Here is a 230,686-nt window from a genome sequence, read left to right as displayed (position 1 = left end):
GCGTCTGTACCCGGACAGGATTCTGGGGCTGGCCGAGATGATGAATTTCCCCGGTGTTCTTAACAAGGACCCTCAGGTGCTTGCCAAGCTTGCGGCTGCAAAGGGCAGGATTATTGACGGGCATGCCCCGCTTCTTTCGGGCATGGATTTGAACGGCTATGTGCTGTCCGGGCCGCGCAGTGACCATGAATGTTCCCGTCCTTCCGAAGCGGTGGAGAAGATGCGCGCGGGCATGCATCTGATGATGCGGGAAGGTTCGCTGGAGCGGAATATGGAAGACCTGCTCAGCGTGGTTAATGAATTCAATTCCCAGAATATTTCGATAGTTACCGATGACCGCAGCGTGCTTGACCTGAGTGAGAACGGGCATCTTGATTTTGGATTGCGCCGCGCAGTAAAGCTCGGCATGGACCCGTTACGGGCTGTGCAGATGGTTTCCATTAATCCGGCGCGTTACTTTGGTTTGCAAGGATACGGGGCCGTTGCTCCGGGCTATCAGGCCAGTTGTTTTCTGGTCGAGGACCTTAAGGATTTCAGGATCAGGCAGGTTTTCCTGAAGGGCAGACCTCTGGAAGAACACAGCTTTGAACCTGCCAACGGGATTCCTTCGCGCAGTTCCATGCATGTGGGGGCTGAAATTGATGAATCAATGTTTGTCCCGGAGCAGGGCTGCTGCCGGATCAGGGTTATCGGAGTCAAGCACGGTCAGTTGCTGACGGAAAATCTTGAGTTGGAACCGCAGCTGGAAAACGGGCTGCCCGTAGCCGACCCGGAGCGGGACATCTGCAAGCTCACGGTTATTGAACGGCATAAGGCCACAGGCAATCACGGCACGGGCTTTGCGCGCGGGCTTGGTCTTGCACGCGGTGCCATCGCCGGAACTGTGGCCCATGATTCTCACAACCTGATAGTTGCCGGGATGAATGATGCGGATATGGCTCTTGCTGCCCGGGAAGCCGTGCGCATGGGCGGAGGTTTCACCGTGGTGCTTGACGGCAGGGTTCTGGCCGCGCTTTCATTACCGATTGCCGGACTGATGAGTGATAAGGGCATTGACGAAATTGCCGACGGCGTGCGCGGGCTGGACCGGGCCACGCAGCAGCTCGGCTGTTCTTATAATCCCTTCATGCTGATCTCATTTCTGGCACTTCCGGTAATCCCCAGCCTGAAGCTTACTGACCGGGGATTGGTGGATGTGGATGAGTTCGAACCGACATCGCTCTGGTGTTGAGGGTGCTTGCCCCCTGATCCGGGGAGTGACGGTTTTGATTAAACGCCAAGTGCACGCCACAAGGCGTCTGCCATGACTCTGATATCGAATTGTGCTACGACTTTTTTGCGGGCGGCTTCGGCCATATTCTTCCGTAATTCGGGGTCTTCGGCCAGTCGCATGACGTGTTCAGTCCATTCGTCCGGGTTGCTGACCAGAAATCCATCTTTGCCATGTTCTATGATTTCGGTATTGAAGCCGACATCGGCTGCGACAGGAACGACTCCGCACGCCATGTATTGAAGGATTTTAAAACCACATTTTCCGCAGCTGTACTCGCTGTCTTCCAACGGCATCAGGCCGATGTCCATCGCCTGTAGCTGTGCTACTTCATTTTCCGAAGACCATGCAGCATACATCACGTTGTCTTTTCCTACGCCGGTGTATTGGGCGTTGGAGATGATTGAAAATTGGATTGATCCTATGTGTTGCTGGAGTCTGGAGATTGGCTCCTGCACCCAGTCAAGATAGCTTGAAGTACCCATCCAGCCGACCAGCGGTGCAGATACCGGGGAGTCCTGCCGCTTCATGGTGTATTTTTTTGTATCAAGACCGGTAGGAATTACGGCAATGTTGTCCTGATAGTTGGCCCCTTTTGCTGCTAGAAAATTATTGCCTGCAATGCAGAGCTCCGCTTTGGCGCACTGGTTGGCGAAACGCCGGGCTGATTTGTCGGCCTTGCGCTTTTTCTTGGGGTTGCTGAGGTCGAAGGGGGGTAAGGTCCAGACTGCATCATCATAGTCAAAGGCGAGCATGCCGCATTTGCATTTGAGTATATTGATTTCTGTTTTGGAAAAAAGCTTAGCCTGAATGATGTATATGTCCGCCTTGGGTAGACTTGCAAAAAAGCTGAGGCGTTTGAATATGGATTTGGGGACCCGTTCCCATGAAATATCAAGTCCTCTTGCTTTGCCAAGTTCAACAAAGGGGAGAACACGGAAGCGAACGCTGGGAAGGGTGGCCCCGGCCGGGGTAAGATAAATTATTGAGTTTTTCATTGCTGGCGGACTCTAGCAAAAAAACTTTTGGCCCTCAATGGCGGGGATGGTGTCCATTTCCGGTGCTGAGTTTAAATCTTGAGTCGTTGATAGGGGCGTGATAGGGCAGGCTCTGCCAAGTCTGTTATCAAAGGAAGGATTATATGAATAAAGCCACAGTACAATTTTTATGTAACTTGATCCCTTTTCCGCGCTTGCGAAAGAAGACACGTCGTCGCCTTTTTTCACAAATGATGGATGAATGTGCTGATCGCATTACTGCGGAAGTTGATGCCAATAAGGATATTCTGGCCCGGCCTGTAAAAAAAGCACCTAAAATTATCTGGCAATGCTGGTTTCAGGGCGAGGAACAGGCCCCGGAGCTGGTAAAAAGATGTTTTGAGTCTGTAAAAAAGCATCATCCGGACTATGAAATCAGGATCATAACTGATGACAATATGTCTGATTACATAACTTTTCCTGACTATATCCTGAAAAAATATAAGAAAGGAAAGATAAAGCGTACCTTTTTTTCCGACCTAATCCGTGTTTTCCTGCTCAGCGAATATGGTGGAGTCTGGATTGATGCCACTGCTTATTGTTCAGAACGTATCCCTGATGAAATTTTGGAAAGTGACTTTTTTGTGTTGCAGGACCCGACCTTTCCCAGATTCCTCATTGCCAGCTGGTTTATTGTTTCCGATGCCCGCCATCCCTTGATTGAGGCCATGAAAGAGGTTCTGCTGCTTTATTGGAAGGAACAGAACCGGACGTTGCAGTATCTGTTTTTCCATTGTCTTTTTGCCACTGTGGTAACCAAGCTTCCGGCTTACCGGGAACTTTACCGGAAAATGCCGTTTTATTCCGATACCCCGCCCCTTTATCTGTATTTCTATCTGGGGAAAGAGTTTGATCTGCATAATGCCCGTAATCTCATGGAAGAGTCCTTTATCCATAAGCTCTGCCATAAAAGAAAGCTCCACGGTATCATGGAGCTTCTTGATGATTTCGAATCCCGGTCCTGATCAGCTTCTACTGCCGCCGGAAGGATAATTTTCCAACCGCCACCTGACCGGCCCGTCCCATTCCTTTTGGGGCGGGTCGTTTTTTATGGCTTGGGCTACAAATTCCAGTCCCAGTTCTTTGAGACGTTCCGGGGTGGCCCGTCCCTGACGGTCATAGCCGCGCAATTCATAGTAGCGGTTTAAATGTTTTTCGTGCTTGAGCAGGTCGGCACGGCCTTCCTCGCTATCCCGGATTTCAGGTTTCTGCGGCATACGGTCATCTTTTCGCGTTACGCCCTGACGGATGTTGAAGGCATGTTCAAGAGCATAGACCCGGTCCGCTGCCTGCTCCAGTTTCCCGGTGGTATATTTTTCTCCCGTGGCGGCTGTGAGCAGCTCGGCCAGTCCTTCGTAGATAGGCTTCTTCCAGACCAGCGGCATGGCACTGATCCAGTTGTTGACCGCGCCCTTGCAACGTCCGATGCAGTCGGTCAGGGTAGTCATGCGTTCCCCGACAATTACCGCCGGGGCCGGATCTTCATCCACGTTTTCCAGCAGCAGCCCCTGTTCCTTTAAGATGGGGAACATGTCCGGGTCGGGCTGACTGAAGGCCCATGAACGCCCGCGGAGATGGTCGGCCCCACGGGTGGAGGTGGCGTGGGCCAGTGAAAAAACTCCGCTGGGATATGGACCGCGCGAAAGACCTTTTACGTGGTAGCAATAATCCATGGCCTGCCCGCCCAGCCGTTTGGCTAGTGTGTACATGCCTTCGGCGACCAGATTTCCCAAGCCCTGCCGCAGGGCTGTGCGGTGCAGCAGTTCAATCTGGTCCGCATGGTTTTCCCAGCTGAGGTCCAGCCCGTCTGTCAGCTCTTCATCCAGCAGCCCCCGGTTGTAAAGGTCCTTGAGCATGGCGATGGTATTGCCGAGGGCCAGAACATCCATGCCGTATGCGTCACAGATATTTTCCATCTCCATGATCGCCACCGGATCGGTTATTCCGCAATTGGTTCCGAGGCAGAAGATGCATTCATATTCCATAGCCTTGCCTGTCTCCCCGGCTCGGCTGCCGGAGGGAATGCGGTAGTAGTCCTTACAGCGGACGTGGCAGCCGTGGCATCCGTGCCGGCCCTCTGCGTATTCTTTCCATGCTTCCGGGCGCAGCCGGTCCGGTACATCGGAACCATCCCAATATTTTTCATAATTTCGGAACCCCGGCTCCCACATCATCATGCCGATATGGGTTCCGTACTGCCCAACTACTTCGCGCTGGAAATCGGAGTTGCGGAAGAATTCACGGTCTTCGGCGGCAAGCCTTTTAAATTTATCAGGGTCGGCCAATGAGACCCGACCGCTGCCTTTGACCACGATAGCTTTAAGCTTTTTAGAGCCGAGCACGGCCCCGGAACCGCGGGCTGCGGAGGCATATTTATCGACCATGGTCGTCGCCACCCGGACCAGATTTTCACCGGCCTGTCCGATGCAGGCCACACTGGCTGATTTTCCGTGCTTTTCACGCAGCTTATCTGTGGTCTGCCAGACTGAAAGGCCCCAGAGTTCTCCTGCATCGTGCAGTTCAGCCTGTTCATCATCTATCAGCAGGTAGCATGGCGATTCCGCTGTCCCGGTAATGACAATCTGGTCCAGTCCGGCCCGCTTCATCATGAAGGCCATTGAACCGCCTGCGTTACCGTCGCCGAGTATGCCGGAATAGGGCGAAAGGGTGCTTACTTCCACCCGGCTGGTCAGTCCCAGTGGGGTTCCGGATAGCGGTCCGGCTCCGAGGCAGTAGATATTCTCCGGTCCCAGCGGATCAATGTGTGGTTTTATTTCATTGAAGAGCACCAGTGAATTCAGGCCCCGCCCGCCGATGAAGTCCCTTGCGATGCCGGGATCAAGAGGTTGCCTGTCGATTGCCCTGCTGCAAATATTAACCCGCAAAACTGACCCTGCCCAACCGTGCATACTGCCTCCTCAATGTTAGGAAATAGCTTTCAATACTATAAATATACCATGTTCCGAGAAGCGGAGGCAACTTTTCCATTAATGTTCATTGTGCAGGTTAAATTCACATAAATGTGAACAAATGCAAAAAAGTATTTTCTTTAATAGGTTGTAATAAAAGGTAAAGTTATGTTTTGGGGTTGTGGCACTTACCTTGCTTAGCTTCAAATATGTATCCTTCACTGCATGGTCTTAAACTTTCAGCACTGCTTGCCATTTGCCAGGCTATTGAGCAGGCACTTGATCTGGAGTCCGCCCTTGACGGAGTTCTCAGTATTCTTTCCGAGAACCTGAGTATGAAGCGGGCGACAGTGACCCTCTACGACCCTGAGACCAGACAGCTCTCAATCAATGCCTCCTACGGTCTTTCTCTCGAAGAAAAGCAGCGCGGGGTCTATCGCCTTGATGAAGGCGTTACCGGGCGCATCTTCCAGACGGGTGAACCGTACTATGTACCGGATATCAGTAAGGAGCCTCTTTTTCTCGATAAAACCGGGGCCCGTAAAATTGAGCGGGCCACAACAGGCTTCATCGGTGTGCCGATAATTCTGCATAGTGAACCTATCGGCGTGCTTAACGTGGATCGTATCTTCGGCGACGAAGTTGCAGCGGAAGAGGATATCGATTTCCTTAAAATTGTTGCCACCCTGATCGGTCAGTTCATCAGCCTGAACGAGAAAATTCTTGAGCGTGAGGCAGCTCTAAAGCGTGAGAATACTTCGCTCAAGTACCAGATTTCCAAGAAAACCAAGGGTCTTTATATAGTAGGGCAAAGCTCGGCCATGGTCGAAGTGCAGCGTCAATTGGAAAAGGTTGCCCCTACGAAGGCTACAGTTCTGCTGCTTGGAGAATCCGGTGTCGGCAAAACTCTCATAGCCAAGATTATCCATGAGCTTTCCGACCGGGCGAAACATCCTTTTATCAAGGTCAACTGCGCTTCAATCCCGGAGAACCTGCTTGAGTCGGAACTTTTCGGACACGAGAAAGGATCTTTTACCGGGGCCGCTTCCACTCGTCCGGGGCGTTTCGAAGAAGCGGACGGCGGAACTATTTTTCTCGATGAGATCGGTGAGTTTCCGATGGCCTTGCAGGCCAAGCTTTTGCGGGTATTACAGGAAAAAGAACTGGAACGGATAGGTTCAAACAAGACCCGCAATATTGATGTGCGCATCCTTGCTGCCACCAACCGCGACCTCGGGGTGCTGGTAGAGCAAAATGAATTCCGGCTCGACCTTTACTACCGTCTGAATATCTTCCCGATTACCGTCCCGCCCCTGCGTGACCGCAAGGAGGACATCACCGGACTGCTTAACTATTTCATTCAGAAAATGGCTGACGATTACGGACGCAAGATGTTTTTCACCCCCGCGGCTCTTGATTCGCTTATGATTTATGACTGGCCCGGGAACGTGCGCGAGATGCAGAACCTGCTGGAGCGGCTGGTTATCATGTCTGACTCGGAGTATATCACCTTGGAATTTTTGAAATCCTACCTCGCACCCGGACAGCGTTGCGCACCGGGGAGTTCCGCGGATTCCGGCAATCCTCCCCAAAATGATGAATTGCCCCATTGCACATCGCTGAAGGAAGTGGAGCGCAACGAAGTCGTCGCTGCTTTGGAGCGTAGCGGATGGATTCAGTACAAGGCTGCTGAAACATTGGGGCTTTCCGCCCGCCAGATGGGCTACCGGGTCAAGCGTTATGGCTTGGAATCCATGATTGCCGAGGGGCGGGCAAGACTGCGGCGTATGAGAAAAGGCTAAAAAATTCCTGACTGGCTATGCTGCGATTATCGGGATTGCAGCAAACGAAAAGGGCTTTCCACATTGGGTGGAAAGCCCTTTTTGCAGCAACACAGCAGATGGTGCTTTATAAGCGATTTTAATGGTGGCAGCCTTTGAAGGCCTTGCCTTTGTAATTGTATTCCCACGAATCGCGTAGCAGAATCTGTCTTGGCTCGGGAAATTCAACCTGAATGATTACATCATGACGTCCGTCAGGGTGAGCCCAGATGGCACTGCCGCCGCCCCACTTAGCAGGAATTTCCATGACAATGGAATTATCTTCATTGGGACGCCAGTGCTTGATTATTTCACCGTCAAAAATGGCCCGTCCGTCAGGCAGGATAACGACAGAGGCTCCGGAAGGAGTTTTCCAAAGTCCCCATGACCAGCAACCTCCGATACTTTTGAAAGTGCCGGGAGTTCCCTTGTCCTTCGGAGAATCGTAAGGAGTGTCTTCCTTAGCCGTATCTTCGGGGAAATTCCATGTGGTCAGCGAATGTCTGACCAACCGTTCTGCTTCACGGTCGATGTCGGGATAGCTGCCCTGAAATATATAGTTGATTCCGTTATGGCGACTGGCTGCCAGCAGGGATTCCACGGTTTTTCCATCGGCTTTACCTTCATATTCTCGGAAAACCGCCGGTGCACCGGAAACATTTCCTTTGCTTTCCGTTACTTTTGTCTGCAGCGGAAACCCCTGTTGTTGCAGGGCTGAGATCCAGTTGTCGAGAAGTTGATCCAACGCAATATCTTTTCCGGGAGCAATATAAAGCTGTACGCTGGAATTAAGCGATGGGGATATGCATTGCTTTACTCGGTTATCCAAACGGGCAACCGGGTTATCGCTCCAGCCGGGAGGGCAGTTAATGCCTTTGGCGACATCATCGGCAAAGGCTGCGCTGGCAGAAAACAAAGTCAGTACAAAGATGAGGAGTGTGGCTTTGTGTATGTTTTTCATTATTGTGCTCCAGTGTGTATTTCGTAAAACATAATCGTTTTTGCAAAATATTGCCAGAGCTTGGAGCATATAGAAGATTATTCAAAATTTTGATTGATACTTAATGCTTCGTTCATTCTACCTCAGGAAATATAGGTGTCTATTTTGTTTTCTTCTGTTTCGGTGTTTATGTCGATCTGTGAGTTGTCAATCAGGTAACTTCCAATGCGGTTGGCCTTCAAAAGGTCATCTCCGCTCCCGGTATCAATCTTACCGCCCATGATTGAGCCTGTTACGATCCGGTCATCACCGTCACCTGTTTTGATATCGACTGAGGCATTCTCAGCAAGTATTCCGACTGTATAGTCTCTGTCTCCGCTGTCTACCGAGGTAAAGAAAGATCCTGAGATGATGGTATCGTTCCCCGATGTTGCTTTGCCCGTGGAGTAGCTGTCGATTCTGATGTTGCCGTCCGCATCTTCATCTTTTGAGTGTTTGGAACTGGTGAAGCCCCGGCAAGAGCAACTTTGCCGGGGCTTCGCAGTGTGGGCTGATTTTGAACAAAATCAGCACGGAGCAATTTGTATTAAAAAAATCAGCCGCATTTGGTTCCTGTTCCGGTACAGCAGGCATCGGCAATGCTTCCTCGCCGTCCTTTGTGGATATCCATATTTCCACCGCAATAAATGGTGGTCAGCGCGTCCTCAATGAATCCGCCGATGATGTGCGGTTCTATGCCGTTTTCCGCCAGCAGAAGCTGTGGGGTTTCACCTATGGCTGCGGCAAGGACAGCTCTACAGTCGCTGAGGGTGGCGGCGAGATCAGCCCAACGCTGCGGGCCGCATCCGGCCTTGGGGGCAGGGCGTTTTTCAACCAATTTGAATCCGCCTTCTTCATTTTCAGCCCAGATGTGGAATTCCTTCGCCTCGCCAAGATGCTGGTTGACGAGCATGCCTTCACGGGAAGCAACCGCCACGTATGGACGCGGGCCTTTCACATCTATCGGCTTCAGTTCGGAACAGGATTTCAGGGTTCCGCAAAGTGCCACGGATTTATCATCGCCGAGCAAACCGACAGCATCGGCGCGGCAGCGGCGGCAGTGGGTCATCTGTTCGATGGCTACACCAGCTTCTTTGCGCAGGGAGTTAACAAGTTCCCGTCCGGGTTCTTCGATTTCCGCAAAAGGGGTATCTGCTGTAGGTTTGAGCGGAATCATATTCTGGATGTCCGCCCCCAGTTCAGCGGCAACGCGGGCAACTTCCTGGATGTGATGGTCATTAATTCCGGGGATGACAATGGAATTTACCTTAACGGTGATTCCGCGTTCCTTAAGCCCCTTGATGGCTGCGAGCTGGCGTTCAAGAAGTACCTTTGCGCCTTTTTCGCCCCGGTAGACAATCTTGCCGTCTTTTACCCAGGAGTAAATTTTCGCGCCGATAGCCGGGTCGACTGCGCTGATGGTGATGGTTACATGGGATACGCCCAGTTCTTTCAGGTCGTCCAGATAAGGCAGGATACCCATGCCGTTGGAAGAAAGGCAAAAGATCAGCTGCGGGTGCTTTTTATTGAGCAGGCGCATGGTTTCCAGAGTCTCTTCCGGGTTGGCAAAAGGATCGCCCGGTCCTGCGATGCCGGCTACAGTGATGCGCGGTTCTTTTTCCAGCACGGCGTCCATGTATTCGGCGGCCTGAAAAGGTTTGAGTACGCCGCTGGTTACGCCGGGTCGGGATTCGTTTACACAGTCGTATTTGCGGTTGCAGTAATTGCACTGAATGTTGCACTTGGGGGCTACCGGGAGATGTACACGTCCACATGAGCCTGCGGTTTCTTTGTTAAAGCACGGATGTTTAGTGGTATCTTTTTTCATGATGTATCTCCCTTAAAATTAATATCTTACATGTATCCGTAACCGATGGGATTATCGGCCTGTTTTTTTTCAAGAACTGCGTTGACGATGCGGTCGAAGAGGTTCTGCGTTCCGCGATAGCCGAGCATGGGGATACGCTGCCCGCCGAAGCGGTCATGGACCGGAAAGCCGACCCTGATCAGCGGGATGTTCCATGCTTTGGCGTAGCGATAGCCTTTGGAATGGCCGATGAGCAGATCGGGTTTGAGTTCCCCGGCCCGTTCGGCGATGTCGTGGAAATCAACACCTTCGTGAATTTCGGGTGTGGTCCGGCCTACACCTTCGGTGACGGCAGTCACGGCTTCAGCCATGCCTTTTTTCCTGGAGCCTGATCCGGCGAGGATTACGTCAACGCCGATCTCGGCCAGAAAAGCGCAGAGCCCGGTGACTAGGTCTTCTTCGCCGTAAACAACGGCCCGTTTACCGAATACGTATTTGTGTCCGTCCACGTAGGCATCAATCAGCCTGCCTCTTTCGCGTTCATAACGTGTGGGCATTGTTTTGCCGGAAACAGCTTCAAGGGTTTCAAAAAATATGTCTGATTCACGGAGCCCCATAGGCAGTCCGATGCGGTGGTTGGCTACACCGAAACGTTCTGCAAGGCTGGTTCCGCCACTCTTGGCGGGTACACAGCGGCCCAGCTCGATGGTTGCCGCTGCGCCGGACATCTTCTTGATATCCTTCACCGGGGTCCCGCCTACGGGGATCTTCATGTAATCTTCCAGTGCAGGACCATCGAGGGTTTCGGAAATGTCCGGCAGAATAGTCGCTTTCAGATCGAAATCTTCACATATATCGAAGAGATGGCGCACGTCTTCACAGGAAACCATGTTGGGCAGGATGTTGATGTGCCCATCGTTCTCCGCATTTTCGGTGCAGAGCTGCTCGACCATGGATCGAACCGCCCCGTGCCAGCCGTCCACGTGCGTACCGTTATAACTGGGGGTGGAAACCTGCACGATATCCGGCAGGTCAAGATCACCGAATTCATTATGAAATTCGTTCAGGTACATGGGCACGTCATCACCGATAGTCTCGGTCAGGCAGGTAGTCGCTATGCCGACGACCTTCGGCTCGTATTTTTTCATTACATTGAGGATGCCCTTTTTCAGGTTCGGGCCGCCGCCGTAGATGGCGTGCTTTTCGCCCAGTGCAGAAGAAGCGATATCCACAGGTTCACGAAAATGGCTGATCACGTAGCGGCGCATGTAAGTGGCGCAGCCCTGCGAGCCGTGCAGGAAAGGTATGGAATCTTCAACGCCGCGAAAGGCCATTGCCGCGCCCAGAGGCGTGCAGAGTTTGCAGGCGTTAGTGGTCGATGTGTAATTTTTGCTTTTAGTCGTCATGGCTATACTCCTTCCTTTTTTGCTCTGCGTGGTACAAAATTCCAGACCGGACTCATGGCTGAAGCGTGGATTTCGCGGGCGAAGTTGAGCATGCCGACGAAGCCTTCGAGTGCTTCCTTGCGTTCGTGGTTGTGATCGCAGAATCCGACTCCCATTTTGAAAGCGATGGGCCTTTCCTTTACGCCGCCGACGAAGATATCCACGTCCTTTTCCTTGATGAATGCGGACAGTTCCAGCGGGTTGGCGTCATCTACGAGGATGGTTCCGGGATCGGAGATGCGTTCCAGTTCAGCATAATCTTCCTTGGTTCCGGTCTGGGAACCGACCATGACTACTTTCATGCCCAGATGGCGGAAGGCTTTCAGCAGCGAGAAAGCCTTGAAGGAACCGCCCACATACATGGCGACTTTTTTACCTTCGAGATCTTTGCGCATGCGGGCCAGTTCGGGCATGAGCTTTGACAGCTCTTCGCGGACGAGGTCTTCAGTGCGTTTGACAATGTCCGGGTCGACATCCTTGAAGAAATCAGCAACCTGATAGAGGGAATCGGCCATGTCTTCGATGCCGAGGTAGGAGACGCGCATAAAGGGCGTGCCGTATTCCTCTTTCATCATTTTTGCCAAATCCAATGTCGCACCCGAACACTGTACAAGGTTGAGAGCCGCCCCGTGGCTGCGCCCAATATCCTTCACACGTCCGTCGCCGGTGATGTTGGCGACGACTTCCACCCCCATCTTTCTGAAATATTCGCGGATGATCCAGATTTCACCGGCAAGGTTGAAGTCGCCGAGAATGTTCACCGAAAGCGGTGAAATATCGGACACGCCTTCGGTTCCGACCAGCTTGAACATGGCTTTGCAGGCCGCAAGATAACCTTCGCGTTTGCTGCCTTTGAAGCCTTCGGACATGACCGGAAGCACGGGGATGCCCTTTTTCCCGGACATCTTTCTACAGACTGCTTCAAGGTCATCTCCGATGATGCCGACGATGCAGGTGGAGTAAACGAAAGCGGCCTTGGGGCTGTGGCGGTCGATGAGTTCATCAAGAGCGGCTTCGAGTTTTTTTTCGCCACCGAAGATAACATCCGTTTCCTGAAGGTCGGTGGAGAAGGACAGGCGGTGAAGTTCCGGTCCGCTGGAAAGTGCACCGCGGATGTCCCAGGTATAAACCGCACAGCCGATAGGCCCGTGCACCAAATGCAGGGCATCGGCTATGGGATAGAGAACAACCCTTGAACCGCAGAAAACACAGGCTCTCTGGCTGACTGCTCCGGCGAGAGATTCCCGGTTGCATGCCATGTCCAGTGCTCCCTCGCCCGTGCGGTGGATCTGGTCTTTTCGTTCTTCTAAAATTGTATATTCGTTCATGATATGCTCCGTTGCTATGCGTTCGTCTTGCGAAGGCAAATCAGGCTGGTCTTGCTCCAACCGATTTTATTGTAGAATTTCAAGGCCGGGGTGTTGTCGCAGTCTGCAAGTAATTGCAGTCTTGTTGCTCTTTGTTCTTCTGCGAATTGGATCACGGCTTCCATAAGCATGGTGCCGATTCCCTCCCCCTGCCGGTCGCTGCGGACAACCACATCTTCCACGAGGATGGACGGGCCGCCTTCAGCGGTTGAGATTACAATCTGACCGGTGCACATGCCGACCACTTCACCCACGCCTTCACCCATATCTTCCGCCACCAGAATGCATGCCCGGGGATTGCCTAGCAGCATTCTTAAACCCTGCATCTGTCTGTTCCCATCTGCTGAGAAGTCCTTCTCTATGGAGAAGAGCGAATTCAGCAGATCGGTCATGGGAACCAGATCAGCAGAGTTGGCGTTACGTATATGAATTGTGGCCGGCATGTGCTCCCTCTATGGTTTTTCCAAAATCCAGAAGCGTGAATCTTGAAATATTGATGTCTTGATTAGTCGAGCAGGTAATCTGCGCAGGGTTCGCCGTCTTCCAGACCGTCGAGGATTTCGTCGATTTTCTCTTCGGAATCCACACCCTTGAACCACCAGTTTTCCGGCTGGACCACGAGGATGGGGCCGTTGTCGCACTGCTTCAGACAGCTGGTGGCTACCACCAGTGCGTCGATGCCGCGGTCGATGATTTCTTCTTCGATGTATTGCAGGAAACCGTCGGTCTGTTTGTGGCATATGCCTTTGGGTTCGCCCGCAGCGCGGAAACTCTGACAACAGATGATCATTCTTTCAGGGGTAGCCATAATTTTCTCCTATTTGATGCGCGTTGCGCTTTTTATTGAAAGATTTGCCTCCGGCGGCTTAAACCCTTTTGCAAAAGGGTTTGTTTCACTGTCGTTATCCCTAAGACTCGAAGCAAAGCTTCTCGCCTAAGGGCTAATGCAAGAATCCCAAAACCTTTTAGTTTGGCTTCGCCGCTTAGCTTGGTCCGGTGTGCTTTATTTCTTGCACTTGCCTTTTTTTCCGCCGCCGTAGAGCACATCCACTGTGCCTTCCACGTTTTCATCGGAGATCACGGTTCTGATCCCGTTTGCGGCGAGTACTTTTTTCGGGGTTTCCCCGGCTGCGGCGCAGAGCAGAACAAAACAGTCGCTCAAAGTTTCAGCCAGTTTTTCCCAGCGGTCTGCACCGCCGCCCGGTTCCGGGGCCTCTCTTGCTTCCAGCAGACAAGCCAGACCGTCTTCGCGCGGGCCGTAAATAAGAATTTTTCGGGCGTGGCCCAGATGCAGGTCGATATCCATTCCACCGGAACTTGCTACCGCTACATTGGGACGGTTAACGCTCGGTTTAGGCAGGGAACTTGATGTCGGTCGCTCCAGCTTAACGGTCGCCCCGCATACGGGCCACGGCTCCATGAGTTCAATATGTTCTGCGGCGAGTGCTCTTACTTCTGCGATCTGTTCGTCACTCACTGCGGGAAATTCGCTGTCGGTTTCGGGGATGAAAGGAATCAATCCCATGATGTCCGCGCCGAGCATTTTCACTGCGCGGGCGATGTTTTCAATCTGGTCCACGTTTTCAGGATAGATGGTGGTGTTGACCTTCACGGTCACTCCCGCTTCCTTGAAGGCCTTGATTGCTGCGGCCTGTTCTTTCATGAGCAGCTTGCAGGCGTCAGGCAGGGGGATGTTTTTGGTGGACGGGCGAATCCATGCGTAGATTTTCTCGGCAGTTGCCGAGTCCGCCGCGTCCACCAAAAAGGTGACGTGGGAAATTTTAAGTTCTGCCAGTTCTTCAGCATACTTCTCGCCGCCGATACCCAGTGTGGTCAGGCAAAGGGACATGGTCGGGTATTTTTCTTTCACCAGTTTTAAAGTTTTGTAGGTGGCTTCAAAATTAGCCAGTGGATCGCCGGGGCCGGTGATACCGACAACCTTGATTTTCTTCCCGGAGTCGATCAGCTCATCAAGCATGGTAAGAGCATCGTCAGGCATAATGGCTGCGGGCTGCTTGACCATGGGGGCGAAATTGGTCCTGCAAAAAGTTTTCGGAGCAACCGGGAGATGAACACGGGTTACAGATGCGCGGGCTGAAGGGCCAAAGCAGGGATGTGAAGTTGAAGTGGTCATGTGGTGCTCCATGAAATTAATTATTCAAAGGATGGCTTGTGAGTTTACGGTGGCGAAGCCATGATCAGAGTTTTTGGGATTCTCAAACCCTTTTTTCAAAAAGGGTTTGAGGCCCCCGGCAGGGCCGCCGGAGGCCTACTGTTATTAAAGTACGAGTTCGAAAGTTTCTTCGGGGGTGTCACGGTCAATGCGATCCATGAGCAGTCCGAGGATTTTTTCGAGCAGGCGCAGACCGCCTTTGTAACCCACGGTTGGGAAGTACTGGTGTCCCTGACGGTCAGTGATGGGGAAGCCCCAGCGCAGGAACGGAATATCTTCGTCGCGGGCAATGTATTTGCCGTAGGAGTTACCCATGAGCAGGTCGACGGATTCGTTTTTAATCCACTGGTGCATGAGGAACATGTCGCCTTTTGCTTTGACCTTGCATTCGTAAGGCATGTCGGCGGTGAGTTCCTTGATCCGTTTTTCGAACTTCTTGCCGGGAGTTCCGGTAACTACGTAGACCGGGCACATATCGATGGAACGGAGGAATTCCACCATGGAAATGAGCTGGTCGGGATCACCGTAAATGGCGACTTTCTTGCCGTAGAAGTACTGATGCATGTCAGAGATCATATCCACCAGCTGTCCGCGTTCGTAGGAGATGGTATCGGGGATGGATACTCCGGCTACGGTGCGCAGTACGTCGATGAAACGGTCGGTTGCCTGCAGGCCGAAGGGCATGTCCAAAACGGTACAGGGAACTTTGTGCTTGGAGTCAAGCCAGCGTGCGCCGTCTGCGGAACACCATTCACCAAGAGCGATGGTTCCGGTGGCCTGTCCCGCTTCACGCAGTTCCTTGATGGTTACGCCCCCGTCGGGGAACATCTTGTATTCGCCGCTGAGCGGTCCGTTCAGGACACCGGAGGTATCCGGGAACATGGTGATGTCCACGCCGATCATGGAGCAGATACGTTTGATCTCTTCCATGTCGCAGGGTTCCACCCAGCCGGGGATGATGTTGACTTTGCCGTTCTTCTCTGAGGTCGGTTCGGCCAACTGGGCCATGGCTTTGACCATGTTGGAGAAACCGGTAACGTGCGAACCCACGTAGCTGGGGGTCGGCGCGCCGAATACGGTCTTGCCTTCGGGGATTTTGCCTTCCTTGGTAGCCTTGGTGATGATCTGGTTCAGGTCGTCACCGATGGTTTCTGAAAGACAGGTTGTGTGTACGGCGATCACTTCCGGTTCGTAGACCGTGAAGATGTTATTGATGGCCTGAATAAGGTTGGCCTGTCCGCCGAAGACCGATGCGCCTTCGGTGAAGGAACTGGTAGCAGCGGAAACGGGTTCTTTATAGTGTCTGGTCAGCATGGACCTGTGGTAGGCGCAGCAACCCTGAGAACCGTGAGAATGGGGCAGGCAGCCTTTGACGCCCAGCGCGGCGTACATTGCACCGATGGGCTGACAGGTTTTAGCCGGGTTAACGACCAGTGACTTGCGTTCTTTTATTTCTGTGGGGGTGTGTCTGAGTAACATTTTTTTCTCCTTCTCTCCTTCGTCCAGAGCGTCACACAATGTTGAGATGTGCGGCGCAAGATAAAGGCAGGAACGAAGCATACTGAAGCGTATGTGAGTTTCTGGCTTTATCGCAGCAACGAAGCAGATCGCTGTTTTGTGGCGCTCTGGCTATTCCCAAACGAAAGTTGCTGTTAGCTCGGGGTTTTCCTGCCAGGGGGCCTTCATGTAGCTCCAGACCTTGCTGCCGACGAGACGGTCGATTTCTTTGTAGAAATTGACTGCGCCCTTGAAACCTGCGTAGGGACCGCCGGAATCGTAGCTGTGCAGCTGTTTCATGGGTACACCCAGTTTCTGGATGGAGAATTTTTCCTTGATGCCCGCGCAGAAAAGGTCAGGCTTGAGGAGTTCCACCAGTTTTTCAGCTTCGTACTGGTTCAGGTCGTCAATAATGATGGTGCCTTTATCCATGTCCGGGTTCAGGCCGTCGTAATGCTTGAAGTCGTAACCGGCATCTTCGAGGGCTTTGATTTCCGCCTCGGTTTTGCGCGGACGGTAGAGTTCTGGATCTGCTTCGACCTCGATCTCTTCAATGTTACGGGAGTCCGCGTCCACTTTGATGTCCGGGATTACGCGGCGGCCTTCGTAGTCATCGCGGTGACCGAACTCGTAACCTGCGGAAAGGGTCTTCATGCCCATCTCATTGAACAGTTCCTGATAGTGGTGCGCACGGGAGCCGCCGACGAAGAGCATTGCGGTCTTGCCTTCGGTGCGGGAACGCACGTCTTTGGCAATTGCTTCGACTTCGGGCATTTCCTCGGCGATGACTTCTTCGATTTTGGCGATGAGCTTTTTGTCGCCGAAGTATTCGCCGATCTTGCGCAGGGACTTGGCGGTCGCTTCCGCACCGATGAAGTTCACCTTGATCCACGGGATGCCGTATTTGGTTTCCAGCATGTCTGCCACGTAGTTGATGGAACGGTGACACATGACACAGCTGAGGTCGGCATGCTGGGCCGATGCAAACTGATCGTAGGTGGAGTTGCCGGAGAAGGTTGCGATGTTGGTGATGCCGCATTTTTTGAGTACGCGGTCAATCTCGAAACCGTCACCGCCGATGTTGTATTCACCGAGCAGGTTGATTTTGTATTCTTCTTTGCGCGGTTCCTTGTTCTCGCCCACGAGGTGGGTAAAAACCTGGTTGTTGGCGATATGGTGACCGGCGGACTGGGAAACTCCCTTGTATCCTTCACAGGAGAAGGCGAATACGTTGCAGTCGCCGAGCTTGGCTTTCATTTTTCTGGCAACGGCATGCACGTCGTCACCGATCAGGCCGACCGGGCAGGTCGAAAAGATACAGATGCCCTTGGGATGGAAGAGGTCGTAAGCTTCCTGAATGGCGGCTTCCAGCTTCTTTTCACCGCCGAAGATGATGTCCTGATCCTGCATGTCTGTTGAGAAGCAGTAGGGCATGTAGTTCTCACCGTCCGGACCGGCAGAGGTCTGGTTGCGGCGGGTCAGCCAGGAATAGAATCCGCAGCCGATGGGGCCGTGGGTGATGTTCACTATGTCGCGGGTGGGGCCCATGATAACGCCCTTACAGCCTGCATATGTGCAGCCGCGCATGGTGATGATGCCGGGAATGGTTCTTACGTTGGCGACGATTTCAGGCGGTGCTTCGCTTTCAGTCGCTTCATTGATCATGATCTGTTTGGCGCGCTTGCGGGCTACTTTGGGCGGATACTTCTTCAGAAGTTCTTCCTTGATGTCCGCCGGGTCCCACTGCACCACTTTAGTTTTACTCATCTCATATCTCCTTGAGTGGTTAGGCGATGGACTTCGCGCCTGTTTCTCCGGTTCTGACCCTGACCGCATCGCCCATGGGGCAGACGAATATCTTGCCGTCACCGGGCTTTCCGGTTTTGTTGACCTTGATTATCTCTGCTACCACTGCGTCCACGGATTCTTCGGGGACCACTGCGGTTAGGATTCGTTTCGGGTAGAGCTTTCCTTTTTCACCGAGGACTGCGGCGGCTTCTTCGTAGCCTTCTTCCGCTCCTTCAAGCACTGCGGTGTTTACGAAACCCTTTCCGCGGCCCTGTGCCTCGTGGGCGAAGAAGGCGTCTATGCCAGCTTCGGTGAGGGCTTCCTTGGTGCGGTTCATCATGTTCATCCGCACAACTGCGATGACTTCTTTCATGCTATGCCTCCTCAACCGGAGCCGCTTCGTTTATGCCGGAGCTGATGGTGTAGACGTCTTCTACGTCGGTTACGAAAATCTTACCGTCACCGAATGCGCCTTTTGCGCCGGAACGGGCTGCGTCCATGATGGTGTTGATTACAAAGTCCTTGTCGTCGGCTTTGACTACGCTCATGAGCATGGTCTTGGGGATCTCGTCATAGGTGACTTCGCCGATCTTGATTCCGCGCTGTTTACCGCGTCCTGCAACGGAATATTTGGTTACTGCGGGGTAGCCGTTGTCCATGAGTGCGGCCAGTACGTCGTCCGCTTTTTCCGGTCTTACAATTGCTCTCACCATGATCATGATATTTATCTCCTTGCTCTGCTGTGGGTATTTGATGCGCTGCGCGCTTTAGATGAAGAATGCCTTCGGCGACCCTGCCGGGGGCCTTAAACCCTTTTATTGCGCCCCTTCCTGCGGATTTGTGGGAAAAGGGTTTAAGAATCCCAAAACTGTTTATTACGGCTTCGCCGAGATGCTTTATTAATTGGGGTAAATTAAGCTTCTATGCTTCCATCAGGCCGTAATCGAGGAGCAGCTGTTCCAGTTCTTCGATTTCAAGCGGGGTGGGCACGACGAACATTTCGTTTTTGTCGATGGCTTCGGCAAGACCCATGTATGCAGATGCCTGCGGTACGGAATCGTCCCATTCGATTACTGTTTTACGGTTGATTTCCGCGCGCTGTACGTCGTTGTCGCGGGGGACGAAGTAGATCATCTGGGTTCCGAGTTTCTTGGCCAGCTCTTCGATCATCTCTTTTTCGTTATCAACGTTACGGGAGTTGCAGATAAGGCCGCCGAGGCGAACTCCGCCGGATTCAGCGTATTTCATGATACCTTTGCAGATGTTATTGGCCGCATACATGGCCATCATTTCGCCGGAACAGACAATGTAGATTTCTTCTGCCTTACCGTCACGGATAGGCATTGCGAATCCACCGCAAACAACGTCACCGAGAACGTCGTAGAAGGCGTAATCAAGGCCTTCGGATTCTTCATATGCGCCGAGGTTTTCGAGCATGTTGATGGAAGTGATGATCCCGCGTCCTGCACAACCGACGCCGGGTTCCGGGCCGCCGGATTCAACACACCAGGAATCACCGAAACCGGGTTTGCGGATATCCTCAAGCTCTACATCTTCACCTTCTTCACGAAGGGTATCGAGAACGGATTTCTGGGCCAGCCCGCCCAGCAGCAGACGGGTGGAGTCTGCTTTGGGGTCACAGCCGACGACCATTACTTTACGGCCCATTGTTGCCAGTCCGGCTACAGTATTCTGGGTGGTGGTTGATTTCCCGATTCCGCCTTTTCCGTAGATTGCTACCTTTCTCATTTTTTCTCCTCCATGTGGTTTGGATTTAATTTCGTTGTTGCTGACTCTCTAATGGCAATCCCCGTGCCAAGTGCGTTTTTGTTGGGTAAGGTCTGGAAATAAAAGATTTAAATGCGAGAGATTAAGAAAGATAAAGACCTGCGAAAATTGTAGATTGCTACTAAAACAATGTACAAAATTGTAGGAACCTACATTTTTGAATGTAGTGTGTGGTGTGTGGCGTAGGAGGGTATGTTATATAAATTAAGGTAGATAGAAAGGTCGTGTTCTTTGGCATCAAAAATGCTTTATGGGTTTTAGTTAATTTTAATCTATTGGAGCATTACTATGTTGATCGATACCACCCTGCGTGAAGGCGCACAGTTGTTCGGGGCATATTTCAATCTGGAAACCCGCAAGCGCATCGCATCCTCACTCATAGCTATGGGAGTGGATGAGATCGAGCTGGGTTGGGTCGGACAGGAAGACCTGCCCCTGTTTGCCGAGCATGCCCTTAAAATCGGCAGCTCTACCGCCCTTAGTGTCTGGTCCCCCTGCCGGGAAAAAGACATTGAGATTGCGGCAGGTCTGGGATTGAAACGCATTAATATCGGGGTCCCGGTTTCGGACCTGCATATTGAAAAAAGACTGGATTCAGACCGTCAGGCCATATTGCGTAAACTGGCTTCTGCCGTGCGCACAGCATCCGGATGCGGTTTTGAATATATTTCCGTGGGACTTGAGGACATTTCCCGTGCAGATGGAGATTTCGCCCTTTCAATGGCCCTGCATGCCGAGGTCTGCGGAGCATCAAGGGTCCGTCTGGCGGATTCTCTGGGGCAATTGACTCCCCTTGCCATGGAAAAGCTGGTCAGGAAATTTAGAGGCAAGCTCAACATCGATATTGCCGTGCACTGCCATGATGATTTCGGCATGGCTACGGCGAACTCTTTCACCGCCCTTGAAGCCGGGGCAGACTACGCGGATTGTTCGGTGGTCGGTATTGGTGAGCGTTCAGGCATTGCCGCCACCGAGGAACTTGTGGCCCGCTTGGCCCTGCGTGAAGGCAATGCCCGTTACTCAACCGCAGTGCTCAAGGAAAGCTGCATGCTGGTCGCATCTGCCGCCAAGGTTGCTATCCCGCGCACAAAGGCCGTGGTCGGCACTGATATCTTTGCCTGTGAGTCCGGGCTGCATACCCATGCACTGAGCAAATCACCGGAGCTTTTCGAGCCTTACGATCCCGATTCCGTGGGCACATCCCGTAAACTGGCAGTAGGCGGTAAGAGTGGACGCGCGGCAGTGCGCAGTGCCCTTGATGAATACGGCATTGATTGCGGTACGGATAATCTCTCGACTCTCACCGAGGCTGTGCGTCAGCTTTCCCTGCGTCTTGAACGGCCCCTGACCCGTAGTGAATTTATCAAACTCAATGACGGGGAGGTCTACTCATGAACACCTTAAGACGAATTTATTCAACCGAGGCCGGGGAGCTGGTGGCCCAGCATTCCACCGATGACCTGCGCCGCAAGACATTGCAGCCTGTGCAGACTTACGCCAACGGCACAGTGAAGTCATTGCCCCTTGAAGATCGCACTCCCATCTTCACGCCGCTGGGAATCATCGAGGCTGAGATGGTAACATTCTACGAGTCCGGTAAGCTGAAACGGGTTTTCCCGCTGAATGGTAAGCTCTCCGGCTATTGGAGTCAGGAGGATGAAGGCAGATTGGCAGATCTGCTGACAATCGATACCCCGGCGGGGCCGCTTAACGCCAAGGTGATCAGCCTTTGTTTTTTTGAGGACGGAGGCTTGCGCTCCATGACACTCTGGCCGGGGGAGGAACTGACCGTGCAAACCCCGGTAGGTCCCATCAAAACCCGCGTGGGCATAAGTTTCAGCCCCAGCGGACGTATCCGCTCCCTTGAGCCGGCAGAACCGATTCCGGTGCCAACGCGTATCGGCATGATTAACGCTTTTGATTCCGATGCCGTAGGCATTAACGGAGATTTGAATTCGCTGGTATTTGATAACCAAGGGCAGGTCGCAGGGCTGAGCACAACATTGAGCATGGTCCGTGCCCGTCATTATTCAGGCCGTAAATTCCTCTTTGCGCCTGAGAGCCGTGAATCCCTGTGTTCGGAAAGTGAGGAGGAAATTGTGCCCATGCGGATGGTTTTTGACGGGCAGGGAGTAGAGATCGGCCTGAATCCGAAAGCGGAACCGGCCTATATTGATTTTGCGGACTACGAGGTCAGCAGTGCACCGTTTCTGCCGCAACTGGATAATCTGTCGCAGGGGCTGATCTGTTCTGTATAAGTTTACCAGTCTCTCAATTTGCCCATATCTGAAAGGGGAAGCGAGGGACCGAAATCATATTTTCCGGGCCGCTCAAAGCGGGAAAGTTTATCAATCACCAGATTTCGCAGCTCTTTTTCAAGGGCTGCGTTTTCCATTTTCAGGGCGGGTACAACGAATGTTTTCAACCGTTCCCCTTCTTCCGGGCGCATAAGCCGGACCGAGCATGCCTTCACTGCCGGATGCTTCTTGAGCACTTCTTCCACCCGCGCCGGATAAACGTTTATGCCGCCCACCTGCACTGCTTTATCTGAGCGTTTCAGCGGCCTGAAATTTGTTGCGCCCTGCCATTCAAGATTATCCTGCAAGGTGTGTAATTGTTTGGAGCCGTCTGCTGCGGTCCGTTTGATGGAAGAAATTCCGGTCCGCTCCCAGTGAGCCAATAAGGTGTACAGGTCCGCCGGGTTGTGGCGGTAGCCGACCCCTCCGGTTTCTGATGAACCGTAAACCTCGGTCATGCGGGCAAGCCCCAGCGCGCACAGACTGGTGATGGTTTCTGCCGGGCAGGGTCCGGTGGATGTTACTCCGTAGACATTCTCCGGGAAATCGCAGTGAAGTTTTTCCAGTTTTTTCCAGAGCAGGGGAAAGGCGATAATCAGGTCGCCGCTGCTCATCTTTTGAATCTGTTCCTGTCCGGGCAGTGACGGCCAGAATTCAGCCGGGATATCCAAAGCCTTGGGCAACAGGATGGAAAATAGAAATCCGTAAATATGATGGCGGGGAACATAACTGATGATCTGTTTGCGGTCCGCAAAAAGCATGGCGAGGGAGTGGATTTCCTGTTCAAGGTCGGCGAAAGTTGATTTTGCGGCAACCGGTTTACCGGTGCTCCCGGATGTGAAGAAGGTCAGGTGTTGCGGTTTTCCTCCGGTCTCGGAGAAGATAAGCGCAGCCAGTCCGGTCAGGCTTATGCCTGCGGGAAGTGGTGATTCAAGGCCGAATTGTCGTGCGATGCGTTCAAGTATTTCTTGCGGCTCATCAAAGATCTCATCACCGGGAATAAATCCGCCGGGCAGGGATTGCCCCTGACATAATTCCAGTTTCTGGTTGTAATTCATTTCTGCCAGCAGGGTTGAGGAAATCATTTCCTCGATATCCGGCATAGTGAGTGCGAGTTCTGCGGGCATGATTTATTGCGTGGGGTTGATGGAGATCAGCCCGAAGTTTTTCCCTGCCTGTTCAATGCAGTTGCTTGAGCCGAGCTTTGCTCCTTGTCTCGCAGCATGGGCAAGTTCTGCTCCGGCAGCGCAGGGCATGTCCTCCTGCCGGGAGGCAGTGGCAGGTATCCCAAGTTCCATTAATCCGGGGAGCGTCCGGGCCGGGCTGAATATAGAAGCAGGCAGTACTTTTTCTTGCAACTCCTGCGGGCTGATGGCTTCGAATTCAATTGCCCCGTACTTGCTTTCGGATTCATCCGCAGGTCCGAGCAGGAAAAAGCAGGCTCCTTCACCTGTTTTTAGCAGTTCGCCGGATAAATTCTTAGCTTGCAGCAGGCGGCGGGTGTTTTCTTCCAGCAGGGGTGTTTTTTCATCGACAAGGCCGAGGAGTACTCTTTTTACCCGTCCTTCGTTCAGCCAGCATCCGGCTGTCTGCAATCCGGCAAGCACTGGTCCGTGCGATTGGCAGAGGGTAGTGTAGGGCTTGGGATTATTAAGGAAAACAGCCAAGGTCGCCGCCGGGATATTGTGTACTGAATGGGAGAAAGCCAGCGGTGAGGCGCAGCCCGCTCCGTGGTCGATGATGGAATCCAAAAATTCGAAGATGGTCTGCGAGGGACCGTAACCGGTGCTAAGCACAATGCCCATGTCATCGGGCAGGGGCAATGGGTTTTTGAGGTCTTCCTGCACTGTTCCTGCTGCGTCGTGCAGGGCGCGGCATCCGGCCAGCATGGTCATGCGGGTGAAGTGGTCCACCCGGCGCAGACGGCGCGGCGCGAAATATGAATTGAGATCGGAAGTATCAACCGCAGCTCCTTTCTCAGCGAGTGCGGTTCCGATTCCATGCAGGGCTACACGCATCACTCAGCTCCCTTTTTGAAAACGAGGGCGGAGTTGTTTCCGCCGAAGGCCAGCGAGTCGCTCAGCGCATAACTGGTTGCGGTTTCGGTTCTGGAGGTGATCGGGACGGCTGTTGCTTCCGGTTCGGCGTTGCGGAAGCCTCTGGTTGGCATGAGTACGCCTTGCCGCAGGGACATGATCGTCATGACCGCTTCAATGGCCCCGGCAGCACCAAGGGTGTGTCCGGTAAAGCCCTTGATTCCGGTGAACGGTGTGGAAGGAAAAAGTTCGTTGATTACCTGACCTTCAATGCGGTCGTTGTTCTCGGTCCCGGTTCCGTGCACATTGATGAACCCGATTTCCTTCGCGTCAATCCCACTGCGCTCAAGGGCTTCATTTATGGCCTGTTTCAGTCCGGTTCCCGCGGGATGGGGCGCAGTCAGGTGGTGGGCGTCGCAGCAGGTTCCGTAGCCCATTATCTGGGCGATGGAATCAAGCTTCAGATTCTGTATGACTGTTTTATCTGCCAGAATGAGAATTCCTGCGCCTTCACCCAGATTGAGTCCCTGCCTGTCTTTGTCAAAGGGGCGGCATCTTTCCGGGCTGGTGATCATCAGCCGTGAGAATCCGGTGTATGAAATTCCGCTCAGGGCGTCCGCGCCTCCGGCTATGACCAGATCACAGAGTCCCTGCCTGATCCATGATGCTGCAATGCCGATGGAGTCAGTACCGGATGAACAGGCGTTGGTCACGGTCTGCACCGGACCGGATAAGTTGTATTTATCGGCCACGGCAGCAGCAGGGTTGCAATGCAGGTAGCTCTCGATGGTTTCAAGGTCCGGCTGATCTCCCTCGCGCCATTTCTGGTAGAAGGATTTGAAGTTCAGGGAGGCTCCGGTGGATGACCCGATGCATGAACCGACTTTCAAGTCCTGAAGCTTCTCGGGGGTGAGTCCGGCCTGTGCCAATGCTTCTTGTACTGCGGGATAAAGCAGCTTCATGGTATTGGTCAGCGGAGGGGTTTGTTCATCGCTGGATAACCACTCGTTCTTTACCGCAAACACAGGACTCTGCATGGGCTGGTCGTATGAAAAACCGGGTATGACTCTAGGCTGTACATCTCCGTTCAACATGGTTTCAAAACATGTGCGGGTGTCCGGTCCGGCGGCACAGATGCAGCCGCAGGCACAAATGCTGACGGGACGGTCCATGTTCTAAGCCTGTCTTTCCTTGATGAAATTTACGAGGGAATTGACGGATTGGAAAGCGGCCTTGCCTTCTTCCATGTTTTTGATTTCAACATTGAAATTTTTCTGAACCAGCACCACGATTTCCACAGCATCAAGTGAATCAAGGCCGAGACCCTCTCCAAAGAGGGGGGCGTCGTCTTCAATTTCGTCCACGGTCACGTCGATGAGATTCAGCTCTTCGATGAGCAGTTCTTTAAGTTTGGTATGCATTTGGCCTCTTTATAGATAATTTATTGTGTCCACATATTGTAAAAATTGTAGAACTGGTAAGGGTTTTCCTGACAATACCTTTCCAATTCGTCCGAAAATTTCTGGGCAAAGGGAGTGAAGGCTGCTGATCCCCGAATATCACCTTTGTCGGCATCTGCCGGTATGTGGAGCACCTGTGCGACTTTGAAAAGACCTTCTCCGGCTTTTCTGTGTTCGGAAAAAACTATCGCTACCGGGGTCCCGGTTGCTGCTGCTATTTTGAACGGGGTAACCGGAATTTCAATTTTCCCACCCAGAAAGTCCACCTGCACATTATGCCTGCTCTCGTTCATGGTCCGGTCCCCGTTGATGCAGAGCACGGAATTTTCACGCAGGGCGGTGAGCATTTCAAGGGTTCCGCCGAGCGGCGCGGCCGGATTGATTACCGTGATTTCCTCTTCCCCGGATTTTGCGCTCCCGGACATTTTCCATTTGAAGGAATGCTTGTCCACGTCCCCGTGATCCATGAGCATGACCACTGCCTTGGGGGCATCCAGAAAACCGAGGTATGAAAATCCCATCTGCCAGCAGCCCACATGTCCGGTAAGCAGTATCAGCCGTTTGTGTTCGGCGTAAAGTTCCTGCAACAGCTGAATATCTTCGGCTGTCCCGGCTGCTTCGAAGTCGCCAAGAATGCGCAGAATGGCCCGGTCGACAAGCATTTTTCCGAAATTCCAGTAGAGCAGAAAAGTATGGCGCATCATGCTCAATCCGCTTTGCGGACCGAACCTGCGGCGGATGTATTCGGCGGGACGTTTGCCCACTCCCGGCAGCAGGGTGTAGAAACCGACTACAAAAAAGAGCAGGAAGCATGCACCTGGTCTGCCCAGTAACCGGATTATTCCGTAGAATATATTATGGAAAAATTGAGGGGCCAGACTTTTGCTGGACCATCTTTTTTTGCGTTTCATTTAACCGCCCTTGGACTACTGCGGTTTAATATCTAAAAACCGCTTGATAGTAAACGCCATCAGGTAAATCGCAAGTCCTATAATTACGGCAAACAGCGGACCCAGCACCAGTGAACCAAGCACCCACTCATAAAAGCGGTCAATTGCTTCATAGCCGAGGGTCTGAAGTGATATCTCGGTCAGGAATTTGTTGTAGCGCAGGTAATGTCCGGCTTCGATGCACAGGGCCGGAACCAGAGGGGGGATGCACAGCTGGCTGACCGCCAGTCCGGTGATCTTGCTCAACCGGAAAAAGCTGCAAAAGATGATGATGGCAATGGAGTGCATAGCGATGAGCGGCAGTGTGCCAAGCAGCATGCCGACAGCCCCGGCGAGAGCCAGCCGGATCGGGGTTTCATCTTTTGAAAGCAGGATGCGCAAGGAGCGAAGCGGATGGATGGGCGTGATTTTGCCTTCCTCATCCTTGTCGTATTGGCGGTGCGGCAGGGGGACGAAAGCACGCATGGTCAGCCGGGTGTTGAGCAGGGAGATGCGCACGTTATCCTTGAGGGCATTAAAGTGCGATACCCGTTCTTCCGGTTCGGGGTAGAAAACTTTGATGGGCAGGTCCTTGAGTTCGTATCCGGCCCATGCTGATTTAACCAGAATCTCAACCTCAAAGGCGTAACGTGGCTCCGAAGTTTTGACCACCGAGAAAATTTCCAGCGGATAGGCCCTGAATCCGCTCTGCACATCACTCAGTTTTATTCCGGTCTGGACACGCAGCCAGAAATTGGAAAAACTGCGCCCGAATTTTGAGGAACCGGGAACATTCTGACCCTCGAAATCTCTGCTGCCCACGAAGATTGCTTCCGGGCTTTGGCGGATGGCTGCAATGAAATTGGGAATTTCCTCGGGGAAATGCTGCCCGTCGGCATCAATAGTGATGATGTGGGTTTTTCCCATTTTACGCGCCTTTTCAACAGCGGTGAGGATGGCCTGACCTTTGCCGAGGTTCTCATCATGACTGGTTACGGTCAGTCCCAGAGCACTGACTTCTTCTGGGCCTCCATCCGTACTGCCGTCATCCACGATGAGGACATCACCGTAATTCATGGCCCGCTCGGCGACATCGCGCAAGCTTGCTCCGTGGTTGAAAACCGGGATAACTATGAGCGGATCAACCTGCATGAGCTGAATCCGCGGCTGTGTTGTATTCTGTTGTGTTTGCGGGCTGGTCATCGAATTTTATCAACTGGTCCCAGAGAATACCCCTGAAACCGAATTTTTTCATAATATTAATACGTTGCTGTCCTTCTTCCGGCGGAAAAAGGCGGTCTCTGCGTTTCTTGAAGCCTTGGATCAGGGCAGTGTTCATTTCATTTTTATCCACTGCGGGGGAGAAATAATAAAAAGGCTCCAGCAGCGATTGGCCGGGCGGGATTAAACATTCTTTAACTGCTCTTGTAAAGAGCGGTGTCCCGGCATGCAGCCTGATCCCGGAAAAGGGAAATACCACGCAATTGCGCAGGGAGTTCATGTTCTCTATTCCTTCATGAACCGTTTCCATGGTTTCCCCCGGACCTCCGAAAATTACGAAATGGGCGCAGGGTATGCGTTGCTTTACGCATTTCTCGTTGAATTCCATGACCTCGGCAAAATCGAAGCTTTTATGCAGCCCTTTGAGGGTGGTGTCTGAGGTGGCATCTGTGCCGACCTCCATGGCTTGCAGGCCGGACCGTTTGAGCAGGGCCAGCTCGTCATGTTCAATGGGACCGGGCTGGAAAAATCCGCACCAGCTGATTTCTACCTTGCGGCGGACCAGCTCTTCGGCCAGTAGCAGGTAATGTCCGTCCCGGTCGTTGAGCACGGAATCGGTGAAGAAAATATTATCCGCCCCGAAGGCGCAAAGCATCTCTATTTCATCAACCACTTCATGCACCGGGCGAACCCGCATCCGGTGCCCCTCAAGATAAGGATAGGTGCAGTAGGCGCAGCTGTGTTCGCAGCCGCGTTTGGTCTGTACATTAATGACCCCGCTCTGCTCAAGGTAGTAGCGAAGCAGTTCCGGGTCCCAGCGGGGAACCGGGATTTCATCTCCGGGGATGCCTTCTTCTTTGCCGTAAAATTGTTGTACCGCAGTTCCCTGTTCCAGCCGTGCGATCAGGTCGGCCATTTTGCGCTCGCCTTCGCCCACAATGCCGTAATCCGCGCCGATGTAGGCGAGAATTTCCTCAGGCAGCAGTGAGAAGCCCGCTCCCCCGGCAATAACCGGGATTCCGGTTTCTTTAACCACCGCAACAATCCGCTTGGCCTTGTGGATATATTTATTGGTGTGCGAGGTGAAGGAATCCACATTATCCACATTGCGGATGGATATGCCTGCGTACTCAGGTGCGGATTCAGTCAGTGTTTTACGCAGATGTTCAAGGGAATTTCCCGCAGCCAGCATGTCGTACTGGATCACTCTGTGCCCTGCGTCCTCAAGACTTCCGGCAATAACCGACATACCGATGGGATAGACCGGATACGGCTCCACGTTGGTGTTGGTTGAAATGAGAAAAATTACGGCCATTAGTTCTGCGGTTTAACGGGGGTAAGTGTGCCGTTCTTCCATTTTTCACAAAGCCCGGCAAAGAAATCCGGCTGGAACATGAGCAGTTCATCATTCTGCACAAAGAGCTGGACCGTGCATCCGGTGGTGGCTTTTTCGCCGGACGCATTGCGGATGATGAATTCGTAATTCATGCGCGCGGCTTCAGTCCAGTGCAGCAGGGTTTCGATAGTGAAGGATTCACCGAAGCGCAGCGGCTTGATGTAATCGACCTGCATTTTCTTGATCGGTGCGGCTACCTGATAGCGGTAGAGGTCCATGTAGCCGATGCCGTAAAGATCACCCAGAGCGGTGCGCCCGTCTTCAAAATAACTGGGATAGCGTCCGTGCCAGACAATATTCATGGGGTCCACTTCTTCAAAGCGGACAGTGCGCTGAACCACATGGCGCAGCGGTTCAGGAGCACCTGCTGTTTTGGGAAAATATGATTTGCGGGACATTATATTCCTTCCGTTGTGAATATGAGCTGGTAGGTTGCGGCGGTATCCCCGGCTACGCTGAGGGAGCAGACTGCGATATGTTTCAACGCCTTGGTCTTGATGGAAAAACTCAGCTCCAGTTTTTTCAAAGGCTTTACCGGACGCAGAAATTTGCAGCGGGTTACTGATTGCAGCACAAGTTTTTCCTCCGGGAATTCAATTGCCAGAGCTTCTTCGGCGGAAATCTGGCCGAGCATGGTCTGGATTACTCCGGGCAGGATCGGGTTGCCGGGGAAATGTCCGTCAAAACCGGGGAATGATTCCTTGAAAATGTAGGAGCGTCTGTAGCCGTTGTCAGTTTTTTCAAGGGAACTGCCGGAGTTAGAAATATGTGCGCTGAGTTCCATGGTCAGGAGTCCTTTTCTGAGCCGGAAGTGAGGAAAAGTTCCAATATGTAGCCGGACTGCGGGCTTTGGATGGTGGTATGTACCGGAAATTTCCGGCTGCCGAACTGTTTGATTCCCTCAGTTGTGATTTTCAATACTGATGTGCCGGGATTCGGAGCGAGAAACATCTCATAAATACAGAGCATTGATTCGTCATAAAACGGCGGGATCATGCGCAGGAACGGCGAAGCGAAAATTTTACGTGATTTATATCCGCCGGAACTGTCAGCTTTGATCTCCGCCGCCAGTAGTTTCATGCCCATGTCGTTCATTATGACTACCCGCGCGGTTCTTTGCGCCGGATAGAGTTTGAGCATGCCGCGCAGGGGGATGCGTTTATCCGCAATGGAGAGTACACCGGAATGTTGCAGCAGGTAGCTGGGTGAAGTCTGCTGCGTGGCTGGCAGTTCGGTGTTGCGGGTTGCGCAACCTGTAGCAGAGAGCAGACAGAACAGCAGCGGCAGGGCAAATACCTTGAAGTTATGCATGGTCCTCACCTTTCAAACGCAACAGGTGCGGAAGCACGAAGACAGCACAGCTGAGGGCCGAGCTGATTCCGATGGAGACCGTCGCGCCCAGCGAAGACATTGAGGGATGCTTGGCAAAGACCAGCACCCCGAAGCCTGCCAGTGTGGTCAGGCCGGAAATCTTGACTGCTTTGACAGTCCACGGTGACGGCGTTCTTATTTCCTGAAAAACCATGAAGATTCCGTAATCCGCCCCAAGGCCGATGACAAGGGGTAATGCTACTATATGAAAAAGATTGAGCGGGATTTGCAGCAGTCCCAGAAGGCCGAAGGTTACCGCCACTCCGAAGACCGCCGGGAACAGGGCCAGTGCAGCCCGGCGAAGGCTACGAAACAGGGCGAATATCAGCACCGCCACCAGCACCCCGGAAAAGCTGATGAATTTGATGATGTCCCTCTTCATTTCCTGCTCAAGGTTGGATTTGAAACGGGACTGCGCTACAAGGCGAACACCCAGTTCTTTTTCCTTTTGCGGAGTATAGTACCCGGTTACCCGGTTATTGTCCGGGAGCATGGTTATGACCTGTTGTACAGTGCCGGAATCGTTTGAGGGAATAAACATTTTAGCCAGCGGGGCCAGCGGACCGGAACGGAACGTATCAACATCAAGTTTGGGAATCGGCGTGGACAGGCGATCCATTGCAGGCCTGAAAGCATGCGCGTTAAAGTCTAGTTTCAGAGATTCTTGGGCGACCGTCTGCTCGGTTATTGCCTTGTTTTCATTCCAGAAAGTCAGCCAGCGGGTGTTGCTTTCGTGCATGGAGACGGCACTGGGCAGTATCGGCGCAATGCTTACAGCATTCACATCACTCAAATTTTTCTGGATATCGTCCCATGTATTTTCGTTTATGCGTAGGGCTTCATCCATTGTTTCAGCTTGCGCAAAGAGCATGGAACGGGCGCGCATATCGCCCCATTTTTCGTGAAAATGTTCTTCTGTTTGTGATAATTCGTCGGAAATGTAGCCCAGATTTTTTAATTCGGAGTCAAAATTGTTGTTCAAAGCGACGGTAATTGAACCGAACAGGATGAAGAAAGTCGTCCAAAGTATGATTTTTTTGCTGCTTCTGACTCTGAAAACAGGGGACAAATTGTCTTTCGCAGGTAATGAATTGCAGAAACGAGGTACAAAAATAAGCGCGTAGGCACAGGCCGCAATAATCCCTGCAACCGAAAAAATCGAGAGCTGCCGGATGCCGGCAATGCCGGATATATAAAGGGCGGTAAAAGATACGCATGATGTCGCAGCACCGAACAGCACGGGTTTGCCGACCGCGCGCAGGGCGGTGTTTTTGTCCTGCGGTTTTTCGGCCAGCGCAAAGTAGGTATGTACCGCAAAGTCGATTGAAATGCCCATCAGGACAGCACCGAAGCCGATCACGATGGCTGACATATCGCGATAGAAAAAGGCGCAGCAACCCATCCCGGCCATAATCGCCACACCCGGCGCAAGGAAGATGGAAAGCGCACTGCGATTGCGGAAGGCCATAAAAAACAGCAGGGCCAGAGCGCAGGCAGAGATAATTGAGATAGTGTAAATATCTCTTTTGATGATTGAGCTGTTGGCAGCGGTGTACCTGTGTCCGCTTAAAATATTAATGGAAATGTCAGCTTCTGTGAGTTTGTTTTCAGCTAAAGTGCTTTGTTTTATCTCGTCGAAAAGGTTCAGGAGTTTAAGCCCGTTCGTACTGTCTGTCATTGGTACATTCGTCCCGGCAACGATGAGCAGGGCCTTGTCTCCGGCAATAAAGTACTGCCCGGAACTGATTTTCAAACGGGGAAGATTTTGCAACGAGCTGAGCTTTTGCAGGTATATTGAGCGTAAATTAAGAGGGTCCGCCGCAAGAGTTTTACGAAATCCCAAGCCGGCGGGGGAGATCAGCTGTTTCTTTGTTTCGATTAAGCTCTCTTTAATTGTTTCCGGTCCGGTGAGTTTTTCGAGATTTTTTATGTCGTTTTCGGTGGTTAAATTTGGAGCCTGACGGAGTATAAAATCAACAACTGCTTGTGGATCAATACCTGAATTGTCCTCAACTGAAAGTAGCGGGCTGTTCATTTTGCGGGCCATACTCTCAGCCGCCTTGCTGAGTTCCTCTTCTGTAAGAGTGTCGCTGGCAATGGAAATCAGCACTTTCCCGGCAAACGGGACTTTTTGAAGCAGTGCAAAGTCTTTGCTGATTACATCGTTTTCGCCGCTGGGAAGCATGGCGGAAATGTCTTCAGTGAAAGATACCGAGCGTAAGGGCAAAGCACAGCAGAATAGGAATATCAGCAGAACCAAAACGTATTTTAATTGTGTTTTCCAATCTGCTGCTGTGCGGTTATGTGCTTTATGGGAAAACATTATTATTCGTTCAGGAAAATGTTTTGTGGAAGCTTTTGATTCAGCCGTACGTTCGAAAATAAAATTTTTGTATAATCGCCACCCGGTTCATGGAGTTCTATGCTCTGGAGATGGGTGGCCTGCGGGGCAAAATAGATACGAATCAGTTTCAGAAACTCTCCGGCTTTGCTTGATCTGGGTGTAAGCTCCATTACTGCGGGGGAGTAATCAGTGACTTTGAGGCTGTACATTTTTTCAATCCACTGAATATTCATGGTTGTCCAAGCCAGAATCTGTTCGGAAATGATTGCCATTTCCGGTGATGTTTCTGTGTTGAACTTAGTGGGTTTGTCGGTGGCTCCGTCCCATTTCATTCCTTTTTCCCCTTTAAGCAGGAAGCCGGATACAAATGGAGAGCTGTATTCCCAGCGAAGGTTGTCCGGGCGGGCAAAGTAGAATTGTCCCTTGGATTCGACCGCTTCGGAAAAAAGGGCGATGTGGCTTTGCTGGGTAAATTCACTGCTGATTGAAGTTATCGACTTTGAGCGGTCCTGTAGGTCTTTCAGGAAATCAGCCTGTTTGTCAGCAAGAACATTGCCGCAGGAGAGTCCCAGCAGCACGAATGCAATGAAAACCGCTTTTCTTAGGGCTGCCATGAAGCTGTATTCTCCCCGGATTTTTGCTGTTTTATGAGTTCTGCCATGCTTTCGTCCTGCGGTATGAAAAGTTTGATTCTGCCCTCAGCCAGAATTATGTCTTCCCTGCTGACGTTTCCTTCCACAACAGCGAATCCGTCAAAATCGCCTATGGTCCGGACCTCAATGAGTAGTTCGGTGCTGTTGAAGTCAGTTCTTGAAGGTAAGGGATTGATTTGAAATTTCTGCACACCTACCAGAAATCCTTCAGGGATGGGCTGTCCCGTGTTCTGCAGGTGATATCCGCATACGGCAGCATATGCCTGAGCCACAAGTTCTATATAGAATGGCGGCAGCATGTTGCCGTCCGGGCCAAGGCCGATAGATTGCGTGGAAAGGTCGGTCAGCACTGTTCCGCCATCTTCGTCAGCACTGAGCACGCTGTCGATAAGCAGCATTTGCCCCCGGTGGGGCAGCAATGTTTTGGCTTCCATGGGGAGGGTCATGTGTAATCTCCGGGAAATTAATTGCGCCAGCAAAGCGGATCGGATGAAAGGTAATCACCGTTCAGGTGATGGGCCATGCCCCGGCAGCCGTAGCATTCAGAGTTCAATTCGCAGTTACGGCAAGGTCCGGTTATGGTCTGGCGGATGTTGCGCAGGTTCTGGAATACGTTACTTTCGGCGATGATTTCCGCGAGTTTGGCCATGCGCAGATTACCCGCAGGAATATCAACTCCCGGACACGGAATGACATCCCCGGTGGTGGTCACGGTGCAGGAATAGAAATGTCGTTTGCATGAAAACGCAGCAACCGGGGGTTTCGGTTCCCATTTTATGTCGAATTCCTCACGGTCAATGCGTGAGAGTTCCACAAATAATTCACCGATTCTTTCAGGATCGAGCGCGAGTTCCAGATTCTCTTTAGCCCGTCCCTGGTCGGTGATGGTTTCGAAATAGGGGATGATGTTGCGGCTGCGCAGCCAACGCCACATGGTTGGGATGTCTTCATAATTCTGGCGGCAGATAATAGTCTGTGCACCGATGGGAATGTTTCCTTCGGCATATCCGGCATCAAGCAGGTTGTTAAGTCCCTGCCGGATTGCCTTGTGGGCGTCTTTTTTTCCGGCCAGCAGATCCTGAATTTGTGGATCAAGGCTGTTGAATTTAATAACCGGTTGGACTTTGAGGGTGAATAATTCAGCTGCAATTTCGGGTGATATTCTGGTTCCGTTGCTGAATAATTCCATCTCCAGTCCAAGGCTGTGGATGTAGCGGATCACATCCATAATGCGGGGGTAGAGCATCGGCTCGCCCCCGCCGAGGATGATTATTTTGCGTGCACCGAGATCCCGGCATTGCTGCACGGCATCGGTTATTTCATCGAAGTTCAGTTCATTACGGAGTTTCTCACCGGAAGCGGCATAACAGTAAATACAGCGCAGGTCGCAGATCCGGCTTAGTTCCAGCTCTGCGGTCAGCAACTGTTTGTTCTGTAACGCATATTCAATGTCGGATCCGCTAAAGGTGCTGCCCCAGCAACGGTTGGAATTCATTTATTTTATATCCAGATAGCTAAGTTCTCGATTGATGGCATTGGAAAGGTTTTTAATCCATGCGTTGTAATTGCTGTGGATCATATTGCCTTTGTGTTTAAGGTTGGTGCTGTCTTTATAGTTAATGCTGTAGTTCTCAGGTGTGTAGGTGATGTCGACAATGGCCTGATGGGAGCGGATATTCAAGGTTCCTACAAGGTGTCCGGGCGCAGTGTCGCTCATCTGCCAGCCAAGGCTGTATCCTGCTTTGATGATGCTGTTTTTTACATTTTCCATGCTGCGGGACTGACCGCTGCTGGAAATTATCGGGGCCAACTCAATATTCTGGATAGGAGCGGTTCTGCATCCGCCGAGAAAAAGTGCGCAGGCAACCAGTACAAAAGCAACAATTCTGAGATGTTTCATCTGTAATTTCCTCGTCTTGATAGTTAAATTAGCTAAGGCATCTGTTACGCTTGCAGATTCAATTCCTGAATACAGTCAAGCATAGTTGTTTTGACCCTACGGCGCAATTCAATATGTGGATTCTGCATATTTTGAAATTGTTCCGGGTAGATAGGATCAAGAATACGTCCCCTGATTTTTGAAGGGCGGATGAGCATATGCCCGGGCGGCAACATTCGGAAAGTGCCGCTGATGCATAAGGGCACGATCGGAAGTCCGGTCTGTATGGCAAGATGGAATGGGCCGGAGTGAAAACGGTTCAGCTTACCGTCTTTGCTGCGTGTCCCTTCCGGGAAAAACATCAGCGTAGCCCGTTGCTCCAGCGCAGTTTCGGCCTGCTCTATGATCGTATCCAGATCGTCTGTTTCCACATTGATATACCCCGCAAGCTTCATATAAAACCCGTAAAATGGAATTTTAAACGGCCAGTTGCGCACGGCCATGCAGATATCGCGTTGCGGTTGTAACGAAACGAGATAGGGATCGAAGAAAGATTCGTGGTTGGCAACTATGATGCACGGTGAGGGCAGTTTGCGCTGCTCAGGCCATTTTATATCAACAAAGAGGCTCATCAGCTTAGAACTGGTCCAGCCGTAGAACCAGATCATTTTACGCAGGGTTTTCGGTTTTTCCCATTTCAGGATACGGGTAAAAAAAAGGTAGCAGAGCGGTGAAATTATGACCCCGGTCAGGGTCCAGAGAGTGATGCTGAAGTAGATCCCGGTGTTGATCCAGATGAGTTTCAGGTAATGGGCCATGAGCGATAGGGGAAACAGCAAAGCCGCTTGATTAAGCGGCTTCGTGTTTTTTGTTCAAAATAAATTTATGCAGGTCGCCGAGGGTACGGATGGCCTTGAATGCTTCGTCTTTCTTGATCTTGATGCCGAATTCCTGTTCGAGCACGATGACCATATCCACGGCGTCGAGGCTGTCGAGGTCAAGGTCGTCTTTGAAAGCTGCTTCCGGGACCAGCTCATCAGTATCCAGCTCGAATTCCTCGGCCAGGGCGGAGTTGATTCTTTTAATTATATCTTCGTCAGTCATTATGCTCTCCTCAAAACAAGTGCTGTATTAATACCGCCAAGGGCGAAATTATTTTTCAGCGCATATGTAATTGGTCTTTCCTGCAAATGCAAGACGTTGTTTATTGCAGAGCATTCTTCCGCAGGTACAGTCAGGTTTGCCGTGGGAATTATTGTACTTTCCTGCATCATGCGTACCGTTGCGATGGTTTCGATTGCTCCGCTTGCAGCCATTGTATGACCGAGATGTCCTTTCAGACTGCTGACCGGGGCAGCTGATCCAAGCAGATCGGCGACGGCTTGGGCTTCGGAGGCATCACCTTGCAGGGTTCCGGTGGCGTGAGCGTTTACATAGTCTATTTCAGATGCAGAAATTCCGGCATCGCCGAGCGCGGCATGCATGCAGCGTCTGATCGCTTCGGAGCTGGGGGAAGCCATGTTGTTGCTGTCGCAAAGGGAGGAAAAACCTTCGATTTCACTAAGGATTTTTGCCCCGCGTGCCTCGGCCTGTTCGTAATTTTCCAGCACCAGCATGCCCGCACCTTCAGCACAGACAATGCCGTCCCGTGCGGCGTCAAAAGGTCTGGAAGCGGTGGCAGGATCTTCTTCGCCGGAAGTGGAGGCTGCTTCAATAATGTCGAAAGTTCCTACGGTCAGGGGATGCAGCTCGTCCGTTCCGCCGCAAAGCATGATATCCTGTTTACCTGTGGCAATGGCTTCAGCTGCCAGTCCGATGTTCTGACATCCGGTGGAACAGGCCGCCGAGGCTGCAATTACCCGTCCGGTGATACCGAAAAACTGGGACAGGTTGGCGGCGGCACTGTGGTTCATGATCTTGAAGAATTCGGTGCTGCGGATAGCTTCAAGGGAATTTTCCGGCAGGTAAAGCTTGAAGAATTGTTCCAGTGCCTGCGAGCTTCCGGTGGTCGATCCGACGGAAAGCCCGGTCCGGCCCCCGCTTATAATCTGCTCATCAAGTCCGGCCTGCTTCACCGCTTCAAGGGCGGCGAGGGCGGCGAAAATTGAAAAATTGGACATGGTCCGGCGGAATTTGCGCGGAATGGCATTTGCTTTCACGTCCGTTACCCGGCCTGCAATACGCGGACGCAATCCTTTAACCAGCTCCAGTTCATCCATGCGGCTGATGCCGGAACGTCCTTCGAGCAGTCCGGTCCAGAGTTCTTCAACTCCGTTTCCCAGCGGGGAGACAGCACCCATTCCGGTAATTGCTACGCGTTGTAAATGCATTGTAATTCCTTATGAATTTTTTCGTGTCCATAGATGAAACCGCAGGTCAGGTAGGCGGAAACCACCGCACCCATGACTCCGGGGGCAATTATGGACTGCCCGGCCAGCAGTAAGCCTTTGATCTTGGTAGCCGGGAGCGGGTTGTATTGCGAAACCGTATGTGCCGCCCCGTAAAGGCTGCCGTAAGGGGAGTGGCAGTAGTCTCGCAGGGTCAGCGGGGTAGCTGAGTCGATGAACTTTACTTTTCCGCGCATTTCAGGACAGCGCGCGAAGACCTGTTCTGTAAATTCGGAAATTATTTCAGCTTTGAAAGAGAGGTAGTCGTGAGGTCTGTTTTTCAGGTTGGAGTCTTTCCATTTGCTGAATTTACCGTAGCTGTATGGCATGATGGCGGTGACGCTTTGTTCTCCGTTTCGGCCAAGGGTCTGTCCGGCGGATAGGAAAATGGCGTTCTCGTCCATCCCGGTTTTGCCGGAAAGGACTTTACTGTAATCTGATTCAGGCCAGAGGTAGATGCTGCGGCCCTTCAACGTCTGCACCGGGGTCTCGGCAATGCCGAAAAGGATCAGCGCGGAGACGGTTTCCTGCAATTCATTTATCCTGCGTTTGAAAACCGGGCGGAAAGCTCCGTCCTCCACACCGCGCAGCATGGAGGCCGGGTGTGCGGACCAGATGCAGATTTGACCCGGCAATTCTGTTCCATCATCAAGCAGCAGACTTTTAAAATTCTTATCTGCGTCGTGCGTTATGCGGATTGCTTTTCTGGAGCAGAAGATCTCGACTCCGTATTGCTTCAGCTGCTTTTGGTAGGCATCAACCAGGGCTTTTCCCCCTCCTTCGATGGCGTGCGAGGACCGGAAATAGGAACCCGCTACGAGAGCATGAGTGGAAAGCATGGCTTCATGCGGCGCAGTGCCGTAGAGCAGGGAATGGCAGCAGAGCAGGTCTTTAAGATTTGGGTCGGCGGTGATGGAATCGAGGTAGTCACTTAAGGATTCAGTCTCATCGTGGGCCAGCGAATCCAGATTGAAATCCAGATTGAAATTCAGAAATGATGAAGAATCGAAAATTGTTTGCAGCCGTTGCAGGTATTGGTCGATGGCCTGCTTTTCCGCTGGAAAGGCTTCCTGCAAGGCTTTGCGTACCCGCTCATAACCGTAGGGCAGACAGATTTCCCTGTCCTGTTTTTCAAAGCGGAAACAATCGCAGCCGTTGGGGTTGAAGGGGATTTTGCGCAGCTCTCCGCCAATACCCAGATGTTTGAAATAAATATCAAGCGGGTCGCCTTCACCCAGACCGCCGATGAGGTGGATTCCGGTTTCGAAATGTACTCCACGTCTGTTGAAGCCGCGTACTGTCGGCCCGAGCAGGGGAAAGCTCTCAACCAGTGCGACCCTGAAGCCCTGTTTTGCCAGCAGCAGGGCCGAGGTCATACCGGAAATTCCAGCGCCCACAACTATTTGATCATAGACGGTCATTAGAATTCAAGGATAAGGCAGGAGTTTGTACCGCCGAATCCGGCGGAGTTGAGCAGGGCCTTTTGCGGTGGCAGACTGTCGGTTTCAGTGAGAATATTCAGCCCGGCAGTGTCTTCATCTCCAGTGGTGAAATTGATGTTAGCGGCGGTGAACCCGTGGCGGTTCATGAGAGTGGTGTAGACCACCTGACTGGCTCCGGACATCCACAGTTCGTGTCCGGTCATAGATTTTGTGGACGAAATGCGCGGGCGGTTTTCAGCGAAAAGTTTTTTGATATTTGCGGCTTCAGCTCCGTCCCCGGCTGGAGTGGATGTGGCGTGGGCGCAGATGTAGTCGATCTCCGCCGTAGTCAATCCGGCCTGTCTAAGGGCCTTGGTCCCTGCTCTTGCCAGACCGTCCCTGCCGGGAACTGAAATATGGTCGCCGTCCGAAGAAAAACCGTATCCTCTGACCGTTCCGAGAATCTCGGCCCCGCGTGCTTTAGCCAGTTCATAGCGTTCAAGCATGATTGCTGCAGCCCCGCCGCTTGGAATCAGCCCGTCGCGGTCCTTATCAAAAGGACGGCTGGCCTGTGCCGGATTACCGGTGCGGTTGGAGAAAGCCCCCAGTCCGTCAAAGCTGCACATGGACTGCCAGTTCAGTTCCTGCGCACCGCCGCAGATAATTCTTTCCTGCTGTCCGGATGCAATGAGATTCATGGCCTGCCCTACGGCGTGCCCTCCGCTGGAACAGGCAGAGCTGATGGTCCATGCCGCGCCACGGGTTTTGAAAAGCGTATTCAGGTTCATGGTCACGCAGGAAGTCATGGAGCGGAAAACAGCACCGCTGCCGATGAGCGATGTTTCGCCGCGTTCCTTGAGCAGTTCCACTTGATCAAGGGCGGCAATACAGCTGGAGTCACATCCGAAAATCAGTCCGCTTTCGTCATTGTGCAGGTCGTCTTCGCAAAGACCGGACTGGTCGAGGGCCTGTTTTGCCGCTGCGTATGCCTGCACAGCGAAATCAGGCATGGTTTTACGCTGCTTGCGGCCCAGCCATTTTTTGGGATTGAAATCTTTGATGACCCCGCTCAGCGGGCTTTCGAAACCCAGCCTGATGCGTTCTTCATCAACTTCAATGCCGGAACGTCCGTTTTTCAAACCGTCCGCAATGCTTTCGAGGTCCGATCCCAGAACGGAAACCGCCCCTATCCCGGTGATTGCCACTTTGTACAAGGAAGGTCTCCTTAAGTATGGATGCCGCCGTTCACAGCGATGGTCTGTCCGGTGATGTAGCTGGCCTTGTCTGAACATAGAAAAGAGACGACTCCGGCGACTTCTTCCGGCGTGCCCAGTCGTTTCAGCGGAATCTGCCCTTTGATCTGGTCCAGGGGGAGTTCAGCAACCATGTCCGTTTCAATAAAACCGGGAGAGACTGCGTTGACCAGAATATTACGCTTGGCGATTTCTGCCGCCAGTGAACGGGTGGCCCCGATGAGTCCTGCTTTGGCTGCGGAGTAGTTGGTCTGTCCTGCAACGCCAGTTTCGCCGGAAGTTGATGCAATATTGATGATGCGCCCGGTTCTTTTGCGCAGCATGCGCGAAACCACGGGCTTGGTCACATTGAAAAAACCGCTCAGGTGAACTTGCAGAACTTTGTTCCAGTCATCGGAAGACATCATCATCATGATTGAATCCCGTGCAAATCCGGCATTATTGACCACGATATAAGGCACTTCTTTTTCCAGCAGCGGGGAAAGAGTGCTCTGTACTGCATCTTCATCTGTTACGTCGAATTTGAGCAGGGTGCATTGGCGGCCCTTTTCGCGGACAGCGGCGGCAGTTTTTTCGGCCCCGGCATCATCGCTGCGGTAGTTGAGCCAGATATCGAAGCCGTCTTCAGCCAGTTGCAGGGCAATAGCTGCGCCGATGCCTTTGCTGGCCCCGGTAATTAAAGCAATTTGTGGCATATGTTGTCCGAAATATATCCGCTCCATATAAAAAGGGGCTCAATGCCCCTTTTTATATGGAATTATTTGTTGAAACTAGATGTTGTCTTCTTTGGAATTTCTGCCCTGGTCATAACCGTCTTTGAATTCTCCGGGCATTTCCTTTACTTCTTTCACGGCCTGTCCAGTGGCTTTGCCGATTTTTGCGCAGCCCAGTGAAGAGGCCATTAGTACTGCAATGATCAATGCAGCGGCAATTCTGGTGATCATATATCCTCCGGCATGTTTTATTTAGTTGCCTTAAGTAATCTCGTCTTTTTGGAAAAGTCAATTCTGTATCAGAGAGAGCATCCGGTGAGTACAGCCAGTCTGTTTCGGCCGCGCTGCTTGGCTTCATAAAGAGCGGCGTCCGCAGTTTCGATCATCCGGGTCGGCGAGGTCAGGACACCGCTGCTGGTGGCAAGGCCGATGCTGATGGTCAGCCAGTGCTCAACTCCGTCGTACTCGAATGGAGTTGTCTCTACTGTCCGGCGAAGCCTTTCTCCGATGGCTATGGCACTCTTCTGGGTTGTGTCAGGAAGAATCAAAGCGAATTCATCCCCGCCTATGCGGGCCAGCAGGTCGTTGCTGCGCAGTTGGGTTTCGCATATTTCGGTCAGGTGGCAGAGCCCTCTGTCTCCGGCAGGGTGGCCGAAAGTGTCGTTTAGTTTCTTGAAATGGTCGATGTCGAAGAAGAGCAGCGAGAAAGGTCTGTTCGTGTTGGTGGAATAGTCTATGAATTCCTGTAGGCGGTGTTCGAACAAACGACGGTTGGTAACCCCGGTCAGCGGATCGGTTACCGCTTCTTCGCGCAACCGTTCTTCTTCGCGTTTGCGCTTGCGGATATCGATGAGAATCCCGGCCAATTGTTCCGGCCTTCCGGCTTCGTTGCTGCGCAGGTTGCCGATCACCTCAGCCCAGCGCAGGTCGCCGCAATCGGTGAACAGACGGAGGTCAAAGCGGAAAACTCCTTCCCTTTTGCCCGACATGTAATTTCTGGCTGCTGTCAGCAGGGGGCGTCGGTCGGCCGGGTGGATCATGTGCAGGGCTTTGTGCAGTGAAAATCGTATGTTGTCCGTGGGAACGGGAACGGAATGCAGCAGTTCCGGGGAGCACCAGATCTGTCCGGTTTTGAAATCAAATTCCCAAACGCTGCTGTCGGTCAGCTGCTTGATGATACTGAATTGGCGTCGTTTTGCACTCAGCCTGTCCCGGAGTACTGCGTTTGAAATCAGATACCCGGCGGTTTTGAGCAGGGCTATTTCCACATCCGACCAGTCATAAGCCCGGTCGCAATCATCAAAGCCGAGAGTACCCCACCATTGATCTTCCACCATTATTGGAATGGTTAACATTGATTTGATTTTCTGGACTTCAAGATTGTCTCGCAACCAGCCGGGCTCAAGTTGGTTGGTGACCATTTTCTGCCATTCGCCGCGTAGCCTGCTCTGGATGGTTTCCCGGTATCCTTTACGTTCAATCTTGTTGGTGAACATGCTGAACATGGGCATGCCCATTTGTTTAAGGCGTGGTGCAGCAGCCCATTCGAAGGTGTAGTTCTGGGTGATGTGGGTGTCTGTAACTTCTATGGTCTGAAAAATCCAGACCCGGCTCACTCCCGTAGCCCGGCCAAGGGCTTCCAGCAGGTCATTGACCCCGTCCGGCCAGCCTTTACCTGCGGTGAGTTCTTCGGCGCTGCGGGCGATGGCCGAGAGGACCGCAGCGTTGGTTCCAACTTCGTATGAATTGCCTAAGTTTTCGAAATTTCCGGTTTTTATTGGCATCAGTAACCGTGATTCGGGGTAGGTAGTTATTCTGGACTGCTTAGAAATGTTTACTTTCAAAAGCTAAGAAAGCTTTAATGTTTTCATAATAACTTTTTGTAATTCTTCTTCATCTACAGGTTTTGCGATATAACCGTCCATACCTTTTTTTATAAACTGATCCCGGTCACCCTGCATGGCATAGGCGGTGATAGCTATTATCGGGATTCTTTTGTTATGCGCTCCGGCCTCACCCATCCGAATTGCTTTCGTTGCCTCAAGGCCGTTTATCACAGGCATTTGCACATCCATGAGCACCAGATCGAAATCTTCATAGAATAATTTATCAAGTGCCTGCTGCCCGTTTGTGACTGTCTCTACATTAAAACCGAGCTGCCTGAGATAGCGTCTGGAGTAAAGCCTGTTGATCTTTTCATCTTCGGCAATAAGGATGCGATAGTTTTTTAATGATAAGCCCGGTGTCGATACCGCTTCCTCTGTTTCGGGTAAAAAAACTTTTTTATCCGGAAGTTCAAAAGGTATTGAGACAAAGAATGTAGTCCCTTCGCCGGGAGAGCTGTCTACAGAAATACTGCCGTTCATAAGTTCACAGAGTCTTTTACAGATTGAAAGTCCCAGACCGGCCCCTTGGTACTGGCGGGTATACCCTTCGTTGACCTGTGAAAAAGAGTCGAAGAGGACGTGCATTTTGTCTTCCGGGATACCGACTCCGGTATCTTCAACTGAAAAGAGCAATGAACATTTACCGGGACGGGAGAGAGGCAGCATGGTTGCTTCAATTGTTACGTGTCCCTGATGGGTGAATTTCAGTGCATTGCCTACAAGGTTGGTTAAAATCTGCTGCAGGCGGGCTTGGTCTCCTATGAGAATTCGGGGCAGACTCGGGGACGTCTTGAATTCTAGGCTGACACCTGAGTGGCGGGAGGTTACTTCAAAAAGTTCATAAACCTGATTCATTGCTTCGGCAGGAGAGAATTCTTGGTGATTGAGGCTTAATTTGCCTGCTTCCACCCGGGCAAGGTCAAGAATATCGGATAGAACGTTATTCAGTCTACGCGAGGCCTGCATTGCCGCGTGAATGTATTCACCCTGTTCGGCAGGAGGTTCTTCCGTATCCATCAATTGCAGCATTCCCATGATGCCGTTCAATGGGGTGCGGATTTCATGGCTCATATTAGCCAGAAATTCGGATTTTGTTCTACTTGCAGATTCAGCTTTTTCCTTTTCTTCCTCTACTTTTTCAAGGGCTTCCTTAAGTTCGGTTACATCACGGACAATTCCCTCCACTGTATCCGGATATCCCTCTTTATCGTAGAAAGGAACATTGCTCTGTTGCAGCCATTTGGTTTGTCCGTAGCGGTCAATAATCTGGTATTCCACCAGCGGAGCCATCTTCCCATAAGACATTTCAATCCATTGGCGTTCCATGAATTCCTGCCAGTTGGGGTGGATCAGGTTAAAAAAGAACTGGGAATTTTCGTAGAAATTTCCGGGGGGAAATCCGGTAATTTCAAGACAGGCCGGGCTGATGTATTCAAATTTTTTATTCAGGACTGAGAAGCGGTAGATTATGTCTTTGGTGTTCTCGGCCATGATTTTGAAACGTTTTTCGGTTTTGGCCAGTGCTGTTTCCATCTTTCTGCGTTCAGTAATGTCCTCAAGCGAAGCGATTACTGCTGTGGGGGATTTCCCTTTTTCAACCGGATTGAAAACCGCGCGGATATAGCTGGTTTTATTGCCGGTTACTGAGGTGTAGAAATCTTCGTATTCGGAAGTTTCGCCTGCAAGCGCGTGATGTAGTGCCGCTTTCATCTTGGCATTGCTTTTACGGATGGTGTTAAAACCGATCAGTTCTTTTTTGGTTGAGCCCATCAGCTCAATAAATTTATTATTGCAATTAATGATGGTCCCGGTCTCGTCAAAATGTACCACCCCATGGGGCGAGTGATCGAAAATGAGTCGGTGGTGGCGTTCGCTGTCTCGCAGCTGTTTTTCTGCTGCCTTCCGCACACTGATATCGCGCAGCGCGGTTATGCGGAGTATTTTGTCGTTCTCGGTGATAGTCCGGCCCTGAATCTCGCAGGGAAATGTTGTCCCGTCCTTTCGTAGCGCAGTGACTTCGTATGGCTCTTCATAATTAGCCATAATGTTATTAATTACAGTTTCCCGGTCTTCCGGAATGATCCACTCTGTACCGAGTCGCCCTATGGCTTCTTCGGAGGTGTATCCGAACATGCGTTCTGCTGTAAGGTTCTGTTCAAGACAGATACCTTTATTGGAAATGAAAATTGATTCAAAAGTCGCGTCAGATAGCCGGCGATAGCGTTCTTCGCTGTGGTTGAGTTCTTTAGTATTGTTTTTTATTTTCCCGCCAGTCATCTATTCTCCGAAAATATAATGTTAGAAGCAAGAGCCATGAGATCCATCGTACGATACAAAAAAAAATAAGTATTGTGAACTGGTTGTCTATTAAATTTATGAAATGGCAATGACGGTGTGGATTATATGCTGCCAGCATAAATGATTGTAATTGAAACAGTTGCTTAAGGGTTGTATATAGTGATTAAGAGTGTTCATGTTGTTTATGTATAAAGACCTTTTGCTTTGCCTGTGAAGTCAGTTTTAATATCGGAGATTGTAATGACTAAAAAATGTATTCTGGTCGCTATGCTCGGCGCAGCAATAATGTTTCTGGTGTTGTGGATGAGCGGTTCTTTCCAGTCCGGAATGATTGAAAAGGGCAGGATTCTTTCTTCCCGCAGCGCAGAAGACCCTGCACGGACAGTGCTGGCGGAGCGCGTTTTCGTGCCGGTTATTTATGAAGCCGTGGGGACTGTCCGCCCTGAGACAGAAGCCTCAATTGAATCGCAGGTGACCGGAAAGGTGCTGAAAGTGCTGGTTCGTTCCGGGCAGAAGGTCAGCAAAGGCGATCCGCTGATCATAATGGACAGCCGTGAATTTAAAACCAGATTGGAAAGTGCTCAGCAGGGATTGAAATCCTCACAGGCTGCCGAGCGTCAGGCGCGTGAAGCCATCAACGCTGCAAAGGCTGAATCCGACACAGCCACTGCGACCTGGAAGCGGATGAAAAAACTTTTTGCAGATAAGGTTGCCACGCAGGATGAACTGGATCGTGTAGAGGCTGCCTATCTCAAAGCCAAAGCAGCTCTCGCGCAGGCTGAGGACGGGTTGGACGCGGCTGGAGCCGGAGTCAGGCAGGCCCGTAAAGGTGTTGAGGAAGCCGGGATCGGGCTTGGATACACAACAATCAAGGCTCCGGCTGACGGAGAAGTTGCCAAACGTATGGTTGAACCCGGCGATCTGGCCTTTCCCGGTAAATCTCTCATGTTGATCCAGACCGGGGGGGCTCTGCGGCTGGAAGCCCTTGTCCGTGAAGGGCTCATCGGGCAGGTCCGTATCGGGCAGAAACTGAATGTTGATATACAGGCTCTCGGCGAACGGGCAGAAGCCGTGGTTGAAGAGGTGGTCCCCTCCGCCGATCCCCTGACCCGGACCTTTCTGGTTAAGGCCGGGCTTGAGCCGTTGCCCGGACTTTATCCCGGTATGTTCGGCCGGCTGCTTGTCCCCGTTACAGAGAAGGAAGTAGTTCTTGTTCCTGCCCGGGCAGTTTTCAGGGTCGGGCAGTTGGAAACCGTTCTGGCCCGGATTAACGGTGAGTGGGAACCCGTTTATGTGCGCAGCGGGGCGAGGCATGGTAACAAGCTGGAGATTCTTTCCGGGCTGAGCGGCAACGAAACTTTGGGATTCAACCTTCCTGTTGCGGAGGGTGGTCAGTAATGTCTTCTACATTAAATCCTGAAAAGGCAAAGGGGTTGATAGCTTCTGCTGTCCGTTTCTTTCTGCATTCAAAGTTGACCGTGGTGCTGGTTGTGGGCGCGCTCCTGCTGGGCGTGGCTGCCGTGCAGCTGACCCCGCGTGAAGAAGAGCCGCAGATCGTTGTGCCTATGGCTGATATCATTGTACAGGCCCCCGGAGCCGGAGTGGAGGAGGTAGAAAAGCTGATCACCACTCCGCTGGAGCGCATACTCTGGCAGATCGACGGAGTTGAGTACGTTTATTCCGTTTCTCGGCGGGATTCATCAATGGTCACGGTTCGTTTTTTTGTGGGTGAGGACCGCGAGGAATCGCTGATTAAACTGCATAATGCCATAGCCAAGAACAGTGATATTGCGCCGGGGATAGCTTCAGGGTGGGTTATCAAGCCGGTTGAAATTGACGATGTACCCATTGTGGCACTTACCCTCTATCCCGAGACCGGGCGGACCGGTATTTCCGATTTCGAGCTGCGCCGGGTTGCTGAAGAGCTTGCTTCGCGGTTGGCTGAGGTGGAAGACCTTTCCCGCGTATCTCTCGTTTCCGGTCGTTCCCGTGAGGTGCGGGTGGAGCTTTTGCCCGAACGCATGGCCGGGTTTAATATTTCGCCTCTTGAAATAGCCGGGGCCCTTGATGGCGCGGACCATTCCGCTGTGGCCGGGTCGGTTCTTTCCGGCAATCGTGAAGTAATCGTTTCCGCTAATTCTTTTCTGGAAGATGCCGCAGATGTGCGCAATCTGGTGGTCGGAGTTTTTAATTCCCGTCCGGTCTACCTGCGTGATGTTGCTGAAGTGTTCGATGGTCCGCAGGAAGCTGATTCCTATTCACGGATCGGCTTTTCCCGCATGTATCTGAGCAGCACCGGGCAGGACCCGGAACAGGGTTCCCGTCCGGCGGTGACCATTGCTTTTTCCAAAAAGAAAGGCACTAACGCGGTCAAGGTTGCCGAGGCAGTACTGGACCGGGCGGAGCGGTTGCAAAAGGCCATCCTGCCTGCCGGAATCGAGATGGAAGTTACCCGTGATTACGGTAAAACCGCAGATGCAAAAGTCGATGAACTGCTGGGGTCGCTCGGCTTCGCGGTTGTTACAGTGGTAATCCTGCTGGCCCTGACTCTCGGCTGGCGCGAGGCCGCTGTTGTAGCCCTTGCCGTGCCGATCAGCTTTTCGCTGGCCCTCTTCGTCAACTATCTGTTCGGCTACACCATCAACCGGGTAACCCTTTTCGCGTTGATTCTTTCTCTTGGATTGGTGGTCGATGATCCGATCACCAATGTGGACAATATCCAGCGCCATATCCTCATGAAAAAGAAGAAAGCATCCGAGGCCACCCTTGATGCTGTTTCCGAGGTGCTCCCCCCGGTGATCATGTCCACGCTGGCGATTATTGTTTCATTTGTGCCGCTTTTTTTCATCACCGGGATGATGGGACCGTACATGGCTCCCATGGCGGCCAATGTGCCGCTGACGGTTACTTTTTCAACAGTTTGCGCTTTGACCATTGTGCCGTGGCTGGCCTTTCGTCTGCTCAAGGATTTGAAGCCCGGGGTTGTGGCTGGATCTTCCGGTCCGGGAGGCATTGAGAAGTTTTATACACGTCTGATTACGCCGTTCCTTGAATCCCGCTTGCGGCGTTGGTCGCTGGTGGTGGTGATTGTGGTCGGACTGCTCGGGTCCATGGCGCTGGCCGGGTTCAGGATGGTTCCGCTGAAGATGCTGCCCTTCGATAACAAGAATGAATTCCAGATCGTCATTGACATGGATGAAGGGACCCCGCTTGAGCAGACGGACCGCGTGGTCCGTGAGATGGAGCAGGTGCTCAAAACAGTTCCCGAAGTGACTAATTTCGTGACCTACGCGGGAGAGCCTTCGCCTATGGATTTCAACGGCCTTGTGCGTCATTACTACTGGCGTGAAGGCGGGCATATGGCTGATATCCGGGTCAACCTTGCGGATAAATCCATGCGTGAGGAACAGAGCCATGCCATTGTGCTCCGTTTGCGAAACGAATTGGAGCAGGTTGCTGCGCGCAATAATGCGAACATCAAGATTGTTGAATCCCCGCCCGGACCTCCGGTAATCTCTACCTTGACCACGGAAGTCTATGGAGCAGAGGGCCGTCCTTATTCTGCAATTATCGAAGGTGCGGAGCAGATTGCGGGAGTTATGAAAGATGAGCCCGGAGTAGTGGATATTGATATTTCCACCGAAGCGGACCAGCCCATGATCGATTTTGTGCTTGATAAGGAAAAAGCGGCCCTGCACGGCGTAAGTGCCCGTGATGTGGTTAAGACCCTGCAGATGGCCCTTTCCGGTATGGTTCCGGCAACTGTACATGTACAGGGTGAACGCAATCCGCTTCCGGTGCGGCTTATTCTGCCGCTTTTGCGCCGTGCGGATGCTTCTTCACTTGAGCAGCTCAAAGTTCGCACTGCTGAAGGCAGAAGCGTGCCGTTGGCCGAGATCGGTAAATTGGTCCGGATAAGCCGGGAGCAGCCTGTTTATCACAAGAACCTTAAACGTGTGGTGTATGTGTTCGCGGAAATGGCCGGACGTGCACCGGGCGAAGCCGTTCTTGATATGCAGGCTGAACTTAAAAATGATCCTCTGCCGCCGTTTATCTGGGCCGATTGGGCCGGGGAAGGGGAGTGGCAGATTACTCTGGATGTCTTCCGTGATCTGGGAATCGCTTTCGGCGCGGCCCTGCTGGGCATTTACATCCTGCTTATTGTGGAGACAGGCTCATTCGGCATGCCGCTTTTGATCATGAGTGCTATCCCGTTGACCCTGCTGGGGATCATGCCCGGTTTCTGGCTGCTTAACCTGATCAGTGCCGGAACAGTGCAGGGGGTTGTCGGTGAGGCTTTTGCTGATCCGGTCTTTTTTACCGCCACAGGCATGATCGGTATGATTGCGCTGGGCGGGATTGTCATCCGCAACTCGCTGGTGCTCATTGATTTTATACGCCAGTCCGTTGCAGAAGGCATGGCATTAAAGGATGCGATAATTAAGTCCGGCTCCGTGCGTTTGCGGCCAATCGCCCTGACTGCGGCAACTACCGCCCTCGGAGCATGGCCCATCACCCTTGACCCTATATTTTCCGGTCTGGCATGGGCGTTGATTTTCGGGCTTTTGGCATCAACTATGTTTACGCTGCTGGTAATTCCGGTAGGGTATTATGTTTTTGAGAAAGAAAAATAGGCAGAGTTGACTTACATCATACAATTCCTACCATCTTTGTGTGAAATATAAGCCGTAGCGGTTGAGTAATTCAACCGGAACAATAACCCGACCAATTACATGGAGGTCGATATGGCTGACTTTAATCTCAAGAATCTTAAGGACGTAACCATAAAGAATATTGACCACAACGAGGTGCTGACCCTCACTGATCTGGTGACTTATCAGGAAGGGCAGGTCGTTAGCAGAACTCTTTCTCAGGTCAAGCAGATTTCCCTGACCCTGTTCGCATTTGATGCCGGGGAAGGGATCAGTACCCATAGCGCGCCGGGCGATGCCATGGTGCAGGTGCTGGACGGGGTTGCTGAAGTGACTATCGGCGATGAAGTTTTCAACGTCAGCGCGGGGGAATCGATTGTGATGCCCGCTAATATTCCACACGGCCTTGAAGCGCGGGAGCGGTTCAAGATGCTGCTGACCCTGATCAAGCAATAGAAATTGAAAAAGTCCGTCTCTCGACGGACTTTTTTTTATTAAATTTCACAACAATCACATGAATCTTTTGGCAGCCGGATGGTAAACTTGGTCCCTTTTCCGGGGATGCTGCTTACATCTATTGTGCCTTTATGCTGTTCGGTTATTATGAAGTATGAAATAGACAAGCCTAGTCCGGTTCCCATTCCTACACTTTTGGATGTGTAGAAAGGCTCGAATATTTTTTTAAGCCGTTTCTGTGGAATCCCGGGACCGTTGTCTTCTATTTCAAGGGCGATTCCGTTTTTTTTATTTTTGATCCGTAAGACCAATTCCGGGAATTCCCCATCGGGATATCCCTTCTCGGCCATGGCTTCGCTGGCATTCTTTATAAGATTCATAATGACCTGCTGAATTTCACTGCGCATACAGCATATGGGCAGCGGATTCTCTGTGTATTCCTTTTTGATGCTGATCAGGCTGAACCGGGAGGTGTTACAGAAGCTGAGGTCTGAAGCGATAAGATCAAGGCTTTCATCCAGCAGTTCGGCAATGCTGCAGGTATGTAATTTACGTGGGCCGCTGTAACTGAAATTGAGCATGCTGGAAATTATGTGCGATGCCCTTCCACCTGCTTCGGAGATGGTGGAAAGCATGTTCACAATATCCCGCTTACGCAGGTATTCACGCATTGTCTCCAGATTTAGAGAGCACTCTTCGGCAATGTGCAGGTTTTTGGAACTGTCATTGAAAATCCTGTTGCGGATGTTCTGGGTGGCTCCGAGAATTGCCGCCAGCGGATTGTTTATTTCATGCGCTATGCCTGCAGCCATCCCGCCGAGTGAATTCATCTTTTCCTGTTGGACAAAGAGTTCAAGGGTCTGAATTCGCTGGGTAATATCGCGGGACACTCCAAGACAGTATTTGTGGTCTTCTTCTTGAAATATGCAGGCAACAACTTCAACAGGATAGGTCCTGCCGTTTTTACGCTTGTGCCTGCTTTCAAAGATGAAGCGTTGGTCCGGGGCGGCTCTGGTGATTGTTTTCAGCCATTCATCCTGATTTATTTTTGGGGCAATGTCGGAAATACCGAGCTTAAGCAGTTCTTCTCTGCTGTATCCAAGTGTGTCCACCGCCGCTTCGTTGATGTCGATGATGTTCCCTTGTGCATCCACCAGATAGATTGGGTCGGCTATGTTTTCCAGTAGTCGTCTGTAATCATTCTGGCTTTTTTGGACAGAACGGTCATACCTTTCTACCAGTATGTAAATTATTGCAGCGGTAATAAGTACGTACAGCCATCCTTTAAGGGTTTGTATTCCTTGGATAATGTCAGCATCACGAATCAGTAAATTGAGTAATTTATCGGAAAGCAGAATCCATAAAAATCCGAAGATTGCATACTTTGCTGCTATTTTCAGCGCTATAGAAGGGGACTTTTCTTGTTTCACATTTTATCCTGTATATTTATCTAGCACAATTAGTGCTGCAGAATAGAAATCATGAGTCTCCCAAAAATAGCATAGACCGGATTTCAAGTACAGGTGTTGCAGGAAAATGAAGAAAAGCCCCGCTTATAAAAACAGTGTAGAATATGTTTCTAGACGTCCACTCCTTTCATTCCTTCATCGGTATAGCGGTTGCCCATGACTTCGCTTGCAGCCAGAATTTCTTCAATGGCTGAAATTTCTTTTTTGTTCAGGACAATTTCCGCTGCGGCGATGTTGGAATCGAGGTTTCTGATTTTCGTAGTCCCGGGGATGGGGATGATGTGATCTCCTTGCGCACAGACCCATGCCAGTGAAAGTTGGGCCAGCGAGCATCCTTTATTGTCAGCGATCAAGGAAAGTTCGTTGGCGATTGATTTGTTCCCGGCATACGATTCTCCCTGAAAGCGGGGTAGCATGTTTCTGAAATCAGTTTTGTCTTCAGATGGTGTCCAGTTGCTGAGCAGGCCCCGGCAGATAGGGCTGTAGGGAACAAAGCTGATTCCAAGCTCGCGGGTAAGCCCCAGTATTTCGTCTTCAGGGTCACGGGTCAGCATGGAGTATTCCGATTGCAGGGCGGAGATGGAATGCACCGCATGTGCTTTGCGCAGGGTTTCTGCGGAAGCCTCGGAGATGCCGATGGCCCGGACTTTTCCTTCTTCCACCAGCCGGGACATTTCACCGATTGTTTCCTCGATGGGGGTGTCGGTATCCACCCTGTGGATGTAGTAAAGGTCAATGTAGTCGGTCTCCAGACGGCGCAGGCTGTCGTGACAGGCTTTGCGTACATACTCCGGCTTGCCGCTGATGCTGCGGGCGTATTTCCCTTCTTCGCGCACAATGCCGAATTTGGTCGCGATTACCGCTTCTTCCCTGCGTCCTTTCAAGCTTTTAGCCAGCAGTTTTTCGTTATGCCCGTTGCCGTACATATCGGCGGTATCAAAGAAATTCACCCCGTTATCCAAAGCATGGCGAATAAGTTCGCAGCCCTGTTCATCCGAGGTGGGGTCCCCGTAAAATTCACTCAACCCCATGCAGCCGAGGCCTATGGCTGAAATTTCAATACTGCTGTTACCGAGTTTTTTCATACTGATTTTTGTAGACATAGTTATCTCCGTTTGTTTGGCGTTGATGGATGAGCATATGAATATTGCTGGGTGATAAATATGTCGAATATATCTTTTTGATCATAGTAATATCTGATAGATATTACTGATGGAGACACGACAACTTAAATATTTTCTGGCGGTGGCTGAGGAGTTGCACTTCGGGCGTGCTGCCAAGCGTCTGCATATATCGCAGCCGCCGCTCAGCCAGCAGATAATGAAATTTGAAGAGGAGCTTGGGGTTAAACTATTTCAGCGCAATAAACGCTCCGTTTCGCTCACTGCGGCAGGGAATTCATTGTTGCGCGATGCGCGGCCCATTCTGCGTGCCATTGAGCGGGCTGAGGTCAACCTGCTGGACGCCGCCAGCGGGCTGGGCGGTCATTTAAAACTCGGTTACATCGGTCCGGCCCTTGATACCCTGCTGGCGGAATGCATCCGCGAATACAAAGAGAACTATCCCGCTGTGCGTTTTGATTTGCAGGAGATGTTTACCAACGACCAGCTTCAGGGCGTGCGCAAAGGCGAACTTGATGCCGGAATAGTACGCCTGTTCCGCCATGATGTTTCTGATCTGGAGAGTGTAACTTTCCACCGTGAATCATACGCATTGGTCATCCCGGAAGGTCATAAACTTTGTGGCAGTGAAGAGGTTGCAGTTTCGGAGCTGGATGGCGAGCAGTTTATTTTCTTTCCCCGCGAAGAACAGCCCCGTCTGTATGATGAGTGGATGAGAGTTTTTTCGCGCTATGGATTCGTGCCTGATGTAGTGCAGGAAGCGGCCCGGAAGAGTGCTACTGTAGCCTTGGTTGCGGCAGGTATCGGCATCGGTATTGTCCCGGAAAGCATGGCAGGCAGGAAGCCCGGTGGAGTGGTTTTCAAGAAACTGGTCGGGGAGTTCCCGGTGATTGAGTTGCAGGTGGTTTATAAGAAAACAGAGGCTTTCCCGGCGGTAATAAATTTCGTCAATTTGCTGAAAGATAGAGCCGTTTAATCCATCCCGCTTGGTATTCAGCATGGATTGCAGATTTTTGAGAGTGATATTTGTCTTCAGGCTTTGCGCCCTTTTTACAGGGAGTATAATCTGGCCTCAAACGCAAGCCAAAGGAGGTTTATATGTCTCTTGGAAGAATAGTTGTATTTGCTGCCGGTGCTGCTGCCGGAGTTCTTGGCTGTTATGCCCTGAAGTCTGAAAAAGTGCGTCCCGCCGCTGTTTGTGCGGTCAAGGCCGGAATCAAGGCCAAAGATTGGTCCGTAAAGCAGTACGGGAACATGAAGGAAGATGTGAAATCGCTGGTTGAACAGGCCCGCGAAAAGGGAAGTTCCCTTGTGAATAAGGAAGCGAAGGAGGCCGCGGAGGAAAGCGCATGAGCACATTAGCCAGAATCGCTCTTTTCGGTGCCATTGGAACCCTGTTGTTCCTGCCGCTGGTTTTTAAGCGCAAACACCGTCATCGCCACCGTCACGGCGTTCCTGCACTGGTCCGTTCCGGTTCATCCGGCGGAGGGCGCAAAGGACGCAAGTAGCTTTCGGGCTGCCGGTACTCATTAACATCAGGACCTGCTTGATCGTAAGCAGGTCTTTTTATTGCTTCCTGCTGGCGCGGATCATGTTTGCGACTGTCCGTTTCAAATCTCGCAGCGGGGCTACAGGAGCCAGTTGGCAGTGGCGGCAGTGGGCATCGGTAATATTTCCTGTGATGAGCTGGCGGCGCAGGTCGGTGAATTCAGCATTGTGCAGGGCTTTTCTAAGCGGGGTGTTTTGATCCATCCGGCCCATATCCCGGTTGCGGACCGGGCAGGAATGAACTGTCCCATCGGGCTGAACGTGGGGCGAATTCCATGGCCTGAGGCAGAATCGGGTCTGAGCTGCTGCCGGGCCTTTTCGCCATGCCCGCAAACCCGGATGAATCGGTAAAACAGCTATATCCAGCTTCACCCCTGAGTTTTGTTGTGCCTTGTCCGCTTCAAATCTGCTCTTCACCATTTCTTCCCAAGCGGGGGGAAGGTTAAGTTTAATTCCACATTCTTTAGTCAAAGCCCGTAAATTTTCTATTTCAGCCATAGCTTTCTGGAATTCATCGCTATTAAGGCTGAATAAGTTCTCGTCCGGTCCTTTCAACTCGAGTTGCTGCACTCCATTTTCGGCTGCCGGCTTTGCCAGTTCTGCCAGATGGGGAATGGGCATTTTACTGAGATTGCAGCACCAGCTGAATGCGGTCCCGGCTTTAGGGGAAGCGGCCCGGAGTTTATGTGTGTTGCCAAGCAAGGCTTCCTGTATGGCGGGGCGGTCTTCTTTTTCCGTGACAAGTTGCAGGTGCGCGTAGCTGCTGAATTCGGCACAAGTTTCGGCGGACAGCTCCCGGTCGCAATTGATACTTGCTGCATCTATGGTCAGCGGCGGAAAGCGCAGGTCATAATCCGCCAGAATTTCCGGGAAGAAGTGTTCTTCACCATGATTTGAGAAATTGTTGATTGCGTCTACGGTTTCAAGGGCCTGCTGCGCGGTCTCGTCCCAGAGCGGTCCGCATTTGCCGTTGTGGACCCGGATTTCATGACCCATGAAATAGCGGTGGAATTCATCGGCATAATCTTCAACCCACGCGGCCACGTACTCTACGCTGAAAGGTTCCTGTAATTCGATGGTCCGCACATCCCGCTTGCTCATGTCAAAGCCGATCATTTCATCGGAATCCGGGACGATGTATGCGCTTTCAATGTCTTCACAGATTTTTCGCACACAGTCCTCATCAATGGTTCCGTGAAAGTCATTGAGGATTTCCGGGTGGATCATAATCGGGTGCAGGTGAAAATTGTGGGCCAGGATGCCTTCGCCGGGAATCTCCCAGAGCAGCTGCGAGGGCCAGCCGTTGTATTTTTCCGCGCCCATGATGGCGTTGCGCACATCGGGATGCAGGTTGGCTATGGCCATGTCGACCATCTCACGTGCCTCAATGGGCACTTCAACTTTGCCTTCGGCGAAATAGCGTTCACGCATCAACGGCTGGAAGTCTTCTTTTGTCACCCGCATGGTCCCGATCATGATTGCTTTGTAGCCTTCCCTGGTCCGCTGGTAGAGGTTGCGGAAAGTGGATTCGGAAAAGACCGCATCGGGCGCGAGGACCACCGCCCGGGCACTTTCTTCATGTGCTTTGCGCAGGGCGTGCTTGTGGCTCTGGATCATGTAGTCGTACTTGTTGGCTCCGTCCATGAGGTCAAAGTCCACTGAGTATAGCCGGACATCCATGAGCGTGATCAGGTGGGCGAAGGCCGGGGATTTCTTGATGGTCCGCACATCTTCGGGGGTGGTATAGATGATGTAGACCGAACGGGCCTCGGTGTTGAGGCTTTCAATATTGCCGGGACCGAATTGGGTGGGCAGAACATCGTTAACGAACACGGATGTGAATTCTTCGCCGAAAACAGTAATGACTACATGGAAATAAATCTGGTCTTCGGAACGTTCGAAGCTGCTGTCCACATACTCTTCACACGGAAAAGCATCCATATCCGACGTTTTATAGGCGTGTTGCAGGTATTGTTTTTTTGCTTCCTTATCGTGAGCATCCAGTTCGAGGGCATGGGTAAGCAATTCTCCGGCTTGATGGGGCATATGCTGGCGGTTGAAAACTTCGGCAATGGATAAAGATGTTTCAAGGTCCGGTTCAGCGATTTCAATGTAACGCTCAAAATATTTCACCGCGATTTCCGGTCTTTCGCACTTCAGGGCCAGCTTTGCGGCCAGCTTGAGTGCTTGAGTTTTGTTTTCGTCGTGCTGGAAAATTTGTTTGATAGCGATTTCCGCTTCAATATATTTTTCGTCAGCCATTGCTGCGGCTGCGCGCTCAAGAAGTTCGGCAATATCCATTCTATGCTCCGTACCTTTGTCTGCTGTTTAATAGTCAGCAATAATGAAATTTATTTCGGGATGACTGTTGTTTATTCTTGCGGCGATACGTGCTGCCAGCCTGTTGTTGAATCCCATGATTACCGCTGCATTTAGCGGGACGCTGTCCGGCCCGATTATAGGCAGCCCCATGTGGGTCCGGTCTTGTTTTGAGGGATCTTCATCAATGAAAAAAGTTGCTTCCGGCAGCGATGCAGCCAGCCATGTCCCTGCTACAGCAGTGCCGAATATCCCTATTTCATGATCGGTTGCGGCCCGTGTTGCTTTGCTGGTTAGCCGCTTCAGCCATTCAAGTGACTTTGACATATTTTGCCGGGAGTCTTGCCTCCGGGGCAGATCCAATCTGGAAGCTGTTTTACGGGCACTGAATCCGATTTCTTTTGCCAGCCACGGATCAGTACGCGTAGTGATGATCAGCCCTGCTCGAAGGGCCATGAATTCCAGAGTTTCAGGTGTGAAGTGCGAGCAGTGGTCGCAGACCATGAGGTCAAAAGGGTTGTTTTCAAATGAGGAAGTATGGACCATGATCTGTCCGCCCTCATTTAGTAGACCTGCCAGCTGCTTTAGCATGCCCAGCGGATCAGTCAGGTGCTCGATCACATAAGTCATGGTGATCAGGTCAAATTTTTCTTCAATTTCATTGAATCTGCCGGAAAAGAAACCCTCGACTCCGGGTAGGTGCAGTATCTCTTCCCGCTGGGCGGACTGCTCGTGGCCATACAATTCCCAGTGCGGTAACCGCTGGTTGAACTGCTGTAGCAGGCTGCCGTTTCCGCAACCCACGTCGAGCAGGGAGCCTTCTGCTGGCAATTCCAGAGTTGGGATAAGTTTATCCAGCAACACACCGCTACGGGGGGTGCTTTTACCCTGTTCGTCGAAAATGAGCGGTTCGCTGCCATTGCTCAGCGGATACATTTCGTAGCCGGAATAAATCTCGCTGATATCCCTGAACCACAGTGCAGAAAGTTTTTTCTGGGCATGCCCGCACTCATTGCAGAGCATGAATTCTCCCGAGCGGGGCCACGGTTTGCAGTCGGAAGTTATGCCGGGGAAGTCCTTGAATTGCTCAAAAAAGTGAAGGTCGTTACTGCCGCAGAGCAGACAGCGGGGCTGCATGATTTTTTCAATGAGCTGGTCAACTGCCGGGAAGTTGAATCCCACGAAACTTTCCGTAGCCCCTGCGTCCAGTGCGGAGTGTTTCGGGCAGTAATCGAGAATGCCTTTGCAACTGGCAGGACTGATAAGATCAGCATTAAATCCAGCGTGCGTGCACAGTTTACTGGCGAATTCGAGATAACTTATTTCCTGCGGTCCGGAGCAATGAAAAATTCCGTTACCGTTCATTTCCATGATTTTGCAGCAGACAGCAGCGGCATCTTCAAACAGGACAGGGGCCATGTTCAGATCATCAAACGGGGTGATGTTTTTTTCTGTAGCAAGATTATTCAGCCAGCTTGAAATTAGCGGGGCGTTGCGCTCCACAAGTTTAGCCAGCCGCACAATGGCCGTGTTTTCAGGATGCTGCCGCAGGAAATCTTCAACTTGCGCTTTTTGTCGTCCGTACTCCGTGTTCGGACAGGTGGGGGAATCCGGCGCGGGAAAGGGAGTTACGCCGTCAAAAACCGCAGTACTGGACGGGAAAAGTATTTTTGTTCCCCGGTCTAATAACGCCCGGCACAGTTCAATTGTTCGCGCCACATTGATAGTACGCGATTCCGGATTTTGATCACATTCTTTATAACCGGAGATCCCGGCAGCAATCACTGCCCAGTCGGCATCAGGCAGATTAGTGAACTCTTGTTCATTTCTAAGGTCAAAATGAAACAGCTGCGGATTTTTGCGCGAGGTCTGGATAACCTCATGCCCTGATTTTTCCGCCTGCTTCATAACAGCATTGCTCAGTGCACCATCTCCGATAACCAGAATCTTCATGCTAGGGACCTTCCTACACAAAGGGCAGGTGGTCAGGATTTGCGTTCAGGTAATCGTGGATGAGCATGTTTTTGCCATTGGAAACGCAGTGATGGCTGCAATGTTTTGCGGGGTTGATCTTGAAGAATTTTTCCCGGTTGTTGAACCAGAAATCCTTGAAGCGCACGTCCTTGATTGAGCCAAGCACGCCACAATCGAGGTTGTAGGCTTTATCCTGACAGGAGTAGACCCGCTGGTCGGCCCCGATTACCGGAAGAATCTGCTGGTAGGGGCACCACTCGTAGGGCTTGTCGAATTTCTCATCCAGTGCGTGGTAGGAGTCGAAGACCTCGAAGTTCGAATCTTCCAGATCATTTTTGGCCCGCTGGGTTTGGTCTTTGATTCTGCCGAATACAGGCGCGTGATAACGGTTGTTTTCATGACCGTCGTTGCTGACCACGCAGGGCGAAAATTTGATGCTGTCCACGCCCGCGTCCTTGAGCTTGCAGGCCATATCAAAAACATGTTCGGCATTGTCCCGGCTGATTACGTAACTTACGCCCAGAAAACATTTGCCGCCCAGCTTTTTGAAGTTCTCGATATTGGTCATGATTTTTGAAAATTCATCTTCGGCAACAGAACGGAAGCGGGAATAGCTGGGGCCGTCCCAGCCGTCCATGGAAATTCTGATCCATGTTCCCAAGGAGGAAAAAACGTCCGCTATTTCACCATGCAGCAGGCCGCCGTTGGTCAGGGTGGCGATACTTATTCCGCCCTCAGCCAGAGTGCGGGCCGTGGTCGCAAGTTGCGGATAGCAGAGCGGTTCTCCGCCGCCGCTGAAAGTCACCGCCTTAACGCCCATTTCAATGCAGTCTGTAACGATCTCTTTCATTTTCAGGGCCGGAATGCGGTCGGATATGGACATGTCCTGCCCTAATTGCAGTTTGGGGTTGCGGTAGGCGCAATAGCTGCAACTGTGGTTGCAGGCGTTGGTCGGTTTGATGCGGATGTGGACGGGGGCTTCAGTGCGTTCGGATTCCGGGGGCAGTGAGTCGAGTTTATGCTGGTAGTGAAAGATCTTAAGATTGGTGTAGAGCTGCATTATTTCCCTCGTTTATTCGAAGTAGATGAATTCGTAGTCGCCGGAAAAATTGAATTCCCCAAAGAGCCATTCCCATTCTTCTTTACTGAAAAAGGATTCGCAAGTCAGGGCCCAGCATTGGAGATTAAACAATTCCTGCTCAGTGCGGAAGCTTTCAACGCAAAGATATTTATTTCTACCCACCCGTTCCATTTCAGCCAGAGCTTTTTTGAGGTCAAATACGGGCAGGTTATGCAAGGAATTTATGGAGATAACCAGATCAAATTCCCCGTCCGCATAGGGCAGCGGTTCTTCTGCACGGTGCAGGAACAGGTTCTCTTTTATCTCGTCTTTGGCCTCTTTCAGGCCGTGGCGGGAAATATCAAAGCCGTGGACTTCCATACCCAGCTTATGCAGCTCATAAAGCAGGAAAGCCTTGCCGCAGCCCATATCCAGAATGCGGGAACCTTTTTCCAGCCCGTAGGTCTTGATCAGTCCCTGCGCAACCGGAGTCCAGTAGCCCTCAAGGTAGCGGTAGCCGCCGTAACCGAAACGGCGGTCTCCGTCCCAGTAATCGTATTCGTATTCCTTGGCCTTGAGCATGCACTGCACTTTGTCGTCCACCATGCGCGGCAGATATTCGCGCTTGGTGGAGGTGTGCAGAGGGGTAATTAAATTGAGTAGTTTTCCCATTTTTTTATCTGATGCGCTTCGCGTTTTGGATGAAATAATTTTGCCTTCGGCGGCCCTTCGGGGAGCCTCCCGGCGGGCTAAAACCCTTTTGCAAAAGGGTTTTAGAATCCCAAAACCTTTTATTAGGCTTCGCCAACAAGTTTATTTTGTATTATGCGATTAGAATTATTTCAGTAGCTTACGGGTTTCTTTTGCTATGTTTTCGGCTGTCAGTCCGTTGTGGGCGAAATGCTCCAGCTGTGAGCCGTAGTTCGTGCTGAAATTATCCGCCAGCCCCAGCCTTTTCAGGCGTAGGGGATTGGGCAGGCACGCTTCTGCCAGAATTTCTGATACCGCGCTGCCGAGGCCGCCGAGGATGGTGTTTTCTTCCAGGGTGATGACCGCCCGTGCTTTGCGGGCACGTGAAATTATGGCTTCGCTGTCCAGCGGTTTGATCGTAGGCAGGTGCAGGATTCCGGCTTTGATGCCTGATTCTGCCAGCAGGTCTGCACCATCTTTCATGATTCCCAGCATGACCCCGCAGCCGATGAGTAGCACGTCTTCACCTTCACCATAGGAATAGGCTTTGCCGAACTCAAAAGTTGTTTCCTGGGTGACGATGGGATCGTAGCCCTTTGCCAAGCGGATGAAGATCGGCCCTTGGTGATCGAGGGTCTGCGGCATGAGCCTGTTCATTTCCTCGGCATCAGCAGGGCAGAGTACGGTCAGGTTGGGGATGACCCGCAGGATGGAAATATCTTCGGTTGCCCAGTGGGTCGGGCCGAGCGGGGCATAGACCAGTCCGCCGCCGTTGCCGATGAAGCGCACGTTCAGATTATGCATGCAGGCATCGAGTAGAACCTGTTCGTAGCAGCGGCGGGTCAGGAAACTCTGGATGGTGTTTACGTAGACAACCTTGCCTTCATGGGCCATTCCGCAGGCCATGCCCACCGTATTGGCTTCGGCAATGCCTTCCATGAAAAAACGGTCCGGTATTTCTTCCCGAAAATGGGAGAGTGTCCCCGCGCCGAGATCGGAGCCGACAAAGACAACCCGATCATCCTTTTTCGCAAGTTGGTAGACCTGTTCCAGACAAGCTTTACGCATGGTAATTCTCGATGCTCTTGATAATTCGGGCGTGATCTTCGGCAGACATCTTGGTTTTGTGATGCCAAGTGGGATCGCCTTCCGCAAAGGGCAGTCCTTTGCCTTTGATCGTATGGCAGATGACCACGGACGGCTTATGCTGCTCAAAAGGCAGTTCTGCGAAGACTTTTTCCAGCGCGTCTACATCATGTCCGTCCACTTCGCGTACTGCGAATCCGAAGCTTTCCCACTTTTCGGCGAAAGGCTCAAATCCGGTAACTTCTTCGGTAGGACCGTAGGATTGCAGCTTGTTGTAATCAATGATGGCGGTGAGGTTGCAGAGTTTTTGGCGGGCAGCACTCATGGCTGCTTCCCAGACCGAACCTTCGCCGCATTCGCCGTCACCGAGCACGGTGAAGACCCGGCTCGCGGATTTATCCATTTTCAGCGCGGCTGCAACGCCCACCGCAAAGGGCAGCCCGTGTCCAAGGCTTCCGGTGGCGAACTCGACTCCCGGAGTCTTGGTGGTCGGATGCCCGCCCAGCAGCCCGTCAAAGGAGCAGAAGCTGAACAGCTCTTCCTCGGATATGAATCCTTTATCTGCCAGCAGCACGTACAGGGCCAGACAGCCATGCCCTTTGCTGAGAATAAAGCGGTCCCGTTCCGGCATGAGCGGATTGTTTGGATCATATTTCAAAACCGAATCATAAAGCACGCGCAGCATCTCCACCAAAGACATTGACGGGCCGACGTGACCGCGTCCTGCATGGTGGAGCACATCCACGATTTTTTTTCTGAGCTGTCTAGAGCGTTGGTCCAATTTAATTCTCCGAAAGTGTTAGTTCGCTAAATTCAATGCGCAGAGTATTCTTTGGTCTTTATTAAGGAAATTCAAAGCTTTTTCAAGCTGCCGCGCACGTATCTTCTCGCGCCCGGAAGTTTTTCCCACAGCAAATTCCCGCCTTTCCATATGTCCGGTAATAAATTCATTCAGGATAATCATGCACCATTTCAGGCAGAGCAGAGGCACATAAACTTTAAAGCGAGCGGTGAAATCTCTGTCGGCTTTAAAAAGCTTTTCCATGCCGGAAAAGAAAACATTCGGCTGCCGCTCACTCAAATCCATAGCCGGATGGAGCAGAAAATCAGCAGTGGATTTAACCGGATCATCCCAGCCGAAATATTCGAAATCTACAAAAGTGAACCCTGATTCATTTTTAATTGCGTTGTGAAATCCGAAATCTGACGGACTGAGTGTGCGGTGTTGTTGGGCGAGAGGTTCGGTCCACAATCCGCCGGGAAACATTTGCTTTGTATGGTCCGTAAGTTGCGCGAAACGGATTGCAAAATTATTATCAAGAAATGAATGTAGTTGGCGATAGAGTTCATCCTCAGCGGGAAGTGCTTGAAGTTTTTTCAGTCTTTCTTCGATATTCCCTACCAATTGCGCCGGGGAGAAACATGCCTCCGCAGCAGGGGATATTTTTACAGCATTTGCTTGAGTTGAAATCTCTTTGAGTTTGCTAAGAAAAGAAAGAATTTCGCGGATTCCATGTTCACAACTTTGGGTCACTCTCTCTCCATGAACAAAAGAGTAGATAGCCCCTTGCAGAGACTGGTCAAAAGCAATCGGGCGTGGAATATTTTTTATTCCGTTTTCAGTCATGAATTTCAGGGCGGACCATTCCTGCGCAAGTCTGCTACGCCCGTCCGCTGTTGGCTGTAGGTAGAATTTGGCCAGCAGAGTTTTACCGGACTGGCAATCGACCCGGAAAACCCGGCTGTTGCGTCCGGCCCGGATGGGGGTGGTTTTGACTGGAACTTCATTCAGCAGATGGCTGACCAGTTCTTTGGGATCAGAACTCGCCATTTGCAATCCCCGCGAAAACAAATTCATTGATCCGGGTAAAATCGGGCAGTACCGTCACACCGGGAAGTTCCAGATCATGCTCGGTTGAAAGCAGAATTCTAGCAGTTTTATCCGGAAAGTCAGTGTCTAAGTAAAGTTCCTTGAGATCATCAATGAACAGGGAACAGCCAAGCTCACGGATGGTGCGGATTTTATCTGTTCGTGTGGAGAGAAAGAAGACGTCTTTTTCCGTCAATCCCACCCCGGATTCATTGAAAAAATTATGCCCTTCCAGAAATTTAATTGCCGCCGTGCGCAGATCAACTTTGTTTTCCCCGTAATTAGGGTAGCGCGTTTTGTGGCTGACGATTTTAAATTCAATTCCGTTTTCTTTTAAGCGCAGCAGAAAATCCCAAACCCCGGCCATGAGCTCAGCCCGGTCAATGTGGGGGCCGTAGATGGCAACCTGTAATTTCTGCCATTCCATTTCGCCATGTTTTGCGCGTACGTCATCACGAATTATCTGCTTGGTTGCGGGAGTGTCGGCAGAAATCAACCCTCGTTCAAGGGCAATTCCATGCAAGGCTCTGTCGTAGCAGATAATAGTATTATCAAGGTCAATCCCAACAAGCATACCCGGACCCCTACTAAGGATTCCAAAGGGGATTATCCCCTTTGGCCGCCGGAGGCGAAATCAAACGAAAAAAAGCGCGAAGCGCAACAAATTCATGCATTAAATAAAATTAACATGCCCGCCGGGATTCTTAAGTTCCCAGAGGTAATGATTAATCTTGTCCATACGGCAGTTGATCCGACACTGCTGCGGATCAAGATTATCCTCGCACCATTTTAGCGAGTCCAGCCGTTTCTGTCCGGTCCAAATGTTCTCGAAACTCTGCTCGTGAATATTGCCGTAGCAGAAATTTTCATCACCCAGATAGATGCTGCAGCCCCAGACATCGCCTTTGGAATTGATGTAGGACCAGAAGGGCAGGGCGTTGCACTGCTTATAGTCACGCTTCTGCCCGTCCCATATTTTCATGGTTTCGCTGCGGAAAATTATATTGAAGCTGTCGGTCCTGTAACTTTGCAGCCGTTCTTCAAGTTCGCTGCAATCGGTGTAATTGATGTCCTTGTACTCGGTGCAGATGGATTGCGGATGGTGGGAGTAGGGCTTGACCACAAGGTAATCCATCCCGGCATCCCGGGTCAGTTCAGCCAGCTTTTCAACTTCATTTTCGTTCTCAGGCAGCAGGACAAGCTGCACACCAAGTGTACAACCGGACTGCTGCTTCTGGCGAATCTTGGCGGCTGTTTCCAGATTATTGAATACGCGCTTGAAATCATCCGCATTGGTTCCGTGTATGCGCGAATAAGTTTCCGGAGTTCCGGCATTGAGGCTGACCTTGATCCAGCTGGTGCAGGGCAGAATATTGGCTGATTTTTCTTCATCAAGCAGTACGGCATTACTGGTCAGGGCCACGTCGATTCCGGCCTCTTTGGTGGAGCGGATAATTTGGGCCATGTCCTTGTGCAGCAGCGGTTCGCCTTCTCCGGCGTACATGATGCTTTTGACACCCAGCCGTCCCATTTCAGTGAGACGCTTACTGAGAATTTCGGTGTCGAGGAAATCCGGTTTGTATCCGGCAAAATCCAGCCCGCAGAATTTGCAGCGGTGGTTGCAGGCTCCTGCGGGGCTAAGTTCCATATAAACGGGGTAAATATTTTCGCCGTCCAGCCATTTGGCGACCCGCTTAGGGTGCAGGTGCAGCTTGTGGGAATCTATGCGTAAATTATCGCTCATGAAAAATCCTTATGCCGGGGGGACGGAAACGGAATCCATCCAGTAGTGCAGTATGCAGGCGTGCCCGGTTTCAGCCATGCCGTATGTTTCGGCAGGCAGCCAGAAATTGATGTCACCCAAGGTGCGCAGGGTGTTCCCCGCAGACATGGCACTGAGAGTAACCACGGTGGCTCCTGTTTCAGCTGCAAAGCGGCAGGCGTTGAGAACATTCGGTGAATTGCCGGAACTGCTGATGGCAACAAGCATGTCATTGGGGGTCAATCTGCGCTTGAGAGGTTCCACAAAAACCTGATCATATGAAATATCGTTTGCAAGGGCCGTGATGAGAGCCAGATCGGTGAAGACCTGCGTATGTACGTGGGCGTTTTTGGCTAGGTCGGCGGAAAAATGGCTGGCCATGGATGCGCTGGCTCCGTTGCCGATCAGGTAGATGATCTTGCCCTGTTCGCGCAGTTCTTCGGTCAGATTTTTCCAGAGCGAAAAAGCTTGGTCACAATTGCTGGCTGCGCATTTGGCTCCGTCTACTTCAATGGAGCTGAGGCAGTTCTGCAATTTTTGGGTGTGTTTATTCCACACGGTTTTTCCCCGCTGCTTGAAGTTTTGCGGCGGCTGTCCAGAGCTGGGGGATCGTCTGCTCATGGAAACCGCGCACATAATAGCTTTTGCCGCCGTCAGCCACTGTGCGGATCAGCATGGTTTTCCATGGCCGGAAATAATATTGGGCGTCGCTTTTGGGGGCTTCGCTGCCGACATTTTCCGGCAGGTCGTGCAGGTCGCAGACAAGGGTGGTGAAGTTGCAGATCTTTTTTGCAGGGCTGGCATTTGCTGCTGCATTGCGGACCATTGCCAAGGCTTTGAGGTAAATTTCGGGGGCCATGATGGCACTGCCGAAATTCATGACCACGCCGTGCTCCAATTGCTCCAGACAAGCCGCAAAGATCAGAAAATCGCGATAGCTTGCCTCGCCGATTGCCGCCCCGTCACAATTGGGATGTTCGTGAATGATGTCGTAGCCGATCCCGGCATGGACTGAGACTGGGATACCCAGCTCATAAGCCTTGGCGAACAGGCTGACCTTAGCGTGATCAGGGTTGTTTTCGCAGAGAAATTTCCCCACGGATTCACCGAAACCAAGGCCCTGTGCATTGCCGGTTTTGATAATCTCGTTGAGTTGTCCGGTTTCCTGCCAGAGTCCGAATTGTCCGTTTGAAATATAGGTGGCGACGCATTCGGTGGTCCGGCCGTGTATGGCGAATTCGAAGTCATGAATGGCGCAGGCTCCGTTGACCGCGATGCAGTTGATCAGCCCCTGTTCCATAAGTTCGAAAAGGTAACGCTGCACTCCGGCGCGGATAACGTGCGCTCCGATCATGAGTACCCGTGCGCTGCCTTTCTTTCGTGCCGCTGCAAGTTCCTTGGCTACTGCTTCAAGGGAAGGATGAACTTCGACGCAAGGTTCGGGATCTTTGATGATTGCGCTCTCAAGCAGACTTTTACGTTCTGCAAGGGAGAGTACGCGTAGTCTGCTGCGGTCGAATTGGCGGTATCTGCTGCTCATTTTATTTCATGGTTGCGGTTATGTATTTGCGCATGGACTGTTTATCAATGGGCTGGTCATTGCCCATGATCTGCACAGCCAGCGATCCGGCAATATTGCCCAAAAATCCGACCAGTTCTTCATGCAGCCCCATGCAGGCGGACATGGCCGCAATGGAAAAAAGGGCGTCCCCGGCCCCGACCCGGTCCACCACATTGGACTGGAAGGAGGGGATACGCACGAATTCGCTTTCGGGATTGTAGAGTGAGCAGCCCCGGCTGCCCTGAGTTACCAGTGAAATTTTAGTCTGCAAGCGGTTCCCGGTTTCAATGAGCAGCGGGCGCAACTCATTTAGCTGGTCGCGGGTTTCAAGGCGCAGCTCATGCTCAGCGAGTGAGAAAAAGTCCATGCGCGGGTATTTTCCGATGGTATTGAAGCCCCGGTTTCCGGCATTGGCCTGTGTGTTTACCGCAAGGTAGGGAGCCTTTTCAGCCAGCAGCTCTATCAGCGCAGGGCTGATCAAGCCGTGTCCGAAGTCGGCAGCCAGCACGAGGTCGTAATCTGAAATGATGTTTTCCAGTTCAGCACAGATTTCCTGTTCCAGACTGTCCGGCAGCGGACTGTCGTCCATGACATAGATTTCCATGACCTTGCTTAGTGAGTAGCTGTCAATGAACCTGCGTTTTAGTGTCGTCGGACCTTTGGGGCGGGTAAAAAAGCGGGGGGTGATTTTTCCGTCCAGCTTTTCACGGATGAAATCTTCGTAGCGTTCATGCTCGCCAAGCATGGTCAGCAGGGTGACTTCTCCCGCAAAGTTGGCGACATGGTTGGCAACAGCCAGCGCGCCCCCGGCATAAAGCTCGTGGGACTGGTATTTGAGTGCCAGAATGGGGTCTTTGGAAGATTTACCCAGCGTGGAAGCAATCTGGTATTCATCAAGGATGGTGTCCCCGATGATGAGCACGTTCAGGTCCTGCATGCTTTCCAGATGGTCGAGTACATTGTCCAGCCGGTAGCGGCTGCGGAACATCTTCAGGTATTCGTCCAGCTCTTCGTTGTTGCGGGTTAGGTAGCGGTTGATCAGGTTGGAGGAGCTGTAGACGATGTCTGATGTGAAAACCAGCTCCGCCCCGATCTCGCGAACCACATCCGCTTCCTTGCCGATCTTGCCCAGCGGGTCGTTGTCGATATCCTTGAATTCATCGCCCTTGGCATAGACATGGGGCCGTATGGCGCGCAGGGTTTCTTCGGCTGTGGGCCATTCATTGATGGCTACGTAGTCGGTCTCGCCAAGGGAGGCCAGAGCTTCGGCGCGGAGCACTTCGGTGAAGGCCGGGCGGTCCGGGCCTTTGTCAACGTAATGGTCCGGGGTAAGGGTGACCATGAGAACATCGCCGTGCTCCTTGGCCTGATTAAAATAGCGGATGTGTCCGATATGCAGCAGGTCAAATACGCCGTGGCAGAGCACGATACGTTTGCCGTTTTCACGCAGTTCAGCCGCGATTTCCGCAAGTTCTGAAATAGATTTAATTTTACTGTCAGCGCAGGCCATTAAATTATGGTTTCCATGTCTTTCTGATTGGTTTTAGAGGGCGCAGGCCGTCTTCCGGGTCGGCCCGCCATTCGCGGTCCGGCATTTCAGCTTCTGTCGGTTGTTTGTTTCTGTTACCGTCAGCTCGCACTCCCAGCCTGATATTGGCGATAAGTCTTTCCAGTTGGTCCGGGAGCCAGCAATGCCCGAAGTCGTATTCAGGACCGTTTTCGTCCAGATCGAGATGCAGTTCAATTGTCTGTGCTTCGTATTTATGCACAGCGCGGTGGATGACTCCTTCACTGACCGTATGGTCGGACCAGCCTATTTTGCAGTCAAATTCATTACGCATGGACTCGATAGCACCGAGATTGGCTTGCTCCACCGGGGCCGGGTAGCCTGATACGCAATGGAGCAGGGTCAGGTCAACACACCCTGAAGAACGCAGTGTTTCCACTGCCTTGGAAATTTCTTCCATGTCAGCCATTCCAGTGGAAAGAACAACAGGTTTGCCGCTGGCAGCGCATTTTTCGAGCAACTCGGTCCAGAGCAGTTCGTAGGAAGCTATTTTGAAAAAATCCACATAAGGTGACAGAAGATTGACGGCTTCAAGAAAAAAGGGAGTACAGGAGAACAGGATTCCCCGCTCCCGGCAACGTTCGGCAATCAAGGGAATAAATGATTCCGGAAGTTCCCAGCGGACCCTGTTGCGGTGTTTTTCGCTGCGGGCAAGTATTTCCGGTGCGAAAAGTTCGTTTACCTTGAACAGCTGGAATTTCACTGCACCGCAACCTATGCGCGCGGCAGTGTCAATGAACTTATAACAGCGTCCGAGGTCGCAATCGTGGTTGCTGGAGACCTCGGCAATAAAGAAGGGTGGGGTTGTCTTGCTAAACAATTTTTTGCGCCTCCTGAAAATGTTATAAGTTGAGTTGATGGGAGTCTATTTTTCAAGGCAGTACAAGTCAATGGATGTATTGTTTTTTAGGTGTACATGTGCGTAGTCGGTTTGGTATGGATTTGTCTCAAATAGGCGTCGTTATAATTGGAAATGAGTTTGCAAAATATTTGAAAGGTCAAAGTAGAGTTATATATGCGGGTACTAGTAACGGGAGCTACCGGTTTCATCGGTGATTATGTTGTTAAGGAGCTGTTGGCCCGGGGGCATGAGGTGATTGTAACTACGCGTAATCTCGAGAAGGCTAAATCTAGGGAATGGTTCCCGGATGTAATTTGTAAGGAACTTGATCTGGCTGATATTCCTGATGATGTTTTTGCATATCTAGGCAGCCCGGAACGGATTATACATCTGGCTTGGGGAGGATTGCCCAAGTACAATGACAGCATTCATACAGGTAAGATCTTTCGGGAGAATTTTGAATTCTGCAAGAGGATGGCCGAGCAGGGGGCCAAGCATCTTTTTGTAGCCGGGACTTGTTTTGAGTACGGTCTGACCGAGGGGCCGCTCCCGGTAAGCACCTCCCCTGCCCCGGTTACGGAGTATGGCAGGGGCAAAAATATGCTGCGGGAAGCGTTGGATGAAGTCTTTGCAGGTAAGAAACTTCTTTTTCAGTGGGCAAGGCTTTTTTATCTCTATGGAGAAGGGCAGTCCCCGAATTCTCTTTATTCGCAGGTCCGCAAAGCCATAGCAAATGGCGATAAGGTATTTAACATGTCCAAAGGGGATCAGGTTCGTGATTTTCTTCCGGTGGAGCAGGTTGCTGAAAAGATCGTGACTTTGGCTTTGGATGGGGATGAGTCCGGCATTTTCAATGTTTGCAGCGGCAAACCCAGAACCGTTTTGTCTTTGGTTGAAGAATTTTTTGCGGCACACGACTATGAAATTGAACTGGACAAGGGATACTATCCCTATCCCACCTATGAGCCGTTTGCTTTTTGGGGCGTTGAATAGGGTAGTTTTTAGGGTCTGCATCTATTATATTTTTATTGCTGTTTGTGTCTTTTAGTTGTTTTTGACAAGATATCCAACATTAACGTTTTAATTTATTTCTAAAGGCGGATATATGGGGTTTGATGCAATTCTAAAATACACAAGAAGTAGCAAGTTTCCTGTTGTGGCATTTGTTGCGCGGCCTGGGTTTTATACAAATTTTATATATTTGGCCGAAAGAATTATAGAAAGCGGCGTGGAATTGTCTCCTGTTTTTATTGTTTACGAAGATTGTGAAATTAAGAAATCCGCTTACGATATACCTGTTTTTAATATTGAGACAACAGATCTTAGTGAACTTAGCGATATTAAAGTTTTCGTTGATAACGATACCAGATATGGACTTACTTTCTACTATCCTTATACAAGTAAAGTCTTCTGCATCCCCCATGCTTTTATGGACGCTGAGAATCTCAGCGATCTGGGCTATGAAGCAGGTACATTTGAGTTCGGCGATGCTCTCTGCCTGCCTCATGCCTTTTCGGCAGATAGCAGTCCTGAAGAATACGAAAATGCCTGGGGTAATCAAATTCCGCCGCCAGCCAAACCTCGCGATAAAATGTTTACGGTAATTCCATGTGGTTATCCAAAGGTTGATATCCTCGCAGAGAGAATTGAAAAACAAAAAACAGAAAAGGACAGTATACTCGTAGCCCCTTCTATAAATATTCCTCCGCATCCCTCTTATTATAAGAAAATTGTACAAATATGTTTGGATACGTGTCCTGAATACAAAGTTGTTTTCCGCCCTTTTCCTTTGGCAAGAACAATCATGGAAGTGGTTGAACTTCAGGAAATGTACCAGGGAAATGATCGTGTAATCATTGATTTGTCGGACAGTAATATTGAATCCTTTGCCCGCGCAAAGGTGTTTATTACCGATCTTTCCTTGGGGCGGCTGACTTTTTCTATTGCAACCGGGCAGCCGCATATTTCTTTCCGGCCGGATCTGGATAGCAGTCAGCAATTGACTTTTAATGAGTTCGGCTTTTGTGCTCATTCTGAGCAGCAACTGGTAGAAGCAATTAAACTTTCGGTAAAATCAAATGTTTTACGTAGGCAGGTAGTTTCTTGCAGAGATAAGAAGGTTATTAATTTTGGGAAAAGCCTTGATATAATTATAGATTCAATTCTTGCTTTTGCAGAAGGTAGAAAGCAGAGTTACTGGATTGAGTTTGAGAGGAAATATATTCAGGGAGATTGGGAAAATCCTGCATTTTGGGCGCAGTTTTTGATCGACTATCAGTCGGACAAGAATAGGAAGGCTTTTTATGAACAATGTTATCATCTGGCCAACAGTAAATTTCCTGATCACCCTTTTTTCAAGATGCCGCTCAGTCTTGTGCGCTATGTCGTGCTTTTGGACCATACCGAAAAAAAATTCCGGCTGCTTACGCAGAAAGAAATAGAAGACTTGGATCAATTTCCCGGCGGGCGTCCTCCATATGCTGCCTGGGGTAATTTGTCGGGGTACAACAACACCCCTAAAAAAATAGATTTTTACCTGAAAGATCCCCGCTGTGTGTTTATTACCACCCTGGCTAAAAACGAATGGGGACATGAGCTTTGTGGCAAAAAGATATTGCCGAATAATGCTGTTTTTAAGCATGGGATAGAGTATGTGTATAATTTGGGTAACTATAAGACTCTTTTAGCTTTTCAGATTTTTCTTGGAAAAAATGGATGGAAATAATTTATCCAGGTGCAGCTATATTTTTAGACTGTGCTTAACAAGTTGTATACAAAAGATTTTCCCGGCGGTGATTTCTGAATGATAATTCCTGAAGTGCAGAAGATTATGTCCTCATCTTGTGCAGCAAGATCTGCATGGCAAAAAGAAGTTTGCATTTTTCCTCAAAATTAGTTTCGCATTTAATGTACTTGTCTTTTTTGATAGCTAGGCGTTTGAGCAGGTTCTGCTCAAATTTTTTCAAATCATTGATGTTAAAGAGAACGATTTCCTTAAACCTGTTTATGTGGTTGGACTGAAGCGGCCCTGTGTACGGTGATTTATAAAGAACCAGCTCCTGATCTTCCAGCTTTTCAATAAGTTCGTTCTTTGTGGCTTTGATACAGAAATTTATGTAATCAATCTCATAAATATAGTCGTCTACATGGAAATTCAGGGCGAAATAGTCATGATCAGGAAATTTCTTCTGTCCCTCAGCATATGAAACGGAAAATCGGTCCTTAAGACCGTTTGGTGTTTTCAAGAAAAAATTAACCCATGTGTCGGGGGCATCCCAATTCCTTTTGGCAAAGGTGCGCTCGAAAGTAATCCAGTAATCTCTGTTCTCTTCCATGACCACAGCCTTTATGCTGTCCAATAGCAAGTCGAAACTTTTCCCGATATTCATCAGGTCCTTATTGCGCATTTGCAGCAGTTGCTGTCTAATCTCCTCGTTTGGATTCACAGCCCATGAAAGAACGTGTTTCAATTGCTCTTTGGTGTGCGTGTTAAATGACTGGTGGCTGAATGTTACGTCTGGCTGGTCGCTTTTGGGTTGATATGCGATTGCCGGTCTTCCGGTTGCATACGCAAATGTCCGTCGGCCGAAAGAAGTATCGGTTACTAGAACTTTGGCCCGGGCAAAGGACGTTTCGTTACCTGGCAGGGTGTCGATTTCCAAATTTTTATAGCCGGAAAATTGTTCCAGAATGGAATATAATTTAGCTGTCGGAGGATTGTACGGTCTGAATATTATATTCAGATCAGGGCATGTTTCCTTGATGGCTTCTAAAATGTCGAGATACTGCTCCTCTGCTCCGAAAAATGGATAGCTGGGCATGAACAAAATGCTATCGGTTCTAACCTGTTTTGCTTTAATCTTTTCAGTAAGTAAATCTATCTTCAAGTAACCACCTTTAATAATGATAAATTTCTTGCCTCTTACGTCGAAAAATGAAGGGACTATCTGGCCCATTTTCGTTTCAAATTCTTGTGGTGTGAGGTCTTCCATAAAAGGCGGGTAAACAAAAAACATATCAGCGATATGGAAAAGGTATGTGTACTTATGTAAATCCCAAGAGTGGTACAATACATGGCAAGTCACGATTACTTTTGATTCAACGGGAAATTTAAATCCGATGCAATTGTCGGAGGTGACAAAAACGGAGATGCCAGAAAGTTCACTTAAGTCTCTTGAATCAATTTTAAAAACAGGAACCAGATCAGTGGCGTCATTAAGCTTGGCCTCTTCAATTGTAACAATTACTGGTGTATATATATCTGAGTCTATGAGGCTTTTTTTAGCTGCTGCTGCATATACGCTCACGTGTAGGTCTGCGCAAACAAAAGCGACAATAGGCTTTTGGGCATTTTTAATAAACTCGGCCAATTGCGATCTTTGCATGTGATGGAGCCTATTCTGTTTGGGGTAAAGTTTGAGTTTTTTTTTATGCTGTATTTGTTTCAATTCGGTACTACATAAAAGTTCAATATTCAAATCATTGAGCGGGGTTCTTGTGCAAGCTTCTTGTCCGGATTCCAGAATTGATTTTTTTGAAGGTTACGTTTGGCGTAATATTTGCTTTGTATTTCAAAAGTGTCAAAAATATTCTCGGTTCTCGACATGTTGTTATCAATTTTAAAAAATATTTAAGTAATTTGATGTGGAGATTTTAGGATGAAGAGCAGCTTTGAGCTAAGTTTTTCGGAGAGAAATACCCCCCTGATTTCCGTTTTGATTCCATGTTACAATCGGCCTGAGGGGCTTGATAATGCTCTTAGTGACTTTACCAGCCAGACTTACAGAAATATTGAGATCGTAGTTTCCGATAATTGTTCTCCGCAGAAAAATGAGATTGCTGCTGTCATGGCAAAATATGCAGGTGACCCCCGTATTCGCTACACTCGCCGGGCAGAAAATGTAGGGATGTTGCGTAATTCGCTTGGGGTACTGGAGGATGCCAGAGGAAAATATCTTACTTGGGGGAGTGATGATGACCGCTGGGACAAGGATTATATTCTTGAGTTGTTTACCCTGCTTAAGAAGAATCCAGATGCTTCCTGTGCTTTTTGCGACTACGATGTTATTAATGAAGTAGGTGAAAAGCGTCTTGAGTATCCTAAAGCATATCCTTTTCTGAAGCAGTTTGATGATCCAGATAGGATAAGCCGTCTTAAAAAATTTATTCTCGCAAAGGAAGGATACAGCAACAAGTCATGCCCGATCAGGGCTTTGATTAAAACGGATATTGTCCGAGATTATTTTAGCAAGATGCATGATTTCGGGTTACTTGAAAACTGGGGCGATATGCTTGTTGTTTTTGCCTTTCTAATGGAAGGCAGGATGGTTATGTCCCCAAGAGTGTTGCATAAGTTTACTGCCGGTAATGTGAAGGATTATTTTCCGACTCCTCCCAATCCATATTTTTATCTTGAGGGATACCTTAAGCTCATGAATTGCAGGCTGCCTGCTGAGGAAGTGGAAGTGCTCAGGGAGTTTGTAGGCATGAAGCTGACGCAGACTGATTGCGCTTTCGGAGGCAAGGAGTTTGCCGGAACTCTTCAGAATATTTCATCACTCATGAAATTACCCGGTTTTGAGATTGATATACATGATGTTGAAAATTTGAGCCATTACCTTGAAGTGAAGGATTATTGTGCGGTGTTAAGGATTATAACGCGGATACATAGAAAATTGACACCTGATCTTGTTTTTCAAATTGTAGCTGAACAAAAAAAGAATGAGATTAACGAAAGAGTTGTGGCTTAATATATTGATCTTTTTTGCGTCATACATTTGTCTAGTTCAGACTAGATGTTAATTTTATTCTAGTGCAGTAGGCTGTAAAATCACATAAAGAGCGTGTCATGGATAATAAGAAGAGAATTATATTCGGTATTTTTTCCCAAAACAAGTCTATGGCGGCGGCTATGCTTGGTGCACTTGCACAAAAATTAGGGTGGGATGTTGATATCGTTTTTTTCCCACAGGAATCTTCTCCTGAAGATATCTTGGACAAACTGACATATATTCCAGATATATTTGCATTGTCTTTTGCCTCTTATAATAGGGCTCAAGCTTTCTCTGTCGCGAAGGTTCTTAAAGAACGCGGTATTAAGGTTATTGGTGGAGGGATTCACGCTACAGCTATGCCTGAAGATTTGGTGCATTCAGGTTATTTTGACGCAATCATGCACGGCGACGGCATGGGGTCATTGGAAGAGGTTCTTTTAACTTATGAGGATTTGAGAGATTCTGTTCTTATTGAGGGTAGAAAGCATCCTGATGAAAGGGTATATCTTGATTATTTCTTTTCTGAGTCACAGGAAAAGGTTTTGAGGGAAACTCAAAAAATAGATTTGCTTACAAGTTATGGGTGTCCTTTCGGCTGCACCTTTTGCGCCAGTTCACGTAAAAAATTCATGAAATTTCCCGACGATTATATGGTTGACTCCATGATCGATATTCATGATCGATATGGAGTTAAAATTTTTACCTTCCAAGATGACCTGCTGTTTAATGATGTCAAAAGAGTAAAGCGAGTCAGTGCGCGTTTGCGTAATTTGCCTGCGGACAAATCTATTAGTTTCGGTAAGAGTGCTAATTGTAGAGCCTCTAGTTTTTCAGATTCGCTAGCGGAAGAGATCAAAAAACTTAATATTACAGATGTTAGTTTCGGCATAGAATCAGCTTCGAATAAGATTCTAACGTTTTTGAATAAAAAACAGACTGAAGAAGATTGTTACAGAGCCCTTGAAGTGTGTAAAAGACATGGTCTGTATAGCCGAATCAATCTGATGTTCGGAATACCTACCCAGAATGAAGATGATTATCAGATTACCTTGGAATTTGTAAAAAAAGCTAAGCCGGACATTATTAATACTTTTTATTACACTCCTTATCCCGGAACAGATTTGTATGATTACTGTTTCGATCATGGCTACATTGGTTCCAAGTATGACCGGAATAGTTTTGACTGGTTTGATGCGAAAGTGGATGGAATAAGAGAAGTTCATTTAAAGTTGAATAATGTAGATTACCAGATGGCGGAGAAGTACATAAATGAAATTGAAAATTTGTATGACCCCCTGAATTTTATAAACCCAATTATTGCGGAAGTAGATAAGCAGTCATGGGTTATTTTTGGATCAAGTACACAGATTTATTTTAGCCAGGTTCTCTCTTTGCTGAATAAAATAGATAAAAAAAAATGTCTTGGCTATTATGATATTGATCCGGGGGCAGAATATGCAGTCGAAAGAAGAGTTGATTTTTTAAAATATATAGAAAATAGCAGCGAAAAACCGGATTGCATTGTTACCTATACTCATCTTTCAAGCGAAGATTATAAAAATTTCAAGGAATTAGTTAACCGTAAGTTTGGTGATATTCCGCTCGTATCTATTTCAACCATGGAAAGACATTCAGTGGAAGATGTCAGGAATTTACTGGCTTCTTAAGTGGGTTGTGATTTTGTTTGGATATATGCTTATGAGACATTTCTGAAAAAAAATAGTTACCCTCGAGGTCTTGATTATATGTTTAAATTAGAAGGTGTCCAATAATGCCTAACATCCTGCATATCACCCCCCACTTTGGTGGCGGGGTCGGCTCGGTTCTGCGCGGCCTTATTGATGAGCTGGGCCGTATAGATGGTTTTGAGCAGGAAATAGTAACTTTTGATTTTATCAATGAACAAAGCAGAAAGTGGGCAAAGGAGCGCAGGCATGCGGTCTATAGTGAAATTTCGCCGCTGAGCTTAGAGCTGCACGCGCTGGTCTGTGCAGCTGATATTGTTCATGTTCATTTTTGGAATCACCCCTTAACATATTTATTTCTGGACTCTTTCTCAGGCAAAAAAGCGCGTGTTGTGATATGGGCGCATTGCAACGGCGCATATGCCCCATATTTGTTCCCTGAAGCTGTCCTTTCCTTTCCACAGTTGTTTGTAACTACTTCCGAATACAGCGCGAAAACCAAAACCATAGCGAGTCAACCTGCCCAATGGCAGTCAGCCCATCTGCGAAATGTTACTTCCCGCTGTGACACTGGGGACTTTTTAAAAATAACCCCTGAAGAGCATTCCGGGGTCGTTGTCGGTTATGTCGGGACTGTTGATTATTGCAAAATGCATCGAAACAGCCTTGATATGCTGGCGGCGGTTTCCTCTCCTGATGTTCGTTTTGTTGTTTGCGGGGGCGATTGTCACGAGTCTATTCAGGCTGAAGCTCAGGCGAAAGGGTGGGGTGACAGGTTTGATTTCAAGGGCAAGGTCAGTGATGTCCCGGCTGTTCTGGCAGAGCTGGATATTTTTGCCTATCCGTTGACAAAAGAGCATTACGGAACCGGGGAGCAGGTTCTTGTTGAGGCTATGGCCGCCGGGCTTCCCCAGGTTGTGCTGGATAACGGTCCTGAGTCCTATATTGTCAAGGACGGGGTTACCGGAATTGTCGCCGCCGATCCTGAGGCGTTCTCCCGCGCCATAGAGCGGCTTGCAGCGGACCCTGAGTTGCGCCGTGAAATGGGTGAGAATTCACGAAAGTGTGCCGCAGAACAGTTAACCCTTGCGCAGATGGTCGCAGAGTGGATCGGTATTTATGAAGAGCTTATGACGCATCCTGCAAAGGAGTGCGTCTTTGAATGCTTTCCCTCCGGTATTATAAATCAGGAGGGTTCTGCGGTGCGGCTGTTTCTGTGCAGTCTAGTGGATAAGGCGGTGCAGGATATTTTTATAGAGGCGTTTTCATTCTGTCCCGAAACTCCCCCGGAGAGTTGTTTAGCGAAGTTGCGTTCACTGCACGATATTTATTTTTCGCAAGGAAAAGGCAGTATACATCAATACTCCCAGTTTATTGATGACGGGAAATTGCAGTACCTCTCAAAAATTATGGCAGATGTGAAGGCAGATGCACAATGAATGAAGAATTATTGTCTCAATTTAAAACAATACTTCAGGTGGCCCCTCCCGGTCGGGCTGCCGTACTTCCGGGAGTGGTGGACCGCGTTGTTCTGTATGGCGCAGGAAGCATGGGCGAAATGGCCCTTGATTGTATGCGGAAAGCAGATCTGGTCCCAGAGTATTTTGTTGATGCTTATAGTCGAGAACAAGAAATTCAAGGTGTTCCTGTTGTTCATCCGGACAATATCCCGGACAGGGATAAAGAAGAAGTCCTGTTCGTCGTTTGCATCGCAACTTTGCCTTATGTTCCCTTAAAGACGTTTCTGGTAGATTTGGGGTGTACAAACGTCTGTCATTTTTATGACTTGAGTGAGTCCGCTTTCCCGCAGATAATGCCTAACGGTTGGATGCTGGATTCAGTCGACAGTGTTTTTTTTGAGCGTGTTTATGCGGCCCTTGCTCATGATGATTTTTCTGTTGCCCATTTTATGCAGTTTTTGTGGTGGCGCATTGCCCGTGTCGAGAAAATCAATGAGGCTTTCCCGGTTCTTTCAGGCAGAAAATATTTTAAAGCCCCGTGCATTCCTCCTGCCTCAGGTTCTGAATATTTGGTGGATTGCGGTGTGCATAGCGGGCAGACCATTGAAGCTTTTAAAGAATATGCCGGGGATCATTTTGCCGGGATACATGGTTTTGAGCCTGATCCCCGGATGTTTTCAATCGCGCAGGAGCACCACGCTGGACCCGGTATCAGAATTGAGCAGCTCGCTGTGAGTGACTCCGTGCGTGACGCGGCCTTTCGGGGCGGCCTCGATTTTGCATCCACTCTTGCAATCGACGGGGAGTTCATAGTAAAAACAATAAATCTTGACGCTATTCAAGGTGTTAAGCCTACTTTTGTTAAGCTCCATGTCGAGGGCGAAGAGCTGGCTGTGTTGCGGGGAGGACGGAAGCTGATTCAAGAGCACCGTCCTGTTTTGATGGTTCTGGCGGACCATTGCCCTGATGGGCTGGCAGGGATTCCCGAGTTTCTTATGGCGTTGGAAGGGTACAGACTTTATTTCTATTTACATGATTATTGCGGAAATTCTGCAATTTTCTATGCAGTGCCACATTAAAGGGGAAGCATATGGTTGCGGAATATAAATCCAAACTGCAGCGGGATGACCGGGTTGATCTAGCTGAGATACTTCCTTTGGACACTCCTTTTTTGCTTTATATAGATCCATCCAGTGCCTGCAATTTCAGATGCAGATTCTGCCCGACGGGGCATCAGGATTTGATGCGTGGGGCAGGGCTGAAGGGCAGCATCCTTGATTTCAATGTATACAAAAAAATTATTGATAGCCTCGGCGATTTCCCTAAAAAAATCAAAGTCATCCGGTTTAATAAAATAGGCGAGCCTCTACTGAATCCTCATACGGCACAAATGGTTGCCTACGCAAAGGACAGCGGATTTGTGGAGGCTGTTCATCTGACCACAAACGCAGCCAGATTGACTGAAGAGTTGTCCAGAGAACTTGTCGAAGCCGGAACAGATGTGATCAATATTTCAATTGAGGGTGTTACAGGCTCACAATATAAAGAAATATGCGGTGTGGATATTGATTTTCAGAAACTTGTCGATAACATCAAGTGGCTCTATGAGCACAAAAAACTCACAAAGATAAATATCAAAATTCCGGGAAATTATCTCTCGGATGAAGAGAAGGAACTCTTTTTTGAAATTTTCTCCGGTTCTTGTGACAGTATTTTTGTAGAAAACCTGAGTTCAATCTGGCCGGGATTTGATATTGCGGACAGGGCCGGTTTCCCTGTCCCTGATGTCCATCAATATGGAGAGGATAATCGGGAAAAGCAGGTTTGCACCTATCTTTTTTACGCTATGGCTGTAAATGCGGATGGCACAGTAAGTGCCTGCTGCCCGGATTGGGAGCAGAAGCTGATTCTCGGGGACGCCAAGGTACAGGGGATTAAAGAAATTTGGGATAGTGAAAAGTTGCGTGAAATGCAGCTTGCTCATTTACGCTTTGAACGCAACTCTGTCGATGTGTGTAACCAGTGCGGGCATATTCGCAGTTGTCAGGTTGATTGTATTGATGATGCAGCAAAAGATATCCTGCAAAGGTTTACCCGATGATGGATGAATTGCTGATTCTGCCCTGTCCCATCTGCGGGGCTGAGAGCTCTTTAGTTGCAGAGCATGAGTTATGCGGCTTCAATGACTCCATTTTTGACGGTGTTGCAGAATACAGAGGCTGTGAGGACTGCAATTATGTCTGGCTGGCTTCTGTGTCGCAGGATGATCTTTGTGAGTATTATTCCAAAGAGGCCGTATATTTTGCCAGTTCTCATTTTGATATAAATGCTCCCGGCAATATTGCTAAATTCAAGCGTTATACCGACCTTGTACAGAGTGTTCCCGGAGATATCGGCAGTGTGCTTGATATCGGCTGCGGACGCGGCGGGTTTATTTCATGGCTGAAAAAAAACTGCCCGGAGCTGAGCTGTTTCGGCGTAGATCTCGACCTGAAAAGCTTGCCGGCAAATAGGTCCGGCTCACCTTTTTTCATAAATGGTGATATCTCCAAGCTTCCTTTTGCTTCTTCGCAATTTGATGTTGTGACCTGTTTTCATGTGCTTGAACATGTGCTGGATATTGACGTTTTTCTGGCTGAACGTGCCCGTATTCTAAAAGAGGGGGGTCATTTTGTCCTCGAAGTTCCGGATGCTTCACAGTACTCCGTGGAAACTCCCTGCAAAGGCTTTTGGGTCGGTGTTCAGGAGCATGTGAATCACTTTTCCCCGCAGGCCTTGCAGAAAGTGCTGGAGAATGCAGGCTTTGCAATCAGGTCGATTGGGCAGGGCGTTGCTGAATCCAGTGATGTGGATTATCCGTTTATTGCGATCGTTGCGCAGAAAAATGCGGAGGCTTGTTTTCCAGCTGAATATTCGATGGACAGTGTTCCCGCTTACGTTCAGGACAGCCTGCGGCATTTCAAGGATATCGGCGCAAATCTTTCCGGCTTGCCTCACGAAAGTATTGTGTTCTGGGGAGTGTCGATGATGTTTATGTACATACTCCCTTATGTTACGGGTAAGAACATTAATGTCTGCGATGCTTCTGTTTTTAAACAGAATCAAAAGATCATGGGCAAGACGATTATTTCCCCTGAAGAAGCTTTTAAGCGATACGGAAACAAGGACACCTGTCTGGTTGTTTCCTCGCTATTGAATTATGAGGTTATTCGTAAGGCGGCTTTGGATTTAGGGTGGAAATCTGAAAATATTACAAAAATAGTGTAGGTTATGCAGAAAGATACTCTTGATTATAGTACTGAAGCAATCGATAGGATTGTCAACTCGCTTAAATCTGTGGCGCAGGGTGTAGATGCCGATTTTGCTAAGGGTATAAGCCTGTTCGGTGCCGGAATGGTGGGTGAATGGGCCGTCGGCTATCTTCAGAAGCAGGGGGCGGTTGTCCGTTCTTTTCTTGATAATGATCCAAGAAAGAACGGCACGTCGGTATCTGGAATCAAGGTTTCTTTGCCGGAAGAAGCCGCTGTGGACGGAGTTGATTCCGTTCTGATTACGGCGCGGCATTATGTGCGTGAAATAAGTACTCAACTCGACAGTAAATTTGCAAATCTTATTTCCTTTGATGCTTACTTTATCGTCCAGAATTATTCCCGTATTGCCAATGTCCGGGATCGTCTTCTCGAGGATGAAAAAAGCAGGATAGTTTTTAATGCCATTCTTCATTCCATGCTGACCAGCTCTCTTGATGCCTGCTATGAAGTTGTTGAAAAACATATGTATTTCTCATTGCCTCAATTCAGCGGCAACTTTGAGGAGACCTATGTTGATGCCGGTGCATTTGTGGGCGACAGCATGGAAAACTTCATCTGGGAGAACCTTGGTACATTCGGGCATTTATATGCTTTTGAACCGGGCGAACGCCAATTTGCTGCCTTGCAGGCAAGGACCAAGCGTCTGGTAACCGAATGGGCAATCGACCCAGCCAAAATAAGTCTGGAAAAAGCAGGCCTTTCGGACAGTAATACCGAGTTGTCCTGCACCTACGTGACAGAAGATGCATTGAGGCACGGGTTGTCCGCTGCAGGGGCAGATAGCGGGTCCGCTTGCGTCCCTGTGTACTCTTTGGATTCATATCTCAATGGGCGCAAAGCCACGTTCCTGAAGGTTGATATCGAAGGAATGGAGATGGCCTTTTTGAGGGGGGCTCGCGAGACAATATGTAATCACCGTCCTAAAATTGCTATCTGCATTTATCACTATCCTTCAGACCTGTATGAAATTATAGAGTTTTTACAGGATCTGTCTCTTGGTTATAAGTTCTCCGTCAGGTGGCATGCACCTGTTTTTGGAGATTTTGTTCTATATTGTTACTAAACTCTAGTTGGAGCTTGTTATGGACGATTTTAAAGAGTTTGATGATTTTGTGTCAGACAATATTAAAAAGCTGGGCCAATCGGAAAAGTGTAAAAAGTTGAGCAAAGAGTGGTTGTCTGCCACTGGAGCCCTTAACTACAGCTTCAACTTTCAATGGATGGGTATGCCTGTTCTGCAGCAGCCTGTTGATCTGATTGCCATGCAGGAGCTGATATGGAACATCAAGCCGGATCTCATTGTGGAAACCGGTATCGCTCGTGGCGGCTCTGTTATTTTTTATGCTTCCATGCTTGAGATGATGCAGATTGACGGTGATGTGCTGGGAATTGATATTGATATCCGCGCGCACAACTTCGGTAGAATAATGCAGCATCCCATGCGAAAGAGAATCACACTGCTTGAAGGGAGTTCCACATCAGACCGGATTATAGATAAGGTCAAAGCTGTGGCAGAGAATAAAGAGCGCGTTCTTGTTGTCTTTGATTCCAATCACAGCCACGAGCATGTTCTTAAAGAGTTGGAGTTGTATACTCCCTTTGTCACTAAAGGAAGTTATTGTGTAGTATTTGATACCATAGTTGAAGATCTGGCAGAATCAAATGATTACAGTGACCGTCCCTGGGGCAAAGGAAACAACCCCAAGACCGCTGTGTGGGAATTCCTGAAGAGCAATAGTGATTTTGTTATTGATACTGAACTTGAAGCCAAGTTGCAGACAACGATCTGCACTGACGGTTTTCTGAAAAGAATCGCATAAGGTTGGGCCTGACAGGCAATATAAACCGTTAAAAAAGGTTAAATTTTATGGCTGCCGAGCTTCAGACACGGATTAATCAGGATGAGCGGACCCCGTTGCAGGATGTCATTCCTCTTTCGACACCGTTTATGCTCTTTGTTGATCCTTCGAGCATTTGTAATTTCAAATGCAATTTTTGTCCGACGGGAAACAGTAAACTGCTTTCCGGTTTTCGCCGTAAGAACAGCCTTCTTTCGTTAGATTTATTCAAGAAAATTGTTGATGATCTTGAAGATTTTCCAGAAAAAATAAAAGTGTTGCGGATGTATAAGGATGGTGAACCTTTCTTGAATCCCGACCTCGCGGAGATGGTCGCTTATGCCAAGAAAAGTTCCAAAATTCTATCAGTGGATACTACAACCAACGGTTCGTTGCTGACCCCGGAGCGGGCCATGCCGGTAATTGAGGCGGGAATTGATCAAATCAATATTTCGTTGGACGGCATGAGCGATGAGCAGTTCAGGGATTTTACCCACACCAGGGTGGACTTCAAGCAGTATCGCAAAAACATAGAAACAATTTATAAAAACCGGGGCAATTGCAAAATATTGATCAAGACGGTCAAAGAGATATTGACCCCGGAAACCGAAAAACTCTTTTTCGAATACTTCAGTCCTGTTTCGGATAAGATTTTTGTTGAGCACGTTGCGCCGTGCTGGCCTGAATTTGACGTGGCCGAAAAAGTTGAAGCCGAGTACAATATTGGTATTTATGGTCAGCCTTTGAGCTCAGTAGATACCTGCCCGTATGTCTTTTATTCTATGTCAATTAATGCCGACGGTTTTGTCAGCATCTGTTTTCTGGACTGGAAACATGAACATCTCATAGGTGATGTACGCAAGGCGTCGGTAAAATCAATCTGGGATTCAGAAGAGTTCAACCGGTACAGAATAGAATTTTTGAAAGGCAATCGGAAGAATATTCCTTTTTGCAAAGACTGCCAGCAGCTTAAATATGGAATGCCGGATAACATTGACCCGTATAGAGAAATGTTGTTAGCTCGTTTGAGAGAAAAATCTATAACAGTTTAAAGTTACGGAGTTTATCCATGCAAACAGTAATTCTCTGTGGTGGGCTTGGTACCCGGCTTCGTGAGGAAACAGAATTTCGCCCGAAACCCATGGTGCGCATCGGTCCCAAGCCGATATTATGGCACATCATGAAGATCTATGCTGCATACGGGCATACCGATTTTGTCCTGCCGCTAGGGTACAAAGGGGAGATGATCCGAGATTTTTTTGTCAATTACGAATGGGTGAACAATGACATTACCATAGAGCTGGGAAAAGCAACCAGTTTTTGCCAGCACAACTGCCACGAGGAATCCGGTTGGAAGATTACCCTTTCCGATACCGGACCCAAAGCTCTTAAGGGCGGTCGCATTAAGCGTATTGAAAAATACATTGAGGGCGATACATTTATGCTTACCTACGGTGATGGCGTGGCGAATGTTGATATCAACTCTCTTATTGAGTTTCATAAGAAGCACGGAAGAATGGCTACCTTGACCGGGGTAAATCCGATGGCTCGCTTTGGTGAACTGAAAATAGAGGGTGATACGGTCCGTTCTTTCCATGAAAAACCAGACACGACAAGTTCGGAATCCCTGATTAACGGTGGTTTTTTTGTTTTTAATAGGGAAATATTTGATTTCCTTGAAGACAGCGATAATTGCGATCTCGAATATGGTTTGCTTGATAGGCTTGCAAACGAAGGTGAGCTTATGGTTCGGCCCCATGAAGGTTTCTGGGCCTGTATGGACACCTTAAGGGATACAGAGCATCTCAACGGTATCTGGGATAGCGGTAATGTGCCTTGGAAAGTCTGGTAGACTTTTTATTTTCATCTGACTGATTTAAAAATATTATTGAGGCGAAAATTTTATGAAAATCCTGCTTACTGGTAATATGGGGTATATCGGCCCATGCGTTGAGAAACAGCTTTTATCTGCCATGCCCGGAGTGGAGCTGGTCGGTTTGGATCTGGGATACTTTGCCCACTGCCTCACTCATGCCCATGTGCTTCCTGAGACCCGTATCAATAGCCAGCTTTTCATGGATGTCCGTTCCATTCCCGATGAAGTTTTTGCCGGGGTTGATACGGTCATTCACCTCGCAGCGATCTCCAATGATCCTATGGGTAATTTTTTCGAAGAACCGACTGTTGAAATTAACGCCGACGCTACTGAAAGAGTAGCTCTTGCCGCCAAGAAAGCAGGCGTGAAAAATTTTGTATATGCCTCCAGTTGCAGTATGTACGGTTCTTCCGGTAGCGAGGCCCGCACCGAGGAGGCCGAACTCAACCCCCTTACAGCTTATGCCCGTTCCAAGGTTTTTTCTGAAGAAGTTATCAGCATGCTTGCGGATGATAATTTCATAGTCACCAGCCTGCGTTTTGCAACAGCCTGCGGGATGAGTGAGCGGCTGCGTCTTGATCTGGTTCTCAATGATTTTGTGGCCGGTGCTGTGGTTGATAAGAAAGTCACCATCCTTTCAGATGGAACCCCCTGGAGACCGTTGATTACTGTTACAGATATGGCCCGGGCCATTGAATGGGCTGCCGTGCGGCCTTTGGATAACGGTGGCTCCTTTGTTGCCGTGAATGCGGGCAGTGACGCATGGAATTATCAGGTGAAAGATCTGGCTGAAGCTGTCGCGGATGTTATCGGCGGGGTGGATGTTTCCATTAACTCTGACGCAGCACCGGATAAGCGTTCTTACAGCGTTGACTTCAGCAGGTTTGCGAAGTTGGCCCCTGATCATCAGCCGGTTTCTACTTTGGAAGGAACAATCAAAGAGCTTTATGAGGGTCTGTGCGCCATGAATTTTCAGGAAAGCAATTTTCGCGATACATGGTACATGCGTCTTAAGGTGCTGCGCGAACATGTTGAAAACGATCGCCTTAATTCCCGATTGTCTTGGAATAAATAACCTGCGGATTAGAAAATATCCGTTCCATGAGACGGTAGGTTAGATGCTTTTTCAGTCGTTGCCCTTAGCCGGGGCGTATAAAATAGATGTCGAACCATTTTCGGATCACCGAGGTTCTTTTGCGCGCCTTTTCTGCGTAAAAGAGCTTAAGGAAATCGGGCTTACTAAAAATCTGCGCCAGATTAATTTTTCCAGCACAGTGAAAGCCGGTGCTGTTCGCGGGATGCATTATCAAAAACCTCCTCATGCAGAAGTCAAGATTGTCCGTTGCATACGGGGAAAAGTTTTTGATGTTCTTGTGGATTTGAGGTCAGATTCTCCTACTTTTTTGCATTGGCATGGAGAAATACTAAGCAGGGAGAATATGCGGGCCGTGTATATTCCTGAAGGTTTTGCTCATGGTTTTCAGGTTCTCGAACCGGAATCTGAGTTGATTTATTTCCACACTGCTGATTATGCTCCCGGATTTGAAGGAGCTGTCCTTTATGATGATCCGCGCATCGGCATAGAGTGGCCTCTTGAGTTTACGGATATTTCTGAACGTGATTTGCAACATCCACTTATTGATGATGATTTCAAAGGAATAATGTTATGAAGTGCCGTCATTGTAATACTGATTTATCTGAAGTTTTTATCGATATGGGGGTTCATCCTCCCTCCAATTCATTTCTTTCCCCTGAGCAGTTGAAAGAACCGGAAGCCAGGTTTCCCCTTTGTGTCTATGTCTGTTCAAATTGTTTTCTGGTCCAGATTGATGAACTCAAAAAAACGGAAGAGATTTTTGATCAGGACTATGTCTATTTTTCTTCCTTTTCGTCTTCATGGCTTAATCATGCGCGCCTATATACCGAGATGGCCATAGATCGTTTTAAGCTGGACTCAGAGTCAATTGTCGTTGAAGTTGCTTCCAACGATGGCTATCTCCTTCAATACATGAAGGAAAATAACATCCCCTGTTATGGTATTGAACCTTCTTTGGCTACAGCTGATGCGGCTAGGGAAAAAGGCATTGATTCCATCAATGAATTTTTCGGTGTAGAGCTGGCGGAAAGAATTGTAGCAGACAGAGGCCGGGTTGATCTGCTTATAGGTAATAATGTTTTAGCCCATGTCCCGGATATAAATGACTTCATCAAGGGAATTGAGATTTTAGTGAAAGATGGCGGGGTTGCTACTCTGGAATTCCCGCACCTGATGCGGCTGGTTGATGAATGCCAGTTCGACACCATCTATCACGAGCACTTTTCCTATCTTTCCCTCGGGACTGTGATCCGCATGTTTGCGAGTGTCGGGCTGCGGGTGTTTGATGTAGAGGAATTGCCCACTCATGGTGGTTCGCTGAGAGTTTTTGCCTGCCATGATGATAATCCTGTTTCCACAACAGATGCTGTTATGGAGCTGCTTGCCCGTGAAGAGTCAAAGGGGCTTAAGTCCCTTGAGTACTATGCTTCATTTCAGGAGAAGGCGGACCGTGTAAAAGAAGGGTTGTTGGATTTCCTGAAAGAGCAGAAGGCCAATGGTAAGCGTGTTGCCGCCTACGGGGCTGCCGCAAAGGGGAATACCCTGCTTAATTATTGCGATATCGAAGAAGGTCTTATCGAATTCTGTGTTGATGCCTCGCCACATAAACAGGGGCTGTTTATGCCGGGTACCCATATCCCGGTTCTGGCTCCAGAGGCATTGAAAGAAAAACAGCCTGACTACGTGCTGATACTTCCATGGAATATCAAAAAAGAAATAATGTCACAGCATAATTATATTGAATCTTGGGGCGGGAAATTTGTAATAGCGATACCAGTATTGGAAATCAAATAAAGAAACAGATAATCAAAAAAACAGGCATGCTCCTATGAAAGATAGGGGTATGCCTGTTTTTTGGGTTATCTGAAATGTTGTATCAGAGACGCTCTTTAATATTCATCCTTTTCGAGCCATCTTGCGCGTTTTGTCCGGTCTTTAAGCAGCATTTCCGTGACTTCGTCTTTATCATGTTTGGCAAGTACCTTGATCACGTTACCTAGAGAATTCCCGGAGAGAGCTTTGCTCTTGGCTACGCTTTTGCCCATAGCCCGCATGTGCTGAAATTGGATGAATCCGTTAAAGACAATGTCATAGCCCATGAGCTTGCTGCGCAGGTGGTGTTCAATATCCACGCACTGGCATGGGGAAAGGGCAATGTCGAATAGACCTACCTTATCGAGAAATGCTTTGGTGTCGTATATGTGCAGGCAGCCGATTACATGGTCAACCAGATCAATGAAGTCAAACTGTCCCAGGTCCAGTGCCGGACTGCTGTTGGTCATGCCCAGTTCATAGTTTTCGAATTTCACAATGTTGCGCACTCCGGCATGGACAACCGGAGGAAGGCCGGGGTCAAGGGATTTGCCTCCCACGGCAACAGCATTGGGAAAAAGCTCTGCCGTTTTAAGCATATCAATCAGCCAGTTCCCGGGCACCTGAACCAAATCATCGTCACCGATGGCAATATAGTCCGACTCGCTGTGGTCGTATTTGGTCAGCAGCCAGTTATGCCCTGCGGGACGCCCGACGTTGGTGGGCAGGCGTTCCATATGTACGGGGATATGGTCCGGGAAAAATTTGACAGCTTCCTGAATGCGCTCCCAGGTACTATCGCTTGAGCCATTGTCCGCGATGTATACAGCATAATTATCGTAGTTGGTTTTCGCCAGTTCTTTGAAAGCTCGTGCCAGTTCTTTTTCTCTGTTGTAGCAGAGGATGATCAGGTGCACGCGTGGATTACCGGACAAGGGCTCGGCAAGTTTGGGCAGCAGCTGTAGTGCTTTGAGCTTTAGGTTCTTTTCATTGTCGTCTTCGATGAGGTTAATAAGTTTGCCAGCCAGCTCCAGATCGCCTTTACGCATGGCCGCTGCGCTTTGCATGCTGATTAGTTGTGGATGGTTTGCATGCGGTGATGCAAGGACCTGATTGTATTCACCAAGCATAAGCAGATCAGCAAGAGCAAGAAGCTGTTCCTCATTGGGAGGAGTTGGTTTGTCATCAATTACGGGAGCTTGCTCAGCCTGATTTTCGGGTAAGGCTATCTGTCTTGCCCTTTCTTCGTATTGTGCGGCTTTCTCTATGTTTCCTGAGTCCTTGTAGCGTTTTGCAAGGCGTAGCATGGATTCGTATTCAGGGTTGCCTGTTCTTTGTTGTTCCTGCGCAGATGCGAAGTTGCCTGCTGAGACAAGTAATTTCTGTTCCCCTTTTTTTACGGTAGGGAGTTTGGACCATTCTCTTTCCCATCTTGGAAGAAAATCATCGATTTTAGCATGTTTGCTTTGCAGGTAACGCCATGAGAGAGCTTGTTTATGCCGCTTTAGGTCTAGGGCTTCCTTGGAAGCAGTATAGTCATGGTTGATAATGGGTAACGGGGAGTAGAGCATCAGTTGCGGATGTGGAAAATTTTTCAGAAGGCGGTAGCTTAGTTCAATGCCGCCATGGCCGAATTTAATGTTGTCATCCCAGCCGCCAACTTTGAAAAAAGCTTCGGTGGAGACACTCATGTTTCCTTCCAGGTCTGAAAAACGCGGGAAGGCCTTGTCTCCGAGAACATAATGTTTGGCTTTTCCATTGAGCGGAGAATCTGTTTTAGGAAGGCAGATTCCACGTATCAAAATAGCTTCGTATCTGGAATTTTCTTCTATATGCGCACTTACAAAATCATGAGCAGGAACGGCATCATCGTCTATAAAAATGAGTAGTGGGGAATTGCTGTAAACTGACCCTACGTTACGGGCGAAATAGGCTCCGGTGTTGCGCTGCAGGCGGATATATGTATCGGAAAGTGTGCGTGCAGCCTTGCCATATGGTGTTTGTGAATTGTTATCTACGAAAATAAGTTCAAAAGGTGCATCCTGGCTTTTTAGTTTTTCTAAAGTGTCAATGGATTCTTGTTTTATATTGTGCGAGATAACAACAATGCTTGCCTTGAGTGTCTGCTGTTCATTCGTGGGCCGTTTTATGGATTCAATTTCATCAATATATTTTTCGTAGCGGTCGTCCCAACGGATTTGGTGCAATTTATTTTTCAGCAGGTTTTTCTCTTCTTTGAGAATCATGTCTTTCTCCCTGGCTGCATTCGAATTGAAGTATGCCGCAGGCAAGCTGTTAGCGGTTTTGTGATTATGAAATAGTCACAATATTAGTATATGTTATTTTAAATAAATACTTTTGTAGTTGGCGAAAGTCAATATGAAGAACTGCCCCTAGAATGTGCTGGAGTTGGTTGGGCATGGCTTTTTGTGTATGCCGTTGGACGATTTGGGGCAGGGTGGAATGTTCAGTTTGAAGGGAATAACTCTTGAAATTAGCCTTTGCTGACAATATGATGCCGATATTAATGAATTAAATCTATGTTCTAGCTTAGAGCTGGATAGGTAGTCCTTGGTCGTCTTTAATAATGTAAAGTGTTGGGGCATTTGTTGCTGGCCTGTATATAAAAAATTTAATGGAGTATTATATGGATTTATCGATACCAGTATCAATATTGATTCCTGTTTATAATGAAGGCGAACATATTGAGATGTTACTTAAAAGTTGTGTGGCTCAGAATGTACGGGAAATATTTATTGGAGACAATTGCTCGACTGATGCAACAGAAAGTATTTGTAGAAAGTATGCAGAAAAATATTCATGCATAAAATATATTAGGCATTCTGAGAATAAAGGTCCTTCCTTTAATTATTGGCATCTATTAAAAAATTCATCATGCCGTTATGTGGCGGTTACCGGAGGCCATGATTTTTATATAAGTAAAGACCATTTTAAAAAATTATATACCCTTTGCAAAGCGAACCCGGATGCTTCCGGGGCTTATTCATCTGCTAAGTACTTCGGTGGCGATAATAATGTAACAGGAGGATATGATTACTACTATGCCCACTATTTAGAAAGTGATGATTCTTTTGAAAGAATTAAAGGACTGATGGGAAATTTGACCGATGGTACAATTTTATATGGTGTATATAAGAAGCACAATATACTAGGTATTGGAGAGGCCACTAATTATGGTGGAGTAACAGATTTGTTGTGGCTTGGTTACCACCTTTTAGATGGAAAACTTTTATATGCTTCCGACATTGCCTTTGGACGTAGAATGTTTGAAAGAACTGCGGCCCAGAAATATGATTGGTATAATGAAGTATATGGTACAGATGATTTTCCCGGTTTTTGGCTCAAACAGGCAATGATCTTGGTCAAGATGTTAGATGTTGGTCCTGATAAAACGCAGTTGCTAAGAATTATGGCTATGCGGAAGTATGAAGAGATTCGTGCCCGCTATGATTCCAGATACGACAGTCAGGAGTAAATTTTACCCAACCTCCAGCACCATACGCTCCACCACCGGAGCCTCGCGTTTGCGCGAAATATAGTAGACCGCAATAAGCTGACCCTTGTCGTTAACGGCCAGATCGCCGTAACCGCCGTGGAAACGTCCGCCCTTGTACCATGCAAGTGTCTGCGGATGGCTCCATGTTTTGCCGCCGTCTTCGGAGCAGGTCAGGGCTACCCTGCATTTCCTGCTCTTGCGGACCATGCCCCGGTAAATAGCCAGCACCCTTCCGTCCGGCAGAATTTTCAGGCTGGGGGCCTCTCCGTACAGCCCGATGGGGTCGGGCGCGGACCAGGTCTTTCCATCATCATCCGAATAAGCTTTAAACAGTCCGTCCAGACAGGGTTGCTGGCGGATCAGGGCCAGAATGCGCCCGTCCGGCAGACGGGCGATTGATGTCTCATTCAGACGGTATTCCGGAATTGATTCGTAAATGTATGACTGCCCGGAAATTTCACCGCTTTCAGGATTAAAATGGAAAGTGCCGCACCCGGGACCGTTGTAGAAAGTCCCGATAAATGTATTTCCATCGTCTTGCGCGGGAATGAAATGCCCGAATGATGCCCATTCCCCGCCGGGAGGATCAAGCGGCATGCGCTCCGGGAAAGTCCTTCCTCCATCGGTGCTCAAGGAAAAATAGTTGCGCCGTAAATGTGAAGTGTGGGTGCGTGAGATGAGCAGGACCCTGCCCTTGCCTAGGTGGGTGAGCAGGGCGTCGTGTTCGTTGGTCTGTTCGGCAGCATGGCTGATGACCAGTTCCGGGCGTTCGAAATTTATGCCGCCGTCAGTGGAGCGGGTAGTGTAGATATCCCCGGCCATGCCGTGATCCATGACCTGCCGCAGATCATCGCTGATATTAACCGCCCTGCGGAAACCGACCAGCAGATCGCCGTCCACATCGGTGATGGTCGGGAATGACTGGTAGCCGTCCCATTCTTCCGGGGTTATTCGCTTGGTATCAACGATTGAAACTGAGAGTCTGGGCCGTTTGGCTGCCATAGCTATTCTCCGGGAATCGGTTTGATGCTGAAACCGGTGCTGAAGTTGAATTTTGGGTCGGGACCGCATCCGCGTAGACTGGTCTCATCCATTTCTTGCATAGAGAAAAATACGCGCACAAAAGGAGAGGGTACGGCCTGTCTGCATTTGATCATGCCCACGAAACCGTGCTCCGCATAGAGCGGGCTGATTTCAAGAGCTCTTTCCGCGCCGCCGAGCACTACCTTTGAGCCCGTCATACCCAACCCCTGTGAGGCCGAGACCGCAAAAGAAATATTGTCACTGTGATCGAAAGTCAGGCCGCCCAGCGAGAAACGTTCTTCATTCCCGCCGTTGCAGGTGGAATAGTAGAGGCGGTCCGGGTCCATGTCCGCAGTCAGCAGGGTGACATGCCCGATACGGGCGAACCCCGGCGGTCTGCAATCCATTACAAAACGGTAGAGGATGTCGATCTGTTCTTTGTTTTTGTGGATGCGCACGGCCTTATCAAGCATGCCCTGATACAGGCCGATGGAGCAGGATACGCTGATGAAGTCGTCAGTCTCGTCGATGAGCGGGGTTATCCGTGCCAGATCGGTATCCTTGGGGATTCCCGGCCCTTCCATGATGATGTGCCCGGAAAAGAAATCCGCGCCGAGGTCGATTTCTTCAAAGTAACCGTGACCGAGAGTTCCGAAGGCTGGAATATTGTCATGGGATTGGAAAGCTGCTTCCTGCACAGCCAGTCCTTTGGCGGTGTTCAGGATTATGCTCGCGTTTTGCGTTTCAAGCTTGAGCATGCGGTCTTGTCTCTTGGGCGGAATGCCGCAGACCTGAAAGTCCGGTTCCCGAACCGCCGCTTTACTGGCAAAGGTCAGTTTCTCCAGCTTATCCAAGGCTTCGCCGTAGCGTTTCTCTGTGATGTGGGTGCGCAGGTCGCTGGACCAGCAGAAGCAGAGTTCCCGCCAGAGGTCTTCGGTTGCGGATGAAAAAGGAAATTTTTGTTCCAGCTTATGGCAGATTGCCCGGCACAGGGAGTTCAGCTGGAAGTCATCACGCCCGCTCAGTGCCCAGCGGGTGATGTTGTACTTGCTCTGTTTCTTGACGGGGATAGGCTGGCTGGCAGAGCTAAGCTCAAGTTCGTTGCCGCCATGCTTATGCTCAAGTCCCTTGAGGACCTGACTGGGCAGTTGAAATTCATGACCACGCTGCTGCATGGTTTTGAATACCTGCCGCATAAGTTTCCATTCACTTTCAGCTTCCTGCACGGCTTCGCTTTTGTAGCGGCGGGGGCGGAAATCGAAAATTTCAGCATCATTGCCGTAGATGGGCAGCCAGCCGTCAGCAGTGCCGAGGGACTCCACATAATTGAGATATTCGTCCAGCTCTAACTCCCGGTGGGCGAACCGCTGTAATTTCTGGAAGACCATTGAGCGGCTCCAGATTACCGGGATTGATTCACCGTTTGTCCCTTTGGCACGTTGCGGGAAATGCTGGATATGGTCGGGCCAGTCGGCATAGCGGGCCGGGTTGTCATAATCCATGAAGACCGCTTTATATCCGGCTTCCAGATAATGGGCTGCCATGCCCGCGGACCATGCCTGCTCGTTGACCAGTGCAATTCGGGGGACTGTGTCCAGTATCTCTTTTCCTCTTTGCATGCCCAGTGTGAGATTGGCTTTGTTTAATGCAGGAGGCACAAGTGGACCGATAATCTGTCCGTATCCACTGCCGATGAATTCTGTCCTGCCTTTGCCGAGCAGTTTTTTGAAATTTGCAATCCACCCGGGATCGAGGTCGCGGATGATCTCAAGGGTTATGCCGGAAGCTTCAATACCCAGCGGAAAACCTTCTTCTATCAAATACAGAAGCGGCCAGTAGCAACGTTTGATGACTTCGCTGCGGCTTTCTTCCGGGATGGAGGAAAACATGAGGTTGAGGTGAAATATGGCGAAGATTTTCATGGCGGCCTATCCTGTGATGATCTTGATTGCCTCTACAGCAGCCTTCACTCTGGTAATTGCTTCTTCGCGGGTGTCGGCTCTTGCCATGACGACTCCGGCCCGTGCGGGATGGCTGGTGGCCGGGGAAATTGTTTGGCCAACGGCGGTGCGGATTTCAACCATGCTGATTCCATCCATGGCCTTGGCTTCTTCCACCCCTTCAATGGCCAGCACTCTGCCCGGTTTGGGGAAAAGGTAACGCTGGGCTACTCCTCTCTGAAAGGAGGGGGTCAGATCTTCTGCACCGGGAGTTTCCCCAAGGGCCAGCCGGATTGCCGCGCCGACGAAGTCCACCCCGGTATTCCAAGGAATTTCGTGGGAACAGAAATAGCCGCCGGAAAGGCGGGCCGCCATTTCAATCACGTATGGTTTGCCTTCATGCACTACCATATCACCTTTGAACATGGAATCCGCAATGCCCAGTGCCATAGCCGCTCGTCCTGAAAGATCTTTGATCGCAGCCTGTGTGTCCTGATCCAGAAACGATGGCAGGTCTCCGCCGTTCTCGATTATATTCGGGGCAAAGCGATCCAGAAATTCATAGTTGCGGTCCGAGAATCCTGGACAGAAGGGCTGTCCGCCGACCACAAAACCTTCCGTGCTGATCTGGGGACCGTCGAGGTGCTTCTCGACCATTACCCGCCCGGACGGAGATTCATTTTTTGCGCATTCAAAAGCCCCGCGGGGATCAGGCATATCAACCGATCCATAAACCAGCCGCAGGACTCCGCGCGCGCCACGGCTGTCCACGGGCTTGATGACCAGTGTTTCCCGCCGTTCATCAATAATTTCGACCAGTTCTTCGGCGTTGAAAATTTCTTTATACCAAGGGATGGGGATACCGCTTTCTTTGAAGCGGTCCTTCATGGCTTTTTTGTCTGTTGCCAAGCGGGCCGTTTCGCTGCTGACCGCAGTCAGCCCGAATTGTTCAGCCACAGCGGCAACTGTTCCGGGAGCATCAACGGCCGCGCAGATGACACCCTGCGGCTTGCCGCCCTTTATTGACCACTTGGTCAGGGCGGCAACCGTAATTTCCGGGGTGTAGACACAACCTATAACCGACTCATGGGCATAGGCGAAACCGGGAGCCTGCGGGTTGGCGTCCACCGCCAGTACATGCAGTCCCATTTCTTCAGCCCTTTGCAGAACAGGAATAGATTCCAGTCCGGCTCCGATTACGATCAATGTCTTTTTCATATCATTTATGACGGTCTATAGTGCTTAGCGGCGAAGCCTTAATAAAAGGTTTTGGGATTCTTAAACCCTTTTGCAAAAGGGTTTAAGCCGCCGGAGGCATACTCTTTCATTCTTAAAAGCGCGAAGCGCATCCAAATTTAAACAGGTTTGCGGCAGACCATGAAGGTGTTCTGCCCTTTGGGATCATCGGGGAAGACAATGCGGCCCTGCTTGATGCCTGTGGTCTGCATGATTTCAAAATGTTCGGAACACAATCCTTGGATCTCCTGTAGGGAGAATTCATGCAGGTGCTGGGAGTTGACCGGAATATGTCCGAGGCTGTTCTGGGGCGTACTGAGGATGAGCATCCCGCCCGGCTTGAGCACCCGCTCCATTTCCTTGAAATACGGCCCGGGATTGACGTGCTCCACAGTTTCGAAACTGGTGATGGCGTCAAAGTGTCCGTCTTCGAAACCCAGCGAGGTTACATCCCCGGTCTGGAAGGTGATGTTATCGAAATACTTGCCGGACGAAGCCTTGCGCACGGTCTCGATATCAAGATCGGCGGCAACTACTTTCTGTGCTTTTCCGGCGAGGATGCGTGCGCCGTAACCGGGCCCGCACGCACAGTCCAGAACACAGGCTTCGGGGCCGATGTGATCAAGGGCCAGTTCATAATGAAAGGTAAGCTGATCCCCGGCACTGATTCCCTTGTGCTGGCCCACATTCATGTTTCCGGCCACATAAACCTGTTCGGCGGTTTCGCGGCATTGTTTGAGCCACTGTTCACTAACCGCAGGTCCGGCAACATGGGCACATTTGAATTCGTCGCTTTCATTGAACATGAAAAATTTGGGATGGACCCGGAAAGGGGCGTCGTTGGACCGCTCGTCCAGCAGGGAGAGCACTCTTTTCAGTGCTGACAGCCTGTAGATATCAGCTGTAAGCTGGATGGGGAAATCGTCTTCGGTTTTGATGCAATCAAGACCGTCTTTTTCCGCTTTTTCAAACATGGTCCGGGCGTGATCTGCCAGCCAGCCGAAATGCAGCCCGTCGGCCCGGATGAAAAGGGTATCGTCCTCTGTGTCATCAAGAGCAGCGATCATGCGCTCCAAAGGGCTTTCATCGTAGCCGTAGTATACGGAAACCTTCTGCTCCGGGAACATTTCCGGTATTTCATCCAGCCTGCCGCCTCGGTCAAATTCAGGGGCGATGATACGTATATCCGCTTCAGGAAATTCTTTGAGCGCACTTTCAATGGTCAGGGCAACCACCGGGCGGTCGTCCACTTCGTTCATGCACCAGTCCGGTGCTCCGCTCCATGCTCTCGATGCCGCTTGTACAAGAATAATCGGATTATCCATCAGCTTCCTTCCAGTTTAAAGAGTTCGTCCGCATGTTGGAGCAGGAAATGAGTACTTATGGGAGTCTCAAGCCGTGAATTATAGTCTGAAACCCCAAGGCATGAACGGTATCGGGACTGCAACTCCATCTGTTTACCCGTTGAGTGCCACTCTCCGCTGATGCGTGAATGCATTTCCTTAATTGCTTCCAGAAGTTCTTCTTCAGTATTGTCGATAACCTCAAAATCGGAATCTGCAAAGTTTTCAATGGCCCATTTACTGATTCCGAGGGTAATTATTTCAGGAACGCTTAAAATTTGTCCGTTTGATTTTGAGCGGACCAGTTTAAACAAAGCCAGATCTTCCGGGGAGCAGTACTCGATAATTTCCAGCCGTGCGACATTGACCCGCAGGCAGGGAATACGGAAAATATTGGCTATATGCATGGGACCGCTCTGGACACCGATAAAAAATCTGCAACTTGCGGGCAGGTAGATGTCCATGAAGTCATTCTGTCTGCCGCTGCAGGCATAATCCACGTAGTTGGGATGATCTATTTCAAGCGGCTCCTGTACGATGCTGCCAATCCTGATGACGTTATAGCCCAGCCGCAAAAGCTCCTCAGCCCCGGACCGGAAAGTGGAAATATCCATGTTGCGGGGTTCCTGCATGTCTCCGTCGCTTTCGGGCATGGTCTGTTGCAGGAAGGCAGAATCGCGGCCCAACAGGCAGACGTGCGGCTTTTCAGGATCAAGTCCCAAGGCCCGAAGCTCGTTCCTGCCCTGTTCCTGTTCTGCGCTGCTAAAGCCGACATGGGTATCGGTCTGCTGGATCAGGCATTCATAATCGCGGGCAAAGGATTTGGCGCGGGTGTTTAAAAGCAGCTCATGCTTATGGCTGAGATTGAATATTCTGACCGCTTCCAGAAGATGGCTGTGCCATGTGCGGATGCGCATCTTCCGGGCAAAAAGCCGACCCAGTGTCCTGTTGGCAACCTGCCCGTCCTTGAAGCAGAACAGGTCGAGATAGCCGTCATGGCGGCCCAGCTCTTTCTCGGAAAGGTAAAGCTCGCAATCAAGGGCCAGATGTCCGAGACGGGAGGAGTATATTTCAGAAACGCGGATGTTTTTGAAAAGGGAACTTGCCTTGAGCAGCAGGGCCAGTGAGCCGAGAAAAGCCCATTTGGCGATTTCCTTGAGCGGCCTCGAACGCAGTCTTTGATCTGCCGGGGTAACGGTATTCCTGACGCAGGTCTTGATGTCCGGCTTGTAGAAATTCGTGAAAAAGGAAGCCGCCCGGACCACGTTGTCATGATCATAGCTCAGGCCGCAGACGATGATTATTTCGTGCGGCCTGAAGGAGAGTATTGCTTTCAGCAGGGGCGGGAAAAAAGGGTGGAATGTGCCGGAAAAGAAAATGGTTTTTTCTCCATCAAAAGCACCCCTGTCCCGCTCCGGAAGCAGGAGTACTGCCTCCGCTTGGTCGCGGTCTACCTGATCAAGGTAGTCCCTGATGTGGCATTGCTGGGCAGTGCCGATGATGAGCAGCCGTTTACGGTCAACCATTTTACCCCGCTATTTGCGTTTCAGGACCTTGCGAACCGCAGCAGCGATATCTTCGGGCATCAGTCCATATTCACGGGCCAGATCTTCCGGTTCGCCGGAGCTTCCGAAAACATCATTGATGGCGACACGTTCCACGGGAACAGGATGGTTCTCGCAGACAATCTCCATGATTGCACCGCCGAGTCCGCCGTATTTGTTGTGGTCTTCGCAGCTGACAACGGCTCCTGTCTCTTTGGCGGCCTTGATGACCGCTTCTTCATCCATGGGCTTCAGCCAGCTCATATTCAGCACGCGGCAGGAGATACCTTCGGCGGCAAGCTGCTTGGCGGCTGCTACGGCCCGGTGAACCATGACTCCGACAGCCATGATGGTGCAGTCTTTGCCTTCGGCAAGCCGTTGGGCTTTGCCCGGTTCGAATTTTGAGTCTGCATCAAAAACATCCGGCAGGGGGCTGCGTCCGGTGCGCAGGTAGAGCGGCCCGTGGTTATCCAGAATGTGGGGCAGCACTGCGCGCAGTTCATGCTGGTCAGCCGGGGAGACAACGGTCATGTTGGGAATGGCCCGGTATATTGAAATATCCTCAAGAGCCTGATGGGTGGCTCCGTCCGGTCCCACATCAAGCCCTAAGTGGCTGGCCGCGATCTTAACATTGAAATCCGGGTAGGCGATGGAGTTGCGGGCCTGTTCCAGCGCACGCATGGAAGCAAAGACCGCGTAGCAGGTCACAATGGGAATAATTCCCGATTCTGCCAGCCCCGCAGCCATGGAAAACATATTCTGTTCCGCAATGGCGCACTGGATGAAGCGTTCAGGGTAAGCTTCTCGGAAATGGTATGTTCCGGTTCCCCCGGCAACATCGGCATCAAGGACTACGAAATCGTCACGGACGGCGGCAAGTTCCACAAGGGCCTTGCCGAAAGCATCGCGCATATTTTCCATTATTCAAGTCCTCCGCATCCGCATTCACGCAAAGCGCATTCCCGTTCCTCCCCGGTGGGGCAGAGGCTGCCGTGCCATTTGGGGACGTTTTCCATGTATGAAATCCCTTTGCCTTTGACCGTGTGGGCAATGATCATGGTCGGTTTGCCCGCAGTTGTCCGCGCCCGGTAGAAGGCGTTTTCAATCTCATGGAAGTCGTGCCCGTTGATTTCAATGACCTGCCAGCCGAAAGCCTTGAATTTGTCGTTCAAAGGTTCAAGGGCGGTGATGTTTTCGTTGAGGTCGTCGCTTTGAAATTTGTTGTAATCCACAACGGCAACGATGTTGTCCAGCTTGTGGTGCGCGCCGAACATACAGCCTTCCCAGATCTGGCCTTCGTTCAGTTCCCCGTCGCCGAGCAGGACGTAGGTGCGGTTGTCGCGTTTGGCCCGTTTTGCTCCCAGCGCGCAGCCAAGTGCGAAAGAAAAACCCTGCCCCAGTGAGCCGGAGTTGAATTCCACTCCCGGCGTCTTGATCCGGTCCGGGTGGCCTTGCAGGATGCCGTCGGCGTGGCGCAGTTTCTTGAATTCATCCTTTGAGAAGAAACCTTTTTCCGCCAGTGCGGCGTAGAGGGTCAGGCAGGAGTGGCCTTTGGAAAGGATGAAGCGGTCCCTGTCGGGATCAGTCATGTTTTCAGGGCTGAATTTCATTTCGCGGTCAAAGAGCCAGCTGACGATTTCCACACAGGAAAGGGAACCGCCCGGATGCCCGGACCCGGCATAGCAGTTCATGGTGATGATCGATTTACGCAGTTCGGCGGCGAAATTTTCAAGTTCCGTATAGGCGGGCTGGTCCATGTCTTTGGTCTGATTCATTGTCGCTCCTTAGAAATACAGTCCGCCATTGACGTTGATGGTCTGGGCGGTAATGTAGGATGATTCGTCAGATGCAAGGTAGGCCACACTGTCCGCGACTTCCGAAGCTGCCGCGAACCTTTTCAGGAGCACGTTTTCCGCAGCTTTCTGTACTGCCGGGTTTTGCAGGCCCGCATCAGCCATATCGGAAACCACCAGCCCTGCGGCAACGGTGTTGCAGCGGATGTTCCACTCGGCCCCGAAGCGTGCCGCAACCTGAGTCATGGAGATGAGTCCGGCCTTGCTGGCTGCGTAATGCGCGGTGCGCGGTCCGCCGTACTGACCGCTGACCGAACCGATATTGATCACGCTTCCCCCTCTGCTTTTCTTGAGCAACTCAAGGCAACGCTGGGTGCACAGGAAAGGGCCTTTCAGATTCACGGACATGATGCGGTCCCATTCATCCGGGGTGATCTTGTCGAAATCCTGCGGATCATTGATTCCGGCATTGTTGACCAGAATGTCGAGCCTGCTTTCGCTGTTGCCGATATCGGCAACCACTGCGTCCACGGAATCCGGGTCGCTGACTTCAAGTTGCAGGATGCGGGCTTTGCCGCCTTCTTTGGAAATTTCTGCTGCGGTCTGTTCTGCGCTTTCACGGTCATGTACAAAGGTCAGGATTACCTGCGCACCTTCGGCTGCAAGTTTGTGGCTGATGGCCTTGCCGATGCCGCGTCCGCCTCCGGTGATCAGCGCGATTTTATCTTTTAATTTCTGCATTTTTATCTGTGTAGGTCGTTAGTTCTTTTTTCCGGCCATGAGCACTGCGTGGCGGCCGAATCCGGCCTCGGCAAAGCTTGTGTATAATTTGTCCAGCACATCGCGGTTTCCGCTGCGGGTCAGGGTCATTTCAAGTTTCTTGCGCATGGCGTGGCATTCGCGGCCCAGTTCCGGGTTATACAGGTAGTTCCTGCCCATGAGCAGGAACAGTTCCATGGGAAATGTGACTTCATAATGCAACGGTTCAAAATCAAGCCTGCGCAGCAGGCGTTCAAGGGAACTGCGGTTGAAGAAATTGATATGGTGCGGCGGAGCCAGCCACCATGGTTTTTCGCCGAGATCTTCAGACATTATTTTTTGCAGCTTGTTGTAATCGTTGGGTACGCCGATGACAACCATGCCGCCGGGGTTAAGCACCTGACGGCAGAGGTTCAGCATGCCAGCCGGATCAGGCAGGTGTTCGAGCACTTCCCAGAGGTGGACCACATCAAATTTGCCGATGGAGTCGGCGCATTGCCGGTCAAAGACACCGTGAATGACATCAAGGCCGATGGATTGGCAGTATTCGACCGCCTTGTCCGCAGGTTCTACTCCCTTGGCCTGCCAGCCCATTTCCACAGCCTGTTTCATGAAAAAGCCGTTGCCGGAGCCGATATCCAACAGGGAACCTTTGCGCTTCAGCTGTTTTTCGATTGTTTCCAGCCGGGCAGCAGCAGTGGCAGCATGCCATTCCCTGTCTTCCAACTGGTGCTGAAGCATGAGCGGTTTGTCTTTGACATGGTACTCATGCTTGTAAATACGTTCCAGTTCCTCTTCATCGGGAATGGGGATAATGTGCTTGAAGCCGCAGCTTTCACAATGGATTATGTCGAATCCATCAACAGAATGGAGTACGATGCCGCTGTGGTCGATCCAGCATTTTCTGTCACTCAAAATTTTGCTCCGGTCTTTGAGGCAATTTGATGCGCTTTGCGCTTTTATAGGATTAGCTCTCCGAGGGGCCTCCCGGCGGGCGCCTTCAGCGGGACCAAAGGGAATAATCCCCTTTGGAAACCCTATTAGGGGGCGAGACTGCTTTCAATACAGTTTGCGATATTCATGGCTCCGTTTCTGATTCCCAGTGCGGCAGCTTTTGCAGTCATGGACTGTAACGCAACCCGATCGGAAATGAAATTTTGCAACTCTACAGCAAGTTTTTGCTCGCTGATGCGGTCAAATTTTCCCATTGAAACCGCTGCTCCGGATGCATGCAATGCCGATGCCGAGCGGGCGTGATCTTCGCTCAGGCAAAGCAGCAGTTGCGGAACTCCGCAAGCCGCCAGTTCATAAGCAGTCATGCCGAAAGAAGCTATGGCTGCGTCGCACTTCTGCATTGGCCGGGACATATCCTTTATATGATGCAGTAATTTCACCTGCTTTCCGTGCTCTACCGCTATCCGGTCGATTTTGTCCAGATTATTGAACATGGGACCGATTACAACTTCTGCCCGCCACTCTCCGGGAACTGATTTTAGGGCGTGGAGAATCTTCAGAGTCAGGGCATGGGGATCGCTGCCGCCCATGGTGATTAAAATTCCGGGTGGGGAAGATTGTGCCTTGCTACTATCAGCAAGTTGGAACTCTTTGCGCAGGGGAATGAATTCCCAGCCGCGATGGATGGTTCCGCCATATGCTGCGTTGCCGGGGACGTTCCAGTCCAGTTCATGAAACTGCGGTACGGGCGGGTAGAAGGCCAGATCGCTATGCAGGCGGTTGGGTGTGGGGTCATCAATGGAAACGAGCAGTTTGTCCGCTGCCTTGGCCCGCTCAAAGAAAGATTGTTCCAGTGGGATGCGCAGGTCGAGAATAAGAGCGGATTCAGTGTCGAAGTTCCAGTTGTTGAAGTCGCTTAACGGAATAACCTTGAATCCGGCGTCTTCGATTTTCCTTGCCGCAGCACGTTCGCCCCTGAACCCGAATACTGATTCCCTTCCGTGCCCCTCGCGAAGGGCTGCGGCTATAGCCATGCAGCGTCCGGCGTGGCCGAATCCGGTTTGCGGCCCGGCCTCGCAAAGGAAAATTACCGGGCTGTTACTCTTCATCACACATAAAGGCTTGGTAGAGCCGCTCGGCAATGTGCCAGTCTTCTTCGGTGTCTATATCCACCACCATGTAGCGGGGCAGGAAGTAGGGCATGTTGAGGCTTTCGCTGCGGTCTTCCGGGATGTCGGTCAGTTCCATCCAGTAGAACTGGGCCGCATCGTGAAAAAAAACAGGCAGGTCCTGCGATCGGCAGGGTGCGTATTCCGGGAAGGCGTATTCAATGCCGCCCAGGTCGTTCTTCTTGAATGAGCGCAGGATGGGGAAAGGGAATTCCGCAACTCCAAGAACGCAATTGGCCCGGTGTTCGCGCAACATTTCATATCCGCCGCGAATATTCCCGGCAGTGACAAAGGGGTTGGCGTAGAACTGGCAATACCGTTCCGGCTCCCCCCAGTTTTCCCGGACCCAGCTTAAGGCATGGTCGATTACGGGCTGGGTGGGGGTGAAGTCGTCTGAGAGCTCCGGCGGGCGCATGAAGGGAACTTCCGCTCCGTATTCACGGGCAATGTCTGCGAATTCTTCGCTGTCAGTGCTGACCAGAATATGGTCGAAAAATCCGCTATTGCGGGCGGCTTCGATAGTGTATGCGATAAGTGGCTTGCCCAGAAAAGGTCGGATTGATTTTTTAGGGATGCGTTTGCTGCCGCCACGGGCCGGGATAATTGCTACCTGCACTCTTCTTCCTCCGGCAGTTTTTTAATGAGTGGTCTCTCTTATATTATAGTATCATGCTGAAAACAATTAATATCTTTTTGAATAATAATCTTGAAGCAGTTGATTTCCGGCAGTATCTTCAAACCCATGAGAACAACTGCTGACAGAATAAGACATACACTTTTATTTGAGATTATCGGACTTTGCTCCTGCACCCCGTTGGCTTCATGGCTTCTTGATAAAGATATGAGCCGGATCGGGATCATGAGTATCGCCATTTCCATGACTGCCATGGTCTGCAACTATCTTTACAACCTCATTTTCGATAAGGTTCTTGTGGCCTTGAAAAGACCGGTAAACGTCCGCCCTGCGTGGATGCGTGTTTTACATGCCGTTCTGTTTGAACTGTCGCTTTTGACCATAACCGTACCCTTCGTGGCATGGTGGTTGGATATGACCCTCTGGCATGCTCTCATTGCTGACATTGGTTTTGCGCTTTTCTTTCTGGTCTATGCCTTTGTTTACAACTGGGTGTACGACATCATCTTTCCTATGCCTGTAGCGGCTGAGAATGCCTAAATAAAATGGTGGTTCGAAATACGAACCACCATTTTTTATTTCCTGCCAAAGAAATTTTTAAACATTCCCGATTTCTTTTTCTGTTCCTCTTCCGGTTCCGGTTCCGGTTCCGGTTCTTCCTCTTTTTCACTCCTGAATGTAGCGAAGCGGGCAACTTTTCCAACCTGCTGTGCTGAGTATTTGGCTGCTTTGCTGGTGGAGTCGGCAACTTTTTTTGCGGCATTGGCTGCTTTTTCCCCGGCTGCCCCGGTGATTGTTTTCAGATAGGCGGTTGTTATGGTCTTGGTTGAGCCCATGGCGATGGAGAGCAGCATGCCTGCGGCTTCACGCAGGACGGCCCTGCGGTAGCCGGGAGAGTTCCGTTCCGCGTGGAAATTGAAATGCCCACGGGTAATTATGCCGACTCGCAGCGCAAGGAAAGCATTGGTGGAGCCGTCCAGAATCGAAGCGGTGACGATGGAGGTCAGTCCGCTGGCTCCTGGAATCATGCCCAGTGCCGAACCGGCCAGTACCGGAGACATTATCGCTTCAATCTGCGCCTGAATATCAAGCTCTTCTACAGCGCTGGCGAAGAAGGCCGTACCTGCCACATTGGCGTAGACGGCAAGCATATCACGCATGGAGGGCCGCTGGTTGTATATCTTGGATACATCCCAGACCAGCTTGGTCAGCGTGCCGAGTACGATGAAAGAATCAAGCTGTCCGTTCTGGGAGATGGCGGTAGACAGGAAAATTCTTGAAGCCACGGTTTTCATCTTCTGGCTGGAGATGCGGTCCAGATGTTCAAGGGCGATGTCCAGCTCTTCGGTGGTGGAAAGCGCGAGTCCGGCTTGACACACATACTTATTGCCACGCAGCCTTTTACGGAGCTTGCGGATAAACTCCTGTTGTTCCGACGGGGTAGGGTTATCCGGCATGACCAGCGGACCGGGCCGGAAGAAATGGATAACGAACGGGCTTAAACAGATGATCATGAACAGCCCGCTTAGCCCGAAAAGAACGTAGTCATGCGATGCCGGAAAATATAGCGCACAGAGCTGGGCCAATCCGGCTATCTGATTGAGCATGAACAGGATGAATCCGCCAAGCAGGAACAGCAGCAGGGCGGTTATGAGTCTTTGCAGCGACTTGGACATATATGGAAAACCTCGCTGTGTTTGTTTTGTTTTCAATAACTGTATCTAGCCGCCGCTACCCGGTTCAGTCAAATTAAGAAAACCAGTGAGTCCTCACTTGATAGATTTCGCTTTGAAATTTCAAACTCCTGAAATATTGTGCTCCTCCGCTGTTCGCAGCCGGTGGGAATATTTTGCAAGGATAATTAAAATGCTGAAATTAAAATCTTCCACAAGTGTCGGAATAGCACAGGTTCTTTCCGGGGCCGCGCTCATTTCCCTTGTGGGAATTTTCATAAAAATTATGGTCGTGGATTACGCCCAGCCTATTTTTGTGGTCACCTTCTGGCGTAATCTTTTCGTCTGCAGTTTTCTGATGATCGGGCTGCGTATTTTTAAGCCGCATCTGCTCAAGTTTGAGCGGGATAATCTCGGATTGCTGGCTGTTTACGGAATGGTTCTGACCGGATTGAACGGAATCTGGGGCGGGTCTGTTTATTATAACGGTGCAGGGGTTTCCACCGTGCTGGTCTATGTCTCGGTGCCGATCACGGTGCTGGCGCAATGGTGGCTTGGCGGGGAAAGGCCGACCCTGCGCATCCTGCCTTCAATTTTTTTCTGCCTTTTCGGATGCGCCCTTGTCTGCGGAATTCAGGGAATGTCCGACTTTTCGCTGACCCCAATGGGCATGTTTCTGGGGCTGCTTTCCAGTGTGTTTTTTTCGATGTACGCGCTTTTGGGGCGGGAGTGCGCCAGGCGGGGTATCAATTCATACAGCACAATGATGCACGTCTTCGGCATCGCTGCTGTCTACATGCTGGTGCTTAATCTTGGGGCACAAGGCGTAATACCCGGAACAGCTCCGAATCCGGCAGGCCTGCTCATGCCCGGTGTGGACTGGAAAGGCTGGGCCTGTATCCTGACTCTCGCGCTCGGCCCATCCATGACCGGTTGGACATTGATTACCGCCAGCTTCAACCATCTTTCGCCCTCTGTGGTCAACATTCTGCTGACCGTGGAACCCATGATGACCGCGCTGGTAGCGATCCCGGTTCTTGGCGAATACATGAGTATTGAACAATGGGCAGGCTGTTTCCTGATTGTGATCGGGGTGATTGTTTTGAAGAAAAGGTAAGAAAAATCCCGCAATATCATTCAATATATTGCGGGATAAATTTGATCCAGATTTGAAATCCGCAGCGGCGAAGCCTTACTAAAAGTTTTTGAAGAGTCCAGAGAAACTTTTTTCAAAAAGTTTCTTTGGTCCCGCTGAAGGCGCCCGCCGGGAGGCTCCCCGAAGGGCCTCCGGAGGCAATCTAAACATTAAACAGGAAATGGATAACATCGCCGTCTTTAACGATGTATTCCTTACCTTCGGAGCGGAGCACGCCGGCTGCGCGGCAGGCTGCTTCTGATTTGTGCTTAACGTAGTCGTCATAACCGATAACTTCAGCGCGGATGAAACCGCGTTCGAAGTCGGTATGGATGGCTGCTGCTGCGCGGGGTGCTTTGTCGCCGTCATGGATTGTCCATGCGCGGACTTCTTTAACACCGGCGGTGAAGTAGCTGATCATGCCGAGGGTGTGGAAACCGGTGCGGATGATTTTAGCCAGACCGGACTCGGTTACACCGTAGGACTCGAGAAATTCGTTGTATTCCTCTTCATCAAGGCCGACCAGTTCTTCTTCCATCTTAGCGGAAATCTTTACGAACTCAGCACCGCGTTCTTCTGCCAGTGCGCGTACTTTTTTAACGTAGTCGTTGTCTTCGGTGAGACCTTCTTCGTCAACGTTGGCGCAGTAGATCACGTTCTTTGCGGTGATGAGGCGCAGGTCGCGCAGCATCTCAGCCATGTTGTCGGTGTCCAGATCGCCGTATGTGCTGACGGGGTTGCCTTCGTTGAGGTGCTCAAGCAGTTTTTCAGCTTCGGCAATCTTGGGACCGAGGGTCTTGTCGCCCTTGATCTTTTTCTTCATGCCTTCGACGCGGGTGTCGAGAGCCTGTACGTCGGCGAGGATCAGTTCGGTTTCGATTACGTCGATGTCGCGCATGGGATCAACGGAGTTGGCAACGTGGATAACGTCGTCGTTGTCAAAGCAGCGCACAACGTGGAGGATCGCCTGTGTCTCGCGGATGTTGCCGAGGAACTTGTTACCGAGACCTTCACCCTTGCTCGCGCCTTCTACGAGACCCGCGATATCGATGAAGTCAACAGTGGACTGCTGTACGCGCTGGGGATTAACCAGCTCGGCCAGCTTGTCGATGCGCTCGTCCGGTACGGGAACGACAGCCTTGTTGGGTTCGATGGTACAGAAAGCGTAGTTCGCGCTTTCCGCATTCTGGGCCTTGGTCAGGGCATTGAAAAGGGTGGATTTACCGACGTTGGGCAGTCCCACGATACCGATACTGAGAGCCATAATAAAAATCTCCTCAAAAAATATAAATTCCTTTCCACGCCGCAAAAGTCCCGCACATACAATGAAAATCGCATGAAAAAGTAAAATTATCCGGGATGATGTGCCGTGAAAGGTAAAATTTTCGTTTTGCTTATCTATAAAGATAATATCACGTGTTGCGGCCCCTCAATACCCGTCTTTGCGGGGATGGGCAAGTGCTGATTATGTGTCTTTCCTGCTTAATCCCTCTTTGAGTGCTGCAAGAATCTCTTCATGGTAAATGTAGGAGGCGGCAATAATTACGGCAAACGGTTCATCGGTGATGCGTAATGCATCCGGCAGAGCATAGACCGAAAGTCCATCCACCTTGCTGCCCTGAGACGCTGTATTGCTGTCGATGAAGCCAAGGCAGTCTTTCATGTCAGGTAGTTCATTATTCTTTTTGAGCTGTTGGTAATAGCCGGAGCTGCCCCAGATCATGAACGGCCCGAAACTGCCTGACTCCCTTCCCTTGCGGCATTCCCATGCGAGCATCCGCTTGACCGTGTTTTCTCCGGTAACTTTCACGGCAGTGTAATGCAGCACTTCTGGTGAGACTATTTCCAGCCCTTTAAGGCGGGCATGGTAGTACAAGTCGAATGCTGTTGCCATTCTTGAATACATTTCGTCGCTGCCGATGGCTATGTAGGCCCGGTCATGACCGGCTATAATATCTTTGAGTGCATGGTAATTACCTTTTTCTTCTGCTCCTGCCCCGGTGTAGCCTGCAAAAGATCTGCGCATGAAATCGGTGTTTAAAGTGAAATCTTCGGTGGTCACGTTATGGCTGCAATTTAGATAAAAAGGAACAGTCGCCTGTTCTGCATTCATATTGTGAAGATCGGTATGGTCGACAATCCTTATCGTCCCGTTTTTAATGAAAAAGCAGGTCAGATTGTGGGCATTGACCCTGCTCAGGGACTGGTGGGATCGAAACCAGTTAAACAGGTCCATGTATGAACGCGGGCGTTCGGAAAAAGTGGAATAGAATCCGGCGCAGGAGATAAAGTAGGATTTTCTGGCCCCGGCCGGAGTTTCTTCAATTGTTTTCAGGAACTCTGCGTCTGTTAAATCCTTTAGGTTGGGATCAATCTTTCTTTGGACATTTAGCCAGCCTTTGCGGGGCTTTCCGGTGCAGATGCATTCAATGTGGTCAATAATATTCGCGGCTGTTTCCTGCACGGAACAGAATTGTCCGTCGCGTTGTCTAAGTATTTCTTCAGCGTAAAATCCGGGTTCCAGATTGATGGAATTCAGCACCTGCTCAAGTTGTTCCTGTGAATGGACAATCCAACCTGCTGTTTTACTTCTTAATTCTTTCCGGAATCCGTGCATCTGGCACTGGATATGAGGACGCAGGGTCGCGTAGCTAAACGTGTCTGCTGTTGTGGAGGTATCTGTAATCAGCAACGCTGCCCTGGCGTATTGTTCAATATTGCTGTTTGAAATATCGAGGCTGATATTCTTGGAGGTTACCTGTTCATAAATTGCAGCCCCGTCATGACGGGCAAGCGCAGCTGGAAGGGGGCGGAAAATGATTTCCTTATCGGGAAATTTGTGGGCCAGTGTTTCGAGAATGTCGATTTGTGTCTGGTATTCATGCCGTGTCTGCGCGTAGTCGTATGTGCTAGCGTAGAGAATGCAGTCCTGCTTCACCTGATGTTTATTGATCTGTTCCGCGAGGACATCCAGCGACGGGTATCCGGCAGGGATTATGTTCGAACTGGTTTCCGGGAGATGTAACTCTTCCGGGATCAGGCTTAAGGAGTATTCAAAATCCTCGCCCTTGAATTTATGCAGGTTCTTATGTCCTAAAATCAGGTAATCGGAACCCGCCAACTGGCTCATGTAGGCATAGTAGTTTTCAGCATCCGTATTGTCCGGGCTGATGTCGGAATGGAAGTGCGGTACTGAAACGACCTTGCTGCCCTGCGGTTTATTCACACAGCTGTCCACCGTGAAAAGAACATCAATATCCTGCCGATGCCTCAGATCCACTGACCTGAGTGTTTCGACTTCACCGTATTTACGCAACTCTTCTTCATTTTCCTGCACCATGTTCAGAAACAGAACCTTATGCCCTCTGGTATGTGCCTCTTTTGCAAAAGGGAGCAGCCGTTTAATACTCAAATTGCTGGAAAGAAGGATTGCGATGGATTTGACTGAAGAAGTTACGGGCATATGGCTATCCGGGTGAAAAGTTAAGGGTGATCAGGAAATTTGGATATCTTTAATCGGCAGTCTAAGGCAAGGTTTTGTTTAACCCTTTTGTTTGCGCTGAATCCATGATGCGTGTATTTTAACCGCTGAATAAATACTGGAATTTTGTCCTGAACATATTTTCTGGCAGGTTAAAGATATGATTGTACCGGTTATCCTTTCCGGCGGCAGCGGAACCAGACTCTGGCCTCTTTCACGCAAGAACCACCCCAAGCAGCTTTTAAATCTCACCGGGGATCACTCACTGCTGCGCAATACCGTGGAACGCGGTTGCGCGCTTGATGATTCCGGCGCGCCTATTGTGGTCTGCAATGAAAGCTACCGTTTCATGGTTGCCGAGGAGCTGCGCTCTGCCGGGATCAAGCCGGAAGCGATCTTTCTGGAACCGCAGGGCCGTAATTCCGCCCCAGCCATTGCTGCCGCAGCCTTTCATGTGCGTGAGAAAGACCCGGATGCGTTAATGCTGGTTATGCCTTCGGATCATGCCATCCATAATCTGGAAAAATTCAATTCAGCCATCAGTGCCGCAGTGCAGTCTGCCCGCAGCGGTGATCTTGTCCTGTTCGGCATTGTCCCGGATCGCCCGGAAATCGGGTACGGCTATATACGCACCAGCGGAGAGTTCGAACCGATGGTTCCGCAGTTAGTTCAGGCATTTGTTGAAAAACCTGATCTTGAAACCGCAAAATCATATCTGCGATCCGGGGAATATTTATGGAATGCCGGGATTTTTCTGTTCAGCCCGGACGTATTTCTGGAACATCTGCAAGAGCTGGAACCTGAGATTTATTCTTCCTGTCAGGCTGCGGTGGAAAAGGCGCGTGTTGATCTGGATTTTGTGCGCCTTGATGAAGAAAGCTTCATGTCCAGCCCCGCAGAATCAGTGGACTATGCGGTGATTGAAAAGGTCGATAATCTCAGCGTGGTCCCGTTTGACGGCGGCTGGTCCGACATCGGTTCATGGGATTCCCTGATGAATGAAAGGGAGTCCGATTCCGCCGGGAACGTTATTACTGGAGATGTGCTGGCAAAGAATGTCGGTAACAGTTTTCTGCATTCGTCCAGCCGCTTGCTCGGAGTGGTCGGTGTTGATGATGTCATCGTGGTTGAAACTACGGATGCGGTACTGGTTGCCGGACGCGAACACGGGCAGGAAGTTTCAGGGCTGGTGAACAAGCTCAAAGAGCAGGGACGCGAAGAAGCCGAGCATCACCGCCGGGTCTACCGCCCTTGGGGATCATACGAATCCGTGGATACCGGGGACCGCTTTCAGGTCAAGCGGATAATCGTCAAGCCGGGGGGAGTTCTCTCCCTGCAAAAGCACCATCACCGCGCCGAGCACTGGGTAGTTGTCAAAGGAACCGCCAAAGTGCGGGTCGGAGATGAGGAAGTCCTTCTGCGCGAGGATCAGTCCACATACATCCCCTTGGGAACCATGCACCGCTTGGAGAATCCCGGCAAGATTGACCTTGAGTTGATCGAGGTCCAGACCGGTAGTTATCTCGGTGAGGATGATATCCAGAGGTTTGAGGATGTTTATGGGCGGTCTGCGGAGTAGGGGATGGCAAAAAGTCTTAAAGATATCGTAAATGAGATGCCAAAGGAGCGGCAGGAAAAGATTCAGGCACGCACCGATGAGTTGATCAATCAGCAGACCGTGGCAGCCCTTAAAAGCATAGAAGCCGGGAACTTTGTTGAGGGCGACAGGGTTTTTGAATGGTTGGATTCTTGGGGGACTGATAAAGGCGAAGAAGCACCATAAAGATTTTTTAACTTGAAACTGAAATAGGCGAAGAGCTTTTGCTCTTCGCCTATTTTTTATTCTGAGTCTGTTGCGTCAGGCTTGTCTTGTTCTTCTTTGCAGAGTTGTTCTACGAAGTCGTTGAACCAGTCTTTGTAGTCTGGGTGGTTGCGGATGTTATCGAAGTCTGTGTCGGATCTTAGGTGGTTGCAGGGGGGAAATCCTAGCTCACTATTCTTCCTAGCTAAAAGCCACTTTTTGCAATCTTCGAATTGAGATTGAAGTGAGGCTATGCAGGCGAGGTTATATGCTCCTTTGCCTTCTAAAATTTCTTCAGCACGAAGTGCTTTTTCTTTCGCTTGTTCAAGCAAATTGTTGTCAATGTTTTGAGGATCTACTGTCGCTTTGGATGCTAATAATATTGCCCAGTTGTACCATACCCCATATAATTCTGGTTTAATGTCGGTGGCTTTTTTATATTTGTCTTCCGCATTATTCCATAGTGTTATTTTTTCTTCTCCATTAGCTTGCTTTGCCCTATCAGCTAACAGAAGTGCCCAGTTGTTCCATGCCTTAAAGTCTTCTGGGTTAATATCCGTAGCTTTATTGAATTTATCTTCAGCTCTATCCCAGAGCTTTAATCTATCTTCCTCGTTAGCTTGCTTTGCCTTCTCTGTTAAAAGAACTGCCCAGTTGTTCCAAGTGTTAAAGTCATCTTGACTAATGTCCGTAGTTTTTTTGTATTTGTCTTCGGCTTCATTCCATAGTTTTAATTTTTCTTCACCGTTAGCTTGTTTTGCCCTATCTGCTAAAAGAAGTGCCCAGTTGTACCATGCCGCAGATAATTTAGGGTTAATGTCCGTAGCTTTTTTATATTTATCTGCCGCTTCATTCCATAGTTTTAATTTTTCTTCACCGTTAGCTTGTTTTGCCCTATCTGCTAAAAGAAGTGCCCAGTTGTTCCACGCCGCAGTGTCTTTTGGGTCTTCAATTGTAGCTTCTCGGTAGTGGTGAGAGCTTTTCTCAAAGTATTCGGATTTAACTTTTGGGTCTGATTCCTGCTTGTACATTTGTTGGTACAAGTTACCAATTTTGAAGTTAGTTTCACCATGGTCAGGAAATTCTTGCTCTATTGTCTGCCATATACGTAGTGCTTTATCCCATTGCTCATTCATCTCGTGCTTTAAAGCCCTTGCCTTAAGGCTAGTGAAAAATTCTTCAGATTTACTAGAGGCAACATCTTCGACAGCTTCTTTTGTCTCATCGTCCATGTCCTCAATCTTGTTATCATATTTGATATTTCTAACTTTCTCTTGATGCTCTTCAAGAATTTCATCTGATTGGTCTGCGTTAAATTTACATCTGTCTTTTAGTTTTCCACATTCTTCCTTCAGATCTTGGCATTCTTCTTTCAAGATATTAATTTCATTTTTCTTTTCATCAAAAAGTTTGTTTAGCTTTTCTTCGAATTCTTTTTTGTCTTTTTCTATTGTTTCTTTTTGGTGTTCAGCATTACCCTTGATCTCATTAAGAGTCTCTTTGATTTCTTTTTCGAATGATTCTTTTGCTTCTTTTGTCTCAGCTTTTAATTCAGCACGGTTTTGCCTGTTATTAATAGTAAACCAGACAGCAACACCCGCCATGTATATTCCCATAATGCCGGAACAGAACATAAGGGCGTAATACCAATAAGTAGATACATTTTCTCTATTGGTTACCCAGTCCTTAACCTCCACCAACCGATCATTACTATTCTCAATTTTCATTTCTTGAACAGCAGCATTCTTACGCATTTCAGTTTCAAGCTTGAAAAGATCATTCTGCAATTTCTGAATTTGGACGGCGGTGTCTTGCGGTTCAGCCGCAGCCCCCACACCCCCACAAACCCCGATCACCAAAACAAGGGCAAGCAGCATCATAGAAATAAAGCGCATTAATCCATTTCCCCGACTCATATATTCACTCCAACTGAACGAAGTTCTTAATCAAATATAATTTGTAAATTACAGCTCTGCTCTTTTACAGGATCAACCATATCCCGTCCAGTAAGCGGAATAGAAAAGTAGATACTCCGCGCACAATGAAAGACCGCTTTTAATTCTTTACCCAACCCCGAATCCAGCCTACAACCTCCCACATGAGCAATACCTCTTCTAAATATGATGTGATTATCCTCGGGGCGGGCGCTTCCGGGCTTTATTGTGCCATGCATGCTGCTGCGCGCGGGCGCAAGGTGCTGGTGCTGGACCATTCCGGTAAGGCGGGGCGTAAGATCCGTGTTGCCGGGGGCGGGAAGTGTAACTTTACCAATATGGATATGGCGGCGGATAACTATATTTCTGCGAACCCCCATTTTGTTAAGTCCGCTCTGGCGCGGCATAATCAGTGGGATTTTATATCCTTTGTTGCCGAGGCCGGGATTGAATATGAAGAGCGTGAGGATGGTCAGCTCTTCACTCTTGAAGGGGCCGGACAGATTGCCGGGCTGCTGGTTTCCAAATGCCACAGGGCGGGCGTGGAAACTCTGATGGACCGCCAGATTGAGGAAGTGAGCGGTGAAGGGCCTTTTGTGGTGCGCAGCGGAACGCAGGTCTTTGAAGCTGAGTCTCTGGTTGTGGCGCTGGGTTCCCCGGCATGGCCGCAGGTGGGGGCTTCGGCTTTCGGTTACAAGCTTGCGGAGCAGTACGGATTGAATGTGTTTCCGGCGCGCCCTTCGCTGGTTCCGTTTACCATCGGCGGACGGGACGGCAAGTTCTGCAAGGAGCTGAGCGGAAATGCTCTGCCTGTGGAAATCAGTTGCGAGAAACGCACTTTCGCGGGCGATATGCTTTTTACCCATAAAGGTATTTCCGGTCCGGCGGTGCTCCAGATATCCAACTACTGGCGGCGCGGTTCAGCGTTGACCATTAATCTGCTGCCTGAGCATAATATTTCAGATTTACTTGAACAGAATCGGGCCGAGAATGTGGCCCTGCATAATTTTTTGAGCCGTTACTTTACCCGCAAGATGGTCGGGCTGCTGCTTGAAGGGCAGGACGCAGATACTCCGGTCAGCCAGTTGACCAAGAAGCGGCAGCTTGCCCTTGCCGAGCGCATTCACGCGTGGGTGGTCAAGCCGCAGGGAACCGAAGGGTTCGCCAAGGCTGAGGTCGCAGCGGGCGGTGTTGATACTGCCGAAATCTCATCCAAGACAATGGAAGCCAAGAAAGTTCCCGGGCTTTATTTCATAGGCGAGGTTCTTGATGTTACCGGATGGCTGGGCGGATACAATCTACAGTGGGCATGGTCTTCGGGCTATGTTGCAGCGCAGTTTATTTAGCTTGCTTCCATAGCACCCTGACTGGTTGCTTCTTTGATGGTATCCAGCATAGTGTTGAAATCAAAAGGCTTGCAGATGTAGTATTTTACCCCTGCCTGTCTGAATTGCTCGAAGGCATCTTCGTAGCAGTGCCCGGTCATGGCTATGATTGGAGTCTGGGATTTTTCACCGAAAATGAAATCATCCCGGATTCTCGAAATAGCTTCAAATCCATCCATTTCCGGCATTTGGATATCCATCAGGATGCAATCGAAATCGTCTTCATGCAGCTTGTCCAGTGCTTCCCGTCCATTGGTTGCTACGGTAACTGTGAATCCGTTTTTTTCAAGCAGGCGGGAAGCGGAAAGTGTATTGATTTTTTCGTCGTCTACCAGAAGTATGTTCATAATTTTAGTTTAATAGAAAAAAGGTCAGCATGTAAAGCTGCTAAAAAATAGCCCCCGCTTCCAACCGGAAGCGGGGGCTTTTTTGTGTCCTTATTCCAGTCCCGGGGGACAGGTCTAATTACATTTCGTTCGGCAGCTTTTTGAGCTGGTCGTATGTGTAGACGGGACCGTCCTGACATACGTAGCTGGTGCCGATGTTGCAGCGGCCGCAGATGCCGACGCCGCATTTCATGCGTTTTTCAAGGGTGGTCACAATCTGCTCATCCTTGAAACCGAGCTTGGCGAGAGCCTGCACGGTGAATTTGATCATGATCGGCGGACCGCAGGTGATTGCTACGGTGTTTTCCGGCTTGGGTGCGATGTCCAGCAGCACGTTGGGAATCAGACCCACGTTGTGCTCCCAGCCTTCGTATTCCGCATCAATGGTCAGATGGGTGTCGAGGTCGTCGCGTTCCAGCCATTCGGGCAGCTCGTACTGGTAAGCCATGTCCACAGGAGATCTAGCACCGTAGAGCAGAGTGATCTTGCCGTAGTCCTTGCGGTTATCCAGCATGTAGTAGAGCAGGGTGCGCAGGGGGGCCATACCGATACCACCACCTACGAAGACGATATCTTTACCTTTCATGTCTTCGTAGGGGAAGTAGTTGCCCAGAGGTGCGCGCACGCCGATCTGGTCGCCTGCACTAAGGGTGTGCAGTTTTTCAGTAACTTCCCCGGTGCGCATTACACTGAACTGCAGGTAATCCATGCGGGTGGGGGAAGAGTTGATTACGAAAGTGGATTCACCGATGCCGAAGGCGGACAGCTGTCCGACCTGACCGGGTTCAAAGGTGAAGCTCTCTTTGATCTTCGGGTCGTTCAAGGTCACCCGAAAGGTCATGATATTGGGAGTTTCCTGAATGACCTCCTGAATGGTGGCCATTGCAGGAAGGTAAGGATTGCTAACCATCTGCCTTCTCCTTTGCTTCGTATGCAATAGCGTTCAGGACGATTTCACGGATGTCCACACCCACGGGGCAGCTCTTGATACAGCGACCGCAACCGCAGCAGGATATAACTCCGTCATGCAGGTCAGGGTAGTAGCTGAACTTGTGACCGACCCTGTTTTTCAGGCGGTGGGCCTTGGTGGGGCGGGGGTTGTGTCCGCTGGCCTCAAGGGTGAATGTGTTGGACATGCAGTTGTCCCAGCTTCTGATGCGCTCACCTTTGACTCCATCGGATTCGTCGGTGATGTTGAAGCAGTAGCAGGTGGGACAGAGATAGGTGCATGCGCCGCAGCTGAGGCATTTTGCAGACTGTTCTTCCCAGAAGCCCATGTCGTCGAAAGCTTCGAGAAGCTTTTCAGGAGCCTTGGAAAGGTCTTTTGCTTCGCCCATGGACTGGTCGGCGTCTGCACGGAACTTGTCGGCATCAGCCTGTTTGGAACCGCCGTCTTCCAGCATGGAGCTGGAAAGCAGGGCTTCGCCGCGGTCGCTGACTGCTTCGAGGAAGTAGCCTCCGTCCACGGGAACCATGAGCACGTCTGACCCGGCAGGGTCGGACGGGCCGGAACCAACCCAGTTACAGAAACAGGTTGTTTCGCCTTTTTCACACGCGAGAGTGATGAAGAAGGTGTTTTCCCTGCGGGCTTTGTAATATACGTCCACGTGTTTGCCGTTCAGGTAAACACGGTCGAACATGGTGAATCCGCGGGCGTCACAGGGACGGCTGCCGAAAACGACCCAAGATGATTCAGGAAGGGTTTCCTTGATATCAAGGGCTACTTTCTCGGGATTCTCAAGATCTTTGATGTGGCTGAATTCAACCAGTGTTTCACTCTGGGGGAAGCAGGCCTTCTTGGGAGGCGCGGTTGCTTCTCGCTCGATGTTGAAACCTTTCTTGGCATCGTAGGGCTTGAATACGATGGAGTCGCCCTCGCTGCGGGGAGCGAGTACTTCGTGTTTCTGGCCCAGTTCTTCCAGCCATGCCGAAACTTTGTCGGATTTGATGAATTTTGCCATGGCTACCACTCCTTCTCCTTGATTGTCGGTTCATCAATTTTGAAGGTCTGAAGCGGAGGAGTTGCCTCAGGATCAAGTCCGGCTTCGTAGTTGAAGACTTCCTTGATTTCCTTGTTGAACTTCTTCTTGAAGAGCAGGATGGGGATGTCTACCGGACAGGCGCGCTGGCATTCACCGCATTCGGTGCAACGGCCGGTAAGGTGGTAGGCATGGATGACCTGAAACATCCACTTGTCGCGGACGTGGTCTTCCTGGCTCAGCCAGTGAGGATCGCGGCTCTGGGCTACGCAGTGATCGCGGCATACACACATGGGGCATGCGTTGCGGCAGGCGTAACAGCGGATGCAGCGGTCCATTTCGCCCAGCCAGAAAGCGAATTTCTCTTCGGTGGACTTGGCTTCGAATTCTTCAAGGTCTTTGTAGCCGTCTTCAAAGGAAGCGGTAGCTTTGACTTCTTCACCGACAAATTCGTCGGAGAGGACTGCGTTGGGATAGCGGCAGGTTTCGCACTTTTCCGCGATGACATCAGCCATAGGCAGTTTGTGCTCTTTGCCTGCAACAGTGAGCATGACTTCGGAGTCGGTCACTTCGCAGGCTTCAACCATGCCTACCTCACCAACCGCGCGGCGGATCTTGGTCTGGTCTACAACACCGTTGCAGCCGAAACCGAAGATGGTTACGTCTTCGCGTTTGATGAGGTTTTCCTGCAGCAGTTCAACAACGGAACGGCTGTCGCAGCCTTTAACCACGATACCGACCTTTTTGCCTTTCAAGGAAGGTAGGTAGGTAGCGAGGTTGTGAACGCAGAGCGCGTCCACTTTCAATTTATCTATATCTTCTTCCCTGCGTATGAAGTGCGGGGTGGCATGCAGCGGGTCGAAGCTGTCCGACCAACCGATGACCACATCCAGCTCAGGCAGGGCATCCTTAATTTGTTTTTTAAGATCTTCCAGATTTTTCACTCTGTTTCTCCTTGGGTGGAATCGCCCTGCCTAGAGGGATTCTTCCATCAATTTGAGTGTCGCCTCGGCTTCGGGGCCCTCGATCTTGCGGGCCGGGCCGAGTTTGTGAATCTGTTCGGTGAACTTGGTCACAACTTCCTGCCAGCGCTGGCCTTCTGATGCAGAAACCCAGGTGTAGTCGAAACGCTCAGGCTCGATTCCCAGCATGGAGATGAACCTTTTGAGCATTTCCAACCTGCGGCGTGCATAGAAGTTGCCTTCTGCGTAGTGGCAGTCGTTGGGGTGGCAACCGGACACGAGCACTCCGTCCGCGCCGGACATGAGTGTCTTCACAATAAACAGAGGATCAATTCTTCCTGAACAGGGAACCTTGATGATTCTCAGATCGGTCGGCTGGGTGAACCTGCCTACGCCTGCGGTATCCGCGCCGCCGTAGGAGCACCAGTTGCAGAGAAAACCGACGATTCTGAGTTCTTTACCTTCTAGAACCGGCATACTGCGTTAACCTCCGCAAGAATCTGGTTGTCAGTGAAGTGCTGGAGCTGGATTGCACCCTGCGGACAGGTGGATGTGCAGATACCGCAGCCCTGACATATGGTTTCAATTACATCGGCTTTGGGCTGGCCGCGGAAGTCGATTTCTTTAATCGCTCCGAAGGGACAGGTGCTGATGCATTTGCCGCAACCGATGCAGCGTTTGATATCAACAACGGAAACTGCGGGGTCACTTTCCAGCTGGTCCTTGGAGAACATGGCCAGAACCTTTGCCGCTGCCGCACTACCCTGTGCAACAGAGGAAGGAATGTCTTTGGGACCCTGACATGAACCTGCGAGGAAAACACCGGCAGTGTTGGTTTCAACAGGCTTCAGTTTGGGGTGTCCTTCCATGAAGAAACCGTATGCATCGTAGGAGATGCGCAGTTTCTTGGCGAGGTCGGAAGCGCCTACAGCGGATTCTGCGCCGACTGCGAGGACAACGAGGTCCGCATCGACTTCAACCTGTTCGCCCATGAGGGTATCAGCACCGCGGACAACAAGTTTGTCGCCTTTGGGGTAGATCATGGATACGCGTCCACGAATGTACCTTGCTTCGTATTCTTCCTGCGCCCGGCGGGTGAATTCGTCGAACATCTTACCCGGGGAACGGATGTCCATGTAGAATACGTAGGACTGTGAATCCGGGCAGTGGTCTTTGGTCAGGATGGCCTGCTTTGCAGTGTACATGCAGCAGAAACCGGAGCAGTAGGGGCGTCCGATGGATTTGTCACGGGAGCCTACGCACTGGATAAAGACCACGTTCTTGGGTTCCTTGCCGTCGGAAGGACGTTTGATGTGTCCTTCGGTGGGGCCGGAAGCGGAGAGCATGCGCTCGTACTGCAGGGAGGTGATTACGTCGGGGTATTCACCGCCGCCGTATTCGCCGTAAACAGTCCAGTCCACGAGGTCGAAACCGGTAGCTGCAACAACAGCACCCACTTCTTCGACTACGAACTCGTCAACCTGATCGTAAACGATGGCTTCAGAGGGGCAGACCTTGGCGCAGACGCCGCATTTATCGCGTTTGATTTTGATGCAGAAGTTGGGATCAATGACCGCTTTCTTGGGGATAGCCTGAGGAAAGGGGATGTTGATCGCAGTGGTTTTACCCAGTTCTTCGTCAAAGGGGTTGTCAGCCTTTTTGCTGGGGCATTTTTCCATGCAGATACCGCAACCGGTGCATTTGTCCCAGTCAACATAAGTGGCTTTTCTTTTAACCTTGACGGAGAAGTTACCCACATAACCGTTTACTTCTTCAATTTCTGCACATGCGTAGAGAGTGATGTTGGGATGCTGGGCAACGTCAACCATGCGGGGGCCGAGGATACAACTGGAGCAGTCCACTGTGGGGAATGTTTTATCCAGCTTGGCCATCTTACCACCGATGGAGGATGTTTTTTCAACAAGGATGACATCAAGACCGCCGTCGGCGCAGTCCAGTGCTGCCTGAATACCGGCAACACCGCCACCAACAATCATAACCCTTTTGTTCATGTCAAAGAATTTGGCATTAAGGGGTTTGTTGTTGAGCAGCTTTGCAGCAGCCATACGAACAAGATCAACAGATTTGTTGGTGTTGGCTTCACGGTCGCGGCCGATCCAGGAAACGTGTTCCCTGATGTTGGCCATCTCGAACAGGTAGCGGTTCAGGCCAGCTCTTTCCAGCGTTTTGCGAAAGGTTGGCTCGTGCATTCTGGGTGTGCAGGATGCAACGACTACGCCGTCGAGTTTGTGTTCCTTGATTGCTTCTATTATCTCATCCTGTCCGGGTTCGGAGCAGGCGTACATTGTATCTGTTGCGAAAACAACACCGGGGAATTCCCGTGCGGCTGCAGCAACGGCAGCGGTATCCACGGTACCTTCGATGTTTGTCCCGCAATGGCAGACAAAGACTCCTATTTTCATTTAAGTCTTCTCCTTAGCAGGGTTTCCGCTATTTTTTCTCTTCTTTGCTGATGGCATTGAGTGCGTTGCGGGGGCTCACACAGAGCTTGTCCATTCCCAGTTCTTTTTCACTCATGCCAAGGGCGATGCCCATGAGCTGGGTGTAGTAGAAAATGGGCAGGTTGTGCTTGGCGTTTGTGGCAGAATTGACCTGTGATTGACGCAGGTCAAGGTTCATCTGGCACAGGGGACAGGCAGTGACCAGCGCATCCACGCCGATATCATCCGCAGCTTCAAGCAGCTTACCGGACAGTCTCATGACCACGTCTTTGCGGGGGATACCGAAGGAAGCACCGCAGCATTCAACCTTCAAGGGGAAGGGAAGTACGGTAGCACCCATGGCTTTCATGATATTGTCCATAGCCATAGGATGTTCGGGATCATCGAAGTTCATGACTTCGGGAGGACGGTTCATGATGCAGCCATAGTAGGCGGCAACTTTGAGGCCCTTCAGCGGTTTCTCAGTGCTTTCTTTCAGAGCCTTGAGACCGAGGTCTTCAACGAGGATCTGAAGTACGGACTTGGTTGCAACTCCACCGTTGTAGGGATTCTCCAGCAGTTTGTTGACCTTCTCGCGCATTTCATCTTTTTCCATACGATGTTCTGCGGTTTTGAGGTTGGTCAGGCAGCTGGGACAGGGAGTGATCGCTGTGTCCAGATTCATCTTTTCCACCAGCTGCAGGTTGCGGGCGGAGAGTGCGCTTGAAAGGGTATGGTCCACGGTATGGGCCGGGGTGGATCCGCAGCAGCTCCAGTCGGGGATATCATTAAGATTGATCCCCAGCTTCTGACAGACCGCCCGGGTGGACATGTCGTATTCCATGGATGTTCCGGCGCCGGAGCATCCAGGGTAGTATGCATATGTTAAGGAATCACTCATTTGCGGGACTCCTCTTCGAATCTTTGGAAGATTTTTTTGATTTCATCCTTGCCCTGTATTTCGTGGGGTTTGAAATGCATCTTGCCCTTGGGCAGCACTTTCGGTCCCAGATCAAGATCGGTCCAGAATCTGCCTGTTTTGGCAACATAAGCCGCAAGCAGACCTACTTCGAATACTCTTCCGTTATTTTCAACGGAATCGAGGAAGCTGTCCCAGAATTTCTTGACCGTAGGAACGGGAGCGTAGCCTTCCCTGCGGGCCATATGGCGCAGCACATCCATGATGTGGGCCACGTCGATGTTGTTGGGGCACCTTGTGGTGCAGGATTCACAGGTTGCACAAAGCCAGAGGGATTTGCACTTGAGCACAGTTTCCTTTTGCCCTGCCTGAACCAGACGCATGATTCTGCTTACAGGGATGTCGTACGCAAATGAGTACGGACACCCGGCGGTACAGTTACCGCACTGGTAGCAAAGGGACATGTTTTGTCCGCTTTCTTTTTCTACCTGCTTTACAAAATCGGCATCGTAAGTCTTGGTAATGTTAACTATTCCCATAAATGAGTAGCCGCCTTCCGCTTTAAAGATCCGGTGGAGCAGACCTTTAGTTTCCGTAGATTGGCTTAAAGATTATTGACAGAGTATGGATTCTTAAGATCGCGTATTCTGCCAGAACTTCTATAGATACTGCAAGTAGTAATAACGCCTTTTAATACGGTTTCTTTTGTGTGAGACTTTTAAAATATATTGTAGTAAAAATAATTCATGAAAATAAGTTCCATGATATTAAGGTGTTTACTAGATAAACGATAAGGTAATAGTTTTGTGAATTGCAAATTTGCTGGAGAGATGCCGGTTGATGCGTATGAAAAGTATGCGCTTGAGTAATTCTGGTACATTTTTTTAGGGTTTTCAGTATAGAATTCCAGTGATTCATTTTTGTGACAAAGCTGTTGTGGGGATGTTAATTTGCACTTCACATCTATATAAAAAGCGCGTAATTAAAAAGTGTTTAAAAATAAAAGCTTGGTACTGCTGTCAATAGCAGTCAGCCTTCTTCGTTTGTGGAAGTGGTGTTTGAGGTATGGTCTTAACTAGACGATCAAACAAAAACGGGGTGAGCATGAGTGGGAAGAACTTTGCCGTACGCATAGGGGTGTTCGTTGCGGTCATTGTAGTCTATAGCTGTTCTATGGTCGGATACGGAATTACGGATTCGGCTGTTTATGTAGGCTCTGAGGCGTGTGAAGAGTGTCATGAGGTTGAGTACAGTAATTATAAGAAATTTTCAAAAAAAGCACATTCAAGCAAGAGCGTAAAGATTATGGCCTCTGACTTGGATTCAGATGAGTTGAAAGAATGTTTTGCCTGCCACGCTACCGGATACGGTAAGCCTGGTGGGTTTGTTTCTTTTGAGCAGACACCTCATCTGGCTGACGCAGGCTGTGAAGTCTGTCACGGTCCCGGTTCCCTGCATGCGGAAGACGGTGATCCTGAACTGATTAAGCGTAAAATGACCATTGAAGAGTGCGAGGTCTGCCATAACGCGGAGAGAGTAAACAACTTTAATTACAAACCGCTGATTTTCGGCGGAGCCCACTAGGGGGGGACTATGAAATTTATCAAGACTTCCCTGGGTAATAAGGTTCTTGTTCTCACCTCTCTATTAACTGCGACGGTTTTTGTGGGGCTGTTTCTGGCAAATTCTTTCTGGCAGCGCAATACCATGATGGAAGAGATTGAACGCAATGCCTACAAGACTGCGGACATGCTGCAGCTGGCCATACGTGAGCCCATGGCCAAGGGTGACAACCGGGCAACCACTGAAAAGTTTGCTACTGTTTCCGACAAATATTCCGACGTTGATATTTATCTGACCAACTTCAAGGGTAATATTACCTACTCTACCAACAAGGGTGATATCCGGTCTGATGTGAATGAAAAACTGCGCGACAAGGATATTCTGGCCCTCGTTGAACGCAGTCTTAAAGATCCTCTTAAAAGCGGACTTCTTTCTGAAATGAACGGGAAAGAGGTGTTTGTTGAGGTTGAGACAATTAAGAATGAGAAGGGCTGTTACCACTGTCACGGTAGAAGGCAGCCGGTTCTGGGGACACTTGTGATGGTACAGGATGTGTCACCGCAATTTGCAGCTTTCCATGAGTCTCAATTTAAAGGTGCAGCCCTGTCCCTCGGTGGGTTCATAGCCCTGCTGGCGGCACTTCTCTTTTTTATGCGCAGGTCTATTGTCAACCGTATTCAGGTGATTTCCGGTGCTACCAGTGATTTTGCGCAGGGTAATCTTGATGCAAAATTCGCTGTGAACTGCAGTGACGAGCTTGGCTCTCTCGGTGAGCATCTCGGCGAAATGGCCCGCCAGATTAAGGACCAGCTGGTGTACAACCGTGGTGTTCTCAACGGAATTACCGTTCCGATGTTTGTAACCGACGGCGATAATAAAATAGATTTCATTAACGGTCCCATGCGGGAAATCCTGAATAAACCTGAATCCGATCTGCTTGGTGTTTCCGTAAAACGCTTTTTCGAGGTCGATGGTAAGGATTTGACAGCGAAAGCTATTTCTTCAGGTGAGTGTCCTGAAGGGCTATTGCGTTTCAACAGGGAAGACGGTGTTGAATTCCCTCTGCGCTATCAGGTTTGTCCGCTGCTGAATGCAGAAGAAGAGACTGTCGGTGCTATTGCAGTGATGGTTGACCTGACTGAAGACGAAGCCAGTCGTAAGCATATTGAGCAGCAGCAGGAATCCCTGCTTGAAGTAGCCAACGAGGTTACTGAAGTATCCAAGGCTCTGCTGTCGTATACTACTGAGCTTTCCATGCAGATGAACGAACTGACTGCAGGTGTTGATACCACTGCCATGCAGACTGGCCAGGTTGCCACCGCCATGGAAGAAATGAATGCCACAGTTCTTGAAGTTGCCCAGAATACGGGGGAAACCGCAGAAGCTTCTGATAGAGCCAATTCTGTGGCCCGTGACGGAGGGCAGGTTGTCAGCAATACTGTTTCCGAGATTCATATCGTTACGGAAACCACAGAAAAGCTTTCTGATATGTTGGCTGATCTTTCGGATCGGGCCATTAATATCGGCCAAGTCATGTCTGTAATTAATGATATTGCTGACCAGACAAACCTGCTGGCTTTGAATGCGGCAATTGAAGCAGCCCGTGCTGGCGAAGCTGGTCGCGGTTTTGCGGTTGTTGCTGATGAAGTTCGTAAGTTGGCTGAAAAGACCATGGGCGCAACCAATGAAGTTGAAAACGCGATATCACTTATCCAGCAGTCTACAGATCAGGTTGTTTCTGAAATGGGCGGTGTGCGAGGAAGGGTAGAGAATTCCGTGAAAATGGCTGAAGGAGCCGGTGGTGTTCTTGATCAGATCGTCAATGAATCCGAAAGCATCGCCGACATGGTAAGAGCTATCGCCACTGCAGCAGAACAGCAGACTGCGACCAGTGATGAAATCAACAACAGCGTGACCGAGATCAACAGTCTGTCACAGGCGCTGTCCGAAGGTATTCAGAACGCCAACACCAATATTCAGGAAGTGGCTGGAATGGCCCAGAAACTGAGTCAGCTGGTTGAACGTTTCAAGTAAGATAGGTTTATAAAGAATTAAAACCCCCTTCTGCATTTGCAGGAGGGGGTTTTTGTTTCTCCGGCGGTTCTTCTTCTCTGGACTCCTCACTTCTTTCTCAAAAGCGTGTGAGTAAGTTTTGTATGCTTTCTTTTGCGTCAGATATTAAAATATCCCCCAAAATATTATGATGAATATTGTGGGGGATATTTTAAAAATTTTATGTGCGAAGCGGCGAAGCCTTAATAAAAAGTTTTGGGTTTCTGGCATTAGCTCTTCGGCGAGCGGTCTTCCGCGAGTCTTAGAGATAACGACAGTGGAACAAATCCATTCCCAAAGGGTTTAAGTCCGCCGGGAGGCTCCCAAAAGGGATAAATAGATTAACGCCAGCCTTTGCCGGAGTTACTGAAAATTTCTGTGATACGGATATTCTTGACCGGCTTGAATCTATTAGCTCGTGCTTCTTGAGGAGTTTTTCCGGTGCTTTCGTAGATTGTCTCGATGTACTTAAGCAATCCGACCATTCCTTTGCTCTTGGCACTGGTTTTTTTTACTTTGCAAGCGATGGTGTCGGGTGAGATCGCGTGGTAGCGGGCAAGGTAGTTGCCGTTTTTCTGTAGTTTTATTTCCATGCGGCCGAAGCCTTTAATGTGGCTTTTGTTGAGTTTTACCACCCAGCCGAAAGCAAAATTTGTGAATGCTTCCAGTTCTTCAGGTGTTCCGGGCTGGGATGCAGAAGCAGTTGTGCAGAGCAGCAGGCAGATAAAAAAAGATGTGATAAGCTTGCGGGCTGGTTTCATCAGTCACTCCAAATTGAGAAAGGGCAGGAGTAATGACCTCCTGCCCTTTTTGATGTTGTACAGGCTTTTAGTCTTCTACGTCGATTTCAACGCGACGGTTAAGCTTGCGGCCTTCTTTGGTTGTGTTGTCGTACTTGGGATTTACTTCACCGTAGCCTTTCACCTGCAGGCGTTCAGGAGCAATACCGTTTGCAGCCAGCCAGTCTGCAACAGATTTGGCTCTGCGTTCGGAGAGACCCTGGTTGTATGCTTCAGGGCCGGTGGAGTCAGTATGACCGCCAACCATAACTTTAAGGTTCGGGAATTCGTCGAGCATTGCTGCTGCTTCGGTCAGCGCAGGAACCATTTCGTCAGTAATCTGGTATTTATCGAAACCGAAGTTGAAGTTACGGAAAACGATTTTTTCCTGAACAGGAACAACCGGAGTGATAACAACTTCTTCGATTACTTCAACGATGAGTTCTTCTTCCTGGGTGTAGAAAACATCCTGTGCGAACTTTTCGAGAACTGCATTGTTGGAAAGAGCAGTTGCTTCAACATAGACACCGCAGGGAGTGATGCTTGCGAGGCGTTTCAGGGTCGCTTTACCACGCGGGGTGTCAGCAACGCTGATTACGTGCAGGCAGAAACGGTCGCCGTATTTTTTCGCCATGTCATTGACTACGAGGGAGGGGTTTCGGCCACTGTTGGTCAAACCGTCGGAAACAAAGATAACCGCGAACTTGCCGTTCCAGGTTTTGAGGACACCATCAAGGTCGGTGAAACCTTCACCCATCGGAGTTGCCTGGAAGAAAGGCAGGTCGCTGGGTACGTTGCTGAGCCCTTTGGCCATGGAAGATCTGCTGAAAACAGATTTGGGCGCGTAGGTTGCCAGCTGGGGCATTCCGTAAAGAGCGGAATCATAACCCAGTTCAGGAACAACATTGTTCAGCTTTTTAAGGGCATTGAGAGCGGCAATGATTTTAGGATTGCCGGTGGATCCGTATGCCTGAGCCATGGACGGAGAGGTGTCCACGAAATATGCAAAAGAATCAACTTTGGGTTTCAGGATGATTCTGGATTCTGCGAAGGCCATTGAGCCGAAGGCCAGGAGAGTGGCTAAGGCAACTGTCAGGATTAAAACAACTTTTCTGTTAAGCATTATGAGGGTCCTCCGGTAAGTTGGGTTAACTGTTAAAGGTGAAATTTTTAACTCTACCAAAATTACGGTATTGGCAGACCTAAATCAATAGTTTTGTGTTATTTTTATGACCAATACTTAATTATCAGTGCTAGCGAAATGTTTTTCAAGCATGATTTTAAGGATGGTCCTGTCTGTATCAATCATTCCCTGTGTGCTTAGAGTGCCGATGTTCTGCATTGTCTGCTCTGGGGATGATCCGATGATACCGTCTGTGGCATGCACGTTGACACCGTGGATAGCAAAAAGTGCAGCCTGAACAGCAGTTCCGGCAGCGGTCGCAAGTTTGAGGGCGCATCCGCACTTGGCTCCGTCACAGATTATTCCAGCCAGATCTTCGGTAAGATTGGTGATAGCCCCGGCCATCTGCGAAGGGGTTCCTCCCATAAGGTAGGTTATCCCTGCAGTTGCACCGGCCCCGGCAGCCACAGAACAGCCGCAGACAGCAGAAAGTCTGCCTGTCTGAGCCTTTACGTAAGCTGTGACAAGATGGCTCAGCGCGATAGATTCAAGCATGATCTTTTCCGAACAGTCTACGTATTCGCTGACTGCGTGGATAGGCAGAATCGCGGTAAGGCCGTGGTTTCCTGACCCACCGGAACTCATGGCCGGCAGTTTGATTCCACCCATGCGGGCATCAGATGCAGCTGAAGTTATAATTCGTGCAGCTAGGATCATGTCCCGGCTCAAAATTTTCATGCGGGCCAGTTTTTCAAGCGTTGCACCTACAGACAGTCCGGGGCCATGTCTCAGTCCGTATTCGGCAAGGCGCATGTTATAGGTGATACCTTCGCTTAAGAAAGCGAAGTCGTCTGCATCAAGATCTCCGATCATGTCTACAAGGTCAGTAAGCGAAAGGGATTTAATGTAATTTTCAAGCTTGGTCATGTCGGCTTTCTGGGCCTGCTTGGTTCTAACCAGTGAAGACCCTTCAACTGGCCTACCATTAAGGGTCAGGGAAACAATGTTGTCGTGGACTCCTTCAATGATGGCCTCGACATTACCTGATTTGAATGTGAGGAGTGCCCTTACGTAAATGCCGTGCCGGTCTTCTAGCAGATTGACTTTGACGGGATTTGTTTCTTTGAATTTGCAGGCCTTTTGAGTTGAGACTTCATCTAGAGGTTCAAGGACTTCAAGTCCGAGTTTTGGATCGCCGTAAAGTGCACCCAGCGTGGCTGCTGTGTCCAGACCGTTCAGTCCCCCGGTTCCGGGAATAATAACCGCCAGCCCATTTTTATAGATGTTAGGATCAACCCATACTTCAATTTTTTCCGGGTGTTCAGCAGGGATGACAGATGCTGCAGCAGCAGTCGCCAGAGCTATTGCGACTGGTTCGGTGCATCCCAAGGCGGGGGAAACTTCAAGGTGAAGAATCTCTTTGACTGAATATTTCATAGGCTGTTCCTATTATTAAATTTTGAAAAGATCCTGTGCCTCAGTGTGTGTTGAAATTTAAACAGCGTTTGTAAATAAAGTCTAGAGAAAATCATAATAAAAAAAATGTATAAATAAATATACCATGAAGAAAATATGAATCAAGTTTAAAAAAGAGTAATAAAAATATTAAAATGCAGTTTGTTTGTATTGTTGTGCGTCGAATAGGTGTTTCCTTTGTTGTTTATAACATGATTTCTTTATTCCTGTTTAGAGTTGTATTTACAAAAATAATTATCTCAAGCTCAATTAATGTTAAAAGGGAAATTTTACTTAAGCTTGTCTGTAAATATTTCCTTTTTACTTAAATGTAGTTGAAAAGTGTCTGAAAAATAAGTAACATCCGGCAACTTGTATTGTGTGATTGATTTAATAGATGGTTGTATCTGCTTAAAATAGCGGGAGAATTTATATATGTATATCGTGACTGGCGGGGCTGGATTCATCGGCAGTGCCATGGTCTGGAAGCTGAATCAGATGGGAATCGACGATATCCTTATCGTTGATAACCTTGCAAAAACAGAGAAATGGAAGAATCTGGTTAATCTTCGCTACGAAGATTACATTCACCGGGATCAGTTTTTTAAATTCATTCTGGAAGGGGATGATCCTTTTAAAACTGACGCTGTTATTCATATGGGTGCCTGCTCCTCCACGACTGAACAGGATGCGGATTTCCTCATGGAAAATAACTACCGCTACACCCAGATGCTCTGCCGCTTCTGCCTGCAGCATGATGTTCGTTTCATCAACGCATCCAGTGCTGCCACCTACGGTGACGGCAGGTTCGGTTTTGATGATGATCATGAAGGTATCGACCGGCTGCAGCCTATGAATATGTACGGCTATTCCAAGCAGCTTTTCGATCTTTGGGCTAAGCGCGGAGGCGTTCTCGACAAGCTGGTCAGCCTCAAATTTTTCAATGTATTCGGGCCGAATGAATATCATAAAGATGACATGAAGAGCGTTATCTGCAAGGCGTTTCACCAGATAGGCGAAACCGGTGAGATGAAGCTTTTCAAATCTTATAAGCCTGAATATCCTAACGGCGGACAGAAGCGCGACTTTGTTTACATCAAAGACTGCGTGGACGTAATGTGGTGGTTCCTTGAGAACCCGCAGGCCAACGGTATTTTCAACATCGGAACCGGAAATGCTCGTGAGTGGAATGAGCTTGCGCGTTCTGTTTTTGCGGCCATGAATGTAGACCCGAACATCAGCTACATCGAAATGCCCGAAACAATCCGGGATAAGTACCAGTATTTTACTCAGGCCAACATGGATAAGCTGGTTGCCGCCGGGTATGATAAGCCGTTTACTTCCCTTGAAGACGCGGCCAAAGACTATGTGCAGAATTATCTGGCTCAGGAAGATCCTTACCTGAAAAGCTAGTTGAATATCAAAGGGCAGGTTGTTTTGAAATCAAGGTTCGCCATATTCGTAGTTTTACTTCTTCTCAGTCTGCCGTGCGCTTCTTTTGCGCAGGAGCAGATAAACGTTCCCATGACCGACAGCCAGGGCGTGGAGCAGAAGGGGGAGCAGTGGAAATTTTCCGCAGATAAGCTCGTTGTCGAAAATGACAGTGAGTATCTTCAGGCTTACGGTAACGTAATCCTGCGCAGCGGCGATAACTATATCAAGGCGGATTTTGCCCGCTTTTACCAGACTACCAAATGGATTTATCTGCGCGGAAATGTAAAAGCGCAGGTAAAAGGTGATTTTTACGATGCGGCCGAGGCCGAATTCGACCTGAACAACATGGTCGGGTGGCTTAAAAAGGGTCGCGTTTTTGTTGCCAAGCCCCATGTTTATTTTGAAGGCGAATTCATCGAAAAGCACAACGGTGCCACTTACAGTTTTAAAGACGTGAAAGTGACTGCTTGTGAAGGGGAGAATCCTCTCTGGGAATTTGAATCCGGAGAAGGTGATATCACCATCAACGGTTACGCAAGGCTCTGGCATTCCAAATTCAATGTAAAGGGTGTCCCGGTTATGTACACTCCGTACATGGAACTCCCGGTACAGCGTGAGCGTCAGTCCGGTATACTGAACCCGGAAGTTGGTAATTCAAACCGTCTGGGTAACAGAATCAATGTCCCGTTCTATTGGGCTATTGATGATGAAATGGATATGACTTTTTATCCGGAATACCTGAGTAAACGCGGTTTCAGGCCCGGCGTTGAGTTTCGCCACTCTGAAGATGTGAATACCAAGGGATCATGGCGTGCGGACTGGTTGCATGACAGCAAAAGTTATGATGACCCCAATGATGCCAGCTATTCATTCAGTGATAGCACGATCCGTCCGAACCAGAACCGCTGGTGGATCAGGTCTAAATATGACGGCTACATCGGTAATCCTGACTGGCAGACCATCTTTGATATGGACCTTGTCTCCGACCAGGATTACCTGCGTGAGTTCCGCTCCGGCTCGAACGGTTATGACGCCACACGCGATTCCTTTCTTGATAAATTCGGACGTGACATTGCCACTGCCGACTCCACGAAAAGGACCAGTACCGCATTGGTAGCCAGAAGCTGGGACAAGTATTCTGTTTCAGGACTAGCCCAGTACACAGAGAATCTGCTCTACCGCAACGGGAATAATCCTTCCACTAAAGATCCTACATTACAGACGATGCCGCAGCTTTCCGCTTTTGCATTCAAGGATAATTTTTTGGGAAGTCCTATTGAGTGGGAGGGTGAATTTCAAGGCAGTTATTTCTGGCGCGAATATGGCTCCACCGGTGGGCGTTTTGATATCAAGCCCCAGTTCAGTATGCCCATGCGCGCCGCTGGCATAACTATCATTCCCCGCGCAGGGATCAGGGCGACCAACTACCTTGTTAGCTCATTTCAGAATGCCAGCACCTCTGTTAGCCGTGATACCAGCCAGACCCGTATTCTGGCCGATGCCGGAATTAGTGCGGCTACAGATTTCTACCGTGTCTTCGATCTGGAATCCATTCCTGTTGTCAGTGAGGAAAATGTAGGCCAGTCCGGTTGGACCCGCATGAAGCACAATGTCATTCCCCGCCTTGAGTATTCTTGGGTACAGGATGACTCCGCTTCACAGGCCAAACTTCCTTACTTTGATTCGCGTGACCGTATTTCCGAGCAGAACGATATTGTTTTCTCTCTGACCAACGTGTTTGACCGCAACCGGGCGACTGTAGCTCTGGGTGATGATGGCAATCCCGTTCTTGAAAATGACTATCTCGAATTTTTGCGTGTCCGCCTTGAACAGGGCTATGATATAGACGAAGAAAACCGCTCCATCGAACTTAGCGAATACGAGCGCAGGCCTTTTTCCGATTTCATGGCCGAGATTATCCTTTCACCGTATAATTTTGTGAACCTGACTTCGCGTACATGGGTCTCGCCATATTTGGGTGATGTTACTGAACATGAGAATATTCTGAAGTTTTTCTACAACGAGTATGCAGAGTTCTCACTCGGTTATGACTATCTGCGCAAGATTGATGAGTATAAACGCCAGCAGGATTCCGACATGCAGATCGTTAGTTACGGTATGAAAGCGAAACTTCCCTGGAATCTGCAGATTGGTGGTAAATTCCGTTCGGATCTTAATGATGACCGCGATCTTGAAAAGACAGCGTCCATCGGCTGGAATCACCAGTGCTTTTTCATGGAATTTGTTGCTTCCAAGACTACTGTTGATGAGCGTTTTGCTGTCAACTTCAACCTCATTGACATGAGTGTTTTTTAGTCCCAAATCGCAGAAGCGACCAGCAGCATAAATGATTATCTTAAGGCCCCTCGTCAGTATAGACGGGGGGCTTCGCTTATTGTACCGTTGATTGACGATTTGAACATAAGCATAATGAAAAATAATTATACCGAACAGATAAGATAATTATGAGCACTTCTGAAATTCATGTCCTTCCGGCTTCGCTGCGTAACCAGATTGCTGCCGGTGAAGTTGTTGAAAGACCCTCAAGCGTTGTTAAAGAGTTAGTTGAAAACTCCATTGATGCAGGCAGTACACAGGTGGATGTTGCTGTTGAGCGCGGAGGACAGGGCTTTATCTCCGTGAAAGACAACGGGCGTGGTATTGCCGCAGATGAATTGAAATTGGCCGTTACCCGTCACGCCACCAGCAAAATTTCCAATATTGATGATCTTTCCGCAATTACCAGTTTCGGATTCAGAGGGGAAGCTCTCCCAAGTATTGCTTCTGTCTCCCGCTTCAAAATGAGTTCTTTCCGCAAGGGCGCGGACGAGGGCTGGGCTATAGATGTGGAAGGGGGAACGGTAATTGAGGAGGGGCCTGCTGCGATTCCGGGCGGTACTTCCGTTGAAGTTCGCGACCTGTTTTACAATGTTCCGGCCCGTCTTAAATTTCTGAAGACCGAGAGCACTGAGGCGCGCCGTTGTAATCAGGTGCTTTTCAAGATGGCTCTGGCCAACACTCAGGCCGGCTTCTCTTTTACTTCCAATGGACGGGAGCAGTTCCGTCTTCCAGCGGATCAAACCCTTCCCGAACGGCTTTCTGTCTTCTGGCCGCGCAACATTTGCGAATCATTGCTGGAATTTTCCCATGAAGCCGGAGAAATGAAGGTTCACGGTTGCGCGGGGATTCCGGCGCTGGCGCAAGGGCGCGGGGACCGAATTGTCATGTTCGTAAATGGACGTCCGGTTCAGGATAAACTGCTGCTCAGTGCTGTTCGTGGTGCCTACAAGGGTAGATTGATTTCACGTGAATATCCGCAGACCGTCCTTTTTCTTGAGTTGCCTCCGTCGCTGGTGGATGTAAACGTGCATCCGGCGAAAATGGAAGTTCGCTTTCAGGAAGAACGGGCAGTGTTCGGCATTATCCGCAACGGAATAGGGCAGGCATTATCGCGCTATGAGCTTGGTATTGTTGAAGGCGACAGCCCGATGGAAAGACATCCAGAAATACCAGTCCGGGCGAATAAACTGGAAAAGAGGTTGTCGGAAAGTGTGTCTCTGCCCATTGAACCTGCTGCTAAATTTTCCAGCTGGAATGAATACAAGAATACAGATTTTACAGCTTTGGATGATGATGACGCAGAGGGCGCACGCAGTTCATCCCTGCCGGAATTTTCCGTTCATGATGCAGCTGAAAGGCTGATGGAACCGGACGTGCTCCATGAGCAGACTGCGGACTATTCAGCGCAGCAAGTTCCGGGGCAGGACGCTTCGGCTCATGATATTCCGACTCCTGAAGCTCAACGCTATGAATCAGGTTCAGCCGGGCCGATTTATGTTCCCGGTTCCCGAATTGAATATCTGGGGCAGGTGGCAGATACTTATCTGGTGCTGAAGCTTCCTAACGGTTCTCTGGGACTCTTGGATCAGCACGCCGCCCATGAGCGGGTGATCTATGAAAACATGCGCAGCCTGCGTACGCGAGGAGAATCACGTCCTCTGGCACTGTCCATCGACATAGCCCTGCATCCCAGTGAAGTGCAGCGTGTTCAGGAAATGTGGGAAGATTTACAGGCTGCCGGATTTATGCTCGCACTTGAAGCGGGGCAGACTCTGTCCATGCGCGGAATTCCTCCGGGACTTGAAACCGGAGAGGCAAGGGAGTATCTAAAGGCAGCTGTTGACGGACAGGCCAAAACACTCGATGATCTTTGGATTATGCTTTCCTGCAAATCAGCCATCAAGGCCAATTTGGCTTTGGCGGCCGATGAGGCACTGTCTTTACTGGAAGCATGGGTAAAATGTCCGCAGCGGGAATATTGTCCGCATGGTCGTCCGGTACTGGTCAGCTGGTCTGCGCTGGAAATGGAAAAACTTTTTAAACGTAAGTAAGCCAGTCTCAATCTCAACCGGAGTCTCCAATGACAATCGGATATAATGCACTTGAAGTTGAAGTTGATTTGAACGCCATCCGCCATAACTACCGTTTACTTTGCGAAAAAGGCAGCAGGGTTTACGGCGTGGTTAAAGCTGATGCTTACGGTCATGGATTGATTGAAGTGGCCCGCGCCCTTGAAGAAGAAGGTGCCGATACTTTTGCTGTCGGAACTGTAAGCGAAGGGATGCAGTTGCGCGAAAGCGGGTGTTCCAAGCGAATAATTTCCCTGCTGGGGCCGCTTAATGAGCAGGATTGTTTTAATGCCGCCCAGAATGGTATCATCCCGTTCATCGGGGAATTTGAGCAGTTGGAAATGCTGGCCGGAGTTGTTTCCGCACAGGGTCGAAAAGTCGAAATAAGTTTAAAGTTCGATACCGGTATGTCCCGTCTCGGATTTAGTGTCCGGGAGCTGGATAAATTGATCAGCTGGCTGAAGGCTAATCCTGAAGTCCGTCCGGTTCTGGCCAGCTCGCACCTTGCCACATCGGATGATCCGGCTTACGAAGGGTACATGTCCGTGCAGGCTGTGACTTTTTCAAATGTCCTGCAGCGGCTCGCTAATGCCGGATATGAGCTGGAAGCTTCGCTTGCCAACTCCGCCGGGATTCTGGTTCATGATCAGGTCCACTATTCCGCACAGCGCGGTGGTATCGCCCTGTACGGCTCCAATCCGCTGCATGGAACAGATTGGAGCGCAGCCGGTGAGCAGCTTAAGCCTGCGATGCAGGTGCGCACCAAGATTGCGGCTGTGCGGAAACTGAAAAAAGGGCAGGCCATCAGCTATGGTTGTACCTACACCGTAGATCGGGATATGACAGTAGCGATTGTCTGTGCCGGGTATGCAGATGCATTCAGCCGCGGGCTTTCAAATGCCGGACAGGTCTGCATCCACGGCAAACGTGCCAGGATTCTGGGCCGGGTGTGCATGCAGCTTTGCATTGTTGATGTAAGCCATATTGATAATGTTAAGTTCGGCGACAGTGCCTATCTGCTCGGCGGCGAAGGTGAAGGCCGTATTACTGCGGAAGATCTGGCCGGTTGGTGGCAGACTATTACATATGAAATTTTTTGTCTTCTGGGGATGAATCCGAGGACATATAAAAAATAATAAACGGGAGATATAGCATGTCTTGGAAAGTAGCAGAAAGTCATCCGCTTAAGGATGTTGATCCGGCTGAACTGAGAAGTAAATGGGTGGATGTAGCCATGGATATGGCACTCATTCCCGAGAACAACATCCGTGTTTACATCGAAGACGGCATCGTCCGCATCGAAGTGAGCGAAGAACTTTACAACTGCATGGCTGGAATCTAGCTATGGGGTAAAAGGCGGTCTGCAAGGCCGCCTTTTGTTTTTTCCGTCGTCAGGTCTGAAGTGGAGTCAGCCATGAAAATGAACAAATTGTTTCCGTTCCTGCTCATAGTGATTTTCGGTGTCCTGTTTTGCTCCGGTTGTTCCGGTGAGAAAAAAACAGCGGAATTCAAGGTCGGGGTAGTCGCTGTCACCAGCGGTGAATTGTTCAGAAAGGGTAACTACATAATAAGTGCTGCCCGCTACGGAGCTGATCTGCAGAATAAAAGCGGGGGGCTTGCGCTTGCTGGGCAGGAGTTTAAGGTTAGACTTTTTCCCGCAGACAGTAACGGCAAACCGGAAATAGCTGCAAAAGTTACTCGGCGACTCATTGAGAAAGATAAGGTTTCTGCAATTGTTGGCGCTGCCGGAAGTAAGGTTGCACTGGCTGTGGCGAAGGTTTGCGAGGAGTTTAAAATTCCGTTTATTACCCCGGTTGCCGGGACAAATAAGCTGACTTCATACAAATATTCCTTTCGGGTTTCATATACCAATACCATACAGGCAGAAGCTCTGGCCCGGTTTGCCAAAAATGACCTGAAGCTTGAGGATGTAGGGGTCCTTTTTGCCTCTGCCAGTCCGTATAGCGCGGAGTTGGCTCTCTTTTTCAGGGAAGATTATGAAAAGCACGGTGGCCGGATTGTTGCTTTTGAAAATTATATCCTTGGACAGCGTGATTTTTCCAAGCCAATTAAGCGTATCATCGATTCAGGGGCACAGATTTTGTTTTTGCCGGGCAACACCAAGACCGTACAGTTGCAGGTGGCACAGGCCCGTAAATATGGCTTCAAAGGCGTTCTTATGGGTAGTGATTCATGGGACCCTATTGAGCTGGAGCGGAATCCATTATTCAAAAACAGCTATTACACCGATCACTGGATTCCGGGGCTGCCCATTGCCGGAGCACAGGAATTTGAAAAAGATTACAAAAAAAAGAACGGTGTAGATCCAACTGAACTTGAAGCTCTGACTTTTGATGCTGTGATGAGTCTTTTTGCAGCCGCAAAAATAGCTGGGACAACTAAACCTGTACCCATCCATGATGCCTTAGTGGATATGCCGCCTTTTCATGGTGTTACCGGGACTTTTGATTACAATAACAACGGCGACCCGGATAAAGATGTAATCATCTCGACTTTCCGTGACGGTCATATCGCAGTACAGGATATTATTGACCTGAAATAGCCTTGGCGAGTTTCAGGCCTGCATTCTGCGCCCGCTCGATAAGTTCTTGATGCTCAGCTATGATGCCGCGGTCAAACAGGCGCAGAACCGGAAGTTCTTCTACTATTTCGTAACCGAGGGCTTCAAGCGGCATGCGCATGGCCTCTATGGTGAAACCCATATCTTTTTTATCTTCCTGCTCGGCAACGGCTCCGATTATGGCCTTGCGCCCCTGTCCGGCTAGTCTGCTGGACCATGCCCGGGGACGGGTGTCTTCAAAATTATAATAACAGTATAAACGGTCGATGAAGGCTTTCATCCACGCGGTAACATTGTAGTTATGAACCGGGGAAATTAGCACCAGCCCTTTTGCGTTTTCCAGCTTTGGATAAAGATCGGTCATATCATCTTCAAAGCGGCGGCATGCTTTTTCTTTGCGGCAGATTTCACAGCCGATACAGGGCTCATATTTCAAATCGCGTAGATGTACTGTTTCAGTAGCTATGGCCAGTTTTGAAGCTCCGGTAAGGACGGCTTCAAGCATTTTGTGTGAGTTGCCTTTTTTGCGGGGGCTGCCTTCAATTCCTAAGATCATTTTTGCTCCGTTGTGCTTAATTCGTGCTGAATCGAAAATATTGCATAGCAGGGTAGAAAAGGCAAAACAGCCTGCTGGAAATCCAGCAGGCTGTTTTGTTTCGAGATATGTACGGTAGATGTACTTATGGCTTTTAGTGGTCGCAGGTATTGGCTCCGGTCTGGAGAGAGCCTGCAAGGTAGCTGGAAACGACATTTTCAGGTGCTTCAGCAGGAGAGCCTACAATTACCTTAACACCGGCGTCAGTGAAAAGGGACTGTGCACGGGAGCCCATACCGCCTGCCAGTACAAGCTGTACGCCCTGTTCGGCAATCCACTTGGGAAGTACGCCGGGTTCGTGGGGCGGAGGAGTTTCCATGTTTGTGGCAACGATACCTTTGGAGGAAACGTCGACATCCATGATGGCGAATTGTTCGCAGTGCCCGAAGTGCATGCAGAGTTTGCCTGCTGCAACGGGAACAGCGATGCGCAGCATGCCGTTTTTGGTCTTGAATTCTTCTGGTTTGGGCATTTCATTATTTTCCTGCAGAGTCTGGGTGAGATTCAGCATGGGTTTAATGATGGTGTTGAGAGCCTGTCCGGTTGGACCTTCATGTGCAGTACGGATGATGGGGTAACCTTCATCGCCGGAACGTCCCACTTCAGGATCAAGGGGAATGCGGCCAAGGAAGCTTACACCGGTTTCTTTGGCAAGCTCTTCACCGCCACCGGAATTAAAAATATTGTGTACGTTGCCGCAGTCTGGGCAGACGAATCCGCTCATGTTTTCAACTATACCGAGAACGGGGTTTCCGACCTGCTTGCAGAAGTTTACGGAACGGCGCACATCGTCAACCGCAACACCCTGAGGGGTTGTTACGATAACTGCGTGGGCATCCTGACCGAGGGTCTGCAGTGCGGAAAGAGGTTCGTCGCCGGTTCCGGGGGGGCAGTCAACAACGAGGAAATCCAGATCGTTCCAGGCAACATCCTGTACAAACTGCTTGATCATGCCGATCTTAACCGGACCGCGCCAGATCACCGGATCATCCTTGCTGGGGAGCATGAAACCGAGAGACATAACCCAGAGGTTGCTGGACCATGAAATAGGTTCGATGACTTCGTGGCCGATGTGCGGCTTTTCGTTTTCAAGGCTGAGCAGACGGGGAACACTAGGGCCGTGGACGTCAACGTCAAGTAGACCCACCTGTTTTCCGGCGAGGGAAAGGGCCACAGCTATGTTGGTCGCTACGGTACTTTTACCTACACCGCCTTTACCGGAAATAACCACGATTTTGTGCTTGATTCTGGAAAGGGTCTTTTTCAGTTTCATATCTTCAGGGCTGCAGCCTTCAGAACAACCGGAAGAAGAACATCCGGACCCGGAGGAAGAGCAGCTTCCGCATGCATGATCACTCATATATCAATCTCCTGCCCCTCGCTGGACGGAGGGGGTTTTATTAAAAAAAAACAGATTGATTCAATCTGTTACAGTATGCATTTCATGGTAAACTAAGACGTTAACCTGACTTGTCAATGCCTGAAAATGTTCAGTCATGCCCGCAGAGCAAGGGAGAGGAGAAAGGGCATGACTGAACCTGAAGTGAAAATTTCTACCAGTGACCCGGTTTGTCGGCATCGGTAGCTGCTTCGAGCTTGCCTTCCTGAAAAGAAGTCAGAGCTTCAGCAACTGTTCCCCCACCGATCAGGTAGACTTTGATGGAGCCTTTGTCGAGAGCTGTGAAGGCCTTAGGACCGACGTGTCCGGTGATGATAGCACTAGCGCCTGTTGCGGCGACATTCTGAGCGGACTGGATTCCGGCTCCCTGAGCTGCGTTCAGGTTCTGGGTATTATCGATGTATTCCTGAGTGTCGGCGTCTGTATCGCAAACAAGGAATCCCTTGGCGCGACCAAAGCGGGGGTCAATTTCACCATTGAGATCGTTGCCCTGACAGCTGATTGCAATTTTCATTTTATTTACTCCTTTGCACTGGGTCCAGGTTAGGGCGATCCATTTGCATATTCTGCTGTTTGGACTGTCTGCCCCTGAACGCTCTGTTGCCCTGTCCGCATCTGCCCCTGCCACGGCATCCGGGCATGGCATGATTATCAAGACAGTTCTTTTGATAGGCTGAAAGTATCTCGTCGATCATTCCAGTGACCCACGGGAGAACCTTAATACCGGCCTGCTCCAGTTCATTAATGGTGCATCCGCAGATTGCACCGCATATTAAAAACGTTGCCCCGCAGGTCATAATGGCGGATGTCCTGTCCTTTGGGTCTTTTGAGGGAAGGGATAGGTAACCTGCGGGGCAAATTTTATTGTCTTCCACCCGGAACAATTTAAGTTCCGGAGCATTGTCAAAAACGGAAGCCAGCCTGTCTTCATAGCAGGCCAGACAAAGTAGCATTGAGCTGTTATTGCGTGCTTCGTTTTCTCTCATGGCTTGCTATAGGCATAGTCTGTGCCACGGAAGGTTATTGGAGTTAATTCAGTGCTTTGCAGGTAAATGGGATGGTTTTATGAGCGAAGAGTTGGATCAAAATTAGCCGGATTTATAGGAGCAAGACGAATTATGCGCCCTGCTCTTCGCAACGGGCGATGGCTCTGCGCAGGGTGTCTTTGGAAATACCAAGTTCGCGGCAGGTTGCCATTTTTTTCCCGTTGTTACGCTCCAGGGCGCGGCGGATAGCCATGCATTTGATTTGCTCCATACTCATGGGGCGGTCGTCGTTTTCCAAATTTTCACGGGATTTGGGCTGTAGGTATTCAGGTAGATGCTCGACCTGAATAAATCCGGAGGGGCAGAGGATGAAGGCGAACTCAAGTATATTTTCAAGTTCGCGCACGTTGCCGGGGAAAGGATGGCGCATGAGGATTTGCAGAGTGTCCTCGGAGATGCCGTCGATTTCTTTTCCCTGTAAGGCGTTGAGCCTGTTGATGAAGTGGTTGATGAGCAGAGGGATGTCTTCGACCCGCTCTTTCAGAGCAGGCAGATTGAGGGTGACAACATTCAAGCGGTAGTAGAGATCCTGCCGGAAGATGCCTTCTTCCACAAGCTCAGCCAGATTCTTGTTGGTGGCGGCTACAATACGCACGTTGGATTTCACGCTTTCAACTGCGCCGAGCGGCTCGAATGTTTTTTCCTGCAGCACACGTAGAAGTTTGACTTGCAGCTTCGCAGGCATATCCCCGATTTCATCAAGAAAGATAGTTCCGCCGGCAGCAAGTTCAAAGCGTCCGGCCTTGTCTTTGCGGGCGTCGGTGAAGGCTCCGGCCTTGTAGCCGAAGAGTTCGGATTCAAGAAGGTTATCCGGAAGAGCACCGCAGTTCACAGCCACGAATGGACCATGTTTGCGCTCGCTTAAATTGTGGATGGCCCGGGCAAAGAGTTCTTTACCGGTGCCGGATTCTCCAAGCAACAGGACTGTTGCTTCACTTTTGCTGACTTGGGGCAGGATGGCAAAAACTTTTCCCAGCTGGGCGCTTTTGCCGATAATGTCTTCAAAGCGCCATGAGTCTTCAACCTCGCGGCGGATAATCTGGATATCAGTCAGGTCACGGAAGCTTTCCACACCGCCGATAAGCTTGCCGTCACCGTCAACAAGGGGAGCGGCACTGATGGACACGGGAACCTTGCGGCCGTCAGCGTGGATGAAAAATATGGATTTGTTGGAGATGCGACCGCAATCTTTCATGCAGGTCTTGAGGGCACAGTCGCCGTCGCAGAGGCTTGAGTGAAAAACGTCCCAGCATTTGGAGCCGACAGCTTCTTCAGCAGGAACCCCGGTGATGCGGCTGGCGGCTTCGTTGAAGAAGGTGATGTTCCAGTCCCGGTCTACCGTAAAGACACCGTCTGCCAAAGAATCCAGAACAGAGGAACAAGGTAGATTACTCGGGAATTTCATGCTGTTTGCCTCCGGCGGCTGGGGAAGAGGAGAGAAAACTTTGCTAACGCCCAAAGTTTTCTCTCCTCTTCCCCAGACCCCATCCCCTCTCTTTCAAAGACGTTTTAATAAGCTTCGCATACAGCGCGCTATGACGACCTTCAAAATCAAGTCAGGCGGAGCCTTGCTAAAAGTTTTTGGGATTCTTAAACCCTTTTTTCAAAAAGGGTTTAAGCCCTCGGAGGGAAAATCTTTTTATCAAAAGCGCGATAGCGCATCAAAATGTTCCCGGCGGGTATCCTCAGTCTACCCGCCGGAGGCAATCTTATTTCTTTTCTTCGCGGGCTTTGCGGAGCCAGTCATACCAGTTCTCGAGTCCTTCGCGGGTACGGCAGGACAGGGGGAAGAGGGCGATGTCTGCATTGAGCTTGCGCGCATGCTGCTGTGCTTTTTCAAGATCGAAATCAACATAGGGCAGCAGATCGATTTTGTTCAGGATCATGACGGAAGAAATGTGGAACATGAGGGGGTATTTTTCCGGCTTGTCGTCACCTTCGGTCACGGTCAGCAGGGTGATCTTGTGATCTTCACCGACGTTGAATTCGGCGGGACATACGAGGTTACCCACGTTTTCCACGAAAAGGATATCGAGTCCTTCGAGGTCGATAAGGGAAAGAGCTTCTTTAACCTGGCTGGAGTTAAGGTGGCAGCCGCCTTCAGTATTGATCTGAACAGCCTGTGCTCCTGTGGCGGCAACACGGCGGGCGTCGTTGTCGGTTTGCAGGTCGCCTTCGATGACAGCCATCTTGAATTCACCTTTGAGGTCTGCGAGGGTCTTTTCCAGCAGGCTGGTTTTACCGGACCCGGGTGAACTCATCAGGTTGAGGCAAAGAATGTTTTTTTCTTTGAAAAATTGTTTCAGTTCTTCGGCAATTCTGTCATTCGCTTCCAGAATATTGCGTACCACAGGGATTTCACCCATTTCCAACTCCTTAAGTTAATCGTCAATCTCGATGCTCTCAATCTGCAATTCTTTGCCCTGAAGAACTTCATGCCCAATTTCCAGACCGCATTCCGGGCAGGCCATGTAAAGTTTATCTTCGGGTAAAAATTCGTGTTTGCATTCGCCGCAGCGAACTTTGATGGGAATTTCGTTTACTTCAAGGACTGAGCCTTCAAGGTTAGTGCCTACGGTAATCGCTTCCCAGCCGAAAGTAAGAGCATCAGATACTACTCCCGCAAGCGCGCCGTTACCTACCACAACTTTCTTGAGGCTGGCACCGGGTTGCTTTTCCATTTCCTCTTCAATGATTGCAAGTATACTTTGCGCTATAGACATTTCGTGCATGGATTTTGGACTAACTCAAAAAATTATCAGGGGCAAGGTGCTTGAGCGTATAATTCTATAACATTTGTAACACGGTTAATAATTTTAATGCTTCAGCCATATGATGGAGTGCTTTTTAACGCTATTGTGATAAGTTGAAAAATAACGCACCCAAGTGGACTCTGCTTGCAAGTGCTTGAAAGCTTGGGTATGGGGAGGGGATTTCAATTAACTTTTTTACGCACCGGGCTTTTCCCGGATTCTGGAGGACATGCAGATGTATGTGGGACTGAAAATGCTCAAGGACTTTGTTACCGTAACCCCTGATACTCTAATCAAGGAAGCGGACAAAATTCTGGAAGACAATCAGTTGTGGATGCTTCTTGTCAAAGACGGGGAAGACCTCGTCGGCTATGTCACCAAGGAAGATGTCCGTGCTGCCCTGCCTTCTGTGATAAATTCGCTGGACAAGCATGAGTTGAGCTATCTGCTCAGCAAGCTTACTGTTCGCGAAGTGGTGCGTAAGACCATTACCACCATCCCGCCGGAAACAGAGATTGAAGCCGCTGCTGATCTCATGTTTGAAATGAACCTTTCCGGACTTGCAGTTGTGGATGAGAATAAGAAACTCATCGGTTACATCAACCGTAATAAGATGCTGGAACTGCTTGTTGAGGAAATGGGCCTCAAACAGGGCGGAACCCGTATCGTTGTTGATGTAGAGGAACGCACAGGGGTTCTTTACGAAGTGGCCGGGATCATTTCCAACATGAAGTACAATATTATCAGCACAGGACTTTTTCATCACAATAACCGCAGAATGGTTGTTGTGCGTGTGGATACTGAAGACGCCTCTCCCGTTGTGAACGCGCTTAAGGAGCGTGGTTTTATGGTGGTCGGGCCTGAAGATTTCATGGCAGAATGGTGCTAGACGCAAGTTTCGAACTTTTTGTTTTTTCAAAAAGGCCGGAAGCAGATTTGATCTGTTCCCGGCTTTTTTTGTCTGTTCGTCATTAGATGCAAGGTTAGGTTGTATTTATGCTTGAGGAGGAGTATTTTTGAGTCTGGGCTGCTCTGGTGAAAATTAAAAAGGACGGGCTATGTTGCGAGGTTTTTGTCTTTTTGTCTTTTTAGTGCTGTCGTCTGTGTCTGTTGCCGTGAATCCGGTAGCAGCAGCCGACTGTGGAGTGCGCATCCTGACCGAGATTAGCGCACCTTCTGTTTTCGAAGATTCCAAAGGTAATCTGGCTGGTTTTGGATATGAAATAGTTGAGGCATTGAAAAGGGAGCTTGGTTGCAACACGGCTATCGAGGTCATGCCTTGGGCAAGGGGGTATAAATACCTGAGTTCCAGACCGAATGTAATGCTTTTTTCTACTGCCCGGACCAAGCTCAGGGAAGATAAATTCCATTGGGTTGGCCCTGTTGCCTGCTACAGGTGGATTTTTTACGGCCTTAAGGGCGGTGTTAAGATAAAGAGTCTTGAAGATGCCAAGAAAGTGAAAGGTATCGGTGGCTACCGCAAGGATGCGCGTATTCAGTTTCTGGAAGCAGAGGGTTTTACCAATCTTGAAGTTACCGACAGTCAGGATATTAATTTTAAAAAGCTTTTGCGCGGCAGGATAGATCTGGTGGTCACTTCAAATATCGGGGCCAAAGACATTCTGGCAGACAATGAAGAGCTGCAGAAGAAAGCCGCTCCTGTGTATACCTTTCGTAAAATGAAGATGTATCTTGCTTTCTCAAAATCAACTGATCAGGCAATAGTTCGGCGCTGGCAGAAAGCTTTTGACAATCTTAGCAGACGCGGGATTATCAATGCCATTCAAACCAAATGGATCGAGCCCTGCACTAATTGATGATCATGGTTTGATTACAGGAAGTTTAATTCGTCCATGAGAGATTCTGATTTGCCCGCAGTCTTAGGTTTGTTTTCTTCTACTGCTAAGAGGCTGTTCTTGATCAGTGAGTCCAGTGTCTGTTTGTCGTTCGCAGTCTTTTCAATTATTTGATCCAGAGTGCATTCTTTAATAAACTCTTTACCTTTCAGAAAGTTCAGGAAGATACATGCTTCTTCCAGCTTTCGATTCAAGCGCAGAGCAGAGCGCAGGTGTTCAAGACAGGGCTTGATTTCACCTAGTTCAAAATGGACCCTGGCTATGTTCAGCTGCAGGTTTTCGTCATGCCGGACTAGTTCTTCCGCTCTTTTGTAGTATTCTAATGCCTGTTGCAGCATTCCGTTTTTTCGTAAAGATATACCGAATTCGTTGAATAAATGTTTGTGCTGAGGTTCATAGCAGCTATCAAGACAGACCAGACGTTTAAAAATATTGTCAGCACGATCAAATTCGCCGCGTTCAAGGTAGGTCAGTCCCAGACCGAAATTAACACGCACATTCATTTCATCAAGACTCATAGCCTTGTGGAATTCATATTCTGCGCTGTAGCTTTCACCGTTTTCACGGTGGCTTTCGCCTAGTGTTATGGATTTTTCCAGTTTTTTTATATTAGGAAGGACTTTATCAAGATATATTTCCGGCTCAGGTTGGTAACTCTTCAGGAAAGTTTCCATCTCAACAGCAACCAAAGGCCCGGTAGGTATATAATTGTCATTGACTGCCTGTACCTGCAGAACTCCATTCTTCTGCTCTTCTGCGTACCAGTAAGTCGTTTGTTTAGTCTTTTTTTTAGTCGTTCCCGTACCGATCACGGATAGTGTCTGTACTGAAAAAATCCCCTGTATCTTTTCCCGTTTCCTCACATAAAACTCCAAGCTTGTCAGTCAAGAGAAGTTTATAATACCTATTGTCGGACTTCTCGGCAAACTCAAAATGTTAAGTTCCAGTTATAAAAAAAGACCGTCTCCTAAGAGACGGTCTTGAAGCCTCAAGAGGCTAAAGCTGTCAGGTTAACGCGTCGGTATTTAAGACTATCTTAATGTACCGGCTCTCGGATTAACCGCAGCTGCCAGAGCAGGAGCCGCATTCTCCGCCGCCGAGCTCAATCTTGGAATCAATTACGAAACCGGTGTAGCTCAGGTCAACGCGGAAGGGGCTGCCCTGTTCGTTAAGGTCTTTATCCAGCAGGAAGGTGAAACCTTCTACTTCAAAACTTTCGTCGTTGTCTTTTGGCTCATCCAGAGCCAATGCCAGTCTGGGGCCTGCTCAGCCGCCGGTGGCAAGATAGATGCGAATAGGAGTTCTATCTTTATCTGCAAAATAGTTTTCAAGCTGTTTTTGCGCAGCTTCGGTAATTTCAACCATTTTTTCCTCCTCATAGGATTTGTCTATCCAAAATAAGTTTTCTATTAGTTTTTGTCAATCTACTCCAGTTGACCTTGTTCTTTGCATGGGGTAAATAATACAGTTTAGAGAACGTGTTAGAAATCGGAAAAAAGTCTGATAAAATATTTAAAAATGATTGAACAGGGGCGTTCGTCCGCTCAAGGGAGACCGAAGAATGAAAACCAAGGACATCATTCTCGCAACAGCCAAGGAAATGATTTCAGAGGTGGGCTTCCACAAGTCTACAACTGCCAATCTTGCGAAAATGGCCAATATTTCCGAGGGCACGATTTATCGCCATTTTGAAAGCAAAGAAGACATTCTTTTGCATATTCTTGATGCTCTCGAAGAACAGTTTTCTTACTACATTGAGGCGATTCGCCAGAAGCTGGATCGCGATGACTGTTCTCTTGAAGAGATCATGAATGAGTACTTCTCTTTTGTAGAAGATAATGAAATCGATATGAAGATCATGCTGTCTACTTATGGTCTGCTTGATTCTTCCAAGCGTTTGATGGCTGTATTTCTTAAAAATCTCGAATTGGTTCTTGAAGATTGTATTAAACTTGGCATCAAGAAGGGTGCAATCAGGGATGTGGCTGTCGAAGATAATGCTACCGTGGTTATGACCATTATTTTTGGTTTGACCAGAATGCAGCTCTACTGGCCTGACCGCAGGGATGTTCGTGCCGAAGCCGTCGAGTTCTGCCGCCGCAGTATTCTGAATTAATTTTTAGTTGCCATTTTTACAAAATTAAAAGGCTGCCTCTTTTGGGGCAGCCTTTTTTTTTAAGCCCGGGCTTATCAGAGCACTCTTTTTGTGGAGAGGAATCTTAAACCCAACGCTACAATCATTAGCAGAATGAGGGAATAGTCTTCGTTCCCGTTACCACCCATGACACAGCCTCGTGCTGAAGCCGGCGATAGTTGGGCGGAGGCGTCGTCTGCGCGCTGGAACGATCCCATTGCATACTCGGTGTTGCCTGAAGATGCTGCAAAGTAAACATTGCGGTTTGATGCTACCGCAGTGCCGTCCGGGTTTGAGGCGGTGACTTCGATGAAGAACTCTCCGCTGACGATTACCTCGTTCAAAGAGCGGCAGTAGATACCATCGTTCTCCTTAAGGTCTCCGTGCGTACCGTCATCGTAGAGCATAACATCGTCTATGAGCAGGTTGCCGTCCGGGTCGTAAAGATCAGCCGTAAGGTACGCGCGCAGAACCGGAAGCTCTGTGCTCAGGCTGGCCCTCAGGATCGGAGCGTATTCCTCTTCGGGATGGACTGCATCCACTATTAATTGCAGAGTTGATGTTCCCATCGCGGCTATGCCTACAGAGTCGGACAGTGCCGAACCGGCTGTTACCGTCGCAGTCCATACTCCGGTTGCCTCTCCATATGTCGTGGGAGTTATTTTAAAGAAAATGAGTCCTTCATCGTTGAGTTTTTCAACTTCAAATCCGGCTTTAGCCGTTTCTGTTAGAAGTTCGTTTCCGGCAGGGTCGGTCAGCTTGACGGTGACTTCATTGATGTCAGCAGGATCGACAAATACGCTGACATCAAAATAACCGTTGCCTTCGGCGTCATGCTCTCCGATCCGGAATTCAAGGGAAATTGTTTCTCCGTTTTGCAGTGGTTCTGAGAATCGCTGGGCGATCAGGATATCGTTGTCGCCTTCGGCATCAGCACCGATTTTTCTGGCGCGTGCGCTTAGCTCTACATCGCTTTTGGCAAGAGTAAAAGTTCCGCCGGTATCTCTGCACAGTGACGCAAGGCTTGATCCGTCTTCGGGGGTAGCCAGTGGTTCTGTGGATGAATTTATTATTGCATTGAAGCCGATTTTTGCGTTGCGGAAACTTTTAGACTGCTGATCGTTCACGTCCTCATTTTCTGTTGTGAAAAGAATTACCGTCGCGGTCTGGTCCCCGCTTCTTGCGGCTGAGGTTCTGTCTCTTACAGTGCTCAGCGCGGCATCAAAGTTTGTAATTTTGGCAGCGGTCAGTGTGCGTATTTTTTTGATAAGATCTGTTCTTGCCGTCTCGTTGCTGATAGTTGTTGCGGCAATTGGCTGTGCGACACCGACAGGAATCAGTACAACGGAGTTTAATGGAAGTTTTTGAACCAGTGAGGCTGCGGCATTTTTTGCAGCAGTGTAGTCGTTGGCATTCATAGCGGGGTCAATCATTATCGAATTGACCGCAGCATCTTTTACAAAAATAATATTAAGCGCAGCGTTGTAGTTTGCTGTCGGCATAGTCGGGTTAGCCGGAACCGGGAAGTCAACCATGGCCGGATATCTTATGCGCCCGTACTTGCGTCCTTGGGTCGGGTCGTTTTGTGGATTGCGGACAAGGGTTTCCCATATGGATGATTCATATACCCGGTATTGGGCTGTTTTTCGTTTTTCAGCGGTACTGTAGTCGGCGGGTGTGGTGAATTGGTAGGGATATTCATAATGCCTGTTCATTATGGATGTATGGTCATTGTAGTCATCACTGGCCGGGTCGCTCGGATCGTCAAGCTTTTTAGCTGTCTTTCCCCCTTCTTCCCGGTATTCGTCGAATATTCCGTAGATGTAGTGCCCGCATTCGTGGGCCATAGTCGGGCCCAGATAATCATCGCGTTCGCTGTCGCTTTCCCAGAGGAAAATATCAATGTCGCCGACCCCTTTTGTCCAACATGCAGGGGATGCTCCTGCCCGTCCTGCTTTTTTTGATATGATTTTTAAGTCAGTGAAATTGTTGTTCTTAGAGTTGTCAAAAACATAAATTTTCCCGAGGCGATGTCTTCCTTCTGTCATGGCAAACAGGCTTTTGGCAAAACTGTCAATAACCTGATTCAGCTCACTTTTGCTGATGGCTTTTTGTGGCGGAGCATTTACGTCCCAGTCAACAGACATGGTCAGGTCAAGCGTATCGAGGTTTCCGGAACTGTCAGAAGTCAGTCCGGACAGGGGATGGTTAATGGCTTGAGTATCTGTTGCGGTAACAGCTATGCTTATGAAAATAAAAAATACAGCAGTAAATAGATGCCAATAGCGTTTCAACACGTAACTCCCCTGCTGAAAAAAAATGATAAAAAGCTTATTCTAAACTGTGTTATTGAACGAATATATGAGCTTTTGGAGATTAGCAATGACTATTAGTTCGTTGCTGCATGGTGAAGGAAGGGTATACAGCACAAAAAAAAATCCCCTGCCGCAATGCGACAGGGGATTTTAATTGTCTCTGTTGCTGTTGCAGACTATTTGGTTTCAGACTGAGCAGCTACGGATTTGCTCTTCTTGGCGAAGTAAGCTTTGGTTTCAGCTACAACAACCGGGGTCAGCATAATCAGGCCGATGAGGTTGGGGATAGCCATGAGACCGTTGAAGGTGTCGGACAGGTTCCATACAAAGCTGAGCTTTGCGATGGCACCAACACCTACGAAGCAGATGAATACGAGGCGGAAGGGCAGGATAGCCTTAACACCGAACAGGTATTCCATGGATTTTTCGCCGTAGTAGCACCAGCCGAGGATGGTGGAGTAGGCGAAAAGGATAAGGCCGATGGTAACAATGTGCGCACCGCCGGTCATGCCTTGGGAGAATGCGATGGTTGTCAGCTCAGCACCGGTGGTTCCGTTGGACCATGCGCCGGTGAGGATGAGTACCAGACCGGTCATGGTACAGACGATCAGGGTATCGATGAAGGTCTGGGTCATGGAAACCAGAGCCTGAGTAACGGGCTCTTTGGTCTGTGCAGCAGCTGCTGCGATAGGAGCACTACCGAGACCGGATTCGTTTGAGAATACACCGCGGGCAACACCCATGCGGATAGCCAGCATTACACCTGCGCCTGCAAAACCGCCAACTGCGGAAGCGGGGTTGAAAGCGTGGTCGAAAATGAGAGCGAAAGCAGCGGGGACTTCGGAGAGGTTTGACAGAATGATGTATGCTGCGCCGGCCATGTAGAAAACGATCATGATGGGGACGAGCAGGCCGGTAACTTTACCGATCTTCTTAATACCACCAAGGATAACCGCAGCGGTGAGGACCATCAGCAGTCCACCAGTAATGTAAGGCGATACGCCGTAAGTAGCTTCAACAGCGTCGGCAACGGAGTTGGACTGAACCATGTTACCGATACCGAAAGCAGCGAAGGAAGCGAAGATTGCGAAGAGGGTTCCGAGCCAAGGCATGTTCAGGCCTTTGGATATGTAGTACATCGGACCACCACTCATTTCGCCATTTTCGTCAACTTCTCTGTATTTAACTGCCAGAACTGCTTCAGCATATTTGGTAGCCATACCAACAAGTCCGGTAATCCACATCCAGAAAAGTGCACCGGGACCACCGACTGCTACTGCGGTAGCAACACCTGCGATGTTACCGGTACCTACTGTTGCGGAAAGGGCTGTCATCAGGGCCTGGAAGTGGGTGATGTCACCGGGTTCATCAGTGTCTTCCTTGCGTTTGATGAGAGCAAGATACAATGCGTAAAAAAGTTTGCTGAACTGGATGCCGCGCAGTGCGAGAGTAAGCCAGAAGCCTGTACCGACCAGCAGAACCAGCATGGGCGGTCCCCATGCGAATGCACCGATTTTACCAACAATTGCGTCCATTGAAGTCATAAAGTCCATAAATCATCCCTTGTTTGTTTTAGCACCAAGATTCTGCGAAATAATTGCACAAGTTTCGCAGGATTACCCCTTTGCAAAATATTGTTTTGAAATACGTACATAAAGCAGAAGAATTGAGCAAGAAATTTATTGCTAAATCTTTTTTGCGTCAAAAAATGCGTGTTTTTGTTGCGGAATGAGGATGTTTTTACGTCTGATATTAATGTTATTGGTGTTGTGTTGCAGTTAAATGCTACGATTATGTAGATAACTGTTGTGTTTTTGTACATTGTAAAAAACTTACATAATAAAAAATATACAACGTATGTTGCTGCGTTTTGAGAAAAATGTCGGGGTATATTTTGAGATAATCACAAGCGTCTTTTTTAGGATCAGTTGCTATTTGCTTATTTTGTAAAATAGAAACTGAATGTTGGATTGACGCATCGTATGCAGGAAGGGGCAAGGATTAAACAGGGGCCTTCTGGTATAGTCATTGCTTTATGCACAGGGTTGGAAATGGCGGTTTTTTAGTCTTGTTTTGTGAGAAATCAGGTCTGGTTTTGCACAAAGTGGTAATTTTTTGCACTTTGTTTGTGCAAGGTGCACAAGATGCACTCCGGAGTTTGAGGCCGGTAGTGCTCGGAGATGTGTTTTGGGAAAAAAGAATAGAAATAAGGGCAAATCATCAAGTGGCAGCAACAATAACACTGTAATTATTGTTATTGCTGCCTTGGCTGCAGGATTGTTTCTCGGCAGTGTGATTGTTCCTGCATTTAAGGAATCTGCAACGCCGCAGACTGCAGGTGGGATGAGTTCCGGTGGCGGATTTGAGCAGCAGATCGAAGATACAAAACGGTTGCTTGAGTCTCAGCCTAATTCCGTTAACCTGTGGACCAAGCTGGGTAATCTTTATTTTGATACCAATCAGCCCGCAAAAGCGATTGATGCTTACAGCAATTCAATTGCCCTGAATCCTAATGATCCCCATGTGCTGACTGATCTGGGGGTTATGTACCGCCGCAACGGCAATTCGCAAAAAGCTGTCGAGTTTTTTGATAAAGCGATTCTCGCTTCACCTGAGCATGAAACTGCTCGGTTTAATAAAGGAATAGTGCTCTATTACGATCTTAAGGATAAGGCTGAAGCTATTCAGGTATGGAAAGGGTTGCTCCAGATGAATCCTGCAGCAAAAACACCCAACGGAAAACCGATTAAGGATATGATCAGGGACCTTTCTTAATCGTTGTTCAAGCATAGTTATAGTAAGAATGCCGTACTGCAGTAATCACTGCAGTACGGCATTCTTTGTTGCATTAGTTTTTAATAAATCCGGGTAAACTCTTTTCAATAAGAGTCGCGGCTTTTTCTGTTCCCCGTTCGCTGCCGGGATGGAATTCAGTGATCCCGAGTCCGCATATTTGAGCTTTGTTGCCTACCTCTTCGATGATTTTCAATATGTTGCCGAAGAGCAGTCCTGCGGGCGGGGAGGGCTTGCCATGATTGAAGCCGATTGGATTGACTGCATCCACATCAAGGTGGATATAGACTTTGCTGAATCCGGCCTCCGTGATTTGTTTTGCCAGCCACGCCGGGTCGCGTTCCAGTTCGCCGGGACCGAAGAAAGGCATTTTGTTGCGGACAATGAATTCCAGTTCCGGGGGATCGAAAGTTCTGGTCCCGGCACAGAAGACCTGTTTCGGAAGCAACGGCTTAAACATGGTTTCGGTTATTTCATTACCTGCATTGCCTAGAACAGCGGAAAGGGCCATGCCTTGCAGCCTACCGGATTTCGAACTTGCCGGAGTATTGAGGTCCGGGTGTGCATCAAACCAGACCAGCGCGAGGCTGTCGCCGTGTTTTCGGGACATCCATGAGACCGGGCCTATCTCCGTCGAGCAGTCTCCGCCGAGCAAAAGGACCCGGTCGGGTTGCTTCTGCTCCAGTATGTTGTTTACTTCCTGAAGTTGTTTGATGATGTCATCCTTGCCCGCAATGTTGCCTCCGGGGGTAATCTCCCTGAACGGTGCAGTGGGAACCTGTTGCACTGAAGGCAGGCCGTTAATTCCGTCTGCCAGAGCCAAAGCACCTTCATAAAGGGCTTCGTTGTCGATGGAGCCCTGCCATTGCGGGAAAACAAGGGTGATGTCTTTCAAATTTAATCTTCCGGTTTAAAGAATTTCAGTCTCAATGCATTGCTGACCACAGTAACTGAGCTTAGTGACATTGCTGCAGCTGCGAACATGGGCGAAAGCGTAGGGCCGCCGAATACGTGCAGCAGTCCTGCTGCTACCGGAATCCCCAGCACATTGAAAGCAAAAGCCCAGAAAAGGTTTTGTTTTATATTGCGTACCGTTGCCCTGCTTAGGGATAGTGCAGTGATCACTCCCCCCAGATCGCCCTTCATCAGTACTACGTCTCCTGATTCAATTGCAACATCAATTCCGGTCCCCATTGCGATGCCTAGATCAGCAGAAGCCAGAGCGGGAGCATCATTAATTCCGTCACCTATCATGGCTACCTTGCGTCCAGCTGCTTTCTCTTTGTTCACCTCTTCGGCTTTACGGTCAGGCATGACCTGCGCGATGACTTTATCAATCCCGGCTTTGGCAGCAATGGCGTGGGCAACTTTCTCGTTGTCACCGGTAAGCATCACGCTTTCTACGCCTAATTGCCTAAGTTTACGGATAGTCTGCGGAGCTTCGTCCTTGATCCGGTCGGCAATGGCCAGAATTCCGGCCAGCTTCCCGTTTATGGCAACGTAAAGCGGACTTTGCCCGGAAGCTGCAAATCTAGTGCTTGCTTCATTCGCTGCTTCGCCATCCAGACCTCCGATGAAATTCTGTTCCAGATACTTACGGTTGCCGAGCAGCATAGCCTGCCCGTTTGTTTCCGTGCTGATCCCCAGTCCGGGGACAGCTTTAAAGGATGTTGTTTCCGGCATAGGAGAGCCAAGCTTTTCCGCTGCCTTAACTACTGCCTTTGCCAAAGGATGTTCGGATTGCTTTTCTGCCGATCCGGCCAGCAGGAGCAGTTCGTCCTGTGTTTGGCCCTGCATTGTGAATGTCTCGGAGACTTCCGGTTTACCGTAGGTCAGGGTCCCGGTTTTATCAAAGATCATAGTTTGGATTTTTCCTGCGGTTTCAAGGGCCTCGCCGGACTTAACCAACACACCCAGCTGCGCCCCGCGCCCGGTCCCGACCATGATGGCGGTTGGGGTTGCCAGTCCCATGGCACAGGGGCAGGCGATAACCATTACGCTGATAAAAATGCGCAGTGCGAACGTAAAAGGTTCATCACTGAAAAAGAACCAGCCCAGCGCAGAAACTATGCCGATAGCCATAACTGTGGGCACGAAATAATAGCTTACGGTATCGGCAAGGCTGGAGATTGGTGCTTTGGACCCCTGGGCTTCCTGCACAAGACGGATAATGCGGGAAAGGACCGTGTTCTCGCCTACATTGATGACCCGTACTTTGAGTGCTCCACCTCCTACATTGACCGTGCCTCCGGCAACATCATCCCCGGTGTTTTTGGATACAGGCATGGATTCCCCGGTAAGCATGGACTCATCAATATCGGAATGCCCTTCGGCAACTTTACCGTCCGCTGCAACCCGGTCCCCCGGACGGATCAGGATCAGGTCTCCGGGGCCTATCTCTTCAATCGGAGTGGAAACCTGTTCTCCATCCTGCAACAGGATGGCCTGCGCCGGGGTCAGGTCCATGAGTTTTTCAATGGCGGCGGATGTCTTTGAGCGGGCACGGGTTTCCTGAAATTTTCCCAGTGAGATCAGGGCGATGATAGTAGCTGCCGATTCGTAGTATAGGTCCATAGCTCGCGCATGGGCGTCAATTCCAAGGCCGATTTCAATTGTATTCCACAAAGAATATACCACCGCAGCGGAAGTTCCCACCGCAATGAGCGAATCCATGTTCGGTGTTTTGCGTAGCAGGTTGGGAAAGCCCTGCTGATAGAAATTGCGTCCGAACCAGAGCACCGGTGCGGTTAGCAGCAGCTGTATTAGAGCGAAGCCCAGCGGTGAAGCGTGAGGATCAATTGAGTTCGGCAGCGGCATACCGATCATGTGTCCCATGGTGATGGTTAGTAAGGGGATGGTGAATGCCAGGGCGGCGATGAGCCTTTGTTTCATCTCGCCGAGTTTGGCGGCGTTTTCAGCTTTTCTCTTTTCGAAATTATCTTTGGCATTATGCGCTGATTGAATCTGGCCGGATTCAAACCCGGCATCGGCGATGATCTGCCTGATTTCGCGCAGTGAAATTTCTGTTGGATTGAAGTTCAGGGCCGCAGTCTCCGAAGCAAGGCTGACCTGTGCATTGGTAATCCCGTCAGTCGCGCTAAGAACCCTTTCCAGCCGTGCGGAACATGCTGAACAGGCCATCCCGGACACGGGCAGGGTCAGCTCGGTCCCTTCGATTTTCTCCATCGCTTCAAATCCGGCCATCTCAACTGAATTGATTATGTCAGCTGCTGAAACTGTTTGCGGGTCATAGTCAGCTGATAATGTTTCTGCCGCAAGGTTCACTGTGGCGGATTTTACGCCTTCCATGTTGCCGATAACTCTTTCCAGCCGGGCTGAGCAGGCCGAGCAGGTCATACCTTTGATTTCAAATCTGCTGTGCATTTTGATATATCCTTGTTTGCCGGGTTCCGGGGATTGCATTGCCCGGATACATTAATTATAGCTAGTCCCGGCAGGTTGTTTTACAAAAGTGATTTGAACAAATTTGATAATAAGAATCAACTTCTTTTGATGTGGGATAATATGAAAGAACAAAAAGTTATACTTTCGGAAAAGGCAATGGCCCGGACTCTGGATCGTCTTGCTTCAGAGGTTACTGAGCGTCGTGGAGATAGTGAAAGTCTTGCAATCATCGGAATTCAGCGCCGTGGTGCGGACCTTGCGGAAAGGCTTAAACTTATTCTGGATGAAAAGCTTGGTCGTAAAATTCCTTTAGGTAAGCTGGATATCAACCTTTACCGTGATGATTGGACCAACCTGAGCCGCCAGCCTAGCATCAACTGCACTGAGATTCCATTTGATATTGAATCCGCTTCGGTCATCCTCGTGGATGATGTGCTTTTTTCCGGCCGCACAGTGCGGGCAGCTCTTGAGGCTGTACTTGATTTCGGACGTCCCCGCCGGGTTGAGCTTCTGGTGCTGGTGGATCGTGGGCACCGTGAACTTCCAATCAGGGCCGATTACGTAGGAAAGGAAGTGGTCACTTTTGAAGACCAGCATGTAAATGTTCTGGTCAAAGAACGGGATGATGAAGACAAAGTAGTTATCATCCGTTCCTGATTTTCCTCTTTTTCAGCTGCGGAGCGCAAAGCGCCCGGAAGGTTTGATGTGTTTTATGCAAGCATGGAATAAAGAATTTTCAGAGGATTGCTCTGTTGTACTGATTGGCATGGCCGGGGCTGGAAAATCTACTCTGGCACCGCTTCTGGCTGAAAAGCTCGGCTGGGAGAACATGGATACCGATTCAGTAATTGAGGGGTACTATGGACGTCCCCTTCAAGGGATCGTTGATCATCTGGGCGTGGAGGAGTTCCGCAGGTCAGAGGAATATATTGTTTCCGGAATCGGTGTTTTCCGTATGGTCATATCCACCGGAGGGAGCGTAATTTACGGCCCGAAGGCCATGGAACGCCTTAAGCTCCTCGGTCCGGTAATCTACCTGCGTATTTCCGGTGAGACTTGCCAGAATCGAGTTGGCGGTGGTGAGAACCGCGGACTGGCTATCACTCCCGGCCAGACACTGGAAGGTCTTTACAACGAACGGGTTCCCCTCTACGAGCAGTACTCTGATTTTGCCGTGGATACAGACATTTGCTCGCCAGAAGAGTGCGTTGACCAGATTTATGATTGGCTTAAATCAAAAGAAGTAAGTGAAGTTAAGGATAAATAATGAAAAAAATGACCAGACAGGCCGTATTCCGCAAGCTGGGTGCGCTTTATGAGCGCATGGCCTCTGTTTACTCTGAAACATCTGCCAAGATCGGCCTTTCCTGTGAAGGATGTGAAGAAAACTGTTGTACCAGTTATTTCCAGCACCACACCTATGTGGAATGGACCTACCTCTGGCAGGGCTTGAACAAGCTGCCCGAAGACAAGCGCAATGAGTACATCCGACGCTCTGAAGATTATGTGCGTAATGCCAAGGCCATGCTGGAAAACGGCGTGCGTCCGAAGATCATGTGTCCATTGAACGATGACGGTCTTTGCGGGGCTTACAAGCACAGGCTGATGATCTGCCGTATGCACGGAGTGGTCAACACACTGCGCCAGCCCAACGGACGTCAGCTGTCCTTCCCCGGTTGTTTCAAGTGTCAGGATTTGACTAAGGACATGGAGGATGTGCCGGTTGTTGATCGCACCCCGCTCTACAAAGAGCTGGTCGGACTAGAAATGGGACTGCTCGGTAACAAGATCAGAACCATGCCAAAAGTGGACCTGACTCTGGCTGAAATGATCGTTATGGGACCGCCGAATTTGAACGGCTAGTTCTTTCCCATGCGTGCTGCGGCGATTAGAAAGCCGATGAAGTCATCAATGCTGTTTTTGCGGCATTTGATATAACGCATGGCGTATTCTTCAAAAGTCAATTCGGCCCCGTAGACGTGGTAGCGTTGCTGCGGGCCGCCGAATTCCAGACCGAGATATTCGGCCACCTGTGGGTGTATGGGTTGCTCAAAGTCCGCGAAAGGCGGTGGAAAAGCACTGATATCCTGATTTGATAGAGGGTCGATGCCCAGTTCTTTCAGTGTTCCGTTAGCCATCAGGAATAGCAGTTCTGTGCGTGGATGGTTGATGGTGTTGTAAAGCGGTATCTGCTTGTAGTGCTCAAGCATCCAGTCCACATATTTGATCGGGGTAAGTTTTTCCTTATCCCGCTCAATCTGTTCCGACTGTTCCAGAATTTCATTCAAATTATAGATATTGGTCAGCTTTGTGTTCATGCACAGGTGCAGAATCTGGGATTCGTTCAATCCCCGGTCAAGTAGTGAATCAAGGAATTTATCCCGGTAATCGAAGCCCGGTTCGCTGGACCATAGCGGCCAATAATGCAGGAAGCGCATATTCGGAATAGCTATGGAGCTGGCACTGCTTTTCAGTCTGGCACAGAGTTTTGCAGACGAGTGATTCCCCCAGTTGTCGCCAAGAGTCTGGTATAGAAAAAGGTGGCAATTATTGATTATATTGTCGGGGATGAATTCACGTGTATAATTTGTGAAGCGGTACAGCTCATATTCGCCCCGGAATTCGGCACTAAGCATAAGCAGTTCCGCAAGCGGCTCTCCCTGACAATTGGCGTGTAGAAGACAAATTTTTTTCATTACGGGAAAACTCTAGCACAGCAGTTTATGGTTTCTCAATACGCCAGCAGGGCTAAAAGAGGTTAAAATAATGAGTGAATGTTCCAGATCAGAATTAAAGAAAATCGTTAGTGCTGTGCAGCCCGTTGACCCGGACCTTGAATCCTCAGCCCGCGATCATCTGGATAACCTGACCAAACCGCTCGGCAGCCTCGGAAGGCTGGAAGACCTTGCGGTGAAGATGTACATTGCTTCCGGCGGGAAGGCGCCGCAGTCCGATCCGGCGCGTATTTACACTATTGCCGGGGACCACGGGGTAAATGAGGAGAACGTCAGCTATTTTCCGCAGGAAGTAACCCGTCAGATGGTGGAGAATTTCTTGGAAGGCGGAGCGGGCATCAACGTTCTGGCCCGCACATCCGGTGTGGAGCTGATGGTTGTGGATGCCGGGTGCCAGGGAGGGCCTTTCCCGGAACACCCCAGCCTTATCCAGCGCAGGGTGGCCTGTGGAACCGCAAACATTGCAAAAGGTCCGGCTATGGCTGAAGAAAGCTGTCTTCAAGCCATCGCACTTGGGATCAGCCTTGCCGACGAAGCCCATGCAGAGGGCGTGAAAGTGCTCGGGACCGGGGAAATGGGAGTTTCCAATACCACCCCCTCCACCGCTCTTTACTGCGCATTTTTCGATCTCAATCCCGTTGAGATAACCGGACCGGGCGGGGGGATTGACTCCGAAGGTGTCAAACGTAAAATCGGCGTTGTGCAGCGAGCCTTGGAAGCCAATGCCGAAACCGTGCGTACATCCGACTCCCTTGCTATTCTTTCTGCTTTGGGCGGATATGAGATAGCAGCACTTGCCGGGTTGATTATCGGCGGTGCAAAGAACAGGCAGATGGTTTGTATCGATGGGTTTATTTCTACTGCGGCCTATTCCGCAGCCGTGAAACTTTGTCCGGCAGTGTCCGGCTATTGCGTGCTCAGCCATGCCTCGGCAGAACCGGGTTACGCAAAGGTCATCAAGGCCCTTGGTCGCAGGCCGCTTCTGCATCTGGACATGCGCCTCGGCGAAGGGTCAGGCGCGGCCCTGTCCATGTTTATGCTTCGGGCAGCCGCAAATATTTACAACGACATGGCGTCATTCGATGATGCCGGAGTCGATGCCGGAGGTTGATTGCCGCCGGCGGCTGGGGAAGGGGAGAAACCCTTTTGCTAACGCCCAAAAGGGTTTCTCCCCTTCCCCAGACCCCATCCCCTCTTCCCAAAAGACGTTTTATTGTGGCTTCGCCGGGTAGGGACTGAAGAATATTTATATTTTAATGAAAGATTAAGTTTTCCATCAGCGAAGCTTAACAAAAGTTTTAGGAGAGTCCAGAGAACCTTTTTCCAAAAGGGTTCTCTGGCCCCCGGAGGGCCGCCGGAGGCGAAATCCAATTAATCTAAAAGCGCGAAGCGTATCAAAAGGATCTTAAATATGCCTAAAGAATTGGTAAAGACAGTAAAAGCGGCTGGTTGAGCGGCGAAGATAGCTCCGGGGGACCTGGAGCAGGTTTTGTGCGGTTTAGCCGTGGAGGACGAGCGTCTTCTTACCGGGCTGGGCGGGAACGAGGATTCCGCCATAGTCTCTTTTCCTGCGGGCAAAGCACTGGTCCAGACCGTGGATTTTTTTACTCCGGTGGTCAATAATCCCTACTGGTTCGGGCAGATCGCAGCGGCGAATTCTCTTTCTGATGTGTACGCCATGGGCGGTGTTCCTTGGACGGCCATGAATATCGTCTGCTATCCAATGAAAGAAATGGGCCCTGAGATCCTGCGTGAAATCCTGAAAGGCGGCATGGATAAAATCCGCGAATCCGGCGCAGTGCTGGCCGGCGGACACAGCGTGGAAGATGATGAAATCAAGTACGGACTTTCTGTTACCGGGATGGTCGATCCTGACGGCTTTGCTTCTAATAAGGGATTACGCGAGGGCGATCAGCTGCTCCTGACCAAACCGCTGGGAACCGGGGTTCTGGCTACTGCGCTGAAGGCTGATTGGGACGGCGCAAAGAAATTTGAGGAAGACGTTTACAAATGGGCTTCCAAGCTGAACAGCGGCGGCGGTAAGGTTATTACTGAGCTGGGTCTTAAGGGCGCAACTGACGTTACTGGGTTTGGTCTCGGCGGACATGTGCTGGAGATGGCTGATGCCTCCGGCGTAGCGGTTGACCTTTGGCTGGATAAAGTTCCGTTCATGGATGATGTTGTGGAGCTGGCTTCTATGGGTATGATACCGGCGGGGAGCTTTGCCAACCGTAACTACTGCAGTTCTCAGGTGCAGGCTGCGGACACTGCTGATGCTATTAAGACCGACCTTGTGTTCGATGCCCAGACTTCCGGCGGGCTGGTGCTGGCTGTTCCTGAAGAGCGGTTGCAGCAGGCCATGGATATGCTTCTGGAGGCTGGTGATATGGCTGCTCATGTGGGTGAAGTTAAAGCTCATGTGAACGGCGAGGCCCGTCTGTCGATCGGTTAGCTGATTTCCAAATACGAAATATAAAAGGCGCAGTTCATTTAAAGAACTGCGCCTTTCTTTTTGAGAGGAGGAATTGGTGATTACTTAATATGAAATTTTGTTTAGGCGGAACCACGGCTGCTAGTAACTGCCTGAATAAGTTCCGCATTGGCGTTGTAAACAGGTGAGGATATAATTCTCACCAGCTCGCGGTGCATATCTGGGTCCGCGTACGCCTTTCTTTGCAGTCTCTTCTTCTGCAAATTCTTCATTGAGTTCGCAAGGTCTTCGTCCCTTATGGGCGGTACCTGTGACACCTTATTGAGTTCAGGTGCGTTTGCCATTGTATACCTCCGTCCTTGGAAGTTATAAATGAGATTTTAAAAGAACATGATTCCTGTTTATGTTCTTATCGGACAGAAGGTTGGTAACTTTAGGGTCGAAGCTAAAAAAATAATAACAAATAGAAAAACCCGGAACATTATGGTGTTCCGGGTTTTGGTTGTGCGTATGAAATCAGTCTTTCCAGTTCCACCATTTTTCCAGTTCCGGGTTCCGGTTTTCGGTACCTACATAGTATACCGCGCATCTAAATACATAGAGCATGCAGCGGTCCACATGGCATCCGGCAAGATCTTTCAGTCGTGCGTACATGTCGTCCGGGTTTTCGTTTTTGATTTCATCAAGGGAACGGTAGCCCAGATTCCAGAGGTCCATTGAGATGGATTTGCCTACTCCGGGGATAGTTTGGAAAGACTTAATTATTTTGGGATCAGCATTTTTCATAAACGCGATCGAGAATCTCTTTAGCTCCGGCTGCGAGAACTTCTTCGGCAAGAGCGAGGCCGATGTTCCATGCGTCTTCAGTGGGGCCGGATTTTTCCATGCGGATGGGGCTGGAGCCGTCTATGTCAGCTACGAATCCGGTCAGTTTGACCTGATCGCCATCAAGCTGGGACCATGCTGCGATGGGAACCTGGCAGCCACCGTCCAGTCCGGTCAGAAAGCCGCGCTCCGCGCGTACCTGACGGGCAGTGGTCTCATCGTGGATGAAGCTCAGGATGTCCTGAATTTCAGTGTCTTCGATGCGGTATTCAATGCCCAGAGCGCCCTGTGCTACAGCAGGCAGGAAGGTCGGGGGACCGAGGATTTCGCTTTTGGGAGCGGAAAGTTTGAGTCTGTTCAGACCGGCTGTGGCAACAACAATGGCGTCAAATTCACCGTCGAGCAGTTTGCGCACTCGGGTATCGAGGTTGCCGCGCAGGGATTCAATTTTGAGATCACCACGCAGGGCCAGAACCTGAGACTGACGGCGCAGGCTGCTTGTGCCCACAACAGCACCCGCAGGCAGATCCTTAAGGGAATCGTATTTCACTGAGAGCAGAGTGTCGGTTTCTGCTTCACGCGGGGGGATTACGCCGACTTCAAGGCCTTCGGGAAGTTCGGTGGGAACGTCCTTCATGCTGTGTACGGCGAGGTCTGCCCGGCCATCAAGCAGGGCTTCTTCGATTTCCTTGACGAAAAGGCCTTTACCGCCAACTTTTGCCAGCGGGACGTCCAGAATCTTGTCGCCTTTAGTTTTGATCTTGAGCAGTTGAACTTCAATACCGGGGTACTCTTCACGCAGAAGATCGGAAATGTGGTTAGCCTGCCAGAGAGCAAGCTTGCTGCCGCGGGTCGCGATGGTAATTTTTCTCATTTTGCTGCCGTTTGTTTTGAAATTTTTATGAATCTAACTGCCGCAGGAAGAACAGTCACCGCCGGAACATCCGGCACATCCGCTGCTGGTGGAAGGCGCAGGAGTGGATGAGGGCGCGAAATCTCCCATGTCGGGAGCTCCGCCGCCTGTTGTGAACTTACATGCGGACATAAGTTTTTCGGTTTTATCTGATTTGCAGTCCGGGCAGGGAGGGCATTCGTCGCGGTTGAAAACCAGCTCCTCGAATTCCTTGCCGCAGTCTGCGCATTTATATTCGAAAATAGGCATCTATATTTACTCCGTGCTTTGAAATATCTGTTGCGAAAAATTGCATAGCCCAAATTATCAAGCGGGGCAATGTCTGGGCTACATATAAGTACGGATGTGTATATGGCAAGGTCAGGGAGTAAGTTAAAATATTAGTTTTGTTTCCCTGATACTCCTAAATATATTGCCGTGAGGGTAACGATAACACCCAGCCAATGGACAAATGTTGTGGGTCTGGAAAAAATTAAAACATCCCAGAGAAATGCTAGGAATGGCTGAAGTAGAAGTACAAGCCCGGTTATGGATGCCGGAATCTTCGGCATGGCTGTCGCTATCATGATCCAGCCTAATGCCTGACTGAATAAACCCAGCGTAAGCAGTGAACCAAAGGATTTCAGGTCAGGAATTACAAGAGAAGTATCTGTTAGAAATATTGGGACAGTCAGAAATACAGCGCAGAAGGCAGACACAAAAAGCAGCGGCGAGTATAAAAGATCTCCTTCGCTGCGTGCTTGGACTCTTCTCAGCATCAGCATGAATAAGGCATAGGAAAGAGCTGTCAGTAAGCCGTAAACAATACCCTTGATTGATGAAGGGGAAAGCTCAGACCAATCAAAACCAATCAGGAGAAGCAGACCGAAAATTGCTACGGGTAAAGAGAGTACAAATCGTGGGGTTAACTTTTCGCCCAAAAACAAGGCGCCGCAGAGGGCCATTATGAAGACCTGACAATTCCCTAGAATCGTAGCCAAACCGGGGCCCACACATAAGATGCTCTCATGCCAAAAGAACAGGTCCAGAGCAAATAAAAATCCGCAAATGCTATATGGAACCACCTGCTTGAATTTGATATGTTTCAATTCTCCTGTGAAAACTGCAGCTGTGAGCAAAAAAAAAGCCCCAAATGCTACCCGGTAGAATGCTGAAGTGGTTGCCGGAACATCAGCCAACCCGACCCATACAGCTGAAAAACTGATTATGAAAGCACCGGTGAGTACTTTGTGCATCGGCTTTGCGGATGTTAGCGAATTATGTATTTCGGTCTTCATTAAGAATGGTCTCGTATTTTTTGGATTTGAAAAACAAAGGCCCGCAAGTATTTTTTGCTTGCGGGCCTTTAATTTTCATTTAACCGTTCGAACTACTTGGTCTTGGCGATGGGCCAGATCTCATCGATTCGCTCGATTGGTGTGATCTCGATCTTTTTCAGAAGCTCTTCCGGTATATCCTCAAGGTCTTTCTGGTTCTGGGAAGGGATAAGAACCCGTTTCATACCCAGAGATACGGCAGCGAGAATTTTCTCCTTGATGCCGCCTACGGGGAGCACTCGTCCGCGCAGGGAGATTTCACCGGTCATGGCCAGTTCCGGGTTGGCCGGGATTCCAGTCAGCGCGGAAACAAGTGCGGTGACGAGGGTTACACCTGCCGAAGGGCCGTCTTTGGGGGTTGCGCCGTCAGGCACGTGAATGTGCAGGTCCTGCTCTTCGTGGAACTTGGGGCTGATACCGTACTCGTCAGCGTGGAGGCGGGCGAAAGATACCGCAGCCTGTGCGGATTCTTTCATCACATCGCCGAGCTGTCCGGTAAGCAGCTGTTTGCCCTTACCGGGCATGGCGGAAACTTCCACATGCAGCACTGAACCGCCGACCGGGGTCCATGCCAGACCAAGAGCCACACCTGCGGGAAGTTCGCTTTCCTTCTCATCTTCAAGATGTTTGGGAATACCGAGGTATTTATGCAGGTTGTCTGCGGTGACCTCGAAAGGACTGGCTTCGCCTTCAGCTTTCTTGCGGGCCAGCTTACGGCAGACCGCGCCGACTTCGCGCTCAAGGTTACGCAGCCCGGCTTCACGGGTGTATTCTTTGATGATCTTGGCGATGATTTCATCTTCCATGATCATTTCATCTTCCTTCAGCCCGTTCTCCTTGCACTGGCGGTCAAGGATGTAACGCTTGGCAATATTGACCTTGTCATGCTCGGTGTAACCGGGGATGCGGATAACTTCCATACGGTCCAGCAGCGGACGGGGAATGGAATCCAGCACGTTGGCGGTGCAGATAAACATAACTTTGGACAGGTCGTAAGGCACGTTCAGGTAATGGTCGGTGAAAGAGTTGTTCTGTTCCGGGTCCAGTACCTCCAGCAGAGCGGATGAAGGATCGCCACGGAAATCGGAACCGAGTTTGTCGATTTCGTCGAGCATGATCACCGGGTTGCGGGTTCCGCACTGCTTGATGCCCTGAATGATGCGTCCGGGCATGGAGCCGATGTAAGTGCGGCGGTGACCGCGAATCTCGGCTTCATCTCGCATTCCGCCAAGGGACATGCGATGGAACTTACGTTTCAGGCTGCGGGCGATGGAACGTCCCAGTGATGTTTTACCGACACCCGGAGGGCCCACAAAGCAGAGGATGGGACCTTTCATGGAAGGGTTCAGCTTACGCACACTCAAGTATTCAAGGATGCGTTCTTTGACCTTTTCGAGATCATAGTGGTCTTCATCGAGAATCTTCTTGGCTTCGATGATGTCCAGACGGTCGCGCGACTGCTTGGACCACGGAATCTCGATCATCCAGTCGAGATAGGTGCGGATAACTGTTGCTTCAGATGCTTCAGGATGCATTGCTTCAAGGCGGCGGAGTTGCTTTTCCGCTTCTTTTTTCACTTCCTTGGGCATTTTTGCCTTGGCAATGGCCGCACGTATTTCTTCGGCTTCCTCAGCTTCGTCTGTGGATTCGCCGAGTTCCTTCTTGATGGCCTTGAGTTGCTCTCGCAGGTAGAAATCTTTTTGTGCCTTGTCCATTCCTTCTTTAGCCATGGACTGGATCTTGTTCTGCATGGAGGCCACTTCAACTTCCTGAGTCAGTTGGGTGTTGACCAGTGTCAGGCGTTCAACAGGCTCGCCGCATTCGAGGATGGACTGAGCCACATCAACTTTCATGCGCAGGTTGGAGGCGATCAGGTCGGCAAGGCGGCCCGGTTCGTCCACGTTGTTCAGTACGCTCATGATGTCGGCGGAAGAAATACCACGAAGGGTCAGGATCTTTTCGCTCTGCTCGCGGGAAGAGCGGACCAGTGCTTCCTGAGTGGCATCCAGTTCACCGGATTCAGCTTCGGGAATTGCCTCGATTTCAGCAATATGAAAAGGATCGGAGCCGATAAACCTTTTGACCCTGGCCCGTGAAACTCCCTGTACCAGTACTTTCAAGCGGCCGTCGGGCATCTTGAGCATGCGCATGATCATGCACACTGTACCGGTGAGGTAGAGATCGTCATGTTCGGGATTTTCAACGCTTTCGTCTTTCTGGGTCAGGACCATGACGTAGCGGTTTCCAGTCATGGCCGCTTCAACGGCATTGACGGATTTTTCCCGGCCCACAAAAAGGGGCAGGATCATATAGTTGAAGACAACAATGTCCCGCACTGCGAGCACCGGAAGGGTTGTGGGGATATCCACATAGGCTTCTTCCGGGATACTGCCTGCATCTTCGAGCAGGTCGGCGGCATCATGGAGCACATTCAGCGGGGAAACCGGGGGTTTGTTCAAACCTTGATCATTGCCTGCCTCCTTTGCTTCCTGATTCGGCTCTTGTTGCTGCTTTGCTTTTTCCTGAACGTCAGCTGTATCTTTCTTGTTCAGTTTAAGCGGTTTGATGGGTGATTTTTTTTTCTTCAACGCAATATCCTTTTATGTAAGAAATGGTTGTCATTTTATATATAAATTACAAATATCCTGTTTCTTTGAAGCTGTAGAACCGCTCCGAGCTCACAATGACATGGTCAAGCAAGCGTATTTCCATGTCCTGACAGAGTGCGGCGACCTCCATGGTCCTCTCCATATCTTCAGGTGAGGGGGAAGGATCACCACCGGGATGGTTGTGGCTCAGAATTACTCCGCTGGCATTATGCCGCAGAGCCTGCGCCACTATTTCGCGCGGGTAAACAGCCGTTTTATCCACTGTCCCTTCCGAGAGCTTCTCCCAGCAGATAACCTTGTTACGGTTGTTGACCAGCGCAATCCAAAATTCTTCCTTGGACAGATTGCCGATGCGGGCCATGGCGGCTTTACTCACTGCTTCCGGAGAAGAAAGCGCACCTTCTTCTTTCATGGGTTCTTCTGCAATTCTGGTCCAGAATTCACGCATGAGCGCAAAATATGCTAAAACCCCCGGCCCTATGCCTTTGAATTTCTTCAGCTGCTCCTGCGGGGCTTTGAACACTCCGCCCAGTGAACCGAACTCGGTGAGCATCTCCTTGGCCAGAGGCTTGGTGTCCTTTCTGGGAATAGCCTGCCCGAGAAACAATTCAAGAATCTCATAATCTCGAAGAGATGTGGCATCTTTGCCCAGCTGTTCTTTCAGCCGCTGGCGGTGACCGTGATAATGAGGTTTATCATTCATAATAAATAGTATGTATGCTTTGGCAAGTGCTACGTTTAAATCGAGAGCCTGATTTAGATAAAAGTCTTAGAAGGAGGCACGGATTTCCTTTTAAAGGAGATAAACCGGATGAAGGTGCAAAGCAACCTGTTTAACATGTGAAATGATGTAAAGTAGGCTTAAAAACGCAAAAACCGTGTAAAAATGATCTTTTTACACGGTCAAAAAGATGAAAGGGTGGTCTAACGTTTGCGTGCAGGGGGAGCAAAGAGAGAGGTCAGGGAAGCAACAAGCAGTTCAAGTGCCTGTTCAGGCTTACGTTGACCGGTTTTGATGCCGATTTCCGCTTCCATGACGATATCGAAAAGACGGGCGATGCGGGCCGGACCGAGGCGTTGGGCCAGTCCCTGCTTTTGTTTTTTAACGAAGGGAGGCAGGCGAACTTCCGAGTCTTCGCCATGAATCATCATCCACAGGGCGCGTGCTTCGCGGGTCAATGATGCGGTGAGCATGAAGATCATAGAATCTTTTTCGCTGTGATTGGTCAGCACTCTACGCCAGATTTCAACTGGATCTCCGCCTTCAGACATGGATCGCATGAAAGCGAAGAAGTCCATTTCTTCTGAATGGGCGATAAGGCCAATGTGTTCCATTAAAATTTTTCGGTCAGGTCCGGCTGCTAGATCAAGTTTGTCCAATTCCAGACGAGCAGCGCGGGCGTCTTTGGGCAAGGCTTTGGAAAGGGCATTCAGCACCGTGCTGTCTATATGCAAATCGTTTGTTCTGGCCCATTTGCCAACAAATCCGGAGATGGATCTTTCATCCAGTCCTGCAGATTTCCAGAACCATTTCTGTTTGTCAGCAAATTTCCAGCATTTGCGTTTTTTAAGTACAGCCGGAACTGGGGCAGTCTTACCCTTCCATTGGCTTTCAAGGCAGATGAAAAGAAATGATGAGCTTGAAAGGGAAGCGACTGTTTTATCGATGTTGTCCCAGACCGCAGCTTTCAGCTTATGGGCGCGGCGCAGGATAACCACTTTGCTTGAGCCGAAAAGGGTCTGCAAAGTGAGGTCGTCCCAGAATTGCGGGGGCAGGTCTTCGTCAGCCCAGTATACTTTTTTCTCGTAATCAGTAGCCCCGTGCTTTTCCTGAAGCTCGGAAATATTTGCGTGCAGCAGCTCTGCGTCAGGGCAGATGAGAAACATGTATCCGGGTCTGGACATTAAATTCCTTTTGGAGAGCTTTGCTTTTTGACGATTTGATTTTGCCTCCGGCGGCCCTGCCGGGGGCCTTAAACCCTTTTCCAAAAGGGTTTAAGAATCCCAAAACGTTTTAATTGTATTGTTTCGCTATGCGGTAGTGTCAGTGTGGAAAATCGTGCTGTAAATTTCCGGTATACGAAATTAATAGGCCTGATTCATTTTATCTACGAGACGGCGGACCATGAGCTTGGTGATCAGCTGTCTGGTCTCATCTTCCTGATCGGTGTAGTAGGATTCAGTTACAGATACCGGACCGGAGTTCCAGAGCAGTGTTCCATCGGCTGCACTTGTGACTTTCATCTGGACTTTGAGGGTCATATCGTATTTCAGGGTGGTATCCTTATTACCAAGAATGCGGCTGCCGTCGGAGAGTTCGATGATTCTGATATTGATCAGTGCTTCGGCTTTGGATTTGTCAGTCCAGGTCAACTGACCGCGGCGGGTGATCTCATCACGAAGCATGGAGCGCATTTTAGGCTCCAACCAGCGTTCGAGAGTGGGGTTCTCCACTTTGTTGATGGCGATTTCGCGGTACTGTTCACCTACTCTGTTCGGCTCGGATGCAGAGTTGTGGTATCCGCAGGCACTGACGGCAAAAACAATACACAGCAGCAGGATCAGCTTCTTCACATAATTCATAACAACCACAGCTCTAACTCCTTGTCTTTGCCGGGATTTGCCTCCGGCGGCCCTGCCGGGGGCCTTAAACCCTTTTGCAAAAGGGTTTAAGAATCCCAAAACCTTTTAATGGTTTCATTCGGGTTAGGCTTCGCTAATTTTATAATTTTCTAAAGTAAGAGTGCGAAGCCCGATAAAAAAGTTTTGAAGGGAGAGTCCAGAGAGGGAAACTTTTTCAAAAGTTTCCCTCTCTGGTCCCCGAAGGGCTAATTTGCAACAATATTAATAAGCTTGCCGGGAACTACGATGACTTTGCGGATGGTTTTACCATCAGTGTGCTTGGTCACGTTTTCGTGGGCAAGTGCTGTTTCTTCGATTTCTTCTTTGGAAGCAGCAGCGGGTACGGACAGTTTGCCGCGCATTTTACCGTTAACCTGAATGATGATCAGGATTTCGTCGGTAACAAGTGCGTCTTCATCGTGTTCAGGCCATGCTACTTCGGCGATGTAGCCTTCATAACCCATGGCAGCCCAAAGCTCTTCGCAGATGTGCGGTGCTATGGGGGAAAGCACGGTCAGAACGGTGCTGTATGCGGAGGAGAGGACGAAACGGCCGTCTTCGGTTTCCATGAGTTTGTCTTTGAGAGAGTATATCTCATTGACCAGCTCCATGCTTGCGGCGATGACAGTGTTGAACTGGAATTTGTTCTCCATGTCACGGCTGGCGCGTTTAACGGTCTCGTGTTCCTTGAGGCGCAGTTTCTTGGCATCGGAAGAAAGTTCCATGGACGGCTTGGCACATGCGCCGGTCGCGCTGAGCTTGCCTTCGAACTCTTCAGCCAGTCTCCAGATTCTGTTCAGGAAGCGGTGCGCTCCTTCCAGACCCTGATCAGACCACTCGAGGTCTTTTTCGGGCGGGGAAGCGAAGAGGATGAACAGTCTGGTGGCGTCTGCACCGTACTTGTTGATCATTGCGTTGGGGTCGACAACGTTGCCCTTGGATTTGGACATTTTGGCGCCGTCTTTAAGTACCATACCCTGAGTGAGCAGGTTCTTGAACGGTTCGCTGAGTTCGGTGTAACCCTCGTCGCGCAGGATCTTGGTGAAGAATCTTGCGTAGAGCAGGTGCAGGATCGCGTGCTCGATTCCGCCGATGTACTGGTCAACAGGAGTCCAGTATTCGAGAGACTTGCTGTCAAAGGGAGCATCGTCTTTGCGGGAATCGGTGTAGCGCATGAAGTACCATGAGGACTCCACAAAGGTATCCATGGTGTCAGTTTCACGGGTGGCCATCTTGCCGCATTTGGGGCAGACCACTTTATGGAAGCTTTCCATGTCCGGCAGCGGAGAGCGACCGTCTTCGTTCATGACCGCATCTTCGGGCAGAACTACGGGCAGATCTTTTTCCGGTACGGGTACGATTCCGCAATCGTCGCAGTAAATTACCGGAATGGGTGAACCCCAGAAACGCTGGCGGGAAATATTCCAGTCACGCAGACGGTAGTTGATGGACTTTTTGCCTTTTCCGGATTTGCCGAGGTAATCAACAATCGCGCCTTTGGCTTCTTCGTTGGGCATGTTGTCGAATTCACCGGAGTTGGTCAGCACACCGGGAGCACTGTATGCTTCGGTCATTTCGTCCAGATTGAGGGTTTCACCCTCGGGCTGGATGACTACCTGCATGGGCAGTTCGTATTTTTGGGCAAACTCAAAGTCGCGCTGGTCGTGTGCGGGAACAGCCATTACTGCGCCGGTACCGTAGCCCATGAGTACGAAGTTTGCCACATAGATGGGCATCTTCAGGCCATTAAGCGGGTTGATGCAGTAGGCACCGGTGAAAACACCTTCTTTTTCGAGGTCGTCAGCTCCGCGTACAATACGGTCCATATTGGATACTTTCTGTACGAATTCGTGGACCTTGTCTGCTTCAGGCTTGCCTTCGATGAGTTTTTCCACCATGGGATGCTCGGCAGCCAGAGACATGAAAGTTGCACCGAAAAGGGTGTCGGGACGGGTGGTGAAAACGCTGATGGTTTCATCGGAGTTCTCAACTTCGAAGTCGAGTTCCGCACCGATGGATTTACCGATCCAGTTGCGCTGCATGGTGATAACGCGTTCCGGCCAGCCGCCTTCGAGTCCGTTAAGGCTCTCGAGCAGTTCTTCAGCGTAATCAGTGATGCGCATGAACCACTGGGAAAGTTCCTTCTGGATAACTTCGGTGTCACAGCGCCAGCAAAGGCCCTCTTCAACCTGCTCGTTAGCAAGAACGGTATGACAGGTTTCACACCAGTTAACCGGGGATTTCTTGCGGTAAACCAGGCCCTTTTCCAGAAATTTAAGGAAGAACTGCTGCTCCCATTTGTAATAGCCGGGATGACAGGTCGCCAGTTCACGACGCCAGTCGTAGGAGTAGCCCAGACGTTTGAGCTGGGTACGCATGTCGTCGATGTTTGCGTAAGTCCATTCAGCAGGGTGGGTGTTGTGCTTGATAGCCGCGTTCTCGGCAGGAAGACCGAATGCATCCCAACCCATAGGGTGGAGCACATTGAAACCCTTCATGCGTTTGTAACGGGCAACAACATCACCGATGGAGTAGTTGCGTACATGCCCCATGTGGATTTTCCCGGAAGGGTAGGGAAACATTTCCAGCACGTAGTACTTGGGACGGGACTCGTCGGCTTCCACATTGAAAGCACCCTTCTCGGTCCATTCCTTCTGCCACTTGTTCTCAATCAATTCCGGTTCGTATTTCCCAAAACCCATTATGAAATCCTTTTATGTTGGGATGTTGCCTCCGGCGGCCCTTTCGGGGAACCCTGCCGGGGGCCTTAAACCCTTTTCCAAAAGGGTTTAAGAATCCCAAAACGTTTTTATTATGCTTCGCATTTTATGCTTAGAAGGTAGCTTTTATATACGAAGCGGCGAAGCCTTATTAAAAAAGTTTGGGAGAGTCCAGAGAACCCTTTTCAAAGGGTTCTTTGGTCCCCGAAGGCCTTGTAGCCATTTAACGAGAAGCTTTGCTTCGAGTTTAGTGGCTGCTGAGACCCGTGGTGACTCCCGGTAGGGCCGCCGGAGGCATTCCTAGAAATTCTTATCCGCTTTGAACTTGCCGGTATCGATATCGCGGGCAATTGCGTCGAGGATACCGTTGATGAAGTTGCGGGAATTGCCGTCGCCGAACTTTTTAGCCAGTTCAATGCCTTCGTTGATACCCACCTTGAGGGGGATATCGGCTTTGTGGATCAGTTCGTAAGCGGCTAGTCTTAGGATTGCCAGTTCAACTTTCGCAATTCTTCCGATCTTCCAATGTTTGGAGTAGCGACTGATTACTTCGTCAAGTTCTTCCTGTGCATTCCAGATTCCGAGCAGCAGTTCGCGGGCGTAGAGGATGAGTTCTTCCTCTGTTTCACGAAGCACTGCGGGGCTCTGGTTGTAAATACGTTCACATGTCCATCCGCCGTGGGGAGGGACAAAACTCAGGCCGTAAAGTACCTGAAAAGCAATTATGCGGCCTTTTCTGCGTAAACCTTTAGTCTGGGACATCTGCATCACTATCCTGCGGTTGCGGGTCACAGTGGACTGTAGTTACTGTGCAACGCAAGATACATCTAAATTGTTATTAAAACAACACAACAGGCATACGGTCTCCGAACAGCGGGACGGAGACCGTATGCCTTCAAATTATGTTCAGTAATTAAGATTGTTTAAGTATAAACAGGCTTTAATTTTCAAGCTCTAGTTAAATCTGCTCCATAACGCGGACAGTTTCCAGCATAGCGGAAGCTGCTTCAACGCCCTTGTTGCCAGCTTTGGAGCCGGCACGTTCAACAGCCTGATCAATGGTATCACAGGTCAGCAGACCGAAACCGATGGGCAGGTCATTGTCCATGCTTACCTGAGCCACGCCTTTTGCGCACTCGTTGCAGACATAGTCGAAGTGGGGAGTCGCGCCGCGGATAACAGCACCGAGAACCACGATACCGTCATATTTGCCGGATTCAGCAAGTTTCTTGGTAACCACGGGAATTTCGAATGCACCGGGTACTTTGATCAGGGTCATGTTTTCCTTGTCGCAGCCGTGGCGTGCAAGGTAATCAACTGCGCCGCCAACCAGTCTGTCAACGATGATGTCGTTGAAACGACCGGCTACGAGTGCGATTTTCAGACCTTTGGAATCGAGCTGACCTTCAATGGTTTTGATATGAGGCATGGTGCTTCTCCCTTTTTATTTTTTATCTTCAAGATGATCCAGCATGTGGCCCATCTTGTCTTTTTTGGTTTTCAGGTAATCGAGGTTCATTTCGCAGGCGTCCATTTCAATGGGCACACGTTCGGTAACTTCGAGACCGTAACCTTCAAGACCGACAATCTTTTTAGGGTTGTTGGTCATAAGTTTCATTTTGGTAATTCCGAGCTGGACCAGAATCTGTGCTCCGGTTCCGTACTCACGCAGGTCGGGTGCGAAGCCGAGCTTTTCGTTGGCTTCAACAGTGTCGCAGCCCAAATCCTGCAGATGGTAGGCCTTGATTTTGTTGCCGAGGCCGATACCGCGACCTTCCTGTCGCATGTAAAGCAGTACACCTTTGCCTTCGTTGCGGATCATGCACATGGCGGATGCCAGCTGATCGCCGCAGTCACAACGCTGGGAACCGAAAACATCGCCGGTCAGACACTCGGAGTGTACGCGGACCAGAACAGGTTCACCGGGCTGAACATCACCCATGATCAGGGCAATGTGGGTACGGTTATCTTCAGTGGAATGGAAGGCGGAAGCTTTGAAATCACCCCAGCGGGTGGGCAGTTCAGCGTCAGCTTCGCGGGTCACGGTGTGGCTGCCGAATTTCATGCGGTATTTGATCAGATCTTCGGTGGAGCAGATTTTGAGGTCGTGCTCTTTGGCATATATCTTGAGATCGGGAAGACGAGCCATGGTGCCGTCGTCCTTCATGATTTCGCAGATTACGCCTGCGGGCTTAAGGCCTGCGAGGCGGGCGAGGTCAACACTGCCTTCGGTCTGTCCGGCACGGACAAGAACGCCGCCTTCTTTGGCGCGCAGCGGAAAAATATGGCCGGGGGAGACAATGTCTTCAGCTTCGGCACCGTCTTTAACAGCGGCCAGAATAGTGGTGGCGCGGTCTGCAGCGGAAATACCAGTGGTTACGCCTTCACGTGCTTCGATGGAAACGGTAAAGTTGGTACCGAACTGGGATGCGTTGGACTGGGCCATGAGCGGCAGCTTCAGGTGGTCAACAATCTCACCGGACATGGCGAGGCAGATAAGCCCTCTGCCGTGAGTTGCCATGAAGTTGATGATTTCAGGGGTCACTTTTTCTGCTGCGCAGACAAGATCACCTTCGTTTTCACGGTCTTCATCATCAACCATGATGACCATTTTACCTTCGCGGAGGTCCTCAATTGCTTCTTCAATAGTGCAGAAAGGCATATTTGTTATCCTCTTGCTCCGACAAGCGGAGTTATTTAAAAAAATCGCTGTCCGTTTTTTCACAAACAGGTCAGTCTTCATACATCAAAATGCACAAAGGGTGAAATATGTTTTTTATACTTTTTATTTCTTTTATTTCAGGTGCTTGAAGATAAAGAAGTCTTTCAAGAGTCCTGTCGGCGAAACCTTGATAAAAGGTTTTGGGATTCTTAAACACTTTTGCAAAAGGGTTTAAGCCGCCGGAGGCGAAATATTTTTATCAAAAGCGCGAAGCGCATCACCTCAAATTAGAATCCATTCTCACGCAGGAAGTCCATTGTAAGCTTACTCTGCGGTTTGTCATCAGACTTTTTGCCGGTCCATGGTGCGACCATGCGCTCCACGTATTTTCCGATGACATCGGTCTCAATGTTTACCGGATAACCCGGAGTCCATTGCGAGATGGTGGTTTCTTCCTGAGTTTCAGGAATGATGTTTACCTCAAGGTAATCGTCCCCGCAATCGTTGACTGTCAGGCTGATTCCGTCAAGTGCGACAGAACCTTTGGTGACCACATATTTACCGTGCTCAATGGGAAACTTTATGCGGTAAATCTTGGATTCTCCCTCGGGGCGGACAGATTCAACATGACCGAGGCAATCCACGTGCCCGGAAACAATATGTCCCCCCAGACGGTCGCCCATAGCCAGTGCGCGTTCATAGTTAACCATGGAGCCGCGTTTCAGGTTGCCGAGGTTGGTTACCGACATGGATTCCTTACTGGCGTAGCAGGTGAACCAACTGTCACTGTAGGTTTCTACAGTGAGGCAGACCCCGTTGATGGCGATGGATTCGCCTTTTTCGTAATCTTTGATCTTGGGCGCACTGACTTTGAAGCGGGTTTCGTTGCCTCTGTTCTCGGCATTTTCAATGCGTCCTTTTCCCTGAATCAGTCCGGTGAACATGCTATTGTCCTTCGGGTTTGAAAACTATTTTTAAATCACGGCCACTCTGTTCAACGCGACTTACGCGCAGGTCCATGGTCTCGCTGATGAGCACATTGTCTGAACCTGCGAAGTTCGGTCGGCCCTGCACATTGCCCAGAATTCTGGGTGCTTGATACATTACGAATTCATCAACCAGACCCTGCTCTGTCAAGGAACAAGCCAGCTTGCCGCCACCTTCGCAGAGGGTGCGCAGTATACCGTGCTTTTGGCGCAACATTTTGAATCCGTTCTCAAATATAAGTCCTTTTTCGCCGCTGGGAAGAGGGACTATCTCAATTCCCTTCTTTTTCAGTTCCGTAGCGTTTTTTGTAGCTGCCTGTTCTTCTGTGGTCCAGAAAATTGTTTCCGTAGCGCGGGCGGTGGTGAGGGTGTACTCCTCGTGGTTTTCGGGCAGTTTCCCGGTAACCACGACAGCCTTGGCCTGGCTGAATCCCGCAGGAAGGGGATCAAGCCTGCAATTCAGGCTGGGGTTGTCTTCACGCAGGGTGTTGCCGCCCACGATTACCGCGCCGACCATGGAGCGCAGCAGTTGTACGTCCTGAAATGATTCCGGGCAGGATACTGCTTCCTGCGCTCCGGTAGCGCCGGCAATCTTGCCGTCGATGGTGCAGGCCAGTTTCAGGATGGAGTAGGCCCGGTCCTTGAACTGCCAGCACAGAAAATCTGAAATCAGGTCTTTGCATTGCTCTTCGAGCACGCCCTGATCAACGCGCACTCCATTGGATTCAAGATATTCGATTCCACCGGCTGCCTTGGGGTTGGGGTCTCGTGTGCCTACAACGATGTGCTGGATTCCGGCTTCAAGGATGCCTTCGGTGCAGGGAGGAGTTTTGCCGTGGTGATTGCAGGGCTCCAGAGTCACGTACATGGTACACTTGCTCATGTCCACGGACTTGGATTTTGCATCGGCAATGCATTCCCGTTCTGCATGCAACCCACCGCAGAACCGGTGATAACCCTCGGCGACAATCTGACCGTCACGGACTATGACGGCGCCCACCGTTGGATTGGGGGCAGTGCGGTTGCGTCCGCGCATGGCCAGTTCAACAGCACGGGCCATGAAGGTTTCGTCGGGATTAGATGTCGATTTCAAGAAAAGCAAATTTGACTCCGGCTTCTTTAAGCATCTGTTCGGACAATTCGTCCGGGTAGCTTTCGGAATAGTAGATCGCGCTGACGCCTGCGTTGATCAGCATTTTTGTGCAGATCAGGCAGGGCTGGGTGGTACAGTAAATTTCTGCTCCTTTCATGGATACACCGTGGGTGGCGCACTGGATGATGACATTCTGTTCGGCGTGTAGGCCGCGGCAGAGTTCATGGCGTTCGCCGGAGGGTACTCCCATTTTTTCGCGGATGCAGCCGACGTCGGCGCAGTGTGCTGTGCCGGAGGGCGGTCCGTTATAGCCGCTGGCAAGGATGCGTTTATCCAGAACTGCAACAGCACCGACTTTGCGGCGGGTGCAGGTGGCGCGCTCTGCAACGAGGTGCGCTATGCGCATGAAATAGTCCGGCCAAGGCATTCTGTTGTCCATGAAAATGCTCCCTTCTTTGAAGCTGAGAAAACGGGCCTGAATATTCAGGCCCGTTTTTATTTGAATTATGTTGCGCTTCGCGCTTTTTATGAAAGCATTTTGCCTCCGGCGGCTTAAACCCTTTTGCAAAAGGGTTTAAGAATCCCAAAACCTTTTGTCAGGCTTCGCCGCTGGCATGGCAAATTGTGCGATCCTAGTATGCGAAGAGCGGGTAGTCTTTTGCGAACTCTGCAACTTCTTTGCTGATTTCAGCAAGCTTGGTGTCGTTGCCGATGGAGTCGATGGCTGCGGTGATCCAGCCTGCGACTTTAACCATTTCTTCTTCTTTCATTCCGCGTGTGGTCAGGGCCGGAGTACCGATACGTACGCCGGAGGTTACGAACGGGGAGCGGGTTTCGAAAGGAATGGTGTTTTTGTTGACGGTGATACCTGCTTCATCAAGAGCGTGCTCAGCGTCTTTACCGGTGATGTCCTTGTTGGTCAGGTCAAGCATCATCAGATGGTTGTCGGTACCGCCGGATACGAGGTCGAAACCTGCGTCCATAAGGTTCTTGGCCAGTGCCTGTGCGTTGGCAACAACCTGCTTCTGGTAGCCAACATAAGAGGGGGAAAGTGCTTCGCCGAATGCAACTGCTTTAGCTGCGATTACGTGCATGAGCGGGCCGCCCTGAATACCGGGGAAAATGTTGGAGTTGAGAGCCTTACCGTTCTCCTCGGTGGAGAGGATCATACCGCCGCGGGGACCGCGCAGGGTTTTGTGGGTGGTGGTAGTGGTGTAGTGTGCGTGCTCAATGCAGGAGGGGTGAACGCCTGCTGCGATGAGACCTGCGATGTGAGCCATGTCTACCATGAGAACTGCGCCGACTTCGTCAGCGATCTGGCGGAAGCGGGCGAAGTCGATGATGCGGGGGTATGCGGAAGCACCGGCAATGATCATCTTGGGTTTGCACTCTTTAGCAATCTCAAGAACATTGTCGTAGTTGATGGTCTTTGTTTCAGGATCAACACCGTAAAATTTGATGTCGAAGAGCTTACCGGAGAAGTTCACCGGGGAGCCGTGGGTCAGGTGACCACCGTGGGAAAGGTCCATGCCGAGTACGGTGTCGCCGGGCTTGAGAGCCGCGAAGTAGACAGCCATGTTGGCCTGTGAACCGGAGTGGGGCTGTACGTTTACGTATTCGCAGCCGAAAATTTCTTTTGCACGGTCACGGGCGAGGTCTTCAGCAAGGTCAACGAATTCGCAACCACCATAGTAGCGCTTTCCGGGGTAACCTTCTGCGTACTTGTGGGTCATAACACTGCCCATGGCCTGACGGACCGCTGTGGAGGTGAAGTTCTCCGAAGCGATGAGTTCAAGCTTGGTCATCTGGCGGGTTACTTCCTGTCCGATAGCAGCCGCTACTGCCGGGTCTTTCATCATCAGTTCTTCCATGACAAGCTCCTTTTTTTAATGCCGTCGGCGACCCTGCCGGGGCCAATTTGATGCGCTATCGCGCTTTTGATTGAAATATTTTCCCTCCGGGGGCTTAAACCCTTTTCCAAAAGGGTTTAAGAATCCCAAAACGTTTTAGTAAGCTTCGCGTCCATTGTCAGCAAAATTGTGCGTGGGAAAAATGGATTCTTTAAATCTACCGGGAATTATGTCCCCAGAGTCGAAGACCTATTAAAAAGTTTTGAGGGTATGGGGTCTGGGGAAGGGGAACTTTTTCAAAAGTTTCCCTTCCCCAGCCGCCGGAGGCATCAAATTATTCTTCGAATTTCTTAAACAGCATGCAACCGTTAGTTCCGCCGAAGCCGAACGAGTTGCTCAGTGCGTAGTTGACCTGCTGCTCACGTTTACCGTCTTTGACGTAATCGAGATCACATTCGGGGTCAGCTTCGATCTGGTTTGCAGTACCGGGGATGATTCCGGTGGAAAGTGTTTTAACAGCGAAAGCTGCTTCAACACCGCCTGCACCACCGAGAAGGTGGCCGATCTGGGATTTGTTGGCACTGATAGCGATGTTCTTTGCATGGTCGCCAAAAACTTTTTTGATAGCTTTGGTTTCGCATGCATCGTTCAGTTTGGTGGAAGTTCCGTGTGCGTTGATGTGGTCGATCTCGGAGGGATCAATCTTTGCCTCACGGATTGCAGCGTTCATGGCCCGGGCCATGCCTGCGCCGTCTTCCGGCGGTGCGGTCATGTGGTATGCATCGGATGATGCACCGAATCCGACTACTTCAGCGAGAATCTCAGCGCCGCGCTTTTGAGCGTGTTCGAGGGATTCCAGCATCAGGAGTCCTGCTCCTTCACCCATAACAAATCCGTCACGTCCGGCGTCGAAAGGACGGGAAGCGGTTTCAGGATCGTCGTTGCGGGTGGAGAGGGCCTTCATGGCGGTGAAACCGGCAAAGCCCAGAGGAGTGATGGTGGATTCAGCACCACCGCAGATCATGACATCAGCACGGCCGAGCATGATGTCAGTGTATGCTGTGCCGATAGCATGGGTTCCGGATGCGCATGCGGTACACATGCACAGGTTGGGGCCCTGCGCTTCAGCGAAAATGGAAGCCTGACCGGCAGCCATATTGCCGATGATAATCGGGATGAAGAAAGGAGTGATTTTTTTTGGACCGGATTTCATCAGTTTGGTGTGCTGCTTCTCAATGGTTTCAAGACCACCGAGACCGACACCGATAACAACTCCGGCTCGTTCGCGCTCTTCCCCTTCAAGCTTAAGTCCTGTGGACTTGACAAGCATTTGGCTGGCTGCAACCGCAAACTGGGTGAACCTTTCCATGCGCTTGGCCTGTTTGTGGGGGATGAATTCCTTGGCGTCAAATCCCTTGACTTCACCTGCGATGCGGGCGGAAAATTCGCTGGCATCAAAGGCGGAAATTCCAGCAATACCGGACTTGCCTGCAAGTAGGTTGTCCCAGCTGGTGTTGATGTCATTTCCAAGGGGGGTGATGGCGGAAACGCCTGTAACTACTACCCTGTTCATATATGGAAACCTGTATGAGTTGGGGTTATTTCCGGCGGATAAACAAAAGAGCGCCTTACGCCCGTGAGGAGCAATAAGGCGCTCTTTTTAAAACCCTGTTAAGCAACCAGCTCTACTGTTTGCTTTCAACGAATGCGATTGCATCCTTGACTTTGAGGATCTTCTGAGCTTCTTCGTCTTCGATTTCAACGTCGAACTCTTCTTCCATAGCCATGATGAGTTCGGTAAGGTCGAGAGAGTCGGCACCGAGATCTTCAACAAAGGATGCTTCGTCTTTAATTTCGTCTTCGGATACGCCAAGCTGGTCTACGATAATTGCTTTTACTTTTTCAGCTGCGGACATAGTCCCCTCCAAATCATTATTTAGTGTTTCTTGATTACATGTACATCCCGCCGTTAACAGCGAGAGTCTGGCCTGTGATATAACCGGATTCATCCTTGGCAAGGAAAGAAACCGCATTAGCTATATCATCGGATGTGCCGAGTTTTTTCAGCGGTATGTTGTCCATCATCTGCGCCATGACTTTTTCAGGCAGTTCGGCGGTCATGTCGGTCTGTATGAATCCCGGGGTAACGGCATTCACAGTGACACCGCGCGGAGCAAGCTCAATGGCGCTGGCTTTGGTCAGCCCGATGAGGCCGGCCTTGGCAGATACATAGTTGGCCTGTCCGGCATTACCGGCCTGACCTACTACAGAGGAAATGTTGATGATCCGTCCGTACCGCTGCTTCATCATGATCTTTGCGGATTCGCGCAGACAGGTGAAAGCACCGGTCAGGTTGATGTCCAGAACTTTGTCCCAGTCAGCATCCTTCATGCGTACGAGCAGGCCGTCGCGGGTGATTCCGGCATTGTTAACCAGAACATCCAGTTTGACCTTACCTTTAATCTCTTCTTTGAAGAAAGAGGTTACAGCTTCACGGTCGGAAGAATCAAGCTTGAATGCACGGGCCTTGCCGCCTGCGGCTTCGATTTCAGCGCAGACTCTTTCAGCTCCGTCGGGGCGGCTTACGTAAGTGATGAACACTTCAAAGCCGTCTTTGGCGAGCTGTTTGGCGCAGGCTTCACCGATTCCTCTGGAACCGCCCGTTATAAGGGCGGTGCTTGGCAGTTCACTCATGTACTTCCCTCTATTTTGAATTAATCTAGTCATGCGTCTCATAGCCTAAAGCGGCAGTGACTGCAAATTTAATCTAAATTAATTTGTTTAAACATACATGCGCGTTTGCGCTATGTTGTTTTTCCCTTTTATACAGCAGTCTTGTTGAAATTCCGTGATATACAGCAGAATGTTACAAAACAGCATTTTAAAATTGAATTAAAGAAGATCCCCATGTCAATCCGCCACCGAAAGTGGCTAAAAGGACCAGATCACCATCTTTGATGAAACCTGAGTCCCTGGCATCAGCAAGTGCGATGGGGATGGATGCAGCCGAGGTGTTGCCGTATTTGTCCACGTTCGCAAAAACTTTTTCTCGGGGAACGCCCAGTTTTTTACCCACGGCTTCAATAATGCGCATATTGGCCTGGTGGGGCAGCAGCACGTCGACATCTTCAGTGGTCAGTCCCTGCTTTTCAAGGATCTCATTGGAGATGGAAGTCATGGAACGCACGGCGTGTTTGTATATTTCACGGCCCTGCATTTTTACAAAATTCTCGGCTCCAACAGTATCACCCATTTTGTAGGGATAAGCGGAACCGGCTCCTTTGATGGTCAGGTTCATGCCCGGACCTCCGTCGGCGCGGATGAGGGTGTCGATGACTTTTCCGGGTTCTCCGTCTTTTCCGGCAGTCATAACTGCCGCACCTGCGCCGTCTCCGAAGAGAACGCAGGTGGAACGGTCTTCCCAGTTCACACGGCTGGTAACAACTTCAGCGCCGCAGACCAGAATTTTAGCAGATGGATCGAGATTGATGAGTGCCCGGGCCACCTCAACAGCGTATACAAATCCTGAGCAGGCCGCAGAAAGGTCCATGGCAGCTCTGTTTTTGATACCCAGCCGCTCCATGAGCAGGCAGGATGTGGTGGGAACGGGCATATCGCCGGTGAAGGTGGCGATGATTACGTGGGTGAGTTCTTCCGCTTCCATGCCTGCTGCTTTGAGGGCTTTTACAGATGCTTCATAAGCAAGGTCCAGGCATGTCTCGTCTTCAACAACATGACGCTGTTTGATTCCGGTACGGGTAGTTATCCATTCGTCGTTGGTATCGACGAACTTTTCAAGATCAGTATTAGTGTATAGCCGTTCAGGGACATGGAAACCAAGACCCCTGATGTGCGAGAAAGTACTCATTACACCAGTCCTGTTTTAGGATGGAAAGAGAGCTGATAATCCGGGGATGTGTCAGTATCTAAAGCAGGGGCCGTAGGAGATTGCACCGGACGCTAAAAGTCGCGTTCGGTAATTTCCTTGTGCGCGGCCAATCCTTCTTTCAGGTGCGCGACAGCATCGTTTTTTACAAATGTGGCGGCCATTTCAATGGCACGTTCCACAGCCCGGGAATCGGCTTTACCGTGGCAGACAAGGACAATTCCTTTCAGTCCGAGGACCGGGGCTCCGCCATATTCGGATTTATCCAACAGTCTGCTGAATCTTTTGAAAGCTTTCATTGCGAGCATGGCTCCAAGCTTGGAAACAATGTCGCGTTTGAGCTCTCCCTTCAGCAGGCTGCCGAAGCTTGTCGCCAGCCCTTCGGCCAGCTTCAGCGCCACGTTGCCTACAAATCCATCGCAAACAGCAACATCAACATCACCGGTAAAAATATCCCGTCCTTCGATGTTACCCACAAAATTCAATGAAGAATTCTTGAGCATCTCGTAGGTGGTTTTTACCAGCGAGTTTCCTTTGCCTTCCTCTTCTCCAATCGTCAAAAGACCGATGCGCGGGGATTTGTATCCCAGCACGTCACGGGCCAGCACGTCGGCCATAATGCCGAACTGGAAGAGGTGCTCCGGTTTGGAGTCAACATTGGCGCCTACATCAAGCAGGACCATGGGCTTTTTTTCAGTGGGCATGATTCCGGCCATGCCCGGACGCAGGACACCCTTGATCCGCCCGATGGTGAACATGCCGCAAGCAACCGTGGCCCCGGAGTTACCGGCACTGACGACACCGTCAGCCTTGCCTTCCTTGACCAGTCTGCATGCGACCTGAATTGATGAGTCCTTCTTCCGGCGCATAGCGTCAGCAGGTTTGTCTTCCATTGTGACAACCTGTGAAGCATGGACAATATCAATAGCACATGATCCGGTATCAAGCTTTTCCAGCTCGGACCGGATCATGTGCTCATCACCAACCAGCGTAATCGGGAGTCCCGTCTTTGCGGCATTAACCGCAGCGGGAACTATAACCGAAAGGCCGTAATCGCCACCCATGGCGTCTACGGCAATGCGGGGTATAATGTTAGGCATCTTCGGAATTGATTACCTGACGACCTTTATAGGAACCGCAAGAAGAGCAAGCTCTGTGAGGGATGATGGGTTCACCACACTCGCAGTATACTACGTTGGGGGTTGCTACGTGGTCGTGTGAACGACGCATGTTTCTGCGGGATTTGGAAGTTTTCTTTTTCGGCTGTGCCATGACTAAGTCTCCTAAAGAGTTTTTTTTACACCGCTCCGTACGGACCGGAATCTAGTTCTTTATCTTAAGATTGCGGAAAACCGCAAGCCTTGGATCGCCCTCTTCTTGTTCGCAATCGCAGCCGCCTTTATTAAGGTCGGCTCCGCACTTCATACAAAGTCCCTTGCAAGCTTCCTTGCAAAGGGGTTTGATTGGAAGTGCCATAACGAAATGCTCCCAGAGGAGGACACCGATATCGATTTTGAGCCCTTCTTTGGTCTTTACAACGGGAGACTCTTCATCGTCCCCGTCTTCAGCGACCTGCTCAAATTCCTCGAATTCGGTTGAAATATTGTGCTTGTAGTCTGCCGTGCACCTGTCGCATGCCATTGTCACGGAACCTTTGGTTCCACCTCTGACAAGGCATCCTTTATCCTGAGGAAGGACATAGACGTCAGACACCAGCGCAGTGCCGGGTTTGACTTCTACTTTATACTGTTTCCATGCTTCGGCCCAGAAATTCTGGTCCTCGAAAACAAAATTTTGTCCCTCTTCGGGGATGTCGTTTAATGTAATCCAGAGTTCAGACATATTTTTCCTCGCGGAAGGGTTTCCTATATGAGTTTTTTTTCTTATGTCAAGGAAAAAGAGCTTGCATTTTCCAGAGCGAGCGTTTAAATGATACCTCTTTTGTTCGGGCAGAGCAATTTCCCTTGCGGATATTCGCGCTTTCCGGCAATCTAAAAAAGTGACTACCATTAAGGAGGTTCAACATGTCCCAGGTATGCGATATATGCGGTAAAGGTCCTCAGACTGGCAACAACGTTTCTCATGCTCACAACAAGACCAAGAGACGTTTCATGCCTAACCTGCAGAAAGTCCGCACTCAGCTTCCCAGCGGTGAAGTAAAAAGCATCAAAGCTTGTACTCGCTGCATCCGCTCCGGCGCTGTTGTTAAGCCCGTTGCAAACAAAAAAGTAAGCTAGTTCTTATTTTTTATTTTTCGCACGATTCGTCGTGTAAAAAGCCCCGGTCATAATTATTTATGGCTGGGGCTTTTTTTTATTCCGCAACCCACGCAAGGGCTTTTTCAAGTTCTTTCGCTGGATATGTCTCAACTTCTCCACTGACCAGCAGTCCGGCAACTTTTGTTCCCCACTCCACCCAGGCTGGGCCACCGACTACGGCTAGTTTTTCAAAGTCATTGCGGTGGGCAACTCCGAATTTGGTGTCTTCCCACATGGCTTTCAGGTCCCACCCTTTGAAATTTTCATCCATGTAGAGCAAAGCCCTGCATTTTCCGTAATCGGAAATGACTTTTTGGAGAGCCGGAATCCAGACCTCTGTGTAATCTTCACCTGTGACTGTGCCTGTGGCTGTCACTGCCAGCATTGGGCCGCTGCTTTCTTTCATGACTGTGATCATTCTAAATCTCCCATATTTGAGTTTTTCAAAAAATCCCGTAATGAACTTAACACATCCGTTCTTAAATTGAAGCGTTAATGGATGCTGCAAAACAAAAAAGGGTGGTGCCCGAATAAGCACCACCCTTTTTTCATTGTTTGTGTGTGATTAAACAGCTTCAAAAGCCTGTTTCCTGAAAACAGACCTTTCACGCAAAATCATCACGGTAAGCAGCATTATGCCGGCTGCATGTAACCTCATGTCGGGCCAGAGCAGCATGGTTGCTGTTGCCATGTAGAGCAGTCGTTGACCGATATTAAGGGCGTAGGTGTTGAAACCTTCAAAGAACACTGCAAAGCAGAACAGGCCTGCTGTTGCTGTGACCACGGTTTCCGCAACCTGCCAGAGCGGACCTTCGAAAAGGATCGGGGTGTAGCAGAAGAGCAGGGGGATAATGTAAAGTCCCTTGGCGATCTTCCATGATTCGAAACCAGTCTCAAGCGGTTTTGAACCGGATATTCCCGAAGCACTGTAGGCCGCGAGGCATACCGGAGGCGTCACGTTGGCATCCTGAGAGTACCAGAAGATGAGCATGTGGGCCGCTATAAGGCTTGTTCCGAGCATTTGCATGGCCGGGGCAGCCAACACCGCCAGAACGATGTAAGAGGCCGTTACAGGCAGTCCCATGCCCAATACTAGGGATGCTACCGCAACCATGACGATGGTCAGCAGCAGGCTGTTGCCCGCGATCATGGTGATGAGCATGGAGAATTTAATGCCCATGCCGACCATTAGTACTACGCCGACTACGATGCCGGAACAAAGCAGGATAACCCCGGTGGTGACCATGTTTTGACCGCCGGCAGCAAGCGCATCAAGGATATCTCGCCCGGACATACGTGTTTTGGGATTCAGCCAGCTGGAAAAAACAATCGCTCCGATACCGCCGCAAGCAGCAAATGTCGGGGTGAATCCGTACATGAGCAGGCCCATGAGCGCGCCGATGGGGATGAAGAAGTTCCAGCCTTCCTTCATTACTTGTCCGATCTGCGGGATGTCTTCTTCTGGAATAGGTTTTATGCCCAGCTTCTTGGCCCGCAGATGAACGAAAAAAGCTACGCTGACAAAATACATAATTGCCGGGATGAAGGCCACGCCGACTATGGTCAGGTAAGGAATCTGGGTCCACTGGCTCATGATGAACGCGCCCGCGCCCATGATCGGCGGCATAAGTTGTCCGCCTGTAGAGGCCGCAGCTTCTACGCCCCCGGCAAATTTACTGGGAAATCCGGTCTTTTTCATCATGGGAATGGTGATAGACCCGGTGCCAACTGTGTTCGCAACCGCACTACCGGATACTGATCCCATAAAGCCGGAAGCGAAGACCGCCATTTTGGCCGGGCCACCGATGGTGCGGCCCATGCTGGCCATGGCCAGCTTGATGATGAATTCGCCGGCCCCGGATTTGATCAGGAAGGAAGCAAAAAGTACAAACAGGAATACGAAAGTACTCGAAATTGTGGCGATGGTTCCGAATATCCCGTCCGGCGCAAAGTACATACGGTAAAGCATGCGTTGGATGGTTACACCCGGAAAATGCCAAAGCCCGTCCAGATATTGCCCGCCGCCCAGTCCGTAGAACAGAAATACCGCCGCCAGACAGGGGATAAGCAGTCCTGTGGTTCTGCGTGTGATTTCCATGAGCAGTACAATTGCCAGTCCGGCGGCAATGAGGTCAGCCATGATCGGCACTTCATTGCGCATGTGCAGGGCGTCTTCGAAAAAGACAAGATACAGCCCGACAGCGAATGAGAGCACTGCCAGAAAATAGTCGATGGGCAGGGTTTCGCGGGCATGCTTTTTGAGCATCGGGTATTGCAGGAAGCCGATGAAAAGCATGAAAGAATAGTGAACGGCATTGCGCTGGATTTCCGGCATGATGCCGATGGTGTTTACCCAGAGGTGAAACAGGGAACAGATGATGCCTGTGGCATAAAGCAATTTGGCAGTGTTGCCCTCAATCACACGTTTGATAGCAAGGGTTTCACCACCTGAATCTTTTTTTACTGCCGGCTTGGGATTAGTGTCGGCCATATTGTGATGCCTCCGGCGGCTCTCCGAGGGCCAAAGAACCCTTTTTATTGTGCCCCTTCCTGGGGCTTACCCCTTCGGGGCGGTGCTTTTGGCACCGGGCAAATCCGCTTTCCTGCGGAATTGTGGAAAAGGGTTCTTTGGACTCTCCTAAAACTTTTATTAAGGCTTTGCCGCTGTGGATTATAATAATTACTGAGAGAAGTTTTGATAAAAGTCTTGAAAGGTTTTGGGATTCTTAAACCCTTTTGCAAAAGGGTTTAAGCCCCCGGAGGGTTCCCCGAAAGGGCCGCCGGAGGCCATTAACGTTTACTTAATTACACCTACTTCACGGTAGAACTTCTCTGCACCGGGATGCAGGGGAGCGGGCAGACCTGCGGTCGCACGCTCGAGAGACATTGCTTTGGTCGCTTTGTGGATGTTGTTCAGGAAAGGCAGGTTTTCGTAGATGGTCTTGGTTATTTTGTAGACCACTTCATCAGGCAGATCTGCGCGGCAGGCCAGAAAGTTGGGCTGGGCCACGGTTCTGATATCTTTTTTCTGTGAAGGGTAGGTTCCTGCGGGGATTACATAGCGGCTCCAGATAGGGTAGGCCTTCTGGATTTCTGCAAGCTGGTCATCGGTGAATTCCAGTACGGTTACGTCGTCAGATCCGAGCTGGGCATAAAGCTGGGTGATGGCTGCTGCGGGAGGTCCGGCGGGGATATTTGCACCGGTAATGCGGCCATCCATCATAGCCTGGGCGGAGGGGGTGTACCCGAGGAACTCGAGCACGAGGTCTTTTTTTACATCAACACCCATGATTTTGAGCAGTGTGCGCCCGGAGCCTTCTGTGCCGCTGCCGCGTTTGCCAATGGAAAATTTTTTGTCCAGACTTTTGAGATCGGAGATGTCGCCTTTTTTTACGTATTTATTGAGCAGAGGGAAGTGTTCAACGTTTTCCCAGAGCATGGTGATGGAACGAAAATCTTTGAAGGCTTTACCTTTGTATGGTCCTTCACCTTTGTAGGCATTAAGACCGAAGAGAGCCTGCAGAATAGCGAGGTCCGCTTCTTTGTTTTTAAGCATCTGTACGTTTTCACCGGACCCGGCAGAGTTGATTGCAGTAGCAGTGATTTTGTCTGCTTTGGCAAGTTTGATGCTTACCAGTGTGCCGATTGCGACTCCAACTGGGTAGTATGTTCCGCCGGTAGTTGCGGTGGCGATGATTAAATTGTTGTCGCTTGCATGTGAAGGTGCCGCTGTGAAGCTAAGGCAGAGCATACAGGTGAGTACGAGGCATGAGAATTTCTTAAACATTCTTCCTCCTTTATTGGGTGTTGGTCAGGTGAATAAGTGATATGTAGATCAATGGATTATGAAAGGTGTATAGTATATAATAATTTAAAAATCCAGATCGGTTTATTTTTGCGCATTGCATTTGTTTTTAGTGTCTGAATGCAGAAATGATTATAAATAAAGAGGTGAGCTGATGTTTTATGCAATGCTCAGTTTGTTCGTTTGTTATGATTAATATTCTTAAAATATACAGGGACATCATAAAACCTGTTAGTTAAATAAAAATTATATATCTAGGGCAGAATTAGGGCTGGCTTGAGGAGTTTGACAATGTTTATGGGGGGAGTACTGTTTTTACGTTTAGCGTGATGGCTGTCTGCCGTCGTAATTATAAAACAGAACAAGGAAACCGAATATGTTTATTGTTGATCTTACTTACAAAGTTGATCTTGATATCGTAGATGCTCATCTTGAAGCCCATGTTGAATATCTTAAGGAACAGTATAGGCGGGGTGTATTTGTGGCTTCGGGGCGAAAGGTTCCCCGTACAGGCGGTGTGATTCTCGCACGCTGTGAGTCTCAAAGTGCTCTTGCGGAAATACTCGCGCTTGATCCTTTCAAGGAAAATGGGGTTGCTGAATATGCTGTAACGGAATTTGTACCGTCCATGACGGCTGAGGGGCTGGAGCTTTTGAACGAAGGATAGTTGGAACAGAGTGATGGGCGGTGGCTGCAGCCTCCGTCTGACCAAAGAAAGGGCAGTTCCTGTAAATGGTCTGTTTGTTTATAGTCACTAAAACGAAAAAAGCCGCAACTTGCGTTGCGGCTTTCGTATTTACGAGTGGTGCCGAAGAGAAGACTCGAACTTCCACGGAGAAACCTCCACTAGACCCTGAACCTAGCGTGTCTACCAATTCCACCACTTCGGCACTCGGTGAAGAAGTATCTATTGATTTCAGTTTGCTTTGGCAAGTACTTTTTTAGTTAAAATGTAAATAAATTGTAAAATTGAAGAAAAACATCAAATCGATCCGCAATTTGAAGCTCACTGGGCAGGATGATGCCAATCTGTGAATATGGGTTTTCTAATTGTGGATGCCATTTACTCCTGCTATATGTTGGCTAATTAGAAAATAAATAGGGGGAAACTCATGGACCCGTCCGTTCTGGTGCCCGCAGCCATCGGCATTTCTGTTCATCCCATATGGCCAGTGGCTCTTTCAATAATTACTTTTTCCGTCCACCTGCTGCTCATGAATGCCGTTTTCGGCGGAGCAGCGATTGTTTTTGTCCACTCTTTGTCGGGTGGAACGCTGATTTCAAAAAATATTTCCCGTAAACTGCCGACCCTGCTTGCTTTGGCTATCAATGCAGGGGTTCCGCCGCTGCTTTTTCTGCAAGCGGTCTACGGGCAGTTCAGTTATGTTTCTTCAATCCTAATGGCTGTATTCTGGCTGGCGGTAATTTTCGTTCTGATCAGCGGATATTACGGCATGTATATCCATAACTACCGTTATGAAAAACTGGGCGCGTCCGGGCGTAAGTTTCTCATGCTGGCTGTGCTGGCCGGGATTTCATATATCGGGTTCATGCTTTCAAATAAGATGACCCTGATGCTTCGCCCTGAAATCTGGGCAGAATATTTCAATGATCCGCACGGTTTTGTGCTCAACCTCAGCGATCCGGTTCTCTACCCGCGTTTTATGCATTTTGCCATCTCTGCGCTGGCAGTGGGCGGGCTGTTTGTTGCTTTGGTTGGCAAACGCATGAACGAGCAGTCTTTCGTGGATACGGGAATGAAGTGGTTCTCCCGTTCAACCCTCGTTAATATTCTGATGGGCTTCTGGTTTCTTATGGCCCTGCCTAAAAATGTGATGCTGATTTTTATGGGGCAGGACATGCTTGCCACCATACTTCTCTGTGCGGGGCTGGCTGCCACTTTCGCCATGCTTCATGCCGGATTCACTAAGAATGTATGTATCGCCACCGCGGCGACTCTCTTCATCGTCCCGGTTATGGCAATTATGCGCCATCTGGTGCGGATGAAATACTTGGAACCGTACTTTACGCTTGATACCGCCCCGGTTTCCGGAGACTGGGACCCGTTCATATTGTTCGTTGTCTCGCTTATCGCAGGTGGATTCTGCGTTGTCTACATGCTGAAACTCATGCTCAGGGCTGAAAGGAGTTAATGATGGAATATCCAATCTGGCATTTAACTACTTTCGGGGGCGGTTTCTGGATCGCAGTAATCGCTACGCTGCATGTCTTTGTGGCCCAGTTTGCGGTCGGCGGCGGCCTGTTTCTGGTTGTTACCGAGAAGCTTGCCTATAAGACCGAATCAAGCGAGCTTTTGGACTACGTAAAAAAACACTCCAAGTTTTTCCTGCTGCTGACCATGGTTTTCGGTGGAGGGTCCGGGGTTGCTCTCTGGTTCACCATGGCTCTGCTCAGTCCGGAAGGAACCCTTGTTCTGGTCCGCGAATTCCTTTTTGCATGGGCTACTGAATGGGTCTGGTTTGTTGGTGAAATCGTAGCTCTGCTCATTTATTATTACTATTGGGAAAAGATGAATCGCCGTGACCACCTGATCATAGGCTGGTTTTATTTTATATTTGCATTTCTTTCCCTGCTGACCATCAACGGCGTGGTTTCTTTCATGCTTACCCCAGGTCAGTGGGTGGAAACCCGTAATTTCTGGGATGCCATTTTTAACCCCACATTCTGGCCAGCGCTTTTCTTCAGGACTGCCCTCTGCGGCATGCTGGCCGGGCTGTTCGGATTTGTGACCGCCGCTAGAATTCAGGATAAGGGCCTACGCTGCATGATGGTCCGTTTCTGCGGTATCTGGACCCTGACCGGATTGGCTCTGACCGTGCTTTCCGGGTACTGGTATCTGAATTTCCTCCCGCCGGAACAGGCTATGCTGGTGGCTTATAAGTCCCACCGTGTTGCTTTTTTTATGCAGGTCTTCAAGTACACCGCTCCGATACTGCTGTTCGGTGGCCTGTTCATGGCTATCTGTACCCCGCGCAAGGTTAATTTCAGCTCGGCTATGCTCATGCTGGTTGTGGCCCTGCTTTTTTATGGCTCATTTGAATTCATGCGTGAAGCAGGGCGTAAGCCTTATGTGGTTTGGGGTGAAGTTTACTCCACAAATATCACAGTGGAACAGGCCGAAAAACTCAAAGGAAAATCTATCCTGCAGGCCGCGAACTGGATTCCGCAGGATTTGCGTAAGTTGACCGACGATAACAGGCTTGAAGCCGGTTTATGGATGTACCAGATGCAGTGCGGCCCCTGTCATTCCATCAACGGACCTATGAACGATATCGTTCGCCGTACTTCAAAATATACCGCCGCCGGGCTGGATGCTTTTATGTCCGGTATGGGGCTGATGAATAAATATATGCCCGAATTCATGGGCACGGCGCAGGAGCGCATGGCTCTGGCCGAGTATATCCATTCGATCGGTCCGGGCTATGATCCGGATCTGTCTGAGCCGGAGGTTAAAGAGCTTGAGCCTGCCTCATTTGATACCGGGCAGGAATACGCGTTAATGGCCTGGCCGCTGGAAGGGCTGCGTTTGATTATTGATAAAGACCGGACCATGTCAATAACCGATAAAGGCAGTGTTGTCCGCGCGCAGCTTTTTCTGCGTGGTGATTCACCGGAAATTATTACTGAGGATGTAAAGATCGTCTGCAAACCCAAGGGTATGGACGAGACTTTCGAATTCAGTGCGGAAGACGGCTACTTCCAGTCTTCGCCAATCGAAATTCTTCCTTATACAATGGACGGCTATGATTCATTGCCTCCGGTAGAAGTTCAAGCCTATGATATGGAAGGAAACATGTTGACCAGCACTACAATTGTGTTGCCGGTTTCGACCCGTCCGGGCTGCAATAACTGCCATGGCGGAAGTTGGGATATACAGGATCAGGGCGGATTTTCTGCAAAGACTGCAGCGGATATCGTTGCCGTGCATGACCGGGATAACAACACTGATTTCAAAAAAAGACTCAAGGAGAGTGAAATCATTGATTGCATGGCCTGTCATGACGGAGAATTACAGCTTGATCTTTCCACCGCTCTGCACGGTTTCCATGCCGTTTATCTACGGGAGACATCAAACGAGACCTGCATGATGTGCCATCCGCAGCAGAGTTTGCGCGGCATGCATCTTGATGCCGGCTTGGAATGCATAAATTGTCATGGCGCAATGGCTGATCATGCTTTATCGCTGCTAAAGACTGAAGGGGATAAGCCCGTTGCCAAGAAACTTATTACCTTGATTACGCCGTCTGACTTTGAGTTGGATGAAATTAATGCCCGTAAGCCTTGGGAGCAGCAGCCTGACTGTCTGACCTGTCATGTCGATTTTGGTGATCCTGAAACAGATTCGGCTTTCAATACGTGGACTGAGGACAAGGAAGGGCTTTTCCGTAACCGTAAGGATGAAATGGACGCGGTTATGTGCGCAGCCTGTCATAATACTCCGCATGCCATCTTCCCTGCCGCCAACGAGCGTGACAACCTGCGGGCGTTGCAATTTATGGGTGAGGCACAGCCCGTCGGGGCAGGAGGAACCTGCACCGTCTGCCACGAAGAAGATATGGACTACCCTGCACATCATCCCGGTATGGGATTGGAATAATGAACTAAAAAAAGCCCGGTTCGAACTCAGTTCGAACCGGGCTTTTAAATTTGTGCTTGGGTTTTGTTCAGACTAACCGCGTCTAAGCAAAGGCCTTTCATTCTTAGAAGCTCTGTTTACAGCGCGCATTACGTTATCAGAATCGCCTGCGGGCACGGTGAATGTGGACTGGCGTCCCTGAATTTTAACGTGCTGGATGCGAACAGGGTTGATGCGTGCGCGGCGGCAGATCATATCTACCAGTTTGCGCGGGGTCATGCCGTGGGAGCGACCTACTTGGGCTGTGAAGCGGACACGACCACGGTTTGCGCTGGGACCGCCGCATTCTTCGATTTTGCGGTAGCTGCGTTTGTCGAGGACGCTGCCCTGAGAATGCTTGAGCAGTGCGGCAACAGCTTCGACCGGATCAACTTCTTCGAGCAGTTCGTGGGCGAGATCAAGGTAGGAAAGATGGTTTCCTGCATCAACGATTTCGCTCAGCTCAGCACCCATACGGGATTTTTTGACTTCAATTACCTGATCAATGGTCGGCAGGGGCTTTTTGTCAACACGCAGTTTGGTGATTTTGGTGATGTAGCGCAGTTTACTGAATTCACGGGGAGAGATCAGGGTTACTGCAACACCTTTTTTGCCTGCACGACCGGTACGGCCAACGCGGTGAACAAAGCTCTGCGGATCCTGCGGCAGGGCGAAGTTAACAACATGGGAAAGATCGGGAACGTCGATACCACGGGCTGCAACGTCGGTAGCAACAAGGATTTTGCAGCGGCGTTTACGGAAACGCATAAGGATGTCTTCGCGGCGGGCCTGTGAAAGATCACCGTGGATAGGCTCGGCAGGGTAGCCGCGCTCGGCGAGGGTTCCTGCTACGCGGTCTGCATCAGCGCGGGTGCGGCAGAATACCAGACCGTAGAATTCGGGCTGGGCATCGACAACACGGCAGAGTGCTTCAAAGCGGTCGCGCTCGTTTACTTCGTGGAAGATGAGCTCGGTGAGGGGTGCTTCGTCTTTCTCGCGCTTAACAGCGACAACATCATAGTCGCCCATGAATTTTTTAGCGATGCGCATGACTTCGGGCGGCATAGTCGCGGAGAAGAGCAGTGTTCGGCGGTCGTCACCAGCATTTTCCATGATTTCGGAAACTTCGTCGAGGAAGCCCATGTTGCACATTTCGTCAGCTTCATCGAGTACGAAGTTGTTGATCTGGGAAAGGTCGAGGGAGCCACGGCGGATGTGGTCAAGCACACGTCCGGGAGTTCCTACAACGATGTTCGCGCCGCGTTTGAGAGCCTTGAACTGCGGAAGCATGGGCTGTCCGCCGTAAACGGTGGCTACGAAAACTTTACGCTTGCCGCGGAAAGAAATGATTTCATCCGCAACCTGCAGTGCCAGTTCGCGGGTCGGGGTCAGCACGATGGCCTGCACGTGCTTTGCACCTTCGCTGATGTTTTCAATGATGGGCAGGCCGAAAGCAGCGGTTTTACCGGTTCCGGTTTGAGCCTGACCAACGATATCTTTTTCACCGGAAAGGAGCATGGGGATGGTCTTTTCCTGAATAGGGGTGGGTGCGGTGAAGCCTTTTTTCTCAAGTGCTTCAATAGTGATATCGGAAAGGCCGAGGTTTCTGAATTTTTCCATGATTTATTTATCTCTCTAAATTGTAGTCAAAAATATTATAAGGGCAAAAAAACACAACCGCGTCTCTGGCTTGAGTGTCACGTGGGCGCATAAATCCATTGTTCGGATTTAATGGGTGCGACACTGGCCGGGCGCGTGTTTAGTCCCGTTTCAGCTGGGCCGGATATATTAAATCGGGTCGTTTGTTATCACTGGCAAAAGTACAGCAACACGAATCAGCAAACCACACGTGCGGTCTGATCCGGGGATGTTCCGGTCTTGCGGAAAAGGGGGTGAAAAACAAAGCAATACCTGCCCCTTAATAGCAGGGGAGGTTTCTAGCTACCGTAATAAATGTCCGGTATTTTTGGAGGGACCGTCCGGTTATCTCGATCTACTTAAGGAGGGATAAAACTCATCAAGGGCAGATCGTACTTTCTCCTGAAACAGCAAGGCGAATTGCCTGCATAACTGGTCCCAATCTTCTAATTAGGTTTCAGGGGAATCGTCACATAAGGACGATGTACGAAACTAGGTACACTGCCCTTGCAATTAAAAACTCGGGTCTCTTGGGACCCAAAACAACCGGATATGGACGGACGCGAGAAGCCTTAAGCATTGAATGGTGATTGGGTCAAGGATTTTCTTTTTCGGTTACTTTATTTAAAATGAAATTTCATCATCGGCTTCGCTGGGGAAATCAACTTCTTTCCAAGGGGGAGATGTTTGATAGGTTGCAGTTCTGTGAGTAAAAATATTGTCTTTGATGTTTTTAATTTCAGTGCGTTATTCAGTTATGCCTGTTCTTAATCTTTCTGTAATCAATATTGCGGTCCAAAAATTACAAACTCCACGAACAAAGTTTCAATTCCTAGCCAGCTCAATATCCTCTCCATTCAAAATCTTCCATGAATCCGTGCGTGGATTAAATATTCCGGCTTTAGTCATAATTTTTCGGACGAACCCCTGCTTGCGGAGTTCTTTAATTCCTTTTTGGAGCACTTTATATACTTCTTTTCCTCTGGGGTGTTTGCGGGAGACGAGGAAGTGTCTGCTTTCAAGCAATGAAAATTTGATTCCCATGATAGGGACAAGGTGGACTCCTTGTAAGTTCATGCTGAAATCTTTTGAAGTGGATATTTCCAGTGGAATCCAATCTGCTCGCCTGGCTTCAATCATTTTTACCATGGAATTAAATGTCGGTGCGGAAATCATATTTGTGATGCCCATGTCTCTTAGTATTCTAAAGTCGTTACCCCAATGTTGTCCTATTATGCCTTTGCCGAGCTTATTGATTTCTGCTGCACTGGTTGCGGCAAGCAGGTCGGTGTTTTTCGGCAGACAGTAGAATCCCTTTTGAAACTCTCCAAATCTGGCAATAGGGTCTGTCACCCAAAAAGAATTTTCATAGCCTGCTACAGAAGATGCTTCTTTGTTGAGTTGTTGACTGCAAAGAACAGATCTTCCTCTGGCAGTCTCCTGTGCTGAGCGTCGCGCATTGGGCACTTCAATGAATTCAATTGGCGAGTCAATGCCACCAAGATATAATGCCTTAAGAAGGATAATTACATCCGCTGTGGTCCTGCTTATTTCTACATCAGGAATTGTTTCCAGCCTTCCAAGCGGAACGGCTAAGTCTGCTTCAAGGGCTTTTACCTGCTCAAGGGCATTCCTCTCAATTGAAATGGGTATGGGATCGTTGCAGAATGCTCTGCAGGGAACTAAGAAGAGAATCAGCGCAAGGGTAAAGAATAAATAAATTTGTCTCATCTATGTCAGTCCCCCCGCATATCCGTCAGACCTTGGATCGCATCCAGCGCACAATACCCCTGTTTCAGGGTCACGTACGATTATCTGACCGCGTCCGAAAAGGGTTCGCTCGTAGGCGCCGCATATTTCAAGGGGATGTCCCATGTCGAAAAGACGTTCTACGGTCTCTATCGGTATACCTTCCTCGAGACAGACCTTGCCGCCTGCTTCTCCGGGTTCAATGCAGAAACGCAGCCTGTTGAGTGCTTCCTGCGGATCGGCTCCATCGTCCAGCATAGCGGAGATGACCTGCATGTGACCTTGCGGCTGCATGAAGCCGCCCATGACCCCGAAGGTCGAATGCAGGGATTTGTCAGCGCGCAGGCAGATTCCGGGGATGATGGTGTGGTAACTGCGTTTTCCTCCGGCAAGAACATTGGGGTGTGCCGGATCAAGGGAGAAATTATGTCCCCGGTTCTGCAGGGAGAAGCCTAGTTCTTCCGGAACAATTCCGGTCCCGAAGCCGAGGTAGTTGGAATTGACCATGGAGCAGCCGTTACCGTCCTTATCCACAACGCAGAAATATACCGTGTCTGATGAATTGACCGGAACGCCGCTGCTGTTGTCGAGTGTGGCCCGGTCCGGAAAGATCTGTGCTGCCCTGCGTGCGCCGTAGCTGGGGGCGAGCAATCTGGAAAGCGGTGCGGGGTATTGATCAGGGTCGGCCACATGCTGGCGCGCGTCGGCAAAAGCAAGGCGCATGGCCTCGATAAGGTGGTGCATGCGCTCCGGTGAATCCGGGTTGCCCAGTCCGGCGACATCAATATCAGCAAGGGTATTCAGAGCAAGCAATGCCGCAAGTCCCTGACCGTTGGGCGGGCATTCGTGGATTTCATAGCCCCGGTAATTTACGCTGATGGATTCCTGAAACAGACTGCGGTGTTCGGCCATATCCTTTTTAGAAAGAAACCCGCCATTGTCGCGGACAACCTTCACGATTTTTTCCGCGACATCACCTTCATAGAAAAGTTTTCTTGCTTCCTGCGGGGAACAGTCCGCCAGTCGGGCGAGTAGTCGGCCCAGATTGCGGTTGAGCATTAATTCTCCGCAGCGCGGAGCTTTACCATTGCGCAACAGCTGGTTCCCACCGGGACTTTTTTTCAGAATTTCAGTTCCCTCTTGCCATAATTCAGCTGTAACCGGACTGACCGGAAAGCCCTGCATAGCGTAGCGGATTGCCGGGTTGAGGATTGTGGATAGTGGCAGACTGCCGTGTATATCAACCAAGTCGGCCCAAAGGGCCAGTGCGCCGGGGACATTCACGGTCATGGCATGGCGCAGGGGGAGTTCTCCACTGATGCCCATATCTGTTACTTTTTCAAGCGAAATTTCCCGAGCTGATTTCCCGGAACCGTTCAGTGCGGATACGTTTTTCCCTTTTGCGGCATAAAACAGTGCGAAAGCATCCCCGCCCAGTCCGGTGCTGCATGGCTCAACCACGGCGAGAGCAGCAGCTACAGCGATAGCTGCATCTGCGGCATTACCTCCAGCGCGAAGAATCTCCAGTCCGGCTTCGGTGGCCAGCGGTTGGCTGGAAGCGACCATGCCTTTGGTCCCGTAAACCGGGGAACGGCGGGCATTGAAGGTGAATTCCGGTTGGGTGTGGTTGGAAATCTCATATGGCGACATGGTTTTGCTCCGGCTGTGTTTTGTAATTTGCGCAATGGTAGGGGAAGTGGGAGGTAAAAAGCAATAGCCAGAAGGAAAAGAGTCGATATCTCTGCAGACTGTTGGATGATTGTGGTTAATTGAGCCATAAGGGTAATGTTTGCCTTTCTTAGTGTTTTATTGATAATGTTACAGAATGGTTACAAGGATAAGTATTTTAGTGCTGTTGATATGTTTGTTTTTCATTTCAACTTTTGCACACGCTTCCGGCCTGAAGGTTATGGCCGAGGAATATCCACCATACAGTTACACGCTGAAAGGAAAGGCTCACGGTCTTTTCATTGATCTTGTGCGCAAAATTCAGGTGAAGCTGCATGAAGATCCGTGTGATGTAAAATTTTATCCTTGGGCGCGGGGATACAAGATATTGGAATGCGGTTCCGGGGATGTCTTGCTGCCTATGTGCATGACTCCCGAGCGGTCACTGAAGTTTAAGTTTGTCGGGCCGGTTTTTTGGGATGATATTTATTTTTACAGCAGGAAGGGCAGCGGCATAGAGCTGGAAAAGGTCGATGATGCCAGAAAGGTTAATACGATAGCTGTTACCAGATATGATGTTTTTCACCAGAATCTTGTCAGTCTGGGGTACACCAATCTTGATTTGAGCTCATCTCCGAAGTCTGATTTTATGAAGTTGTTTCATGGTCGGGCGGATCTTGTTCCCATGGGCCGGAAGGTTATATCATACTTCTTCAAGCGCAATCCTGAGTTGGATTTTAATAAATTGGAACGTGTCGGGACGTCGGTTTTTTTTACCACAAACTACATTGCTTTTGCCAAGCATGTCCCGGATGAGGTTGTGCATAGATGGCAGCAAGCCCTTGATGAATTAAAAGCAGAAGGGGAGTGGCAGAAAATAGTGGATGAGTATTTTCCGCCTGAATAGCGTACAGATTTTTCAAAATAAAATGGCCGGACATCATACGATGTCCGGCCTTTTTTTATATTTATCGCGCCTGATAATCTAAGCGGCGAAGCCAAACTGAAAAAGTTTGGGATTTTTAAACCCTTTTTAAAGGGTTTGAAGCCCCCGGCAGGACTCTTATCCGTTAACGAAAAGCTTTGCTTTGAGTTTTACGGATAAGTGATAACAGAGGTGTCGCCGAAGGCAAGCGCATCAACTATACCAGAGTAACAGCGCGGTTCATGCGGGCGATGGTTTCATCTTTGCCGAGCACGAGCATGAGGTCGTAGAGTCCGCCGGGGGACTGGGTACGGCCGCAAAGTGCGAGGCGAACGGGCTGTCCGATGGCTTTGAACTTCAGTTCTTTTTCTTCGAGGAAGCCCTTGCAGACTGCTTCGAGAGAATCATGGCTGAATTCTGCGTCAGCTTCGATGCGCGCGGTCAGCTCTTTGAGGATTTCTACTGCTTCAGGCTTGAAGACTTTGGCAACAGCTTTTTCGTCATATTCCAGTGCTGCACTGTCAACGAGGAAGAAGTCGCACATGTCGGCCATTTCCTTGTAGTTAGTGGAGCGGGGCTGAAGCAGAGGGATGATCTTTTCGAGATATGCGTTTTCTGCTTCCACGCCTTCAGGCAGGAAGGAGCGCATGCCCGGAATGAGGTCAGCCGGAGCTTTGGCCTTGATGTATTCGCTGTTGACCCAGTCCAGTTTCTTGGTGTCGAAAACGGATGGGGAATTACCGAGGTTGTCGGTATTGAAAAGTTCGATCAGTTCTTCGCGGGAGAATATTTCCTGATCACCGTGGGACCAGCCGAGGCGCACGAGGTAGTTAACCACCGCTTCAGGCAGGTAGCCCATCTTTTCGTATTCCATTACGGAAAGAGCGCCGTGGCGTTTGGAAAGTTTTTTCTTGTCCGGGCCAAGGATCATGGGCACGTGGCCGAATTTGGGTACATCCCAGCCGAGAGCTTGGTAAATCTGGATCTGGCGCGGGGTGTTGTTAACGTGGTCATCGCCGCGCAGAACGCTGGTAACGCCCATGCTGTGGTCATCAACGACAACTGCGAGGTTGTAGGTCGGGGAACCGTCGCTGCGGCGCAGGATCATGTCGTCCATCTCGGCGTTTTCCACGCTGATGGGGCCTTTGATCATGTCGGTGAAAGATGTGCGGCCATCAAGGGGAGCCTTGAAGCGTACAACCCTGTTTTCGCCGGGGCCGAGATTCTTCTCGCGGCAGGAACCGTCGTATTTGGGCTTGCGTTTTTCCTTCATGGCTTTCTCGCGCATGGCGTCAACCTGTTCGGGAGTGCATTCGCACCAGTAGGCTTTGCCTTCGTCCAGCAGCTGGTCGATGTAGCCGTTGTAGAGATCGAAACGGTCGCTCTGGTACACGGGATCGTCACTCCAATCCATGCCCAGCCATTTCATGGAATCAAGGATAGCGTCGGTGTATTCCTGCTTGGAACGTTCACGGTCGGTATCTTCGATGCGCAGAACAAAGTCGCCGCCGTCGTGCTTGGCAAGAAGCCATGCGAAAAGTGCGGTGCGTGCTCCACCAATGTGCAAATGTCCGGTCGGACTGGGCGCGAATCTGGTTACAGTCTTAGCCATGATGTAGTCTCCTGAAAAATTATTATGATGCGCTGTCGCGCTTTATTTTAAAAGATTTCGCCTCCGACGGCTTAAATCCTATGAAAAGGGTTTAATAATCCCAAACCTCTTGAACAAGGCTTCGCTACTTGCTTTGGAATTGCTTCGGGAAGTGAAAACTAAAAAATCCGCCAACTGAGGGCGGTATTATATTTGCTGAACTTATTTAGTTCTTGTGTCTTTTTTGCCAACCGGCCGGAGCATGCTCCGGCCGGATTAATATTATTCGGCTGGCTCTACGCCTTTGAGCTCGGGAATCTCCTTGAGCAGAGTACGCTCAATGGCGTTTCTCAAGGTGATCTGGGACATGGGGCAACCTTTACAGGCTCCCTGCAAGCGCACTTTGGCGATGCCTTTGTCTGTTACCTCAACGAGTTCTACGTTACCGCCGTCAGCCTGAAGAAGAGGTCTGACCTTGTTAAGAGCGGCTTCGACTTTATCGAGCATGGTAAATCCTCCGTTTGCTATGCCCGCTCAAGTACTTTCTTTAAACAGCCTTGTCAAACCCGTGAGTACTCGTTTTATGTGTTTTATGGGATGCTTGTTTTTGTGTCCGTATGATAAAGTACTGTTGCTTTATAGTATTATCGCTAAGCTGCCATGTTTTTAAGAATGGAGAATGCGTCATCAAGAATCGGCCCCAGTTCAGCATCAATCTTGCGGAGTTTATCCGGTGTCAGACCGTTTTTTTCCCATCTCTCATTGTTCACGTTGCGGACGAAGAAATCGCCGCTGCCGCCTACGCCCATGGCTTTTGCGATGACGTTGGCGAAATATACGTAAAGGGCTTCAGGATACTTGGCTGCCTTTGACGGATTGTGATGGTTGAGCACTGCATTAACCAGCGAGAAAGGCAGATTCCACTTACGCAGCAGCATGCCGCCCAGTTCGGAATGGTCAAAGCCTGTTACCACCCGCTCGGCCTTGAACATAAGTGCTTTCTTGTGGCGTGAAATTGCGGTGGCTGCGATAGCCTGTTCCGGCAGGGCCATCATCAGCACCGGGCGTCCTATGTCGTGCAGCAGGCCGGCTACAAAGCATTTTTCCGGTGTGCCTTGCTTGAAGGTCTTGGAAAGCTGGCTGGCGATTATCCCGCAGGCGAAACTGTGCCGCCAGAAAAGTTCAAGATCGATGATATCTGCTGGAAGACCTTTGAACATATCCATGACCGAGGTTCCCATAGCAAGGGTGGAAAGCTGGTTGGTTCCCACTACGGCCACCGCCCGTGAGATGGTGTCGATCTGGGCCGGAAAATTGTAGAATGCACTATTCACCATACGCAGCAGAAAAGCGGACAGTGCTGTATCGCGTGAGATAACTTTGGCAAGGTCGGATGCAGAGCTTGCCGGATCGTTGATAACCTGACGCATCTCAATAAAAACCTGCGGCAGGGATGGTAGTTTGATCTCGGTGCGCATGAGCGAAATCGGGTCCACCTTGTCGAATTTTCTGGTGGGCATGGGTAACTCGGCCTGCGGCTTATAAAGCTCCGGGTTTTCCATGAGATCCCGGGCGACATGCTCCACACCAAGTTCAAAAAGTGTAGCCATGACCGGTTGTTCCCGATCGGTGCGGATGAAACGGTCCTCCATTAATGCAGTGGCCTTGTGGACGAATTCTTCTGGAATCGGAATATGATCAGTCATGGTCAACCGCCTTGGATTTCAATGGATTACTTAGTTCTATAATATATTAAAAGATGTGTGAGGGGAAGCTTCGCGCAAATAAAATAATAAGCCCCGGCAGGTGGAAACCACTGCCGGGGCTTTATTGTTAAGTCAGACTGAGCCGTTTTATTTGAGCCAGGAGTCGACCTGTGCTTTGTTTTCCTTGATGAAACGCTTTGCGTTTTCATAAGGGTCAGCACCTTTTTCCTGATTCCAGGCCATAACCATCTGCAGCTGGCCTGCGTCTTTCCATGCAAATTTATCGAGGAAAGAGTACACCTTGGGCATGTCTTTATCGAGACCTTTGCGTACAATGGTGTTGATTGTTTCGGATTCGCCGAGAACCCCCTTGGGGTCCTTGAGGTATTTGAGATCCCAGCGGCCGAACATCCAATGCGGGGACCAAGCAGTAACAACAACCCATTCTTTGTTCTTGATGGCGTTGGCCAGTGCTGCGGTCATGGTTGCGCCGGAGCCTTCCATGAGTTCAAATTTGTCGAGGCCGTATTTTTCCATGGCTTCTTCGGAAAGACGCATCAGGCCTGCACCGGGATCGATGCCGATAATTTTGTCGTCGAATTTGTCTGCATATTTGTTGAGATCGGCAATTGAATCCACCTCAACGTAAGTGGGTACAGCCCAGCCGATTTTAGCACCGGAAACAATGGGGCCGAGATCGACAACTTTTTTCTCCACTCTTTTCAGATAGTCTGCGTGGGTTACGGGCAGCCAGGCAGTTGCCAGACCATCAACATCGCCGGTTCCTACAGCCTGCCACATGGCAGCTGCGGCAACGGGAATGACTTCGCATTCCATGCCGAGGCGTTCTTCGATAACGGCTTTGAGGACGTTGGTAGTAGCTGTTGCGCAGTCCCATTCGACGTAAGCCAGCTTTACTTTTTTATCCCCTGCGAAAGCTGTTGTGCTGAATGCTGCGAAGAGCAGCGCTGCGAGCGTAAGAACTAAAAACTTTTTCATCTCTAAGTCTCCTTATTTTGTTGTGGTCCGGTTATTTCTTGCCGGATCCGATTTTCTGGAGCACCTGATCCATGATCATGGCGACGATAACAATGCCGATACCGGCCTCAAAACCTTTGCCCATCTGAAGTCTCTGGATAGCTTTCCAGACTTCACCGCCGAGTCCCTTGGCCCCGATCATGGACGCAATAACTACCATGGAAAGAGCCAGCATAACTGTCTGGTTGACCCCGGCCATAATTGTCGGGGTGGCGATGGGCAGTTCAAGTTTGAAAAGTCTGTGCCAGCGGTTTGAGCCGAATGCTTCAGCGCATTCCACAAGATCTTCAGGAACCTGCTTGATCCCGAGGCAGGTCAGCCTGATGGATGGCGGCATGGCAAATATTATTGTTGAGAATATGGCTGCTACCTTGCCCAGCCCGAAAAAAGGAATGGCCGGGATGAGGTAGACAAATGCGGGCATGGTCTGCATCACGTCCAGAACCGGCATTACTACCCGGTGGACGTGCTTGTTCATGGCCGCAAAAATCCCGATTGGAATACCGATCATGAGCGCCAGCAGAGTGGCGACAATAACCAGCGCAATGGTGCTGACAGTGGCTTTCCATAAGCCCATGTTCCAGATCAGAAGCAGTCCGGCTATGGAGAAGATGGTCGTTCTTTTACTTTTGGTCAGTCGCAGGGTGATGGCCGCCACAATGATGATGAACATCCACGGCGGGCAGGCCTTCATGGCTCCTTCGACCACATCCAGCCCTGCTTCAAGAACAGCTGAAAAAGCCTTGGTGGCAAATGAAAAATGTTCCACCAGAAAATCAATAAACGCTTCGATCGTATCCCCTATGGGAATGCGTGGGACATTCATTCTAGTTACCTCCTCTTTCTGCAAGGGCACCGATCAGTGTGCCGCGTACGATAACACCTTTCAGTTTGTTTTCCGTATTGATGACCGGAAGGGGGAGTGTGCGGTCCTGCATGATGTTGAACAGTTCCTGTGCGGGGCAATCAAGGTCAACTGCCTGCAGGTCGGTATGCATAATCGTTTTGATATCCTTGCCGCCCTGTTCAACCAGCTTGGCGCAGTCTACAGCGTTGAGCATGCCGATGAGCTTGTGCTTTTCATCAAGCACAAAGAGGTTTGAGATATTGTTTTTACGCATTTTGCGCAGAGAAGCTCTGGGGCCGTCAGTCTTGATGTAAGCCACGGCATCGATTTTTTTCATCACCGATTCTGCGGTGAGGACCTTGGTGATATCAACGTCTTCCACAAAGCGGCGCACATATTCAGTGGCAGGTTCGGTGAGGATTTCTTCAGGTGTTCCTACCTGCACGATCTCACCGTCTTTCATGAGTACAATGCGGTCGCCGAGCTTAAGAGCTTCGTCGAGATCATGGCTGATGAAGACGATGGTTTTGTGCATGCGTTCCTGCAGGTTGATAAGCTCATCCTGCATGTCGCGGCGAATAAGCGGGTCCAGTGCGCTGAAGGCCTCGTCCATAAGCAGAATGTCCGGGTCAAGAGCCAGGGCGCGGGCCAGCCCCACGCGCTGCTGCATGCCGCCGGAGAGCTGATCAGGGAAAGAATCTTCCCAGCCGCTGAGGCCTACCAGTTCAAGGGCATCCATGGCTTTCTGTCTGCGGGTTTCAGGGTCGGTGTCTGCGATTTCCAGCCCGTATTCAGTGTTTTTGAGAACTGTGCGATGCGGAAAAAGTGCGAAATTCTGAAAAACCATACCCAGTTTTTCCAGACGAATTTTGCGTAGTTTGTTTATATTCAAGGTGGTGATGTCTTCACCGTCAATGAATATTTTGCCCCCGGTGGGGTCGATTAGCCTGTTGATGCAACGGACAAGGGTGGATTTTCCGCTACCGGAAAGACCCATGACCACAACGATTTCACCCTCTTCAACACTGAATGAAGCGTTGTTAACGCCCACACCGTGTTTGGTTTTTTCCATAATTTCATCTTTGGTTGCACCCTTTTCGAGCATAGGAATGATCTTCTTGGGATTGCTGCCAAAGATTTTATAGAGATTTTCAACTCTGATTTTTTCCATGACGTCTCCGTTAAGTAAAACTAAACACATCCCTCCTGTTTCATGAAAGGAGGTGAAAATTATTAAGAAAGTAAGCTGATGAGAGTCGGGAGAAAGAGGAGAGGGATTTTTTCCGGGGCGGAATTGGGGTTGATTTCCTGAACGGGCGTGCCGGTCGTTTTGATGTAGTACTGTTGTTTCGAGTGCATTTGTTTATGCAGTGTTGGTTTGTTGTAGTTGTGTTTGATGTTGTTTTTTAAAAGTATGGTTTTTACATTGTGTAAGTACAGTTTGTAAAAGCTGTTTACGTGGAAAGTAAAAACTCACTTCAGTTGATTGTTACGACTGCGTTAAGAAGGCCAGAGCAGTCTTTATCTCGAGTTCAAAATTTATGAAGCTCGAATTTTAAGGTTAGATAAAATAAGCGCCTATGTCAAATAAGATTGATTTTTGTTTGAAAGCGGCTCTTTTTGAGCTGTTTTAGGAATGTTTTTGAGCTGGGTAGGTCTTACTAGATTAATTGGTCTAAGAGGGCGAGAATGGGTATAATCAGGGATAATTGCTCCCATTTAATTAAAAGCCCGGAAACACGCGCTTCCGGGCTTAAATGCTGATCAAACACAGTCAGCTTGAAAACTTATTGTCAGAACTTTTTGCAGAGATTCTGATAATAATTATTATCGGCGGGTTAATCCGTATTTTTTCAATTTGTATTGCAGGGTTCTGCGACTGATACCCAGTGCATCCGCTGTGCGCTCGCGGTGGTGCTGGTTCGCTTCAAGGGCGTTTATCAAGGCCTGACGCTCGGCATCATCCAAGGTCGGTGTTGCGGCTGCCGGAGCCGGGGCAGCTGTCGGGGCCGGGTGTGGAGCAGCGGGAGCTGCTTGTTGCGCGCCTGATTCGGGTGCTGTCTGCCGGGGGACAGGATTTTGGACCTGTGGGGGAAGAAGTTCCGGTCCGAGTACCTCACTTCGGCTTAGAATAATGGCCCGTTCAAGCACGTTTTCCAGTTCACGGACGTTGCCCGGCCAGTCATAGCGGCTGAGAACATCGAGGAACGAGGGTGTTACCGACCGTACTTTCTTATTGTTTTTCCGGCCCAGCTTTTCCAGCAGGTAGGCTACCAACGAAGGAAGGTCTCCTACGCGTTCTCTAAGGGGAGGGATGCGGATTTCGAGAACACTTAATCGGTAATAGAGGTCCTCACGGAAATTTCCTTTTTCTACTTCTTTTTTCAGGTCACGGTTGGTTGCTGCTATAATGCGTACGTCGGTTTCCACTGGGGAAACACTGCCCAGTGGCTCAACTACCTTCTCCTGCAATGCACGCAGGATTTTGGCCTGTAATACCGGGTCCATTTCCCCGATTTCATCAAGAAAAAGGGTTCCGCCTGAGGCGAGTTGAAAACGTCCGGGCTTGTTTGTATTTGCGCCGGTGAAGGCTCCTTTCATGTATCCGAAAAGTTCACTTTCCAGCAGATCTGCCGGAAGTGCAGCACAGTTAACCTTGATCAGCGGTTTGTCCGCCCGCAGACTGGAGCGGTGCAGACCTTCGGCAACAAGTTCCTTACCTGTGCCGGATTCTCCAAGCACGAGAATAGTAGCTTCTGAAGGTCCGGCCTGTTCAATCAAATCCTTTACATGGAGCATTCCTTGTGAACTGCCGATCATTTCTTCGCATGCTCCGGCTGCGGATTTGAGCTTTTCGTTTTCGTCTACCAGACGGGAGTAGTCGAGTGCTTTGGTCATGACTGCTTTCAACTCTTCGTTATCAGCAGGTTTGGTCAGGTAGTCGAAGGCTCCGTGTTTCATGGCAACAACTGCGGAGTTAACGTTACCATAAGCAGTAAGCATGATCACCGGAAGTCCGGGCACGACGGAGTTCAATTCTTTGAGCAGTGTCATGCCGTCCATGCCGTCCATGCGCATGTCGATCAGGGCTGCGTTCAAGGTCAGGCCGGGGAGGATTTCAAGGGCCTGTTCTCCGGACTGTGCTTCGTGCACGGTCCAGCCGTCGCTTTCCAATACGGCGCGGATAAGCATGCGCAGTGACGGTTCATCGTCAACTATGAGTACGTTTTTTCCTGATACATTCATTATTCATTATCCTCATTACGCATGGTCGGGAAGAATAGTTTTACGCAGGTTCCCACCGGATTCTCTCTGTCTTCCGGCGCGGAGATTGTTACCCGTCCGTTATGGCCGCGCATAATTGTATTAACAATGGCAAGGCCGAGGCCCGTGCCCTTGGGCTTGTCGGTGAAAAATGGCTCAAGGGCGTGTTTGCGGATGTCTTCAGGCATACCCGAACCATTATCACAAACACTAAGCCATACCCCGTGCTCGGTTCTTTCGGCAGTTATGGAAATATAACCGTCCTTTTGCGGTACAGCATCAAGGCTGTTGACCAGCAGGTTTAACAGTACCTGCCTGATGCCGTCCGGGTCGGCGTAGACTTCGGTTGTGTTCAGCTCAGAATGCAGCCGTGTTCCTTTATGTTCAAGATCAAAACCCATGAGAGTCTGCATGGAATCGCAGATTTCGCGCAGGTCCAGAATTTCCGGGTTAAGCTCGTGCGGTTTGGAGAGGTAGAGCAGGTCGGTCACAACCCGGTTCAATCGGTCTGCCTCTGTGAGCATGGTGGTGGCGTATGTCCCGTAGGGCTGTTCGTCTTTGAACTTATCCGCAAACAGCTGGGCGAATCCGCGCAGAGAACTCAGCGGGTTGCGGATTTCATGCGCTACCCCGGCTGCCAGTGAACCGATTGAAGCCAGCCTACGTGCTTCGTAAAGGTCCTCTTCAAGTCCGGCGATATCAGTGCGGTCACGGATGATGATCATGGTCCGTTTTTCGGCCCTGCTTTCAAAGTAGGGGAAGAGTATTAGTTCTAGGTTTTTACCGCCCAGACGGACATGTTCCCAAATAACTTCTCCCCGTTTGAAGTCCTGCAGGGATTCATAGGAAAAGTCATTCCAGTTTTTGCCCACCAGAGCTTCATCCGTATTGCTTTGCAGCAGTGTGTGCGCTGACCCGTTGGCAGCCAGGATGGCGCCCTGCGGAGAAAGGGTCAGCAGTCCGTCAGGCATGTTGTCGAGCAGGTTGGCCTGAAAACGTTCAAGCCGGGTAAGTTTCTTGCCTTCTTCCCTGCGCTGGAAATAGGCCACAGCGAGCAGCCAGAGCACCAGTCCGGCCAGAAAAATATATCCGGTCTGGAGCAGTGCGGCCCTGCGGTACTGGTTGAACTGGCGCAGATGCTTCTCCGCGCTCAAGCCGAGCAGCAGGTAGGTTTCCTTTCCCGGCGGGGGCATGAATCCCCGTTGGCGTTTGTTGTGTCCGTACAACCTTTGGAGGATCGGCTGACCCACGGTCCCGTAGAGCAGAGCGGCTTTCCCCTTGATCATTACCGGAGTGCTGGATTCCCGCATTCTGGTAACCATACTGAAAAGTGACGGCGGTGGAGTGTAAATCGGACTGCCGTCTTGATTTTGTTCCACCACCAGCATGGGTTTCTGGTCCGGTCCATAGAGCGCGATATAGAGCAGATCGCCTTCAGCGACCATTTCCCGGAAAAGCTCCCGTGCTTCGGGCATGAGGTTATCGGGCATGCGCCTGTTGTGCATCCCGGGAGAGCGCATACGCCGTGCGCCTTCCACCAGCTGGATATCCAGCCCGCGAGCAATGGAGCGGGCTGAAAGCAGCATATGTTCAAATACTGTCTGATGCATCTGACGCAGGTTGTGCCATGTGAGGTACAAACTTCCGGCCCCGAGAAGAATCAAGGCCAGCAAGGCCAGTGCAAGAGGCAGTTTATGTGATTTTTTTGAGCTTAGTTCCATTAAGTGTGTCGATTAAGGATTAAGAAGGGAGCTGATCGCGCGTGGCGAGTCCAGTCCCAATGCCCCTGCAATTTCCTTTATGGGGGTGTTTTTGTCAACAACCACGCCCTTTTCCCGCAGGATGCCTAGGGCTGTGTTCAGGTCCAGATTATATTCGGCACAGTACTTTTCAAGGCTCATGCGTCCTATCCCTGAACCGGATTGCCCGGAGTGTTGTTTTAAGTCACTGCCGGGTTGATTCATGACCGGGTTCTGCTGCGGCTGGTCTTTGAGGATTAATTCATGCAGCTCTTTGGGGGTAAGTCCGGCCTTGCTGGCAATGGACTTGATTGTCTCTTTGGTAGATTCAAGTTCAAAGCCAGCTTTTTTTATGGATGCAGCGGCTTTCTCAACATCAAGCCCGGTGCGTTTGCAGAAAATTGCCAGCGGGCTGAGTTCGGCGTGTCCGTATGGAGGAGTCCCATATTTGGCTTCCCCTTGAGCCTGGAAGTATTGGCAGAACTCCAGAACCTGTTTCATGGGCGGAAGTCCGGCGAGGGTTCCGAAGGTAACAAAAAGTGTAAGCAGCAGGCTGACGAAAAATGCAGGGGATGTGAAATTTGCTTCTCCGGCCTTTTTTTTCAAGTAGGCGAGAATCAGTTTCCAGTTCAGCCAGATGTGCAGGATGGAAATGACAAGGAAAAGTACACCCAGACAGATGTGCATGTCGCCCCATTGTTCTTTGCTGAGGCCCAACATGGTCCAATCCGCCCAGTAGGCTACCCTGCCTTGGGGAACTACATATAAAACGATGCTGGTGATAATCAGTGCGATGAAAGAGAAAAAGCTGGTTAGGGAAGTAATTTTTCTGAACATATTAAGCTCCTGTTGTTTTTCTCTGATCTGAATAGCTTAAATGTGGTCGCGCTTGGAAGTGTTTTAATAAAAAAAGGAGGACCGGTTAGTCCTCCTTTTTTGCCCGTTTTCCTGTAATTATGTGTAGATGAACGTTATTTAAGGTTTTTAGGAACTCTGGCCGGGACATCCACCCGCAGGACAGTTGCCCCTCTGGTAGTTTCCGCAGCCTCTGCCGCCCTTACCGTATCCCTGCCCCATGGGGGGGAAGGTCAGGCCGGTCTCTTTTTCAATTTCATCAGCCATCTTTTTATGTTCTGCGTAGAGCTTATCCCTTACTTGGGAAAGCTCCTGCACCAGAGCATGGATGGTTTCTTTGTCGGCTTTGCCGGAATCCACCAGTGCTTTAAGTTCAGTGTGTTTTGCCCACTGTTCACTTTTCAAGGTCTGGAAAGTAGATTCGTATTTTTTGATGATATCCTGAACCTGATTTTGTTTTTCAGGTGTCAGCTGCTCATATGCAGCCCAGTTACCGTTGTGGTAACCAGTGTTCCGGTAACCGTTCCGTGCCATTGCGACAGATGAAACTGCCAGAACCAGCACGACGATCAAGGGAACAAGAGCTTTTCTGTTCATATGATCTCCTGATGCGGTTAAAAGTTGTTGCCCTCTCGAATTCTCATAAAGCATGAGCTGTGCCAAAGTCTTAAAATCAATAAAGTCAATGGTTTGCTTTTGGCGGTGCGTGGTCTGTTGGTTGTGAAGTGCAAAAGTGATGTGCATTAATTTGCACAAGAGTGCATGCGTACGTGCAGTTCATAAGCAATGTGTGCAGAGAGGAAGTGATGGCGGATGGATGAAAGGTTCTTGTTGCTGGAAATAAAAAAGGAGGCCCGGGGATGGGGCCTCCTCTTGACAGGGGGAAGGAGTGAACCTGTCTGATCTACGCAGGATGATGAGATATATGTAATTAAGGGTGAGGGGGGCTGGTTAGGAGTTCCAGCATCCTCGGTCGTTATTGTGGTGTCTGCGGCCATTGCGGGGACCGTCGTCGAAGTCACGGCCTCCGAAGCCGAATCCACATCCGCGCATTGGCATTGCAATTCCTGTTGCTGTTTCGATTTCATCATTGACCTGCTTACGGAGACCAAAGCGTTTTGTTCTAAGGTCGGTCATTTCCTTAACCAGCTTGGTGATGGTTTTTTGGTCTGCTTTGCCGGAGTCCACCAGTGCGTTCAGTTCGGTGCGCTTGGCCCACATCTGTGTTCTGATGTTCTGGAATTCATCCTGATGTTTTTCGAAAATGGCTTTTACTTCCTGTTGCTTTTCCGGGGTCAGCTGCTCGAATATCTGGCGGGGTCCGTTCTGGTATCCGTTCTGGTCTCCTCGGTTGTTGCCGCCACGGGCCATTGCTGTTCCGGCCATAGTCATGACCATTACTGCTACGATGGGAATTACGATTTTCTTTTTCATTATTGCTCTCCTTGGGATTAGTCGAATAAACTATTGCTAACTCGTTAATCCCTCTAAAGCATCAGCCGTGCCAAAGTTTCTAAACTCCTAAACTGTTTGAATTATAGGTTTGTTTTCTACCAAATAGGTCTGAAAAGGAGAATGCAAATAGCTGCGCAAGGATGCACAACTTGTGCAAAAATAATGTTAAAATGCACAATAGAAACTTAATGTTTCTAAATATTTCTGCCATCTTCCAGATAGATTGTGTCCTTGGCCATGCTGGCATGGATGCGGTCATGGGTGACCATGGCAATGGTCAGTCCGTCGCGGTTAAGCTGCTGCAGAATTTCCATGATTTCATTGCCGGTATTCTTGTCCAGACTTCCGCATGGTTCATCCGCAAATAGAATGGAAGGCGATTTCACCAACGCCCGGGCAATGGCGACCCGCTGCTGCTCCCCACCTGAAAGCTGCCCCGGCAGACGGTCCTGCTTACCTTGCAAACCAACCCGCTCGAGACAATACAATCCCCGCTGCAAAAGCTCCTTGCTTACAGGAGCTACGCGGTCTAGAAACGGCAGGAGCGCATTCTCATGGGCTGTCAAATAGGGCAGCAGGTGATGCGACTGGAAGATGATGGAAAATTCTTCCTTCCTGAGCCTGTCGGTTTCTGTGCCTGATATTGATGTGATCTCGCGGTCCTTGAAATATACTTCACCCTGTTCCGGGCGCAGCAGGCTGGAGATGACGCTGAGCAGGGTCGATTTGCCGGACCCGGAGCGGCCCACGATTGAGGTGAAGCCCCCCTCTGGAATGTTGATGGATACGTCCTCCAGTACGGTTACCGCTGCGGAGCCTTCGCCATAGCTGTGAGTGATTGATTCGGTTCTAAGCATGATAAGTCCTTATAGTGAAACAAGGGTTCGTGAGGGATCAACGCGGGTGGCACGCAGGGAAGGAATAGTCGCCGAAAGGAATGCCAGTCCGGCAACAGCCAGAAAAGTCAGTCCGAAAGCCTGCGGATCAAATACTATCTCAGCTTCGCCCATGTTCAATCGCTGCAATATTTCTGTGCTGGCAAAAAAGCCGCCAGTGTATCCCAGTATTCCGGAGATGCAGCCCATGAGCAGAGCTTCAAGGCAGAATATGGAGAACACAGAGCTGGTGGAGAATCCCAGTGAACGCATAAGGCCGATCTCTGTTTTACGTTCGTTAACCGCCGAGAAAATGGACAGTCCGATCATGAAGCAGGCAGTGAGCAGGATAACGCCGCTGACCGTCCAGGCCATCTGGTTCACAAAGCCGATGGCCGACATGCGTTGCTTAACCACATGCTGTAATGCTTTAACTTCAGCACCGGGAACTGCTCCCGAAATCTGCTGCACTATTTCATCAATGGGACATCCGGCGCAGAGGGCTGCAACTTCGATAAAATGTACGGCTCCGGGACGTCCTACACTGTTACGCAGCAGGTCGATATCCATGAAAATTACGTTGTCATCCTCAGTTCCTGTAGGGTCGAGGATTCCGGCTATTAGCAGATTGTTTCCTTCAATTTCAAGGGTGTCTCCGGGCTGAAAACCAAGTTTGGCGGCGGCATTGAATCCGATGATAATTTCATTCTGCTTTTCCGGAAAACGTCCCAGCGGATACCAGTGGGTTTTGATACTCAACTCGTCAGCCATGCTGACTCCGACGACTGCCACTTGCTGGTCTTTAACTTTCGAGATTGCGGCAAATTTAGGTGCAACTGCGCTGAGCCTTTCCTTCAGTTCAATACCGCGCACGGCCCTAAGTACCGGTGCTCCGTCAAGTTCATGGGAACCGTAGGCCACATTGCCGAGGTCCAGTCCTCCATAACTTACGGACAAAGACTCAGTCTTTGGGGTTATCAGTATGTTGGCCCCGAATTTACTCATTTTCTCTTCAAGACTGTTACCCACAACTGTTGAAAGCAGCTGGATGGAGACCACCGACATAACTCCGATGGTGAAAACCGCGCAGAGCAGAATGGTGCGCAGGGGTCTGCGACCAAGGTTGCGCAGAGGAATGGTAAATAGATTCATTCGCAAAGCTCCTTAGAAGTAGATGGCCCCGGAGCGGACCGCATCAAGGGAAATTATGAGATTCTCGCCTTCAGTCCGCCTTTGCAGCGGTGAAGGATTGCAGCCGCCCTTAACTACATTGATACGTGTGGAATGGAAGCGCATGCCGCAATTATTGCAGACCATGAAATCACCCTGCTGTGAGTATCCTTTTTTGGATTTGTAGCAGACATCACAGGCATCGAATGCGGCTCTGATTATTCCATCCTTGCTGCGGACAACGAAGAAACGGATTTCTTTACCGTCCAGATCTATTGCATAGTAATGAGCTTTACCGTCGCTAACTTCGTTGAGAGGAATGGTCAGGTCTTTGTCCCCCACCTCCATCCCGGCTACGCTGTTCACCGGCAGCAGTAAAAGCCCCAAAAGTAAAATCAATTTTTTCATGAAAACTCTCCTTTGAAAAATTCTATACCGTAAAGGTATGCAATTGATGTGCAAAGAGAGTTATTTCAGGTGGAAGGGAGTCTACAAGAAAGATATCAGTCTTAAATCAGGATGCTTGTGCAAATCTTTTGCACATAAGTGCAAGAGGCGTTAAGCGTCTTCCATCCACTGGAACATCCCGCAGCTTTTGCAGTCAGCACAGCCGTTGGGCGGACAGACGGGCGTCTTTTGCGCTTTCTGAAAACGCTGCCATTCGCGCCAGAGGTAGGATTTTTTAACTCCGGTATCGATAAAATCCCAAGGCAGGGTGCTGTCTTTATCCAGCGGTTGGTCGATGAAACGTTGGTGATCACCTTTGCAGAACTTTGATGCCTTTTTCCAGCCACCGTTCTCGGCGGCATAGGTTATAAACTCCGCCAGCGATTCATCGCCACGGGAAAGCATTCCCTGCAATCGGGCTTGAAAGGGATTATCCCCGGAAAAGGCCATCCCTTTGAACTTTTTGGTTAGTCCTTTGACTTTGGAAAGGATAGCTTTGAGATCTTTTTCGGAAGGCATGGGCGCCCATTGAAGCGGAGTCCATGGTTTTGGTACTAGGCAGCTTGCACCGAAAGTGATGCGCATGAATTGTTTTTTCTTTTTGCCCTGACCGCGTTTGCGGGCCTCATCCATTTTTTCGAGCATGAGGGCAAGTTCGTCGTAATCTTCGTCGGTCTCACCGGGCCAACCCACGATTACGTATACGCGTAAATGATTGACTCCTTTCGCGGCGCAAAGTTCCACGGCGCGCAGGAAGTCCTCTTCTTCGAGATTTTTGCTGGCAGCATCGCGCAACCGTTTACTGGCTCCTTCAAGGGCAAGGGTTACGGTGCGTACCCCTGAAGCGCGCAGGATATCGAGAAGTTCTTCTGTCAGTCCGTCGGCACGAACGGATGACAGGGAAAATTTGGTTTTACGTTTCTTAAGCCACTCAATGTAGGGAATCAGATCCGGCCAGTCAGTGAGGGCAGTACCCACCAGTCCCACCTTAGGCGGGTCGGCTAGTTCCACTATTTTTTTGAGCTGGTCAATGGATGCGTGGCGTGGCGGTCGATAGATATATCCGGCAGCGCAAAACCGGCAGCCGTATGGGCAACCGCGGTTGACTTCCACCAGGAACATATCTTTGAAAACCGCTTCCGGGCTGATAAAACATGAGTATGCCGGATCACTCAAAAGAGGGACTCCGTGACCTTCGTCAATAGGTCCGGGAGGCAGCACAGCCCTGCGCACCTGTCCCTTGGTCATGCCGGGAACGTAAACCCCATCCCGGTCTTTGATCAGCTCCAGAAATTCTCTCTTATTTCCCCCGTTGTAGATGTGCTGTTTCAGTTCAAGGCAAATGTCCTTTAAGCCCATTTCCGCTTCGCCCACCCAGAAGAAATCAAAGAATGGGGCGATGGGGGCGGGATTAATGAACGCTACAGGACCTCCTCCCATGACCAGCGGGAAGTCCGGGCGTTCCGCTGCAAGCGGCGGAACGCCCGAATCTTTCAGCATCCTGACCAGATGGAGGTACTCCTCCTCAAAGTTGATGCTGAAACCGATCAGGGGAAACTCGGACAGTTTTTTATCACTGTCCATGGAAACAGACGGTTTACCCGGTTCGCCAAGGAAGAACCTCTCCACTGCCAACTCCGCATCCGGGGCAAGCAGGCGGTATACAGCCTGCCAACCTAAGGTTGAGAGTGCAGACCCCTTTCGCCCTGGGAAGACAAGTGCCGTGGGCAGACGGCCTCCTGTTTCTTCGGGCGAGGGTTCTTCCTTACCGTAATAGAAGAATTCTTCAGTCACGGGCATGGATTATTTCCGGTGCGGACTGTCAGGTCCGTACTGTTTCCGTTTTATATTCATTGCAAGCAGTTGTTAGTCAGCCTGCTTGCGGATGAAGGTCGGTACTTCGAAGTCGTCGTCATCATGGAAGATGAATTCTTCTCCACCGGAGTTAGCTGCCTGTTTGGGCTTGAGCTGAACAGGTTCGGCGGTTCCTGCCGCTTCAGCGGGCTTACTCGCAGTGTGGCGCAGGTAAGCTGGGATGGAGCGGTCTTCTTCTGCGTGGGCGCTGCCCATTTGGCGTACGTTGGTGGTTTCCTCTTTCTTTGGGGCCATGCCTCTGGGAGTGAGGTTAGGGCGCTGGGGCTGACCGAAAGACGGCTGCTCAACAGGTGTGGGCACTGCCGCCTCAACTGCACTGTCGATTCCGGTAGCGATAACGGTAATGCGCATTTCGTCGCCGACTTCTGCGTCGAAAACAGTACCGAAGAATATCTGTGCTTCTTCATGCGCTTCTTCATAAATAATGTTTGCTGCTTCACTGACTTCGTCGATGGTCATGTCAGGGGAGCAGGTGATGTTGATGAGTACGCCTTTAGCGCCTTCAATGGAAACATCTTCGAGCAGCGGGCTGGTGATAGCCTTCATGGCTGCTTCACGAGCTCTGTTTTCACCCCGTGCGATACCGGTACCCATGAGGGCAAGACCGGAGCTGGACATAACAGCCTGTACGTCAGCGAAGTCAAGGTTGATCAGACCGTGAACGGTGATCAGGTCGGCAATACCCTTGACGCCGTAGTAAAGGACTTCGTCAGCCTTTTTCAGCATTTCGGAGAAAGCTGCTTTTTTAGCGGCAAGCTGGAGCAGACGGTCGTTGGGAATGGTGATGATGGAGTCAACCACCTTCTTGAGTTCCTCTATGCCTTTTTCTGCCTGCAGGAGTCTGCGCTTACCTTCAAAATAGAAAGGTTTGGTTACAACGGCAACGGTCAGTGCGCCTGCTTCCTTGGCTACTTCAGCGATAACGGGAGCAGCACCTGTTCCGGTTCCGCCGCCCATACCGGCGGTAACAAAAACCATGTCGCAGTCGCTGACCAGTTCACGGATCTGATCAACTGATTCGAGAGCAGCGTTTTTACCCACATCGGGGTTTGCACCGGCACCGAGGCCCTTGGTCAATTTGTCGCCAAGCTGTATTTTATATTCAGCAAGAGATTTGTTGATGTCCTGTGCATCGGTGTTGGCCACAATAAAGCGCACGCCGGAAAGCGCGGACTGGATCATATTGTTGATAGCGTTACCGCCACCGCCACCACAACCGATAACCTTGATGCGGGCCTGACCGTCATTTTCGATTTCCATGTAATCCATCATCATTTTTCATTTCCCCTGTTAAACTTTTGCTGAGAATTTTCCGGTGATCGGGGTCCGGAATACCTTCATCTTTGTTGTTTACTCATTGTTGCAAGATTCCGCCTTACCTTCAAAACCCGGCGGCGAAGCCCTGATAGGGATTCTTAAGGGGCATAGCTCCTTAAGCCGCCGGAGGCGAAATCAATTAATTCTTAAAGCGCGAAGCGCCTCATAAAATTAAGCGATATCAGTAAACCATTTACGCATCCTGCCCAGAATGCGGTTGAAAACATTTTCGTCGCGGATTCTAAAGACCTGCTCGGAGCCGCCTTCTTTTTCCGCACCGTACATAAGCAGTCCCACTGCTGTTGCGTATTTGGGACTGCTAACAACATCTTTGAGGCCGCCCATGCCTGCGGGATAGCCGATACGAACAGGCAGGTCGAATATCTGTTCTGCCAGTTCCTGCATGCCGTCCACGAGGGAGGTTCCGCCTGTGAGTACAACGCCTGCGGCGATCATGTTCTTGTAGCCGCTGCGGACCAGTTCCTGGTCTACGAGGGAAAGGATTTCCTCGCAGCGCGGTTCGCAGATTTCAGCCAGAACACGCTTGGACATTTTGCGGTGGTCGCGGCCGCCGACAGATGGCACGTCGATGGTTTCATCGGTGGTGACCAGATCGGTGAGCGCGGTTCCGTATTTGACCTTGATCTGCTCTGCGGAACCCATAGGAGTGCGCAGGCCGAAGGCTATGTCGTTGGTAAGGTTGTTACCGCCAAGTGCGATAACGGATGTATGTTTGATCGAATCGTTGGCAAAGATGGCAAGGTCGGTTGTACCGCCTCCGATGTCGACTATGGCGACACCGATTTCGCGTTCTTCTTCGGAAAGAACAGCCTTGCTGGAGGCCAGTGATTCGAGAACTATATCAGAAACATCCAGACCTGAACGATGACAGGAGCGGATTATATTCTGGGCGGAGGTTACTGCCCCGGTAACGATGTGAACCTTAACTTCGAGGCGTACACCGGCCATACCCAGCGGATCGGCAATGCCTCGCTGATCGTCGACAATGTATTCCTGCGGCAAGGTGTGGATCACTTCCCTGTCCAGCGGAATGGCAACGGCCTTGGCCGCATCGATAACCCGGTCAACATCTTTCTGGGTCACCTCGCCGCCTTTGACAGCGATAACTCCGTGGCTGTTGAAACCTTTAATATGGCTGCCCGCGATGCCCGCGTATACGGAGCGGATTTCGCAACCAGCCATGAGTTCAGCCTCTTCAAGAGCCTTCTTGATGGACTGCACTGTCTGCTCGATGTTGACCACCACGCCTTTGCGCAAACCGGTGGAGGGGGCAGTGCCGATACCGACAATGTCGACTCCGTCCACGGTGGATTCACCCACAACAGCGCAGATCTTGGTGGTGCCGACATCAAGGCCGACGATCAGATCAGACTTGGACATAACTTTTTCTCCTCATCATCCTTTGTAGATTCGGGGGTGTTGCCAACCTGCGGCAATCATTTCCCGGAACTGCGTTTTTCAACCCAGACCCTGTTTTTCCCGGTTGAAATGACTGCCACATCCCTGAACTCTCCCCTGTTTTTGAGGTCCTTCCAAACAGTGTTCAGGTGTGAAAGTTGTTCTTGCCAGTTGTCCAGACCCAGCAGCACCGTAAGGCCGAGTCTGTCCATAAAAATTTCCATTCTGTTGCCGCCCTTGATATCGATCCATGCAATCTGGCCCGGATCAAAGGGCAGTTCCCGCCGGCTGAGCATGTTCATGAACTCGGGCAGGATGGCAGCCTTGTCCATCGCTTCGGACTCAATATTCAGGTAGGGCAGGGAGCTGAATTTCCCCGGAGCCACCGGAGCAATAAGCTCTCCTTTGCTGTCGCAATAATAAAGAACGTCGTTGTGGCGAACCATGAAGCGGGGCTGTTTTTCGCGTACATGAATTTGCATTTTCCCCGGCAGTTCCCTGCGGATGGCTGCGGATTCAATCCAGAGGTTGTCACTTAGCTTGCTTTCAACTTCGCCGATGTTCACCGCGAGGCTGTTTTTGTTCAGGCTGACATCTGCGATGGACAGGATTTCACCATAGCTCAAACGGTGGTTGCCGGTGACCTTGATGTCTTGCAGAGCAAAGTAAGGCAGCGCAGTAACCCAGCGGTATCCGGCCAGACATCCGATACCCACGATAGTCAGCACCAGCAGACATGCGCCCGAAATGCAGAGCTTGCGCAGCAATGCACCGAAAATTCCGGAAATAGGCTGCGAACTGCTTTTGCGTTTCTTGGTCTTGTTGCGGCTCTTGCGCTTTTTGCCTGAGTTACTCAGGTTAAGCCTGCTTTTGTTAATTCCTGCTACGCTCATGACAGTATGATGACCTCCGGCTTTAAGGTTACGCCGAATTTTTCAGCCACTGCTTCGCTTGCCTGAGACATGAGTTCCAAAGCCTGTTCTGCGGTTCCGCCTCCCTTGTTTTCAAGGAAGTTGGCGTGCATTTCGGAAAAGCCCATGCCTCCGAGGTTTTTACCCTTGAATCCGGCATCGTCCAGCAGCTTGCCCGCGCTCAGCCCTTCAGGGTTTTTGAAAACGCATCCGGCAGTCTTTGCGGTGACCGGCTGGGTGGCTTTCTTTTTTGCGAAAGTTTCTTTGATTGCATTGCGGACTTCATCCTCGCTCGAATGGGAAAGTTCAAATTCGACTTCCCAGACCAGAAAGAACTCGCCACTGCCGATGGAAAAGTGGCGGTAACCCCATTCCAGTTCGGCTGCGTCCTTCCAGACAAGGCCTTTGGAATGATTCCAGATGCGGACCCTGCTTACGGACGCCTGCATGTCGGTTCCGTATGAACCTGCATTCATGGCTACGCTGCCGCCCACTGATCCGGGAATCCCGGCCAGACCTTCCATTCCTGAAAGGCCGTTTTTGATGAGCACTGAAAGCAGTCCGGGCAGACGCATGTCAGCAGGAGCCAGCACGGTTGTGCCGCGTATTTCTGCTTCCACTTTGCGTTCACAGGCAACCTGCACAAGGGCTATGTTCAGGTCTCCGTCACCGGCGAGAATGTTGCTTCCTTCACCGATGGCAAGCAGGTCGGTCCCCTCACGCTCAACAAAGCGGGAAAGTTCATCCAGCCCGGCTTCGTCGCGCACCTTGGCCAGAACACGGGCGTTTCCGCCAATGCCAAGGGAGGTGAGCTGTGCCATGCCCGGTTTATGAAGCAGTTCCAATGTCATCTTTAATGTCCGTTACAATGCGGTTATTTCTTCCGGTTTGAGGACCTTTTCTCCGTCCTCTTCCAGATATTTCAAAAATTTCTCACCTACAGTGTAGATGGACCCTGCTCCCTGGGTGATGAACAGGTCACCGGGTTGCAGGATGTTAGGCAGCTCGTTTTGCAGCATTTCAAAGTCCGGGTAGAAGCGGACCTTGGTGTCGCTGACCTGTCTGATACCCTGCGCAAGTGACATTCCGTTTACGCCCGGAATGGGGTCTTCGGATGCGGGGTAGATTTCAGTGAGCAGCAGTTCGTCGGCTTTCTCAAATGTTTTGCAGAACTCGCCGAACAGGGCTTCGGTTCGGGTGAATCTGTGTGGCTGGAAAGCTACCACCAGCCTGCGCTGCGGGAAGCAGGACTTGGCCGTTTCGATGGTGGCCTGAATTTCTGCGGGGTGGTGTCCGTAATCATCCACAACAAGGATGCCTTTGGATTCACCTTTCTTTTCAAATCTGCGTCCGACGCCCATGAAGTTTGAAAGCCCGGAAAGGATAACTTCGGGATCAAGTCCGGCTTCAAGGGAAACGCCGATGGCGCCGAGTGCGTTAAGCACATTGTGTTTACCCGGCTGGGCAAGTGAAACTTCACCAAGCAGTTCTTCATCAAGAAAGACTTTGAACAGGGAGCGGACTTCGCAGGACAGGATTTCTGCGCGCAGCCTGTTGCCTTTGGTGAGGCCGTAAGTCATGCAGGGGCGTTTGATGGAGGGCAGCAGTCTCTGCACACCCGGATCATCGCCGCAAACCACATTCATTCCGTAGAAGGGAATGGAGTTCATGAATTTGCGAAAGGATTCATCAATGGCATCCTGCCCGCCGTAGAAATCAAGGTGGTCTTTATCCACGTTGGTTACTACGGTGATGATCGGTGCGAGGCAGAGGAATGAACCATCTGACTCATCCGCTTCGGCGATGAGGAACTGGCCGTCGCCAAGGCGGGCGTTACTGCCGAAGGTGTTCAAACGACCGCCGATGATGACAGTGGGGTCCAGCTCGGCCTCAGTGAAAATTGTTGCCAGAAGCGAGGTGGTGGTTGTCTTGCCGTGTGTACCTGCTACGGCGATACCGGTACGCAGGCGCATGAGTTCTGCCAGCATTTCCGCACGGGGAATGATGGGGATACCAAGTTCGCGGGCCTTGAGTACTTCCGGGTTGTCTTCGGAAATTGCGGTGGATTTAACTACCACGTCAGCGTCGGTTACATTGTCCGCGCCGTGGCCGATGAAGACCTGCGCGCCCATTTTGAGCAGACGTTTAACGGGAGCACCTGCGGCGAGGTCGGAGCCGCTTACGGTGAAGCCCATGTTGATGAGTACTTCGGCAATGCCGCTCATACCAGATCCGCCGATACCGATCATGTGGATGTTACCAACCCTGCTGCGCATGATGGGACATGCTGTGTCCGTTACCAGTGGTACACTTGGTCCTTCTGCTGCGATCATGCTGCACCTCTCACTGTTTTCATTCTAATAATATCTAAAGTGCCTTCCGCGATGGCGGAGGCTGCATCAGTCCTCGCAAATGAAAGCCCCTTTCTTCCCATGGCTTCCAGTCGGTCCTGATCCTTAATCAGCGTAATAATTTCATCTGCCAGCCTGTCTCCGCCAAGTTCACCCTGCGGAATAAGCTCTGCCGCGCCCAGATCAGCTAGGGAACGCGCATTCCCGGTCTGATGGTCGTGGGTGGCATGCGGAAACGGGATAAAAATAGCTGGCTTACCCGCTGCCGCTACTTCAAAAACAGTGGACGCTCCCGCCCGGCAGACCACAAGAGCAGCTTCGGCATAAGCTTCGCCCATGTTGTGGATGAACGGGGAGACTGAATTGCTGTCCATACCGTTGTCCATGTATGCCTTGCGGACTTTTTCAAAGTCGGACTTACCGGTCTGGTGGCGCAGTCTGATTCCTGCATCCCTAAGCTTGGCAAGGCCGCTGACGATTGCATCGTTGATTGCTGCCGCGCCCTGACTCCCACCGAAAACCAGTACCGCTTTTTGGTCTGCTTCCACGTCGGAAGCAATTATTTCTTTACGCACCGGATTGCCTACCACAACGGTCTTGGCAGCGGGGAATGATCCTTTCCTATCCTCGAATGAAGCGAAAACTCTTTTGACTACTTTGCCCAGAATACGGTTGGTAACCCCGGGGACGCTGTTCTGCTCATGGATGGTGGTGGGGATACCGAGCATCCATGCCGCCAGCACCGGGCAGAATCCGGCATATCCGCCGAAACCGATAACCGCATCAGGTTTGAAGCAAGCTACTTCTTTCAGCGACATGAACAGTGCAGCCGCAATCCAGAAGGAACTGAAAACTTTTTTCAGACCGCCGCCCAGAACACCCTTAGCCGGAAGCCCCTTGAAGCTGATTCCGGCACGTTCGACCATTTCTTTTTCCGGACCTTTACCGCCGAGGAAGAGAATCTCACATTCGGGAAAGCGGTTTTTGATTTCTTCGGCAACTGCCAGTGCGGGGAAAACGTGCCCGCCTGTGCCGCCGGTGGTCAGGATGATGCGTTTCATCAGACTTTCCCCCTTGATAAATTGAGGAGGATACCGATGCAGATGCAGGATATCATCAAACTCGATCCCCCGTAGCTGACGAAAGGCATGGGTACGCCCTTGGGCGGTACGGTTCCCATGACAACAGCAAGGTTCAGGGAGAAGCCCAGAGCAAGCATAATGGTCAGACCGTAAGCAGTGAAACGGTCCTGCAGATCATCCTGTGCCAGCGCGATTTTGAATCCGCGCCAGACCAGAAATCCGATTACGGCAAACACGGCCATTACGCCGATGAAGCCGAGTTCCTCTCCCACAACGGCCATGATGAAGTCGTTATGTGCTTCAGGGAGGAAGAAAAGTTTTTGTTTGCCTGCGCCAAGTCCCTGTCCGAAGACGTTGCCCGAACCGAAAGCGTAGAGGGACTGCACCAGCTGGTAGCCTTCCTCGTGCGCGGACTTGAAGGGGTCAATGAATGCGGTCATGCGTTTGAGCCTGTAGGGGGAGCTGGTGATCAGCATGTATCCGGCTCCGGCAGCGAAAATCAAAGAAGTCAGCAGATAGCTGATTCTTGTTCCGCCTACCAGGCTCATGAAAAAAAGGATCATGCACAAAAACACCGAGCCACCGAAGTCCGGCTGCAGCATCAGCAGCAGGCAGAGAGCTCCGGTAATGGCGAATGGCGGCAGGAAACCGACACTGAATGTCTTGATAAGTTCCTGTTTACGCGAGAAAAAATAGGCCAGATAAAGAACCAGCGCAGGTTTGCAGAACTCCAGCGGCTGAATGCGCAGCGGCCCCAGTGCAATCCAGCGTTTCGCACCGCCTGCGGCAACCGATAACGGCGAAAAGTCGCTGAGCAGCAGGAGTACAAACGCCGCCATCAGCCAGACATAGACCATATTGTAGAAAACGGCCTTGGGCAGACGGGAGCTGATGTACATCATGAAGGTTCCGGCAACGAGAAATATAGCCTGCTTCTTGAAGAAGAGGTATTTATCGTCAAAGAAGCGCTCGGCCATGATTCCGCTTGCGGAAAGGACCATCATCAGGCCGAAGCAGGCCAGCAGCAGTGCCGCGCCTAACAGCCAGTAATCAAAGCGTTCCGGTTTGCCGGAGAGGTTCTTTTTCTTGTTCAAGAGAGTTCCTCCATGATCCTTTTGAAATCATCGCCTCTAGCCTCATACCCGGTGTAAGCATCAAAACTTGCTGTTGCCGGGGAAAGCAGGATTGTTTCGCCTGCCTGCGCGTTCGCGAAAAGGGTCCTGACGGCTTTTTCGAGATTTTTGTGCCAGGAAATTTTAAATTCGTCCTTCAGAGCCGGTTCGAAGTGCTCGCGTCCGTCACCGAAGAGTCCGACTTCAGAAACTTTGCCGCGCATAGCCGGGAGTAGTTCGCTGACATCCCCGCCTTTGAATACTCCGCCCAGCAGCAAGCGGACAGGACCTTCAAAGCTGTTCAGGGCAGCACGTACCGCATCAAGGTTGGTTCCTTTGGAGTCATCGATGAAGCGGACGCCGTCCACTGTGCCGATCTCCTGAATGCGGTGGGGCTTGCCTTTGAAAGTTTTCAGCCCTGCTTCGAATTCCTCACGGGTCAGACCTATTTTTTCCAGAGCCAGCCACGCTGCTTCCATGTTCAAGCGGTTGTGGTGTCCGGGCAGATTGGGCTGTTCCGGGAAAGTGGAACCGTCGAACCATTTCACTTTTGCCTTGGTGAAGCTTGCCGGATTCAGCTCACCCTTCATGTGTGCAGGAAGAATAGCCAACTCATCCTCGCTCTGGCGTTCGAAAATTTTGAGTTTGGCCTCAAGGTATTCGTCCATGTCCTCATGATAGTTGAGGTGGTTGGGCGCGATGTTGAGCAGGATTGCGGCCTGCGGTCTGAACAGGCGGCAGTTCTGGAGCTGGAAGCTGGAAACTTCAAGCACCAGTACATCGGCCTTTCTGTCTTCATAGATGAATTCAGAAAGGGGAGTACCGTAGTTGGCTCCGGCAAAAGGAACGCGTCCTGATTCTTTCAAAATGTGTTCGATGAGCGCGGTGGTAGTTGTTTTTCCGTTGGTTCCGGTTATGGCGATTTTAGGTTCATTAGCGAACCATGAAGCCATCTCAAGCTCGGAGATGATAGCCCGTTCCGGCAGGTTACCGATAAACGGAGTGATTTTGCGGGCTGGAATTCCGGGGCTTGCGACGATCACATCCGCTCCGGCAAATTGCTCTTCGCAGAAAGGTCCGGTCATCAGTTCAGCGTCAGGGCCGAGACCCTCAAGGATGTCTGTGCTGAGGTTCTCGTTGCTGTCCACAATGCGCACGGTGGCCTTGAGCTTGTGCAGCAGTTTAGCTGCGGCAAGGCCTGAACGTCCGGCTCCGACGACAACTGCCAATCTGCCGGTGAACATACGGGTCGAGGTGACCTGTTCTACAAATGCGCTATCCATAACATCCTTACCTGATTTTCAGGGTACTCAGGGCCATTAGGGCCATTAAAATAGAGATGATCCAGAATCTGATTACAATCTTGGATTCGGGAACTCCCTTGTGTTCAAAATGGTGGTGCAGCGGGGCCATGCGGAAAATACGTTTACCGCCGCTGACCTTGAAGTAACTGACCTGCATGATGACCGAGATGGTCTCAAAAACAAAAACACCGCCGACGATGATCAGTAGCAGTTCCTGCTTGCAGAGAACGGCGATAAAACCGAGTACACCGCCGATGCTCAGAGAGCCTACATCGCCCATAAAAATCTGGGCAGGGTAGGCGTTGTACCACAGGAAACCCAGCCCCGCGCCGACTAAAGCACCGCAGAATACGGTTACTTCACCAACCCCGGGAACATGGGGAACACTAAGGTAACTGGACATGCCCACGTGACCGGCAATGTAAATAAAAAACGCGTAACAGGTGGCGCTGGTGATGGAGGGGCCGATGGCCAATCCGTCCAGACCGTCTGTGAGGTTTACGCCGTTTGAAGCCCCGATCATGACCAGCAGTGCGAACGGCAGATACATCCAGCCGAGGTTCGGGGTGAAATTTTTAAAGAACGGTACAGCCAGCTCAGTTGAGTAAGCGGGCTGCATGATCAAGAGGGCTACAGCTGTTCCGGCTACGAGCAATTGTCCGAAAAGTTTGGCTTTGGGAGAGATTCCCTTGTTCTGCTTGCCCTTGATCTTGGTGTAGTCATCCACAAATCCGACCAGCCCGAATCCGGCAAAGACAAGCATCGTCAACCAGACGTAGATGTTGGTCAGGTCCGCCCAGAGCAAGGTGGAGACCAGTACGCCGAAACCGAGCAGCAACCCACCCATGGTCGGGGTTCCGGCCTTGCATTTGTGCATTTCACCCACTTCGTCCTGAATGTACTGACCGCATTTCACTTTTTGCAGCCAGCGCATCATCATAGGCCCGAGCACGATGGTGATTACCAGCGCAGTGAGCAGGGCGTAGATGGACCTGAAGGTTATGTAACGGAATACGTTAAGCAGGCCAAGCTGGGCGCTTAAGGGGACTAGAAAATGATAGATCATGCTTTGTTTCCTCCGGTCTCCCCATTAATTTCATTACTCAGTGCGTGGAAGTAAGTTTCCATGCGGCAGGACCTCGACCCTTTAAAGAGGACCACCGCGTCGCTGAGACCAAGTTCGTGCATTCCGTTCAGAAATTCATCCGGCTTATTGACCGGGACCAAAGTGCAACCGTTGGTTTTGGAAGCCACTTCGGCATAATGTTGACCGAAATAAAAAGTTGCATCCGGTTCAATTTCGGCTATTTTTTCGCCCAGATCACAGTGTGAGCACCCGGCTTCATTACCCAGTTCCAGCATATCGCCAAGCACCAGTACCAGCGGCCTTTCCCCGGCAATGCGCTTGGCAGTGTCGATAGCCCGGTTCATGGACAGGGGGTTGGCGTTGTAGGAGTCATCGATAAGTGTCCATTCTCCGTGGGTGTGGCAGTGGAACCGTTGCTTGGGCATTTCGACTGTGGCCAGTCTGTCTGCTATTTCGGTGAGCTCCATGCCTAACTGATGGGCAGCGCAGGTTACAGCGGCTGCGTTTTCGGCAAAATGTTCACCGCAGGTGGGCAGCACCACTTCTGTGCTTTCGTCTCCGGCTTTGAGTAGGAAACGTCCTGAACCATCCGGCAGTGTGTGCAGCATGGTGCTGTAGTACTCGGCATTTTCATCCTTGGAGGAAAATGCGATGGGTGCTGCAATTTCATTGGCAGCGTTCCAGAGCAGCTCATGGTCTTTGCAGCACAGGGCTTTGCCTTCGGGACGGAGGTATTTGAAGAGCGATGCCTTCTGGACAGCCACATTTTCCAGCGACCCCAGACCTTCAAGGTGAGCGGGACCGATATTGTGGACAATAGCCATGTCCGGGTTGGCGATGGGGCCAAGTTCGCCCATATCGTGGGGCAGGCTGATGCCCAGTTCCATAACCCAGTATGTTTCCTCTCCGCTTGCTTCAAGCATGGACAGGGGCAGGCCGAGCTGGTTGTTCAGATTCATGAAATTTTTATGCACGGAATGGGAACCGGACAGAACGTGGGCAAGCATTTCCTTGACCGTGGTCTTTCCGGCGGAACCAGTGACGGCGATCATGCGGGCCTGAGATTTCGTGCGCCAGTATGCGGCTACTCGGCCAAGTGCCTGTACGGTATTGCGGACCATGATAGCCGGTCTGCCCTCAAGCTCGGGCATGAACTGGGAAACAACAACGGCAGCCGCTCCGGCATCAAGTGCCGCTTCGGCAAAGTTGTGGCCGTCGAAATTCACCCCTTCAATGCAGAAGAAGACATCGTTTTTCTTCACCAGCCTGCTGTCAGTGCGCACAGCTGCGATTTCGATGTCTACCGCACAGGGCAGATCGCTGCTCCCCATGAGCTGTTCTTCGATTTCACATAAGGTCAGCTTCAACCGTAAATCTCCTTAATCGCCTTGGAAACTTCTTCGCTATCGCTGAAGTCCCGTTTTTCCGTTCCGATAATCTGATATGTCTCGTGGCCCTTGCCTGCGATGAGCAGCACATCTTCCGCAGTCATTTTCGCCACTGCTTTCCTGATGGCTTTGGCGCGGTCAACTTCTTCGATGATGCTGGCGCAGCCTTTGAGTCCTGGGCGTACATCTTCGATGATCTGCACGGGGTCCTCTGTGCGCGGGTTGTCTGAAGTAAGCACAGCCACATCGGAATGACGGCAGGCCGCTTCAGCCATGAGCGGGCGCTTGGCCCGGTCGCGGTCGCCGCCGCAGCCGAAAACAGTGATAACCCTATTGAAGTCAAGCTCTTTCAGGGTGCGCAGGACGTTATCCAGCGCATCCGGGGTGTGGGCATAGTCCACGAAAATATTTAGGCCCTGATCGTTACGGACCCGCTCCAGCCTTCCGGGAACGCCGTCAAATTCCTTGAATACATCCATCTGTTCCGGGGTCAGGCCCATATGCAGACCTATGGCCTGTGCGGCAAGCAGGTTGGAACCGTTGAATTTGCCGATCAGGTCGGTTTCAATTTCCCATTCATCGCTGTCGCAGGTCATTTTCAACCGCATACCGTCGCCGGAGCAGGAGATCATTTCCCCGCATAGTGATTTACAGCCGGTGGCACAGCTTTTGTCCATGCCGAACCCTATTGCCGGGGTGTAGCATTCCAGAAGTCTTCTGCCGTAAGGATCATCGAAATTGATGATGCCGCGTTTGAGTGCGCTGGGGTAATGCTGGAAGAGCAGGCATTTGGCCTTGAAATATTCTTCCATGTCACCGTGGTAATCGAGGTGGTCCTGTGTAACGTTGGTGATTACCGCTGCGTCAAAGTTGAGGCCGCAAACGCGGTTCTGGTGCAGTGCGTGGGAAGAAACTTCCATTACCGCAACGTCGACTCCGGCTTTATCCATTTGGGCCAGCATTTCATGCAGCTGCCAGCATCCGGGGGTGGTCAGCGGTGCTTCCTGCTCAAATCCGGGCCAGCGGTAGCTTACTGTGCCGAGTACGCCTACTTTCATCCCGGCGGAGGAAAGCAGCTGTTCGATCAGGTAGGTGGTGGTGGTCTTGCCGTTGGTTCCGGTTATACCCACTAGTTTGATTTTGCTGTCTGCGGTTTTGAAATAAGCCATAGCCAGATCACCGAGGGCTTCGCGGGGGGAAGGGTGTGTGACCAGTTCAGCAGCCCCGGTCTCAATTTCTTTATCGCAGATGATGTATGCAGCACCGTTTTCCAGTGCCTGAGGTACGAAATCAGCACCGTCACGAAGAGGGCCGGAGATGGCGACAAAGATATCACCCTCGCGGACTTCCCGTGAATCCATACGGACCATCAGTCCTTCGCCTACTTTGGCGAGGAGAGCGTCCCATTTTGTTTTATTCAGTACTGTTTCAGACATAAATTTTCCTTTAAGAAATCCAGAGAACCATTTCTGCTTTTTTATCCTCAGGCCATTTATCGCCTGCGGCAGGAAGCTGTTTATTTACAGTCATCCCCTGACCCTTGAGTTTGGGGACAAATCCTTTCTGGACTAATATTTCAATTGCCCTGCGAATGGGCATTCCTTTCAAATTCGGGACCTTATCATCGGATACAACCACCTTGGGCGGAGTAGCCCTGAGTGCTTTTTTGGGCATTTCGGTGAAGGTCTTTCCCGCGGCCATGACCGGGGTCGGTTTACGGTGCTCCGGGAGCTTGCCGTAGTAAGCAAGGGTCTGGGTCATGATCTCTTTTACCGCCGGGGCTACAACTGTGCCTCCGTAATGGTTCGGTTTGGGATCATCAACCATCATGTAGACGATGTAATCCGGGTTATATCCCGGAACCAGCGCTACGAAAGACGCAATGTATTCGGTTCCGTATCCGCCCTTGCCGTGTGCTTTCTGGGCGGTTCCGGTTTTGCCGGCTACGGTTGTTCCGCTGATGCGGGCCTTGCGTCCGGTTCCATCGTCCTGCACGACTTCTCGCATCATGGAGAGCACTTTCTCCGCTACAGCAGGACTGAAGATGCGCTTGGGCGCTTCCTCTTCTTCAGAGTGCGGGTACTGCACCAGCCGGAGCGGTTTCTCAATACCCTTGTTGGCCAGAGTCAGGAAAGCCTTGGCCATCTGCACGGTGGTGACACCGATACCCTGCCCGAATGATCCTGCGGCAAGGTCTATTTCATTCCATTTGGCGGCGGGCCGGATCAGCCCTTTACGGTCACCTGGAATTGGTAGGCCGGTCTTGTACCCGAAACCCAGATCGCTGATGAACTTGTGGTAGTTCTGCACGCCCAGCTCAAGTCCGATTTTGGCACAGCCGATGTTGCTGGAGTAGCGCAGGATCTTGTGTACGGGGAGCCATCCTTCTTTATGGGTATCCTTGATGTACTTACCGTTGATCTTCCAGCGTCCGTTTTCACAATCAAATAGTTTTTCCGGGGTGACAACCTTATGCTCAAGTGCCGCAGCCATGAGGAAGGGCTTGAAGGTTGATCCCGGTTCAACAACGTCGAGAGCCGCACGGTTCCTCCAGATATTGGGGGAGCTGGTGCG

At 50.2% G+C, this 230,686-nt stretch carries 207 protein-coding genes and 1 tRNA gene (2 of these 208 running past the window's edge); 54 read left to right on the top strand and 154 right to left on the bottom strand.

Annotated elements, in window-relative coordinates; translation table 11 throughout:
• A protein-coding gene (gene ade / locus ACNI29_RS04900; RefSeq protein WP_419781075.1) for an adenine deaminase crosses the window boundary here: on the top strand, positions 1 to 1,231 show its 3' portion. It extends 467 nt beyond the left edge of the window; only the last 1,231 of its 1,698 coding nucleotides appear in the window; the start codon falls outside the window, past its left edge; the stop codon is at positions 1,229 to 1,231.
• Positions 1,232 to 1,269: 38 nt separating this feature from the next.
• Here the strand turns inward: ade and ACNI29_RS04895 are convergent, their stop codons facing one another.
• Positions 1,270 to 2,268 carry a glycosyltransferase family 4 protein gene (locus ACNI29_RS04895; protein WP_419781074.1) on the bottom strand — a complete coding sequence of 333 codons (999 nt, stop codon included), beginning with the start codon at positions 2,266 to 2,268 and terminating at the stop codon, positions 1,270 to 1,272.
• Positions 2,269 to 2,498: 230 nt separating this feature from the next.
• Between ACNI29_RS04895 and ACNI29_RS04890 the strand changes: the two genes are divergently transcribed.
• Positions 2,499 to 3,272 (top strand): capsular polysaccharide synthesis protein, encoded by a 774-nt coding sequence (locus tag ACNI29_RS04890; protein WP_419781073.1) that lies wholly within the window; start codon positions 2,499 to 2,501, stop codon positions 3,270 to 3,272.
• Here ACNI29_RS04890 and ACNI29_RS04885 read toward each other — a convergent pair whose 3' ends face one another.
• The gene (locus ACNI29_RS04885; RefSeq protein ID WP_419781072.1) at positions 3,273 to 5,216 is read right to left on the bottom strand and encodes an aldehyde ferredoxin oxidoreductase family protein; all 1,944 of its coding nucleotides are present in this window, start codon (positions 5,214 to 5,216) and stop codon (positions 3,273 to 3,275) included.
• Positions 5,217 to 5,425: 209 nt separating this feature from the next.
• Here ACNI29_RS04885 and nifA point away from each other — a divergent pair, with 209 nt between their 5' ends.
• Positions 5,426 to 7,018: a nif-specific transcriptional activator NifA gene (nifA, locus tag ACNI29_RS04880; RefSeq protein WP_419781071.1), complete on the top strand. Its 1,593-nt coding sequence runs from the start codon at positions 5,426 to 5,428 to the stop codon at positions 7,016 to 7,018.
• Between the two features lie 118 nt (positions 7,019 to 7,136).
• Here nifA and ACNI29_RS04875 read toward each other — a convergent pair whose 3' ends face one another.
• The 13 genes from ACNI29_RS04875 to nifH all read right to left on the bottom strand — a co-directional run bounded on the left by ACNI29_RS04875 (position 7,137) and on the right by nifH (position 19,841).
• On the bottom strand, positions 7,137 to 7,997 hold the full coding sequence (locus ACNI29_RS04875) for a hypothetical protein (RefSeq protein WP_419781070.1): 861 nt from the start codon (positions 7,995 to 7,997) through the stop codon (positions 7,137 to 7,139).
• 122 nt (positions 7,998 to 8,119) lie between these two features.
• Positions 8,120 to 8,257: a hypothetical protein gene (locus ACNI29_RS04870; RefSeq protein ID WP_419781069.1), complete on the bottom strand. Its 138-nt coding sequence runs from the start codon at positions 8,255 to 8,257 to the stop codon at positions 8,120 to 8,122.
• 314 nt (positions 8,258 to 8,571) lie between these two features.
• Entirely contained in the window at positions 8,572 to 9,843 is a 1,272-nt protein-coding gene (locus ACNI29_RS04865; RefSeq protein ID WP_419781068.1) for a radical SAM protein, read from the bottom strand.
• A gap of 26 nt (positions 9,844 to 9,869) precedes the next feature.
• Complete coding sequence (locus ACNI29_RS04860; RefSeq protein ID WP_419781067.1) at positions 9,870 to 11,228, bottom strand: nitrogenase component 1; 1,359 nt, start codon at positions 11,226 to 11,228, stop codon at positions 9,870 to 9,872.
• Between the two features lie 2 nt (positions 11,229 to 11,230).
• The gene (nifE, locus tag ACNI29_RS04855) at positions 11,231 to 12,595 is read right to left on the bottom strand and encodes a nitrogenase iron-molybdenum cofactor biosynthesis protein NifE (protein ID WP_419781066.1); all 1,365 of its coding nucleotides are present in this window, start codon (positions 12,593 to 12,595) and stop codon (positions 11,231 to 11,233) included.
• 14 nt (positions 12,596 to 12,609) lie between these two features.
• Entirely contained in the window at positions 12,610 to 13,077 is a 468-nt protein-coding gene (locus tag ACNI29_RS04850; protein WP_419781065.1) for a GNAT family N-acetyltransferase, read from the bottom strand.
• A 62-nt stretch (positions 13,078 to 13,139) separates the two neighbouring features.
• Complete coding sequence (locus ACNI29_RS04845) at positions 13,140 to 13,442, bottom strand: (2Fe-2S) ferredoxin domain-containing protein (protein WP_419781064.1); 303 nt, start codon at positions 13,440 to 13,442, stop codon at positions 13,140 to 13,142.
• Positions 13,443 to 13,637: 195 nt separating this feature from the next.
• The gene (locus ACNI29_RS04840) at positions 13,638 to 14,768 is read right to left on the bottom strand and encodes a NifB/NifX family molybdenum-iron cluster-binding protein (RefSeq protein WP_419781063.1); all 1,131 of its coding nucleotides are present in this window, start codon (positions 14,766 to 14,768) and stop codon (positions 13,638 to 13,640) included.
• A gap of 144 nt (positions 14,769 to 14,912) precedes the next feature.
• Positions 14,913 to 16,286, bottom strand: coding sequence for a nitrogenase molybdenum-iron protein subunit beta (nifK, locus tag ACNI29_RS04835; protein ID WP_419781062.1), 1,374 nt, complete (start codon positions 16,284 to 16,286; stop codon positions 14,913 to 14,915).
• Between the two features lie 150 nt (positions 16,287 to 16,436).
• Entirely contained in the window at positions 16,437 to 18,071 is a 1,635-nt protein-coding gene (gene nifD / locus ACNI29_RS04830) for a nitrogenase molybdenum-iron protein alpha chain (protein WP_419781061.1), read from the bottom strand.
• Between the two features lie 19 nt (positions 18,072 to 18,090).
• The gene (locus ACNI29_RS04825) at positions 18,091 to 18,465 is read right to left on the bottom strand and encodes a P-II family nitrogen regulator (protein WP_419781059.1); all 375 of its coding nucleotides are present in this window, start codon (positions 18,463 to 18,465) and stop codon (positions 18,091 to 18,093) included.
• 1 nt (position 18,466) lies between these two features.
• On the bottom strand, positions 18,467 to 18,814 hold the full coding sequence (locus tag ACNI29_RS04820; protein WP_419782087.1) for a P-II family nitrogen regulator: 348 nt from the start codon (positions 18,812 to 18,814) through the stop codon (positions 18,467 to 18,469).
• 199 nt (positions 18,815 to 19,013) lie between these two features.
• The gene (gene nifH / locus ACNI29_RS04815) at positions 19,014 to 19,841 is read right to left on the bottom strand and encodes a nitrogenase iron protein (protein ID WP_419781056.1); all 828 of its coding nucleotides are present in this window, start codon (positions 19,839 to 19,841) and stop codon (positions 19,014 to 19,016) included.
• Positions 19,842 to 20,168: 327 nt separating this feature from the next.
• Between nifH and ACNI29_RS04810 the strand changes: the two genes are divergently transcribed.
• Together ACNI29_RS04810 and ACNI29_RS04805 are read left to right on the top strand one after the other, a co-directional pair.
• On the top strand, positions 20,169 to 21,275 hold the full coding sequence (locus ACNI29_RS04810) for a LeuA family protein (RefSeq protein ID WP_419781055.1): 1,107 nt from the start codon (positions 20,169 to 20,171) through the stop codon (positions 21,273 to 21,275).
• Positions 21,272 to 22,138 (top strand): hypothetical protein, encoded by an 867-nt coding sequence (locus ACNI29_RS04805; protein WP_419781053.1) that lies wholly within the window; start codon positions 21,272 to 21,274, stop codon positions 22,136 to 22,138. The genes ACNI29_RS04810 and ACNI29_RS04805 overlap by 4 nt, the downstream gene beginning before the upstream one ends.
• Before the next feature lie 2 nt (positions 22,139 to 22,140).
• Here ACNI29_RS04805 and ACNI29_RS04800 read toward each other — a convergent pair whose 3' ends face one another.
• The 24 genes from ACNI29_RS04800 to ACNI29_RS04685 all read right to left on the bottom strand — a co-directional run bounded on the left by ACNI29_RS04800 (position 22,141) and on the right by ACNI29_RS04685 (position 45,403).
• Positions 22,141 to 23,304: an AMP-binding enzyme gene (locus tag ACNI29_RS04800; protein WP_419781052.1), complete on the bottom strand. Its 1,164-nt coding sequence runs from the start codon at positions 23,302 to 23,304 to the stop codon at positions 22,141 to 22,143.
• 3 nt (positions 23,305 to 23,307) lie between these two features.
• On the bottom strand, positions 23,308 to 24,195 hold the full coding sequence (locus ACNI29_RS04795) for a beta-ketoacyl synthase chain length factor (protein ID WP_419781051.1): 888 nt from the start codon (positions 24,193 to 24,195) through the stop codon (positions 23,308 to 23,310).
• Positions 24,195 to 25,385 carry a beta-ketoacyl-[acyl-carrier-protein] synthase family protein gene (locus tag ACNI29_RS04790; RefSeq protein ID WP_419781050.1) on the bottom strand — a complete coding sequence of 397 codons (1,191 nt, stop codon included), beginning with the start codon at positions 25,383 to 25,385 and terminating at the stop codon, positions 24,195 to 24,197. The genes ACNI29_RS04795 and ACNI29_RS04790 overlap by 1 nt, the downstream gene beginning before the upstream one ends.
• A gap of 3 nt (positions 25,386 to 25,388) precedes the next feature.
• Positions 25,389 to 25,634: a phosphopantetheine-binding protein gene (locus ACNI29_RS04785; protein ID WP_419781049.1), complete on the bottom strand. Its 246-nt coding sequence runs from the start codon at positions 25,632 to 25,634 to the stop codon at positions 25,389 to 25,391.
• A gap of 20 nt (positions 25,635 to 25,654) precedes the next feature.
• Complete coding sequence (locus ACNI29_RS04780) at positions 25,655 to 26,584, bottom strand: LpxL/LpxP family acyltransferase (RefSeq protein WP_419781048.1); 930 nt, start codon at positions 26,582 to 26,584, stop codon at positions 25,655 to 25,657.
• Between the two features lie 15 nt (positions 26,585 to 26,599).
• Positions 26,600 to 27,754, bottom strand: coding sequence for a DUF2062 domain-containing protein (locus ACNI29_RS04775; protein WP_419781047.1), 1,155 nt, complete (start codon positions 27,752 to 27,754; stop codon positions 26,600 to 26,602).
• Positions 27,744 to 29,138: a lipid biosynthesis B12-binding/radical SAM protein gene (locus ACNI29_RS04770; RefSeq protein WP_419781046.1), complete on the bottom strand. Its 1,395-nt coding sequence runs from the start codon at positions 29,136 to 29,138 to the stop codon at positions 27,744 to 27,746. The genes ACNI29_RS04775 and ACNI29_RS04770 overlap by 11 nt, the downstream gene beginning before the upstream one ends.
• The gene (locus ACNI29_RS04765; protein WP_419781045.1) at positions 29,138 to 29,617 is read right to left on the bottom strand and encodes an acyl-CoA thioesterase; all 480 of its coding nucleotides are present in this window, start codon (positions 29,615 to 29,617) and stop codon (positions 29,138 to 29,140) included. The genes ACNI29_RS04770 and ACNI29_RS04765 overlap by 1 nt, the downstream gene beginning before the upstream one ends.
• Positions 29,617 to 30,003: an ApeI family dehydratase gene (locus ACNI29_RS04760; protein ID WP_419781044.1), complete on the bottom strand. Its 387-nt coding sequence runs from the start codon at positions 30,001 to 30,003 to the stop codon at positions 29,617 to 29,619. The genes ACNI29_RS04765 and ACNI29_RS04760 overlap by 1 nt, the downstream gene beginning before the upstream one ends.
• Positions 30,004 to 30,005: 2 nt before the next feature.
• Positions 30,006 to 30,530, bottom strand: coding sequence for a hypothetical protein (locus tag ACNI29_RS04755; protein ID WP_419781043.1), 525 nt, complete (start codon positions 30,528 to 30,530; stop codon positions 30,006 to 30,008).
• Positions 30,523 to 32,913 carry an MMPL family transporter gene (locus tag ACNI29_RS04750; RefSeq protein ID WP_419781042.1) on the bottom strand — a complete coding sequence of 797 codons (2,391 nt, stop codon included), beginning with the start codon at positions 32,911 to 32,913 and terminating at the stop codon, positions 30,523 to 30,525. Before ACNI29_RS04750 ends, ACNI29_RS04755 begins: the two co-directional genes overlap by 8 nt.
• 2 nt (positions 32,914 to 32,915) lie before the next feature.
• Positions 32,916 to 33,548 (bottom strand): LolA family protein, encoded by a 633-nt coding sequence (locus tag ACNI29_RS04745; protein ID WP_419781041.1) that lies wholly within the window; start codon positions 33,546 to 33,548, stop codon positions 32,916 to 32,918.
• Positions 33,536 to 34,033, bottom strand: a complete 498-nt coding sequence (locus ACNI29_RS04740; RefSeq protein WP_419781040.1) for a hotdog family protein — start codon at positions 34,031 to 34,033, stop codon at positions 33,536 to 33,538. Before ACNI29_RS04740 ends, ACNI29_RS04745 begins: the two co-directional genes overlap by 13 nt.
• Positions 34,034 to 34,050: 17 nt before the next feature.
• Positions 34,051 to 35,082, bottom strand: coding sequence for a radical SAM protein (locus ACNI29_RS04735; RefSeq protein WP_419781039.1), 1,032 nt, complete (start codon positions 35,080 to 35,082; stop codon positions 34,051 to 34,053).
• Positions 35,083 to 35,487 carry a hypothetical protein gene (locus tag ACNI29_RS04730; RefSeq protein WP_419781038.1) on the bottom strand — a complete coding sequence of 135 codons (405 nt, stop codon included), beginning with the start codon at positions 35,485 to 35,487 and terminating at the stop codon, positions 35,083 to 35,085. It lies immediately after the preceding gene.
• Positions 35,488 to 35,531: 44 nt separating this feature from the next.
• Positions 35,532 to 36,284 (bottom strand): lysophospholipid acyltransferase family protein, encoded by a 753-nt coding sequence (locus tag ACNI29_RS04725; protein WP_419781037.1) that lies wholly within the window; start codon positions 36,282 to 36,284, stop codon positions 35,532 to 35,534.
• A 31-nt stretch (positions 36,285 to 36,315) separates the two neighbouring features.
• The gene (locus ACNI29_RS04720) at positions 36,316 to 36,570 is read right to left on the bottom strand and encodes an acyl carrier protein (protein WP_419781036.1); all 255 of its coding nucleotides are present in this window, start codon (positions 36,568 to 36,570) and stop codon (positions 36,316 to 36,318) included.
• Positions 36,570 to 37,796, bottom strand: coding sequence for a beta-ketoacyl-[acyl-carrier-protein] synthase family protein (locus tag ACNI29_RS04715; RefSeq protein WP_419781035.1), 1,227 nt, complete (start codon positions 37,794 to 37,796; stop codon positions 36,570 to 36,572). The genes ACNI29_RS04720 and ACNI29_RS04715 overlap by 1 nt, the downstream gene beginning before the upstream one ends.
• Positions 37,778 to 39,274 (bottom strand): phytoene desaturase family protein, encoded by a 1,497-nt coding sequence (locus ACNI29_RS04710; protein ID WP_419781034.1) that lies wholly within the window; start codon positions 39,272 to 39,274, stop codon positions 37,778 to 37,780. Before ACNI29_RS04710 ends, ACNI29_RS04715 begins: the two co-directional genes overlap by 19 nt.
• Positions 39,274 to 40,479 carry a beta-ketoacyl-[acyl-carrier-protein] synthase family protein gene (locus tag ACNI29_RS04705; protein WP_419782086.1) on the bottom strand — a complete coding sequence of 402 codons (1,206 nt, stop codon included), beginning with the start codon at positions 40,477 to 40,479 and terminating at the stop codon, positions 39,274 to 39,276. Before ACNI29_RS04705 ends, ACNI29_RS04710 begins: the two co-directional genes overlap by 1 nt.
• 20 nt (positions 40,480 to 40,499) lie before the next feature.
• Positions 40,500 to 41,222, bottom strand: coding sequence for a 3-oxoacyl-ACP reductase FabG (fabG, locus tag ACNI29_RS04700; protein ID WP_419781033.1), 723 nt, complete (start codon positions 41,220 to 41,222; stop codon positions 40,500 to 40,502).
• A 75-nt stretch (positions 41,223 to 41,297) separates the two neighbouring features.
• The gene (locus tag ACNI29_RS04695; RefSeq protein WP_419781032.1) at positions 41,298 to 41,471 is read right to left on the bottom strand and encodes a hypothetical protein; all 174 of its coding nucleotides are present in this window, start codon (positions 41,469 to 41,471) and stop codon (positions 41,298 to 41,300) included.
• Between the two features lie 68 nt (positions 41,472 to 41,539).
• Positions 41,540 to 43,024 (bottom strand): sensor domain-containing diguanylate cyclase, encoded by a 1,485-nt coding sequence (locus ACNI29_RS04690; protein WP_419781031.1) that lies wholly within the window; start codon positions 43,022 to 43,024, stop codon positions 41,540 to 41,542.
• Positions 43,025 to 43,087: 63 nt separating this feature from the next.
• The gene (locus ACNI29_RS04685) at positions 43,088 to 45,403 is read right to left on the bottom strand and encodes a PAS domain S-box protein (RefSeq protein ID WP_419781030.1); all 2,316 of its coding nucleotides are present in this window, start codon (positions 45,401 to 45,403) and stop codon (positions 43,088 to 43,090) included.
• A gap of 261 nt (positions 45,404 to 45,664) precedes the next feature.
• Between ACNI29_RS04685 and ACNI29_RS04680 the strand changes: the two genes are divergently transcribed.
• From ACNI29_RS04680 to ACNI29_RS04670, 3 genes are all read left to right on the top strand, one after another.
• On the top strand, positions 45,665 to 46,822 hold the full coding sequence (locus ACNI29_RS04680; protein WP_419781029.1) for an efflux RND transporter periplasmic adaptor subunit: 1,158 nt from the start codon (positions 45,665 to 45,667) through the stop codon (positions 46,820 to 46,822).
• The gene (locus ACNI29_RS04675) at positions 46,822 to 50,058 is read left to right on the top strand and encodes an efflux RND transporter permease subunit (protein WP_419781028.1); all 3,237 of its coding nucleotides are present in this window, start codon (positions 46,822 to 46,824) and stop codon (positions 50,056 to 50,058) included. Before ACNI29_RS04680 ends, ACNI29_RS04675 begins: the two co-directional genes overlap by 1 nt.
• A gap of 111 nt (positions 50,059 to 50,169) precedes the next feature.
• Positions 50,170 to 50,532 (top strand): cupin domain-containing protein, encoded by a 363-nt coding sequence (locus ACNI29_RS04670; protein WP_419781027.1) that lies wholly within the window; start codon positions 50,170 to 50,172, stop codon positions 50,530 to 50,532.
• Positions 50,533 to 50,570: 38 nt separating this feature from the next.
• Here ACNI29_RS04670 and ACNI29_RS04665 read toward each other — a convergent pair whose 3' ends face one another.
• Both ACNI29_RS04665 and ACNI29_RS04660 read right to left on the bottom strand, forming a co-directional pair.
• On the bottom strand, positions 50,571 to 51,962 hold the full coding sequence (locus tag ACNI29_RS04665; RefSeq protein WP_419781026.1) for a two-component system sensor histidine kinase NtrB: 1,392 nt from the start codon (positions 51,960 to 51,962) through the stop codon (positions 50,571 to 50,573).
• Between the two features lie 149 nt (positions 51,963 to 52,111).
• Positions 52,112 to 53,104: an aldo/keto reductase gene (locus ACNI29_RS04660; RefSeq protein WP_419781025.1), complete on the bottom strand. Its 993-nt coding sequence runs from the start codon at positions 53,102 to 53,104 to the stop codon at positions 52,112 to 52,114.
• A gap of 109 nt (positions 53,105 to 53,213) precedes the next feature.
• Between ACNI29_RS04660 and ACNI29_RS04655 the strand changes: the two genes are divergently transcribed.
• The 3 genes from ACNI29_RS04655 (at position 53,214) to ACNI29_RS04645 (ending at position 54,630) form a co-directional block, all read left to right on the top strand.
• Positions 53,214 to 54,098, top strand: a complete 885-nt coding sequence (locus ACNI29_RS04655) for a LysR family transcriptional regulator (RefSeq protein ID WP_419781024.1) — start codon at positions 53,214 to 53,216, stop codon at positions 54,096 to 54,098.
• Positions 54,099 to 54,220: 122 nt separating this feature from the next.
• Positions 54,221 to 54,475, top strand: coding sequence for a hypothetical protein (locus ACNI29_RS04650; RefSeq protein ID WP_419781023.1), 255 nt, complete (start codon positions 54,221 to 54,223; stop codon positions 54,473 to 54,475).
• A complete protein-coding gene (locus ACNI29_RS04645) occupies positions 54,472 to 54,630 on the top strand; it encodes a hypothetical protein (RefSeq protein WP_419781022.1) in 159 nt (52 codons plus the stop codon). The genes ACNI29_RS04650 and ACNI29_RS04645 overlap by 4 nt, the downstream gene beginning before the upstream one ends.
• A 58-nt stretch (positions 54,631 to 54,688) precedes the next feature.
• Here ACNI29_RS04645 and ACNI29_RS04640 read toward each other — a convergent pair whose 3' ends face one another.
• The 13 genes from ACNI29_RS04640 to ACNI29_RS04580 all read right to left on the bottom strand — a co-directional run bounded on the left by ACNI29_RS04640 (position 54,689) and on the right by ACNI29_RS04580 (position 69,379).
• A complete protein-coding gene (locus ACNI29_RS04640; protein WP_419781021.1) occupies positions 54,689 to 56,971 on the bottom strand; it encodes an SPASM domain-containing protein in 2,283 nt (760 codons plus the stop codon).
• Between the two features lie 27 nt (positions 56,972 to 56,998).
• A complete protein-coding gene (locus tag ACNI29_RS04635) occupies positions 56,999 to 58,942 on the bottom strand; it encodes a sugar nucleotide-binding protein (RefSeq protein ID WP_419781020.1) in 1,944 nt (647 codons plus the stop codon).
• A 13-nt stretch (positions 58,943 to 58,955) separates the two neighbouring features.
• Positions 58,956 to 60,023, bottom strand: a complete 1,068-nt coding sequence (locus ACNI29_RS04630; RefSeq protein ID WP_419781018.1) for a radical SAM protein — start codon at positions 60,021 to 60,023, stop codon at positions 58,956 to 58,958.
• A 12-nt stretch (positions 60,024 to 60,035) separates the two neighbouring features.
• Complete coding sequence (locus ACNI29_RS04625; protein ID WP_419781017.1) at positions 60,036 to 60,695, bottom strand: class I SAM-dependent methyltransferase; 660 nt, start codon at positions 60,693 to 60,695, stop codon at positions 60,036 to 60,038.
• 165 nt (positions 60,696 to 60,860) lie between these two features.
• On the bottom strand, positions 60,861 to 61,781 hold the full coding sequence (locus tag ACNI29_RS04620) for a transketolase family protein (RefSeq protein ID WP_419781016.1): 921 nt from the start codon (positions 61,779 to 61,781) through the stop codon (positions 60,861 to 60,863).
• On the bottom strand, positions 61,774 to 62,580 hold the full coding sequence (locus ACNI29_RS04615) for a transketolase (RefSeq protein WP_419781015.1): 807 nt from the start codon (positions 62,578 to 62,580) through the stop codon (positions 61,774 to 61,776). Before ACNI29_RS04615 ends, ACNI29_RS04620 begins: the two co-directional genes overlap by 8 nt.
• A gap of 18 nt (positions 62,581 to 62,598) precedes the next feature.
• Entirely contained in the window at positions 62,599 to 63,630 is a 1,032-nt protein-coding gene (locus ACNI29_RS04610) for a phosphotransferase (protein ID WP_419781014.1), read from the bottom strand.
• The gene (locus ACNI29_RS04605; RefSeq protein ID WP_419781013.1) at positions 63,617 to 64,243 is read right to left on the bottom strand and encodes a hypothetical protein; all 627 of its coding nucleotides are present in this window, start codon (positions 64,241 to 64,243) and stop codon (positions 63,617 to 63,619) included. Before ACNI29_RS04605 ends, ACNI29_RS04610 begins: the two co-directional genes overlap by 14 nt.
• A gap of 99 nt (positions 64,244 to 64,342) precedes the next feature.
• Complete coding sequence (locus ACNI29_RS04600; protein ID WP_419781012.1) at positions 64,343 to 65,413, bottom strand: radical SAM protein; 1,071 nt, start codon at positions 65,411 to 65,413, stop codon at positions 64,343 to 64,345.
• Positions 65,414 to 65,422: 9 nt separating this feature from the next.
• The gene (locus ACNI29_RS04595; RefSeq protein WP_419781011.1) at positions 65,423 to 65,989 is read right to left on the bottom strand and encodes an SIS domain-containing protein; all 567 of its coding nucleotides are present in this window, start codon (positions 65,987 to 65,989) and stop codon (positions 65,423 to 65,425) included.
• Entirely contained in the window at positions 65,979 to 66,971 is a 993-nt protein-coding gene (locus tag ACNI29_RS04590) for a GSU2086 family protein (protein ID WP_419781010.1), read from the bottom strand. Before ACNI29_RS04590 ends, ACNI29_RS04595 begins: the two co-directional genes overlap by 11 nt.
• A gap of 1 nt (position 66,972) precedes the next feature.
• Positions 66,973 to 68,502, bottom strand: coding sequence for a PfkB family carbohydrate kinase (locus tag ACNI29_RS04585; RefSeq protein ID WP_419781009.1), 1,530 nt, complete (start codon positions 68,500 to 68,502; stop codon positions 66,973 to 66,975).
• A gap of 4 nt (positions 68,503 to 68,506) precedes the next feature.
• On the bottom strand, positions 68,507 to 69,379 hold the full coding sequence (locus ACNI29_RS04580; protein WP_419781008.1) for an N-acetylneuraminate synthase family protein: 873 nt from the start codon (positions 69,377 to 69,379) through the stop codon (positions 68,507 to 68,509).
• Positions 69,380 to 69,574: 195 nt separating this feature from the next.
• On the opposite strand from ACNI29_RS04580, the gene ACNI29_RS04575 reads away from it, so the two are divergent.
• The gene (locus ACNI29_RS04575; protein WP_419781007.1) at positions 69,575 to 70,393 is read left to right on the top strand and encodes an NAD-dependent epimerase/dehydratase family protein; all 819 of its coding nucleotides are present in this window, start codon (positions 69,575 to 69,577) and stop codon (positions 70,391 to 70,393) included.
• A gap of 112 nt (positions 70,394 to 70,505) precedes the next feature.
• Positions 70,506 to 72,125, top strand: a complete 1,620-nt coding sequence (locus ACNI29_RS04570; RefSeq protein WP_419781006.1) for a hypothetical protein — start codon at positions 70,506 to 70,508, stop codon at positions 72,123 to 72,125.
• 103 nt (positions 72,126 to 72,228) lie between these two features.
• Here the strand turns inward: ACNI29_RS04570 and ACNI29_RS04565 are convergent, their stop codons facing one another.
• A complete protein-coding gene (locus tag ACNI29_RS04565; protein WP_419781005.1) occupies positions 72,229 to 73,707 on the bottom strand; it encodes a hypothetical protein in 1,479 nt (492 codons plus the stop codon).
• Between the two features lie 351 nt (positions 73,708 to 74,058).
• Between ACNI29_RS04565 and ACNI29_RS04560 the strand changes: the two genes are divergently transcribed.
• The 13 genes from ACNI29_RS04560 to ACNI29_RS04500 all read left to right on the top strand — a co-directional run bounded on the left by ACNI29_RS04560 (position 74,059) and on the right by ACNI29_RS04500 (position 88,234).
• Positions 74,059 to 75,150, top strand: a complete 1,092-nt coding sequence (locus ACNI29_RS04560) for a glycosyltransferase family 2 protein (RefSeq protein WP_419781004.1) — start codon at positions 74,059 to 74,061, stop codon at positions 75,148 to 75,150.
• A gap of 98 nt (positions 75,151 to 75,248) precedes the next feature.
• A complete protein-coding gene (locus ACNI29_RS04555) occupies positions 75,249 to 76,841 on the top strand; it encodes a B12-binding domain-containing radical SAM protein (RefSeq protein WP_419781002.1) in 1,593 nt (530 codons plus the stop codon).
• Between the two features lie 104 nt (positions 76,842 to 76,945).
• Positions 76,946 to 78,298, top strand: a complete 1,353-nt coding sequence (locus tag ACNI29_RS04550) for a glycosyltransferase family 4 protein (RefSeq protein WP_419781001.1) — start codon at positions 76,946 to 76,948, stop codon at positions 78,296 to 78,298.
• Positions 78,295 to 79,398, top strand: coding sequence for an FkbM family methyltransferase (locus tag ACNI29_RS04545; protein WP_419781000.1), 1,104 nt, complete (start codon positions 78,295 to 78,297; stop codon positions 79,396 to 79,398). Before ACNI29_RS04550 ends, ACNI29_RS04545 begins: the two co-directional genes overlap by 4 nt.
• 11 nt (positions 79,399 to 79,409) lie before the next feature.
• Positions 79,410 to 80,420: a radical SAM/SPASM domain-containing protein gene (locus tag ACNI29_RS04540; protein WP_419780999.1), complete on the top strand. Its 1,011-nt coding sequence runs from the start codon at positions 79,410 to 79,412 to the stop codon at positions 80,418 to 80,420.
• On the top strand, positions 80,417 to 81,586 hold the full coding sequence (locus ACNI29_RS04535; RefSeq protein ID WP_419780998.1) for a class I SAM-dependent methyltransferase: 1,170 nt from the start codon (positions 80,417 to 80,419) through the stop codon (positions 81,584 to 81,586). Before ACNI29_RS04540 ends, ACNI29_RS04535 begins: the two co-directional genes overlap by 4 nt.
• Before the next feature lie 3 nt (positions 81,587 to 81,589).
• Positions 81,590 to 82,693 carry an FkbM family methyltransferase gene (locus ACNI29_RS04530; RefSeq protein WP_419780997.1) on the top strand — a complete coding sequence of 368 codons (1,104 nt, stop codon included), beginning with the start codon at positions 81,590 to 81,592 and terminating at the stop codon, positions 82,691 to 82,693.
• Between the two features lie 19 nt (positions 82,694 to 82,712).
• Positions 82,713 to 83,450 (top strand): cephalosporin hydroxylase family protein, encoded by a 738-nt coding sequence (locus tag ACNI29_RS04525; RefSeq protein ID WP_419780996.1) that lies wholly within the window; start codon positions 82,713 to 82,715, stop codon positions 83,448 to 83,450.
• A 47-nt stretch (positions 83,451 to 83,497) separates the two neighbouring features.
• Positions 83,498 to 84,520, top strand: a complete 1,023-nt coding sequence (locus ACNI29_RS04520) for a radical SAM/SPASM domain-containing protein (RefSeq protein ID WP_419780995.1) — start codon at positions 83,498 to 83,500, stop codon at positions 84,518 to 84,520.
• Positions 84,521 to 84,537: 17 nt separating this feature from the next.
• Positions 84,538 to 85,320 carry a glucose-1-phosphate cytidylyltransferase gene (gene rfbF, locus ACNI29_RS04515; protein WP_419780994.1) on the top strand — a complete coding sequence of 261 codons (783 nt, stop codon included), beginning with the start codon at positions 84,538 to 84,540 and terminating at the stop codon, positions 85,318 to 85,320.
• A gap of 52 nt (positions 85,321 to 85,372) precedes the next feature.
• Positions 85,373 to 86,419, top strand: a complete 1,047-nt coding sequence (locus ACNI29_RS04510) for an NAD-dependent epimerase/dehydratase family protein (RefSeq protein ID WP_419780993.1) — start codon at positions 85,373 to 85,375, stop codon at positions 86,417 to 86,419.
• Positions 86,420 to 86,462: 43 nt separating this feature from the next.
• Positions 86,463 to 87,014 (top strand): dTDP-4-dehydrorhamnose 3,5-epimerase, encoded by a 552-nt coding sequence (gene rfbC, locus ACNI29_RS04505; RefSeq protein WP_419780992.1) that lies wholly within the window; start codon positions 86,463 to 86,465, stop codon positions 87,012 to 87,014.
• Entirely contained in the window at positions 87,011 to 88,234 is a 1,224-nt protein-coding gene (locus tag ACNI29_RS04500) for a methyltransferase domain-containing protein (RefSeq protein WP_419780991.1), read from the top strand. The genes rfbC and ACNI29_RS04500 overlap by 4 nt, the downstream gene beginning before the upstream one ends.
• 95 nt (positions 88,235 to 88,329) lie before the next feature.
• On the opposite strand, the gene ACNI29_RS04495 is transcribed toward ACNI29_RS04500, so the two are convergent.
• Entirely contained in the window at positions 88,330 to 90,498 is a 2,169-nt protein-coding gene (locus ACNI29_RS04495) for a glycosyltransferase family 2 protein (RefSeq protein ID WP_419780990.1), read from the bottom strand.
• Positions 90,499 to 90,899: 401 nt separating this feature from the next.
• Here ACNI29_RS04495 and ACNI29_RS04490 point away from each other — a divergent pair, with 401 nt between their 5' ends.
• Positions 90,900 to 91,748 (top strand): glycosyltransferase family 2 protein, encoded by an 849-nt coding sequence (locus tag ACNI29_RS04490; protein WP_419780989.1) that lies wholly within the window; start codon positions 90,900 to 90,902, stop codon positions 91,746 to 91,748.
• A gap of 3 nt (positions 91,749 to 91,751) precedes the next feature.
• On the opposite strand, the gene ACNI29_RS04485 is transcribed toward ACNI29_RS04490, so the two are convergent.
• The 11 genes from ACNI29_RS04485 to pseF all read right to left on the bottom strand — a co-directional run bounded on the left by ACNI29_RS04485 (position 91,752) and on the right by pseF (position 104,146).
• Entirely contained in the window at positions 91,752 to 92,771 is a 1,020-nt protein-coding gene (locus ACNI29_RS04485; RefSeq protein ID WP_419780988.1) for a sialidase family protein, read from the bottom strand.
• A gap of 2 nt (positions 92,772 to 92,773) precedes the next feature.
• A complete protein-coding gene (locus ACNI29_RS04480; protein WP_419780987.1) occupies positions 92,774 to 94,714 on the bottom strand; it encodes a glycoside hydrolase in 1,941 nt (646 codons plus the stop codon).
• A 6-nt stretch (positions 94,715 to 94,720) separates the two neighbouring features.
• Entirely contained in the window at positions 94,721 to 95,950 is a 1,230-nt protein-coding gene (locus tag ACNI29_RS04475; RefSeq protein ID WP_419780986.1) for an ATP-grasp domain-containing protein, read from the bottom strand.
• A gap of 137 nt (positions 95,951 to 96,087) precedes the next feature.
• Positions 96,088 to 97,293, bottom strand: a complete 1,206-nt coding sequence (locus ACNI29_RS04470; RefSeq protein WP_419780985.1) for a methyltransferase domain-containing protein — start codon at positions 97,291 to 97,293, stop codon at positions 96,088 to 96,090.
• A complete protein-coding gene (locus ACNI29_RS04465) occupies positions 97,293 to 98,837 on the bottom strand; it encodes a TIGR04372 family glycosyltransferase (protein ID WP_419780984.1) in 1,545 nt (514 codons plus the stop codon). Before ACNI29_RS04465 ends, ACNI29_RS04470 begins: the two co-directional genes overlap by 1 nt.
• A gap of 9 nt (positions 98,838 to 98,846) precedes the next feature.
• Entirely contained in the window at positions 98,847 to 99,776 is a 930-nt protein-coding gene (locus tag ACNI29_RS04460; RefSeq protein ID WP_419780983.1) for a transketolase family protein, read from the bottom strand.
• The gene (locus tag ACNI29_RS04455; protein ID WP_419780982.1) at positions 99,776 to 100,630 is read right to left on the bottom strand and encodes a transketolase; all 855 of its coding nucleotides are present in this window, start codon (positions 100,628 to 100,630) and stop codon (positions 99,776 to 99,778) included. Before ACNI29_RS04455 ends, ACNI29_RS04460 begins: the two co-directional genes overlap by 1 nt.
• A 9-nt stretch (positions 100,631 to 100,639) precedes the next feature.
• Complete coding sequence (locus ACNI29_RS04450) at positions 100,640 to 101,389, bottom strand: SDR family NAD(P)-dependent oxidoreductase (protein ID WP_419780981.1); 750 nt, start codon at positions 101,387 to 101,389, stop codon at positions 100,640 to 100,642.
• An 18-nt stretch (positions 101,390 to 101,407) separates the two neighbouring features.
• The gene (locus tag ACNI29_RS04445) at positions 101,408 to 102,322 is read right to left on the bottom strand and encodes a methyltransferase domain-containing protein (protein WP_419780980.1); all 915 of its coding nucleotides are present in this window, start codon (positions 102,320 to 102,322) and stop codon (positions 101,408 to 101,410) included.
• 125 nt (positions 102,323 to 102,447) lie between these two features.
• The gene (locus ACNI29_RS04440) at positions 102,448 to 103,470 is read right to left on the bottom strand and encodes a PseG/SpsG family protein (protein WP_419782085.1); all 1,023 of its coding nucleotides are present in this window, start codon (positions 103,468 to 103,470) and stop codon (positions 102,448 to 102,450) included.
• Entirely contained in the window at positions 103,460 to 104,146 is a 687-nt protein-coding gene (pseF, locus tag ACNI29_RS04435) for a pseudaminic acid cytidylyltransferase (RefSeq protein WP_419780979.1), read from the bottom strand. The genes ACNI29_RS04440 and pseF overlap by 11 nt, the downstream gene beginning before the upstream one ends.
• Before the next feature lie 126 nt (positions 104,147 to 104,272).
• Between pseF and ACNI29_RS04430 the strand changes: the two genes are divergently transcribed.
• A complete protein-coding gene (locus ACNI29_RS04430; RefSeq protein ID WP_419780978.1) occupies positions 104,273 to 104,704 on the top strand; it encodes a PACE efflux transporter in 432 nt (143 codons plus the stop codon).
• 35 nt (positions 104,705 to 104,739) lie between these two features.
• Here ACNI29_RS04430 and ACNI29_RS04425 read toward each other — a convergent pair whose 3' ends face one another.
• The gene (locus ACNI29_RS04425; protein ID WP_419780977.1) at positions 104,740 to 105,840 is read right to left on the bottom strand and encodes a hypothetical protein; all 1,101 of its coding nucleotides are present in this window, start codon (positions 105,838 to 105,840) and stop codon (positions 104,740 to 104,742) included.
• Positions 105,841 to 106,030: 190 nt separating this feature from the next.
• On the opposite strand from ACNI29_RS04425, the gene ACNI29_RS04420 reads away from it, so the two are divergent.
• Entirely contained in the window at positions 106,031 to 106,954 is a 924-nt protein-coding gene (locus ACNI29_RS04420; RefSeq protein WP_419780976.1) for a DMT family transporter, read from the top strand.
• A 181-nt stretch (positions 106,955 to 107,135) separates the two neighbouring features.
• On the opposite strand, the gene ychF is transcribed toward ACNI29_RS04420, so the two are convergent.
• Both ychF and ACNI29_RS04410 read right to left on the bottom strand, forming a co-directional pair.
• Entirely contained in the window at positions 107,136 to 108,236 is a 1,101-nt protein-coding gene (ychF, locus tag ACNI29_RS04415; RefSeq protein WP_419780975.1) for a redox-regulated ATPase YchF, read from the bottom strand.
• Positions 108,237 to 108,437: 201 nt separating this feature from the next.
• Entirely contained in the window at positions 108,438 to 110,435 is a 1,998-nt protein-coding gene (locus tag ACNI29_RS04410) for a hypothetical protein (protein ID WP_419780974.1), read from the bottom strand.
• A gap of 178 nt (positions 110,436 to 110,613) precedes the next feature.
• Between ACNI29_RS04410 and ACNI29_RS04405 the strand changes: the two genes are divergently transcribed.
• Together ACNI29_RS04405 and ACNI29_RS04400 are read left to right on the top strand one after the other, a co-directional pair.
• Positions 110,614 to 112,032 (top strand): mannose-1-phosphate guanylyltransferase/mannose-6-phosphate isomerase, encoded by a 1,419-nt coding sequence (locus ACNI29_RS04405; RefSeq protein ID WP_419780973.1) that lies wholly within the window; start codon positions 110,614 to 110,616, stop codon positions 112,030 to 112,032.
• Between the two features lie 3 nt (positions 112,033 to 112,035).
• Positions 112,036 to 112,236, top strand: a complete 201-nt coding sequence (locus ACNI29_RS04400) for a hypothetical protein (protein WP_419780972.1) — start codon at positions 112,036 to 112,038, stop codon at positions 112,234 to 112,236.
• Positions 112,237 to 112,292: 56 nt separating this feature from the next.
• Here ACNI29_RS04400 and ACNI29_RS04395 read toward each other — a convergent pair whose 3' ends face one another.
• On the bottom strand, positions 112,293 to 114,170 hold the full coding sequence (locus ACNI29_RS04395) for a TPR end-of-group domain-containing protein (RefSeq protein WP_419780971.1): 1,878 nt from the start codon (positions 114,168 to 114,170) through the stop codon (positions 112,293 to 112,295).
• A 182-nt stretch (positions 114,171 to 114,352) separates the two neighbouring features.
• Here ACNI29_RS04395 and ACNI29_RS04390 point away from each other — a divergent pair, with 182 nt between their 5' ends.
• Positions 114,353 to 115,534 carry a BaiN/RdsA family NAD(P)/FAD-dependent oxidoreductase gene (locus tag ACNI29_RS04390; RefSeq protein ID WP_419780970.1) on the top strand — a complete coding sequence of 394 codons (1,182 nt, stop codon included), beginning with the start codon at positions 114,353 to 114,355 and terminating at the stop codon, positions 115,532 to 115,534.
• On the opposite strand, the gene ACNI29_RS04385 is transcribed toward ACNI29_RS04390, so the two are convergent.
• The 8 genes from ACNI29_RS04385 to ACNI29_RS04350 all read right to left on the bottom strand — a co-directional run bounded on the left by ACNI29_RS04385 (position 115,531) and on the right by ACNI29_RS04350 (position 122,799).
• On the bottom strand, positions 115,531 to 115,920 hold the full coding sequence (locus ACNI29_RS04385) for a response regulator (RefSeq protein ID WP_419780969.1): 390 nt from the start codon (positions 115,918 to 115,920) through the stop codon (positions 115,531 to 115,533). The two genes, ACNI29_RS04390 and ACNI29_RS04385, sit on opposite strands and share 4 nt — an antisense overlap.
• A gap of 118 nt (positions 115,921 to 116,038) precedes the next feature.
• Positions 116,039 to 116,869: an FAD/NAD(P)-binding protein gene (locus tag ACNI29_RS04380; protein WP_419780968.1), complete on the bottom strand. Its 831-nt coding sequence runs from the start codon at positions 116,867 to 116,869 to the stop codon at positions 116,039 to 116,041.
• Positions 116,862 to 117,920, bottom strand: coding sequence for a 4Fe-4S dicluster domain-containing protein (locus ACNI29_RS04375; RefSeq protein WP_419780967.1), 1,059 nt, complete (start codon positions 117,918 to 117,920; stop codon positions 116,862 to 116,864). The genes ACNI29_RS04380 and ACNI29_RS04375 overlap by 8 nt, the downstream gene beginning before the upstream one ends.
• A gap of 2 nt (positions 117,921 to 117,922) precedes the next feature.
• Positions 117,923 to 118,882, bottom strand: a complete 960-nt coding sequence (locus ACNI29_RS04370) for a 4Fe-4S dicluster domain-containing protein (RefSeq protein ID WP_419780966.1) — start codon at positions 118,880 to 118,882, stop codon at positions 117,923 to 117,925.
• Positions 118,883 to 118,912: 30 nt separating this feature from the next.
• Positions 118,913 to 119,377: a hydrogenase iron-sulfur subunit gene (locus ACNI29_RS04365; RefSeq protein WP_419780965.1), complete on the bottom strand. Its 465-nt coding sequence runs from the start codon at positions 119,375 to 119,377 to the stop codon at positions 118,913 to 118,915.
• Positions 119,365 to 121,323: a 4Fe-4S binding protein gene (locus tag ACNI29_RS04360; protein WP_419780964.1), complete on the bottom strand. Its 1,959-nt coding sequence runs from the start codon at positions 121,321 to 121,323 to the stop codon at positions 119,365 to 119,367. The genes ACNI29_RS04365 and ACNI29_RS04360 overlap by 13 nt, the downstream gene beginning before the upstream one ends.
• 28 nt (positions 121,324 to 121,351) lie before the next feature.
• A complete protein-coding gene (locus tag ACNI29_RS04355; protein ID WP_419780962.1) occupies positions 121,352 to 122,242 on the bottom strand; it encodes a CoB--CoM heterodisulfide reductase iron-sulfur subunit B family protein in 891 nt (296 codons plus the stop codon).
• Positions 122,239 to 122,799 (bottom strand): 4Fe-4S dicluster domain-containing protein, encoded by a 561-nt coding sequence (locus ACNI29_RS04350; protein ID WP_419780961.1) that lies wholly within the window; start codon positions 122,797 to 122,799, stop codon positions 122,239 to 122,241. Before ACNI29_RS04350 ends, ACNI29_RS04355 begins: the two co-directional genes overlap by 4 nt.
• Positions 122,800 to 123,364: 565 nt before the next feature.
• On the opposite strand from ACNI29_RS04350, the gene ACNI29_RS04345 reads away from it, so the two are divergent.
• Positions 123,365 to 123,844, top strand: a complete 480-nt coding sequence (locus ACNI29_RS04345; RefSeq protein ID WP_419780959.1) for a cytochrome c family protein — start codon at positions 123,365 to 123,367, stop codon at positions 123,842 to 123,844.
• 9 nt (positions 123,845 to 123,853) lie between these two features.
• The gene (locus ACNI29_RS04340; protein WP_419780958.1) at positions 123,854 to 125,857 is read left to right on the top strand and encodes a methyl-accepting chemotaxis protein; all 2,004 of its coding nucleotides are present in this window, start codon (positions 123,854 to 123,856) and stop codon (positions 125,855 to 125,857) included.
• Positions 125,858 to 126,216: 359 nt separating this feature from the next.
• On the opposite strand, the gene ACNI29_RS04335 is transcribed toward ACNI29_RS04340, so the two are convergent.
• The 3 genes from ACNI29_RS04335 to ACNI29_RS04325 all read right to left on the bottom strand — a co-directional run bounded on the left by ACNI29_RS04335 (position 126,217) and on the right by ACNI29_RS04325 (position 129,214).
• Entirely contained in the window at positions 126,217 to 126,636 is a 420-nt protein-coding gene (locus ACNI29_RS04335) for a hypothetical protein (protein ID WP_419780957.1), read from the bottom strand.
• A gap of 67 nt (positions 126,637 to 126,703) precedes the next feature.
• A complete protein-coding gene (locus ACNI29_RS04330) occupies positions 126,704 to 127,777 on the bottom strand; it encodes an OmpA family protein (protein ID WP_419780956.1) in 1,074 nt (357 codons plus the stop codon).
• Positions 127,778 to 127,894: 117 nt separating this feature from the next.
• Complete coding sequence (locus tag ACNI29_RS04325) at positions 127,895 to 129,214, bottom strand: L-cysteine desulfidase family protein (RefSeq protein ID WP_419780954.1); 1,320 nt, start codon at positions 129,212 to 129,214, stop codon at positions 127,895 to 127,897.
• A gap of 453 nt (positions 129,215 to 129,667) precedes the next feature.
• Between ACNI29_RS04325 and rfaD the strand changes: the two genes are divergently transcribed.
• The 6 genes from rfaD (at position 129,668) to ACNI29_RS04295 (ending at position 137,638) form a co-directional block, all read left to right on the top strand.
• Positions 129,668 to 130,645, top strand: a complete 978-nt coding sequence (gene rfaD / locus ACNI29_RS04320; RefSeq protein ID WP_419780953.1) for an ADP-glyceromanno-heptose 6-epimerase — start codon at positions 129,668 to 129,670, stop codon at positions 130,643 to 130,645.
• A 111-nt stretch (positions 130,646 to 130,756) separates the two neighbouring features.
• Positions 130,757 to 132,982, top strand: coding sequence for an LPS-assembly protein LptD (locus tag ACNI29_RS04315; RefSeq protein WP_419780952.1), 2,226 nt, complete (start codon positions 130,757 to 130,759; stop codon positions 132,980 to 132,982).
• A gap of 149 nt (positions 132,983 to 133,131) precedes the next feature.
• Positions 133,132 to 135,057: a DNA mismatch repair endonuclease MutL gene (gene mutL / locus ACNI29_RS04310; protein WP_419780951.1), complete on the top strand. Its 1,926-nt coding sequence runs from the start codon at positions 133,132 to 133,134 to the stop codon at positions 135,055 to 135,057.
• Positions 135,058 to 135,086: 29 nt separating this feature from the next.
• Entirely contained in the window at positions 135,087 to 136,211 is a 1,125-nt protein-coding gene (alr, locus tag ACNI29_RS04305) for an alanine racemase (RefSeq protein WP_419780950.1), read from the top strand.
• Between the two features lie 17 nt (positions 136,212 to 136,228).
• Positions 136,229 to 136,417, top strand: a complete 189-nt coding sequence (locus ACNI29_RS04300; RefSeq protein ID WP_163350618.1) for a hypothetical protein — start codon at positions 136,229 to 136,231, stop codon at positions 136,415 to 136,417.
• A 72-nt stretch (positions 136,418 to 136,489) separates the two neighbouring features.
• Positions 136,490 to 137,638, top strand: coding sequence for an ABC transporter substrate-binding protein (locus tag ACNI29_RS04295; RefSeq protein ID WP_419780949.1), 1,149 nt, complete (start codon positions 136,490 to 136,492; stop codon positions 137,636 to 137,638).
• On the opposite strand, the gene ACNI29_RS04290 is transcribed toward ACNI29_RS04295, so the two are convergent.
• From ACNI29_RS04290 to ACNI29_RS04260, 7 genes are all read right to left on the bottom strand, one after another.
• Positions 137,622 to 138,212: a flavodoxin family protein gene (locus ACNI29_RS04290; protein ID WP_419780948.1), complete on the bottom strand. Its 591-nt coding sequence runs from the start codon at positions 138,210 to 138,212 to the stop codon at positions 137,622 to 137,624. The two genes, ACNI29_RS04295 and ACNI29_RS04290, sit on opposite strands and share 17 nt — an antisense overlap.
• Before the next feature lie 133 nt (positions 138,213 to 138,345).
• Complete coding sequence (locus ACNI29_RS04285) at positions 138,346 to 139,611, bottom strand: iron-sulfur cluster carrier protein MrpORP (RefSeq protein ID WP_419780947.1); 1,266 nt, start codon at positions 139,609 to 139,611, stop codon at positions 138,346 to 138,348.
• A 193-nt stretch (positions 139,612 to 139,804) separates the two neighbouring features.
• Positions 139,805 to 140,164, bottom strand: a complete 360-nt coding sequence (locus tag ACNI29_RS04280) for a NifB/NifX family molybdenum-iron cluster-binding protein (RefSeq protein WP_419780946.1) — start codon at positions 140,162 to 140,164, stop codon at positions 139,805 to 139,807.
• A 1-nt stretch (position 140,165) separates the two neighbouring features.
• Entirely contained in the window at positions 140,166 to 140,636 is a 471-nt protein-coding gene (locus tag ACNI29_RS04275) for a NifB/NifX family molybdenum-iron cluster-binding protein (protein WP_419780945.1), read from the bottom strand.
• 130 nt (positions 140,637 to 140,766) lie between these two features.
• A complete protein-coding gene (locus ACNI29_RS04270) occupies positions 140,767 to 142,101 on the bottom strand; it encodes a sigma-54 interaction domain-containing protein (RefSeq protein WP_419780944.1) in 1,335 nt (444 codons plus the stop codon).
• 304 nt (positions 142,102 to 142,405) lie between these two features.
• The gene (gene hypB / locus ACNI29_RS04265) at positions 142,406 to 143,062 is read right to left on the bottom strand and encodes a hydrogenase nickel incorporation protein HypB (RefSeq protein ID WP_419780943.1); all 657 of its coding nucleotides are present in this window, start codon (positions 143,060 to 143,062) and stop codon (positions 142,406 to 142,408) included.
• 15 nt (positions 143,063 to 143,077) lie between these two features.
• Positions 143,078 to 143,428, bottom strand: coding sequence for a hydrogenase maturation nickel metallochaperone HypA/HybF (locus tag ACNI29_RS04260; RefSeq protein WP_419780942.1), 351 nt, complete (start codon positions 143,426 to 143,428; stop codon positions 143,078 to 143,080).
• 256 nt (positions 143,429 to 143,684) lie between these two features.
• On the opposite strand from ACNI29_RS04260, the gene ACNI29_RS04255 reads away from it, so the two are divergent.
• Positions 143,685 to 144,338: a CBS domain-containing protein gene (locus ACNI29_RS04255; protein WP_419782084.1), complete on the top strand. Its 654-nt coding sequence runs from the start codon at positions 143,685 to 143,687 to the stop codon at positions 144,336 to 144,338.
• Between the two features lie 169 nt (positions 144,339 to 144,507).
• Positions 144,508 to 145,266 carry a substrate-binding periplasmic protein gene (locus ACNI29_RS04250; protein WP_419780941.1) on the top strand — a complete coding sequence of 253 codons (759 nt, stop codon included), beginning with the start codon at positions 144,508 to 144,510 and terminating at the stop codon, positions 145,264 to 145,266.
• Between the two features lie 14 nt (positions 145,267 to 145,280).
• Here ACNI29_RS04250 and ACNI29_RS04245 read toward each other — a convergent pair whose 3' ends face one another.
• Complete coding sequence (locus ACNI29_RS04245) at positions 145,281 to 146,168, bottom strand: tetratricopeptide repeat protein (RefSeq protein ID WP_419780940.1); 888 nt, start codon at positions 146,166 to 146,168, stop codon at positions 145,281 to 145,283.
• A gap of 193 nt (positions 146,169 to 146,361) precedes the next feature.
• A complete protein-coding gene (locus ACNI29_RS04240; protein ID WP_419780939.1) occupies positions 146,362 to 146,670 on the bottom strand; it encodes an IscA/HesB family protein in 309 nt (102 codons plus the stop codon).
• Between the two features lie 196 nt (positions 146,671 to 146,866).
• On the opposite strand from ACNI29_RS04240, the gene ACNI29_RS04235 reads away from it, so the two are divergent.
• Positions 146,867 to 147,421, top strand: coding sequence for a TetR/AcrR family transcriptional regulator (locus tag ACNI29_RS04235; RefSeq protein ID WP_419780938.1), 555 nt, complete (start codon positions 146,867 to 146,869; stop codon positions 147,419 to 147,421).
• A 74-nt stretch (positions 147,422 to 147,495) separates the two neighbouring features.
• Here ACNI29_RS04235 and ACNI29_RS04230 read toward each other — a convergent pair whose 3' ends face one another.
• Positions 147,496 to 149,736, bottom strand: coding sequence for a hypothetical protein (locus tag ACNI29_RS04230; protein ID WP_419780937.1), 2,241 nt, complete (start codon positions 149,734 to 149,736; stop codon positions 147,496 to 147,498).
• A gap of 194 nt (positions 149,737 to 149,930) precedes the next feature.
• Positions 149,931 to 151,307: an alanine/glycine:cation symporter family protein gene (locus tag ACNI29_RS04225; RefSeq protein WP_419780936.1), complete on the bottom strand. Its 1,377-nt coding sequence runs from the start codon at positions 151,305 to 151,307 to the stop codon at positions 149,931 to 149,933.
• 634 nt (positions 151,308 to 151,941) lie between these two features.
• On the opposite strand from ACNI29_RS04225, the gene ACNI29_RS04220 reads away from it, so the two are divergent.
• Positions 151,942 to 152,529, top strand: a complete 588-nt coding sequence (locus ACNI29_RS04220) for a tetratricopeptide repeat protein (RefSeq protein WP_419780935.1) — start codon at positions 151,942 to 151,944, stop codon at positions 152,527 to 152,529.
• Positions 152,530 to 152,602: 73 nt separating this feature from the next.
• Here the strand turns inward: ACNI29_RS04220 and ACNI29_RS04215 are convergent, their stop codons facing one another.
• On the bottom strand, positions 152,603 to 153,442 hold the full coding sequence (locus tag ACNI29_RS04215) for an arginase family protein (protein WP_419780934.1): 840 nt from the start codon (positions 153,440 to 153,442) through the stop codon (positions 152,603 to 152,605).
• 2 nt (positions 153,443 to 153,444) lie between these two features.
• Positions 153,445 to 155,931, bottom strand: a complete 2,487-nt coding sequence (locus ACNI29_RS04210; protein ID WP_419780933.1) for a heavy metal translocating P-type ATPase — start codon at positions 155,929 to 155,931, stop codon at positions 153,445 to 153,447.
• A 141-nt stretch (positions 155,932 to 156,072) separates the two neighbouring features.
• On the opposite strand from ACNI29_RS04210, the gene pyrR reads away from it, so the two are divergent.
• The 3 genes from pyrR to ACNI29_RS04195 are packed head-to-tail and all read left to right on the top strand — an operon-like array spanning position 156,073 to position 157,815.
• Positions 156,073 to 156,609 carry a bifunctional pyr operon transcriptional regulator/uracil phosphoribosyltransferase PyrR gene (gene pyrR, locus ACNI29_RS04205; RefSeq protein ID WP_419780932.1) on the top strand — a complete coding sequence of 179 codons (537 nt, stop codon included), beginning with the start codon at positions 156,073 to 156,075 and terminating at the stop codon, positions 156,607 to 156,609.
• A gap of 46 nt (positions 156,610 to 156,655) precedes the next feature.
• On the top strand, positions 156,656 to 157,219 hold the full coding sequence (thrB, locus tag ACNI29_RS04200) for a homoserine kinase (RefSeq protein WP_419780931.1): 564 nt from the start codon (positions 156,656 to 156,658) through the stop codon (positions 157,217 to 157,219).
• A complete protein-coding gene (locus tag ACNI29_RS04195) occupies positions 157,219 to 157,815 on the top strand; it encodes a hypothetical protein (RefSeq protein WP_419780930.1) in 597 nt (198 codons plus the stop codon). Before thrB ends, ACNI29_RS04195 begins: the two co-directional genes overlap by 1 nt.
• Here ACNI29_RS04195 and ACNI29_RS04190 read toward each other — a convergent pair.
• Entirely contained in the window at positions 157,812 to 158,648 is an 837-nt protein-coding gene (locus ACNI29_RS04190; protein ID WP_419780929.1) for a WcbI family polysaccharide biosynthesis putative acetyltransferase, read from the bottom strand. The genes ACNI29_RS04195 and ACNI29_RS04190 overlap by 4 nt on opposite strands.
• A gap of 70 nt (positions 158,649 to 158,718) precedes the next feature.
• On the opposite strand from ACNI29_RS04190, the gene cobT reads away from it, so the two are divergent.
• Together cobT and selD are read left to right on the top strand one after the other, a co-directional pair.
• On the top strand, positions 158,719 to 159,798 hold the full coding sequence (gene cobT, locus ACNI29_RS04185; RefSeq protein ID WP_419780928.1) for a nicotinate-nucleotide--dimethylbenzimidazole phosphoribosyltransferase: 1,080 nt from the start codon (positions 158,719 to 158,721) through the stop codon (positions 159,796 to 159,798).
• A gap of 300 nt (positions 159,799 to 160,098) precedes the next feature.
• Positions 160,099 to 161,139 carry a selenide, water dikinase SelD gene (selD, locus tag ACNI29_RS04180; protein ID WP_419780927.1) on the top strand — a complete coding sequence of 347 codons (1,041 nt, stop codon included), beginning with the start codon at positions 160,099 to 160,101 and terminating at the stop codon, positions 161,137 to 161,139.
• Positions 161,140 to 161,240: 101 nt separating this feature from the next.
• On the opposite strand, the gene ACNI29_RS04175 is transcribed toward selD, so the two are convergent.
• From ACNI29_RS04175 to ACNI29_RS04060, 24 genes are all read right to left on the bottom strand, one after another.
• Complete coding sequence (locus ACNI29_RS04175) at positions 161,241 to 161,462, bottom strand: hypothetical protein (protein WP_419780926.1); 222 nt, start codon at positions 161,460 to 161,462, stop codon at positions 161,241 to 161,243.
• Between the two features lie 172 nt (positions 161,463 to 161,634).
• A complete protein-coding gene (locus ACNI29_RS04170; RefSeq protein ID WP_419780925.1) occupies positions 161,635 to 161,904 on the bottom strand; it encodes a helix-hairpin-helix domain-containing protein in 270 nt (89 codons plus the stop codon).
• A complete protein-coding gene (hemC, locus tag ACNI29_RS04165; RefSeq protein ID WP_419780924.1) occupies positions 161,891 to 162,817 on the bottom strand; it encodes a hydroxymethylbilane synthase in 927 nt (308 codons plus the stop codon). The genes ACNI29_RS04170 and hemC overlap by 14 nt, the downstream gene beginning before the upstream one ends.
• Before the next feature lie 33 nt (positions 162,818 to 162,850).
• The gene (locus tag ACNI29_RS04160) at positions 162,851 to 163,105 is read right to left on the bottom strand and encodes an FmdB family zinc ribbon protein (RefSeq protein ID WP_419780923.1); all 255 of its coding nucleotides are present in this window, start codon (positions 163,103 to 163,105) and stop codon (positions 162,851 to 162,853) included.
• A 131-nt stretch (positions 163,106 to 163,236) separates the two neighbouring features.
• Positions 163,237 to 164,133, bottom strand: a complete 897-nt coding sequence (locus tag ACNI29_RS04155; protein ID WP_419780922.1) for a DMT family transporter — start codon at positions 164,131 to 164,133, stop codon at positions 163,237 to 163,239.
• Between the two features lie 92 nt (positions 164,134 to 164,225).
• On the bottom strand, positions 164,226 to 166,760 hold the full coding sequence (gene lon / locus ACNI29_RS04150) for an endopeptidase La (RefSeq protein ID WP_419780921.1): 2,535 nt from the start codon (positions 166,758 to 166,760) through the stop codon (positions 164,226 to 164,228).
• A gap of 46 nt (positions 166,761 to 166,806) precedes the next feature.
• Positions 166,807 to 167,484 carry a RadC family protein gene (gene radC, locus ACNI29_RS04145; protein WP_419780920.1) on the bottom strand — a complete coding sequence of 226 codons (678 nt, stop codon included), beginning with the start codon at positions 167,482 to 167,484 and terminating at the stop codon, positions 166,807 to 166,809.
• 221 nt (positions 167,485 to 167,705) lie between these two features.
• Complete coding sequence (gene holA, locus ACNI29_RS04140; protein ID WP_419780919.1) at positions 167,706 to 168,686, bottom strand: DNA polymerase III subunit delta; 981 nt, start codon at positions 168,684 to 168,686, stop codon at positions 167,706 to 167,708.
• 180 nt (positions 168,687 to 168,866) lie between these two features.
• The gene (gene lptE, locus ACNI29_RS04135) at positions 168,867 to 169,364 is read right to left on the bottom strand and encodes an LPS assembly lipoprotein LptE (protein ID WP_419782083.1); all 498 of its coding nucleotides are present in this window, start codon (positions 169,362 to 169,364) and stop codon (positions 168,867 to 168,869) included.
• Positions 169,365 to 169,609: 245 nt separating this feature from the next.
• Positions 169,610 to 172,105 carry a leucine--tRNA ligase gene (gene leuS, locus ACNI29_RS04130; protein ID WP_419780918.1) on the bottom strand — a complete coding sequence of 832 codons (2,496 nt, stop codon included), beginning with the start codon at positions 172,103 to 172,105 and terminating at the stop codon, positions 169,610 to 169,612.
• A gap of 318 nt (positions 172,106 to 172,423) precedes the next feature.
• The gene (gene nusB / locus ACNI29_RS04125; RefSeq protein WP_419780917.1) at positions 172,424 to 172,885 is read right to left on the bottom strand and encodes a transcription antitermination factor NusB; all 462 of its coding nucleotides are present in this window, start codon (positions 172,883 to 172,885) and stop codon (positions 172,424 to 172,426) included.
• Positions 172,886 to 173,081: 196 nt separating this feature from the next.
• A complete protein-coding gene (gene ribH / locus ACNI29_RS04120) occupies positions 173,082 to 173,552 on the bottom strand; it encodes a 6,7-dimethyl-8-ribityllumazine synthase (protein WP_419780916.1) in 471 nt (156 codons plus the stop codon).
• 15 nt (positions 173,553 to 173,567) lie between these two features.
• Positions 173,568 to 174,785 (bottom strand): bifunctional 3,4-dihydroxy-2-butanone-4-phosphate synthase/GTP cyclohydrolase II, encoded by a 1,218-nt coding sequence (locus ACNI29_RS04115; protein WP_419780915.1) that lies wholly within the window; start codon positions 174,783 to 174,785, stop codon positions 173,568 to 173,570.
• A 287-nt stretch (positions 174,786 to 175,072) separates the two neighbouring features.
• Positions 175,073 to 175,729, bottom strand: coding sequence for a riboflavin synthase (locus ACNI29_RS04110; protein WP_419780914.1), 657 nt, complete (start codon positions 175,727 to 175,729; stop codon positions 175,073 to 175,075).
• 1 nt (position 175,730) lies between these two features.
• Positions 175,731 to 176,864: a bifunctional diaminohydroxyphosphoribosylaminopyrimidine deaminase/5-amino-6-(5-phosphoribosylamino)uracil reductase RibD gene (gene ribD, locus ACNI29_RS04105; RefSeq protein ID WP_419782082.1), complete on the bottom strand. Its 1,134-nt coding sequence runs from the start codon at positions 176,862 to 176,864 to the stop codon at positions 175,731 to 175,733.
• Positions 176,848 to 177,303: a deoxycytidylate deaminase gene (locus ACNI29_RS04100; RefSeq protein WP_419780913.1), complete on the bottom strand. Its 456-nt coding sequence runs from the start codon at positions 177,301 to 177,303 to the stop codon at positions 176,848 to 176,850. Before ACNI29_RS04100 ends, ribD begins: the two co-directional genes overlap by 17 nt.
• A gap of 193 nt (positions 177,304 to 177,496) precedes the next feature.
• Complete coding sequence (gene glyA, locus ACNI29_RS04095) at positions 177,497 to 178,735, bottom strand: serine hydroxymethyltransferase (RefSeq protein WP_419780912.1); 1,239 nt, start codon at positions 178,733 to 178,735, stop codon at positions 177,497 to 177,499.
• 313 nt (positions 178,736 to 179,048) lie between these two features.
• On the bottom strand, positions 179,049 to 180,287 hold the full coding sequence (gene fabF, locus ACNI29_RS04090; protein ID WP_419780911.1) for a beta-ketoacyl-ACP synthase II: 1,239 nt from the start codon (positions 180,285 to 180,287) through the stop codon (positions 179,049 to 179,051).
• Between the two features lie 112 nt (positions 180,288 to 180,399).
• Complete coding sequence (locus tag ACNI29_RS04085) at positions 180,400 to 180,630, bottom strand: acyl carrier protein (protein WP_320007440.1); 231 nt, start codon at positions 180,628 to 180,630, stop codon at positions 180,400 to 180,402.
• A gap of 34 nt (positions 180,631 to 180,664) precedes the next feature.
• The gene (gene fabG, locus ACNI29_RS04080; protein ID WP_419780910.1) at positions 180,665 to 181,408 is read right to left on the bottom strand and encodes a 3-oxoacyl-[acyl-carrier-protein] reductase; all 744 of its coding nucleotides are present in this window, start codon (positions 181,406 to 181,408) and stop codon (positions 180,665 to 180,667) included.
• Positions 181,409 to 181,595: 187 nt separating this feature from the next.
• Entirely contained in the window at positions 181,596 to 182,582 is a 987-nt protein-coding gene (locus ACNI29_RS04075; RefSeq protein WP_419780909.1) for a beta-ketoacyl-ACP synthase III, read from the bottom strand.
• 92 nt (positions 182,583 to 182,674) lie between these two features.
• Positions 182,675 to 183,700 carry a phosphate acyltransferase PlsX gene (gene plsX / locus ACNI29_RS04070; RefSeq protein ID WP_419780908.1) on the bottom strand — a complete coding sequence of 342 codons (1,026 nt, stop codon included), beginning with the start codon at positions 183,698 to 183,700 and terminating at the stop codon, positions 182,675 to 182,677.
• Entirely contained in the window at positions 183,693 to 183,872 is a 180-nt protein-coding gene (gene rpmF, locus ACNI29_RS04065; RefSeq protein WP_015850548.1) for a 50S ribosomal protein L32, read from the bottom strand. The genes plsX and rpmF overlap by 8 nt, the downstream gene beginning before the upstream one ends.
• A 51-nt stretch (positions 183,873 to 183,923) precedes the next feature.
• On the bottom strand, positions 183,924 to 184,442 hold the full coding sequence (locus tag ACNI29_RS04060; RefSeq protein ID WP_419780907.1) for a YceD family protein: 519 nt from the start codon (positions 184,440 to 184,442) through the stop codon (positions 183,924 to 183,926).
• A 182-nt stretch (positions 184,443 to 184,624) separates the two neighbouring features.
• Here ACNI29_RS04060 and rpmB point away from each other — a divergent pair, with 182 nt between their 5' ends.
• Positions 184,625 to 184,837 carry a 50S ribosomal protein L28 gene (gene rpmB / locus ACNI29_RS04055; protein ID WP_163350576.1) on the top strand — a complete coding sequence of 71 codons (213 nt, stop codon included), beginning with the start codon at positions 184,625 to 184,627 and terminating at the stop codon, positions 184,835 to 184,837.
• Positions 184,838 to 184,913: 76 nt separating this feature from the next.
• Here rpmB and ACNI29_RS04050 read toward each other — a convergent pair whose 3' ends face one another.
• From ACNI29_RS04050 to ACNI29_RS04040, 3 genes are all read right to left on the bottom strand, one after another.
• Complete coding sequence (locus ACNI29_RS04050) at positions 184,914 to 185,276, bottom strand: SpoIIAA family protein (RefSeq protein ID WP_419780906.1); 363 nt, start codon at positions 185,274 to 185,276, stop codon at positions 184,914 to 184,916.
• A 147-nt stretch (positions 185,277 to 185,423) separates the two neighbouring features.
• A complete protein-coding gene (locus ACNI29_RS04045; RefSeq protein ID WP_419780905.1) occupies positions 185,424 to 187,349 on the bottom strand; it encodes a TRAP transporter permease in 1,926 nt (641 codons plus the stop codon).
• Between the two features lie 306 nt (positions 187,350 to 187,655).
• Positions 187,656 to 188,645: a TAXI family TRAP transporter solute-binding subunit gene (locus ACNI29_RS04040; RefSeq protein ID WP_419780904.1), complete on the bottom strand. Its 990-nt coding sequence runs from the start codon at positions 188,643 to 188,645 to the stop codon at positions 187,656 to 187,658.
• 394 nt (positions 188,646 to 189,039) lie between these two features.
• On the opposite strand from ACNI29_RS04040, the gene ACNI29_RS04035 reads away from it, so the two are divergent.
• The gene (locus ACNI29_RS04035) at positions 189,040 to 189,330 is read left to right on the top strand and encodes a YciI family protein (RefSeq protein WP_419780903.1); all 291 of its coding nucleotides are present in this window, start codon (positions 189,040 to 189,042) and stop codon (positions 189,328 to 189,330) included.
• Positions 189,331 to 189,466: 136 nt separating this feature from the next.
• Here ACNI29_RS04035 and ACNI29_RS04030 read toward each other — a convergent pair.
• Positions 189,467 to 189,553 (bottom strand) — tRNA-Leu (locus tag ACNI29_RS04030).
• A 222-nt stretch (positions 189,554 to 189,775) separates the two neighbouring features.
• Between ACNI29_RS04030 and ACNI29_RS04025 the strand changes: the two genes are divergently transcribed.
• Both ACNI29_RS04025 and ACNI29_RS04020 read left to right on the top strand, forming a co-directional pair.
• A complete protein-coding gene (locus ACNI29_RS04025; RefSeq protein ID WP_419780902.1) occupies positions 189,776 to 190,816 on the top strand; it encodes a hypothetical protein in 1,041 nt (346 codons plus the stop codon).
• 2 nt (positions 190,817 to 190,818) lie between these two features.
• Positions 190,819 to 193,281 carry a multiheme c-type cytochrome gene (locus ACNI29_RS04020; RefSeq protein ID WP_419780901.1) on the top strand — a complete coding sequence of 821 codons (2,463 nt, stop codon included), beginning with the start codon at positions 190,819 to 190,821 and terminating at the stop codon, positions 193,279 to 193,281.
• Between the two features lie 72 nt (positions 193,282 to 193,353).
• Here the strand turns inward: ACNI29_RS04020 and ACNI29_RS04015 are convergent, their stop codons facing one another.
• The 3 genes from ACNI29_RS04015 to ACNI29_RS04005 form a co-directional block, all read right to left on the bottom strand.
• Entirely contained in the window at positions 193,354 to 194,919 is a 1,566-nt protein-coding gene (locus ACNI29_RS04015) for a DEAD/DEAH box helicase (protein WP_419780900.1), read from the bottom strand.
• 843 nt (positions 194,920 to 195,762) lie between these two features.
• Complete coding sequence (locus ACNI29_RS04010) at positions 195,763 to 196,668, bottom strand: hypothetical protein (protein WP_419780899.1); 906 nt, start codon at positions 196,666 to 196,668, stop codon at positions 195,763 to 195,765.
• Positions 196,669 to 198,336: a gamma-glutamyltransferase family protein gene (locus ACNI29_RS04005; protein WP_419780898.1), complete on the bottom strand. Its 1,668-nt coding sequence runs from the start codon at positions 198,334 to 198,336 to the stop codon at positions 196,669 to 196,671.
• A gap of 214 nt (positions 198,337 to 198,550) precedes the next feature.
• Between ACNI29_RS04005 and ACNI29_RS04000 the strand changes: the two genes are divergently transcribed.
• Positions 198,551 to 199,261: a substrate-binding periplasmic protein gene (locus tag ACNI29_RS04000; protein ID WP_419780897.1), complete on the top strand. Its 711-nt coding sequence runs from the start codon at positions 198,551 to 198,553 to the stop codon at positions 199,259 to 199,261.
• Positions 199,262 to 199,496: 235 nt separating this feature from the next.
• Here the strand turns inward: ACNI29_RS04000 and gltX are convergent, their stop codons facing one another.
• The 27 genes from gltX to ACNI29_RS03865 form a co-directional block, all read right to left on the bottom strand.
• Positions 199,497 to 200,891 (bottom strand): glutamate--tRNA ligase, encoded by a 1,395-nt coding sequence (gltX, locus tag ACNI29_RS03995; RefSeq protein ID WP_419780896.1) that lies wholly within the window; start codon positions 200,889 to 200,891, stop codon positions 199,497 to 199,499.
• Positions 200,892 to 201,152: 261 nt separating this feature from the next.
• Positions 201,153 to 201,377: a NifU family protein gene (locus ACNI29_RS03990; RefSeq protein ID WP_319762246.1), complete on the bottom strand. Its 225-nt coding sequence runs from the start codon at positions 201,375 to 201,377 to the stop codon at positions 201,153 to 201,155.
• A gap of 143 nt (positions 201,378 to 201,520) precedes the next feature.
• Entirely contained in the window at positions 201,521 to 202,576 is a 1,056-nt protein-coding gene (locus tag ACNI29_RS03985) for an HDOD domain-containing protein (protein ID WP_419780895.1), read from the bottom strand.
• Between the two features lie 147 nt (positions 202,577 to 202,723).
• Complete coding sequence (locus tag ACNI29_RS03980; RefSeq protein WP_419780894.1) at positions 202,724 to 203,575, bottom strand: glycine betaine ABC transporter substrate-binding protein; 852 nt, start codon at positions 203,573 to 203,575, stop codon at positions 202,724 to 202,726.
• A 31-nt stretch (positions 203,576 to 203,606) separates the two neighbouring features.
• On the bottom strand, positions 203,607 to 204,440 hold the full coding sequence (locus tag ACNI29_RS03975) for an ABC transporter permease (RefSeq protein WP_419780893.1): 834 nt from the start codon (positions 204,438 to 204,440) through the stop codon (positions 203,607 to 203,609).
• 1 nt (position 204,441) lies between these two features.
• On the bottom strand, positions 204,442 to 205,632 hold the full coding sequence (locus ACNI29_RS03970; RefSeq protein WP_419780892.1) for a quaternary amine ABC transporter ATP-binding protein: 1,191 nt from the start codon (positions 205,630 to 205,632) through the stop codon (positions 204,442 to 204,444).
• Between the two features lie 656 nt (positions 205,633 to 206,288).
• The gene (locus ACNI29_RS03965; protein WP_419780891.1) at positions 206,289 to 207,707 is read right to left on the bottom strand and encodes a sigma-54-dependent transcriptional regulator; all 1,419 of its coding nucleotides are present in this window, start codon (positions 207,705 to 207,707) and stop codon (positions 206,289 to 206,291) included.
• On the bottom strand, positions 207,707 to 209,446 hold the full coding sequence (locus ACNI29_RS03960) for a two-component system sensor histidine kinase NtrB (RefSeq protein WP_419780890.1): 1,740 nt from the start codon (positions 209,444 to 209,446) through the stop codon (positions 207,707 to 207,709). Before ACNI29_RS03960 ends, ACNI29_RS03965 begins: the two co-directional genes overlap by 1 nt.
• Positions 209,447 to 209,458: 12 nt before the next feature.
• Positions 209,459 to 210,301, bottom strand: coding sequence for a DUF4405 domain-containing protein (locus tag ACNI29_RS03955; protein WP_419780889.1), 843 nt, complete (start codon positions 210,299 to 210,301; stop codon positions 209,459 to 209,461).
• Positions 210,302 to 210,448: 147 nt separating this feature from the next.
• Positions 210,449 to 210,916 carry a periplasmic heavy metal sensor gene (locus ACNI29_RS03950; RefSeq protein ID WP_419780888.1) on the bottom strand — a complete coding sequence of 156 codons (468 nt, stop codon included), beginning with the start codon at positions 210,914 to 210,916 and terminating at the stop codon, positions 210,449 to 210,451.
• A 354-nt stretch (positions 210,917 to 211,270) separates the two neighbouring features.
• Positions 211,271 to 211,753, bottom strand: coding sequence for a Spy/CpxP family protein refolding chaperone (locus ACNI29_RS03945; RefSeq protein ID WP_419780887.1), 483 nt, complete (start codon positions 211,751 to 211,753; stop codon positions 211,271 to 211,273).
• A 215-nt stretch (positions 211,754 to 211,968) separates the two neighbouring features.
• Entirely contained in the window at positions 211,969 to 212,631 is a 663-nt protein-coding gene (locus tag ACNI29_RS03940) for an ABC transporter ATP-binding protein (RefSeq protein ID WP_419780886.1), read from the bottom strand.
• Positions 212,632 to 212,640: 9 nt separating this feature from the next.
• Complete coding sequence (locus tag ACNI29_RS03935; protein WP_419780885.1) at positions 212,641 to 213,801, bottom strand: ABC transporter permease; 1,161 nt, start codon at positions 213,799 to 213,801, stop codon at positions 212,641 to 212,643.
• Positions 213,802 to 213,813: 12 nt separating this feature from the next.
• A complete protein-coding gene (locus ACNI29_RS03930) occupies positions 213,814 to 214,227 on the bottom strand; it encodes a DUF2318 domain-containing protein (protein WP_419780884.1) in 414 nt (137 codons plus the stop codon).
• 150 nt (positions 214,228 to 214,377) lie between these two features.
• The gene (locus ACNI29_RS03925; RefSeq protein ID WP_419780883.1) at positions 214,378 to 216,066 is read right to left on the bottom strand and encodes a radical SAM protein; all 1,689 of its coding nucleotides are present in this window, start codon (positions 216,064 to 216,066) and stop codon (positions 214,378 to 214,380) included.
• A 66-nt stretch (positions 216,067 to 216,132) separates the two neighbouring features.
• Positions 216,133 to 217,410 (bottom strand): cell division protein FtsZ, encoded by a 1,278-nt coding sequence (gene ftsZ, locus ACNI29_RS03920; protein ID WP_419782081.1) that lies wholly within the window; start codon positions 217,408 to 217,410, stop codon positions 216,133 to 216,135.
• A gap of 219 nt (positions 217,411 to 217,629) precedes the next feature.
• A complete protein-coding gene (ftsA, locus tag ACNI29_RS03915) occupies positions 217,630 to 218,859 on the bottom strand; it encodes a cell division protein FtsA (protein WP_419780882.1) in 1,230 nt (409 codons plus the stop codon).
• A gap of 56 nt (positions 218,860 to 218,915) precedes the next feature.
• The gene (locus ACNI29_RS03910) at positions 218,916 to 219,770 is read right to left on the bottom strand and encodes a cell division protein FtsQ/DivIB (protein WP_419780881.1); all 855 of its coding nucleotides are present in this window, start codon (positions 219,768 to 219,770) and stop codon (positions 218,916 to 218,918) included.
• Positions 219,767 to 220,639 carry a UDP-N-acetylmuramate dehydrogenase gene (murB, locus tag ACNI29_RS03905; protein ID WP_419780880.1) on the bottom strand — a complete coding sequence of 291 codons (873 nt, stop codon included), beginning with the start codon at positions 220,637 to 220,639 and terminating at the stop codon, positions 219,767 to 219,769. The genes ACNI29_RS03910 and murB overlap by 4 nt, the downstream gene beginning before the upstream one ends.
• Before the next feature lie 12 nt (positions 220,640 to 220,651).
• The gene (gene murC, locus ACNI29_RS03900) at positions 220,652 to 222,064 is read right to left on the bottom strand and encodes a UDP-N-acetylmuramate--L-alanine ligase (protein WP_419782080.1); all 1,413 of its coding nucleotides are present in this window, start codon (positions 222,062 to 222,064) and stop codon (positions 220,652 to 220,654) included.
• Positions 222,065 to 222,117: 53 nt separating this feature from the next.
• Complete coding sequence (gene murG, locus ACNI29_RS03895) at positions 222,118 to 223,200, bottom strand: undecaprenyldiphospho-muramoylpentapeptide beta-N-acetylglucosaminyltransferase (RefSeq protein ID WP_419780879.1); 1,083 nt, start codon at positions 223,198 to 223,200, stop codon at positions 222,118 to 222,120.
• Positions 223,200 to 224,315 carry a putative lipid II flippase FtsW gene (gene ftsW / locus ACNI29_RS03890; protein WP_419780878.1) on the bottom strand — a complete coding sequence of 372 codons (1,116 nt, stop codon included), beginning with the start codon at positions 224,313 to 224,315 and terminating at the stop codon, positions 223,200 to 223,202. Before ftsW ends, murG begins: the two co-directional genes overlap by 1 nt.
• Positions 224,312 to 225,616 carry a UDP-N-acetylmuramoyl-L-alanine--D-glutamate ligase gene (gene murD / locus ACNI29_RS03885; RefSeq protein ID WP_419780877.1) on the bottom strand — a complete coding sequence of 435 codons (1,305 nt, stop codon included), beginning with the start codon at positions 225,614 to 225,616 and terminating at the stop codon, positions 224,312 to 224,314. The genes ftsW and murD overlap by 4 nt, the downstream gene beginning before the upstream one ends.
• 7 nt (positions 225,617 to 225,623) lie before the next feature.
• Positions 225,624 to 226,703, bottom strand: a complete 1,080-nt coding sequence (mraY, locus tag ACNI29_RS03880) for a phospho-N-acetylmuramoyl-pentapeptide-transferase (protein ID WP_419780876.1) — start codon at positions 226,701 to 226,703, stop codon at positions 225,624 to 225,626.
• Complete coding sequence (locus ACNI29_RS03875) at positions 226,700 to 228,091, bottom strand: UDP-N-acetylmuramoyl-tripeptide--D-alanyl-D-alanine ligase (RefSeq protein WP_419780875.1); 1,392 nt, start codon at positions 228,089 to 228,091, stop codon at positions 226,700 to 226,702. Before ACNI29_RS03875 ends, mraY begins: the two co-directional genes overlap by 4 nt.
• Entirely contained in the window at positions 228,088 to 229,548 is a 1,461-nt protein-coding gene (locus ACNI29_RS03870) for a UDP-N-acetylmuramoyl-L-alanyl-D-glutamate--2,6-diaminopimelate ligase (RefSeq protein ID WP_419780874.1), read from the bottom strand. The genes ACNI29_RS03875 and ACNI29_RS03870 overlap by 4 nt, the downstream gene beginning before the upstream one ends.
• A gap of 10 nt (positions 229,549 to 229,558) precedes the next feature.
• Positions 229,559 to 230,686, bottom strand: partial view of a penicillin-binding transpeptidase domain-containing protein gene (locus ACNI29_RS03865; protein ID WP_419780873.1) — the 3' portion only. Its footprint extends 819 nt past the window's final position; 1,128 of the gene's 1,947 nt are visible here — the last part of the coding sequence; its start codon lies beyond the right edge, outside the window — the gene reads right to left on this strand; its stop codon occupies positions 229,559 to 229,561.

The sequence above is a fragment of the Maridesulfovibrio spiralis (SeqCode) genome (genome assembly GCF_048571135.1).
Classification (GTDB): Bacteria; Desulfobacterota; Desulfovibrionia; order Desulfovibrionales; family Desulfovibrionaceae; genus Maridesulfovibrio; species Maridesulfovibrio spiralis.
The sequence above is the reverse complement of the archived record's forward strand: the minus strand, read 5'-3'. Positions and strand labels throughout refer to the sequence as shown.

Excerpts from the sequence above, each read along its gene's own strand:
- ACNI29_RS04260 (WP_419780942.1), bottom strand. The coding sequence starts at position 143,428 with ATGCACGAAATGTCTATAGCGCAAAGTATACTTGCAATCATTGAAGAG.
- ACNI29_RS04710 (WP_419781034.1), bottom strand. The coding sequence starts at position 39,274 with ATGACCGTCTATGATCAAATAGTTGTGGGCGCTGGAATTTCCGGTATG.
- ACNI29_RS04420 (WP_419780976.1), top strand. The coding sequence starts at position 106,031 with ATGCTGAAATTAAAATCTTCCACAAGTGTCGGAATAGCACAGGTTCTT.
- nifK (WP_419781062.1), bottom strand. The coding sequence starts at position 16,286 with ATGTTACTCAGACACACCCCCACAGAAATAAAAGAACGCAAGTCACTG.
- ACNI29_RS04495 (WP_419780990.1), bottom strand. The coding sequence starts at position 90,498 with ATGATTCTCAAAGAAGAGAAAAACCTGCTGAAAAATAAATTGCACCAA.
- ACNI29_RS04300 (WP_163350618.1), top strand. The coding sequence starts at position 136,229 with ATGTCTTGGAAAGTAGCAGAAAGTCATCCGCTTAAGGATGTTGATCCG.
- ACNI29_RS04610 (WP_419781014.1), bottom strand. The coding sequence starts at position 63,630 with ATGGCGAGTTCTGATCCCAAAGAACTGGTCAGCCATCTGCTGAATGAA.
- ACNI29_RS04060 (WP_419780907.1), bottom strand. The coding sequence starts at position 184,442 with ATGTCTGAACTCTGGATTACATTAAACGACATCCCCGAAGAGGGACAA.
- ACNI29_RS04405 (WP_419780973.1), top strand. The coding sequence starts at position 110,614 with ATGATTGTACCGGTTATCCTTTCCGGCGGCAGCGGAACCAGACTCTGG.
- ACNI29_RS03930 (WP_419780884.1), bottom strand. The coding sequence starts at position 214,227 with ATGAAAAAATTGATTTTACTTTTGGGGCTTTTACTGCTGCCGGTGAAC.
- ACNI29_RS03940 (WP_419780886.1), bottom strand. The coding sequence starts at position 212,631 with ATGCTTAGAACCGAATCAATCACTCACAGCTATGGCGAAGGCTCCGCA.
- ACNI29_RS04885 (WP_419781072.1), bottom strand. The coding sequence starts at position 5,216 with ATGCACGGTTGGGCAGGGTCAGTTTTGCGGGTTAATATTTGCAGCAGG.
- ACNI29_RS03985 (WP_419780895.1), bottom strand. The coding sequence starts at position 202,576 with ATGACTGATCATATTCCGATTCCAGAAGAATTCGTCCACAAGGCCACT.
- ACNI29_RS04225 (WP_419780936.1), bottom strand. The coding sequence starts at position 151,307 with ATGGACTTTATGACTTCAATGGACGCAATTGTTGGTAAAATCGGTGCA.
- nusB (WP_419780917.1), bottom strand. The coding sequence starts at position 172,885 with ATGTCCCAGACTAAAGGTTTACGCAGAAAAGGCCGCATAATTGCTTTT.
- ACNI29_RS04605 (WP_419781013.1), bottom strand. The coding sequence starts at position 64,243 with ATGCTTGTTGGGATTGACCTTGATAATACTATTATCTGCTACGACAGA.
- ACNI29_RS04335 (WP_419780957.1), bottom strand. The coding sequence starts at position 126,636 with ATGAAACCAGCCCGCAAGCTTATCACATCTTTTTTTATCTGCCTGCTG.
- ACNI29_RS04015 (WP_419780900.1), bottom strand. The coding sequence starts at position 194,919 with ATGGAAAAATTCAGAAACCTCGGCCTTTCCGATATCACTATTGAAGCA.
- ACNI29_RS04010 (WP_419780899.1), bottom strand. The coding sequence starts at position 196,668 with ATGAGACAAATTTATTTATTCTTTACCCTTGCGCTGATTCTCTTCTTA.
- ACNI29_RS04770 (WP_419781046.1), bottom strand. The coding sequence starts at position 29,138 with ATGGCCGTAATTTTTCTCATTTCAACCAACACCAACGTGGAGCCGTAT.
- ACNI29_RS04790 (WP_419781050.1), bottom strand. The coding sequence starts at position 25,385 with ATGGACCGTCCCGTCAGCATTTGTGCCTGCGGCTGCATCTGTGCCGCC.
- ACNI29_RS03975 (WP_419780893.1), bottom strand. The coding sequence starts at position 204,440 with ATGAATGTCCCACGCATTCCCATAGGGGATACGATCGAAGCGTTTATT.
- ACNI29_RS04250 (WP_419780941.1), top strand. The coding sequence starts at position 144,508 with ATGTTGCGAGGTTTTTGTCTTTTTGTCTTTTTAGTGCTGTCGTCTGTG.
- ACNI29_RS04210 (WP_419780933.1), bottom strand. The coding sequence starts at position 155,931 with ATGCACAGCAGATTTGAAATCAAAGGTATGACCTGCTCGGCCTGCTCA.
- ACNI29_RS04330 (WP_419780956.1), bottom strand. The coding sequence starts at position 127,777 with ATGCTTAACAGAAAAGTTGTTTTAATCCTGACAGTTGCCTTAGCCACT.
- ACNI29_RS04895 (WP_419781074.1), bottom strand. The coding sequence starts at position 2,268 with ATGAAAAACTCAATAATTTATCTTACCCCGGCCGGGGCCACCCTTCCC.
- ACNI29_RS04560 (WP_419781004.1), top strand. The coding sequence starts at position 74,059 with ATGAAGAGCAGCTTTGAGCTAAGTTTTTCGGAGAGAAATACCCCCCTG.
- ACNI29_RS04780 (WP_419781048.1), bottom strand. The coding sequence starts at position 26,584 with ATGAAACGCAAAAAAAGATGGTCCAGCAAAAGTCTGGCCCCTCAATTT.
- ACNI29_RS04540 (WP_419780999.1), top strand. The coding sequence starts at position 79,410 with ATGGTTGCGGAATATAAATCCAAACTGCAGCGGGATGACCGGGTTGAT.
- ACNI29_RS04255 (WP_419782084.1), top strand. The coding sequence starts at position 143,685 with ATGTATGTGGGACTGAAAATGCTCAAGGACTTTGTTACCGTAACCCCT.
- ACNI29_RS04160 (WP_419780923.1), bottom strand. The coding sequence starts at position 163,105 with ATGCCTATTTTCGAATATAAATGCGCAGACTGCGGCAAGGAATTCGAG.
- ACNI29_RS04350 (WP_419780961.1), bottom strand. The coding sequence starts at position 122,799 with ATGGGAATAGTTAACATTACCAAGACTTACGATGCCGATTTTGTAAAG.
- ACNI29_RS04460 (WP_419780983.1), bottom strand. The coding sequence starts at position 99,776 with ATGGAAAATATGCGCGATGCTTTCGGCAAGGCCCTTGTGGAACTTGCC.
- ACNI29_RS04005 (WP_419780898.1), bottom strand. The coding sequence starts at position 198,336 with ATGTCGCCATATGAGATTTCCAACCACACCCAACCGGAATTCACCTTC.
- ACNI29_RS04485 (WP_419780988.1), bottom strand. The coding sequence starts at position 92,771 with ATGGCAGCCAAACGGCCCAGACTCTCAGTTTCAATCGTTGATACCAAG.
- ACNI29_RS03970 (WP_419780892.1), bottom strand. The coding sequence starts at position 205,632 with ATGGAAAAAATCAGAGTTGAAAATCTCTATAAAATCTTTGGCAGCAAT.
- ACNI29_RS04410 (WP_419780974.1), bottom strand. The coding sequence starts at position 110,435 with ATGCCCGTAACTTCTTCAGTCAAATCCATCGCAATCCTTCTTTCCAGC.
- ACNI29_RS04155 (WP_419780922.1), bottom strand. The coding sequence starts at position 164,133 with ATGAAGACCGAAATACATAATTCGCTAACATCCGCAAAGCCGATGCAC.
- ACNI29_RS04400 (WP_419780972.1), top strand. The coding sequence starts at position 112,036 with ATGGCAAAAAGTCTTAAAGATATCGTAAATGAGATGCCAAAGGAGCGG.
- ACNI29_RS04745 (WP_419781041.1), bottom strand. The coding sequence starts at position 33,548 with ATGGCAGCCCTAAGAAAAGCGGTTTTCATTGCATTCGTGCTGCTGGGA.
- ACNI29_RS04810 (WP_419781055.1), top strand. The coding sequence starts at position 20,169 with ATGTTGATCGATACCACCCTGCGTGAAGGCGCACAGTTGTTCGGGGCA.
- ACNI29_RS04670 (WP_419781027.1), top strand. The coding sequence starts at position 50,170 with ATGGCTGACTTTAATCTCAAGAATCTTAAGGACGTAACCATAAAGAAT.
- ACNI29_RS04750 (WP_419781042.1), bottom strand. The coding sequence starts at position 32,913 with ATGTTTTCCCATAAAGCACATAACCGCACAGCAGCAGATTGGAAAACA.
- ACNI29_RS04235 (WP_419780938.1), top strand. The coding sequence starts at position 146,867 with ATGAAAACCAAGGACATCATTCTCGCAACAGCCAAGGAAATGATTTCA.
- ACNI29_RS03910 (WP_419780881.1), bottom strand. The coding sequence starts at position 219,770 with ATGAGCGTAGCAGGAATTAACAAAAGCAGGCTTAACCTGAGTAACTCA.
- ACNI29_RS04315 (WP_419780952.1), top strand. The coding sequence starts at position 130,757 with ATGACCGACAGCCAGGGCGTGGAGCAGAAGGGGGAGCAGTGGAAATTT.
- ACNI29_RS04695 (WP_419781032.1), bottom strand. The coding sequence starts at position 41,471 with ATGATCACCAGAATTGCCGCTGCATTGATCATTGCAGTACTAATGGCC.
- ACNI29_RS04630 (WP_419781018.1), bottom strand. The coding sequence starts at position 60,023 with ATGCAGCTCTACACCAATCTTAAGATCTTTCACTACCAGCATAAACTC.
- ACNI29_RS04550 (WP_419781001.1), top strand. The coding sequence starts at position 76,946 with ATGCCTAACATCCTGCATATCACCCCCCACTTTGGTGGCGGGGTCGGC.
- radC (WP_419780920.1), bottom strand. The coding sequence starts at position 167,484 with ATGAATGATAAACCTCATTATCACGGTCACCGCCAGCGGCTGAAAGAA.
- ACNI29_RS04270 (WP_419780944.1), bottom strand. The coding sequence starts at position 142,101 with ATGAAATTCCCGAGTAATCTACCTTGTTCCTCTGTTCTGGATTCTTTG.
- ACNI29_RS04035 (WP_419780903.1), top strand. The coding sequence starts at position 189,040 with ATGTTTATTGTTGATCTTACTTACAAAGTTGATCTTGATATCGTAGAT.
- ACNI29_RS04875 (WP_419781070.1), bottom strand. The coding sequence starts at position 7,997 with ATGAAAAACATACACAAAGCCACACTCCTCATCTTTGTACTGACTTTG.
- ACNI29_RS03950 (WP_419780888.1), bottom strand. The coding sequence starts at position 210,916 with ATGAACAGAAAAGCTCTTGTTCCCTTGATCGTCGTGCTGGTTCTGGCA.
- ACNI29_RS04390 (WP_419780970.1), top strand. The coding sequence starts at position 114,353 with ATGAGCAATACCTCTTCTAAATATGATGTGATTATCCTCGGGGCGGGC.
- ACNI29_RS04725 (WP_419781037.1), bottom strand. The coding sequence starts at position 36,284 with ATGGCCCATTACCTGAAACTCATCTGGATCAACACCGGGATCTACTTC.
- ACNI29_RS03925 (WP_419780883.1), bottom strand. The coding sequence starts at position 216,066 with ATGCCCGTGACTGAAGAATTCTTCTATTACGGTAAGGAAGAACCCTCG.
- ACNI29_RS04600 (WP_419781012.1), bottom strand. The coding sequence starts at position 65,413 with ATGAGCGATAATTTACGCATAGATTCCCACAAGCTGCACCTGCACCCT.
- ACNI29_RS03980 (WP_419780894.1), bottom strand. The coding sequence starts at position 203,575 with ATGAAAAAGTTTTTAGTTCTTACGCTCGCAGCGCTGCTCTTCGCAGCA.
- ACNI29_RS04730 (WP_419781038.1), bottom strand. The coding sequence starts at position 35,487 with ATGAAACATCTCAGAATTGTTGCTTTTGTACTGGTTGCCTGCGCACTT.
- ACNI29_RS04635 (WP_419781020.1), bottom strand. The coding sequence starts at position 58,942 with ATGAAGATTCTGGTTATCGGAGATGGTGCACTGAGCAATGCTGTTATG.
- ACNI29_RS04825 (WP_419781059.1), bottom strand. The coding sequence starts at position 18,465 with ATGAAAGAAGTCATCGCAGTTGTGCGGATGAACATGATGAACCGCACC.
- ACNI29_RS04585 (WP_419781009.1), bottom strand. The coding sequence starts at position 68,502 with ATGGCCTGCGCTGACAGTAAAATTAAATCTATTTCAGAACTTGCGGAA.
- ACNI29_RS04650 (WP_419781023.1), top strand. The coding sequence starts at position 54,221 with ATGTCTCTTGGAAGAATAGTTGTATTTGCTGCCGGTGCTGCTGCCGGA.
- ACNI29_RS04765 (WP_419781045.1), bottom strand. The coding sequence starts at position 29,617 with ATGTCCCGCAAATCATATTTTCCCAAAACAGCAGGTGCTCCTGAACCG.
- nifD (WP_419781061.1), bottom strand. The coding sequence starts at position 18,071 with ATGAGTAAAACTAAAGTGGTGCAGTGGGACCCGGCGGACATCAAGGAA.
- rpmB (WP_163350576.1), top strand. The coding sequence starts at position 184,625 with ATGTCCCAGGTATGCGATATATGCGGTAAAGGTCCTCAGACTGGCAAC.
- ACNI29_RS04785 (WP_419781049.1), bottom strand. The coding sequence starts at position 25,634 with ATGCATACCAAACTTAAAGAACTGCTCATCGAAGAGCTGAATCTCATC.
- ACNI29_RS04590 (WP_419781010.1), bottom strand. The coding sequence starts at position 66,971 with ATGAGCAGCAGATACCGCCAATTCGACCGCAGCAGACTACGCGTACTC.
- ACNI29_RS04345 (WP_419780959.1), top strand. The coding sequence starts at position 123,365 with ATGAGTGGGAAGAACTTTGCCGTACGCATAGGGGTGTTCGTTGCGGTC.
- ACNI29_RS04510 (WP_419780993.1), top strand. The coding sequence starts at position 85,373 with ATGAAAATCCTGCTTACTGGTAATATGGGGTATATCGGCCCATGCGTT.
- ACNI29_RS04365 (WP_419780965.1), bottom strand. The coding sequence starts at position 119,377 with ATGCCGGTTCTAGAAGGTAAAGAACTCAGAATCGTCGGTTTTCTCTGC.
- ACNI29_RS04075 (WP_419780909.1), bottom strand. The coding sequence starts at position 182,582 with ATGAGTACTTTCTCGCACATCAGGGGTCTTGGTTTCCATGTCCCTGAA.
- ACNI29_RS04860 (WP_419781067.1), bottom strand. The coding sequence starts at position 11,228 with ATGACGACTAAAAGCAAAAATTACACATCGACCACTAACGCCTGCAAA.
- rpmF (WP_015850548.1), bottom strand. The coding sequence starts at position 183,872 with ATGGCACAGCCGAAAAAGAAAACTTCCAAATCCCGCAGAAACATGCGT.
- ACNI29_RS04465 (WP_419780984.1), bottom strand. The coding sequence starts at position 98,837 with ATGGTTGACCGTAAACGGCTGCTCATCATCGGCACTGCCCAGCAATGC.
- ACNI29_RS04800 (WP_419781052.1), bottom strand. The coding sequence starts at position 23,304 with ATGCCCGCAGAACTCGCACTCACTATGCCGGATATCGAGGAAATGATT.
- ACNI29_RS04655 (WP_419781024.1), top strand. The coding sequence starts at position 53,214 with ATGGAGACACGACAACTTAAATATTTTCTGGCGGTGGCTGAGGAGTTG.
- murD (WP_419780877.1), bottom strand. The coding sequence starts at position 225,616 with ATGGATAGCGCATTTGTAGAACAGGTCACCTCGACCCGTATGTTCACC.
- ACNI29_RS04525 (WP_419780996.1), top strand. The coding sequence starts at position 82,713 with ATGGACGATTTTAAAGAGTTTGATGATTTTGTGTCAGACAATATTAAA.
- cobT (WP_419780928.1), top strand. The coding sequence starts at position 158,719 with ATGAGTGAATGTTCCAGATCAGAATTAAAGAAAATCGTTAGTGCTGTG.
- ACNI29_RS04340 (WP_419780958.1), top strand. The coding sequence starts at position 123,854 with ATGAAATTTATCAAGACTTCCCTGGGTAATAAGGTTCTTGTTCTCACC.
- ACNI29_RS04500 (WP_419780991.1), top strand. The coding sequence starts at position 87,011 with ATGAAGTGCCGTCATTGTAATACTGATTTATCTGAAGTTTTTATCGAT.
- ACNI29_RS04325 (WP_419780954.1), bottom strand. The coding sequence starts at position 129,214 with ATGAAATATTCAGTCAAAGAGATTCTTCACCTTGAAGTTTCCCCCGCC.
- ACNI29_RS04645 (WP_419781022.1), top strand. The coding sequence starts at position 54,472 with ATGAGCACATTAGCCAGAATCGCTCTTTTCGGTGCCATTGGAACCCTG.
- ACNI29_RS03965 (WP_419780891.1), bottom strand. The coding sequence starts at position 207,707 with ATGAATGTATCAGGAAAAAACGTACTCATAGTTGACGATGAACCGTCA.
- holA (WP_419780919.1), bottom strand. The coding sequence starts at position 168,686 with ATGTCCAGACCCGGATACATGTTTCTCATCTGCCCTGACGCAGAGCTG.
- ACNI29_RS04555 (WP_419781002.1), top strand. The coding sequence starts at position 75,249 with ATGGATAATAAGAAGAGAATTATATTCGGTATTTTTTCCCAAAACAAG.
- fabG (WP_419781033.1), bottom strand. The coding sequence starts at position 41,222 with ATGCCACAAATTGCTTTAATTACCGGGGCCAGCAAAGGCATCGGCGCA.
- ACNI29_RS04100 (WP_419780913.1), bottom strand. The coding sequence starts at position 177,303 with ATGGACAACAGAATGCCTTGGCCGGACTATTTCATGCGCATAGCGCAC.
- ACNI29_RS03945 (WP_419780887.1), bottom strand. The coding sequence starts at position 211,753 with ATGAAAAAGAAAATCGTAATTCCCATCGTAGCAGTAATGGTCATGACT.
- ACNI29_RS04620 (WP_419781016.1), bottom strand. The coding sequence starts at position 61,781 with ATGCGTAAAGCTTGTCTGGAACAGGTCTACCAACTTGCGAAAAAGGAT.
- ACNI29_RS04360 (WP_419780964.1), bottom strand. The coding sequence starts at position 121,323 with ATGAAAATAGGAGTCTTTGTCTGCCATTGCGGGACAAACATCGAAGGT.
- ACNI29_RS04170 (WP_419780925.1), bottom strand. The coding sequence starts at position 161,904 with ATGAAAAATGCTGATCCCAAAATAATTAAGTCTTTCCAAACTATCCCC.
- ACNI29_RS04740 (WP_419781040.1), bottom strand. The coding sequence starts at position 34,033 with ATGACCCTCCCCATGGAAGCCAAAACATTGCTGCCCCACCGGGGGCAA.
- ACNI29_RS04850 (WP_419781065.1), bottom strand. The coding sequence starts at position 13,077 with ATGCCGGCCACAATTCATATACGTAACGCCAACTCTGCTGATCTGGTT.
- alr (WP_419780950.1), top strand. The coding sequence starts at position 135,087 with ATGACAATCGGATATAATGCACTTGAAGTTGAAGTTGATTTGAACGCC.
- ACNI29_RS04685 (WP_419781030.1), bottom strand. The coding sequence starts at position 45,403 with ATGACTGGCGGGAAAATAAAAAACAATACTAAAGAACTCAACCACAGC.
- nifA (WP_419781071.1), top strand. The coding sequence starts at position 5,426 with ATGTATCCTTCACTGCATGGTCTTAAACTTTCAGCACTGCTTGCCATT.
- ACNI29_RS04050 (WP_419780906.1), bottom strand. The coding sequence starts at position 185,276 with ATGATCACAGTCATGAAAGAAAGCAGCGGCCCAATGCTGGCAGTGACA.
- ACNI29_RS04680 (WP_419781029.1), top strand. The coding sequence starts at position 45,665 with ATGACTAAAAAATGTATTCTGGTCGCTATGCTCGGCGCAGCAATAATG.
- ACNI29_RS04115 (WP_419780915.1), bottom strand. The coding sequence starts at position 174,785 with ATGCCTTTCTGCACTATTGAAGAAGCAATTGAGGACCTCCGCGAAGGT.
- ribH (WP_419780916.1), bottom strand. The coding sequence starts at position 173,552 with ATGCCTCATATCAAAACCATTGAAGGTCAGCTCGATTCCAAAGGTCTG.
- ACNI29_RS04040 (WP_419780904.1), bottom strand. The coding sequence starts at position 188,645 with ATGTTTAAGAAATTCTCATGCCTCGTACTCACCTGTATGCTCTGCCTT.
- ACNI29_RS04675 (WP_419781028.1), top strand. The coding sequence starts at position 46,822 with ATGTCTTCTACATTAAATCCTGAAAAGGCAAAGGGGTTGATAGCTTCT.
- ACNI29_RS04625 (WP_419781017.1), bottom strand. The coding sequence starts at position 60,695 with ATGGGAAAACTACTCAATTTAATTACCCCTCTGCACACCTCCACCAAG.
- ACNI29_RS04380 (WP_419780968.1), bottom strand. The coding sequence starts at position 116,869 with ATGGTTAGCAATCCTTACCTTCCTGCAATGGCCACCATTCAGGAGGTC.
- nifH (WP_419781056.1), bottom strand. The coding sequence starts at position 19,841 with ATGAGAAAGGTAGCAATCTACGGAAAAGGCGGAATCGGGAAATCAACC.
- ACNI29_RS04355 (WP_419780962.1), bottom strand. The coding sequence starts at position 122,242 with ATGAGTGATTCCTTAACATATGCATACTACCCTGGATGCTCCGGCGCC.
- ACNI29_RS04455 (WP_419780982.1), bottom strand. The coding sequence starts at position 100,630 with ATGAATCAGACCAAAGACATGGACCAGCCCGCCTATACGGAACTTGAA.
- ACNI29_RS04175 (WP_419780926.1), bottom strand. The coding sequence starts at position 161,462 with ATGGCAAACGCACCTGAACTCAATAAGGTGTCACAGGTACCGCCCATA.
- ACNI29_RS03955 (WP_419780889.1), bottom strand. The coding sequence starts at position 210,301 with ATGTTCAGAAAAATTACTTCCCTAACCAGCTTTTTCTCTTTCATCGCA.
- ACNI29_RS03990 (WP_319762246.1), bottom strand. The coding sequence starts at position 201,377 with ATGCTCGATAAAGTCGAAGCCGCTCTTAACAAGGTCAGACCTCTTCTT.
- ychF (WP_419780975.1), bottom strand. The coding sequence starts at position 108,236 with ATGGCTCTCAGTATCGGTATCGTGGGACTGCCCAACGTCGGTAAATCC.
- murB (WP_419780880.1), bottom strand. The coding sequence starts at position 220,639 with ATGACATTGGAACTGCTTCATAAACCGGGCATGGCACAGCTCACCTCC.
- rfaD (WP_419780953.1), top strand. The coding sequence starts at position 129,668 with ATGTATATCGTGACTGGCGGGGCTGGATTCATCGGCAGTGCCATGGTC.
- ACNI29_RS04295 (WP_419780949.1), top strand. The coding sequence starts at position 136,490 with ATGAAAATGAACAAATTGTTTCCGTTCCTGCTCATAGTGATTTTCGGT.
- ACNI29_RS04520 (WP_419780995.1), top strand. The coding sequence starts at position 83,498 with ATGGCTGCCGAGCTTCAGACACGGATTAATCAGGATGAGCGGACCCCG.
- hemC (WP_419780924.1), bottom strand. The coding sequence starts at position 162,817 with ATGAGAAAAATTACCATCGCGACCCGCGGCAGCAAGCTTGCTCTCTGG.
- ACNI29_RS04280 (WP_419780946.1), bottom strand. The coding sequence starts at position 140,164 with ATGAAAATTGCAATCAGCTGTCAGGGCAACGATCTCAATGGTGAAATT.
- ACNI29_RS04430 (WP_419780978.1), top strand. The coding sequence starts at position 104,273 with ATGAGAACAACTGCTGACAGAATAAGACATACACTTTTATTTGAGATT.
- ACNI29_RS04755 (WP_419781043.1), bottom strand. The coding sequence starts at position 30,530 with ATGCATAACTTCAAGGTATTTGCCCTGCCGCTGCTGTTCTGTCTGCTC.
- murC (WP_419782080.1), bottom strand. The coding sequence starts at position 222,064 with ATGCGCAGCAGGGTTGGTAACATCCACATGATCGGTATCGGCGGATCT.
- ACNI29_RS04110 (WP_419780914.1), bottom strand. The coding sequence starts at position 175,729 with ATGTTCACCGGACTGATTCAGGGAAAAGGACGCATTGAAAATGCCGAG.
- ACNI29_RS04020 (WP_419780901.1), top strand. The coding sequence starts at position 190,819 with ATGGAATATCCAATCTGGCATTTAACTACTTTCGGGGGCGGTTTCTGG.
- ACNI29_RS04775 (WP_419781047.1), bottom strand. The coding sequence starts at position 27,754 with ATGCAGGTTGATCCGCTCATAGTTATCCCGGTTTTCAACCACGGAGCA.
- ACNI29_RS04805 (WP_419781053.1), top strand. The coding sequence starts at position 21,272 with ATGAACACCTTAAGACGAATTTATTCAACCGAGGCCGGGGAGCTGGTG.
- ACNI29_RS04190 (WP_419780929.1), bottom strand. The coding sequence starts at position 158,648 with ATGAAAAAAATTTGTCTTCTACACGCCAATTGTCAGGGAGAGCCGCTT.
- fabG (WP_419780910.1), bottom strand. The coding sequence starts at position 181,408 with ATGAGTGAACTGCCAAGCACCGCCCTTATAACGGGCGGTTCCAGAGGA.
- ACNI29_RS04375 (WP_419780967.1), bottom strand. The coding sequence starts at position 117,920 with ATGGCAAAATTCATCAAATCCGACAAAGTTTCGGCATGGCTGGAAGAA.
- lptE (WP_419782083.1), bottom strand. The coding sequence starts at position 169,364 with ATGAATTATGTGAAGAAGCTGATCCTGCTGCTGTGTATTGTTTTTGCC.
- ftsZ (WP_419782081.1), bottom strand. The coding sequence starts at position 217,410 with ATGGATTACATGGAAATCGAAAATGACGGTCAGGCCCGCATCAAGGTT.
- leuS (WP_419780918.1), bottom strand. The coding sequence starts at position 172,105 with ATGGGTTTTGGGAAATACGAACCGGAATTGATTGAGAACAAGTGGCAG.
- ACNI29_RS04720 (WP_419781036.1), bottom strand. The coding sequence starts at position 36,570 with ATGACTGACGAAGATATAATTAAAAGAATCAACTCCGCCCTGGCCGAG.
- pyrR (WP_419780932.1), top strand. The coding sequence starts at position 156,073 with ATGAAAGAACAAAAAGTTATACTTTCGGAAAAGGCAATGGCCCGGACT.
- ACNI29_RS04450 (WP_419780981.1), bottom strand. The coding sequence starts at position 101,389 with ATGCAGAAATTAAAAGATAAAATCGCGCTGATCACCGGAGGCGGACGC.
- ACNI29_RS04865 (WP_419781068.1), bottom strand. The coding sequence starts at position 9,843 with ATGAAAAAAGATACCACTAAACATCCGTGCTTTAACAAAGAAACCGCA.
- ACNI29_RS04385 (WP_419780969.1), bottom strand. The coding sequence starts at position 115,920 with ATGAACATACTTCTGGTAGACGACGAAAAAATCAATACACTTTCCGCT.
- ftsA (WP_419780882.1), bottom strand. The coding sequence starts at position 218,859 with ATGTCCAAGTCTGATCTGATCGTCGGCCTTGATGTCGGCACCACCAAG.
- ACNI29_RS04195 (WP_419780930.1), top strand. The coding sequence starts at position 157,219 with ATGAAAAAAATGACCAGACAGGCCGTATTCCGCAAGCTGGGTGCGCTT.
- ACNI29_RS04570 (WP_419781006.1), top strand. The coding sequence starts at position 70,506 with ATGGGGTTTGATGCAATTCTAAAATACACAAGAAGTAGCAAGTTTCCT.
- ACNI29_RS04470 (WP_419780985.1), bottom strand. The coding sequence starts at position 97,293 with ATGGATAATCCGATTATTCTTGTACAAGCGGCATCGAGAGCATGGAGC.
- hypB (WP_419780943.1), bottom strand. The coding sequence starts at position 143,062 with ATGGGTGAAATCCCTGTGGTACGCAATATTCTGGAAGCGAATGACAGA.
- ACNI29_RS04890 (WP_419781073.1), top strand. The coding sequence starts at position 2,499 with ATGATGGATGAATGTGCTGATCGCATTACTGCGGAAGTTGATGCCAAT.
- ACNI29_RS04480 (WP_419780987.1), bottom strand. The coding sequence starts at position 94,714 with ATGAAAATCTTCGCCATATTTCACCTCAACCTCATGTTTTCCTCCATC.
- ACNI29_RS03935 (WP_419780885.1), bottom strand. The coding sequence starts at position 213,801 with ATGAATCTATTTACCATTCCTCTGCGCAACCTTGGTCGCAGACCCCTG.
- ACNI29_RS04870 (WP_419781069.1), bottom strand. The coding sequence starts at position 8,257 with ATGGGCGGTAAGATTGATACCGGGAGCGGAGATGACCTTTTGAAGGCC.
- ACNI29_RS04290 (WP_419780948.1), bottom strand. The coding sequence starts at position 138,212 with ATGATCTTAGGAATTGAAGGCAGCCCCCGCAAAAAAGGCAACTCACAC.
- ACNI29_RS04440 (WP_419782085.1), bottom strand. The coding sequence starts at position 103,470 with ATGAAGAGTAACAGCCCGGTAATTTTCCTTTGCGAGGCCGGGCCGCAA.
- plsX (WP_419780908.1), bottom strand. The coding sequence starts at position 183,700 with ATGCCTAACATTATACCCCGCATTGCCGTAGACGCCATGGGTGGCGAT.
- ACNI29_RS04795 (WP_419781051.1), bottom strand. The coding sequence starts at position 24,195 with ATGCGTGTAGCCCTGCATGGAATCGGAACCGCACTCGCTGAGAAAGGA.
- ACNI29_RS03960 (WP_419780890.1), bottom strand. The coding sequence starts at position 209,446 with ATGGAACTAAGCTCAAAAAAATCACATAAACTGCCTCTTGCACTGGCC.
- ACNI29_RS04735 (WP_419781039.1), bottom strand. The coding sequence starts at position 35,082 with ATGAATTCCAACCGTTGCTGGGGCAGCACCTTTAGCGGATCCGACATT.
- ACNI29_RS04285 (WP_419780947.1), bottom strand. The coding sequence starts at position 139,611 with ATGAGTGATCATGCATGCGGAAGCTGCTCTTCCTCCGGGTCCGGATGT.
- ACNI29_RS04535 (WP_419780998.1), top strand. The coding sequence starts at position 80,417 with ATGATGGATGAATTGCTGATTCTGCCCTGTCCCATCTGCGGGGCTGAG.
- mraY (WP_419780876.1), bottom strand. The coding sequence starts at position 226,703 with ATGATCTATCATTTTCTAGTCCCCTTAAGCGCCCAGCTTGGCCTGCTT.
- ACNI29_RS04715 (WP_419781035.1), bottom strand. The coding sequence starts at position 37,796 with ATGCATTTACAACGCGTAGCAATTACCGGAATGGGTGCTGTCTCCCCG.
- ACNI29_RS04025 (WP_419780902.1), top strand. The coding sequence starts at position 189,776 with ATGGACCCGTCCGTTCTGGTGCCCGCAGCCATCGGCATTTCTGTTCAT.
- ACNI29_RS04475 (WP_419780986.1), bottom strand. The coding sequence starts at position 95,950 with ATGAAAAAGACATTGATCGTAATCGGAGCCGGACTGGAATCTATTCCT.
- rfbF (WP_419780994.1), top strand. The coding sequence starts at position 84,538 with ATGCAAACAGTAATTCTCTGTGGTGGGCTTGGTACCCGGCTTCGTGAG.
- ACNI29_RS04660 (WP_419781025.1), bottom strand. The coding sequence starts at position 53,104 with ATGTCTACAAAAATCAGTATGAAAAAACTCGGTAACAGCAGTATTGAA.
- ACNI29_RS04085 (WP_320007440.1), bottom strand. The coding sequence starts at position 180,630 with ATGTCCGCAGCTGAAAAAGTAAAAGCAATTATCGTAGACCAGCTTGGC.
- ACNI29_RS04690 (WP_419781031.1), bottom strand. The coding sequence starts at position 43,024 with ATGCCAATAAAAACCGGAAATTTCGAAAACTTAGGCAATTCATACGAA.
- glyA (WP_419780912.1), bottom strand. The coding sequence starts at position 178,735 with ATGGAAGAACTGATGATGAAAGACCCGGCAGTAGCGGCTGCTATCGGA.
- ACNI29_RS04425 (WP_419780977.1), bottom strand. The coding sequence starts at position 105,840 with ATGTCCAAGTCGCTGCAAAGACTCATAACCGCCCTGCTGCTGTTCCTG.
- ACNI29_RS04545 (WP_419781000.1), top strand. The coding sequence starts at position 78,295 with ATGAATGAAGAATTATTGTCTCAATTTAAAACAATACTTCAGGTGGCC.
- ACNI29_RS04395 (WP_419780971.1), bottom strand. The coding sequence starts at position 114,170 with ATGAGTCGGGGAAATGGATTAATGCGCTTTATTTCTATGATGCTGCTT.
- mutL (WP_419780951.1), top strand. The coding sequence starts at position 133,132 with ATGAGCACTTCTGAAATTCATGTCCTTCCGGCTTCGCTGCGTAACCAG.
- nifE (WP_419781066.1), bottom strand. The coding sequence starts at position 12,595 with ATGAACGAATATACAATTTTAGAAGAACGAAAAGACCAGATCCACCGC.
- ACNI29_RS04275 (WP_419780945.1), bottom strand. The coding sequence starts at position 140,636 with ATGAGAGAAAACGAAGCACGCAATAACAGCTCAATGCTACTTTGTCTG.
- ACNI29_RS04845 (WP_419781064.1), bottom strand. The coding sequence starts at position 13,442 with ATGGCTACCCCTGAAAGAATGATCATCTGTTGTCAGAGTTTCCGCGCT.
- fabF (WP_419780911.1), bottom strand. The coding sequence starts at position 180,287 with ATGAACAGGGTAGTAGTTACAGGCGTTTCCGCCATCACCCCCCTTGGA.
- ACNI29_RS04490 (WP_419780989.1), top strand. The coding sequence starts at position 90,900 with ATGGATTTATCGATACCAGTATCAATATTGATTCCTGTTTATAATGAA.
- ACNI29_RS04640 (WP_419781021.1), bottom strand. The coding sequence starts at position 56,971 with ATGGATATTGCCGAACTTCTTGAGCGCGCAGCCGCAGCAATGGCTGAC.
- ACNI29_RS04530 (WP_419780997.1), top strand. The coding sequence starts at position 81,590 with ATGCAGAAAGATACTCTTGATTATAGTACTGAAGCAATCGATAGGATT.
- ACNI29_RS04760 (WP_419781044.1), bottom strand. The coding sequence starts at position 30,003 with ATGGAACTCAGCGCACATATTTCTAACTCCGGCAGTTCCCTTGAAAAA.
- ACNI29_RS04045 (WP_419780905.1), bottom strand. The coding sequence starts at position 187,349 with ATGGCCGACACTAATCCCAAGCCGGCAGTAAAAAAAGATTCAGGTGGT.
- ACNI29_RS04840 (WP_419781063.1), bottom strand. The coding sequence starts at position 14,768 with ATGACCACTTCAACTTCACATCCCTGCTTTGGCCCTTCAGCCCGCGCA.
- murG (WP_419780879.1), bottom strand. The coding sequence starts at position 223,200 with ATGAAACGCATCATCCTGACCACCGGCGGCACAGGCGGGCACGTTTTC.
- rfbC (WP_419780992.1), top strand. The coding sequence starts at position 86,463 with ATGCTTTTTCAGTCGTTGCCCTTAGCCGGGGCGTATAAAATAGATGTC.
- ACNI29_RS04575 (WP_419781007.1), top strand. The coding sequence starts at position 69,575 with ATGCGGGTACTAGTAACGGGAGCTACCGGTTTCATCGGTGATTATGTT.
- thrB (WP_419780931.1), top strand. The coding sequence starts at position 156,656 with ATGTGTTTTATGCAAGCATGGAATAAAGAATTTTCAGAGGATTGCTCT.
- ACNI29_RS03870 (WP_419780874.1), bottom strand. The coding sequence starts at position 229,548 with ATGTCTGAAACAGTACTGAATAAAACAAAATGGGACGCTCTCCTCGCC.
- gltX (WP_419780896.1), bottom strand. The coding sequence starts at position 200,891 with ATGGCTAAGACTGTAACCAGATTCGCGCCCAGTCCGACCGGACATTTG.